Annotated in this window: 209 protein-coding genes and 2 tRNA genes (2 of these 211 cut by a window edge); 116 read left to right on the plus strand and 95 right to left on the minus strand. The window is 68.8% G+C overall.

Going from position 1 to position 225,011, the window contains the following annotated elements; translation table 11 throughout:
• Together VHAB30_RS17000 and xseB are read right to left on the minus strand one after the other, a co-directional pair.
• On the minus strand, positions 1–307 hold the 5' portion of the coding sequence (locus tag VHAB30_RS17000; RefSeq protein WP_159277878.1) for a polyprenyl synthetase family protein. The gene continues 608 nt to the left of window position 1, outside the view; only the first 307 of its 915 coding nucleotides appear in the window; the start codon lies at positions 305–307; its stop codon lies beyond the left edge, outside the window.
• Positions 308–318: 11 nt separating this feature from the next.
• Positions 319–585, minus strand: coding sequence for an exodeoxyribonuclease VII small subunit (gene xseB, locus VHAB30_RS17005; RefSeq protein ID WP_062468817.1), 267 nt, complete (start codon positions 583–585; stop codon positions 319–321).
• 272 nt (positions 586–857) lie between these two features.
• Between xseB and VHAB30_RS17010 the strand changes: the two genes are divergently transcribed.
• The 8 genes from VHAB30_RS17010 to VHAB30_RS17045 all read left to right on the plus strand — a co-directional run bounded on the left by VHAB30_RS17010 (position 858) and on the right by VHAB30_RS17045 (position 9,736).
• Entirely contained in the window at positions 858–2,003 is a 1,146-nt protein-coding gene (locus VHAB30_RS17010) for an aromatic ring-hydroxylating oxygenase subunit alpha (RefSeq protein WP_062468820.1), read from the plus strand.
• Between the two features lie 58 nt (positions 2,004–2,061).
• Positions 2,062–2,994, plus strand: coding sequence for a DMT family transporter (locus tag VHAB30_RS17015; protein ID WP_235926703.1), 933 nt, complete (start codon positions 2,062–2,064; stop codon positions 2,992–2,994).
• A gap of 52 nt (positions 2,995–3,046) precedes the next feature.
• A complete protein-coding gene (locus tag VHAB30_RS17020; RefSeq protein WP_062468825.1) occupies positions 3,047–3,955 on the plus strand; it encodes a sulfurtransferase in 909 nt (302 codons plus the stop codon).
• On the plus strand, positions 3,952–4,542 hold the full coding sequence (locus VHAB30_RS17025; protein WP_235926706.1) for a DUF2796 domain-containing protein: 591 nt from the start codon (positions 3,952–3,954) through the stop codon (positions 4,540–4,542). The genes VHAB30_RS17020 and VHAB30_RS17025 overlap by 4 nt, the downstream gene beginning before the upstream one ends.
• A 4-nt stretch (positions 4,543–4,546) precedes the next feature.
• Positions 4,547–5,293, plus strand: coding sequence for an ABC transporter ATP-binding protein (locus VHAB30_RS17030; RefSeq protein WP_095946849.1), 747 nt, complete (start codon positions 4,547–4,549; stop codon positions 5,291–5,293).
• Entirely contained in the window at positions 5,290–6,552 is a 1,263-nt protein-coding gene (locus VHAB30_RS17035; protein ID WP_070061815.1) for an ABC transporter permease, read from the plus strand. The genes VHAB30_RS17030 and VHAB30_RS17035 overlap by 4 nt, the downstream gene beginning before the upstream one ends.
• Before the next feature lie 2 nt (positions 6,553–6,554).
• Positions 6,555–7,181 carry a DUF3299 domain-containing protein gene (locus tag VHAB30_RS17040; RefSeq protein ID WP_159277879.1) on the plus strand — a complete coding sequence of 209 codons (627 nt, stop codon included), beginning with the start codon at positions 6,555–6,557 and terminating at the stop codon, positions 7,179–7,181.
• A gap of 188 nt (positions 7,182–7,369) precedes the next feature.
• Positions 7,370–9,736 carry a DUF3300 domain-containing protein gene (locus VHAB30_RS17045; protein WP_159277880.1) on the plus strand — a complete coding sequence of 789 codons (2,367 nt, stop codon included), beginning with the start codon at positions 7,370–7,372 and terminating at the stop codon, positions 9,734–9,736.
• Between the two features lie 40 nt (positions 9,737–9,776).
• On the opposite strand, the gene VHAB30_RS17050 is transcribed toward VHAB30_RS17045, so the two are convergent.
• Positions 9,777–11,048 carry a M20/M25/M40 family metallo-hydrolase gene (locus VHAB30_RS17050; protein ID WP_062468836.1) on the minus strand — a complete coding sequence of 424 codons (1,272 nt, stop codon included), beginning with the start codon at positions 11,046–11,048 and terminating at the stop codon, positions 9,777–9,779.
• A gap of 136 nt (positions 11,049–11,184) precedes the next feature.
• Here VHAB30_RS17050 and VHAB30_RS17055 point away from each other — a divergent pair, with 136 nt between their 5' ends.
• Together VHAB30_RS17055 and VHAB30_RS17060 are read left to right on the plus strand one after the other, a co-directional pair.
• Positions 11,185–11,823, plus strand: a complete 639-nt coding sequence (locus VHAB30_RS17055; protein ID WP_159277881.1) for a class I SAM-dependent methyltransferase — start codon at positions 11,185–11,187, stop codon at positions 11,821–11,823.
• Positions 11,824–11,999: 176 nt separating this feature from the next.
• Positions 12,000–13,652, plus strand: a complete 1,653-nt coding sequence (locus tag VHAB30_RS17060; protein WP_159277882.1) for an ankyrin repeat domain-containing protein — start codon at positions 12,000–12,002, stop codon at positions 13,650–13,652.
• A 20-nt stretch (positions 13,653–13,672) separates the two neighbouring features.
• Here the strand turns inward: VHAB30_RS17060 and VHAB30_RS17065 are convergent, their stop codons facing one another.
• A complete protein-coding gene (locus VHAB30_RS17065) occupies positions 13,673–14,473 on the minus strand; it encodes a sulfite exporter TauE/SafE family protein (protein WP_390903999.1) in 801 nt (266 codons plus the stop codon).
• A gap of 129 nt (positions 14,474–14,602) precedes the next feature.
• Here VHAB30_RS17065 and VHAB30_RS17070 point away from each other — a divergent pair, with 129 nt between their 5' ends.
• From VHAB30_RS17070 to VHAB30_RS17105, 8 genes are all read left to right on the plus strand, one after another.
• Positions 14,603–15,367 (plus strand): AraC family transcriptional regulator, encoded by a 765-nt coding sequence (locus VHAB30_RS17070; protein WP_159277884.1) that lies wholly within the window; start codon positions 14,603–14,605, stop codon positions 15,365–15,367.
• Positions 15,368–15,441: 74 nt separating this feature from the next.
• The gene (locus VHAB30_RS17075; protein ID WP_159277885.1) at positions 15,442–15,882 is read left to right on the plus strand and encodes a surface-adhesin E family protein; all 441 of its coding nucleotides are present in this window, start codon (positions 15,442–15,444) and stop codon (positions 15,880–15,882) included.
• A gap of 170 nt (positions 15,883–16,052) precedes the next feature.
• On the plus strand, positions 16,053–17,426 hold the full coding sequence (chrA, locus tag VHAB30_RS17080) for a chromate efflux transporter (RefSeq protein WP_159277886.1): 1,374 nt from the start codon (positions 16,053–16,055) through the stop codon (positions 17,424–17,426).
• A gap of 10 nt (positions 17,427–17,436) precedes the next feature.
• Complete coding sequence (locus tag VHAB30_RS17085; RefSeq protein ID WP_159277887.1) at positions 17,437–18,363, plus strand: Fe-Mn family superoxide dismutase; 927 nt, start codon at positions 17,437–17,439, stop codon at positions 18,361–18,363.
• Positions 18,360–18,818, plus strand: coding sequence for a chromate resistance protein ChrB domain-containing protein (locus VHAB30_RS17090; protein ID WP_159277888.1), 459 nt, complete (start codon positions 18,360–18,362; stop codon positions 18,816–18,818). Before VHAB30_RS17085 ends, VHAB30_RS17090 begins: the two co-directional genes overlap by 4 nt.
• A 132-nt stretch (positions 18,819–18,950) precedes the next feature.
• Positions 18,951–19,247: a hypothetical protein gene (locus VHAB30_RS17095; RefSeq protein ID WP_159277889.1), complete on the plus strand. Its 297-nt coding sequence runs from the start codon at positions 18,951–18,953 to the stop codon at positions 19,245–19,247.
• Between the two features lie 44 nt (positions 19,248–19,291).
• Positions 19,292–19,657 carry a DUF2845 domain-containing protein gene (locus VHAB30_RS17100; RefSeq protein ID WP_159277890.1) on the plus strand — a complete coding sequence of 122 codons (366 nt, stop codon included), beginning with the start codon at positions 19,292–19,294 and terminating at the stop codon, positions 19,655–19,657.
• A gap of 205 nt (positions 19,658–19,862) precedes the next feature.
• Positions 19,863–20,678: a class I SAM-dependent methyltransferase gene (locus VHAB30_RS17105; protein ID WP_159277891.1), complete on the plus strand. Its 816-nt coding sequence runs from the start codon at positions 19,863–19,865 to the stop codon at positions 20,676–20,678.
• A gap of 7 nt (positions 20,679–20,685) precedes the next feature.
• Here VHAB30_RS17105 and VHAB30_RS17110 read toward each other — a convergent pair whose 3' ends face one another.
• Positions 20,686–21,036, minus strand: a complete 351-nt coding sequence (locus VHAB30_RS17110; protein WP_159277892.1) for a DUF2200 domain-containing protein — start codon at positions 21,034–21,036, stop codon at positions 20,686–20,688.
• Positions 21,037–21,079: 43 nt separating this feature from the next.
• The gene (locus VHAB30_RS17115) at positions 21,080–21,793 is read right to left on the minus strand and encodes a helix-turn-helix domain-containing protein (protein ID WP_159277893.1); all 714 of its coding nucleotides are present in this window, start codon (positions 21,791–21,793) and stop codon (positions 21,080–21,082) included.
• Positions 21,794–21,997: 204 nt separating this feature from the next.
• Between VHAB30_RS17115 and VHAB30_RS17120 the strand changes: the two genes are divergently transcribed.
• The 14 genes from VHAB30_RS17120 (at position 21,998) to VHAB30_RS17185 (ending at position 39,197) form a co-directional block, all read left to right on the plus strand.
• Positions 21,998–23,152, plus strand: coding sequence for an NAD(P)/FAD-dependent oxidoreductase (locus VHAB30_RS17120; protein WP_159277894.1), 1,155 nt, complete (start codon positions 21,998–22,000; stop codon positions 23,150–23,152).
• 43 nt (positions 23,153–23,195) lie between these two features.
• The gene (locus VHAB30_RS17125; protein ID WP_159277895.1) at positions 23,196–24,647 is read left to right on the plus strand and encodes a M81 family metallopeptidase; all 1,452 of its coding nucleotides are present in this window, start codon (positions 23,196–23,198) and stop codon (positions 24,645–24,647) included.
• 49 nt (positions 24,648–24,696) lie between these two features.
• Positions 24,697–26,274 carry an ABC transporter substrate-binding protein gene (locus VHAB30_RS17130; RefSeq protein WP_159277896.1) on the plus strand — a complete coding sequence of 526 codons (1,578 nt, stop codon included), beginning with the start codon at positions 24,697–24,699 and terminating at the stop codon, positions 26,272–26,274.
• Positions 26,275–26,287: 13 nt separating this feature from the next.
• On the plus strand, positions 26,288–27,223 hold the full coding sequence (locus VHAB30_RS17135; protein ID WP_056574393.1) for an ABC transporter permease: 936 nt from the start codon (positions 26,288–26,290) through the stop codon (positions 27,221–27,223).
• A 25-nt stretch (positions 27,224–27,248) separates the two neighbouring features.
• The gene (locus VHAB30_RS17140) at positions 27,249–28,163 is read left to right on the plus strand and encodes an ABC transporter permease (protein ID WP_174250228.1); all 915 of its coding nucleotides are present in this window, start codon (positions 27,249–27,251) and stop codon (positions 28,161–28,163) included.
• 13 nt (positions 28,164–28,176) lie between these two features.
• Positions 28,177–29,211 carry an ABC transporter ATP-binding protein gene (locus VHAB30_RS17145; RefSeq protein ID WP_159277897.1) on the plus strand — a complete coding sequence of 345 codons (1,035 nt, stop codon included), beginning with the start codon at positions 28,177–28,179 and terminating at the stop codon, positions 29,209–29,211.
• Positions 29,208–30,209 carry an ABC transporter ATP-binding protein gene (locus VHAB30_RS17150; RefSeq protein ID WP_159277898.1) on the plus strand — a complete coding sequence of 334 codons (1,002 nt, stop codon included), beginning with the start codon at positions 29,208–29,210 and terminating at the stop codon, positions 30,207–30,209. The genes VHAB30_RS17145 and VHAB30_RS17150 overlap by 4 nt, the downstream gene beginning before the upstream one ends.
• A 13-nt stretch (positions 30,210–30,222) precedes the next feature.
• The gene (locus VHAB30_RS17155) at positions 30,223–31,680 is read left to right on the plus strand and encodes an N-acyl-D-amino-acid deacylase family protein (RefSeq protein ID WP_159277899.1); all 1,458 of its coding nucleotides are present in this window, start codon (positions 30,223–30,225) and stop codon (positions 31,678–31,680) included.
• Between the two features lie 234 nt (positions 31,681–31,914).
• A complete protein-coding gene (locus VHAB30_RS17160; RefSeq protein WP_095744276.1) occupies positions 31,915–32,454 on the plus strand; it encodes a MarR family winged helix-turn-helix transcriptional regulator in 540 nt (179 codons plus the stop codon).
• Between the two features lie 6 nt (positions 32,455–32,460).
• Positions 32,461–34,059, plus strand: coding sequence for an ABC transporter substrate-binding protein (locus tag VHAB30_RS17165; RefSeq protein WP_159277900.1), 1,599 nt, complete (start codon positions 32,461–32,463; stop codon positions 34,057–34,059).
• A gap of 141 nt (positions 34,060–34,200) precedes the next feature.
• A complete protein-coding gene (locus VHAB30_RS17170) occupies positions 34,201–35,142 on the plus strand; it encodes an ABC transporter permease (protein ID WP_062468895.1) in 942 nt (313 codons plus the stop codon).
• A 21-nt stretch (positions 35,143–35,163) separates the two neighbouring features.
• On the plus strand, positions 35,164–36,114 hold the full coding sequence (locus VHAB30_RS17175; protein WP_070061793.1) for an ABC transporter permease: 951 nt from the start codon (positions 35,164–35,166) through the stop codon (positions 36,112–36,114).
• A gap of 2 nt (positions 36,115–36,116) precedes the next feature.
• Entirely contained in the window at positions 36,117–37,748 is a 1,632-nt protein-coding gene (locus tag VHAB30_RS17180) for a dipeptide ABC transporter ATP-binding protein (RefSeq protein ID WP_159277901.1), read from the plus strand.
• 63 nt (positions 37,749–37,811) lie between these two features.
• Entirely contained in the window at positions 37,812–39,197 is a 1,386-nt protein-coding gene (locus VHAB30_RS17185; RefSeq protein WP_159277902.1) for an amidase, read from the plus strand.
• Between the two features lie 19 nt (positions 39,198–39,216).
• Here VHAB30_RS17185 and VHAB30_RS17190 read toward each other — a convergent pair whose 3' ends face one another.
• The 5 genes from VHAB30_RS17190 to VHAB30_RS17210 form a co-directional block, all read right to left on the minus strand.
• Entirely contained in the window at positions 39,217–39,435 is a 219-nt protein-coding gene (locus VHAB30_RS17190; RefSeq protein WP_159277903.1) for a hypothetical protein, read from the minus strand.
• Positions 39,436–39,566: 131 nt separating this feature from the next.
• Positions 39,567–40,472 carry a ZIP family metal transporter gene (locus VHAB30_RS17195; RefSeq protein WP_159277904.1) on the minus strand — a complete coding sequence of 302 codons (906 nt, stop codon included), beginning with the start codon at positions 40,470–40,472 and terminating at the stop codon, positions 39,567–39,569.
• Positions 40,473–40,584: 112 nt separating this feature from the next.
• Positions 40,585–41,484, minus strand: a complete 900-nt coding sequence (locus VHAB30_RS17200) for a dienelactone hydrolase family protein (protein ID WP_159277905.1) — start codon at positions 41,482–41,484, stop codon at positions 40,585–40,587.
• 127 nt (positions 41,485–41,611) lie between these two features.
• The gene (locus VHAB30_RS17205) at positions 41,612–42,352 is read right to left on the minus strand and encodes an aspartate/glutamate racemase family protein (RefSeq protein ID WP_159277906.1); all 741 of its coding nucleotides are present in this window, start codon (positions 42,350–42,352) and stop codon (positions 41,612–41,614) included.
• Positions 42,353–42,372: 20 nt separating this feature from the next.
• On the minus strand, positions 42,373–43,263 hold the full coding sequence (locus VHAB30_RS17210) for a transporter substrate-binding domain-containing protein (protein ID WP_062468917.1): 891 nt from the start codon (positions 43,261–43,263) through the stop codon (positions 42,373–42,375).
• A 201-nt stretch (positions 43,264–43,464) separates the two neighbouring features.
• Between VHAB30_RS17210 and VHAB30_RS17215 the strand changes: the two genes are divergently transcribed.
• Positions 43,465–44,691, plus strand: coding sequence for a D-amino acid dehydrogenase (locus VHAB30_RS17215; protein ID WP_159277907.1), 1,227 nt, complete (start codon positions 43,465–43,467; stop codon positions 44,689–44,691).
• Here the strand turns inward: VHAB30_RS17215 and VHAB30_RS17220 are convergent.
• The 6 genes from VHAB30_RS17220 to polA all read right to left on the minus strand — a co-directional run bounded on the left by VHAB30_RS17220 (position 44,624) and on the right by polA (position 53,991).
• A complete protein-coding gene (locus VHAB30_RS17220; protein ID WP_159277908.1) occupies positions 44,624–46,198 on the minus strand; it encodes a PepSY domain-containing protein in 1,575 nt (524 codons plus the stop codon). The two genes, VHAB30_RS17215 and VHAB30_RS17220, sit on opposite strands and share 68 nt — an antisense overlap.
• A 17-nt stretch (positions 46,199–46,215) precedes the next feature.
• The gene (locus VHAB30_RS17225) at positions 46,216–48,381 is read right to left on the minus strand and encodes a TonB-dependent receptor (protein WP_159277909.1); all 2,166 of its coding nucleotides are present in this window, start codon (positions 48,379–48,381) and stop codon (positions 46,216–46,218) included.
• Positions 48,382–48,498: 117 nt separating this feature from the next.
• Positions 48,499–48,858 (minus strand): hypothetical protein, encoded by a 360-nt coding sequence (locus VHAB30_RS17230; protein WP_159277910.1) that lies wholly within the window; start codon positions 48,856–48,858, stop codon positions 48,499–48,501.
• Positions 48,859–48,899: 41 nt separating this feature from the next.
• A complete protein-coding gene (locus VHAB30_RS17235; RefSeq protein WP_062468929.1) occupies positions 48,900–49,802 on the minus strand; it encodes a LysR family transcriptional regulator in 903 nt (300 codons plus the stop codon).
• A 22-nt stretch (positions 49,803–49,824) separates the two neighbouring features.
• The gene (locus VHAB30_RS17240; RefSeq protein WP_159277911.1) at positions 49,825–51,111 is read right to left on the minus strand and encodes a M20/M25/M40 family metallo-hydrolase; all 1,287 of its coding nucleotides are present in this window, start codon (positions 51,109–51,111) and stop codon (positions 49,825–49,827) included.
• 63 nt (positions 51,112–51,174) lie between these two features.
• Positions 51,175–53,991, minus strand: a complete 2,817-nt coding sequence (polA, locus tag VHAB30_RS17245; protein WP_159277912.1) for a DNA polymerase I — start codon at positions 53,989–53,991, stop codon at positions 51,175–51,177.
• A 97-nt stretch (positions 53,992–54,088) separates the two neighbouring features.
• On the opposite strand from polA, the gene VHAB30_RS17250 reads away from it, so the two are divergent.
• From VHAB30_RS17250 to VHAB30_RS17260, 3 genes are all read left to right on the plus strand, one after another.
• Positions 54,089–54,463: a hypothetical protein gene (locus VHAB30_RS17250; RefSeq protein ID WP_062468938.1), complete on the plus strand. Its 375-nt coding sequence runs from the start codon at positions 54,089–54,091 to the stop codon at positions 54,461–54,463.
• A 73-nt stretch (positions 54,464–54,536) separates the two neighbouring features.
• Positions 54,537–55,586, plus strand: a complete 1,050-nt coding sequence (locus VHAB30_RS17255) for a homoserine kinase (RefSeq protein ID WP_159277913.1) — start codon at positions 54,537–54,539, stop codon at positions 55,584–55,586.
• A gap of 170 nt (positions 55,587–55,756) precedes the next feature.
• A complete protein-coding gene (locus tag VHAB30_RS17260; RefSeq protein ID WP_095744262.1) occupies positions 55,757–56,587 on the plus strand; it encodes a BPSS1780 family membrane protein in 831 nt (276 codons plus the stop codon).
• A 45-nt stretch (positions 56,588–56,632) separates the two neighbouring features.
• Here the strand turns inward: VHAB30_RS17260 and VHAB30_RS17265 are convergent, their stop codons facing one another.
• Complete coding sequence (locus VHAB30_RS17265) at positions 56,633–59,086, minus strand: UvrD-helicase domain-containing protein (protein WP_159277914.1); 2,454 nt, start codon at positions 59,084–59,086, stop codon at positions 56,633–56,635.
• A 199-nt stretch (positions 59,087–59,285) separates the two neighbouring features.
• Between VHAB30_RS17265 and VHAB30_RS17270 the strand changes: the two genes are divergently transcribed.
• The gene (locus VHAB30_RS17270) at positions 59,286–59,939 is read left to right on the plus strand and encodes an OmpW/AlkL family protein (protein WP_159277915.1); all 654 of its coding nucleotides are present in this window, start codon (positions 59,286–59,288) and stop codon (positions 59,937–59,939) included.
• Positions 59,940–60,159: 220 nt separating this feature from the next.
• Complete coding sequence (locus VHAB30_RS17275) at positions 60,160–61,137, plus strand: GMP reductase (protein ID WP_062468948.1); 978 nt, start codon at positions 60,160–60,162, stop codon at positions 61,135–61,137.
• Positions 61,138–61,177: 40 nt separating this feature from the next.
• Here VHAB30_RS17275 and VHAB30_RS17280 read toward each other — a convergent pair whose 3' ends face one another.
• Complete coding sequence (locus VHAB30_RS17280) at positions 61,178–62,044, minus strand: alpha/beta hydrolase (RefSeq protein WP_159277916.1); 867 nt, start codon at positions 62,042–62,044, stop codon at positions 61,178–61,180.
• A gap of 88 nt (positions 62,045–62,132) precedes the next feature.
• On the opposite strand from VHAB30_RS17280, the gene VHAB30_RS17285 reads away from it, so the two are divergent.
• Positions 62,133–62,208, plus strand: a tRNA-Ala gene (locus tag VHAB30_RS17285).
• Positions 62,209–62,283: 75 nt separating this feature from the next.
• On the opposite strand, the gene VHAB30_RS17290 is transcribed toward VHAB30_RS17285, so the two are convergent.
• Positions 62,284–62,991 carry an SDR family NAD(P)-dependent oxidoreductase gene (locus VHAB30_RS17290; protein WP_095946812.1) on the minus strand — a complete coding sequence of 236 codons (708 nt, stop codon included), beginning with the start codon at positions 62,989–62,991 and terminating at the stop codon, positions 62,284–62,286.
• Positions 62,992–63,141: 150 nt separating this feature from the next.
• Between VHAB30_RS17290 and VHAB30_RS17295 the strand changes: the two genes are divergently transcribed.
• Together VHAB30_RS17295 and VHAB30_RS17300 are read left to right on the plus strand one after the other, a co-directional pair.
• Positions 63,142–63,217 (plus strand) — tRNA-Lys (locus VHAB30_RS17295).
• 124 nt (positions 63,218–63,341) lie between these two features.
• Positions 63,342–63,626, plus strand: a complete 285-nt coding sequence (locus VHAB30_RS17300; protein WP_062468955.1) for a hypothetical protein — start codon at positions 63,342–63,344, stop codon at positions 63,624–63,626.
• 5 nt (positions 63,627–63,631) lie between these two features.
• On the opposite strand, the gene VHAB30_RS17305 is transcribed toward VHAB30_RS17300, so the two are convergent.
• A complete protein-coding gene (locus tag VHAB30_RS17305) occupies positions 63,632–64,633 on the minus strand; it encodes an alpha/beta hydrolase (RefSeq protein WP_159277917.1) in 1,002 nt (333 codons plus the stop codon).
• Between the two features lie 90 nt (positions 64,634–64,723).
• On the opposite strand from VHAB30_RS17305, the gene VHAB30_RS17310 reads away from it, so the two are divergent.
• Positions 64,724–65,776, plus strand: coding sequence for a DUF2272 domain-containing protein (locus VHAB30_RS17310; RefSeq protein WP_235926708.1), 1,053 nt, complete (start codon positions 64,724–64,726; stop codon positions 65,774–65,776).
• A gap of 39 nt (positions 65,777–65,815) precedes the next feature.
• On the opposite strand, the gene VHAB30_RS17315 is transcribed toward VHAB30_RS17310, so the two are convergent.
• The 4 genes from VHAB30_RS17315 to VHAB30_RS17330 form a co-directional block, all read right to left on the minus strand.
• Positions 65,816–66,070 carry a DUF3297 family protein gene (locus tag VHAB30_RS17315; protein WP_062468964.1) on the minus strand — a complete coding sequence of 85 codons (255 nt, stop codon included), beginning with the start codon at positions 66,068–66,070 and terminating at the stop codon, positions 65,816–65,818.
• 65 nt (positions 66,071–66,135) lie between these two features.
• Complete coding sequence (locus VHAB30_RS17320) at positions 66,136–66,600, minus strand: ribonuclease HI family protein (protein ID WP_159277918.1); 465 nt, start codon at positions 66,598–66,600, stop codon at positions 66,136–66,138.
• Between the two features lie 37 nt (positions 66,601–66,637).
• Positions 66,638–67,063, minus strand: a complete 426-nt coding sequence (locus VHAB30_RS17325) for a DUF4124 domain-containing protein (RefSeq protein WP_159277919.1) — start codon at positions 67,061–67,063, stop codon at positions 66,638–66,640.
• 151 nt (positions 67,064–67,214) lie between these two features.
• Complete coding sequence (locus VHAB30_RS17330; protein ID WP_139701919.1) at positions 67,215–68,183, minus strand: LysR family transcriptional regulator; 969 nt, start codon at positions 68,181–68,183, stop codon at positions 67,215–67,217.
• 108 nt (positions 68,184–68,291) lie between these two features.
• On the opposite strand from VHAB30_RS17330, the gene VHAB30_RS17335 reads away from it, so the two are divergent.
• The 5 genes from VHAB30_RS17335 to VHAB30_RS17355 all read left to right on the plus strand — a co-directional run bounded on the left by VHAB30_RS17335 (position 68,292) and on the right by VHAB30_RS17355 (position 73,034).
• Positions 68,292–69,368: an aromatic ring-hydroxylating dioxygenase subunit alpha gene (locus VHAB30_RS17335; RefSeq protein ID WP_159277920.1), complete on the plus strand. Its 1,077-nt coding sequence runs from the start codon at positions 68,292–68,294 to the stop codon at positions 69,366–69,368.
• Positions 69,369–69,371: 3 nt separating this feature from the next.
• Positions 69,372–70,322 carry a PDR/VanB family oxidoreductase gene (locus VHAB30_RS17340; RefSeq protein ID WP_159277921.1) on the plus strand — a complete coding sequence of 317 codons (951 nt, stop codon included), beginning with the start codon at positions 69,372–69,374 and terminating at the stop codon, positions 70,320–70,322.
• Positions 70,323–70,372: 50 nt separating this feature from the next.
• Entirely contained in the window at positions 70,373–71,341 is a 969-nt protein-coding gene (locus VHAB30_RS17345) for a Bug family tripartite tricarboxylate transporter substrate binding protein (protein ID WP_159277922.1), read from the plus strand.
• 180 nt (positions 71,342–71,521) lie between these two features.
• The gene (locus VHAB30_RS17350) at positions 71,522–72,472 is read left to right on the plus strand and encodes a hypothetical protein (RefSeq protein WP_159277923.1); all 951 of its coding nucleotides are present in this window, start codon (positions 71,522–71,524) and stop codon (positions 72,470–72,472) included.
• Positions 72,473–72,545: 73 nt separating this feature from the next.
• Complete coding sequence (locus VHAB30_RS17355; protein ID WP_159277924.1) at positions 72,546–73,034, plus strand: GFA family protein; 489 nt, start codon at positions 72,546–72,548, stop codon at positions 73,032–73,034.
• A 379-nt stretch (positions 73,035–73,413) separates the two neighbouring features.
• Here the strand turns inward: VHAB30_RS17355 and VHAB30_RS17360 are convergent, their stop codons facing one another.
• Positions 73,414–73,833 (minus strand): hypothetical protein, encoded by a 420-nt coding sequence (locus VHAB30_RS17360; protein ID WP_159277925.1) that lies wholly within the window; start codon positions 73,831–73,833, stop codon positions 73,414–73,416.
• 44 nt (positions 73,834–73,877) lie between these two features.
• Complete coding sequence (locus VHAB30_RS17365) at positions 73,878–74,771, minus strand: DMT family transporter (protein WP_159277926.1); 894 nt, start codon at positions 74,769–74,771, stop codon at positions 73,878–73,880.
• Between the two features lie 214 nt (positions 74,772–74,985).
• Here VHAB30_RS17365 and VHAB30_RS17370 point away from each other — a divergent pair, with 214 nt between their 5' ends.
• From VHAB30_RS17370 to VHAB30_RS17380, 3 genes are all read left to right on the plus strand, one after another.
• Positions 74,986–75,672 (plus strand): response regulator transcription factor, encoded by a 687-nt coding sequence (locus VHAB30_RS17370; RefSeq protein ID WP_070061758.1) that lies wholly within the window; start codon positions 74,986–74,988, stop codon positions 75,670–75,672.
• A 40-nt stretch (positions 75,673–75,712) separates the two neighbouring features.
• Positions 75,713–77,494 (plus strand): hybrid sensor histidine kinase/response regulator, encoded by a 1,782-nt coding sequence (locus tag VHAB30_RS17375; protein WP_159277927.1) that lies wholly within the window; start codon positions 75,713–75,715, stop codon positions 77,492–77,494.
• Positions 77,495–77,604: 110 nt separating this feature from the next.
• Positions 77,605–78,960, plus strand: a complete 1,356-nt coding sequence (locus VHAB30_RS17380) for an NHL repeat-containing protein (RefSeq protein WP_159277928.1) — start codon at positions 77,605–77,607, stop codon at positions 78,958–78,960.
• Between the two features lie 81 nt (positions 78,961–79,041).
• On the opposite strand, the gene VHAB30_RS17385 is transcribed toward VHAB30_RS17380, so the two are convergent.
• From VHAB30_RS17385 to VHAB30_RS17405, 5 genes are all read right to left on the minus strand, one after another.
• Positions 79,042–80,202, minus strand: a complete 1,161-nt coding sequence (locus VHAB30_RS17385; RefSeq protein WP_159277929.1) for an ABC transporter substrate-binding protein — start codon at positions 80,200–80,202, stop codon at positions 79,042–79,044.
• Positions 80,203–80,243: 41 nt separating this feature from the next.
• Positions 80,244–80,822, minus strand: a complete 579-nt coding sequence (locus VHAB30_RS17390) for a dihydrofolate reductase family protein (protein ID WP_159277930.1) — start codon at positions 80,820–80,822, stop codon at positions 80,244–80,246.
• Between the two features lie 31 nt (positions 80,823–80,853).
• Entirely contained in the window at positions 80,854–81,228 is a 375-nt protein-coding gene (locus VHAB30_RS17395) for a UDP-N-acetylglucosamine-peptide N-acetylglucosaminyltransferase (protein ID WP_159277931.1), read from the minus strand.
• Positions 81,229–81,290: 62 nt separating this feature from the next.
• Positions 81,291–82,085, minus strand: a complete 795-nt coding sequence (locus tag VHAB30_RS17400; protein WP_159277932.1) for an ornithine carbamoyltransferase — start codon at positions 82,083–82,085, stop codon at positions 81,291–81,293.
• Between the two features lie 34 nt (positions 82,086–82,119).
• The gene (locus VHAB30_RS17405; protein WP_139701936.1) at positions 82,120–82,542 is read right to left on the minus strand and encodes a DUF7684 family protein; all 423 of its coding nucleotides are present in this window, start codon (positions 82,540–82,542) and stop codon (positions 82,120–82,122) included.
• Positions 82,543–82,691: 149 nt separating this feature from the next.
• Between VHAB30_RS17405 and VHAB30_RS17410 the strand changes: the two genes are divergently transcribed.
• A complete protein-coding gene (locus VHAB30_RS17410; RefSeq protein ID WP_159277933.1) occupies positions 82,692–82,970 on the plus strand; it encodes a helix-turn-helix domain-containing protein in 279 nt (92 codons plus the stop codon).
• A gap of 4 nt (positions 82,971–82,974) precedes the next feature.
• Here the strand turns inward: VHAB30_RS17410 and VHAB30_RS17415 are convergent, their stop codons facing one another.
• Positions 82,975–83,268 (minus strand): hypothetical protein, encoded by a 294-nt coding sequence (locus VHAB30_RS17415; RefSeq protein ID WP_235926711.1) that lies wholly within the window; start codon positions 83,266–83,268, stop codon positions 82,975–82,977.
• A 175-nt stretch (positions 83,269–83,443) separates the two neighbouring features.
• Between VHAB30_RS17415 and VHAB30_RS17420 the strand changes: the two genes are divergently transcribed.
• Together VHAB30_RS17420 and VHAB30_RS17425 are read left to right on the plus strand one after the other, a co-directional pair.
• Positions 83,444–84,454 carry a LysR family transcriptional regulator gene (locus VHAB30_RS17420; protein WP_095744241.1) on the plus strand — a complete coding sequence of 337 codons (1,011 nt, stop codon included), beginning with the start codon at positions 83,444–83,446 and terminating at the stop codon, positions 84,452–84,454.
• Between the two features lie 4 nt (positions 84,455–84,458).
• Positions 84,459–84,923, plus strand: a complete 465-nt coding sequence (locus VHAB30_RS17425; RefSeq protein WP_159277934.1) for a GNAT family N-acetyltransferase — start codon at positions 84,459–84,461, stop codon at positions 84,921–84,923.
• 4 nt (positions 84,924–84,927) lie between these two features.
• On the opposite strand, the gene VHAB30_RS17430 is transcribed toward VHAB30_RS17425, so the two are convergent.
• Together VHAB30_RS17430 and VHAB30_RS17435 are read right to left on the minus strand one after the other, a co-directional pair.
• Positions 84,928–85,272 carry a hypothetical protein gene (locus tag VHAB30_RS17430; RefSeq protein ID WP_139701940.1) on the minus strand — a complete coding sequence of 115 codons (345 nt, stop codon included), beginning with the start codon at positions 85,270–85,272 and terminating at the stop codon, positions 84,928–84,930.
• 76 nt (positions 85,273–85,348) lie between these two features.
• Complete coding sequence (locus VHAB30_RS17435) at positions 85,349–85,834, minus strand: DUF2165 family protein (RefSeq protein ID WP_159277935.1); 486 nt, start codon at positions 85,832–85,834, stop codon at positions 85,349–85,351.
• Between the two features lie 99 nt (positions 85,835–85,933).
• Between VHAB30_RS17435 and VHAB30_RS17440 the strand changes: the two genes are divergently transcribed.
• A complete protein-coding gene (locus VHAB30_RS17440) occupies positions 85,934–86,287 on the plus strand; it encodes a hypothetical protein (RefSeq protein WP_159277936.1) in 354 nt (117 codons plus the stop codon).
• Between the two features lie 6 nt (positions 86,288–86,293).
• On the opposite strand, the gene VHAB30_RS17445 is transcribed toward VHAB30_RS17440, so the two are convergent.
• From VHAB30_RS17445 to VHAB30_RS17470, 6 genes are all read right to left on the minus strand, one after another.
• A complete protein-coding gene (locus VHAB30_RS17445) occupies positions 86,294–86,929 on the minus strand; it encodes an FABP family protein (RefSeq protein ID WP_159277937.1) in 636 nt (211 codons plus the stop codon).
• A gap of 77 nt (positions 86,930–87,006) precedes the next feature.
• A complete protein-coding gene (locus VHAB30_RS17450; protein ID WP_159277938.1) occupies positions 87,007–87,432 on the minus strand; it encodes a hypothetical protein in 426 nt (141 codons plus the stop codon).
• Positions 87,433–87,450: 18 nt separating this feature from the next.
• On the minus strand, positions 87,451–88,779 hold the full coding sequence (locus tag VHAB30_RS17455) for an adenylosuccinate synthetase (RefSeq protein ID WP_235926714.1): 1,329 nt from the start codon (positions 88,777–88,779) through the stop codon (positions 87,451–87,453).
• 10 nt (positions 88,780–88,789) lie between these two features.
• Positions 88,790–89,761, minus strand: a complete 972-nt coding sequence (locus VHAB30_RS17460; RefSeq protein WP_159277939.1) for a VWA domain-containing protein — start codon at positions 89,759–89,761, stop codon at positions 88,790–88,792.
• Between the two features lie 40 nt (positions 89,762–89,801).
• Positions 89,802–90,743, minus strand: a complete 942-nt coding sequence (locus VHAB30_RS17465) for a protein kinase family protein (RefSeq protein WP_159277940.1) — start codon at positions 90,741–90,743, stop codon at positions 89,802–89,804.
• A 16-nt stretch (positions 90,744–90,759) separates the two neighbouring features.
• The gene (locus tag VHAB30_RS17470; protein ID WP_159277941.1) at positions 90,760–92,070 is read right to left on the minus strand and encodes a hemolysin family protein; all 1,311 of its coding nucleotides are present in this window, start codon (positions 92,068–92,070) and stop codon (positions 90,760–90,762) included.
• A gap of 23 nt (positions 92,071–92,093) precedes the next feature.
• Here VHAB30_RS17470 and VHAB30_RS17475 point away from each other — a divergent pair, with 23 nt between their 5' ends.
• Positions 92,094–92,945: a symmetrical bis(5'-nucleosyl)-tetraphosphatase gene (locus tag VHAB30_RS17475; RefSeq protein WP_159277942.1), complete on the plus strand. Its 852-nt coding sequence runs from the start codon at positions 92,094–92,096 to the stop codon at positions 92,943–92,945.
• A gap of 22 nt (positions 92,946–92,967) precedes the next feature.
• Here VHAB30_RS17475 and VHAB30_RS17480 read toward each other — a convergent pair whose 3' ends face one another.
• Complete coding sequence (locus tag VHAB30_RS17480; protein WP_235926716.1) at positions 92,968–94,530, minus strand: M20/M25/M40 family metallo-hydrolase; 1,563 nt, start codon at positions 94,528–94,530, stop codon at positions 92,968–92,970.
• A gap of 128 nt (positions 94,531–94,658) precedes the next feature.
• Between VHAB30_RS17480 and VHAB30_RS17485 the strand changes: the two genes are divergently transcribed.
• Positions 94,659–95,603 (plus strand): LysR family transcriptional regulator, encoded by a 945-nt coding sequence (locus VHAB30_RS17485; protein ID WP_159277943.1) that lies wholly within the window; start codon positions 94,659–94,661, stop codon positions 95,601–95,603.
• Between the two features lie 2 nt (positions 95,604–95,605).
• On the opposite strand, the gene VHAB30_RS17490 is transcribed toward VHAB30_RS17485, so the two are convergent.
• Positions 95,606–96,121, minus strand: coding sequence for a response regulator transcription factor (locus VHAB30_RS17490; RefSeq protein ID WP_159277944.1), 516 nt, complete (start codon positions 96,119–96,121; stop codon positions 95,606–95,608).
• 288 nt (positions 96,122–96,409) lie between these two features.
• Between VHAB30_RS17490 and VHAB30_RS17495 the strand changes: the two genes are divergently transcribed.
• The gene (locus tag VHAB30_RS17495) at positions 96,410–97,396 is read left to right on the plus strand and encodes an AraC family transcriptional regulator (protein ID WP_235926717.1); all 987 of its coding nucleotides are present in this window, start codon (positions 96,410–96,412) and stop codon (positions 97,394–97,396) included.
• On the opposite strand, the gene VHAB30_RS17500 is transcribed toward VHAB30_RS17495, so the two are convergent.
• From VHAB30_RS17500 to VHAB30_RS17535, 8 genes are read right to left on the minus strand one after another with little or no spacing between them, the layout of a single operon-like run.
• Positions 97,393–98,355: an ABC transporter substrate-binding protein gene (locus VHAB30_RS17500; RefSeq protein ID WP_159277946.1), complete on the minus strand. Its 963-nt coding sequence runs from the start codon at positions 98,353–98,355 to the stop codon at positions 97,393–97,395. The two genes, VHAB30_RS17495 and VHAB30_RS17500, sit on opposite strands and share 4 nt — an antisense overlap.
• Before the next feature lie 34 nt (positions 98,356–98,389).
• Complete coding sequence (locus VHAB30_RS17505; protein ID WP_159277947.1) at positions 98,390–99,532, minus strand: c-type cytochrome; 1,143 nt, start codon at positions 99,530–99,532, stop codon at positions 98,390–98,392.
• A 1-nt stretch (position 99,533) separates the two neighbouring features.
• Positions 99,534–100,328, minus strand: coding sequence for an ABC transporter ATP-binding protein (locus tag VHAB30_RS17510; RefSeq protein WP_159277948.1), 795 nt, complete (start codon positions 100,326–100,328; stop codon positions 99,534–99,536).
• Positions 100,322–101,389: an ABC transporter permease gene (locus VHAB30_RS17515; protein ID WP_159277949.1), complete on the minus strand. Its 1,068-nt coding sequence runs from the start codon at positions 101,387–101,389 to the stop codon at positions 100,322–100,324. The genes VHAB30_RS17510 and VHAB30_RS17515 overlap by 7 nt, the downstream gene beginning before the upstream one ends.
• Positions 101,386–102,387 (minus strand): ABC transporter substrate-binding protein, encoded by a 1,002-nt coding sequence (locus tag VHAB30_RS17520; RefSeq protein WP_070061730.1) that lies wholly within the window; start codon positions 102,385–102,387, stop codon positions 101,386–101,388. The genes VHAB30_RS17515 and VHAB30_RS17520 overlap by 4 nt, the downstream gene beginning before the upstream one ends.
• Positions 102,388–102,419: 32 nt before the next feature.
• Positions 102,420–103,244 (minus strand): class II aldolase/adducin family protein, encoded by an 825-nt coding sequence (locus tag VHAB30_RS17525; RefSeq protein WP_159277950.1) that lies wholly within the window; start codon positions 103,242–103,244, stop codon positions 102,420–102,422.
• Positions 103,245–103,247: 3 nt separating this feature from the next.
• On the minus strand, positions 103,248–104,357 hold the full coding sequence (locus tag VHAB30_RS17530; protein WP_095744221.1) for an LLM class flavin-dependent oxidoreductase: 1,110 nt from the start codon (positions 104,355–104,357) through the stop codon (positions 103,248–103,250).
• A 33-nt stretch (positions 104,358–104,390) separates the two neighbouring features.
• Entirely contained in the window at positions 104,391–105,389 is a 999-nt protein-coding gene (locus tag VHAB30_RS17535; RefSeq protein ID WP_062482537.1) for an ABC transporter substrate-binding protein, read from the minus strand.
• Positions 105,390–105,536: 147 nt separating this feature from the next.
• On the opposite strand from VHAB30_RS17535, the gene VHAB30_RS17540 reads away from it, so the two are divergent.
• From VHAB30_RS17540 to VHAB30_RS17555, 4 genes are read left to right on the plus strand one after another with little or no spacing between them, the layout of a single operon-like run.
• The gene (locus VHAB30_RS17540) at positions 105,537–106,769 is read left to right on the plus strand and encodes an acyl-CoA dehydrogenase family protein (RefSeq protein ID WP_159277951.1); all 1,233 of its coding nucleotides are present in this window, start codon (positions 105,537–105,539) and stop codon (positions 106,767–106,769) included.
• The gene (locus VHAB30_RS17545; protein ID WP_159277952.1) at positions 106,766–107,737 is read left to right on the plus strand and encodes an ABC transporter substrate-binding protein; all 972 of its coding nucleotides are present in this window, start codon (positions 106,766–106,768) and stop codon (positions 107,735–107,737) included. The genes VHAB30_RS17540 and VHAB30_RS17545 overlap by 4 nt, the downstream gene beginning before the upstream one ends.
• Complete coding sequence (locus tag VHAB30_RS17550) at positions 107,734–108,333, plus strand: cysteine dioxygenase family protein (protein WP_159277953.1); 600 nt, start codon at positions 107,734–107,736, stop codon at positions 108,331–108,333. The genes VHAB30_RS17545 and VHAB30_RS17550 overlap by 4 nt, the downstream gene beginning before the upstream one ends.
• On the plus strand, positions 108,330–109,967 hold the full coding sequence (locus VHAB30_RS17555) for a rhodanese-related sulfurtransferase (RefSeq protein WP_159277954.1): 1,638 nt from the start codon (positions 108,330–108,332) through the stop codon (positions 109,965–109,967). Before VHAB30_RS17550 ends, VHAB30_RS17555 begins: the two co-directional genes overlap by 4 nt.
• 72 nt (positions 109,968–110,039) lie before the next feature.
• Here VHAB30_RS17555 and VHAB30_RS17560 read toward each other — a convergent pair whose 3' ends face one another.
• The 5 genes from VHAB30_RS17560 to VHAB30_RS17580 form a co-directional block, all read right to left on the minus strand.
• Positions 110,040–111,509 (minus strand): DEAD/DEAH box helicase, encoded by a 1,470-nt coding sequence (locus VHAB30_RS17560; RefSeq protein ID WP_062477554.1) that lies wholly within the window; start codon positions 111,507–111,509, stop codon positions 110,040–110,042.
• Positions 111,510–111,639: 130 nt separating this feature from the next.
• Positions 111,640–112,527 carry a KPN_02809 family neutral zinc metallopeptidase gene (ypfJ, locus tag VHAB30_RS17565; RefSeq protein WP_159277955.1) on the minus strand — a complete coding sequence of 296 codons (888 nt, stop codon included), beginning with the start codon at positions 112,525–112,527 and terminating at the stop codon, positions 111,640–111,642.
• A gap of 112 nt (positions 112,528–112,639) precedes the next feature.
• Positions 112,640–113,206, minus strand: a complete 567-nt coding sequence (gene dcd / locus VHAB30_RS17570) for a dCTP deaminase (RefSeq protein WP_062477547.1) — start codon at positions 113,204–113,206, stop codon at positions 112,640–112,642.
• Positions 113,207–113,291: 85 nt separating this feature from the next.
• Positions 113,292–114,578 (minus strand): guanine deaminase, encoded by a 1,287-nt coding sequence (gene guaD, locus VHAB30_RS17575; RefSeq protein ID WP_159277956.1) that lies wholly within the window; start codon positions 114,576–114,578, stop codon positions 113,292–113,294.
• A 102-nt stretch (positions 114,579–114,680) separates the two neighbouring features.
• Positions 114,681–115,796 carry a BMP family ABC transporter substrate-binding protein gene (locus VHAB30_RS17580; RefSeq protein ID WP_159277957.1) on the minus strand — a complete coding sequence of 372 codons (1,116 nt, stop codon included), beginning with the start codon at positions 115,794–115,796 and terminating at the stop codon, positions 114,681–114,683.
• Here VHAB30_RS17580 and VHAB30_RS17585 point away from each other — a divergent pair.
• Positions 115,795–116,733 carry a hypothetical protein gene (locus VHAB30_RS17585; protein ID WP_159277958.1) on the plus strand — a complete coding sequence of 313 codons (939 nt, stop codon included), beginning with the start codon at positions 115,795–115,797 and terminating at the stop codon, positions 116,731–116,733. The genes VHAB30_RS17580 and VHAB30_RS17585 overlap by 2 nt on opposite strands.
• A gap of 89 nt (positions 116,734–116,822) precedes the next feature.
• Here the strand turns inward: VHAB30_RS17585 and VHAB30_RS17590 are convergent, their stop codons facing one another.
• Positions 116,823–117,650, minus strand: a complete 828-nt coding sequence (locus VHAB30_RS17590) for an SDR family NAD(P)-dependent oxidoreductase (RefSeq protein ID WP_159277959.1) — start codon at positions 117,648–117,650, stop codon at positions 116,823–116,825.
• 104 nt (positions 117,651–117,754) lie between these two features.
• The gene (locus VHAB30_RS17595) at positions 117,755–118,702 is read right to left on the minus strand and encodes a GlxA family transcriptional regulator (RefSeq protein ID WP_159277960.1); all 948 of its coding nucleotides are present in this window, start codon (positions 118,700–118,702) and stop codon (positions 117,755–117,757) included.
• Positions 118,703–118,876: 174 nt separating this feature from the next.
• Here VHAB30_RS17595 and VHAB30_RS17600 point away from each other — a divergent pair, with 174 nt between their 5' ends.
• Positions 118,877–120,139 carry an MFS transporter gene (locus tag VHAB30_RS17600; RefSeq protein ID WP_174250229.1) on the plus strand — a complete coding sequence of 421 codons (1,263 nt, stop codon included), beginning with the start codon at positions 118,877–118,879 and terminating at the stop codon, positions 120,137–120,139.
• On the opposite strand, the gene VHAB30_RS17605 is transcribed toward VHAB30_RS17600, so the two are convergent.
• The 3 genes from VHAB30_RS17605 to VHAB30_RS17615 form a co-directional block, all read right to left on the minus strand.
• Entirely contained in the window at positions 120,129–122,660 is a 2,532-nt protein-coding gene (locus VHAB30_RS17605; protein WP_159277961.1) for a penicillin acylase family protein, read from the minus strand. The two genes, VHAB30_RS17600 and VHAB30_RS17605, sit on opposite strands and share 11 nt — an antisense overlap.
• 113 nt (positions 122,661–122,773) lie before the next feature.
• The gene (locus VHAB30_RS17610; RefSeq protein WP_159277962.1) at positions 122,774–123,583 is read right to left on the minus strand and encodes a helix-turn-helix domain-containing protein; all 810 of its coding nucleotides are present in this window, start codon (positions 123,581–123,583) and stop codon (positions 122,774–122,776) included.
• An 88-nt stretch (positions 123,584–123,671) separates the two neighbouring features.
• Positions 123,672–124,625, minus strand: coding sequence for a LysR substrate-binding domain-containing protein (locus VHAB30_RS17615; protein ID WP_159278377.1), 954 nt, complete (start codon positions 124,623–124,625; stop codon positions 123,672–123,674).
• A 106-nt stretch (positions 124,626–124,731) separates the two neighbouring features.
• On the opposite strand from VHAB30_RS17615, the gene VHAB30_RS17620 reads away from it, so the two are divergent.
• Entirely contained in the window at positions 124,732–126,045 is a 1,314-nt protein-coding gene (locus tag VHAB30_RS17620; protein ID WP_159277963.1) for an MFS transporter, read from the plus strand.
• On the opposite strand, the gene VHAB30_RS17625 is transcribed toward VHAB30_RS17620, so the two are convergent.
• Positions 126,006–127,073, minus strand: coding sequence for an adenosine deaminase (locus tag VHAB30_RS17625; protein WP_159277964.1), 1,068 nt, complete (start codon positions 127,071–127,073; stop codon positions 126,006–126,008). The genes VHAB30_RS17620 and VHAB30_RS17625 overlap by 40 nt on opposite strands.
• Before the next feature lie 234 nt (positions 127,074–127,307).
• Between VHAB30_RS17625 and fabA the strand changes: the two genes are divergently transcribed.
• From fabA to VHAB30_RS17640, 3 genes are all read left to right on the plus strand, one after another.
• The gene (gene fabA, locus VHAB30_RS17630; protein WP_056574156.1) at positions 127,308–127,823 is read left to right on the plus strand and encodes a 3-hydroxyacyl-[acyl-carrier-protein] dehydratase FabA; all 516 of its coding nucleotides are present in this window, start codon (positions 127,308–127,310) and stop codon (positions 127,821–127,823) included.
• Positions 127,824–127,833: 10 nt separating this feature from the next.
• Positions 127,834–129,054, plus strand: a complete 1,221-nt coding sequence (gene fabB, locus VHAB30_RS17635; RefSeq protein ID WP_159277965.1) for a beta-ketoacyl-ACP synthase I — start codon at positions 127,834–127,836, stop codon at positions 129,052–129,054.
• A gap of 97 nt (positions 129,055–129,151) precedes the next feature.
• Entirely contained in the window at positions 129,152–129,544 is a 393-nt protein-coding gene (locus VHAB30_RS17640; RefSeq protein ID WP_095744204.1) for a nuclear transport factor 2 family protein, read from the plus strand.
• Between the two features lie 6 nt (positions 129,545–129,550).
• Here VHAB30_RS17640 and VHAB30_RS17645 read toward each other — a convergent pair whose 3' ends face one another.
• From VHAB30_RS17645 to VHAB30_RS17695, 11 genes are all read right to left on the minus strand, one after another.
• On the minus strand, positions 129,551–129,928 hold the full coding sequence (locus VHAB30_RS17645; RefSeq protein WP_159277966.1) for a hypothetical protein: 378 nt from the start codon (positions 129,926–129,928) through the stop codon (positions 129,551–129,553).
• An 84-nt stretch (positions 129,929–130,012) separates the two neighbouring features.
• A complete protein-coding gene (locus VHAB30_RS17650; protein ID WP_062477516.1) occupies positions 130,013–131,182 on the minus strand; it encodes a BMP family ABC transporter substrate-binding protein in 1,170 nt (389 codons plus the stop codon).
• A gap of 52 nt (positions 131,183–131,234) precedes the next feature.
• Positions 131,235–132,155, minus strand: a complete 921-nt coding sequence (locus VHAB30_RS17655) for an ABC transporter permease (RefSeq protein ID WP_070061710.1) — start codon at positions 132,153–132,155, stop codon at positions 131,235–131,237.
• Between the two features lie 3 nt (positions 132,156–132,158).
• Positions 132,159–133,322, minus strand: coding sequence for an ABC transporter permease (locus VHAB30_RS17660; RefSeq protein WP_062477508.1), 1,164 nt, complete (start codon positions 133,320–133,322; stop codon positions 132,159–132,161).
• Complete coding sequence (locus tag VHAB30_RS17665) at positions 133,309–134,856, minus strand: ABC transporter ATP-binding protein (protein ID WP_095744201.1); 1,548 nt, start codon at positions 134,854–134,856, stop codon at positions 133,309–133,311. Before VHAB30_RS17665 ends, VHAB30_RS17660 begins: the two co-directional genes overlap by 14 nt.
• Before the next feature lie 99 nt (positions 134,857–134,955).
• Complete coding sequence (locus tag VHAB30_RS17670) at positions 134,956–136,353, minus strand: NCS2 family permease (protein ID WP_062477503.1); 1,398 nt, start codon at positions 136,351–136,353, stop codon at positions 134,956–134,958.
• A 76-nt stretch (positions 136,354–136,429) separates the two neighbouring features.
• On the minus strand, positions 136,430–137,425 hold the full coding sequence (locus VHAB30_RS17675) for a LysR family transcriptional regulator (protein ID WP_235926724.1): 996 nt from the start codon (positions 137,423–137,425) through the stop codon (positions 136,430–136,432).
• 94 nt (positions 137,426–137,519) lie between these two features.
• Positions 137,520–139,979: a xanthine dehydrogenase molybdopterin binding subunit gene (xdhB, locus tag VHAB30_RS17680; RefSeq protein ID WP_159277967.1), complete on the minus strand. Its 2,460-nt coding sequence runs from the start codon at positions 139,977–139,979 to the stop codon at positions 137,520–137,522.
• A gap of 2 nt (positions 139,980–139,981) precedes the next feature.
• On the minus strand, positions 139,982–141,595 hold the full coding sequence (xdhA, locus tag VHAB30_RS17685) for a xanthine dehydrogenase small subunit (RefSeq protein WP_159277968.1): 1,614 nt from the start codon (positions 141,593–141,595) through the stop codon (positions 139,982–139,984).
• Positions 141,596–141,781: 186 nt separating this feature from the next.
• Positions 141,782–142,561 carry a sulfite exporter TauE/SafE family protein gene (locus VHAB30_RS17690; RefSeq protein WP_159277969.1) on the minus strand — a complete coding sequence of 260 codons (780 nt, stop codon included), beginning with the start codon at positions 142,559–142,561 and terminating at the stop codon, positions 141,782–141,784.
• Positions 142,562–142,828: 267 nt separating this feature from the next.
• Positions 142,829–143,743 carry a LysR family transcriptional regulator gene (locus tag VHAB30_RS17695; RefSeq protein WP_159277970.1) on the minus strand — a complete coding sequence of 305 codons (915 nt, stop codon included), beginning with the start codon at positions 143,741–143,743 and terminating at the stop codon, positions 142,829–142,831.
• An 87-nt stretch (positions 143,744–143,830) separates the two neighbouring features.
• Here VHAB30_RS17695 and VHAB30_RS17700 point away from each other — a divergent pair, with 87 nt between their 5' ends.
• The 4 genes from VHAB30_RS17700 to VHAB30_RS17715 are packed head-to-tail and all read left to right on the plus strand — an operon-like array spanning position 143,831 to position 149,101.
• Complete coding sequence (locus VHAB30_RS17700) at positions 143,831–145,990, plus strand: thiamine pyrophosphate-dependent enzyme (RefSeq protein WP_159277971.1); 2,160 nt, start codon at positions 143,831–143,833, stop codon at positions 145,988–145,990.
• 17 nt (positions 145,991–146,007) lie between these two features.
• Positions 146,008–147,630, plus strand: coding sequence for an indolepyruvate oxidoreductase subunit beta family protein (locus tag VHAB30_RS17705; protein WP_159277972.1), 1,623 nt, complete (start codon positions 146,008–146,010; stop codon positions 147,628–147,630).
• A gap of 14 nt (positions 147,631–147,644) precedes the next feature.
• Positions 147,645–148,634, plus strand: coding sequence for a Bug family tripartite tricarboxylate transporter substrate binding protein (locus VHAB30_RS17710; protein ID WP_062480862.1), 990 nt, complete (start codon positions 147,645–147,647; stop codon positions 148,632–148,634).
• Between the two features lie 20 nt (positions 148,635–148,654).
• On the plus strand, positions 148,655–149,101 hold the full coding sequence (locus VHAB30_RS17715; RefSeq protein WP_159277973.1) for an acyl-CoA thioesterase: 447 nt from the start codon (positions 148,655–148,657) through the stop codon (positions 149,099–149,101).
• Positions 149,102–149,116: 15 nt separating this feature from the next.
• Here VHAB30_RS17715 and VHAB30_RS17720 read toward each other — a convergent pair whose 3' ends face one another.
• Entirely contained in the window at positions 149,117–149,593 is a 477-nt protein-coding gene (locus VHAB30_RS17720) for a low molecular weight protein-tyrosine-phosphatase (protein ID WP_095946752.1), read from the minus strand.
• 200 nt (positions 149,594–149,793) lie between these two features.
• On the opposite strand from VHAB30_RS17720, the gene VHAB30_RS17725 reads away from it, so the two are divergent.
• The 5 genes from VHAB30_RS17725 to VHAB30_RS17745 all read left to right on the plus strand — a co-directional run bounded on the left by VHAB30_RS17725 (position 149,794) and on the right by VHAB30_RS17745 (position 155,135).
• A complete protein-coding gene (locus tag VHAB30_RS17725; protein ID WP_235926727.1) occupies positions 149,794–150,072 on the plus strand; it encodes a hypothetical protein in 279 nt (92 codons plus the stop codon).
• Between the two features lie 289 nt (positions 150,073–150,361).
• A complete protein-coding gene (locus tag VHAB30_RS17730) occupies positions 150,362–150,577 on the plus strand; it encodes a hypothetical protein (RefSeq protein ID WP_095744190.1) in 216 nt (71 codons plus the stop codon).
• 219 nt (positions 150,578–150,796) lie between these two features.
• Positions 150,797–151,540 (plus strand): hypothetical protein, encoded by a 744-nt coding sequence (locus VHAB30_RS17735; RefSeq protein ID WP_159277974.1) that lies wholly within the window; start codon positions 150,797–150,799, stop codon positions 151,538–151,540.
• 24 nt (positions 151,541–151,564) lie between these two features.
• Positions 151,565–154,330, plus strand: coding sequence for a magnesium-translocating P-type ATPase (gene mgtA, locus VHAB30_RS17740; protein WP_159277975.1), 2,766 nt, complete (start codon positions 151,565–151,567; stop codon positions 154,328–154,330).
• Between the two features lie 88 nt (positions 154,331–154,418).
• The gene (locus VHAB30_RS17745) at positions 154,419–155,135 is read left to right on the plus strand and encodes an MgtC/SapB family protein (protein WP_159277976.1); all 717 of its coding nucleotides are present in this window, start codon (positions 154,419–154,421) and stop codon (positions 155,133–155,135) included.
• Here VHAB30_RS17745 and VHAB30_RS17750 read toward each other — a convergent pair whose 3' ends face one another.
• The 4 genes from VHAB30_RS17750 to xdhC all read right to left on the minus strand — a co-directional run bounded on the left by VHAB30_RS17750 (position 155,136) and on the right by xdhC (position 160,398).
• On the minus strand, positions 155,136–156,578 hold the full coding sequence (locus tag VHAB30_RS17750) for an NAD-dependent succinate-semialdehyde dehydrogenase (protein WP_159277977.1): 1,443 nt from the start codon (positions 156,576–156,578) through the stop codon (positions 155,136–155,138). It lies immediately after the preceding gene.
• A gap of 175 nt (positions 156,579–156,753) precedes the next feature.
• On the minus strand, positions 156,754–158,094 hold the full coding sequence (locus tag VHAB30_RS17755; protein ID WP_159277978.1) for a glycerate kinase type-2 family protein: 1,341 nt from the start codon (positions 158,092–158,094) through the stop codon (positions 156,754–156,756).
• A 69-nt stretch (positions 158,095–158,163) separates the two neighbouring features.
• Positions 158,164–159,375 carry a urate hydroxylase PuuD gene (locus tag VHAB30_RS17760; RefSeq protein ID WP_070061693.1) on the minus strand — a complete coding sequence of 404 codons (1,212 nt, stop codon included), beginning with the start codon at positions 159,373–159,375 and terminating at the stop codon, positions 158,164–158,166.
• 216 nt (positions 159,376–159,591) lie between these two features.
• Positions 159,592–160,398 carry a xanthine dehydrogenase accessory protein XdhC gene (gene xdhC / locus VHAB30_RS17765; protein ID WP_159277979.1) on the minus strand — a complete coding sequence of 269 codons (807 nt, stop codon included), beginning with the start codon at positions 160,396–160,398 and terminating at the stop codon, positions 159,592–159,594.
• A 53-nt stretch (positions 160,399–160,451) separates the two neighbouring features.
• On the opposite strand from xdhC, the gene VHAB30_RS17770 reads away from it, so the two are divergent.
• Complete coding sequence (locus VHAB30_RS17770) at positions 160,452–160,955, plus strand: hypothetical protein (protein WP_159277980.1); 504 nt, start codon at positions 160,452–160,454, stop codon at positions 160,953–160,955.
• A 2-nt stretch (positions 160,956–160,957) separates the two neighbouring features.
• Here the strand turns inward: VHAB30_RS17770 and uraH are convergent, their stop codons facing one another.
• Positions 160,958–161,308, minus strand: a complete 351-nt coding sequence (gene uraH / locus VHAB30_RS17775) for a hydroxyisourate hydrolase (RefSeq protein WP_070061690.1) — start codon at positions 161,306–161,308, stop codon at positions 160,958–160,960.
• Between the two features lie 94 nt (positions 161,309–161,402).
• Between uraH and VHAB30_RS17780 the strand changes: the two genes are divergently transcribed.
• The 8 genes from VHAB30_RS17780 (at position 161,403) to VHAB30_RS17815 (ending at position 171,093) form a co-directional block, all read left to right on the plus strand.
• Entirely contained in the window at positions 161,403–162,077 is a 675-nt protein-coding gene (locus tag VHAB30_RS17780; protein WP_056574067.1) for a GntR family transcriptional regulator, read from the plus strand.
• 10 nt (positions 162,078–162,087) lie between these two features.
• Complete coding sequence (puuE, locus tag VHAB30_RS17785) at positions 162,088–163,050, plus strand: allantoinase PuuE (protein ID WP_062480836.1); 963 nt, start codon at positions 162,088–162,090, stop codon at positions 163,048–163,050.
• Complete coding sequence (uraD, locus tag VHAB30_RS17790; protein ID WP_159277981.1) at positions 163,047–164,834, plus strand: 2-oxo-4-hydroxy-4-carboxy-5-ureidoimidazoline decarboxylase; 1,788 nt, start codon at positions 163,047–163,049, stop codon at positions 164,832–164,834. Before puuE ends, uraD begins: the two co-directional genes overlap by 4 nt.
• Before the next feature lie 23 nt (positions 164,835–164,857).
• A complete protein-coding gene (locus VHAB30_RS17795) occupies positions 164,858–166,084 on the plus strand; it encodes a M20 family metallopeptidase (protein WP_159277982.1) in 1,227 nt (408 codons plus the stop codon).
• A gap of 251 nt (positions 166,085–166,335) precedes the next feature.
• A complete protein-coding gene (locus tag VHAB30_RS17800) occupies positions 166,336–167,829 on the plus strand; it encodes an NCS1 family nucleobase:cation symporter-1 (RefSeq protein WP_159277983.1) in 1,494 nt (497 codons plus the stop codon).
• Between the two features lie 27 nt (positions 167,830–167,856).
• Positions 167,857–168,594, plus strand: a complete 738-nt coding sequence (locus VHAB30_RS17805; RefSeq protein ID WP_159277984.1) for an aspartate/glutamate racemase family protein — start codon at positions 167,857–167,859, stop codon at positions 168,592–168,594.
• A gap of 14 nt (positions 168,595–168,608) precedes the next feature.
• Complete coding sequence (locus tag VHAB30_RS17810) at positions 168,609–169,370, plus strand: GntR family transcriptional regulator (protein WP_095744177.1); 762 nt, start codon at positions 168,609–168,611, stop codon at positions 169,368–169,370.
• 232 nt (positions 169,371–169,602) lie between these two features.
• Positions 169,603–171,093, plus strand: a complete 1,491-nt coding sequence (locus VHAB30_RS17815; RefSeq protein WP_070061682.1) for a nucleobase:cation symporter-2 family protein — start codon at positions 169,603–169,605, stop codon at positions 171,091–171,093.
• A gap of 17 nt (positions 171,094–171,110) precedes the next feature.
• Here VHAB30_RS17815 and VHAB30_RS17820 read toward each other — a convergent pair whose 3' ends face one another.
• Complete coding sequence (locus tag VHAB30_RS17820; protein ID WP_159277985.1) at positions 171,111–171,968, minus strand: aldo/keto reductase; 858 nt, start codon at positions 171,966–171,968, stop codon at positions 171,111–171,113.
• Between the two features lie 273 nt (positions 171,969–172,241).
• Here VHAB30_RS17820 and VHAB30_RS17825 point away from each other — a divergent pair, with 273 nt between their 5' ends.
• The 9 genes from VHAB30_RS17825 to VHAB30_RS17865 all read left to right on the plus strand — a co-directional run bounded on the left by VHAB30_RS17825 (position 172,242) and on the right by VHAB30_RS17865 (position 182,503).
• Positions 172,242–173,333, plus strand: a complete 1,092-nt coding sequence (locus tag VHAB30_RS17825; RefSeq protein WP_159277986.1) for a tartrate dehydrogenase — start codon at positions 172,242–172,244, stop codon at positions 173,331–173,333.
• Positions 173,334–173,515: 182 nt separating this feature from the next.
• The gene (locus tag VHAB30_RS17830) at positions 173,516–174,466 is read left to right on the plus strand and encodes an ABC transporter permease (protein ID WP_070061679.1); all 951 of its coding nucleotides are present in this window, start codon (positions 173,516–173,518) and stop codon (positions 174,464–174,466) included.
• Positions 174,463–175,350 carry an ABC transporter permease gene (locus VHAB30_RS17835; protein ID WP_159277987.1) on the plus strand — a complete coding sequence of 296 codons (888 nt, stop codon included), beginning with the start codon at positions 174,463–174,465 and terminating at the stop codon, positions 175,348–175,350. Before VHAB30_RS17830 ends, VHAB30_RS17835 begins: the two co-directional genes overlap by 4 nt.
• Positions 175,351–175,356: 6 nt before the next feature.
• Positions 175,357–176,349 carry an ABC transporter ATP-binding protein gene (locus VHAB30_RS17840; protein ID WP_070061677.1) on the plus strand — a complete coding sequence of 331 codons (993 nt, stop codon included), beginning with the start codon at positions 175,357–175,359 and terminating at the stop codon, positions 176,347–176,349.
• Between the two features lie 8 nt (positions 176,350–176,357).
• Entirely contained in the window at positions 176,358–177,173 is an 816-nt protein-coding gene (locus tag VHAB30_RS17845) for an ATP-binding cassette domain-containing protein (RefSeq protein ID WP_159277988.1), read from the plus strand.
• A gap of 52 nt (positions 177,174–177,225) precedes the next feature.
• Positions 177,226–178,719 (plus strand): ABC transporter substrate-binding protein, encoded by a 1,494-nt coding sequence (locus VHAB30_RS17850; RefSeq protein ID WP_159277989.1) that lies wholly within the window; start codon positions 177,226–177,228, stop codon positions 178,717–178,719.
• Between the two features lie 7 nt (positions 178,720–178,726).
• Positions 178,727–180,127: an amidase gene (locus VHAB30_RS17855; RefSeq protein ID WP_159277990.1), complete on the plus strand. Its 1,401-nt coding sequence runs from the start codon at positions 178,727–178,729 to the stop codon at positions 180,125–180,127.
• A 26-nt stretch (positions 180,128–180,153) separates the two neighbouring features.
• Positions 180,154–181,602: an aldehyde dehydrogenase family protein gene (locus tag VHAB30_RS17860; protein ID WP_095946731.1), complete on the plus strand. Its 1,449-nt coding sequence runs from the start codon at positions 180,154–180,156 to the stop codon at positions 181,600–181,602.
• Positions 181,603–181,606: 4 nt separating this feature from the next.
• The gene (locus tag VHAB30_RS17865; protein WP_159277991.1) at positions 181,607–182,503 is read left to right on the plus strand and encodes an NAD(P)-dependent oxidoreductase; all 897 of its coding nucleotides are present in this window, start codon (positions 181,607–181,609) and stop codon (positions 182,501–182,503) included.
• A 182-nt stretch (positions 182,504–182,685) separates the two neighbouring features.
• Here VHAB30_RS17865 and pyrF read toward each other — a convergent pair whose 3' ends face one another.
• Genes pyrF through VHAB30_RS17880 form a run of 3 tightly spaced genes read right to left on the minus strand, consistent with a single transcriptional unit; the run spans position 182,686 to position 184,344 of the window.
• On the minus strand, positions 182,686–183,396 hold the full coding sequence (pyrF, locus tag VHAB30_RS17870; RefSeq protein ID WP_159277992.1) for an orotidine-5'-phosphate decarboxylase: 711 nt from the start codon (positions 183,394–183,396) through the stop codon (positions 182,686–182,688).
• Between the two features lie 41 nt (positions 183,397–183,437).
• Entirely contained in the window at positions 183,438–183,764 is a 327-nt protein-coding gene (locus tag VHAB30_RS17875; RefSeq protein ID WP_070061673.1) for an EthD family reductase, read from the minus strand.
• A 37-nt stretch (positions 183,765–183,801) separates the two neighbouring features.
• The gene (locus tag VHAB30_RS17880) at positions 183,802–184,344 is read right to left on the minus strand and encodes a carboxymuconolactone decarboxylase family protein (RefSeq protein WP_174250230.1); all 543 of its coding nucleotides are present in this window, start codon (positions 184,342–184,344) and stop codon (positions 183,802–183,804) included.
• A gap of 115 nt (positions 184,345–184,459) precedes the next feature.
• Between VHAB30_RS17880 and VHAB30_RS17885 the strand changes: the two genes are divergently transcribed.
• The 3 genes from VHAB30_RS17885 (at position 184,460) to VHAB30_RS17895 (ending at position 187,587) form a co-directional block, all read left to right on the plus strand.
• Positions 184,460–184,726: a winged helix-turn-helix transcriptional regulator gene (locus VHAB30_RS17885; protein WP_206167852.1), complete on the plus strand. Its 267-nt coding sequence runs from the start codon at positions 184,460–184,462 to the stop codon at positions 184,724–184,726.
• Between the two features lie 140 nt (positions 184,727–184,866).
• Positions 184,867–185,313, plus strand: coding sequence for a hypothetical protein (locus VHAB30_RS17890; protein WP_159277994.1), 447 nt, complete (start codon positions 184,867–184,869; stop codon positions 185,311–185,313).
• A 144-nt stretch (positions 185,314–185,457) separates the two neighbouring features.
• Entirely contained in the window at positions 185,458–187,587 is a 2,130-nt protein-coding gene (locus VHAB30_RS17895) for a tripartite tricarboxylate transporter substrate-binding protein (RefSeq protein WP_159277995.1), read from the plus strand.
• Between the two features lie 27 nt (positions 187,588–187,614).
• Here the strand turns inward: VHAB30_RS17895 and VHAB30_RS17900 are convergent, their stop codons facing one another.
• From VHAB30_RS17900 to VHAB30_RS17915, 4 genes are all read right to left on the minus strand, one after another.
• Complete coding sequence (locus VHAB30_RS17900; RefSeq protein WP_062479336.1) at positions 187,615–188,010, minus strand: hypothetical protein; 396 nt, start codon at positions 188,008–188,010, stop codon at positions 187,615–187,617.
• Between the two features lie 458 nt (positions 188,011–188,468).
• Positions 188,469–194,096, minus strand: coding sequence for an alkaline phosphatase D family protein (locus VHAB30_RS17905; RefSeq protein ID WP_159277996.1), 5,628 nt, complete (start codon positions 194,094–194,096; stop codon positions 188,469–188,471).
• Between the two features lie 30 nt (positions 194,097–194,126).
• Positions 194,127–195,887: a hybrid sensor histidine kinase/response regulator gene (locus VHAB30_RS17910; RefSeq protein WP_235926860.1), complete on the minus strand. Its 1,761-nt coding sequence runs from the start codon at positions 195,885–195,887 to the stop codon at positions 194,127–194,129.
• A gap of 2 nt (positions 195,888–195,889) precedes the next feature.
• Entirely contained in the window at positions 195,890–196,573 is a 684-nt protein-coding gene (locus VHAB30_RS17915; RefSeq protein WP_159277998.1) for a response regulator, read from the minus strand.
• Between the two features lie 208 nt (positions 196,574–196,781).
• Here VHAB30_RS17915 and VHAB30_RS17920 point away from each other — a divergent pair, with 208 nt between their 5' ends.
• Both VHAB30_RS17920 and VHAB30_RS17925 read left to right on the plus strand, forming a co-directional pair.
• Positions 196,782–198,494, plus strand: coding sequence for a phospholipase D-like domain-containing protein (locus VHAB30_RS17920; protein WP_159277999.1), 1,713 nt, complete (start codon positions 196,782–196,784; stop codon positions 198,492–198,494).
• Positions 198,495–198,662: 168 nt separating this feature from the next.
• Positions 198,663–199,043, plus strand: a complete 381-nt coding sequence (locus tag VHAB30_RS17925; protein WP_159278000.1) for a cupin domain-containing protein — start codon at positions 198,663–198,665, stop codon at positions 199,041–199,043.
• A 129-nt stretch (positions 199,044–199,172) separates the two neighbouring features.
• Here the strand turns inward: VHAB30_RS17925 and VHAB30_RS17930 are convergent, their stop codons facing one another.
• Positions 199,173–199,406, minus strand: a complete 234-nt coding sequence (locus tag VHAB30_RS17930; protein ID WP_159278001.1) for an ATP-binding protein — start codon at positions 199,404–199,406, stop codon at positions 199,173–199,175.
• Positions 199,407–199,514: 108 nt separating this feature from the next.
• On the opposite strand from VHAB30_RS17930, the gene VHAB30_RS17935 reads away from it, so the two are divergent.
• The 7 genes from VHAB30_RS17935 (at position 199,515) to VHAB30_RS17965 (ending at position 202,300) form a co-directional block, all read left to right on the plus strand.
• A complete protein-coding gene (locus tag VHAB30_RS17935) occupies positions 199,515–199,835 on the plus strand; it encodes a toxin-antitoxin system YwqK family antitoxin (RefSeq protein ID WP_159278002.1) in 321 nt (106 codons plus the stop codon).
• 43 nt (positions 199,836–199,878) lie between these two features.
• A complete protein-coding gene (locus tag VHAB30_RS17940) occupies positions 199,879–200,271 on the plus strand; it encodes a hypothetical protein (RefSeq protein WP_159278003.1) in 393 nt (130 codons plus the stop codon).
• 86 nt (positions 200,272–200,357) lie between these two features.
• Complete coding sequence (locus VHAB30_RS17945) at positions 200,358–200,768, plus strand: hypothetical protein (protein WP_159278004.1); 411 nt, start codon at positions 200,358–200,360, stop codon at positions 200,766–200,768.
• Positions 200,769–200,857: 89 nt separating this feature from the next.
• Positions 200,858–201,187, plus strand: coding sequence for a hypothetical protein (locus tag VHAB30_RS17950; protein ID WP_159278005.1), 330 nt, complete (start codon positions 200,858–200,860; stop codon positions 201,185–201,187).
• Positions 201,188–201,255: 68 nt separating this feature from the next.
• On the plus strand, positions 201,256–201,561 hold the full coding sequence (locus VHAB30_RS17955) for a hypothetical protein (protein ID WP_159278006.1): 306 nt from the start codon (positions 201,256–201,258) through the stop codon (positions 201,559–201,561).
• Positions 201,562–201,614: 53 nt separating this feature from the next.
• Positions 201,615–201,887 (plus strand): hypothetical protein, encoded by a 273-nt coding sequence (locus VHAB30_RS17960; RefSeq protein ID WP_139701447.1) that lies wholly within the window; start codon positions 201,615–201,617, stop codon positions 201,885–201,887.
• A complete protein-coding gene (locus VHAB30_RS17965; RefSeq protein WP_159278007.1) occupies positions 201,884–202,300 on the plus strand; it encodes a hypothetical protein in 417 nt (138 codons plus the stop codon). The genes VHAB30_RS17960 and VHAB30_RS17965 overlap by 4 nt, the downstream gene beginning before the upstream one ends.
• Before the next feature lie 188 nt (positions 202,301–202,488).
• Here VHAB30_RS17965 and VHAB30_RS17970 read toward each other — a convergent pair whose 3' ends face one another.
• The 3 genes from VHAB30_RS17970 to VHAB30_RS17980 all read right to left on the minus strand — a co-directional run bounded on the left by VHAB30_RS17970 (position 202,489) and on the right by VHAB30_RS17980 (position 206,028).
• Entirely contained in the window at positions 202,489–204,261 is a 1,773-nt protein-coding gene (locus VHAB30_RS17970; protein ID WP_159278008.1) for a glycosyltransferase, read from the minus strand.
• 111 nt (positions 204,262–204,372) lie between these two features.
• Positions 204,373–204,651, minus strand: coding sequence for a hypothetical protein (locus VHAB30_RS17975; RefSeq protein WP_159278009.1), 279 nt, complete (start codon positions 204,649–204,651; stop codon positions 204,373–204,375).
• 462 nt (positions 204,652–205,113) lie between these two features.
• Positions 205,114–206,028 carry a LysR family transcriptional regulator gene (locus VHAB30_RS17980; protein WP_235926729.1) on the minus strand — a complete coding sequence of 305 codons (915 nt, stop codon included), beginning with the start codon at positions 206,026–206,028 and terminating at the stop codon, positions 205,114–205,116.
• A 236-nt stretch (positions 206,029–206,264) separates the two neighbouring features.
• Here VHAB30_RS17980 and VHAB30_RS17985 point away from each other — a divergent pair, with 236 nt between their 5' ends.
• Entirely contained in the window at positions 206,265–209,810 is a 3,546-nt protein-coding gene (locus VHAB30_RS17985) for an indolepyruvate ferredoxin oxidoreductase family protein (protein WP_159278010.1), read from the plus strand.
• A gap of 25 nt (positions 209,811–209,835) precedes the next feature.
• On the opposite strand, the gene VHAB30_RS17990 is transcribed toward VHAB30_RS17985, so the two are convergent.
• Positions 209,836–211,332, minus strand: coding sequence for an HD domain-containing phosphohydrolase (locus VHAB30_RS17990; RefSeq protein WP_235926731.1), 1,497 nt, complete (start codon positions 211,330–211,332; stop codon positions 209,836–209,838).
• 124 nt (positions 211,333–211,456) lie between these two features.
• On the opposite strand from VHAB30_RS17990, the gene VHAB30_RS17995 reads away from it, so the two are divergent.
• Positions 211,457–212,071, plus strand: a complete 615-nt coding sequence (locus VHAB30_RS17995; protein ID WP_159278011.1) for a DUF308 domain-containing protein — start codon at positions 211,457–211,459, stop codon at positions 212,069–212,071.
• Here the strand turns inward: VHAB30_RS17995 and VHAB30_RS18000 are convergent.
• Together VHAB30_RS18000 and VHAB30_RS18005 are read right to left on the minus strand one after the other, a co-directional pair.
• Positions 212,040–213,014, minus strand: coding sequence for a metallophosphoesterase family protein (locus VHAB30_RS18000; protein WP_159278012.1), 975 nt, complete (start codon positions 213,012–213,014; stop codon positions 212,040–212,042). The two genes, VHAB30_RS17995 and VHAB30_RS18000, sit on opposite strands and share 32 nt — an antisense overlap.
• Positions 213,015–213,111: 97 nt before the next feature.
• Positions 213,112–214,902: a SulP family inorganic anion transporter gene (locus VHAB30_RS18005; protein ID WP_159278013.1), complete on the minus strand. Its 1,791-nt coding sequence runs from the start codon at positions 214,900–214,902 to the stop codon at positions 213,112–213,114.
• A 207-nt stretch (positions 214,903–215,109) separates the two neighbouring features.
• Here VHAB30_RS18005 and VHAB30_RS18010 point away from each other — a divergent pair, with 207 nt between their 5' ends.
• The 5 genes from VHAB30_RS18010 to VHAB30_RS18030 all read left to right on the plus strand — a co-directional run bounded on the left by VHAB30_RS18010 (position 215,110) and on the right by VHAB30_RS18030 (position 221,042).
• Positions 215,110–216,351 carry a 3-methyl-2-oxobutanoate dehydrogenase (2-methylpropanoyl-transferring) subunit alpha gene (locus VHAB30_RS18010; protein ID WP_062472232.1) on the plus strand — a complete coding sequence of 414 codons (1,242 nt, stop codon included), beginning with the start codon at positions 215,110–215,112 and terminating at the stop codon, positions 216,349–216,351.
• Between the two features lie 5 nt (positions 216,352–216,356).
• On the plus strand, positions 216,357–217,370 hold the full coding sequence (locus tag VHAB30_RS18015; protein ID WP_159278014.1) for an alpha-ketoacid dehydrogenase subunit beta: 1,014 nt from the start codon (positions 216,357–216,359) through the stop codon (positions 217,368–217,370).
• The gene (locus tag VHAB30_RS18020) at positions 217,371–218,582 is read left to right on the plus strand and encodes a dihydrolipoamide acetyltransferase family protein (protein ID WP_159278015.1); all 1,212 of its coding nucleotides are present in this window, start codon (positions 217,371–217,373) and stop codon (positions 218,580–218,582) included.
• Between the two features lie 211 nt (positions 218,583–218,793).
• Positions 218,794–220,098 carry an ABC transporter substrate-binding protein gene (locus VHAB30_RS18025; RefSeq protein WP_159278016.1) on the plus strand — a complete coding sequence of 435 codons (1,305 nt, stop codon included), beginning with the start codon at positions 218,794–218,796 and terminating at the stop codon, positions 220,096–220,098.
• An 8-nt stretch (positions 220,099–220,106) separates the two neighbouring features.
• Complete coding sequence (locus VHAB30_RS18030; RefSeq protein WP_159278017.1) at positions 220,107–221,042, plus strand: helix-turn-helix domain-containing protein; 936 nt, start codon at positions 220,107–220,109, stop codon at positions 221,040–221,042.
• Positions 221,043–221,054: 12 nt separating this feature from the next.
• Here the strand turns inward: VHAB30_RS18030 and VHAB30_RS18035 are convergent, their stop codons facing one another.
• Positions 221,055–221,702 carry a nucleoside/nucleotide kinase family protein gene (locus tag VHAB30_RS18035; RefSeq protein WP_159278018.1) on the minus strand — a complete coding sequence of 216 codons (648 nt, stop codon included), beginning with the start codon at positions 221,700–221,702 and terminating at the stop codon, positions 221,055–221,057.
• 236 nt (positions 221,703–221,938) lie between these two features.
• On the opposite strand from VHAB30_RS18035, the gene VHAB30_RS18040 reads away from it, so the two are divergent.
• The 3 genes from VHAB30_RS18040 to VHAB30_RS18050 all read left to right on the plus strand — a co-directional run.
• Positions 221,939–223,270, plus strand: coding sequence for a C4-dicarboxylate transporter DctA (locus VHAB30_RS18040; protein WP_062472092.1), 1,332 nt, complete (start codon positions 221,939–221,941; stop codon positions 223,268–223,270).
• Between the two features lie 5 nt (positions 223,271–223,275).
• Positions 223,276–223,983 carry a GntR family transcriptional regulator gene (locus VHAB30_RS18045; RefSeq protein ID WP_159278019.1) on the plus strand — a complete coding sequence of 236 codons (708 nt, stop codon included), beginning with the start codon at positions 223,276–223,278 and terminating at the stop codon, positions 223,981–223,983.
• A gap of 161 nt (positions 223,984–224,144) precedes the next feature.
• Positions 224,145–225,011: the 5' portion of an AI-2E family transporter gene (locus VHAB30_RS18050; RefSeq protein ID WP_062472098.1), read on the plus strand. The gene runs 243 nt beyond the window's last position; 867 of the gene's 1,110 nt are visible here — the first part of the coding sequence; its start codon is at positions 224,145–224,147; the stop codon falls past the right edge of the window.

Below are 225,011 nucleotides of genomic sequence, written 5' to 3' on the forward strand. Positions count from 1 at the left end.
GCACGTCGTTGTCCATGCACGGCAGGTCGTCGTGCACCAGCGAATAGGCGTGGATGAGTTCGGTGGCGCAGGCCGCACGCAGCGCGGCGTGGGCGTTGCCGCCGACCGCTTCATTGGCCGCGAGCACCAGCAGTGGCCGCAGCCGCTTGCCGCCGTCGAGCACGGCATAGCGCATGGCGTCGCCCAGCAGCACCGGTGCATCAACGCCGACCCAGCGCGACAGCGCCGCTTCGACCGTGGCCAGGTGGGGCTCGGCCCAGCCGGCCAGCGTCTTCGCGTCCCAGGGGGTGGTGGCAGTGGAGGTCATCGGGACGGCGCTCATTCGGCCGTCCAGGGCTTGAGGCTGCCTGCGTCGAGCACCTTGATCTGGTCCTCGACCGCCTGCAGCTTGTCGCGGCAGAAGCCGAGCAGTGCGGCGCCGCGCTGGTAGCTGCCCAGCAGCTGGTCCAGCGGCAACTGGCCCGATTCGAGTTCTGCAACCAGTTGTTCCAGTTCCTGGAGCCCGGCTTCGTAGCTGGCGGGCAGCGGCCCGGTGTCGGGCGTGGCCGCCGGGCTGGTCGTGGAAGGAGAAGGCACCTTGGGCATGCAACGAATCGTGGATGAAACGGAACATTTTAGGGCGGGGGCGCAACGAACCGCCGGGCAGCCCGCGCACGCGCGCGCGACCCTTTGCAACACCCTGTATGGCGCCCGGCCATGCGAGGCCAAAACCCGGCGGGCGCAAAAATGCCCCCCGGGTACAATCCCCGCTTCCCCCGCCGGTCGCACCGGCACACCTCTTCGGGCCGTCACCCATGCCGACGGCGCCTTCCGTTTTTTCTTTTTTTCTCCCTGTGGGGAGCTTGGTCAGGTCCTCCATGTCTGATTTAAGTCTTCAACTGCAGCAGGCCGCGAGCCAACTTCCAGTTACCGCGTATTTCGACGAGGCCTTGTACGCCCGCGAAATGCAGAACCTTTTCGCGCGAGGGCCCCGCTACGTCGGGCACCGACTGGCCGTGCCCGAGCCGGGTGACTTCCACACCCTGCCGCAAGAGCACCAGGGCCGCGCGCTGGTCCACACGCCCAAGGGCGTGGAGCTCATCTCGAACGTCTGCCGCCACCGCCAGGCCCTGATCCTGCAGGGCCGGGGCCAGCTCGACACCCAGACCGGCGGCAACATCGTCTGCCCGCTGCACCGCTGGACCTACGCCGCGAAAGATGCGCGCACCACCGGCACGCTGATCGGCGCCCCGCATTTCGACCAGGACCCGTGCCTGAACCTGCACAACTACCCGCTCACCGAATGGAACGGTCTTCTGTTCGAGAAGAACGCCGACGGCAGCGGCCGTGACGTGGCGGCCGACATGGCGGGCCTGGGCCCGCAGGCTGACCTCGACTTCTCGGGCTACGCGCTCGACCGCGTCGAGCTGCACGAGTGCAACTACAACTGGAAGACCTTCATCGAGGTCTACCTCGAGGACTACCACGTCGGCCCGTTCCATCCCGGCCTGGGCAGCTTCGTCACCTGCGACGACCTGCGCTGGGAGTTCAAGCCCGAGTTCTCGGTGCAGACGGTGGGCGTGGCCAACCGCCTGGGCCGCGCGGGCAGCCCGGTCTACCAGAAGTGGCAGGAGCAGTTGCTCAAGTACCGCGACGGCAAGCCGCCGAAGTACGGCGCGATCTGGCTCACCTACTACCCGCACGTGATGATCGAGTGGTACCCGCACGTGCTCACCGTGTCGACCCTGCACCCGGTGAGCCCGACCAGGACGCTCAACATGGTCGAGTTCTTCTACCCCGAGGAAATCGTCGCCTTCGAGCGCGAATTCGTCGAGGCCCAGCAGGCCGCCTACATGGAGACCTGCGTGGAAGACGACGAGATCGCCGAGCGCATGGACGCCGGCCGCCGCGCGCTCATGCTGCGCGGCGACAACGAGACCGGCCCCTACCAGAGCCCCATGGAAGACGGCATGCAGCAGTTCCACGAGTGGTACCGCAACGCGATGCAACAACCACGCGCCTGAACGCCGCCCCGCCCCGCACCCGCCGGGGCTTTCTTTTTTCTGATCTGGATGTCAATCGATGCAAGCGCTGTGGATGGTGCTCGGGGCCTTTCTGTTCGCCACCATGAGCGTGGTCGTGAAGGTGGCCTCCGAATGGTTCAACAGCGGTGAGATGGTCCTGGGGCGCGGCCTCATCGGCATCGTGTTTCTCTGGCTGCTGGCGCGCAACCGCGGCACCTCGCTCGCCACCAAGTACCCCGGCATGCACGCCTGGCGCAGCACCATCGGCGTGGTGTCGCTGGGCGCGTGGTTCTACGCCATCGCCCACATGCCGCTGGCCACGGCCGTCACGCTCAACTACATGAGCAGCGTGTGGGTCGCGGCCTTCCTGGTCGGCGGCGCGCTGCTGGCCTGGGTGCCGGTGCCCGGGCGCGACGGCCGCATCGAGCGCCCGCCGCTGCAGGGCCCGCTGGTGATGACGGTGCTCGCGGGCTTTGCCGGCGTGGTGCTCATGCTCAAGCCCACGGTGGGCGGCGGCGACGGCTTCGCGGGCATGCTGGGCCTGCTGTCGGGCGTCACGGCCGCCTTTGCCTACATGCAGGTGGTGGCGCTGTCGCGCATCGGCGAGCCCGAGCTGCGCACGGTCTTCTATTTCGCGGTCGGCTCGGCCGTGGCGGGCGCCTTCGCCACGGCCGCGACCGGGTTTTCGGGCGGCAGCTCGTGGACGTGGCAGCATGCGCTGTGGCTGCTGCCGATCGGCCTCTTGGCCGCCCTCGGACAGCTGTGCATGACCCGCGCCTACGCCACCGCCAAGACCCAGGCCGGCACACTGGTGGTGGCGAACCTGCAATATTCGGGCATCGTGTTCGCGGCCTTCTACAGCGTGGTGCTGTTCGACGACCGCATCGACGCGGCCGGCTGGGGCGGCATGGCACTGATCATCGCCAGCGGCATCGCGGCCACCGTGCTGCGCCAGCGGGCCGTGCCGAAGGCGCCGGCAGAGGAACACTGAACGCAGCAGCCACGGCACCATCGCCGAACCATTCTTCGAAGGAGCTTTTGCCATGTACACCACCCTCATCTCCGTCGAACAACTCAGGCAGCTGCGCGAGGGCGACTCGCCCCTCATGGTGTTCGACTGCAGCTTCGACCTCATGAAGCCCGAGGCCGGCGCGCAGCTGTATGCCGCCGCGCACATCCCGGGCGCGCAGTACGCCAACCTCGACACCGACCTCAGCGCCAAGCATGGCCTGCCCGGCGCGCGCGGCGACGTGGTGGTGGCGCAGGACGACGGCGTGCCCGCCTCGGGCGGGCGCCATCCGCTGCCCAGCCGCGAGAAGTTCGCGGCCTGGCTCTCGTCGGTGGGTTTCTCCAACACGATGCAGGCCGTGGTGTACGACCGCAACGGCGCCAACTACTGCGGGCGCCTGTGGTGGATGCTCAAGTGGATGGGCCACGACGCCGTGGCCGTGCTCGACGGCGGCCTGCAGGCCTGGCAGGCCGCGGGCGGCGAAGTGACCGACCGCGAAGAGCCCGCGCGCTTCCAGTCGAATTTCGTACAGGGCGAGCCGATCGCCAGGCTCGTGACCACCGACACCGTGGTGCGCCGGCTCGGCCAGCCTGACCAGAACCTGATCGACGCGCGTGCCGGTGCACGTTACCGCGGCGAGGTGGAACCTCTGGACCCGATCGCGGGTCACATCCCCGGGGCCCTGAACCGGCCCTTCGCCGACAACATCGGTCCCGACGGCAAGTTCAAGCCCGCCGCGCAACTGCGCGCCGAGTTCGAAGCGCTGCTCGCGGGGCGCGATGCGGCGACCGTCGTCCACCAGTGCGGCAGCGGCGTGAGCGCCGTGCCCAACCTGCTCGCGATGCAGATCGCGGGGTTCGGGACGACCGCGCTCTATGCCGGCAGCTGGAGCGAATGGAGCAACACGCCGGGGCTGCCGACCCGGCAAGGCGCAGAACCATGATGCACACCCTGCACACCCGACTTCGACGCACGTCCTCCGGCTTCGCACTGACCGCCGCCGCGCTGTTCGCGGCCGCCATCCTTCCCGCACAGGCCCAGCAACAGCACGCGCATGTGCACGGCCAGCTCAAGCTCGACGTGGCCATCGACGGGCCCACCATCGTGATCGCCATGGAATCGCCGCTGGACAACATCGTCGGCTTCGAGCGCGCGCCCAAGACCGACGCCGAGAAGAAGACCGTCGAAGCCGCCATCGCCCAGTTGCGCGCGGCCGACAAGCTCTTCACCATCGACCCCGCCGCCAACTGCAAGCTCGGCCCCGTCGACCTGCGCTCCGGCGCGCTCGGCCTGGGCAACCCCGACCCGGCCGAATCGAGCGGGCATGCCGACCTCGACGCTTCCTTCTCCTTCAACTGCACACAGGCCGCCGCCGCGAAGTTCATCGACCTGAACCTGTTTACGGCCTTCAAGGGCGCACGCCAGATCGACGTGCAGATCGCCAGCGCGCAAGGCCAGTTCAAGCGCCAGCTGAAGCGCCCGAGCGGCGCGCAGGCCGCGCAGCCTTCCCGCCTGACGCTGGGCAAGTGACAGCGTGAGCACCCTCCCGCAGGCCGAGACCACGCACTTGCGCGTCGTGCTCGCCGCCGAAGCCCTGCGCTTCACCTGGCCCGGCGTGAAGACACCCTGCATCGACATCGAGGCCCTGCGCATCACGGCGGGTGAATCCGTGTTCCTGCACGGCCCGAGCGGCTGCGGCAAGAGCACGCTGCTGTCGCTGCTGGCCGGCGTGCTGGTGGCCGACGAAGGCCGCGTCACGCTGCTGGGCCACGACTGGGCCAAGCTCTCGGGCACGCAGCGCGACCGCGCCCGCGTGGCGCACGTGGGCTACATCTTCCAGCAGTTCAACCTGCTGCCCTACCTGAGCGTGCTCGACAACGTGCTGCTGCCCTGCCGCTTCTCGGCGCGGCGCGAGGCACAGGCTGCGCGCAACGGCAGCTCGCGCGACGAAGCCGAGCACCTGCTCGACCAGATGGGCCTGGACCGCGCGCTCTGGAAGCGCCAGGCGCTGCAGCTCTCGGTGGGCCAGCAGCAGCGCGTGGCCGCGGCGCGCGCGCTCATCGGCCAGCCCGAGGTCGTGATCGCCGACGAGCCCACCTCCGCGCTCGACGAAGACCGGCGCGAAGCCTTTCTCGACGTGCTGCTCACGGCCTGCGCCGTGAACCACAGCGCGCTCGTGTTCGTGAGCCATGACCAGCGCATCGCACCACGCTTCGCGCGGCACGTGCTGCTGCCGGAGATCAACCGTGCGGCGTCGAGCGCGATGGCGGTGGACGCATGAGAGCACTTTTTTCGATCGCATGGCGCAGCGCCTGGAACCGCCGCTTCACGCTCGCGCTGACGGTGTTCTCGATCGCGCTGTCGACCTTCCTGCTGCTGGGCGTCGAGCGCATCCGCACCGAGCTGCGCGAGAACTTCGCGTCGTCGGTCTCGGGCACCGACCTCATCGTGGGCGCGCGCACCGGCTCCACGCAGCTCTTGCTGTACTCGGTGTTCCGCATCGGCGCAGCCACCAACAACATCTCCTGGAAGAGCGTGCAGGCATTGCAGGCGCACCCCGGTGTCGACTGGGTGGTGCCGCTGTCGCTGGGCGACTCGCACCGCGGCTTCTCGGTGCTCGCGACCACGCCCGAGTACTTCACGCACTTCCGCTACGGCGACCGCCAGACCTTGAAGCTGCGCGAAGGCAAGCCCTTCGACGCGCTGTTCGATGCCGTGGTTGGTGCCGAGGTGGCCGACAAGCTCGGCTACCACGTGGGCCAGAAGATCACGCTGGCGCACGGCAGCGGCGAGCTCAACGTGGCCGAGCATGCCGACAAGCCCTTCACCGTGGTGGGCGTGCTCGCGCGCACCGGCACGCCGGTCGACCGCACGGTGCACATCGGCCTGGCGGCCATGGAAGCCATCCACCTCGAATGGGTGGGCGGCGCGCCGATGCCGGGCGTGAAGATTCCGGCCGAGCAGGTGCGCAAGTTCGACCTCACGCCCAAGAACGTGACGGCCGCGCTCGTGGGCCTGAAGAACCGCGCCGCCGTGTTCGGCGTGCAGCGCTGGATCTCCACCTACACCGGCGAACCGCTGATGGCCATCCTGCCCGGCGTGGCGCTCGACGAACTGTGGAGCGTGATCGGCATCGGCGAAAACGCGCTGCTGCTGATGTCGGCCCTGGTCGCGCTCGTGAGCCTGGCGGGGCTGGTGTCGGTGGTGATGGCGGGTCTGAACGAACGCCGCCGCGAGCTGGCCGTGCTGCGCGCCGTGGGCGCGGGCCTGCGCCATGTGCTGGCGCTGCTGGCGCTCGAAGGCGCGCTGGTCACCGTGCTGGGCGTGCTGCTGGGCGTGACGATGGCGGTGCTCGGCATCGCCCTGCTCTCGCCATGGCTGCAGGCGCAGTTCGGGCTGACGCTGAGCCTGTCCGAACCTACACTGAACGAATGGCTGCTGACGGCGAGCCTGCTGGTCGCCGGCTGGCTCGCGAGCCTGCTGCCCGGCATCCGGGCCTATCGACTGTCGCTGGCCGACGGCCTTTCTCCGAGAATCTGACCATGACGAAGACCTCCACACCCCGCGTGCTCACCGCCCTGTCGATGCTGCTGGCCGGCGCCGGCCTCGCAGCCGCCGCCTGGGCCGCCGAGCCCGCACCGAAGGACACCACCGCGACCAACCCGCTGGGCGGCAAGGCCGCCCCTGCCGCGCCCCAGGCCACGGCGGGCCAGCCGCGCCAGATCAGCTGGGAAGAGCTGGTGCCCAAGGACTGGGACCCGGCCAAGGCCTTCAAGGGCATCGACCTGAGCACGCTCGACGACGGCGACCCGCGCGCCAACGAGCTGCTGATGAAGATGCAGGAGGTGTCGAACAACGCGCCCACCAACCCCGCGCTCAACGGCGTGGAAGTGAAGATCCCCGGCTTCATCGTGCCGCTCGAAGAGGCCAAGGGCGAGGTCACCGAGTTCCTGCTCGTGCCCTACTTCGGCGCCTGCATCCACACGCCGCCGCCGCCGGCCAACCAGATCCTGCACGTCATTCCGCAAAAGGGCGCCAAGTTCCGCGCCATGGACACCGTGTGGGTCACCGGCAAGCTGCAGACGCTGCGCAACGACTCGATGATGGGCGTGAGCGGCTACCACGTGAAGGCCAGCAGCGTCACCAAGTATTCGGGCGGCGCCAAGTAACGACAAAGAGGTCTTTCCCCGGGCGATCGCCACGTCGCCCGGTGGGCTCGTGGTCCTGCGCCGACAGCACAGGCGGCGCACCGCCGACACAGACCGTTGCATCCGGGGCGCAGGCTGTGTCATCGCCTGCTCTGGCCCGCCGTTGAAGGAGTTCCGGGCACCCTGCCGGCGTCTTCAGGACATGCCAGATGACACCCTCTCCCCACCGCCCCCTCCTTCAGCGGCGCCTCATGGCTTCGCTGTGCGTCGCAGCGTTGTTCGTTGCAGGCTGCGACAAGCCCGCACCACCACCTCCCGCCGCTGAAGCACCGGCCACCCAGGCACCAGCGCCCGTCGCCGCGCCGGTGCCGGCCGTCTATACGCCGCCTTCGGCCGAACAGCTCTACCAGCTGGTCGCACCGATTGCGCTGTACCCCGACAAGCTCGTCGCGCAGATCCTGGCCGGTGCCACCTACCCCGATCAGATCACCGCGGCCCACGGCTGGCTGCAGCAGAACCCCACGCTCAAGGCCGGCCCGCTCGCCGACGCCGCCAACCAGCAGCCGTGGGACCCGAGCGTGAAGTCGCTCACCGCGTTCCGGCCCGTGATGGACCAGATGGCCGGCAACATCGCGTGGACCACCTCGCTGGGCAAGGCCTACTACAACGACCCGGCCGACGTGATGAACGCGATTCAGGTGATGCGCCAGCGCGCATCGAAAGCCGGCCGCCTCAAGAACAACGACAAGCTGCGCGTGGCGCGCGCCGCGACGCCGCCCAACTACACGCCCGCGCCCGACATGCAGCCGATGTACGCGGGCCCCCTGGTGATCGAACCGCCCGAGGAACTCATCACCATCGAGCCCGTGCAGCCCGACGTGGTGTACGTGCCGCGCTACGACCCGCAGGTCGTGTACGACATGCCCGTGGCCGTCTACCCCGGCTATGCCTATGCACCGCCACCGGTGGTGGTCGAGCCCGGCTACAGCCGTGGCCAGGTGGCCGCGGTGGGCGCGCTGGCCTTCGGCAGTGGCGTGATCGTCGGCTCGGCGCTGGAGCGCCACGGCTGGGGCTGGAACGCCTGGAACATGAACTGGGGCGCGCCGCGCTGGCGCGACCGCGCGGCACCGCCGCCACCGGCCTACCGGCCTGCGGTGGTCTACAACAACAGCACGTATGTCTCGCGCTCGACCACGGTGGTCAACAACGTGCGCAACGTCTACAACAACAACTACGCAGGCGATCGCAGCGGCCCGCCGACCGGTGCGGCGACATGGCAAGCGGCGCAGCAGCAAGAGCAGCGGCAACAACAGGCGCGTGCCCAGCAGCAGCAGCAGCAACAAGCGCTGATGCAGCAGCAGGCAGCCCAGAACCAGGTGCGCGAGCAACAGCAGGCCCAACAGGAACAGGCTCGGCGCCAGCAACAGGTGCAGCAGGAACAGGCCTTGCGCCAGCGCCAGGACCAGCAGGAGCAAGCCCGTCGACAGCAGATGCAGCAGCAACAAGCGGCACAGAACCAGCAGCGTCAACAACAGGCGCAGCAGGAGCAGGCACGGCGTCAACAGCAGATGCAACAGGACCAGGCTCTGCGCCAACGCCAGGATCAGCAGGAACAAGCCCGTCGCCAGCAGATGCAGCAACAGCAGGCCACGCAGGACCCGCAGCGTCAACAACAGGCCCAGCAGGAGCAGGCACGGCGCCAGCAGCAAGCGCAGCAGGAACAGGCACTGCGTCAGCGGCAAGCGCAGCAGGAACAGGCACTGCGTCAGCGGCAAGACCCGCAGGAGCAAGCCCGTCGACAACAGATGCAGCAACAGCAGGCCGCGCAAGACCAGCAACGCCAACAACAGGCGCAGCAGGAACAGGCACGGCGTCAGCAGCAAGCGCAACAAGAGCAGGCACTGCGTCAACGCCAGGACCCGCAGGACCAAGCCCGTCGCCAGCAGATGCAGCAGCAACAACAGCAGCAGGCCCAGCAAGAGCAGGCGCGTCGCCAGCAGCAGGCGCAGCAACAGGAACAGGCATTGCGCCAACAACGCCAGGACCAGCAGGAGCAGGGCCGCCGCCAACAGATGCAGCAGCAACAGGCGCAACAGGAGCAGCTACGTCGCCAGCAGGAACAGCAGCAGGCCCAGGCCGCCCAGCAACAGCAACGGCAGGCACAGCAGGAACAGGCTCGGCGCGCGCAGCAGATGCAGCAGCAGGCTCAACAGGCTCAACAGGCTCAACAGGCTCAACAGGAGCAGGCCCGTCGCCAGCAGCAGTTGCAACAGCAACAACAGGCGCAAGCCCAGGCCGCGCAACAGCAACGCCAGGCTCAGATGGAACAGGCGCGCCAGATGCAGATGCAACAGCAGCAAGCCGCCCAGGCCCAGCAACGCCAGCAGCAGGAGCAGATGCAACGCCAGCAGATGCAACAACAGCAGGCGGCGCAGAACCAGGCCCGCCAGCAGCAGCACCAACAGGAACAGATGCAACGCCAGCAGGCGCAACAGCAGCAGGCCCAGGCTCAGGCCGCCGCCGCGGCAGCTGCCGCCCATCGCCGCCGCCCGGGCGATCCCAACGCACCGCAGTGAACCCGCGGCTCCTGCCGCGGGCGCACTGCGCGCTACGAACTCAGTTCTTGCCGATCTCGGTCAGCAGCCGCGTCACGAGGTACAGGCGCGGCACGATCGAGTCGACCTCGATGTACTCGTCGCGTGCGTGGTAGCCGAAGCCCGCGAGGCCGAAGCTCTCGACCACCGTGGCCTTGCCCGAGCGGCCCGCGAAGCCCGCGTCGGTGCCGCCGCCGGTCATCGGCGTCAGCGCCAGTTCGCGGTCGAGTTCCTTGTAGATCGCCTGTGCCTTCTCGGCCAGCGCGCGGCCCTTGGCGCCCGCGACGAAGGCCGGGCGGCCCACCTCGACCTTCACCGTGGTCTCGGTGTCGGGAATCAGCTTGCCGCTGGCGATCTTGGCCTGCAGCGCCTCGGTGAGTTTCTTCTCGGCACCGGGCTGCGTGATGCGGATGTCGCCCAGCGCCTGCGCCTTCTCGGTGATCTGGTTGATCGGGCCGGTGGCGCGCGCCACGGTCCAGTTCAGCGTCACGCCAGGGATGTCCTTGGCGAGGTCCTTGGTCTGCAGCATCTGGTACGACAGCTCGTACAGCGCATTGCGGCCCAGCTCGGGCGCGGCGCCGGCGTGCGCCGCGCGGCCCTTCACCTCGAGCGTGGCCTGCGCGATGCCGGCCGCGCCAAGCAGCAGCGACTCGCCCTTGGCCACCGCCTTGGCGGCCGTCGGCTCGAAGGACAGCACCGTGTCGTGCAGGTCGGCCGTGGTGGCGATGAGTTCGCCCGAGCCCACCGAGCCCACCTCTTCGTCGGGGTTCACGAGCACGGTGAGCGTGTCGTAGTCGCGCCAGCCCGCGTCGGCCAGGATCTTCAGCGACGCCATCATCACCGCGAGGCCGCCCTTGTCGTCGGCGATGCCGGGGCCGTAGATGCGGTTGCCGTCCACCTTGTAGGGCTGGCTGTTCAGGATGCCCGGCGCGTACACCGTGTCCATGTGGCCCTGCAGCATGATCTTGCGCTTGCCCGTGCCCTTGATCGTGCCGATGACGATGTCGGCGCCCGCGCCGGCCGAGGCCTTGCGGCGCTCGGTCTTGAAGCCGGCCGCCTTCAGGCGCCCTTCGATCACGTCGGCCATCTTCATCAGGCCCTCGACGTTCAGGCTGCCCGACTCGATGGACACCATCTCCTTCAGGTTGTCGATGACGGCGGGCTGTGCCTTCTCGGCAGCGGCCAGGAGCTTCGCATCGGGCGCCGCCTGCGCGGTGGCCACGGCGCCGAGCGCCAGGCCGCAGGCCAGGGCGACGGAACGCAGGGAGAAGAAAGACGAGGTACGCATGGTCATGAGAGTCTCTTTTCCTGGAGTGATTGGCGGGCGCCAGCATAGCGACATGGCGAGCGACGCGGTGCAAATCGGCGACAGCGCCCGGGCGGCGGTTTACAGTGCGCCGCACCCTTCCACACACCCCGCATCGAAGACCATGAGCCTAGCGAACGACGCCAGATTCTGGGACCGCAGCTCGCGCCGCTACGCGAAGAGCGCCATCGCGGACGAGGCCGGCTACGCGCGCACGCTCGAGCGGACCCGCGCCCTCTTCAAGCCCGACGCGCGCGTGCTCGAACTGGGCTGCGGAACCGGCACGACGGCCCTGCGCCTCGCGGGCCACGTTCGCGCGTACCTGGCGACGGACATCGCCGACGGCATGATCGCCATCGCCGAAGAGAAACACGCCACCGCCCCGGTCCCCGGCCTGTCGTTCCGCGTGGCGACCGCCGAGACGCTGGCACCGGGCGAAGGCCCCTTCGACGCCGTGCTGGGCTTCAACTACCTCCACCTGGTGCGCGACCTGCCCGGCACGCTGCACCACATCCACGCCCTGCTCGCACCGCAGGGCCTGTTCGTCTCCAAGACGCCCTGCCTCGGCGACATGACCCCGCTGCTGCGGCTGGCCTTGCTGCCCGCGATGCGCGCGATCGGGCTGGCGCCGCATGCCGGGGTGTTCCGGGCGGCGGAACTCGGGGCGCATCTGCAGGCTGCCGGCTTCGAGGTGCTTGCGAGCGAGAACCACGCGACGAAGGGTGGCGAGAACCGCCCCTTCATCGTGGCGCGCAAGCGGTGATGCGGGCTTCGGCGCGCGGCGTCGCCCTGCCCCGATCCGCTACCATCCGAGCCGCGGTGCAAGCCGCGCCCGGGCCCGCGGGAAGGGTTGAACCCACTTGCCTTCTTCATGACGATCCACAGCCTTTTGTGCAGCCGGATTTGCGGGTCATCGGCGCCTGATGCACGGAGGTTTCCATGAAGCGCATTCCCGCCCGGCCCGACATCGGCCACCTGAAGAAGCAAGCCAAGGAACTGCTGGCGCTCTACCGAAGCAACGACCCCACGGCCTTTCACCGATTTCGCAGTGCCTTGCCGGCCGCATCGGGCAAGACCGATGGCGCCCTGGCCGCCCAGGCGTTGCGCCTGCACGATGCCCAGTCGTGCGTGGCGCGCGAGTACGGCTTCGCCTCGTGGGCCGACCTGCAGGGCTTTGTCCTGGCCCGCAGGGCACAGGCCGATGACCCGGCCAAAGCGGTGCTCCATTGGCTGCGCCTCGTGTACGCGGGCGACATCGCCGGCGGCACGAACCGCGCACGGCCTGCGGCGGCCTTGCGCATGCGCGACGAGAACCCTGCCTTTACGGCGGGTGGCGACCCTTGGGTGGCCTGCGCCATCGGCGATGAAGCCGCGCTGCGCCACGCCACCGCGCAAGACCCCGCATGGGTCCATCGCGCGGGCGGCCCGCTGCACCTGCCGCCGCTCGTGGCCGTCACGCATTCCGGCCTGATGCGACTGCCCGGCCATCGCGAACGCCTGCACGCGTGCGCGAAGTTCCTGCTCGACGCCGGTGCGTCCCCCGATCAATCGGCCGGCAACCGCTGGCCTCCCGCATCGCTCGAAGCGCCGGCCGACACCGAGCGGCTTTCCGCGCTGTACGGCGCGGCCGGGCAGAACCACGACGCTGAGCTGACGAAGCTGCTGCTCGACGCCGGGGCCGACCCGAACGACGGCGAATCGCTGTACCACTCGCTGGACCAGCCCGCCTGCACGAAGCTGCTGCTGGAAGCCGGTGCGCGCGTGACGGGTTCGAACGCGCTGTACCGGGTGCTCGACCTGGACGACGTCCAGACGCTGCGCCTCCTGCTCGCACACGGCGGCGACGCGAACGAGCCGCCGCAGGGCCCGCCGATCTCGGACTGGGGTTCGCCGCTGCTGTGGGCCCTTCGCCGCCGCCGTTCACCGACGCACATCGAGGCCTTGCTGGCCGCTGGCGCGCACCCCAACGTGTTCACGCAAGACGGCACGCCCGCGCACACCGTCGCCCTGCGCTTCGGGCTGACCGGGGTCGCGCAGCTGCTGCAGGCCGCGAGCGGCGACCCCGCGCCACTCCCCACCAGCGAGGCCTTCATCGCCGCATGCGCGCGCGGCGACGAAGCCACGGCGCGCGAGCTGCAGGCGCGGCACCCCGGCCTCATCGGCTCGCTCGACCCCACGCAGCTTCGCCTGCTGCCCGAGCTCGCCGCCCAGGACTGCAGCGACGCGGTGAAGGCGATGGTCAGGCTCGGCTGGCCGCTCGAAGTCCGTGGCGGCGACTGGGACGCCTCGGCACTCAACCACGCCGTGTTCTGCGGCGATGCGGCGCTCACCCGGTTCCTGCTCGCACACGGTGCCGACTGGCAAGCGCCGCACGGCTTCGGCGACAACGCCTGCGGCACCTTGTCGTGGGCCACGCTCAACGAGCCCGTCGAAGGCGGCGACTGGGTCGGCTGCGCCCAGGCGCTTGTGGCCCACGGCATGCCTTCCGCACGGCCCGACCCGGAGAGTGCGGATGGTGTGCTCATCGGTGCGCGGCGCAGCGTGTTCTCGGACGAGGTCACGGACTTCCTGCTGGGCGCATCGATGGCGTGAAGCCGGACGGTGCCGCGCGCTCAGCGCACCACCATCGCCCCGAACACCGCGATCAACAAGGCCAGGTAGACCTTGGCGTGGACGCGGTCCGGAATGCGCCCGATCCACAGCGCGGCGACGCGGATGCCGATCCACGAACCCACCACGAGCGCCGCCGCCGCGCGCACGTCGACATACCCCACATGCCACGGCCCGAACGACGGCGTCGAGGTGGCGGACAAGGCCACGTAGGTGGCCGTGCCCGCCAGCGCGACCGGCAGGGACAGCGGATTGGCCATGGCCGTCGCGCGACTCATCTCGATGCCGCGACGGCGCATGAGCGGCACCGTCATCACGCTGCCGCCGACGCCGAGGAACGCGGCAATCCAGCCGATCGCCAGGCCCGACAGCGCCGTGGCCGTGAGAGAGGGCGCCGCCCGGCTCGCCACGGCCGGCGAAAGAAAGCCGGGGCGCAGCCAGCAGTCCACGATGGTCAGCGCCAGGTACGCGGCAAACGCCCAGCGCAGCCATTCCCCGTGGACCGCGGTGGCGGCCAGCGCACCCAGCACCGCACCGGCTCCGATGACGCCCAGCAGCGGCCGGATGTGCGACCAGTCCAGCGTCCCCGCTCGCTGATGGCGCCACGTGGCCAGCAGCGCGCCGAAGACCATCACGCAGGTGGACGTGGCCACCGCGATCTGCATGGCCGACTGCCCGACGGCGCTGTCGGCCGCATTCAGCTGGGACAGCAGCTGGTAGAGCAACGGGACCACGACGAATCCACCGCCGAAGCCGAACAGCACGGTGGTGACGCCTGTCAGGCATCCGCACACCACCAACATCACATACAACGACACAAGGCACTCCATCGACACGGAAAGAAGCCTCGAGGCTAGAGTCCGAGGGGCTGGCGCGCTTGCGGTGTTCGGTCAACAATATTTGCGTTCCGGCCAACCCATGAATCCGCTGCCGTGCGCAATCAGCCTCTCGACACCCTCGACCCCACGCCCCGCGCCGTGCTGGCCATCGGCACCGACTACGCGCCCGGCACCCTGCTCGAAATGCACAGCCACCGCCGCGCCCAGTTTCTCTACGGCGCGACCGGGCTGATGGAGGTGGGCACGGACGACGGCGCCTGGGTCGTGCCGCCCCACAGCGGCGTCTGGATTCCGGCCGGCAAGCCGCACCGGGTGCGGATGGTGGGCGTCAGCACGCGCAGCCTCTACATCGAGCCGGCCGCCGCGCCGCGCGGCGGTCCGCAGTGCGAAGTGCTGGCCGTGTCGCCGCTGCTGCGGCAGTTGCTGATCGAGGCCATCGACGTGCCGGCGCTGTACGACGAACGCGGCCGCGACGGCCTGTTGATGTCGCTGGTGCTGAAAGAAGTCGGCCGCGCGGCGGCCCTGCCCTTCTTTGCGCCGCTGCCGGGCGAGCCGCGGCTGGCGGCGCTGTGCATCGCCTTCCTGCACGCGCCCGATGTGCGCACGTCGCCCCTGGCCTGGGCGCAGCAGCTGCACCAGAGCGAACGCACCTTCAGCCGGTTCTTCCGCCAGCACACCGGGATGGCGTTCGCCGAATGGCGCAGCCAGGCCTGCCTGCTCTCGGCCATGGCCCAGCTGGCAATGGGCCGGCCGGTGACGGCGGTGGCGCTTCAGCTGGGCTACGACAGCCCGGGCGCCTTCTCCACCATGTTCCGCAAGCGGCTCGGGCAGAAGCCTTCGGCGTTCATCGCGGCCTGAGGCGCAGGTTCTCGCCCGCAGCGATGCATGGCATTCTTCGCCTGCTTGCCACCGATTCACAGGGAGTGAAACCAATGAAGCCTCGTCTGCCCAAGCACCGCGCCGTGCTGGCATGCCACCTTGTCGCATCCGCCTGCGCAGCAGCGACCTTGCTGACTGCAGTTGCCACACACGCCGCCGACACTTGGACCGAGATCGCCACCACCCCGCGCAAGCAGGTGCTGCTGCAACGCGATTCGATCAAGCCGCATGGCGATGCCGTGGAAGCGTGGACGCTCTACCGCTACGACGAACTGCAGACCGACGTGGGCAAGACCCCGTTTCGCACCTCGCGCTATCTCTACGACTACGACTGCAAGGGCCGGCGCGAAAAGATGCGCCGCGTCGTCAGCCACAACGGGCCGCTGGAAGTGCACGACATCGACCTCGCCCGTCGCAGCGAATGGAAGGCCGTGGGCGGCCCGACCACGGTGAGCGGGATCGTGTTCAAGCGCGTGTGCGCGCAGGTGCGCTGACCCAAAAGACGCACGGGCGCTTTCCAGCAACGTGAAGAGGGCCTGAGGGCCTCACGTTGCCAGCAGGAACTGCCACTGCTACGATGCCCTTCCGCGGGAAAACAGCCTCCCGCGCTGCAAAGCAAGACGGTGTCCCGTCCAAGCGCTGGTGACCCTCAACGGAGTTTTCCGTGGACACCGCCTTGCCCGACGCCTCCTCTGCGCTTCCTGCGCCCCCTGCCCCCATTTCCTTTGCCGAAGCGTTTCGCTTCTGGCTCAAGCTCGGCTTCATCAGTTTCGGCGGGCCCGCCGGGCAGATCGCGATCATGCATGCGGAGTTGGTCGAGCGGCGGCGCTGGATCAGCGAGAAGCGCTTCCTGCATGCGCTGAACTTCTGCATGCTGCTGCCCGGCCCCGAGGCGCAGCAGCTGGCCACCTACATCGGCTGGCTCATGCACCGCACGCGCGGCGGCCTCGTGGCCGGCGCCCTGTTCGTGCTGCCCTCGCTGTTCATCCTCATCGCGCTGTCGTGGGTCTACCTGCGGTTCGGCAACGTGCCCGTAGTGGCCGGCATCTTCTATGGCATCAAGCCGGCGGTCACTGCGCTGGTGCTGCACGCGGCGCACCGCATCGGCAGCCGCGCGTTGAAGAACCGGTGGATGTGGGGCATCGCCGCCGCGGCCTTCGTCGCCATCTTCGCGTTCGATGCGCCATTTCCTGCGATCGTGCTGGCCGCCGGCCTCATCGGCCACGTCGGCGCGCGATGGGCGCCCGAGGTGTTCGCACTCGGCGGCGGCCACGGCAGCGCGCAGCAGCACTACGGCCCGGCGCTGATCGACGACGACACGCCCACGCCGGCGCACGCGCGCTTTTCACGCGCGCACCTGCTCAAGATCCTGGGCATCGGCCTGGGCCTGTGGCTGCTGGCCATGGGCGTGCTCGTGGCGACCCAGGGCCTGCACGGCACGCTCACGCAGATGGGCGGGTTCTTCACCAAGGCCGCGCTGCTGACCTTCGGCGGCGCCTATGCCGTGCTGCCCTACGTGTACCAGGGGGCCGTCGAGCAGTACCACTGGCTTTCGGGCGCGCAGATGATCGACGGGCTGGCGCTGGGAGAAACCACGCCGGGGCCGCTCATCATGGTCGTGGCCTTCGTCGGCTTCGTCGGCGGCTGGTTGACGCAGGTGCTGGGGCCCGACTCGCTGTTTCTCGGCGGCGCGCTGGCGGCGACGGTCGTCACCTTCTTCACCTTCCTGCCCTCGTTCATCTTCATCCTGGCGGGCGGGCCCGCCATCGAGGCCACGCACGGCCGGCTGGGCTTCACGGCGCCGCTGTCGGCGATCACCGCGGCGGTGGTGGGCGTGATCCTGAACCTGGCGCTGTTCTTCGCGTACCACGTGCTCTGGCCGCACGGCTTCGCAGGCCGCTTCGACACGATCTCGGCGGTGATGGCCGTGGCTGCGGTCATCGCCCTGTTCCGCTTCAAGGTCGGCGTGATGACGTTGCTCGGTGCCTGCGCGGCCATCGGGTTGGCGCTCACGTGGCTGTCTTCCTTGCCGCGCTGAAGGAGTTCCCATGGACGCCCGCCCCCAACCATTGCCCTTCGACCCCGCCACGCTGCGCGGGCTGTCGCAGAAGCTTCTGAACAGCCATCACCAGAACAACTATGGCGGCGCCGTCAAGCGCCTCAATGCCATCCGCGCGCAGCTCGCCACCGCATCGTTCACCGCCATGCCCGGCTTCGCGCTCAACGGCCTCAAGCGCGAAGAGCTCATCGCCAGCAACTCGATGCTGCTGCACGAGCTGTACTTCGCCTCGCTCGGCGGCGACGGCCGGACGATGGAGCCCGCCATGGCGCTCGCCCTGGCGGCAAGCTTCGGCAGCGTCGACCGATGGCGCGAAGAGTTCGCCGCCATGGGCAAGGCGCTCGGCGGCGGCTCGGGCTGGGTGCTGCTCACCTTCCAGCCGCGCGAGGGCACGCTCGTCAACCAATGGGCTGCTGGCCACACCCATGCGCTGGCAGGCGGCACGCCGCTCCTGGCGCTGGACATGTACGAGCACGCCTACCACCTGGACCACGGCGCCGCCGCCGGCGCGTACGTCGATGCCTTCATGGCGAACGTCGACTGGGCCCCGGTGTACGCGCGCTACCAGCAGGCGGTGCACGCCGCCAGCGAATCCTTCGGCGCGGCGCAGGACGACGTGGCCGGCTCGATGCTGCTCGACGTGCGCCGTGCCGGCGTGTTCGCGCAGGCCACGTCGATGCTCCCCGGCGCCCGCTGGCGCGACCCGGCGGCGGTCGAGCACTGGGCCGTCGAGCTCCCGGCCGACCGCGCGCTCGTCGTCTACTGCGTGTACGGCCACGAGGTCGGGCGCAGCACGGCCCTGCGGCTGCGCGCCGCGGGCCTGGATGCACGTTATCTGCGCGGCGGCATCGACGGCTGGCAGGCCGCCGGCCGTCCGCTCGAACCCAAGCCTGCCGACCCAGGAGCCACGCCATGAAATGGATCACCCGCGAACGCCCGAAGATCGACCGCATCGCCTGCCCGTGGCTGATCCTGCGCTTCATCGACCGCGAGGCCGAGTTTCTCTACGTGCCGCCGGCCGACGTGCTGGGCATGGCGCAAAGCACCGGCGCCACGCCCTACGACATTCCGGGCGTGGAGATGAGCCACGTCGGCGAGCGCTGCAGCTTCGACGCCTTCCTCGCGAAGTACCGGCTCGCCGAGCCTGCGCTGCACCAGATGGCCGACATCGTGCGCGGTGCGGACACCTCGCGGCTCGACCTCACGCCGCAGTCGGCAGGGCTCTACGCCATCTCGCTGGGCCTGTCGCGCGTGTTTGCCGATGACCACGCGATGCTGCAGCATGGGCTGGTGATGTACGACGCGCTCTATGCCTGGTGCAGCGACGGCCGCGGCGAGACGCACAACTGGCCACCGAAGATGCCGGGGTGAAGCGGGTCGGAGGACGATGGCCTGCCTTGCCGGAAGCACGCTAACATTTCGTCCGGCTCCGCCGCACCACCCGGGTCGGACCCTTGAGCGCACAGCGACAACCCAGGGTGTCACCGCAAATGGAGCGTCCCGATGTGGAGCATCCTGGCCGACCTTGTCGTCGGCATCTTCGATTTCGTTCTCGATGTCCTGCTGTTCCGCGGCCTGCGCCGCAAGCACGGCCAGCGCCACCGCAGCATGGCGGAAGACACCGTCGAGGTCGCGCGCTTCGATTTCGTCACGCTGACTTTCATCGCGCTGGTCAGCGTCGGCTTGATGCTGATCCTGGCGATCGGATTCGATGTGCCGGCGGGCTGGAGCGTGGGCATCGGCATCACCGTCGGCGCGATCTGGGGCCTCTGGCGGTACACCCAGCTGGTTCGTGAGTGAGTGATGACCACATGAAGCATTCAAGAGGGTCAACGATGCCGAGCATGACTCGTCTCGCACGCCTGGCCACCGGGGTTTCGATCGCAGCGGCCGCCTTGCTGATCGCCAGTTCCGCGGCAGCACAGTCCCTCGCCTGCAACGGCTACCTCGTCGGAAAAGGAGCGTCCCCCGCGACCTTGCTCCAGACCTGCGGCGAGCCGGTCTACCGACAGGCGGTCTGTGTGCCGATGGTGCAGCTGGGCTGGGTGCTCACGCCCTATCGGCCAGGCAGCCCCGAGGCCGTGCTCGCCAATCAATGCGTGCCGATGGAAGAGTGGACCTACGACCGGGGTCCGGGCACCTTCTTCGGCATCGTGCGCATCTACAACGGCACGATCGAATCGGTGCGCGATGGGGACCGCGGCCGTTAGGGGATCGACCGATCAGTGCGCCCGAAACGCCCGGCAACATCTCCGGTACCCACTACAGGGGAGGACGCCCGCGCAACGGCGTTGACGACGATGCCTGGCAGGGCCACCATGGCCCATCGTCCCCGTCACGCATGCCCAAACAGGCAACGGACTCGTTGGAGCAAGGGAGCAGGCCCGCTCTGTTCAGAGCTTTCAAGGAGTTCCCATGGCCGACGAAAGCGACAAGGTGTTCGCGGGCTCGATCCCGAAGTTCTACGACACGCTGATGGTCCCCCTGATCTTCGAGGGCTACGCCGTCGACGCGGCCGCCCTGGTCGCTGCGTTCTCGCCCCGCGCGGTGCTGGAAACGGCGGCCGGCAGCGGCGCGGTCACGCGGATGCTGGCACCCCAACTCGGTGCCGGTGCGCGCTACGTGGTGACCGACCTCAACCCCGCCATGCTCGACTACGCCGTCACGCGGCAGGCGAGGGACAACCGCATCGAATGGCGGCAGGCCGATGCGCTCGCCCTGCCGTTCGAGAACGCCTCGTTCGATGTGGTCCTGTGCCAGTTCGGCGCCATGTTCTTCCCTGACAGAGTTGCCGGCTACAGCGAGGCGCGTCGCGTGCTGAAACCCGGCGGGCGCTTCGTGTTCAGCGTCTGGGACCGCATCGAAGACAACGCCTTCGCCGACGACGTCACCCGCGCCGTCGCCACCGTGTTCCCGGACGACCCGCCGCGCTTTCTCGCGCGCACGCCGCACGGCTACCACGACGTCGCACAGATCCGCGACGACCTGCGCCGCGCGGGGTTCACCGACATCGAGGTCCAGACGCACGAGAAGCTGAGCCGCTCGCCCTCGGCACGCGAGGTGGCGGTGGCCTACTGCCAGGGCACGCCGCTGCGCAACGAGATCGAGGCGCGCGACGCAAGCCTGCTCCCGCTCGCGACCGACCGCGCGGAGGAGGCGATTGCCAGCCGGCATGGCACCGGCCCGGTGGCGGGCAAGATCCAGGCGCACGTCATCGTGGCGACGGGCTAGACACGCGCTACGCCCGCAGGATCTTCTCGATCGCCTTGCCCTTGGCCAGCTCGTCGACCAGCTTGTCCATGTAGCGGATCTTCTGCATCAGCGGGTCTTCGACTTCCTCGACGCGCACGCCGCACACCACGCCCTTGATCAACGCGCGGTTCGGATGCAGCGCCGGGGCCTGCGCGAAGAAGGTCCTGAAATCGTTCTGCTGGTCGATCTGCTGCTGCAGCCCCGCGGCGTCGTAGCCGGTTAGCCAGCAGATGACCTCGTCGACCTCTTCCTTCGTACGCTGCTTGCGCTCCGCTTTCTGGACGTACATGGGGTACACCTTGGCGAACGGCATCGCGAAAATCCGGTGCTCTGACATCGTCATGTCTCCTTCAAGTCGGGCCGCAGGCTGACGCGGTCGCTCAGCCCTTGCGGCCACCTGCAGTCTTCTTCGCCGCCACGGTCTTGCGCGCCGGCTTCATCGCAGGCGCTTCGCGCGCCGACTTCATGTGCCCGCTCTCCCCCGAGGTCATGCCCACGATCTTCGCGAGCTGGCGGCTCACGCTCACGTAGGCGTGGCCGAGGCGGCTGTCGAAGTACAGCGAGTCGCCGCGCGCCAGGCGCACCACCTCGCCGTTGTCGAAGTACACGTCGATCTCGCCCGACAGCACGTAGGCGAACTCTTCGCCCGTGTGCCGCACGAAGTCCTCGGGGCCGTTGATGCGGCGTGCGTGCACGGTGCCGACGATGGGGCTCATCTGCTTGCCGGCGGCAGTGGTGCCCAGGAACTCGTAGGCGATGGCCAGCCCCTTGTAGACCACGCCCTTGCCCGCGCGCGTGACGACCGGGCCGTCGAGCTGCTCGGGCTTTACGCCGGCGCCCGCGAACATGGCGTTCATGTCCATCTCGAGCGCGCGGCCCAGCGCGGTGAAGTTCTCGTAGCCGAGCGCGAGCTGGCCGCGCTCGGCGCGCGAGATGGTGGTGATCGACACGCCGGAGCGCTCGGCCAGTTGCGCCAGCGTCCAGCCGAAACGCTTGCGCGCGGTGCGCAGGCGATGGCCGAAAGTGGTGCGGTCCAGCGTGGGCGGCTCTTCCTTCGGCTTCGCCCCGCCCCGGTTCCCTGTGTGTGGAGTCACGCTTGGCTTTCTCTAGGTATGCCGGGTGATTCTGCCAGCCCCGCGCCCGGCCGGCCACGCACGGCGCGACAGCCCCGGCATGCGTTTTGCGTATGCGCAAATTGCGTGTACGCAAATTTCACCTCGGTGGTGCACCCATGGTTTCCCCTTGGTTGGCGCAAATCAATTTGCGTATCCGCAAATTTCTACCTACACTTTTCGGCGATGACAACAAACACAACCACTCCCGTCGTGGCCGACTACCTCGTGATCGGCGGCGGCATCGCCGGGGCCTCGGTGGCCCACTGGCTCGCCCCGCATGCCCGCGTGATCCTGCTCGAACGCGAAGCCCAGCCGGGCTACCACTCCACCGGCCGTTCGGCCGCGCTCTTCATGGAGAGCTACGGCACGCCGCAGGTGCGCGCCCTCACCATGGCCAGCCGCGCCTTCCTCGAACACCCGCCCGAAGGCTTCGCCGAGCACCCGCTGCTCACGCCGCGCGGCGCGATGATGGTCGCGGGCACCGAGCACCTGCACGAGCTCGAGGCGCACTGGGAACTGCTGCGCGCCATGAACGTCGGCGCCCAGCGCCTCGACGGCGAGCAGGCGCGCGAGATGGTGCCGGCGCTGCGCCCCGAGCAGGTGGCCGGCGCGGTGTACGAACCCGACGCCTCCGACATGGACGTGCACGCCATCCACCAGGGCTACCTGCGCGGCATGCGCCAGGCCGGCGGCAAGCTGGTGTGCGACGCCGAGGTCACGGCCATGGAACGCGTGGGCGAACGCTGGCGCGTGACGGCCGGCGACGCGGTGTACGAAGCGCCCGTGGTGCTCAACGCAACCGGCGCCTGGGTCGACACGATCGCGCAGCTGGCCGGCGTGCGCCCGCTGGGCATCGAGCCGCGTCGCCGCTCGGCCTTCATCTTCGCGCCGCCCGAGGGCCAGAGCGTCGCGCACTGGCCGATGGTGTTCGCCGCCGACGAGGGCTGGTACATCAAGCCCGACGCCGGCATGTTGCTGGGCTCGCCGGCCAACGCCGACCCGGTCGAGCCGCAGGACGTGCAGCCCGAAGAGATGGACATCGCCATCGCCATGCACCGCATCGAGGAGGCGACCACGCTCGCCATCCGCCGCCCCACGCGCACCTGGGCCGGCCTGCGCTCCTTCGTGGCCGACGGCGACCTGGTGGGCGGCTTCGCGCCCGACGCGCCCGGCTTCTTCTGGGTCGCGGCGCAAGGCGGCTACGGCATCCAGACCTCGGCCGCCATGGGCGAGGCCTGCGCCGCGCTGGCACGCGGCCTGCCGCTGCCCGAGCGCATCGCGGGCTTCGGGCTCACGGCCGAGATGCTCGGCCCGCAGCGCCTGCGCACCGCCGGCTGATTCGCGTTCCCTCCCCCACCAATCTTCCCCACGAGAAATCACCATGCGTGTCTTCAGTGCCTCCCTCGCGACCGAAACCAACACCTTCGGCCCGATGCCGACCGGCATCGCCTCCTTCAAGGACCGCGGCTACTTTCCCGCCGGCCAGCATCCCGATGCGCTGACGATCTACTCGGGTCCGCTGTGGGCCGCGCGCATCCGCGGCAAGGAAAAGGGCTGGACGCTACTCGAAGGCATGGTGGCGGGCGCGCAGCCCAGCGGCATCACCACGCGCCACGCCTACGAAACCCTGCGCGACGAGATGCTGAACGACCTGCGCGCCGCGCTGCCGGTGGACATGGTGCTGCTCGGCCTGCACGGCGCGATGGTGGCCGACGGCTACGACGACTGCGAAGGCGACATGCTGGCGCGCGTGCGCCAGATCGTGGGCCCTGATGTGGTGATCGGCGCCGAGCTCGACCCGCACAACCACCTCACGCCCGCCATGGTGGACAACGCCAACGTGATGGTCTCCTTCAAGGAGTACCCGCACACCGACGTGCTCGAACGCGGGCTGGAGCTGGTCGACATCTGCGCCGCGGCCGTGGAAGGCAAGGTCAAGCCGGTGGTCGCGATGGTCGACTGCGACATCATCGTCACCGTCCACACCTCGCGAGAACCGGCGCGCAGCTTCGTGCAGCGCATGCAGGCGCTCGAAGGCAAGGACGGCGTGCTCTCGGTCTCGCTCACGCACGGCTTCTCGTGGGGCGACGTGCCCGAGATGGGCACCAAGGTGCTGGTCTACACCGACGGCGACCAGGCCAAGGCCAATGCCCTGGCGCGCCAGCTGGCCGACGAAGTCATCGCCATGCGCGACGGCCTCACGGTCAACTACCCCAGCATCGACGACTCGCTCGACGAGGCCCTGGCCTTCGACGGCGGCCCCGTGGTGCTGGCCGACGGCGCCGACAACCCCGGCGGCGGCGCGGCGAGCGACTCCACCTTCATCCTGCGTCGCATGCTGGAGCGCGGCATCACCAATGCGGCCCTGGGCCCGATGTGGGACCCGATCGCCGTGCGCATCGCCTTCGACGCCGGCGTGGGCGCCAGGCTGCAGATGCGCATCGGCGGCAAGATCAGCCCGCTGTCGGGCGACCCGCTGGACCTCGAATGCACCGTGAAGGCGCTGAAGGAAGACCTGGTGATGACGGGCCTGTCGAACACGCCCACCGCCATGGGCGACTGCGCGCTGGTCGAGGTGAACGGCATCGACATCGTGCTGATCACGCGGCGCAACCAGGCCATGGGCACCGACCTGTTCACGCAGCTGGGCTGCAACCTGGCCGCCAAGAAGATCGTGGTCGTCAAGTCGTCCCAGCACTTCTACGCGTCGTACTCCCAGGTGGCCAAGCACGTGATCTACGCCGGCGCACCTGGCGCCGTGACGCTCGACCTCACCACCCTGCCGTACCGCAAGGCTCGCCTGCCGAAGTGGCCCATCGGCGTCGCCGCCTGAACTCCCTCTTCTTCTTTTTCGTTTCGCCCCACCGACCGGAGAACCGACGATGAAACGACGAACGCTTGCCGCCCTCGCTGCCCTGGCCCTTTCGGCCGCCAGCCTTCCCGCGCTCGCCCAGACGCCGCCCAAGACACTCAAGGTGGTGGCGCATGCCGACCTGAAGATCCTCGACCCGACCTTCACCACGGCCTACATCTCGCGCAACTTCGGCCACATGGTGTACGACACGCTGTTCGCGCAGGATGCCACCGGCAAGCCGCAGCCGCAGATGGTCGAGAAGTACACGACCTCCAAGGACGGCAAGCAGTGGAGCTTCACGCTGCGCCCCGGCCTGAAGTTCTCCGACGGCACCGCCGTGACCTCGGCCGACGCCGTGGCTTCGCTGCAGCGCTGGGCGGCGCGCGACAGCCTGGGCCGCGCCATGACGGCCGTCGGCGCCGAGTGGAAGGCCACCGACGCGCGCACCCTCACGCTCACGCTCAACGAACCCTTCGGCATGGTGCTCGACGCGCTGGCCAAGCCCTCGGGCTTTCCGCCGGTGATCCTGCCCGAGCGCATCGCCAAGCTGCCGGCCACCGCGCCCCTCACCGAGGTCGTCGGTTCGGGCCCCTTCATCTTCAAGCGTGACGAATGGGTGCCGGGCAACAAGACGGTGTTCGTGCGCAACCCGAACTACGTGGCGCGCAGCGAGCCGCCGAGCGGCCTGGCCGGCAGCAAGAAGACCAGCCTCGACCGCGTCGAATGGCTCTACCTGCCCGACGCCAACAGCGCGATCTCGGCGCTCAAGCGCGGCGAGGTCGACTACATCGAGCAGCTGGCGCCCGACTACATCGCGCCGCTGCGCACCGACAGCAACATCAAGATCGGCTCCGGCGGCGCCTACCAGGGCTTCCTGGTGATGAACCAGCTGCACCCGCCCTTCGACAACCCGAAGGTGCGCCAGGCGCTGCTGCAGGCCGTGAACCAGGAACGCTTCGTCGCGGCCATGGGCTTCCCACTGGACATGCGCATGGCCTACTGCGCCACCTGGTTCATCTGCGGCAGCCCCAACGACACCTCGGCCGGTGCGGAGCCCTTCCGCAAGGCCGACGTCGCCAAGGCGAAGAAGATGCTCGCCGACGCCGGCTACAAGGGCGAGAAGGTGGTGCTGATGGTGCCCAGCGACGTGCCCTACCTCAACGCCGAGGCGCTGATGGCCGCGCAGACCATGAAGAGCATCGGCCTGAACGTCGATGCGCAGACCATGGACTGGGCCTCCATCGGTGCGCGCCGCGCCAAGCGCGATGCGTCCGATGCCGGCGGCTGGAACATGTATGTCACGGTGGCCGGCGAGTTCGACGTGAACTCGCCCATCAGCAACGCCTACCTGGGCGCGGCCTGCGGCAACACGCTGCCCGGCTGGCCCTGCGACAAGAAACTCGACGAGCTGCGCACCGCCTGGCTGAAGGAAACCGTGCCGGCCAAGCGCAAGGAACTGCTCGACGCCTTCCAGTCGCGCGCCTACGAAGCCGTGCCGTACATCAACGCCGGCCAGTACTCGGCCGCGTTCGCGGCGCGCGCCAGCATCAAGGGGCTGGACAAGATGTGGGCCGGCCTGCCCACCGTCTGGATGCTCGACAAGTAAGCCACGCGCCACCATGGGCTACATCGTTCGACGCTTTCTTTCCACGCTGCCGGTGATGGCGGTGGTGGCCGTGGTGGTGTTCCTTCTGATCCACCTGTCACCCGGCGACCCGGCCGCGCTCATCGCGGGCGACCTCGCCACCACCGAGGACATCGACAAGCTGCGCGCCGCGCTCGGCCTGAACCTGCCGCTGTGGCAGCAGTTCGGGCTGTGGATCGGCAAGATCTTCACCGGCGACCTGGGCACCTCGATCTTCACGCAGGTGCCGGTGACGCAGCTGCTCGGCCAGCGGCTGGAGCCGACGGTGTCGATCGCCGCGCTGACCATGCTCATCACGCTGGTGACGGCCGTGCCGCTGGGCACGCTCGCGGCCTACTGCGCGGGCACCTGGATCGACCGCCTCGTGATGCTGTTCGCCGTGCTGGCCTTCTCGGTGCCGGTGTTCCTCGTGGGCTACCTGCTGGTCTACACCTTCGCGGTGCAGCTGCCGTGGTTCCCGGTGCAGGGCTACGTGAACTTCTCCGAAGGCCCCGGCGCCTGGCTGCGCGCGCTGGTGCTGCCCTGCGTGAACCTGGCGCTGGTGTACATCGCGCTGGTGACGCGCATGACGCGCGCCACCGTGCTCGAGGTGCTGCACGAGGACTACATCCGCACCGCGCGCGCCAAGGGCCTGGGCGTGCTGCCGGTGCTGGGCCATGCGCTGCGCAACGCGGCCATTCCCATCGCCACCACCATCGGCGCGGGCATTGCGCTGCTCATCGGCGGCGTGGTGGTCACCGAGACGGTGTTCGCCATTCCGGGCGTGGGCCGGCTGGTCATCGATTCGGTGCAGCGCCACGACTACCCGGTGATCCAGAGCGTGCTGCTGCTGTCGGCGGGCGTGTACGTGCTGATCAACCTCCTGATCGATCTGAGCTACCGCCTGTTCGATCCGCGCATCCAGTACTAGAACAAAGAACGAGCCCCACGACGCCATGTCCACTGCCCTGCCCTTGCGTGAGGTCGATGCGCCGGTGCCTGCCGATGCCGCAGCCTCTGCCGAAGACGCCCCTTTCGTACCGCCGCGCTGGCGCTGGGTGCGCAAGCACCCGACGCTGATCGTCGGCGCGCTGCTGCTCATCGCGGTGGCCGCGCTGTCCATCGCCGCCCCCTGGATCGCCACCCACGACCCGCAGGACATCGACCCGCTGGCGCGCATGCAGCCGGCTTCGGCCGAGCACTGGTTCGGCACCGACGCGCTGGGCCGCGACGTGTTCAGCCGCGCCGTGTGGGGCGGTCGCGTGTCGATGATCGTCGGCGCTTCGGTGGCCGTGCTCGCCACCTTCTTCGGCATCGCGCTGGGCCTGGTGTCGGGCTTCGTGCGCTGGGCCGACGGGCCGATCATGCGGGTGATGGACGGCCTCATGGCCATCCCCGGCATCCTGCTGGCCATTGCGCTCATGGCCGTGACGCGCGCCAGCCTCACCACCGTGATCATCGCCATCACCGTGCCCGAGATTCCGCGCGTGGTGCGGCTGGTGCGCTCGCTGGCGCTCACGCTGCGCGAGCAGCTGTTCGTGGAGGCCGCGCACGCGGTCGGCACGCGGCTGCCGGTGATCCTCGTGCGGCACGTGCTGCCGAACATCGTGGCGCCGCTGGTGGTGCAGGCCACCTTCGTGGCCGCCGCCGCCGTGCTCACCGAGGCCGCGCTGTCCTTCCTCGGCGTGGGCGTGCCTTCGCAGACGCCGAGCTGGGGCAACATGATGGCCGAGGGCCGCAACTTCGTGACCGTGGCGTTCCACATCATCCTGTACCCGGGCCTGCTGCTGGCGGCCACGGTGCTGGCCATCAACCTGCTCGGCGACGGCCTGCGCGATGCGCTCGACCCGCGCCTGGCGCGGCAGCTGTGAAGAGGAACGCGCCATGACCATCCCCATGTCCCAGGTCACCCTCGCCCCCGGCGAGCCCTTGCTCGAGGTCGACAACCTGCGCACCTACTTCAGCACGCTCGCGGGCACCGTGCGCTCGGTCGACGGCGTGTCGTACACCGTGCGCGCGGGCCGCACGCTCGGCGTGGTCGGCGAATCGGGCTGCGGCAAGAGCGTGACGGCGCTCTCGATCCTGCGGCTGGTGCCCACGCCGCCCGGCCGCCACATGGGCGCGGTGCGCCTGCGCGGCACCGACCTGATGCAGCTGAGCGAACGCGAGATGCGCCAGATCCGCGGCAACCGCATCTCGATGATCTTCCAGGAGCCGATGACCTCGCTGAACCCGGTGCTCACCGTGGGCCGGCAGATCGCCGAGACCGTGCAGCTGCACCAGAAGGCCAGCCGCGCCGAGGCGCTGCAGCGCGCGGTCGAGATGCTGCGCCTGGTGCAGATTCCCGAGCCCGAGCGGCGCGTGAACGAATACCCGCACCAGCTCTCGGGCGGCATGCGCCAGCGCGTGATGATCGCGCTGGCCCTGGCCTGCAACCCCGAGGTGCTGATCGCCGACGAGCCCACCACCGCGCTCGACGTGACCATCCAGGCGCAGATCCTCGACCTCATCAAGCGGCTGCAGAAAGAGCTGGGCATGGGCGTGGTGATGATCACGCACGACCTGGGCGTGGTGGCCGAGAGCTGCGACCGCGTGGTGGTCATGTACGCCGGCAAGAAGGTGGAAGAGGCCGACGTGGTCGACCTGTTCGACCGCCCGCTGCACCCCTACACGCGCGCGCTGATGGCCTCGATGCCCGCCATGAGCACGTCGAGCGCGCGACTGCACGAGATTCCGGGCATGGTGCCCGCCGCGCACGAGCTCGGGCGCGGCTGCGCCTTTGCCGCGCGCTGCGCGCAGGCGCGCGAACGCTGCCGCCGCGAGACGCCGCCGCTGTCCACGCAGGGCGACGGGCACGTGGTCGCCTGCTTCGCGGTGCAGGAACAATGGACCGACGAGGCTGCCGAGGTGAGCGCATGACGACAACGACGACCCCATCCACCAAGGCGCCGCTGCTGCAGGTGCGCGAGCTGCGCAAGCACTACACCTCGCCGCGGCGCTGGCTGCGCCCGACCAAGCCGGCGATCCAGGCGGTCGACGGCGTGTCGTTCACCGTGGGGCACGGCGAGACGCTGTCGCTGGTCGGCGAGTCGGGCTGCGGCAAGACCACCACGGCCAAGTCGGTGATGCGGCTGGTCGAGCCCACCTCGGGCTCGGTGCGGCTCGATGGCGAAGAGCTGCTGACCCTGCCCGCGAACGCGATGCGCCAGCGCCGGCGCGACCTGCAGATCATCTTCCAGGACCCCTACGCCTCGCTGAACCCGCGCCTCACGGCCGGCGACATCGTGGCCGAGCCGCTGCGCAACTTCGGCGACGTCTCGGTGGCCGAGCGGCGCGAGCGCGTGCAGTGGCTGTTCTCGCGCGTGGGCCTGCGGCCCGAGGCGGCAAAGAAGTTTCCGCACGAGTTCTCGGGCGGCCAGCGCCAGCGCCTGGGCATTGCACGCGCCCTGGCACTCAACCCCAAGCTCATCGTCTGCGACGAGCCCGTGTCGGCGCTCGACGTGTCGGTGCAGGCCCAGGTGGTCAACCTGCTGATGGACCTGCAGGCCGAGTTCGGCATCGCCTACCTGTTCGTGGCGCACGACCTCGCCGTGGTGCGCCACATCAGCCATCGCGTGGCCGTGATGTACCTCGGCCACATCGTGGAGATCGCCGACCGCGACACGCTGTTCTCGGCCCCGCGCCATCCGTACACCGAGATCCTGCTGTCGGCCGTGCCCGTGCCCAACCCGCGCACGCCGGCACGCCGCCTGCTGCTGCAGGGCGATCCGCCGAGCCCGGCCAACCCGCCCTCGGGCTGCCGCTTTCACACGCGCTGCCCGATGGCGCAGGCCGTGTGCAAGGAGAAGACGCCCGAACTGAGCGAGCGCCCCTCGACTTCCCAGGGCGGCCACTGGGTCGCCTGCCACTTCCGTTGAAAGCATTGCCCTCATGACCGACAAGACACCCCACTACGACCTGCTGATCCACGGCGGTACCGTGATCGACGGCACCAAGGCCCCGCGCTTCGACGCCGACGTGGGCATCGTCGATGGCCGCATCGCCGCCATCGGCAAGCTCGCGGGCCACACGGCCGACCAGACGCTCGACGCCACCGGCCGCATCGTCGCACCGGGCTTCATCGACTCGCACACGCACGACGACCAGGCCGTGCTGTCGCATGCGCAGATGCCCTTCAAGGTGTCGCAGGGCGTGACCACCGTGGTGGCGGGCAACTGCGGCATCAGCGCCGCGCCGCTGCGTGCCGACATGGACCTGCCGATGCCGCTGAGCCTGCTCGAGACGCCGCCGGAAGACCGCTTCACGACCTTCGCAGCCTACCTCGATGCGCTGCGCGCCACGCCCTCGTCGGTCAACGTGGCAGCGATGGTCGGCCACTCGACCCTGCGCGCCGTGACCATGTCCGACCTCGACCGCCCCGCCACCGCGCAGGAGATCGCCGCCATGCAGGCGCTGGTCGAAGAAGCCATGCAGGCCGGCGCCATCGGCCTGTCGACGGGCACCTTCTACCCGCCGGCCGTGAAGGCGACCACGGAGGAGATCATCGAGGTCGGCCGTCCGCTCACGGCGCGCAAGGCGCTGTACGTGACGCACATGCGCGACGAGAGCGACCACGTGATGGAGTCGCTGGAAGAGACCTTCCACATCGGCCGCGCGCTCGACATCCCGGTGGTGGTGTCGCACCACAAGGTGCAGAACACGCAGAACTTCGGCAAGACCAAGGTGACGCTGCCCTTCATCCAGGAAGCGATGAAGCACCAGTGCATCGGGCTCGACTGCTATCCGTACACCGCGGGCTCCACCATGATCCGCACCGACCGCGGGATGATGGACGGCCGCGTGCTCATCGCCTCCAGCGTGCCGCACCCCGAATGCGCGGGCCGCGACCTGAAGGACATCGCGGCCGAATGGGGCGTGTCGGGCGAAGAGGCCGCGCTGCGCCTGTCGCCCGGCAGCGCCATCTATTTCATGATGGACGAGGACGACGTGCAGCGCGTGCTCGCCTTCGACGAAACCATGATCGGCTCCGACGGCATTCCGCTGGGCGACAAGCCACACCCGCGCCTGTGGGGCACCTTCCCGCGCGTGCTGGGGCACTACAGCCGCGACGTGGGGCTGTTCCCGCTGGAGACGGCCGTGTGGAAGATGACCGGGCTCACGGCGCGCAACTTCGGCCTGCACGAACGCGGCGCGCTCAAGGTTGGGCACCACGCCGACGTGGTGGTCTTCAATGCCGCCACCGTGCGCGACACCGCGAACTACGAAACGCCGACCGAACCCGCCGAAGGCATCGACGCGGTGATCGTGAACGGCGCCGTCACCTGGCGCCACGGCGTGCATAGCGGGGCGCGCAACGGGCAGGTGATCGTGCGCCAGGACGCAGCCTGACACCTCGCACCTCGGCGGCGCCTGCACGGCGCCCGCCTTCGCATCCTGGTGCATGCGCAGCACCGGATCGGTGAACACGCCGGGCCTCAGGGGCCCGGCTTTTCTTTCTCCCTTGCGCTCTTTCCCTCTGGCAGTGCGTGCCTAGGGGATTTCCCTCGACAGCTGGCCCGGAGCTTGCGTAGTTTGCCCACATAGTTGAACATTTCAACTATTGAAGACTTCTACCAACCCGCCATGCACGCCCCGCTTCGCCTGAAAGACGACTACCTCAACGTCCTGCTCGACCTGGCCTCGCAGCGCACGCGCGACCGCGGCTCGCGCATCTACGAGATCGAGCTCGGCCTGTCGATCCGCGACGTGCGCCTCTTGCGCATGATCGGCGCCGCGCCCGGCATCACCATGGGCCAGCTGGTGCAGACCTGCGCCATCGAGAAGACGCTGGTCTCCAAGCTGGTGAGTTCGTTGGTGCAGCGCGAGCTGGTCGAGCGCCAGATTGGCGCCGAGGACGCGCGGCAGATCCGCCTGTGCCTGAGCCCCGCCGGCATCGACATGGTGCTGCGCGCCGAGCCCATCGGGCATGAGATGGAAGCGCGCTTTCTCGACTGCCTGAGCGTCGCCGACATCGAGAACCTGCGCCGCATCATGCACAAGCTCATCGACGCGGAAGAAGGCTCGCGCGACATCTTCGAATTCCTGCTGGTGCAGCTGCGCGAAAGCAAGGAATCGCCTCCGTCTTCCTCCCCCTCGTCTTCCGCTCCCTCCCGAAAGAAGTAAGGCTCCATGGCAATCCACTTTTCACCGCGCCGCGTCGCGGCGGCTTCCCTGTCGGCGCTCGCTTTGTGCTTCGCCGCCACCGCGTCCGCCCAGACCGTGCTTCGCACCGTGCCCTCGTCGGATCTGAAGATCGTCGACCCGATCTGGACCACCGCCAACATCACGCGCAACCACGGCCTGATGATCTACGACACCCTCTTCGCGATGGACGAGAAGGGCGTCATCAAGCCGCAGATGGTCGACAAGTACAGCGCGAGCGCCGACAACAAGGTGTGGAGCTTCACGCTGCGCCCGGGCCTGAAGTTCCACGACGGCGCGCCGGTCACCTCGCAGGACGTGATCGCCTCGCTGGCGCGCTGGGCCAAGCGCGACACGCTGGGCCAGAAGATGTACGAGGCGATGGACAGCATCGCCGCCGACGGCCCCAACGGCTTTCGCATGACGTTCAAGCAGCCCTTCGGCGTGGTGCTCGACGCGCTCGGCAAGCCCAACCCGCTGGTGCCGTTCATCATGCCCAAGCGCGTGGCCGACACGCCCGCCGACAAGCAGATCGACGAGATGGTGGGCTCCGGCCCCTTCACGCTCGCCAAGGAAGACTTCCGCCCCGGCGACCGCGTCATCTACCGCAAGAACACCGCCTACGTGCCGCGCAAGGAACCCGCCTCGGGCCTGGCCGGCGGCAAGGTGGTGCATGTGGACCGCGTCGAATGGGTGATGCTGCGCGACCCGCAGACGCAGGCCAATGCGCTGCTCAACGGCGAGGTCGACATGCTCGAGACCGTGCCATCGTCGGGCTACACCGGCATGCGCACCAACGACAAGATCGAGCTGGTCGACGTGATGCCGGCGGGCCCCTTCACGGTGCTCTACAACCACAAGGTGCCGCCCTTCAACAACCCCAAGGCGCTGAAGGCCGCGATGCTGGCCATCAACCAGGAGGCGATGCTGCGCGCGCAGGTCACCTTCCGCGACTTCTACAAGCCCTGCGCCTCGATCTACCTGTGCGGCTCGCTCTACGCGAGCGACAAGACGGGCTTCTACACCGGCAAGCCGCAGTTCGAAGAGGCGCGCAAGCTGCTCAAGGAATCGGGCTACGACGGCAAGCCCGTGGTGATCCTTCTGCCGGGCGACGCGCCCGCGCTGAACAAGCTGCCCGCGGTGTACGGCCAGCTGCTCAAGCAGGTGGGCTTCAACGTCGACGTGCAGACCACCGACTGGGCCACGCTCGTGACCCGGCGCGCCAAGAAAGACCTGCCCGAGAACGGCGGCTGGAACGCCTTCATCACCTTCTGGGGCGGCGTGGACGCGAGCAGCCCCATCGGCTACAGCCCGCTGACCGGCAACGGCGACCAGGGTTATTTCGGCTGGCCCGTGGTGCCCGAGCTCGAGGCGCTGAAGACCAAGTTCATCGCCACCGCCGACCTCGCGCAGCGCAAGGAGATCGCCACGCAGATCCAGCAGGTCGTGCTCGAACACGGCGTGCTCGCCCCGCTCGGTGAAGGCAAGGCGCCCACGGCCGTGCGCCGCGGCACCGTCACCGGCCTGCTGCCGTCTCCGGCGGTGCTGTACTGGAACGTGCGCAAGACGTCCGCGCCATCGCCATGACCGCGACATAGGCCGGCCCGCGCGCCCGCCCCTCTCCCTTTCTGATCGCCACCCCTGACCGGCTGCGCCTTGCGCGGCAGCCGGGCGGGACTTCCTTTGCCCGCGCCACACGCCCGGCCCCTCGTCAAGGACCTGATTCACATGCTCCACTTCCTGTTGCGCCGCGGACTGGCCACCGCGCCCGTGCTCCTGATCGTGGCCGTCATCGTCTTCCTGCTGCTGCGCATGACGCCCGGCGACCCCGCGGCGGCCATCGCCGGCGACGCGGCCAGCGCGCAGGACATCGCGCGCATCCGCGCCCAGCTGGGCCTGGACGCATCGATCGTGACGCAGTTCGTGCACTGGCTCGGCCAGGTGCTGCGCGGCGACCTCGGCTATTCGTTCTTCTACCGGATGCGCGTGACCGACCTGATCGGCCAGCGCCTGGAACCCACGCTCTCGGTGGCGGCGGTGACGGTGGTGCTCACGGTGCTGATCGCCGTGCCGCTGGGCGTGCTCGCGGCCTCGCGGCGCGGCGGCCGGCTCGACCGCTTCATCATGGGCGCCTCGGTGCTCGGCTTCTCGGTGCCGGTGTTCGTGGCCGGCTACGTGATGATCTGGCTGTTCTCGATGCAGCTCGGCTGGCTGCCCTCGCAGGGCTACCAGCGCATCGGCGACGGCGTGGGCCCGTGGCTGCGCCACCTGGCGCTGCCCTGCGTCACGCTGGCCGTGATGTACGCGGCGCTCATCGCGCGGGTCACGCGCGCGGCGGTGTCGGAGGCGCTCACCGAAGACTACGTGCGCACCGCGCGCGCCAAGGGCATCGCCGAGTGGCGCATGCTGCTGCGCCACGCACTGGCCAACGCCGCCGTGCCGATCGCCACCGTCATCGGCCTGAGCGTGGCGGGCCTGATCGGCGGCGTGGTGGTCACCGAGACGATCTACGCGATCCCCGGCCTGGGCCAGCTCACGGTGGACGCCGTGCTCTCGCGCGACTACCCGCTGATCCAGGCGATCACCCTCTTCTTCTCGCTCGTGTACGTGGTGGTCAACCTGCTGGTGGACCTGAGCTACCTGCTGCTCGATCCGCGCATCCGGTACTGACCTTCCTTCGAAAGCCCCGCCATGACTTCGATCTCCCTGCGCGACGATGCGCCTGCCTCTGCCGCGGTTCCTCCCGCCGCACCCCGGGCCCCGGCCCGCTCGCTGCTGCGCCGCCTGCTCGCCAACGGCGGCGTGCGCATCGGCGGCGTCCTGCTGGCCGCGATGCTGCTGCTGGCGGTGGCCGCGCCCTGGCTCGGCACCATCGACCCGAACGCGATGGACCCCGCGAACTCGCACCTGCCGCCCGGCGCACGCGCCGAGTTCACCACGCTGGCGGGCGACAGCTTCGATCGCTTCTTCCCGCTGGGCACCGACAGCATGGGCCGCGACCTGTGGAGCCGCACGGCCTACGGCGCGCGCATCTCGCTGTCGGTGGGCGTGGCGGTGGCGCTGGGCTCGGTCGCGTTCGGCCTCGTGGTCGGCATGGTGGCGGGCTACTTCCGGCGCCTGGACGGCGTGATCATGCGGGTGATGGACGGGATGATGGCCATCCCCGGCATCCTGTTCGCGATCGTGCTGGTGGCCGTGTGGCGGCCCAGCCTGCTCACGGTGATCCTGGCCATCGTGGTGCCCGAGACGCCGCGCGTGGCGCGGCTGGTGCGCTCGGTGGTGCTGTCGGTGCGCGAAGAGCCGTACGTGGAAGCGGCCGTCGCGCTCGACACGCCGACCTGGAAGCTGATGTTGCGCCACATCCTGCCCAACACGGTGGCGCCGCTGATCGTGCAGGGCACCTTCATCTGCGCGGCGGCGATGCTGGTGGAGGCCGTGATGTCCTTCCTGGGCATCGGCCTGCCGTCCGAGGTGCCGACTTGGGGGAACATCATGTCCGAAGGCCGCACGCACTTCACCTCGCACCCCTCGACCGTGCTGCTGCCCGGCCTCTTCCTGGCGCTCACGGTGCTGGCCGTGAACATGCTCGGCGACGGCCTGCGCGACGCACTCGATCCCAAGTTCAAGGCACGCGGAGGCTGAGCATGACATCCACCCCTTCCACAACGTCTGCCGCGCCCTGCCTCGTGGTGCGCGACCTCGCCATCGACCTGCCCGCCGGCGCCGACCGCGCACACGCGGTGCACGGCATCTCGTTCGACGTGATGCCCGGCCAGGTCGTGTGCTTGCTGGGCGAATCGGGCTCCGGCAAGTCAGTCATCGCGCAGGCCGCGATGGGCCTGCTGCCCGCGTCGCTGCGGCCCTCGGCCGGGTGCATCGAGGTGCAGGGCGAGGACGTGCTCGCGGCCAGCCCGGCGCGGCTGCGCGCCCTGCGCGGCGCACGCATGGCGATGGTGTTCCAGGAGCCGATGACCGCGCTCAACCCCGTGATGCGCTGCGGCGCGCAGGTCGACGAGATCCTGGCCGAGCACACGACACTGGGCGCCGCCGCGCGCCGCGCGCGCGTGCTGGCCATCTTCGAGCGCGTGCGGCTGCCTGAGCCCCAGCGCATCTACGACGCCTACCCGCACCAGCTCTCGGGCGGGCAGCGCCAGCGCATCGTGATCGCCATCGCGCTGATCCTGCGCCCGGCCCTGCTGATCTGCGACGAGCCCACCACCGCGCTCGACGTGACCACGCAAGCCGAGATCCTCGCGCTCATCCGCGAGATGCAGCAGGAGAACGGCACCGCCGTGCTGTTCATCACGCACGACTTCGGCGTGGTGGCGGACATCGCCGACCAGGTGGTGGTGCTGCAGCTGGGCCGGCAGGTCGAGAGCGGCCCGAAGGACGACGTGCTGCGCCGCCCGAAGGAGGCCTACACGCGCATGCTGCTCGACGCCGTGCCGCGGCTGGCCCCGGTGCTGCGCGCCCCCATCGACGCCCAGGCGCCGCTGCTCGATGCGCGCGGCGTGGGCAAGGTCTACCGCACGGGCAGCTGGCCCGGCAAGCGCCGCACGGTGCATGCGGCGGCCGACGTGTCGCTGAAGCTGCATGCGGGCGAAACGGTCGGCATCGTGGGCGAATCGGGCTCGGGCAAGTCGACCGTGGCGCGCTGCATCGCGCGGCTGATCGAACCCACCGACGGCGACATCCGCGTGCCCGGCATCGAGGGCTCGCGCGGCGCGCAGCGCTCGGCGTTCCGGCGCATGGTGCAGGTCGTGTTCCAGGACCCGAACCGTTCGCTCAACCCGCGCCGCACGGTGGGCCAGTCGATCGTCGAGGGGCCGGTGAATTTCGGCGTGCCTCACGCCAAGGCCTGGCAGCGCGCCGAGGAGCTGATGGCGCTGGTGCGGCTGCAGCCCGAGGTGCTGCACCGCTACCCGAGCGAGTTCTCGGGCGGCCAGCGCCAGCGGCTGTGCATTGCGCGCGCACTGGCCTGCGAGCCGCGCGTGCTGATCGCCGACGAGGCCGTGTCGGCGCTCGACGTGTCGGTGCAGGACCAGATATTGAAGCTGCTGGCGGAGATCCAGCAGCGGCTGTCGATCGGCATCCTGTTCATCACCCACGACCTGCGCGTGGCCAGCCAGATCTGCGACCGCCTGATCGTGATGCACAAGGGCCGCATCGTCGAAGAAGGCAGCGCGCACGACGTACTGCTGTCGCCGCGCGAGGCCTACACGCGCACGCTGCTGGCCGCGGCGCCGGGCCAGGGCTATGCGTTCGGGGCCGGCTGAACGGCGCCCTCTTCCCCTCTTTCAACCCACCTTCATCCCTCCACCCAAAGAAGAAACGAAGACATGACCACACCCCTGTACGAACTCAGTGCCCTCCAGTTGCTCGAACGCTACCGCGACCGCGCCTTGTCGCCGGTCGAGGTGACGCAGGCCGTGCTCGCGCGCATCGAGCGCTGGGAGCCGCACATCCACGCCACCTACGGGCTGGACGCCGAAGCCGCGCTGGCATCGGCGCGCGCCTCCGAGGCACGCTGGGCCCAGGGCAAGCCGCAGGGCGATCTCGACGGCGTGCCGGTCACGCTGAAGGAGAACATCGCCACGCGCGGCACGCCCACGCCGATCGGCAGCGCCGCCACCGTGCTGGCGCCCGCCGCAGCCGACGCACCCGCCGCCGCGCGCCTGCGCGAAGCCGGCGCGGTGATCGTGACCAAGACGACGATGCCCGACTTCGGCTTTCTCGGCGCGGCGCCGTCGAGCTTCCACGCGCTCACGCGCAACCCGTGGGACCTGGGCCGCAACACCGGCGGCTCGAGCTCGGGCGCCGGCGCCGCCGCCGCCGCGGGCTACGGCCCGCTGCACCTGGGCACCGACATCGGTGGCTCGGTGCGCATTCCGGCCAGCTTCTGCGGCGTGTTCGGCCTCAAGCCCAGCCAGGGCCGCATCCCGGTCGACCCACCCGCCGCGGCGCGCGTGATCGGCCCGATGACGCGCACCGTGGCCGACGCCGCACTGCTGATGCAGGTGGTGACGCGCCCCGACGCGCGCGACTACATGAGCCTGCCGCCGAACGACTTCGCGTGGCAGCGGCTCGAGCGCAACGTGAAGGGCCTGCGCATCGGTTTGTGGACCGAGACCATGGGCGGCTGGCCGATCGATGCGGAAGTGAAAGAGGCCGTGCTGGCCGCGGCCCGCCTGTTCGAGCAGGCCGGCGCCATCGTCGAGCCGCTGGCCGACTGGACCACGCTGGACATGCGCATGGGCATGGCCCACTTCTTCACCATGCGCTGCCGCGTCGACCTGGCCGCGATGCCGCCAGAGCGCGCGAAGCTCGCGGCCGGCTACATCCACCAGGCGGCGGAGTTCGCCGCCTCGCTCACGCCCGAAGACACCTTCCGCGCCTTCACGCGCATGCAGGCGCTGCGCGCGGCCACCGTGGCGGCCACGCAGCCCTTCGACTACGTGCTGTCGCCGGTGTCGCCGGTGCTGCCCTTCGCGGCGGAGGCCATCAACAGCGGCTCGGAAAACCTGCTGAAGGACTCGCACTTCACGTCGGTGTTCAACCAGTCGGAACAACCGGCCGCCTCGATCAACTGCGGCCATGCGAAAAATGGCCTGCCGATCGGCCTGCAGATCGCGGGACGTCGCTTCGACGACCTGGGCGTGCTGCAGATGGCGCGCTTCTACGAATCGGTGCGTCCGGCACAGGCGCGCTGGCCTGAACCGGCCTGACCGGGCTGGGTCAGGCGAATCAGTCCGGCGCGTTCATCACGCGGTCGAACTCTTCGTCGGCCGGCACGTTGTCGGCATCGAGCTCGCTGGCATCGGTGAGGTCGATGCCCGTTTCGTCCGACAGATCGTCGGACGCATCGGCTTCGAGTTCGTCGAAGTCGTCGGCAGGCGTGCTGTCGTCATCGTCGTCTTCGGACGACGAGACGGAGCGCGCGGTGGCATCGGCTTGGGGCGTCATGATCGAATTCCTCGGCAGATGAGTAAACGGCCCTCTATGGTGCGCCTGTTTTGCCCCTTGCGGTGGATCGACGGGCTGACGTCGGTGTCGGAAAGTTTCCCGTCTCCCGAGGCCGCCCACACGCGTTGTCGTCAGTCCTTGTGGACGTGGCCGTGCTCGCCGTGTCCTTCATCATGGCCGTGTTCGTGGCCATGCTCGCCGTGCGCCAGCCGGCTCACGAGCGTGACCAGCAGGATGCCCGCTGCCAGCCACGCGATCTGCGCCGCGGTCTGGCGCGCGGGCAGGCGCTTTTGCAGCTGCGGAATCAGGTCGGCCAGTGCCACATAAACGAAGCTGCTGCCCGCCAGCACCAGGAAGTACGGCAGCCAGCCATGCAGCTGGTCGACCAGCCACCAGCCCGCGATGCCGCCGAGCATGGTCATCGTGCCCGCAAGCGACACCTTCACCAGCGCCGCGCGCGAATTGGCCGAGCTCTGGCGCAGCACCACGAGGTCGCCGATGTGGTGCGGCACTTCGTGCGCGAGCACGGCCAGCGCGGCCACGAGGCCCAGGCGGATGTCGGCCACGAAGGCCGAGGCGATCAGGATGCCGTCGCCGAAGCAGTGCACGCTGTCGCCGGTGAGCACGGCCCAGCCGCCGCCGCCCGTGGTGGGTGGGTGGTGGTGGGCGTGGCCGTGTGAATGACCGTGATCGTGGCCGTGGTGATCGTGCGCTTCGCCCTTGTCGGGTGCGACGTCGCCATGGTGGTGCTCATGCCCGTGGTGCCACAGCTCGGCCTTGTCGAGCAGAAAGAAGAACACCAGCCCGAACAGCAGCACCGCAAACAGCAGCGCGGGCTCGATGCGGCTTTCGAAGGCCTCGGGCAGCAGGTGCATGAAGGCCGTGGCCAGCAGCGCGCCGGCCGCCAGGCTCAGCAGGTGCTGCGGGTTCACGCCGCCGCCGCCGCTGCGCACGCCCACGCGCAGCAGCAGGGCCGCGAGCCAGACGCTTCCGATGCCGGCGACCAGGGTCGCCACGAGAATTACTATCAAATTCATAGCTGCTTGCGCAAGAGGGACGGCCGGTACGGCCTTGTTCCGTTCATAAAAAGAGAAAGGCCGTCACTTCGGACGGCCTTCGGCGGCGGGTGGCTACGGGCGCCGTCTTCGGTCAGGCGACACCATTGGCTTTGAACCAGGCCGTGGCACGCTGCCAGCCGTCGTCCGCGGCGCTCTTGAGGTAGCTGGGGCGGTAGTCGGCGTGGAACGCGTGGCCTGCTTCGGGGTACACGACGAAGCTCGATGCCTTGGCCGCCGGAGTCCCACCGGCCAGAGCAGCTTTCATCTTATCAACCGTGTCAAGGGGGATGCCCTGGTCTTTTCCGCCGTACAGGCCGAGCACCGGCGCCTGCAGGCTGGCGGCGATGTCGACGGGGTGTTTCGGCTGCAGTTCGCTGGCCTGCCCGACCAGCCGGCCGTACCAGGCCACGCCGGCCTTGACCTTGCCCGTGGCCGCATACAGCCACACGATGCGCCCGCCCCAGCAGAAGCCGGTGATGCCGGCCTTGCTCGTGTCGCCGCCGTTGGCCTTGGCCCAGGCCAGCGCGCCGTCGAGGTCGGCCATGACCTGCGCATCGGGCACCTTGGTGACGATGTCGGCCTGCAGCTTGGGAATGTCGGTGTAGCCGCGCGGATCGCCCTGGCGCGCATACAGCTCGGGCGCGATGGCCAGGTAGCCCAGCTCGGCGAAGCGGCGGCAGGTGTCGGCGATGTACTCGTGCACGCCGAAGATCTCCTGGATCACCAGCACCACGGGCAGCCCCGTCTTGCCGGCCGGCGCCGCGGCATAGGCAGGCACCCCGAAGCCGTTGACGGTGTACTTGATGGGGCCGGCCTTCAGGCCGTCGGCCGGGGTGGTGATGGCCGTCTGCGCGGCCACCGGCAGCACGGCGGCGGCGTAGCCGACACCGAGGGCGGCCTTGAGCGCGGTGCGGCGCGTGGCCCCCTGCTCGGTGCTGTCGCCGGGGCGCAGCGAATCGAATTCGGAACGGTTGTCGTCGAAGGAGGTCATGCAAGGGCTCCGGTTGAATCGTCTGACAAGGGGGTGTGGCGTAGAAAAACGCACGCCGCAATGTAGGCGAAATCGGGCCGGGCCGTATGACCGGACCGTAAAGCAGCCGGGCCGCTTCGGGCTGCGGTCAGGTGCCGTAGGCCCGCCGTGCCAGCGCCTCGGCCAGCACCTGCGCCGGATCGACGAGGCGCAGCCCCGCCACCGCGGTCGAGCCCTGCAGGCCCAGCGGCACCTCGGTGCAGCCCATGATGATCGTGACCGGGCCGTGCCGCTCGGCCAACCGCAGCGCGACCTCGGAGAAGCAGCGTTCGGCCAGCGGCAGGTTGCCGGCCTTCACGCCGTCGAAGATGCCGCGCATGATGGTCTGGCGCTCGTCGGCCGACGGCACATGGCAGCCCAGGCCGGCCTCGGCCAGCGCCTGCTCGTACAGCCGCACGCGGTAGGTGCCTTCGGTGGCCATCAGCGCCACTTCGCTCGCGCCCTGCGCGGCCAGGTGCTGCGCGGTTTCGCGCGCCATGTGCAGCAGCTCGACCTGCGGAAAGCGCTCCTGCAGGTTGGCGTGCCACGCATGCGCGGTGTTGCAGGCGATGGCCACGGCGCGGCTGCCCAGCGCGGCCAGCCGGCCCAGCGCCTGCAGCATCGGTTCGAGCGGCTGGTGCGCGCCCTGCGCATCGGAGGCCAGCGCGCCGGTGCGGTCGGGCACCGGCACCTGCGCCAGCCAGTGTTCGGGAAAGGACTGGTCGCGCACCGGCTCGCCGCGCGCACGCATCTGCTGCGCGCAGGCCTGCACGAAGAGCCGGACGAAGTCGGCGCCCGCCGCGGGGCCCATGCCCCCGAGGATGCCGACGACCTGTGTGGCTGCGACCATGTCTTTTCTCTTGCCTTCGATCAGGTGGCCGGCTTGTCGCTGAAGGCCTTCAGGTTTTCCTTGAGCTGGTCGCTCATCGGCAGGTTCAGCGGCACGTTCTTCGGTGGGATCGGCTGCATGAACCACTTGGTGTAGAGCTTCTCGAACTCGCCGCTCTTCATCATGGCGGTGAAGGTGTCGTCCACCAGCTTCTTGAAGGCCGGGTCGTCCTTGGGCAGCATGCAGGCGTAGGGCTCGACCTGCAGCGACTCGCCCACCACTTCGTAGTCGGCCGGATTCTTCGAGTTGGCGATGAGGCCGAACAGCAGGATGTCGTCCATGGCGAAGGCCACGGCGCGATCGCTCTCGACCAGCAGGAACGCGTCGGCGTGGTCCTTGCCGAGCACGATGTTCATGTCGAGGTTCTTCTCGGTGTTGTACTTGCGCATGACCAGCGCGTTGGTGGTGCCGGTGGTGCTGGCCACGGTCTTCTTGGCGAGGTCGGCGTAGTCCTTGATCTTGGAAGACTTCTTCGTCAGCAGGCGCGTGCCCGTATAGAAGTGGTTCACCGCAAAGGCCACGTCCTTGCCGCGCGCGGTGTTGTTGGTGGTGGAGCCGCACTCCAGGTCGATGGTGCCGTTGGTGATCAGCGGGATGCGGTTCTGCGAGGTGACCGCCATCAGCGAGACCTGCAGGTTGGGCTTGTTCAACTTCTTCTTCACCGCCTCGACCACGGCGTTGGAGAGTTCCACCGAGAACCCGATCGGCTTGTTGGGGCCGTCCAGGTAGCTGAAGGGCACCGACGACTCGCGGTAGGCGAGCGAGATCTTGCCGGACTCGGCGATCTTGGCGAGCGTGTCGGCAGCCTGCGCGGCCGGTGCAGTGAAGAGGACCGCGGCAGCCAGGGACGCCATCAAAACGGAGAGTTTCATTCGAGCCTTCATCGGTTGGATTGAACAGACAGCCAGTGTAAGAAGGAGTGACACATCGGGACAATTCCAATTAACCCCGGGGTCATGCCCAAAGGTTATGGGCTGGGTTCTTTTGGCATTTCCGGGCACGGCGAGGGGCCTCTACAGTCGCACGCTGTCTCTTCTGTTCCCTTTCTTCTTCACTTCCGGAAAGTTGCCTCCATGCATGTGTGCGTGCTCGGCGCCGGCATCGTGGGCCTGGCGACCGCCTGGCAACTCGAGCGCCAGGGCCACCAGGTCACGGTGATCGACCGCGCGGCGCCCGGCGCGGGCGCCAGCGGCGGCAACGGCGCGCAGCTGAGCTACTCGTACGTGCAGCCGCTGGCCGATCCGTCGATCTGGACGCAGCTGCCCAAGCTGCTGTTCTCCCCCACTTCGCCGCTGAAGCTGCGCCCGCAGCTCGATCCGCTGCAGTGGCGCTGGGGCCTGGCCTTCCTGGCCGCGTGCAACGCCGCGACCTCGCGCGACACCACCGCGCAGCTGCTGGCGCTGGCGGCCGCGAGCCGCACGGGCTTCGAGGCCATGCAGGCCGACATCGCACCCGACTGCGATTTCTCCGCCACCGGCAAGCTCGTGCTCTATGCGAGCGCCGCCTCGCTGGCCGGCGCGCGCGCGCAAGTCGAACTGCAGCGCACACTGGGCAGCGAGCAGCGCATCGTCACGCCCGATGAGTGCGTGGCCATCGAGCCCGCGCTCGCGGACTACCGCGGCCAGATGGCCGGTGCGGTCCACACGCCGAGCGAGTGCGCGGCCGACTGCCTCAAGGTGTGCGCCGAGCTGATGCGCGCACTGAGCGCGCGCGGCGTGCGCTTCATGCTCGGTGCCGACGTGCACGGCTTTGCGCGCAGCGAAGGCCGCGTCGCCGCCGTGCAGACCAGTGAAGGCGACATCGAAGCCGATGCCTTCGTGATGGCGCTGGGCTCGGCCTCGCACAAGCTCGGTCGTGCGCTCGGTGCCTACCTGCCGGTGTACCCGCTCAAGGGCTACAGCATCACGGTCGACGTCGACCCCGCCCCCGGTGCGGCACCCCGCGTGAACGTGACCGACAGCGCGCGCAAGGTCGTCTTCGCGCGCATCGGCTCGCGCCTGCGCGTGGCGGGCATGGCCGAGCTCGTGGGGCACGACGCGAGCATTCCGGCCACGCGCATCGAGACGCTGGCCGACACCACGCGCGCCGTGTTCCCGCGCGCCAGCCGCCTGGCCGAACTGCACCCCTGGACCGGCATGCGCCCGGCCACGCCGAAGGGCCTGCCGATCATCGGGCGGCTGCCGCACGCGCCGTCGAACATGCTCTTCAACACCGGCCACGGCGCGCTGGGTTTCACGCTGGCCTTCGGCTCGGCGCAGCGGATCGCGCAGGCGCTGGACGCGGCCCCGTCGCGCTTCTGAGCTTGCGGCCCAGGCGCCGCCAGCCGATCACCACGCCGGTCAGGCTCAGCAGCGCACCGCCCGCACTGAGCACGACCAGCAGCACGTCCCACAGCGGACGGTGCGCGAGCAGCGGAAGCCAGTCCCAACTGTGCAGCATCGCGAACAGCCAGCGGCTCCACCGGCGCGTGCTGTCGCTGCGGCCGAGCATGGCGCCGGTCTGCGGATCGACATGGACCCAGGTGGCGTGCGTGTCGGCGAACACCACGCGCCAGACGGGCAACGGCTTCTCGCTGCCGCCAGTCATGGTGTGCGCTTCGCGCGTGTAGTAGTGGCTGTCGTAGGCGGTGAGCACGTCGATGCGCGCGACCGGGTCGGGCAGCAGTTGCGCGACGGCGGTGCGCAGCGCCGCGGGTTCGATCTGCCGAGGCTGCGCGCTGGCCGCATCGCGCACCAGCGGCCGGCCGCTGGCGGTGCTGGCCAGCACCAGCGTCTGCCCCGCCGCGCGCACCCAGCGCAGTTCGCGGATGTCGCCACGCGTGGAAGCCAGCAATGCAGCGGGCGTCGCCTCGCCCATGCCTACAACGAGCGGCCCGCCCTGCATCGCCGCCATGCGCAATGCCGGCGCGCCGCTGTCGAACACGCGCCAGGGGTTCATCGACATCAGCCCGCTGAAGATCCACGTCAGCGTGACGAGCGCGAACAGCAGCCCGCTGATGTGATGCCAGCGCATCATGAAGCCCTGGTACGGCGAGTGCGAGCCGCTCTTGTAGGTGCGCCGGAAGCGCCAGCGCATCACGCCCACCACGGTGCCGGTGAGCGTGACGGCGATGCCGACGATCGACAGCCAGTTGACGATGTCGGCCCAGTAGCGGTCCAGGCCCGTGCCGCGCAGCGGGTACAGCCAGTGGATCCACGCGCCGGCGTAGTTCCACAGCCGCTCGGCGCGCGGTGCATCGCGCACCACCTCGCCGGTTCGACCCGAGATGTACAGCCGCGTGGCCTGCGCATCGGCCAGGTCGACCACATGCAGCGGGCGGTGCGCGTCGAGCCCGCGCGAATGGGTGAAGGCGTCTTCGTCGATGGTGCCCCGGTACTGGAGCACCACGCCCTCGCCCCCATAGGCCTGCGCGCTGATGAGTGCGCGGGCGCGGTCGACCTGGCGCAGCACGGCGCCGGTCTGCGCATCGACGACGACCACGCCGCGCCCCGGTGGCGATCGGCGCGCGCCGGGTTCTGCCGCGCTCGCCGGCACCGCGAGGTACACCGACTGCCCGCCGCTGGCCACGGCGAGTCGCAGGTCCTGCAACGGCCCCGCGATACCGGCCGCATCGAGCGCCTGTCGCGGGCCGAGCAAGGGTGCCTTCGCATCGAGCGGCGGCAGGTGCTGCAGACGCTCGGCCTCGGTGAGCTTGGGGTAGCCCACGTACATCATCACCACGCCCGAGACGAACCACATCGCGAAGAAGGCGCAGACGACCACGCCCAGCCAGCGGTGGATCAGGAACAACCAGCGTTTGGCATGCATGGCGGCGCTCCTTCGATTCAGAAGCTCACGCGCACCGACACATCGGCCGTGCGCGGCGCGCCGAGGTAGGCGAAGCCGGTGCCGACGTTCGCGGCGTACACGCGGTCGGTCGCGTTGCGCACGCGCCCCACCAGCGTGACGTTGCGGTTCACCTGCCAGCTCAGCCCGAGGTCGAGCAGCGTGTAGCCGGGCCAGTGCATCGTGTTGGCCGCATCGGCATACACCTTGCCCACATGCCGCACACCCGCCGTGGCCTGCAGGCGCGGCGTGATGGCGTACGACACCCAGAGGTTCGCGACCACCGCCGGCGTGTTGGTCGGCGTGCGGCCCGCGAGCGACACGCCGCCCTGGCGGAACTGCTCGTAGCGCGCATCGACGTACGTGAGGTTGCCCTGCAGCGACCACTGCGGCGTGGGCTGCAGCCCGAGCGCCAGCTCCACGCCCTTGGACGACTGCTCGCCGACCAGCACCGTGAGCGCGCTGTTGGCCGGGTCCTGCGTCGCGATGTTGGTGCGGCGGATGCTGTAGGCCGCGAGCGTGGCCGTGCCCTTGCCCTGCCAGAAGTCGAGCTTGGTGCCGACCTCGACCTGCCGGCCGGTGGTGAGCTCGCTGTTGTTGCGCACATCGGCGAACGAGGCGGTCGAGAGCACGCCCGACGGCGGATCGGCCGCGGTGGCGTACTGCGCGTACAGGTTGGCGCCGGGCGCGAAGTCCCACACCAGGCCGATGCGGCCAGTGGTGGGCCGGTAGCCGCGATGGAAGGTGGCCGGGTTCGCCGCGTCCACGGTGCGGCGGTTGACCAGGTCGAGGTCGATGCGCTCGTGGCGCAGCGCCGTCACGAGGTGCAGCGACGGCTGCAGCGCGGTGCGGTTCTCCAGGTACAGCGCGGTGGTCCGCACCTTGTTGTCGCGGTCGGGCCGGAAGCCCGGCGTCATGCCCGGCACGTCGAAGAAGCGCTCGGTGGCGAAGACGTACGGGTTCACCGTGCTCACGGTGCCGGGCAGGCTGTTGGGAAAGCGCGTCTGCCGGTTCACGCTGAAGTCCAGCCCGAATGACCAGTCGCTCTTGAACCCGCCGAGCTGCCCCTTGTAGAGGCCTTCGACGCGGTTGCCCCACACGTCCTGGTCGTGCCGCTGCAGCAAGGCACCCGAGCGGATGACGGCCGTGTTGCGCGCGTTGTAGCGGTAGTTCTCGACGTTGCGGTAGTCGCGCAGCGCGTCGTAGGCATAGAAGGTGTTCTTGAACTGCAGCGCGTCGCTGGCCTGCCATTCGGTGACCGAACGCAGCCACTGCACGCGCTGCGCATAGAGGCCGTCGGCGCTGTTGTAGTTCTTGAAGCGTGTGCCGCGGTCGATGCGCATCTCGCCGCCCGCCGGGTTCAGCACCGGCGTGCCCCAGTAGGGCCGCGTCACGTCTTCGTCCTGGTACTCGTAGGCCAGCGTGTGCTTCAGGCCGCCGCCGAAGTCCGACAGCAGCGAGGCCGCGAGCTGCGTCGACTTGCTTTTGGTGCCGTCGGTCCAGCCGTGGGCGTCGCGGTGGTTCACGTCGATGCGCGCGTAGTGGCTGCCCGCGCCGCCGTCGCCGGCGATGCGGCGGTTGAGGCCGAAGGAGGCCTCCTTCAGGTTCTGCGTGCCCAGGCGCAGCTGCGCTTCGGCGAAGTCGCTGCGCTCGGGCGCCTTGGTGATGTAGTTGATCGAGCCGCCCAGCGCACCCGAGCCGAACAGGAAGCTCGACGGGCCGCCGATGGCCTCGACGCGGTCGTAGATCCAGCTGTCCACCGGGCGCGCCGCGATCGAGTACTGCAGGTTGATGCCGTTGAACAGCTGCGCGATCGAGCCGCTGCCGAAGCCCCGGTAGCTCACGCCGACGTTGCCGGGCGCATCGTGCGCGGTCACGCCGGGCACGGCGCGCAGCGCCTCCTGCGTGTTCTGCGCGCCGCGCGCATCGAGCACCGCGCGGTTCACCACCGTGACCGAGGCCGGCGTCTCGCGCGGCGTGAGGCCCAGGCGGCTCGCGGTGTCGGCGGGCGTGTCGAGGTCGAGCCGGCCGTTGGGGCGCGGCGCGTCGTCGGCCACTTCGATCGGGGGCAGCGACGACACGGCGGTCTGGGCATGGGCAGGCGCATGAACGGCGCCGAACAGGGCAAGCAACCCCAGGGCGGGGGTACGGGAAAGGGTGGGCATGGCATCTCTCTTGCGACGGCGCTGGCGAAAACAATGAAGCGCAGCGCCGGCCGCACAACGACCGGGAACGCACCGCGCGGCCCGTTCAGGCGGCGTCAGGTGCAGGAACGACGAAGCTCAGGAGAGATGCGTGGGCGGCCCGCGCGCCGGCAGCGGCGAGGCCGTGGCTGCCGCGAGGCGGGCAGCGGGAATCGGTTGCAGCGCGCGGCCCAGCGGCAGCGGCGTGGGCAGCGTCACCTGCGCGGCGGCGGGCGGCGGGCCGGAGACCATGCACAGCGGGCAGTCCATGGCCGCCATGCCGACTTCGGTGGCGCCGTCGTCGCCCTGCACGATGAGCTTGACGGTGCCGGCGGCGGAACACACCAGCTCCATCGCCTGCGGGTTCACGAGCGGCGATGCGCCCGCAATCAACAGCGACGCCATGAACCACGCCAGCACCAGACGGTGCATTGCGCAGAAGGTTCGAAGGGCGTGCATGGGCGCGGATTATGGCGCGAGGCGAATGCCCCGCATCTTTCTCAGGCGGTCTGCTCGATCGCTTCGCGCATGCAGCGCGTGATGCCGCGCACCGCCACCGAGTCGGGCCGGCCCGCAAAGCGCAGCGCGCGCACCGGCACCGGAATGTGCGGCTCCAGCGTCAGCACGTCGACCTTGGCACGGTCGGCCGAGCGCGCCGTGCAGCCGTCGACCAGCGCCACGCCCAGCCCGTGGTGCGCCATGGCCAGCGCCGCGTGGTAGGTCTGCACCGTGACCACGGCCTGCTGGAAGCCCACGCCCGCCTGCCGGCAGGCCTGGCTCAGGCTGGTGCCGACCGGGTCGCGGCCGTCGAGGCCGATCACCGGGCGGTCGATGAGGTCGTGCAGCGCCACCGAGCCGTTGCGCACCAGCGCACGCGGCAGCATGCCCTTGGGCGCGACGCACACCATGCGGCTGTCGGCCAGCGTCTCCTGCGTGAGCGAGGGATGCACCGCGGGGCTGAAGGCAAAGCCCACATCGGCCTCCTGCAGCAGCAGCGCCGACATGATCTGCGGCGAGTGCAGCGACTCGACCGTGATCGCGTAGCCCGGGTGCATCTCGCGGAAGGCCTTGAGCGCGCGCGGCAGGATTTCGTAGCTCAGTGCGAGCACGCTGAGGATGCGCAGCTCGCCCGTGTCGTTGCCCGCGCGCAGGTTCGCCGCCAGCCGCTGCACCTCGTCGAGCTGTGCGAACAGCCGCTCGATGTGCGGGTACAGCGTGAGCGCCTCGGTGGTCGGCGTGAGCCGCCCCTTGGCGCGCTGGAACAGCGGAAAGCCCAGCTGCAGCTCGGCATGCTGCAGCGTGCGGCTCACGGCCGGCTGCGTGATGTTGATGAGCCGCGCGGCCGCGCTCACGCTGCCCGCGAGCATGATCGCGTTGAAGACCTCGATGTGGCGCAGCCGCATGGCCGACAGTCGTCGGGGGCGGTCAGCGGACGGTGGTCTTGCCCGTCGCGATGTCCATCACCATGCGCACGCCCAGATAGAGACGCGGCTCGATCGAATCGATCAGCACGTACTCGGCGTCGGCCGTGTGCGCGCCGAAGCCTTGCAGGCCGAAGCGCTCGATGACCGGCGCCTTGGTCTTGAGCGAGGCGAACGCCGCGTCGGTGCCGCCACCGGCCGCCTTGTCGTCGGCGCCCAGCGGGCGGCCCAGCTCGTCCTTGTAGATGGCCTGCGCATGCTTGGCCAGCGCACGCGACGCGTCGGTGGCCTCGAGCGGCGGACGGCGGCGTTCGAACTTCAGCTCGACCTTGGCGTCAGGCACCAGCTGCTTCTTCACGCGCTCGTTCACCTGCTGCTCGATGCGGTCGTAGTCGGCCACCTTGAGCACGCGCACGTCGGCGCCCGCGGTGGCGCTGGCCGGGATCACGTTGCGGTTGGTGCCCGACTTGGAGATGGTCCAGTTCATCTTCAGGCCCGTGGACGGGTCGGACAGGTCGCGCATCTGCAGGATCTGATGCGACAGCTCGTACAGCGCGTTCACGCCCAGCTCAGGCGCCGAGCCCGCGTGCGAGGCCTTGCCCGCCACGTTCAGCGTGACCGAGGCGATGCCCGCGGTGGCCAGCGAGAGCTTGTCGTCCTTGATCGACGCACCCTCGAACGACAGCACCGCATCGTGCTCGCCGCCGAGCTTGGTGAGCAGCGCGCGCGAACCCGGCGAGCTGATTTCCTCGTCGCCGTTGATCAGCACGGTGAGCGTGCCGTAGTCCTTGAACTTCAGCGCCTGCAGCATCGACACCAGGTGCGTGATGACGGCCACGCCCTGCTTGTCGTCGGCAATGCCCAAGCCGTAGGCCTTGTCGCCGTCGACGCGGAACGGCTGCTTGTTGAGCATGCCCACGGTGTAGACCGTGTCCATGTGCGCGATGAGCATGATCTTCTTGGTGCCCGTGCCCTTGAAGGTGGCGCGCACCACGCGGCCGATTTTCTCGGGCGTGTCTTCCATGCGGTAGGCGTCGGCGCTCGGGTCGATCAGCTCGACCTCACCGCCCAGCGCCTTGAACTTGGCGGCGATGAGATCGGAGATCTTCTCGAGGCCTTCGATGTCGCGGCTGCCCGACTCGATGGAGACCAGCTCCTTCAGCGTCTCGAGCAGGGCGGGCTTTTCCTTGGCGGCCAGCGCGGCGATGCGGGCATCGGGGGCTGCGGAAGCGGTACCGAGGAAGGCCGCGCCGACGGCGGCGAGCAGGAAGGTGCGGGGCTGGAGTTTCATGGGCGTGTTTCTTCTTTCTGTCGTTTGTCTCTTGGGGATCGTGCAAATGTGGATCAGTGAGGATCAGTGGGCCTTGTCCCAGTTGGGACCGACGCCGATCTCGGCGAGCAGCGGCACCTTGAGCGCCGCCACGCCGGCCATCAGGCGCGGGATTTCGGTGCGCACCCATTCGACCTCGGCCTCGGGCACTTCGAACACCAGTTCGTCGTGCACCTGCATGATCATTCGGGTGGCGCGCTTTTCTTCGTCAAGCACGTTCTGTACCTTGACCATGCTGAGCTTGATGAGGTCGGCCGCCGTGCCCTGCATCGGCGCGTTGATGGCCTGGCGCTCGGCCGCCTTCTTGCGGGGGCCGTTGCCGCCGTTGATCTCGCTCAGGTAGAGGCGCCGGCCGAACACGGTCTCGACATAGCCCTTGTCGCGCGCGAACTCCACGATCTGGTCCATGTAGGTCTTCACGCCCGGGTAGCGCGCGAAGTAGCGATCGATGTACGAGGCCGCCGCCTTGGTCTCGATGCCCAGGTTCTTCGCCAGGCCGAAGCTGCTCATGCCGTAGATGAGCCCGAAGTTGATGACCTTGGCATAGCGGCGCTGCTCGCTGGACACCTGGTCGGGCGTGGTGCCGAACACCTCGGCGGCCGTGGCGCGGTGCACGTCGACGCCGTCGGTGAAGGCGCGCAGCAGCGACTCGTCGCCGCTGATGTGGGCCATGATGCGCAGCTCGATCTGCGAGTAGTCGGCGCTCGCGATCACGCTGCCCGCCGGTGCCACGAAGGCCTCACGCACGCGGCGGCCTTCGGGCGTGCGGATCGGGATGTTCTGCAGGTTGGGGTCGTTGCTGCTCAGGCGGCCCGTGACGGCCACCGCCTGCGCGTAGTGCGTGTGCACGCGGCCGGTGCGCGGGTTGGCCAGCTGGCCCAGCTTGTCGGTGTAGGTGCCCTTGAGCTTCGAGAGGCCGCGGTGCTCGAGGATCTTGGCGGGCAGCGGATAGTCTTCGGCCAGCTTCTCGAGCACTTCTTCGTCGGTGCTGGGCGCGCCGCTCGGCGTCTTCTTGACCACGGGCAGGCCCAGCTTGGTGAAGAAGATTTCGCCGATCTGCTTGGGCGAACCCAGGTTGAAGGGCTGGCCCGCGATGTCGTAGGCCTCCTGCTCCAGCGCCATGATGCGCGTGCCCAGGTCGTGGCTCTGCGCGGCCAGCGTGGGCGCGTCGATCAGCACGCCGTTGCGTTCGATGCGGTACAGCGCCTCGCTCGAATCCATTTCGAGCTGGTAGATGTAGGCCAGCTTTTCTTCCTTCTGCAGCAGGGGCCAGAGCGTGCGATGCACGTCGAGCGTCTGGTCGCTGTCTTCGCACGAGTACTCGGCGGCCTTGGCGATGTCGACCTGGCTGAACGAGATCTGGTGCGCGCCCTTGCCGCACAGGTCTTCGTACGAGATGCCGCTGCGCCCCAGGTGACGCTCGGCCAGGGACGACAGGCCGTGCGGCTTGTTCACTTCGAGCACGTAGCTTTGCAGCATGGTGTCGTGCGCGTAGCCCTGCACCTCGATGCCGTGGTTGGCGAACACGTGGCGGTCGTACTTGATGTGCTGGCCGAGCTTTTTCTTGTCGGCGTTCTCGAGCCAGGGCTTGAGCCTGGCGAGCACCTCGTCGATGGGCAGCTGCGCGGGCGCGTCGGGGTAGTTGTGCGTGAGCGGAATGTAGGCCGCTTCGCCCGGCGTGACGCTGAAGCTGATGCCCACGATCTGCGCGACCATTTCGTCGAGCGAGGTGGTCTCGGTGTCGATGGCCGTGAGTTCGGCGGCCTCGAGTTTGGCGAGCCAGGCGTCGAACTGCGCCCACTCCATGATGGAGTCGTACTTCAGGTTGCTCGCGGGCGCGGCGGCCTCTTGCGCTTCCAGCTCGGAAGGCTCGTCGAACAGGCCGCCCTGGTCGCGGTCGGCCTTGGAGGCGGCCTTCTTCTTGGCGTTCTCTTCGATCAGCTCGGGCGGCACTTCCTGCGCTTCGAGCGACTTGACGAGGCTCTTGAAACCGAACTTCTCGTAGAAGGGCTTCAGCTCGGCCGTCTGCGGCGCGCCGACGGGCAGGCCTTCGAGCGACGGCAGGCCTTCGACAAAGCCGTTCAGGTCGCAATCGGTGCGGATGGTGACGAGGCGGCGGCTCAGCGGCAGCTTGTCGAGCGCCTGGCGCAGGTTTTCGCCGGCGGCGCCCTTCACTTCGGCGGCACGTTCGACCAGTGCATCGAGCGAGCCGTATTCGAGCAGCCATTTGGCGGCGGTCTTCGGGCCGACCTTGGGCACGCCGGGCACGTTGTCGACCGTGTCGCCGATGAGCGTCTGGTAGTCGACCATGAGGCTGGGGGGCACGCCGAACTCGGCCGTCACGCCGGCGATGTCGCGTTTCTTGCCGTTCATCGTGTCGATGATGGTGATGTGCTCGTCGACCAGCTGGCTCAGGTCCTTGTCGCCGCTGGACACGATCACTTCGACGCCCTGCGCGGCCGCCACCTTGGCGAGCGTGCCGATCACGTCGTCGGCCTCGACCTCGGGCACGGTGATCACCGGCCAGCCCAGCAGCTTGACCACTTCGTGGATGGGGTCGATCTGGCTGCGCAGGTCGTCGGGCATCGGCGAGCGGTTGGCCTTGTACTCGGGGTACCAGTCGTCGCGGAAGGTCTTGCCGGGGGCGTCGAAGATGCAGGCCGCGTAGTCGGCGCGCACCTCGCGGCGCAGCGCGGTCATCATGTTGATCATGCCCCGGATCGCCCCGGTGGCCGGGCTCTTCGGGTCGCCGGGCACGGCGCGCAGATCGGGCATCGCGTGGAAGGCCCGGTACAGGTAGCTCGAGCCATCGACGAGCAGCAGCGTTTTCTTGTCGGTCATCGGGGCATTTTGCCGTGCCCGGACCGGCGCCCCGAACGACACCAGGGTCGGCTGGCGGCCGACACGCCGCCAGCGGGTGCACGCCTACAATCTGCGCATGCCTAGCTCCCCACTCCTGGTCGCCCGCCGCATCCTGCTGGCGCTGGCTTTCGCCACCCCCGTTGCCGCCCTCGCGCAGGCGCCGGCCGCGCCCGCCGCCAAGCCGGCCCCGGCGGAACCGCTACAAAATCAGGAGCAGGCCGACGGCCGGCGCAACCAGAAGGTCGAGCACATCCACACGGAAGACAGCGGCGCCTCGGTCGACGAGGTGCGCTACGGCGGCCGCACGCAGAGCATCAACGTCAAGCCCAAGTCGAACATGCCCGGTTACGAAGTGCTGCCCAACGACGGCGGCAGCGCCCGCCCCGGCACGACCGGCGACGCGAACAGCGGCGGCAACGGCCCGCGTGTCTGGAACGTGCTGAAGTTCTGACCGTGACGCTGTCGTTCTCCTTCCCGACAACCCTCTTTTCTCCCGCAGCCGCCGTCCGGCGCTGAGCATCGCCATGGCAGTTTTTACCGAAGTCCAGTTCGGCGAGGCAGACGCGCTCGTCCAGCGCCTTGGCATGGGCGCCCTGCGCGAGCTGCGCGGCATCGAGGGCGGCATCGAGAACACCAACTACTTCGCCACCACCGAATCGGGCGAATTCGTGCTGACGCTGTTCGAGCGCCTGAGCGCCGAGCAGCTGCCGTACTACCTTTGCCTCATGAAGCACCTGGCCGGTGCCGGCCTGCCGGTGCCCGCGCCCGTGGCCGACCCGGCCGTGGCGCCGCCGACCGGCCATGCGCTGTCGATTCCCGCGCAGGCGCCTTGCGAGCTGCTGCACCGCGTGGCCGGCAAGCCCGCGGCGCTGGTGCAGAAGCTGTCGGGCCGCAGCGAGCTGGCCCCCACGGCCGCCCACTGCGCCGAACTGGGCGCCATGCTGGCCCGCATGCATCTGGCCGGGCGCGACTATCCGCGCATCCAGCCCAACCTGCGCGGCCTGCCCTGGTGGAACGAGACCACCCCGGTGGTGCTGCCCTACATGGACGAGGCGCAGGCTGCGCTGCTGCGCGCCGAGCTGGCCTACCAGAACCATGTCGCCGAATCGTCGGCCTACGCGGCACTGCCGCGCGGCCCGGTGCATGCCGACATGTTCCGCGACAACGTGATGTTCGCGACCGACGGCGCGCCCGATGCGCCGCCGCGCCTCACGGGCGTGTTCGACTTCTATTTCGCTGGCACCGACACCTGGCTGTTCGACTTGGCCGTGTGCCTGAACGACTGGGCCATCGACCTGGCCAGCGGCCGGCATGACGCCGCCCGCGCCGACGCCCTGCTCGCCGCCTACGAAGGCGTGCGCGCGCTGAACGCCGCCGAGCGCGCCCTGCTGCCCGCGATGCTGCGCGCCGCCGCGCTGCGCTTCTGGATCTCGCGCCTGTGGGACTTCCACCTGCCGCGCGAGGCCAGCATGCTCAAGCCCCACGACCCGACGCACTTCGAGCGCGTGCTGCGCGAGCGCGCCACCCACCCGCACGCCATCGCCCACGTCCTCGAACCGGCGCTGGCAGCCTAAAGAAGGTGTGACCGAACCCGCCATGCCCGCTCATCCCGCCCAGACACACCCACTCTGCGTTGCAAATGCTCGCCATAGCCCAAGCTATGGCTGCGCTTCGCGCCTTGATGGGGCGCGCCTGGGCGGGCTGCTCGGCCACGCCGGATTCATTCACACCTTCTGACCCCCACATGAAACTCCACCTCGTGCCGGCGCGCACCGGCTTCGACTGGGTCCGCCTCGGACTCAAGACCTTCTGGCGCCAGCCGTTGGCCTTCATCTCGCTGTTCTTCCTGCTGATGGCGATGATCTCGACGGTGTCGATGCTGCCGCTGCTCGGCAGCGTGCTCGCCCCGATCCTGCTGCCCTTCATGACCCTCGGCCTGATGGTCGCGACCTCGGTGGCCGCGACCGACAACGCCGACGGCCTGGGCAATGCGGGCGACCTGGGCCGCCCCACGGGCTCGGCCATGTTCATCGCGGTGTTCGACGCCATGCGCACCGAATGGCGCTCGCTGGTGGTGCTGGGCGTGATCTCGGCCGTGTACTTCGTGCTGGCCGTCACGCTGACGGCACTGGTCGACGGCGGCCAGCTCATGCGCGCCTACCTGTTCGACGAGGTGGTGACGCCCGAAGTCATGAAGAGCAGCGAGTTCCTCACGGCGCGCACGCTGCTGATGTGCCTGAACCTGCCGCTGTCGCTGGCCATGTGGCATGCGCCGGCGCTGGTGCATTGGCACCGCGTGGAACCGGTGAAGAGCGTCTTCTTCAGCATCGTCGCGCTGTTCCGCAACTTCGGCGCCTACGCGCTGTTCGGCCTGGCGTGGTTCGGCGTGTTCATGCTCGCGGGCATCGCCATCGGCCTGCTCGCCACCGTGCTGATCGGCGTCGGCGCCATGGGCTCCGACGGCGCAGCCCTGGCGATCGGCAACATCCTGATGATCGGCACCGCGCTGGTGCTGGCAGCCATGTCGCTGGCCTCGACCTGGTTCACCTTCCGGGACAGCTTCGACGCGAACTGAGCGGGCATCGCCCGCTGCCCTTTCGGGCAAGCGGGACCGCCGGACTCAGACCGGCGTGAGCTTCGCCACCGACAGCGCCAGCCACTTCACGCCGTGGCGCGCGAACTTCACCTGCGCCCGCGCATCGTCGCCGGTGCCTTCGAGCGCGGTCACCGTGCCCTCGCCGAACTTGTTGTGGAACACCTGCATGCCTGAGCGCAGGCCGTGCGACGGCGCGGTCTTCTGCGGCGGCACGGGCGGGCTGGCGAAGGTGTCCTTGCCGGCGCTGCTGCCTCCACCACCGTAGCGGTTGCCGCCGCCTCCCCCACCACCGTAGCCACCGGCACCACCGCGCGTGCTGCCGTAGCCGCCGCCATAGCCGAAGGCCGAGGGCGCAAAGCCCTGGTTCTTCGGCGTGAGCCACTTGAGTGCGCCTTCCGGCAGCTCGTCGAAGAAGCGGCTCTTGACGTTGTAGCGCGTCTGGCCGTGCAGCATGCGCGTCTGCGAATGGCTCAGGTACAGGCGCTTGCGGGCGCGCGTGATCGCCACGTACATCAGGCGCCGTTCTTCCTCGAGGCTCTCGAAATCGCTCATCGAGTTCTCGTGCGGGAACAGGCCCTCTTCCATGCCGGTGATGAACACGCAGTCGAACTCCAGGCCCTTGGCGGCGTGCACGGTCATGAGCTGCACCGCGTCCTGCCCGGCCTGCGCCTGGTTGTCGCCCGACTCGAGCGCCGCATGCGTCAGGAAGGCCGCGAGCGGGCTCAGCGTTTCGCCGGTTTCGGCGTCGGGCGCCAGCGGCTCGTCGAGCACCGGCCGGCTGGGGTCGAGCCCCTGGCTGGCGGGCGACTGGCGCAGCTCGTCGACCGGCAGCGCCACGGCGTCGCGGCCGAAGCCTTCCTGCGTGACGAAGCTCTCGGCCGCGTTCACGAGTTCGTCCAAGTTCTCGATGCGGTCGGCGCCTTCGCGATCGGCCTTGTAGTGTTCGACGAGGCCGCTGTGGTCGAGCACCAGCTCGATGATCTCGCGCAGGCTCACGCCCTGGGTCTGCTCGCGCAGCACGTCGATCTTGGCGACGAAGGCCGTGAGGTTCGAGCCGGCCTTGCCGCCGACCGCGCTCACCGCGTCGTGCAGCGAGCGCCCGGCGGCGCGCGCCGCGTCCTGCAGGCTTTCGAGCGTGCGCGCACCGATGCCGCGCGGCGGGAAGTTGACGACACGCAGGAAACTGGTGTCATCGTCCTTGTTCTCGAGCAGGCGCAGGTAGGCCAGCGCGTGCTTGATTTCGGCGCGCTCGAAGAAGCGCAAGCCGCCGTACACGCGGTACGGCACCGAGGCATTGAACAGCGCCGTTTCGATCACCCGGCTCTGCGCATTGCTGCGGTAGAGCACGGCCATTTCCTTGCGGTCGAAGCCGTCGCGCGCCAGCTGGCGCATTTCCTCGACCATCCACTGCGCCTCGGCGAGGTCGGTGGGCGATTCGTACACGCGCACGGGCTCGCCTGGCCCCTGGTCGGTGCGCAGGTTCTTGCCCAGGCGCTTCTTGTTGTGGCTGATGAGCTCGTTGGCCGAGTCGAGGATGTTGCTGTAGCTGCGGTAGTTCTGCTCCAGGACGATCTGGCGGCGCACGTCGAACTCGCGCACGAAGTCGGTCATGTTGCCCACGCGCGCACCGCGGAAGGCGTAGATGCTCTGGTCGTCGTCGCCCACGGCGATCACGCTGTTGTGCTCGCCCGGCGTGAAGTGGCCGCCGATCGCCGTGTGGCCCGCGAGCATCTTCAGCCATGCGTACTGCAGGCGGTTGGTGTCCTGGAACTCGTCGACCAGGATGTGGCGAAAGCGCCGCTGGTAGTGCTCGCGCACGGGCTCGTTGTCGCGCAGCAGCTCGTAGCTGCGCAGCATCAGCTCGCCGAAGTCGACCACGCCTTCGCGCTGGCACTGCTCTTCGTACAGCTGGTAGAGCTCGACCTTCTTGCGGTCGTCGTCGCTGCGGGCTTCGATGTCGCCGGGGCGCAGGCCGTCTTCCTTGGCGCCGGCGATGAACCACTGCGTCTGCTTGGCCGGAAAGCGCTCGTCGTCGACGTTGAACTGCTTCATCAGGCGCTTGATGGCCGAGAGCTGGTCTTGTGTGTCGAGGATCTGGAAGGTCGAGGGCAGGTTGGCCAGCTTCCAGTGCGCGCGCAGCAGGCGGTTGCACAGGCCGTGGAAGGTGCCGATCCACATGCCGCGCACGTTCACCGGCAGCATCGCGGTCAGCCGCGTCATCATTTCCTTGGCGGCCTTGTTGGTGAAGGTGACGGCCAGGATGCCGCCGGCGGACACCTGCCCCGTCTGCAGCAGCCAGGCGATGCGGGTGGTGAGCACCCGCGTCTTGCCGGAGCCGGCACCGGCAAGGATGAGGGCATTGCCCGCGGGCAGCGTGACGGCAGCAAGCTGCTCGGCGTTGAGGTTGTTGAGCAACGGCGAGGCAGGGCCGCCCGTATCGGCTGCGGACGCGCCGGAAAACAGGTCGTGAGGGAGCATGGGCTCCATTGTAGAAAGCTGCCCCGCCCAGGGCCCCGCCGGGCGCGCTTGCCCCTGCGGGCATGACCTGGATCAAGGCCGGGCCCGCTGGCGTGCGCGGGCCTGCCCCTCTTGCGGCAGATCAAGTGATACGGCCGTGCCCGGCGGGAGACTGCCTCTCAGTTGCCGGCCCTGCGCGCCGGCCGTCACTGGAGAACCCATGCCCAAGAAATTCGCCCCCGCCTGCCTCGCCGCCCTGCTCGGCGCCATGGCCGCCCTGCCGGCCGCGGCGCAGGAAGCACAAGGCAACTGGTTGGTGCGCGCCCGCGCCGTGTACCTGAAGCCGGCGAACCACTCGGCCCCGGTGGCCGACCTGTCGATTCCGGCCGATGCCATCACGGTCAACAGCAAGACCATTCCCGAGCTCGACGTCACCTACTTCTTCACGCCGAACATCGCCGCCGAGCTGGTGCTGACGGTGCCGCAGAAACAGACGGTCACCGTGCAACAGAGCGCGCTGGGCGGCCCGGTGGACATCGGCACCTTCAAGCACCTGCCGCCCTCGCTGATGCTGCAGTACCACTTCATGCCCACCGCGAAGATCCGCCCCTACATCGGCGCGGGCCTGAACTACACGCGCCTGAGCAGCGTCAACCTGCAGGTGCCGACGGTCGGCCGCCTTCAGCTGCAGAACGAAAGCTTCGGCCTCGCGCTGGGCGCCGGTGTCGACATCGAGGTGGCGAAGAACACCTACCTCAACCTCGACGTGAAGAAGCTGCGCATCCGCAGCGCCGTGAACATGAATGGCGTGCAGCTGTCGACCGTGAAGGTCGACCCGTGGCTGTTCGGCGTGGGCATCGGCTACCGGTTCTGAGGAAGAAGCGCACCGCGGTCGTCGGGTATACGCAGCAACCCATAGGGTCAATACGCCCCGGCAACTTGCGCATCATCGCCATGGCCGTAAAATCAATCACCGGGCCCAAGTTTCTTGCGTCCGGTTTTTTTTGGCCGTCATTTTCATGACGCGACCACGAGAACCGGCCGGACCAAGCGCTCATTCGTTCCACTCAACGATTCCTTTCAGGAGCCTGGTCATGCAAATCTTCGATTACGACAACATCCTTCTGCTGCCGCGCAAATGCCGCGTGGAAAGCCGCTCGGAATGCGACGCCAGCGTCACGCTGGGCGAGCGCACCTTCCGCCTGCCGGTGGTGCCTGCCAACATGAAAACGGTGGTCGACGAGTCGATCTGCCTGTGGCTCGCACAGAACGGTTATTTCTACGTGATGCACCGCTTCGACCTGGACAACGTCCAGTTCGTGAAAGACATGCAGGGCAAGGGCGTGTTCGCCTCGATCTCGCTGGGCGTGAAGAAGCCCGACTACGACACGGTCGACCAGATGGTGGCCCAAGGCCTCGTGCCCGAATACATCACGATCGACATCGCGCACGGCCATGCCGACAGCGTGAAGAACATGATCGGCTACCTCAAGGCCAAGCTGCCGAAGTCGTTCGTGATCGCCGGCAACGTCGGCACGCCCGAAGCCGTGATCGACCTGGAGAATTGGGGCGCCGACGCGACCAAGGTCGGCATCGGCCCGGGCAAGGTCTGCATCACCAAGCTCAAGACCGGCTTCGGCACGGGCGGCTGGCAGCTGTCGGCGCTCAAGTGGTGCGCGCGCGTGGCCACCAAGCCGATCATTGCCGACGGCGGCATCCGCGACCACGGAGACATCGCCAAGAGCATCCGCTTCGGCGCGTCGATGGTCATGATCGGCTCGCTGTTCGCGGGCCACGAAGAGTCGCCCGGCAAGACGGTCGACGTCGACGGCACGCTCTTCAAGGAGTACTACGGCTCGGCCAGCGACTTCAACAAGGGCGAGTACAAGCACGTCGAAGGCAAGCGCATCCTCGAGCCCATCAAGGGCAAGCTGGCCGACACGCTGGTCGAGATGGAGCAGGACGTGCAGAGCTCGATCAGCTACGCGGGCGGCCGCACGCTGATGGACATCCGCAAGGTCAACTACGTCACGCTGGGCGGCGACAACGCCGGCGAACACCTGCTGATGTGAGCGCGACGGGCGGTCTGCCCGCCCGTCTTTTCTTTTTCTTTCAGGCCTCGAGCAGCTGCACTGCGTAGCGGTGCAGCGCGTGGGCCGGATCGGCCAGCGCATCGACCACGCCGAAGTGGTCAAGCCCCGGCAGCACCTCGCACACCGGCACGGTGTGGCGGCCCCAAGCCTCGCGGATCATCGCGGTGTGGCGGATGAACTCCGCGCTCTCGTTGCCCCCCACCGCCGCATAGAGCTGGCCGCGCGCCGGCGCGGGCCACAGTGCCGGGCTTGCGCGCCGCGCGTCGGCATCGGTGAGCTTCAGCGTGTGCTCGAGGAAGGGCGTGCGCTGCAACGGACGCAGATCGAACAACCCCGACACCGACAATGCATTGCGCACGAGTTGCGCGGGCAGGTCGGGCGCGACCGCCTTCCAGTCGCAGGCCAGCAACGCGGCCGCCATGTGGCCACCCGCAGAATGCCCGGCGACGGTGATGCGCGACGGGTCGCCGCCATGCGCTGCCACGTGACGCCACGTCCATTCGAGCGCCCGCACCATCTGCAGCAGGATGCTGGGCACCGTCACCGGCTGGTCGACCGGGCCCGGGCACAGCGCGTAGTTGGGCTGCACCACGCAGATGCCGCGGTCGTGGAAGGCGGGGCTGATGAACGAGTGGTCCTTCTTGTCCATGGCGCGCCAGTAGCCGCCGTGGATGAAGACCAGCACCGGCGCATCGGGCACAGGCGCCGGAAAGACGTCGAGCGTTTCGTTCGGGCCGGTGCCGTAGGGCACATCGATGCGGCACGGCAGCGTGTCGCGCGCCGCGGCGGAATCGCGCCCCCAGCGCGCGAAGTACGCGGGGTGGTCCTTCACCCGCGCCAGATTGTTGTACATGCCTTCCAGCCAGGCGGGGTCGTGCGCTTCCATGCGGTGCTTGCTCCTTGTTTTTCCGGGGCGCATCTTGGCACGGCCGCGTGCATGGAAATGCGCGGCTGGATAAAATGTGGGCTGTGTTGGGGGGGTAGCTCAGCTGGGAGAGCGCCGCGTTCGCAATGCGGAGGTCGGGAGTTCGATCCTCCTCCTCTCCACCAACCGACCCAGCAAAAAGGCCTTGGCAATCGCCAAGGCCTTTTTCATTTGCAGCTGTGCGCTGCGGCCGGGAAATGTCAGGCGTCGAGCGTCAGGTGCTGGCCGTGCAGCGCCGCGGCGCCCGGCGATGCCAGGAAGCCGATGGTCTGCGCCGCGACCGAGGTCGACACCCACTCGGCCGGGTTCGCGTCGGGCATCGCCTGGCGGTTGGCTGGCGTGTCCAGCACGCTGGGCGCCACGCTGTTGATGTTCACGCCGTGCGGCGCGGCCTCCGCCGCCATCGATTCCACCAGCCGCTGCAGCGCGCTCTTCGACGCGATGTACGCCGCCATGGCCGGCAGGCCGCGCGCCGCCACCTTGGCCGTCACCGCGACGATGCGGCCCGCGCGGCGCTCGATCATCGAGGGCAGCACGGCCTGCGTCACGGCGACGAACGACCAGGCGTTGAGGTTCATCATCCGGTCCCAGCTCGCGCGCGTGAGCGCGTGCGTCGCCTCGCCCATCTCGAAGCCGCCGGCAATGTGCACCAGCGCATCGACGCGGCCGAAGGCCTGCAGCACCTGGCCGGTGAGCGCGGCCATGTCGGGCGCCGAGGTCACGTCCCCGGCCAGCAGCAGGTGCTGCGAGTTGTCCAGGCCCGGAAAGACTTCGGCCAGGCGACCGGCGTGGTGGTCGACCAGCGCGAGCCGCGCGCCCTGGTCAAGAAAGTGCTGGGCCACGGCCCGGCCCAGCGCGCCCGCGGCGCCGGTGATCAGTACATGGGGCGTGTTGCTTGCATCGCTCATCGAAAACTCCTCGGATAGGGGGTGGGGCGGGGCCCCGACGGTCGCGCATCCTAACGCTCTCGTACAAATGTGCAGAAAATTTTTGAAGTCCCAAAAAGATTGGTATATACTCGTGGTCTTGCCAGAAAACACTAACGGTTTTCAAAGCAAGGGCTCTTAGCTCAGTTGGTAGAGCAGCGGACTCTTAATCCGTAGGTCGAGTGTTCGAGTCACTCAGGGCCCACCAACCAACATCGCGGCAACGCTGGAAAGCCTGCTACCCACAAGGTAGCAGGCTTTTTTCATGGTGCGTTCACTTGTACGTTTGATCGCGCCGACGCGAACCTTCGCAAGCCCCTCCCCGACATCCCGTGAAGAAATCCAAACCCGCGCCATCGCCGAAATCCTTCGACCTCAAGCAGCACTGGCATTGGGGCCGCGGCATGCGCCAGTTGCGCATTGCCGACTTCCTGAAGGACGGCCGCCTGCTGGTCCCCGGCGACCTCACGGGCGAAGGCCCGGCCACCGATGACGGCACCGGCGCGCTGCGCACCGTGGGCGGCGTGCAGGTCGGCAGCGCCGACTATGAAACCGGCCTGATGTGGGTCGGCCGCAAGCTGCGCGAAGGCGACCTGCCGAGCAAGCCCCAGGGCTGACCTAGCTACGGCGCCGTGACGCGCCGCAAGAACTGCAGCGAGCGCTCCAGCGCCAGCCGCCCCGGCGCATCGTCGAGGTTGAACTGGTACTCGTGCGGCAACGCCGGCGTTTGATCGGCGAGGAAGAACAGGCTGTCGACCTGCACGCCCTTCGCGGTCAACGTCTCGGCCATCGACCGCGACTGCCCTTCGAGCGGATCGCCATTGCCTGCAGTGATGAACGACGGCGGAAAGGCCCCGGTCACATAGCGGCGCACCGACGCAGTCTCGAAGGCCGGCGCGTTCTGGAAATCCTTGCTGCCGCTGTACGACCAGAACACGGTCCGCAGGAAGCCGCCGAAGGCACCGTCGAGTTTGGCCTGCGCCGCGTCGTAGGCCCCGCAGTGCAGCAGCAAACCACGCAGCTGCTCGCGCGCGATGACGGGCGTGAGACCGACGGCCTTCGCGTAGCCCGGCACGGCCACGGCGTTCGCGACCTGCGCGACGATGTGCGCGCCCGCCGAGTCACCGGCCAGCACGAGCCGCGCGGGGTCCACGCCCAGCCGCGCCGCCTCGCGCACCAGATAACCCAGCGCCGTGTTCACCTGCCGCACCGGCACCGGATAGCCCTGGCCCGGCGCGATCGAATAGCCGACGGCCACCACGGTGAAGCCCTGCCCCGCCAGCACGCGCGCGTAGTTCGCCACGTCGCGCCGGTGGCCCGAGACCCAGGCGCCGCCGTGCACCCACACGATGGTGGGCAAGGGCCGGGTGCCCGCCGAGGCCGGACGGAACACGTCGAGGTAGGCATCCGGGTCGGCCTCGTCGTAGTGCTGATCGAGCACCGCCGCGATGCCGGGCGGCACGTGCTTCAGCAGCGACTGCGACGCGGCGTCCGATCCCTTGCCGAAGGCGTAGCGGATCATCAGCACCGAGGGCCACGGGCTCCACTGGAACGCGGCGTAGCCCACGACGACGAGGCCGGCGATGACGCCGAGGATCCGCAGCAGGATGGTCTTGAGCTTCACGGTGGAGCGCCTGCGCCGGACGGTCCGGCGCTTCAGGGAGCGCCCTGCATTCTGCTTGCCATGGGCAGTGCCCCGCTATGCTCGCCTCACATGTCGCCACCGCCCGTCATCGCGCCCTCCTCCGCGCTCACACAACCGCTGCGCCACGCAGCGCGCACGCTGTGCGCAGCCCTGGCGTTCGCGGCGGCGCCCACCTTCGCATCGGCCGCGTCCGGCTGCCTTGCCACGGCCTCCTACATTCCGCCGCCACCACGCGCCCTCGCGATGGCCGCGCTGGCCCGACAAGAGCACGTGGCCTTCGGCAGCCAGACGATGGACGCCGAAGGCCGACTCACCGAGTCTGGCTATTCGGAAGCAGAAGACACGCGCTATCCGATCGACGCGCTGCCCGCATGGCAACGCGTGCTGCGCTACTGGCGCGCGGTCGATCCGTCGAGCGAGCGGTTGCCCTCGCTCGTTCGCTTCGGCGCCCCGCACGCGGCCGACCGCACGCGATTGACCGACGCGCTGAACCAGGCGAGCGCCGCGCGCCTGCAAGGCCTGGGTGTCGGCCCCGGCCAGGGGCTGGACGCGTCGGACCAGCGCGCCCTCGAAGTGGCCCTGCAGCGCGTCGCGGTGATCGACACGCCCTGGTCCGCCGCGTTCATCAGCTGGGTCGCGCGCGAGGCCGGGCTCGGTGCCGACGAGTTCGTCTTCTCCGAGGCCCACGTCGACTACGCGGGCGCCGCGTGGCAGGCCGGCATCGATGAAGCGGCGGGCCGCGCGACCCCGCAAGCCTTGCGCGCCTGCGACCTGATGCGCACGCCGCCGCGCCCGGGCGATCTCGTCTGCCATGCACGCGGCCCGCGCGGTGCCGCGCTCGACGGCTTCGGCAAGATCGGCGAGTGGCTCACTGGGCGCCCCACGGGCGGCGCACCGTTGCCGATGCACTGCGATGTGGTGGTGGGCGTGGACGGTGCGGGCTTCGATGCCGTGGGTGGCAACGTGCTGCAGTCGGTCACCTTGCGGCGCCTGGCCTTTGCGCCCGGCACGCGGCTGCTGGACCCGAGCTACCTGCCCGAAGGCTGCACGGCGGGCGGCAGCGCATGCATCGATCGCCACATGAGCCGGCAGCCGTGGTCGCTGCTGCTGCAGTGGCGTTGAAAGAAAAAACAGGAACGGTGGGGCGCGTGCCCCGGTCCGTCAGTCGCGGTAGTACACCTCGACAGCGCCCTTGAGCTTGATCAGCAGCGGATAGCCCTTGCGGTCCAGCGTGCGGCCGGCGGGCACCTTGATCCAGCCTTCGCTGATGCAGTATTCCTCGACGTCCAGGCGGTCCTTGCCGTTGAAGCGGATGCCGATCGGGTGCTCGAACACGGCGGGAATGTGGTGCGGGCTGCGCGGATCGGTCGAGAGATGGTCGGGCAGCGTGGGCTTGGAGGTGGCTTCTTCAGTCATGGGAAAACGGGTGTCTGAATCGACCCGAATGATAGAACCTGCCGCATGCCCCTTCGCGGGCGCTGCTAGCGCCGCTTCTTCCAGGCCTTGGGCGGCGGCTTCGGCCCGAAGCCCAGCGCGGCCCGCGCGAGCGCGTCGGCCTCGCCGTTGCGGTGGCGCGGAATCCATTGCACGCGCGCCTCGTCGAAGCCCTGCAGCAGCGCGCGCGCCTCGTCGAACAGCGGCGCCATGCGCACGATCGGCCGCACGTCGGCGCCGCCACTCAACTGTTCGACCAGCGTGCTGTTGTCGCTGAAGGCCTGCACGGTGGTGGCGCCGCGCGCCTGCAGCTCGCGCAGCGCGAGCGTGAGCGCCCGCAGCTCGGCCTCGTTGTTGCAGCCCGTGGTGTGCGTGGCCTGCGAGAAGGTGTGGCGGGTGCCGTCGGGCTGCGTGATGACGACGCCGACACCCATGCGCCCGGGGTTCGGCATGGCGCTGCCGTCGCAGTGGACGACCCACGGGGAAAGGCGCTCGGGCGCGGCAACGGTCATGAAGAAGCAGGAAGCAGAGGAAAGAGGACGAACGCGCTCAGCAGTTGTTGCGCTTGATGCCCGCGAGATTGCACGGCCGCTGGCCGGGCGGCGGCCCCGGATCGCGCGGCGGACGCGGCGGCCGGGGGTGATACCCCGGTCGCGGCGGGCCGTAGTACGGATCGCCGCCCCAGATGTAGGTCGGCCCCGGGTCGGCCGCGGGCGCCTCGCCCACCGGGTAACGCGGAATGATGGCCGGCCCCGAGGGCGCGGGCTGCGGTGGCGGGGCGGACGGTGCCGCGTAGTCCGGCCGGCGCGCTGTGTCTTCCTCGCTGGAGGCGCGCGGTGGTGCCGGCGGGGGCTCGTCGATGCGCAACTGCCGCGACTGCCTGGTCCCCGGCGGGCAGGCGCCGTCGGTGTAGACGATGCGCCCGTCGGCGTCGGTGCAACGCACCACCTCCGCCTGCGCGGCCGGAGCGGCCACGACAAGCCAGAGCAGCGAAACGAAGAGAAAGGTGGTCGAGCGCATGGAGACGCCCTTTGTAACAGTGCGCGGCCGCTCGAACAAGCGGGCACGCAGAAACGGGTGGGGGATGAGGCTCGCAGCAGAGGAAAAGTCGATGCCGGCCGGCACGTCAACGCGACTTGGCTCGCGCCCCTTTCCTGGCCGGAGGACTAGCCTGCGTGGTGATGCGCGGGTAGTGCTCGAAGGTGTGTTTCATCACATCGCGCAGCCAGACCACGGCAGGGTCGTGATGAAAGCGCGGATGCCAGTGCTGATTGAGCTGAAACTGGGGCACGGGCACCGGCGGCTCGAACATGCGCACCGTGCCCATGCGGGCGAAGACCTCCGCCAGTTCGCGCGGCACGGTCGCGAGCAGATCGGCGTGCCGGTCCATCAGGAGCGGCACCATCAGGAAGTGGGGCGTCATCACGGCCACGGTGCGGCGGATGCCCTGGTCTTCCAGCACCTTGTCGTAGCTCTCCGCCGAGTGGCCGGTGAGCGAGACCACGATGTGCCGCATCGCCTCGAAGCGCTCGCGCGTGAGGGTGGCGCCGATGTCCTTGTTCCGCGCGCTGGCGATGGTCACGAAGGAGTGCAGGAACAGGCGCTGATGAAACAGCCCCTCGGGCGCCGCACGGATGGACCCCACCGCCAGGTCGGCCTCGCCTGACGCAAGCAGCCCTTCGACCTGCTCGAGCGGCACCTGCAGCGTGCGCAGCGAACACCCAGGCGCCTCCTTCTTGAAGCGCTCGAGCAGCGGGGGCAGGAACACCAGCTCGCCCATGTCGGTCATGCACAGGGTGAAGGTGCGTCGCGCCAGTGCGGGCTCGAACCGGGCGCCCGCCAGGATCTGCTGGCGCACGGTGGTCATCACCTCCACCACCGCGGCGCGCATGCCCTCGGCCTTGCGCGTGGGCTCCATGCGGCTGCCGACCTTGACGAACAAGGGGTCGTCGAAGAAAGCACGCAGCCGGTTGAGCGCGTGGCTCATCGCGCTCTGCGTCAGCCCGAGGCCCTGCGCGGCCTTCGTGACACTGGCCTCGCGAAACATCGCGTCGAAGACCGCCAGCAAATTCAGGTCGAGGTTTTCCGCATGCATGCCGCGCATTCTATGAATGACTGAAATGACATTGATACATGAGAACCCTCGTCCTACGCTCTGCCCATGCCGTGACCCGAACGCGGCGAACAACAAAGGAGACGCCCCATGTTCATCAAAAACACCTGGTACGTGGCTGCCTGGGACAACGAGCTCACGCCGCAGGGCCTGTTCGCCCGCACCATCATCGGCGTGCCCGTTCTCATGTACCGCAAGGACGACGGCGAGATCGTCGCCATGGAAGACCGCTGCTGCCACCGCGGCGCGCCCCTGTCGGTGGGACGGCGAGAAGGCGACTGCGTGCGCTGCATGTACCACGGCCTGAAGTTCGACGCCTCGGGCCAGTGCATCGAGGCGCCGGCCCAGAAGCGCATTCCCATCCAGGCCAAGGTGCGCACCTTCCCGGTGGTGCAACGCCACCGCTGGGTCTGGATCTGGATGGGCGCCCCCGACAAGGCCGACCCCGCGCTGATCCCCGACACGCCATGGCTGGACGACCTGCACTGGCGCAGCCTGGACGGCTACATCCACTACGACGTCAACTACCTGCTGATCTGCGACAACCTGCTGGACTTTTCCCACCTGCCCTTCGTGCACCCGACCACGCTGGGAGGCAGTGCGGACTACGCCGCCGCCCAGCCCAAGGTCGAACGCATCGACAACGGCGTGCGCATCACCCGGTGGGCCCTCGACACCGAGCCGCCGCCTTTCGCCCAGGCGGTCAAGGACTGGGGCAGCAGGGTCGATCGATGGAACATCTACAACTTCACCATCCCGGCCATCCTGCTGATGGACTCCGGCATGGCGCCCACCGGCCAGGGCGCTGCCGAAGGCAACCGCGACGGTGCGATCGAATTTCGCGGCTGCCAGGCCATCACGCCCGAGACGGAAAACTCCACCCACTACTTCTTCGCGCATCCCCACAACTTCGCCATCGACCAACCCGAAGTCACGCACTCGATCCACCAGGCCGTGGTGGATGCCTTCGATGAAGACCGCGACATCATCACCGCGCAGCAAAGGAGCCTGGCGCTGGCGCCCGACTTCAAGATGATGGCCTTCGGCATCGACGCCGCGCTGAACCAGTTCCGCTGGATGGTCTCGCGCCGGCTGGAAGAAGAAGCGCTCGAAGAAGCTGCGGCCCGCCCCGCCGCCACAGCAGCGCCCGAACCCGTCAAGGCCTGAGCCATGAAGCTCCTCGTCACCCGCCTCACGCAAGAGGCGCAGGATGTGCTCGGCTTGGAATTGCGTGCGCAGGACGGCGCCGCGCTGCCGCCCTTCACCTCGGGCGCCCATGTGGACCTGCTGCTGCCCGGCGACATCCGCCGCCAGTACTCGCTGGCCAACTCGCCGCTGGAGCGCCACCGCTACGTGCTCGGTGTGGGCCTGGCGCCAGCCTCGCGCGGCGGCTCGGCCTTCGTTCACCAGCGCCTTGCCGTGGGCGATGTGCTCGAGGTGGGCGCGCCGCGCGCCCTGTTCGGCATCGACCCGGCCGCCACCGAGCATGTGTTCGTGGCCGGGGGCATCGGCATCACGCCCATCCTGAGCATGATCCTCTGGTGCGAGGCCCACGCCAGGCCCTGGAAGCTGCTGTACTGCGTGCGTACGCGGGCCCGCGCCGCCTATGCGTGGACATTGGCGCGCCACCATGACCGCGTGCAGCTGCACGTGGACCAGGAAGCGGCGGGCACGCCACCCGACCTCGCGGGCTGGCTGGCCGGTGCGGCCCCAGGCGCCCACCTCTACTGCTGCGGCCCCGAAGGGCTGATGAACGCGGTCGGCGCGGCCGCAGGCGTTGTCGGCATCGACAAGGCGGCCACCCATTTCGAACGCTTCGCACCGCCGGAACCCGCCACGCCCGCAGCGCCGGCCGGCGCCTTCACCGTGGTGCTGCATCGCAGCGGCCAGAGGATCGAGGTCGCACCGCGGCAGAGCCTGCTCGATGCACTGGAGGGCGCCAACGTCAGCGTTCCCTTCTCGTGCCGCGAAGGCATGTGCCGCAGCTGCGAGGTGCCGCTGCTCGAGGGCGAGGCGGATCACCGCGACTTCGTGCTCAGCGACGAGGAGCGCGACAGCCACGCCTGCATCCTGCCCTGCGTGTCTCGCGCGCGCAGCGCCGTGCTCGTCCTCGATCTCTGACGCCCCCCCAACAACAAGCAGACAACCCAACCCCACTACTGGAGACAACCATGTTCAAGCAAATGACTGCCGCATGCGCAGCGATCACGCTGGCGCTGCCCATTGCCGCGCAGGAGAGCTACCCCTCGCGGCCGATCCGCCTCGTCGTGCCCTACGCCGCCGGCGGCGCGACCGACTTCGTGGCACGCACCCTGGGCGATCGCCTGTCGAAATCGATGGGGCAGCCGGTGGTGGTCGACAACAAGGCGGGTGCGGCGGGTGCCATCGGCGCCGGCGAAGTCGGCCGCTCCAAGCCCGACGGCTACACGCTGCTGATGACCATCACCGATTCGCAGATCAACAACACGGCGCTGTTCAAGACCCTGGCGTACGACCCGCAGAAGGACTTCGTCGGCGTCACGCAGGTGGTGCGCAGCCCGGCGCTGATTTCCACGCACCCCGGCACCGGCATCAAGAGCATCGAAGACCTGAAGGCCAAGGTGGCCAAGGGCGTGAAACTGAGCTACGGGTCCTGGGGCGTCGGCGGGCTGGGCCACCTGGCCGGCGAGAGCCTCAACCGCGGACTGAGTGCCGGCATGGTGCATGTGCCGCAGCGCGGCGAAGGGCCGGTGGTGACCGACCTGCTGTCGGGCACCATCGACGTCGGCCTGTCGTCGGTGCCCAGCGCGATGCAGCATGTGCCGACGGGCAAGGTCGTGCCGCTGGCCGTGCTGGGGCGCCAGCGCTCCACCACGCTCCCGCAGGTTCCGACCATGAGCGAGCTGGGCTTCAAGGACCCGCTCTACGACACCAACGTCTGGATCGGACTGCTGGCACCGGCGAAGACGCCACAGCCCATCGTCGACAAGCTGGCCCGTGAAGTGCGCGCCATCGTCGGCTCGCCCGACGTCAGCCAGCTGTTCGTGGGCCGGGGCTTCGAGGTGATGAACAGCACGCCCGAGCAGTTCGCGGTGTCGTACAAGGAGGAGTTCAACGTGATCACCAGGCGGATGCGCGAGCTGGGTGTCGAGGCGCAATGAGGCCAGTGACCACCCGGACCGTCATGCAAGGACGACCGATGCATCTTCCGGGTGCCGACCGCCAGTGACCGTGTGGCCGGCCGCATCAGGCGTTCCCTAGGCGACAGGCGCGGCGCGGAGACTTTGCCATCATCGCGAACTCGACTGGCGCCCGCCGCCGGCTACACGGAGCCCTCCCCCATGACCTCGCCTTTCACCACCACCGCCCTGGGCCTGTGCGGCCCGCTGCGCCAGCCGCGCCAGATGCTGGCCGACCAGACCTACGACGACCACAAGTCCATCCACGACGACGCGACAGCGGAAACGCTGGGCCTGCGCGCCGGGCCGATCGAAGGGCCGACGCACTTCAGCCAGTTCGATCCCCTGCTGTTCCATGTGTTCGGACCGGCCTGGTTCGAAACCGGCTGCATCAGCGCCCACTACCAGAACATGGTGGTCGAGGGCGAGTCGGTGCGCGCCTTTGTCGACCTGCCCGCGCCCGGCGCCACCTTCGTGCGCCTGCGCGCCGAGAAGGCCGACGGCACGCCGGTGCTGACCGGCACCGCGTCCGTGGGCGATGCCGCGCAGCACCCGCACGAGCTGCCCCAGCGCATCGCGAAGCTGCGCCCGCCCCAGGGCCTGGTCATCAACCGCGACCTGCGCGTGGGCCAACGCGGCGCCGTCGTCGAGAAGATCCGCATGGGCTTCGACCAGCACATGGGCGACCACTACCCCTTCACGCTCGCCGACAAGCTCAAGGTCATCACCGAGCCCTGCGACTGGTACTCGGCCGAAGGCGGAAAGCGCTCGCCGTGGGGCCGGGCCATCATCCCGACCGAGATGATCAGCGTGCTGCTCGGCTCCACCAGCGCCGAGGCGCAACTGAGTGGCCGCAAGCCGGCCGTGGGCCTGTTCGCCGGGCAGGAGATTCGCCTGATCAAGGGCCCGCTCTTCGTCGACCAGGACTACGAACTGGAGCGCGAGATCGTCGCGCTGAGCGAAAGCGCGCGCACCGAATCCGTGTGGGTGCGCACCCAGGTCTATGAGATGCCGTCGCGCACCCTCGTGGCCGAGATGATCCTCAATGGCGCGACGATGAAGGCGTCGTACCCCCACTACGAAGCCGAGGCCAAGGAGCTGGGGCTGGCCTGAGCGGCGGTTGGCGCAGCTGCGTCGAGCGCCGTCGGTCGAGGGGGCAGAATCCCCTCTTTTTTCCGGGTGCCGTATGCCAGCTGTACTTGAAGGGGGTTGCCTCTGCGGCAAGGTCCGATTCAGCACGACCCAGCCGCCGCTGCGCACGTTCGCGTGCCATTGCACGTTCTGCCAGCGCATGACCGGCACGTCCTTCTACGCCGAGTCGCTTTTTCCGATGGACGCCGTGCAGTTCAACGACGGCGAACTGCGGCAGTACGCGCACCGATCGGACGGCAGCCACAAGCAGGTCTTCGTTCATTTCTGCCCCTCGTGCGGCACGACGATGGGCCTGACCTTCGAGCGCTGGCCCGATGTGCGCGCCATCTCGCGCGGGTGCTACGACGACCCCAACACGGTCGAACTCACGAGCCACATCTGGACCCGCTCCGCCCAAAGCGGCGTGGCCTTGCCGGCCGATGTGGATTGCTTTGCCGGGGCACGGGCCGCGCTCGATGGCCAGCCGGAAGTGGCCTTGCGGCATGAGGCGGCTGTCTTGGCCCGGCAAGACGGCGGGGCCTGAACTTTCGCTTCAGCCGGCCATCAGCGGCCATTCGCCCGACGACGGCGAAGCACGACACCCAAGTAGTAGATGGAGAGGCACGTGAAGAGGCCTGCGACCACGGACCAGACGGCGCTCCCGCCGATCAGATTGGCGCCGTCGGGCGCGATGTAGCTGGATGCGGATGCTTCAATGCAGTCCCTGTGCCTGTAGTACCGCTCATGGAACGCCCACCAGAAGAACCCCGCCGCAGCGGCGTATGCGACGCAGAGGATGGCGGGGCGGGTGATTGGAAGAGGGTCTGTGGTCATGGGCTTGGATCGCTAAGCCGCGCAGCCTGGGAGCATCGCGGCGCACGATGCGAATAAGCGGCTATCCGATGCACCTCACGACGGGACGTTCAGCGCGGTCGCGACGCCACGCGGAGCGCCTCTTCCCTGAGGTACGAAGAGGCCGCCGTGTTCGCCAGATCGTGCAGCGTCTGCAGCAATGAAATGCCGCCGATCTCTGTCGTGCCGGCGTTCAAGATGCGCCCGACCATCGTGATGCCGAGTTCGCTGGGCTGTCGCGCGAGGGAGCGAAGAAGCTCCGGCTGGTAGTTCGGCAAGCTCTCCAATCCGTGAACGATGGTCCACATGACCCCGTAGCCGTCTTCCTCGGGGTAGCGCTCGAAAACGCTCAGCATTTCGGGCATGGCTTGCTCCGGATTGCCTGCCCGCCAGAGTTCATCCAGAAGCGAGTCCAGGTGGCGCCAGCTGCCGTCCTCCGGAGGTTCGAAGTTGGCGATGTCGTGAGCGATCTCGGAAGTGGTTCGGGGCATTGGAAGTCTTGTGCGCGTGGCTGCTTCTGGCCGACTCTAGCGGCTCAGGCGGCCTTCTGCTTTTTCTGTACGGACCTCGGCGCCTCGCTTCGCGCCAGCCACAGTCCGCTCGCAACGATCAACGCCCCGCCGCCCAGCGTCCATGCATCGGGCGCGGCCTGCCAGAACACCCAGTCCATCACGAGCGCCCATGCGAGCGCGCTGTATTCGAAGGGCGCGATGGCCGCGGCCTGGCCGTGGCGGAAGGCCTCGGCGATGGCCAGCTGGCCCAGGAAGCCGCTGAGGGCCAGACCCGCCAGCGCCCACGCGTGCCCGGCCTGCAGCGGCACCCATTGCGGCGCCGCGAGCAGGCTGCCGCCGACAGCCATGCCCGCCGTGGTCCAGAAGACCAGTGCAGCGCTCGGCTCGGTGCGGCTGATGAGCCGGCCCAGCATGTTCGACAGCGCATAGCAGACGGCCGCCACCAGGATCACCAGCGCGCCCGTCGAGAGGAAGGCCCCCTGCTCGGGCCGCAGCGCCACCACCACGCCGACGAAGCCCAGCCCGATGGCGATCCAGTGCCGCGGCTGGACCGATTCGCCCAGCATCGGCACGGCGATGAGCACCATCAGCAGCGGCGCGATGAACGTGAGCGTGTAGGCCTCGGCCAGGCCCAGGGTCTTCAGGCCGTGCACGAAGAGCACCAGCATCGTCATGTTCAGCGCCGTGCGCAGCAGGTGCAGGCGCCAGCGCAGCCGGCGGTTGAAAACGCCGGCCGCCTCGCGCCGCCAGGCGATGTACACGCACACCAGCGGCAGCGCCGTGAGACCGCGCAGCGCCATCACCTGCACTGGCGGGTAGTGCCCGGCCAGGGTCTTGAGCAGCGCGTCCATGCAGGCGAAGAAGGCGCAGGCCAACAGCATCGCGGCGATGCCGCGCAGGGTTCCGGTCGATTGCATGGGCGGGTTGTCTCCCGTCAGTGGCCGGGAGGAAGGAGGCTGGTTTCTGAACGCCTGCAACAGGCGCTGCGCAGGTCGGTCCCGACCGACTGTAGCCGGTCGGCCGGCAAGGCATATGCCTTTGTGCGTATGTCTTTTCCCTTCGCGAATGCGGCGTGCGTCATGACTTTGGTCATTTCAGGTTCGCTGGTGTCCGCACTACCATGCCCGGACCATGGCCACTGCCACACCACAGCCGTCGCATGCCGCGCCGTTGCGCAGCGAGGCCGGCATTGCCATCCCCGCGCGAGGCATCCTGGTGGTCGACGACCACGAGCTGGTGCGCCTGGGCCTGCGGGCGCTGCTGCTGGCGGAGACCGGCAGCGTGCCGGTGTACGAGGCGCGCTCGCTGGCCGACGCACTGCACCTGTACGAGCTCCATCTGGCGTCGCACTTCCTGGTGCTGCTCGACCTCGACCTGCCCGACGCGCAGGGGCTGGACACCCTCGTGCGCTTCAAGCGCGCCTTTCCCGCATCGCGCGTGGTCGTGCTCTCGGGCAAGGACAGCCATGCGCTGATGCAGGGCGCGATGGCGCTCGGCGCGCAGGCCTTCCTGCCCAAGACCGGGCACCTGGGCGAGGTGCTGCGCTACGTGCGCGACAACGACCTGGTCGGCCTGCCGGCCCGGCCCCTGGCGGACGCACCCGCCCCCGTGCACGCGAAGGCGGCCGTGGCCGAGTTGCAGCCGCAGCTCAATGCGCGCCAGGTCGAGATCCTCGACTGGCTGCTGGCCGGCAAGTCGAACAAGGAGATCGCCCAGCTGTCGCGCCTGACCGAGGGCACGGTCAAGAACCACGTGTCCACCCTGTTGCTGCTGTTCGGCATGCGCTCGCGGGCCCAGCTCATCAGCAGCCTGAGGTGACGCCCGCGCACGGTGCGGCCTTCGACATGGCGATGCCCGCATGCCTGCGATGACCGAGCTGCATCCGCCCGCGCTGGCGCAGCGCGTGCTGCGCGAGCAGGTGGCCACGGTGCATGCCAACGCGCCGGCCGCCTACCTCGCGGACTTCCTCACGGCGCAGACGCTGGGCATCGGCCTGTTCGTAGCCACGCGGCGCTGGCAGGTGCTGCTGTGGATGGTGCTGCACCTGGCACTGACCCTGCGACGCGCGTACCGGCGCTACCAGCGCAGCCCCGATGCGGCGGCCCACCCCGAGTACTGGGCCCGCTTCAATGCGCGCAACGTGCTCATGCGCTCCTGCGTCTGGGGCCTGGCGCCCTGGCTGTGCGTGCCGCCGGGGCGCAACCTCGGGCTGTGGGTCATGGTCATCGTCATGATGATGGGCGGCTGCGCCGGCGGTGCGCTGTCGCTGGCCGTTCTCAAGCGCAACATCCCCCGCTTCATCGTGCCCAGCATGGCGAGCCTGACCCTGGCGCTGGCCTGGCGCGGCGATACCGTGCACCTGTTCCTGGCCACCGGCTGCCTGCTGTACATGGGCGTCATGATCATCTTCGCGCTGCAGCACCATCGGCTGCTGACCGCCGCACTGACCATGCGTTTCGAGAAGGAGGCGCTGGCCGAGCAGCTGAGCCACCAGATTGCCGCGACCCAGCGCGCCAGCGAGGAGAAGACGCGCTTCCTTGCCGCCGCCAGCCACGACCTGCGCCAACCCCTGCACGCCATCGCGCTGTTCGGCGCCGTCATCGAGAAGAAGCTCCAGGGCAGCGACGAATGGAACCACGCGGCGCGGCTGATGGATGCGGTCGGAACGCTCGGCGATTCGCTGGACACCCTGCTCGACATCTCGCGGCTGGACGCCGGCGAGGTGTCGCCACAGATCCGCCCTGTGGAACTCAACCCGCTGTTCCTTGCGCTCAACAATGTGTTCGCGGCCCAGGCGGCCGACCGCGACCTGCAATTGCGATTGCGCGCCACGCCGTGCTGGGTGCTGAGCGACCCGCAGCTGCTGCAGCGGCTGCTGTCCAACCTCGTGGACAACGCGCTCAAGTACACGGTGCGCGGCGGCGTGGTGGTGGCCGCCCGTGCACGCGGGCCGCTGGTGTGGATCGACGTCTGCGACACCGGCATCGGCATCCCGCACGAGCACCTGGGCCGCATCTTCGACGAGTTCTACCAGGTCGGGAATCCGGGGCGCGACCGCGCGCAGGGGCTGGGCATCGGCCTGTCCATCGTGCACCGGCTCTCGCGCCTGATGGCGCACCCGCTGCAGGTGCGCTCGCGCCTGGACCACGGCAGCCGCTTTCGCCTGGTGCTGCCGGCGGTGTCGGCTTCGGGCGTCGCGCCGCTCGCCGTGCGCCCGGACGCTGCCTTGCCGTTGCCGCAGCGCGTGCTGCTCATCGACGACGAAGCCGCGATCCGCCAGGCCGTCACCGGGCTGCTGCAGGCCCACGGCGTGCGCATCGACGCCGTGGCCAGCGAGGCCGAAGCCGAGGCCGTGCTCGCGCAGGCCGCGCACGCAAGCGCCCCTGTCGAGGTGCTGCTGTGCGACGTGCGGCTGGCCGACGGCGGCGACGGGCTGGCCGCCGCGCAGCGGCTGTGCGCGCGCTTCGGCCCCGGCCTGCAGGCGCTGTTGATCACCGGCGAAACCGCGCCGCAGCGGCAGCAGCAGATGCGCGAATCGGGGCTGCAGGTGCTGCTCAAGCCTGTGGCGGCCGACCGGCTGCTGCAGACCCTGGCATCGCTGACCGGGCACGATGCAACGCACGCCGGCATGCGCGCCTGAGCACTTTTTTTTGCGGGGTGTCGATGACCTTCGACACTGGATTGCGGGTATTGCCGACCCTACCGTGGAGGCCTTCTCTCTCACTCCACTTGAAAAAAGGAAGGCCCCTCATGACTACCTCTCGTCCCGTTCTTCGTGCATGGCGCGCACCTGCCGCGCTGATGGTGATGAACCTCGTGCTCGCGGCTTGCGGTGGGGGCGGCGGCGGAGGCGGCGGTTTCCCCGGCTTCGCCGTCGCCCCTGCACCGGCCCCTGCAGCCCAGGACACACCGCCGCCCGCCCCCGCGCCGGAAGACACCACGCCCGCCATCACCACGCAGCCATCGGACACCACCGTGGGCCAGGGCGTGGCCGCCACGCTGAAGGTGCAGGCCGTGCACGCCACCGCCTACCAGTGGCAGCGCAGCGTCGATGGCGGCGCCAGCTGGAGCGACGTCGCAGGCGCCACCGGCGACAGCTTCACCACCGCCGCCGGCCAGCTGGCCGACAGCGGCCAGCAGCTGCGCGTGCAGGTGACCGGCGGCAACGGCAGCGTGACCAGCCATGCCGCCACGTTGACCGTGAAGCCCTGGGTCGCCACCGTGCTGGCGACCACCGGCGTGACCTACAACCGCCCCTACCAGCTCGTCCTGGACGCCAGCGGCGCGAACCTCTACGTGGCCATGGGCGGCAACGGCTCGGTCTACCGCATCGACACGGCCAGCGGCACCGGCGCCGAAGTCACGCCGGGGTCGACCATGAATACGCCGTATGGCCTGGCACTGGCAGCCGACGGCACCCTGTACGTGAGCGACCAGCACCGCATCAACAAGATCGCCCCCAACGCCACCACCTACAGCACCTGGGTCGGCGACACCAGCAGCGGCTATGCCGACAGCCCGGCCACGCCGATGTTCGACAACCCCGCCAGCATCGCGCTCGACGGTGCAGGCAACCTGTTCGTGGCGGACCTGGGCAACAAGCGCGTGCGCAAGGTCGCACCCGATGGCACCACGAGCACGCTCGCGGGCGACGGCACGCAGGCCAACCTGGACGGGGTCGGCACCGCCGCCCAGTTTGCGCGCCCGCAGGGCCTGGCGATCAGCCGCGATGGCCGCACGCTGTACGACACGGACACCGACAGCCTGTGCCTGCGCAAGATCGACGTGGCCAGCGCCACGGTGAGCACGCCGCTGGGCGATTGCGCCAACGGCGGCGTGGTCGACGGAACCTCCGCCACGCCAGCCCGGCTCGGCTTCTCCTACGGCGTGACGGTGGATGCGCACGACAACGTGTTCCTGACCCATGCCTGGGACGGCGTGGCGCGCGTGGTCACGCCTGCGGGCGAGATCAGCACGCTGCGCGACAGCACCGGCGCGGCGATCGCGTTCAACTTCCCGATCGGCGTGGCGGTGGCCAATGACGGCAGCGTCTACGTGGGCGCCTCCAACGGCAACCAGATCTTCAAGCTCACCCTGGCGCCCTGAGTCTGAGAGGAACCGCCGGGTCTTCCGGCTCGCACCGCGCGAGCCGAAGACCCGGCGAGCGACATGTCCCGGCCGCCTCCCCTACCGACACTCGTTCCAGTACCCATCCGGATTCGCCTCCAGCGGCGTGGCGATCCGCTTCAGCGATGTGCGGCCCTGCGCATCCTTCGCGACCACGAAGATGTGCCCGTCCTGCACCGGGAACCCGTTGCGCAGGAACTTGAAGCCGCTGCGCACCGACGCAAAATCGGCCGCGTTGAGTGCGTTGCGCAAGGCACCGCGATCGGCAACGGAGCCCTTGGTCTCCTTCAACGCGCTGTCGATCAGGAGCGCCGCATCGAAACCTTGCGCCGCGTACTGCGAGGGGATGCGCCCGTGCTTCTTTTCGAAGGCGGCAACAAAAGCCTTGCTCGTCGGACTCGGCAGGTCGGGGCCCCAGACCGCGCCGGCCACCACACCAAGCGCGGCATCCTTGAGCAGCGGCAGCGTCGTGCCATCGACCGTGCCCACGGTCAGCAAGGGCACCTTGCCCAGCAGGCCCGAGCGGTTCATCTGCTGGATGAAGTTCACGCCCATGTCGCCCGGCAGGAACGCCACCACCGCATCGGGCGCGACGCGCTGGATCTGCGCCAGCGCTGCCGCGTAGTCGGTCTGGTCGGGCTTGACGTTGATTTCGCTCACCACCTCGCCCGAGTAGTAGCGCTTGAAGCCGCGCAGCTGGTCCTTGCCCGACGCGTTGTCGGGCGCAATGAACAGCGTCTTCCAGTAGCCCTTGTCGACGGCGTAGCGTCCCACGATCCCGGCCTGGTACTCGTCCTGGTACGAGGCGAAGACGAACCTGGTGTTGCACTGCTTGCCGGCAATCGGCGCGGGGCCGGCGTTCGAGCCGACGAACAGCATGCCCGCTCGGGCCATCGGCTTGGCCATAGCCATCATCACGTCGGAGAAGGTCACGCCGGTGACAAAGCTGACCTTGTCCTTCTCGATCAGCCTCTGCACCAGCTGCGCCCCGCGCTCGGGGTTGTGCTGGTCGTCTTCCTTGAGGACCGCCACGGGAACGCCGCCGAGCATGCCTTGGCGCTGCTCGACCGCCAGCATGAAGCCGTCGTACTGTTCCTGCCCGAGCGCAGCCCCGGGTCCGGAGAGCGTGCCGATGAAGCCGATGTTGACCTGCGCGGAAGCGGCCAATGCCGCGGCGCCCAAGGTGCAGGCCACGAGGGCCGTGCGGATGCGGTGGATCAAGATGTTCCTTGTGATATCGCTCGCGATGTTTCGCGGTTCGGCTACCCGGCTTTCAAAGGACCGGCGACCTTGTAGGCACTGAGGAGGATGCCTGATGGCATTGCTTTCGTGGTGACGAGCTCGAAGGCGCGGGGTGGCGTTCCCTGCGCGAAGAAGCGCTTTCCTGCGCCCACCAGAACCGGATAAACGATCAACAGCACTTCATCGGCAAGGCCGTGCGCCAGCAGTGTCGATGTCAGCGTAGAGCTGCCCCAGAGAATCAGGTTCGGGCCCGCCTGCGACTTGATGCGGCGAACGCCCTCGACGACGTCCGGCCCCACGCTTTCGAACGGGCCCCACGAAAGGCTTTCGGGGCGGTGGGTCACGACATGCTTGGTCGCCGCATTCAGTCCATCCGCCATCGCGCCGCTCGGCGCCTTGGGCCAGTAGTCCGACCACAGGTCGTAGGTGCGACGCCCGAGCAGCAGATCGAAGCGCCCGCCATGCGCGGCGAGCACTTCATCCCGGCCGGCGGGGCTGCGGTAGGGCGTGGTCCAGTCCGCGTAGGGAAAGCCGTCTTCGCCCGAGGTCTGGATCACACCATCCAGCGAGATGTGCTCCATGATTTTCAGCGTTCTCATGCGGGTCTCCTTGCTTGGGGTGGGAGGGGGCTCAATGGGCCTGCGCATCAAAGTATGCCGGCCACGACAGCGGCGAAGCCTGGAGCCCTTCGGCCCCACGGAATGCAGACATGGCTTTCGCGCGTGAGCCGAAGTTCATCGTTGCCACGCCGAGGTTGAAGAACGTGTTCCGATCGGTGGAGCCGAGTTCGACTGCACGTTGCAGGGCGGATGCAGCCTCTTTGTGCTTGCCTTGATCGGAAAGCACGGCGCCCAAGCACGTCAGGGCAAGGACATTGCCAGGGGATTCAACGAGCGCCTTCGAGAGCAACGCTTGCGCAGAGGCAAGGTTCGCTTCCCATTTTTCGGGGTTGTTCCATGCGTCGTCGACAAGCGATCGACTGAGGGAGATGAAGTCCTCGCTCATAGGCTATTCAGGTTTTTTCGACTCTATTCCGTTCAGCACTCGACTGACCGAGCCCGGTCAATTCAGGTTGCAAGCAGATATTGAAGCACCGCTCTTTGCACCGGCAAGAGGTGCTTCTTCTGCTCGTAGCCGGCAAAGTGCGGATAGCGACGAGGGTCCACCGAAAGTTCACCACCGACAGTGAACGGTGGCGTCGGCAACAGCACGGGGTTTCCCATCCGAGCCAGATCTTCAACGGACAGCGGACGGCTCAACTGCTCCGTGCCCCGAGGCCAGCCATCGGTGATGACCACGTCCGCTGCTTCTGGGGAAGACGATGAAAAGGCGACGTTGGGGATGGTCTCGTGGAAGCCCTCATGGCAGACATGAACCAGCGTAAAGCCCATCACGCCGGCCAGCTCATGCCATGAACGAAATACGTTGGTCGGCGGCCCCCAAAGGCAGATGCGCACCTTCTGGATCGGGCCTATGGTTGTTTCGATGAAGTAGGCGTCCGTAAGAACTTCGCATGGATGGCCGGCGTTTGACATCGCATTGACCACAGGCCTGCGGGACGAAGCAGCGAACTCCGCGAGGCGCTCATGGTTCGATTCCCGGATGACGTAGATGTCATAGAAAGGGTCGAGATAGCCCGCGAGATCGCACACGCGTTCGTTTGTCTTCAGGAGATTCGGCAGCTCGATGACGGACAGGTTCAGTTCGTGGAATGCCTTCAGGAACGTCGTGCGCGTGCGAATGCCGTTTCCTTCGAATGACCAGGCTGCGGCGCCTTGAACATCCACGGGGGGCAATGCAGCCAGGCGCCAGATCGCGCGAACATCCTCGGGGGAAAGTGCTGACAGGCTGACTAGGTGCATGGCTGGGGATGCGTCAGAGGTCTCGCCCACCCTATCAGGCGCGGCTATACGCATTAAGCATCGGGCCTGCACTCTCATTGCGGGCGATGTGCAGCAAGATCGCTTGAGGTAGCTCCACTATCGGATGAGCAGCAGTGTGTTTGCAGAAATAGAAAACCTCATCCAGTGGATCACTGTCATGCCATGTCGTCACGACGAATCGATCCTCTGGAATGTCCTCGAAGGGGAATTGACCTATGTTCGCCCAGTCGACAGAGTCGTCCCACAAAGTGCAGTCCAGCCCCCACGCCATCATGTAAAGGCAGCCGGAATTCACCAACCAGTTGCTGACATCGTCGCGCCACTCAATGGAGACTTCCTCCTCGATGATCACAACAGCCCGAAAGGGGGCCAAGTACCCGATGTTGGGCAGCGTGGCGCCAGGTTGCATATGGAAGTAGACCGGAAGTTCTGGCATGAAATCTAAGCAATAAGGGACTTGAGCTCTTCTTGAACGACAGGCCCTGCCCGCCGACGCGAGTCCGGCTGCGGTCGCCAAGAACCGCTCCCGCCTGATCGTACCTACCCGCCCCGGACGCCTCCCCGGCAAGCAGTGACAATCACCCCATGGCCCAAGGAAAACGAATTTCTTCCGACATCGGAGACGACGCGATCAAGGCGTTCGGTGCTGCTGCCAAGCTGGCGCGCACAACGGCTGGCGAGGGCCAGGCCGTCGCTGCCGCGCGCTTGGGCGTTCACGTCCAGACGATCGCGCGAATTGAGTCGGGTGAGCCGGGCGTTGCCATCGGGCACGTGCTCGGCATGCTGGCGCTCTACGGCATCTCGACGACGCTGCAACAGCGACAGCAGCAACCACCGGCGGAGAACGGCGAGCGCCCCGCCTGAGCCGTCAGCCCCGCTGGGCATCGCCCACGGCAGCACGCAGCGACTGCAGCGTGGCCTCGGCGGCTTCGATGCGCCGCTGCAGTTCTTCGTTGACCAGCCGCACGAGCGCGCCGAGTTCGGTGCGCGTCGGGTACACATCGTCGGTGTCGTTCACGTGTTGCGGCACGATGAGTTTCTCGATGCACGCATACGCGCGGCGCACCGTGTGAAAGCTGTCGAGGTCGTCGCAGGCCTGCAAGGCGAGCGATTCGGCGCAGAGAGTCGCCGAGGATTCGGGTAACGAGGGAGCGAGCGCCATGCGTGGCCTCCGGGAGGTGGGCGCAGAGGTGTTTCGGGAGACCAAGCCCGTTGCGCCTCCTCAGGCGCAACGGGCGGCAGTATAGCCACGCACCCCCACCCCTTTCACGGCGCAAAACCGGGATGCCCCTACGACCCGTGCCCCCTCCCCCGATGCTGGAACAATGCGCCGATCTATGGATGGTCTCGATCTCATCAAAACGTTCCGCGAAGTCGCGTTCCGGCGCAGCTTCTCCCGCGCGGCCCTCTCGCTGGGCATGTCCAAGGCTACGGTCAGCCGCTATGTGGCCGAGCTCGAAGCACGCAGCGGCGTGCGCCTGCTCAACCGCTCGACCCGCTCCCTGAGCCTCACCGACGCGGGCGAGGTGCTGCTGGAGCGCAGCACCGAGCTGGTGACGATGGCCGAGAACACGCTCAACGACCTGCAGGCGCACGGCTCGCACCCGCGCGGGCGCCTGCGCATGAGCGCGCCGCACGGGCTCATCGCGGGCTGGCTTTCGGACGTGATCGCGGAGTTCATCAAGCTCTACCCCGACGTGTACGTGAGCCTGAATTTCACCAACCACGACATCGACCTGATCGAGGAAGGCATCGACATCCACCTGACGGGCGGGCGCATCGACGACATGAACCTGATCGTGCGCCGGCTGGTGCGCTTCGACATGGTGGTGTGCGCGTCGCCCGCCTACTGGGCGCAGCGCGGCATTCCGCAGGTGCCCGAGGACATGGCGCGGCACGACGTGCTGAGCTATTCGCCGATGCCCACCACGCACCTGCCCTTTGAAACCGACGGCCAGCCGCACGATGTGGCGGTGCACAGCCGCATGGAGGCCAACGACGCGGTGGCGCTGATCGAGCTGGCGCTGCGCGGCGTGGGCGTGGCCTACGTGCCCGAGCCGCTGGCGCAGTCGCACCTGGAGCGCGGCGCGCTGGTGCCGGTGCTGCGCGACCACATGCCGCACGAGCACTGGCTGTATGCCGCGTACTCGCAGCGCCGCCACAACAGCGCGGCGATGCGCGCGATGCTCGACTTTCTCGAAAAATCGATGGGACCGGTGCCCGAGCCCATGCCCGCGGCAGTGCCGGTGGCGCTGCCGTCCTGTCCCGCCAACGCCGCGACCACCGCCGCTGCTGCCGCCGCCATCGCGGCGCGCGACACGCTCGCTCCCAACGGAAAGGCCTCCTGACCTCATGACCACGCCCGCGCTCCTGATCCGCCCGCCCAAGCCCGACGACTTCGCCGCATGGAAGCCGCTCTGGGACGGCTACAACGCCTTCTACGGCCGCGAAGGCCCCACGGCCCTGCCCGAGGCGATCACGCAGGTCACGTGGCAGCGCTTCTTCGATGCGTACGAGCCGGTGCATGCGCTGGTGGCCGAGCGCGAGGGGCAGCTGGTGGGGCTGGTGCACTACCTGTTCCACCGCAGCACGACGCGCATCGAGCCCAACTGCTACCTGCAGGATCTGTTCACGCAATCGTCCGAACGCGGCCAGGGCGTGGGCCGGCAGTTGATCGAGGGCGTGTACGAACAGGTGCGACGCGCGGGTGCACACCGCGTGTACTGGCAGACGCACACGACCAATGCGGCGGGGCGCACGCTCTACGACAAGGTCGCGAAGCACGAGGGCTTCATCGTCTACGCGACGATGGTCTGACCGATCAGTACTTGATGGTGATGCCGGCCTTCACGCCGGTGTTGGCCTTGCCGTCCGAGTGCGCGCCGCCCGAGAAGGAAACGTCGCCGCCGGTCTTGGCACCGACCGAATAGGTGGGCCGCTTGCCAGACGTGTCGGTACCGGCTTCCAAAGCACTGCCGTCCGGGCGCTGCACACCGACCGTGGCACCGTTCGTGCGGGCCGAGGTTTCGGTGGAGTTCACGTTGGGCGCGATGTAGGCCGTGCCCTTGTCGTCGCTGTCGACGGGCACTCTCACGGGCTCCGCGATGGCCACCACGGCGGCAGCGCAGGCAACCCCACCCAGGAACGCAAGAATCACTCTGTTCATGGGGACCGATGGTGGATGCAGCGCGTCGCGCGGGCTGTGGGCGTGGCCTCACCGCGCGCGTAGGACGAAGGCGGCATCAATGCCATGACAGGTTGAACAGGAAGAACGCCGCCAGCACCCACAGCAGCAGCACGAGGTGCGTGAGCTGCAGGCCATCCTGCCGTATCCAGTAGCCGAACCACAGGCCGCCCAGGTGCATGGCGAACAGGAATGCGGCAAAGCCGGCCAGCCCCAGGTTGAGCCACGGCCGCGCGGCCGACAGGTCGCCGCCGACCACCAGCATCGCGCCGCCGGCCCAGAACGCCAGCGCCGCGCCGAACTGCAACGCCAGCACCACGCACAGCGCCGCGCGGTGCAGCGCCACCGAGCGGATGGCGCGCGTCACCAAGGGCGTGTCGATGGCCGGATCGACGCGCAACGGCGCCATCGACATCGTGCCCCCGACCGCAAACACCGAGCCCGCGAAGCCGCGCCAGTTGTTGCGCACCGCAATCGACAGCCACAGCGCCATGCCCAGCGCGTGGAGAGACTGGAACAGCCAGACGGAGGTAGGGAGATTCATCGGAACACCTGCGTTTTTAAATATCAAAGATTATTCTTTGATATTGACGCAACCGCCGGCCAGCGCTCAAAGTCCCTCAAGGAAGGTCGAACGAATCCCATGAACACCGCCACCACCCCACCCGGCCCCTCCCCCGAGGCGCTCGAGCGCCTGCTGGCCGCCGGCCGCGACGGCGCCCTGCTGCGCATGAGCCTGGCGCTGGCGTACCACCGGCGCGACGACGCGCCCACGGCGCTGATGCATGTCGAGAAGGCGCTCGCCTTCGACCCCGAGTTCACCGCCGCGTGGCGGCTGCAGGGCCTGCTCGCACTGGCGCTCGGCGACGCCGCGAAGGCCGAGGCCTCGTTCGCGCAGGCGCTGGAGGTGGCGCAGCGGCGCGGGGAGCTTCAGCTGGTGAAGGAGCTCACGGTGCGGCTGCGGCGCCTGCGCACGCCGAAGCCGCCCGCAGACTGAACGGCCTCAGGCCGCCGCCATCTTCGCCAGCGGATTGAGCCCGGGCTCACCGACGCGCGTGAGCGTGTTGCGGTCGGTGTGGTGGAAAGGCTCGGCCTGGCCCAGGATCTGCATCACGGTGTCCTGGTCGTACGACCAGGTGCCGTCGGCGTTGATCTTCACCGTGATGTTCCACGCCAGCGTGGTGAAGGCGCGCTCCAGGAACGGGTTCGACACGATGCCGTTCACCAGGCTGCCATGCCCGGCGCTGAGCGTGAACTCGGTGTCGCCGGGCTTCACGTGGCCGCTGGCCATGGCCACCTGCCCGCGCGGAATGGCCAGCGTGAGAAACACGGTGCTGGTGGCCGGCTCCCACAGCCAGTAGCCGACCTGGTCGTGGTACATCTTGGTGAGGCCGGGCTTGTGGATGTAGGTGTGGTAGCGCAGACCGTACAGCAGCTGCGGGCCGTTGGTCTGCGCGTCGATGGGCTGCAACTCGTAGTGCTCGACGTAGACCTGCGTCTTCGGGCCCTCTTTCTTCGGCTTGACGTCGACGCCCTTCATGCCCTCCCAGATGCCGGCCAGCGGCCGCAGCGGGCCCAGGTTGGCGAGCGTGTCGGGATCGGCGGGGGGTTCGGTGTAGATGTCTTCGGGAGTAGTCATGGTGTCGATCGTGGGAGGGAAAACAGGACGAGGTTGCTTCGATTCGGATTCTGCTTGAGTGCGGTGGCGGGTCGTGGTCAGAGCGTGTCCCAGACCTGCACGAGCCCGACGAGGTGCACCACGCCGTACACGAAGCACACGAGCGAGCTCCACACCCAGAAGGCGCTGAGCCGGCGCCGAGCGAACAGCCACATCGCGACGGCGACAAGGCCGCGCAGCAGGTACACGGCGGTGATGGCAGGCAGCACCAGCGCCTGCAGCGGCAGTGGCTGCAACACGCCGGCGCCTGCCAGCGCGTAGGCGGCCCACACGCCCAGCATGCCGGCGATGACCAGCGTGACGGCCACGGGGTACAGGTGGCCGGCTTCTGCGCTCGCGGCCATGCGCTCGCCCGCACCGAAGAAGCGGTACCAGGACGGGCCGCCGAAGATGACGCAGATGTGCAAGAGCGCGGCGATGGCGCTCAGCACGGCACCGGCGATCAGGAAGAGGTTGGGGGTCACGCAGGCTTTCTCATGAGATCAGAGCAGCAGGTCGCGCGCGCGAACGGCCTCGCGCACTGGACCGAACGCGCCGAAGCGCACGGGCAGGCCGCTGAGGGCTTCCACGCGCCGCACCCACTCGGGGGCGCTGGCGACGGGTTGCGATTCGTACAAAGGTTGGGCGCCTTCCAGCAGGCGGGTGAGCGCGTGCTGGTGGTCCAGGTCGGTCGCATCGCCGAGCGGCAGCGATGACAGCGTGTGGCCGTCGGCGCTGCGGTAGCCGGTGCACCAGCGCAGGTCCGCATGCGCGACGGCATCGAGATGGCTGGCGAGCAGCCCGTCGAGCGGCCCGACGGCGGCGAGCGCGTAGCGCAGCAGCACCGCGTCGGGGTGGCCACGGCGGAACGCGCCCTGCCAGCCGTCGTCGGCGTTGTGCGGCTCGGCCAGCCGCGCATCGAGCGCGCGGTCGTGCGTGGGCAGCGGGCCGGCGCCGTGCCGCGTGAGGTGGCTGCGCAGCACGCCCAGGTGCTGCACGGGTGCGGCAATGCCCGCGTCGCGCAGCACCGCCTCGACGGCGGCGGTGGAGACGGTGCTCCAGGTCGTGTGCGGATGAAAGCCGCGCCACTCGTCGAGCAGCACGCCCTGCGCGCCTTCGAACAGCACGGTGCCGGCGCGCGCGAGCCGTTCGCCGATGGCGTCGGCGCTCGCGGGCGGCGACTGGCGCAGGCAGGGCTGCACGGCGTCGAGCCAGCGTTGTGCGAGCGAGGCATCGGCGAGCACGGACAGCTCTTGCGCGGCCTCGGCCGACGAAGGCAGCGCATCCGCAAACTCGCGGTGCAGCGCGAGGCGCAGGGCTTCGAGCTTGCCGAGCGTGCGCGCGGGGTGCGCAAGGTCGCCGTAGTGCAGCGTCGTTTCAGGCGCGGCCAGTGCCTGCCGCACGGTCTCACCCACACCAACGCCACAGCTGCCGTGCGCCGCCGCACCGCGTGCCCATTCGCGCAGGCGGCCAGCAGCCTGATGAAAAGGCGTGGTCACGCGGCAGCGCGCATCGATGAACAGACGCGCGAAGGCGTCGGGCACGCCGGCGCGCTGCAGCACCTCGGCCTCGACGCGCAACGCCGTCGGGTGCACCACCACCGGGCTGGCGAGCACGGTCGCCACGCCGGCATGGAAGCTTCCGGCGCCGAACTGCGAGAAGGTGTGATGGCGGCCGTCGGCCAGCACCACGTTGTGGCCGGCCTGCGCGCCGCCGTTGAAGCGCACCACGGTGTGTGCGCCCCAGGCGCCGCTCAGGAAGTCGGTGAAGCGGCCTTTGCCGCAGTCGCCGAAACCGAGGCCGAGCAGCGAGACGTAGCGCGTCGAAGTCAACGGCAGGCCGTCAGCCGAAGAGCCGCTTCCACCACGCGCTGCGCGCCCCGTTGCCGGCGGCCGGCGTGGCGCGGCGCGGTGCGGTCGGGTCGAGCAGCGCGGCGTAGCCGTCCAGCGCGTGCAGCACGCCGCCCACGCGTTCCTTGGCCATGCCGGTGGAGCTCATCACGCCGGCCAGCGCGTCGAGGCTGGGCACGGCCTTCTCGGTGAGCGCGACGATGCCGGCCGCCACGGCGCAGGCGTCGTCGGGCGAGTCCATGCAGATCACGTGGTCGCCCAGCAGCTCGCGCCAGCGCGGCTCGCAGCGGCGGCGGCGTTGCGCATCGGGAATCAGGAAGAACAGGTGCGTGGTCTCGGCCGCGGCGGCGATGACTTCTTCGATGGGAATGTCCTCGTCGAGCTTCTCGCCGATGAGGCCTTCGACCTGGTGGCGCGACACGGCCGGGTACGGCAGCTCGTCGCCGGTGACGAACAGGTAGCCGCGCTTCTTGCGTTTCACCCAGCAGTCCATGTCGGTGTGCTGCGCCATGACGTAGAAGGCCAGCTCGTAGCTTTCCTCGCCGCTGCCCCCGCCGCCGCCTTCGAGGTAGCTCCAGGTGAGCCACTGGTCCATGAGGTTGGCGGTCGATTCGAACTGCCCCACCTGCAGCGGCGCCTGGTCGGAGGTGGCGTCGCCGATGGCCATGAACATGAGCTGAGGGTCGGCCACGCCGCAGTCGGTCAGCAGCTTCATGAAGGTCGGCAGCTCGCGGCGCGCGAGGGTCTGCGGGATGTCGCCCATCGAGCCGGTGACGTCGAGCGCGAAGGCGATGCCCAGCGAGTTCGGGTGGTCGGCGTTGTCGCGCGACTCGCGCACCTTGAGCCCCTGCGGGTTCATGAGCGCGTGCGTGGCGGTCTGCGTGAAGACTTCGCTGCCGGACTTGGCGGCGCGGTCGGCCACGATGGCCGCGTGGGCGGCGTGCGAATAGTTTCCGTAACCCATGGACGTGCTCCTTCGTGAGGAAAAAGTGAAAGGCTGGCGGCTAGCCGGCCGGCGCGGGGTCGAAGTGAACGAAGCGCGGCGGCCCGAAGGCCTCGCGCGAGGCCACCGACAGCGCCTGCTCGATGCCCTGCGCGCCCAACCGCTCGCAGGCGACGGCGTCGTCGCTGCACTCGCGCAGCAAGGCGTCCAGCGGCGCGGAGGTGGCGCTGTCGGACAGCAACGCGCGCACGCTGCGCGCGGACGCCATCAGGTCGCGCCCGATGGCGCCGCCCGACACGTCCAGCCTGGCCTGCGACCAGCCGATGAGCAGCACGCCGTGGTCGCGCGGATGCACGAGCGCATGCGCGGGCGTGAGCGCGCGGTGCGTCCAGCCGGCGCCGTGCACGAAGGCCAGCACCTCGAGCATGCGCCGCCAGAGCCAGACGGCATGGCGCGCATCGATGCCTTGCGGATTGGCCTGCTGCACCTCCTGCAGGCTGCCCCAGAAACCGGTCGGGTGGCGCAGCACCAGCGCCTGCCGTTCGCCGTCGCCCAGGCCTTGCGCCACACCCAGGCCCAGCGGCTGCGGCAGCCGCCGCGTGAAGTAGGCCGCGCCGGGCACCGACAGGGCCTGCAGCGCCTGCAGCACGGCGGCCTCGCGCGCCAGCACGGCGTTGCCGGCCTCCTCGCGCGCGAGCTTGATCGTCACGCGCTCGGGCACGGCGCCGAGCCGTTCGGCCAGCAGCACCTCGCTGTGTTCGCCCTGGCCCAGCGGCGCGAGCACGCGGTAGTGCGCGCCGCGCCATTGCAGGAGGCGACCGGTGTCCGACAGCTGTGCCGCGTTGGCGCGGCGCCAGGCGGCGCGAAAGCTCTCGCGCTCGACGGTTTCGGTGCCGCGCGTGATGGTCGCGCCGCAGTAGCCGCAGTTGACGGTGCGCCAGCGCGCCGCACGCGGCAGCGGGGCCGAGCATTGGGGGCAACTCAGTGCAAGCAGCGACAGCATGGCCGCGCCCTCCTCTTCAGTCTTCTTGCGGCGCGGCCGGGTCGGGCGACGCCAGCACGCGGTCGATGCGGCGCCCTTCGAGCGCCACGACCTCGAAGCACCAGCCCGCGCAGTCGATGTGCTCGCCCACGGCGGGCAGGTGGCCCGACACGGACATGAGCAGGCCCGCCACGGTGTTGTAGCGCCCACGCTCTTCGTCGGGCAGCTCGCGGATGCCCAGGCGCGCGCGCAGCTCCGACACGGGCATGAGGCCGTCGAGCTCCCACATGCCGTCGGCGCGCTGGTGCGCCCAGGCGTCGGCCTGCATGCCGGGCTGCAGCTCGCCGGTGATGGCCTCGAGCAGGTCGCGCGGGGTCATGAGGCCCTGCACCACGCCGTACTCGTCGACCACGAACACCAGCCGGCCGGCGCGCGTGCGGAACTGCTCGAGCAGCTCCATGCCGGTGAGCGTCTCGGGCACGAACACGGCGGGCGTGGCCTCCTGGCCGAGCACGCCCTTGTGGGCGGAACCCAGGCGCAGCAGGTGCGCCACGCTGATCACGCCGACCACATCGTCCAGCGAGTTGCGGCACACGGGGTACCACGAGTGCACGAGGTTGAGCGCCGCGGCGTCCGCCACCTTCTGCAGCGCCTGCGCCACGGTGTTGGAGGCGTCGAGCCATTCGATGTCGGCGCGCGGGATCATGAGCGACGACAGGCGGCGGTCGTCCAGGTGGAACACATTGCGCACCATCTGGTGCTCGTGCTGCTCGATCACGCCGGCGTCCACGCCTTCTTCAAGGCTGGCCGAGATTTCTTCTTCGGTCACCGAGCGCGCGGCGTTGGCGTCGATGCGCAGCAGCTTCAGCGTGGTGGCGGTGGCGCCGGCCAGCAGCCACACGAAGGGCTTGGCGCCCTTGGCCAGCCCGCGCATGGGGCGCGACACGAAGCGCGCCACTGGCTCGGGGTACAGCTGGCCGATGCGCTTGGGCACCAGCTCGCCGAAGATGATGGTGAAGAAGGTGATGCAGGTCACCACCACCGCGGTCGACACGATGCTGGAGGTGCCGGCGCCCATGCCCAGGCTTTCCATCCACACCGCGAGCGGCGCCGCGAAGGCGGCCTCGCCCACGATGCCGCTGAGCATGCCGATCGAGGTGATGCCGATCTGCACGGTCGAGAGGAATTGCGTGGGCGATTCCATCAGCTTCAGCGCGGCCTCGGCCCCGGTGTCCCCCGTTTCGGCCAAGGCCGCGAGGCGTGCGCGGCGGCTGGTGGAAAGGGCCATTTCGGACATTGCGAACACCGCATTGAGGGTGGTCAGCAAGGCCAGCAGGAAGACATCCATGAACGGGGGGAGAGAATGAGGGAATGTCACTTTACTGTATCGGCGACGTCCAGGGCTGCGATGCCCCCCTGGGCCGGCTGCTCGACAAGATCGATTTCTCTCCCAGCCGCGACACGCTCGTGGTGCTCGGCGACCTGGTCAACCGGGGCCCCGATTCGGCCGCGGTGCTGCGCCGCCTGCAGGGCTACGGCGCCTCGGCACGTAGCCTGCTGGGCAACCACGACCTGCACCTGCTGGGCGTGGCGCACGGCGTTCGCAAGGGCGGCCGCAAGGACACGGTGGCCGGCCTGCTGGCCGCCCCCGACAGCGAGGCGATGCTCGACTGGCTGCGCCAGCAGCACATGGCGCTGCACATGCAGATCGGCGGCGGCGACCTGCTCATGGTGCATGCCGGCGTGCTGCCGCAGTGGACGGTGGGCAACACGCTGGCGCTGGCGTCGGAGGTCGAGTCGGTGCTGCGCGGCCCCGCGCTGGGCGACTTCCTGCACGAGATGTACGGCAACACACCCGACCACTGGGACGACGCGCTCACGGGCCACGCGCGGCTGCGCGTGATCGTCAACGCGCTCACGCGCCTGCGCTATTGCACGCCCGAAGGCGTGATGGAGTTCGAGAGCAAGGACGGCGCCATTCCCGGCCCCGAGGGCTACCTGCCGTGGTTCGACGTGCCGGGCCGCAAGACGGCCGCGGCCACCGTCGCCTTCGGCCACTGGTCGACGCTGGGCTGGCTCTCACGGCCCGACCTGCTCTCGACCGACACCGGCTGCGTGTGGGGCGGCTGCCTCAGCGCGGTGCGCTTCGGCACGACGCTGGACCAGCGCGAGCTGATCCAGGTGGAATGCGAGCAGGCGCAGAAGCCCGGCAAGGGGGCCTGACGACCGCTAGCCCTGTTCGGGCTCAGAACCCGTGCGTCATCAGCGCGTAGACCGTCTGCACGCCGGTCACGTAGTTGCCCATGCGCAGGTTCTCGTTCGCCGCGTGCTGGTTGTTGTCGGCGTTCACCAGCGGAATGATCGCGAACGGCACCTGCAGCACGCGCACGATTTCCGCCGTCGGCACGGTGCCGCCCATCATGCGGATGCGCACCGGCTCGGGCGTGGTGCCGAAGGTGTCGGTCAGCGCCTTGTAGGCCCACTGGCCGATGGGTGAGTTGATCGGCGAGCCCGCCGCGTCGGCGCCCTCGCTGCGGTAGCTGAAGCTGGCGAGCTTGTCGTAGCGGGCGCGCTCCTCGTCGGTCGGCGCGCCCTTCACGAGGTGGTAGCCCTGCTTGACGATGTGCGCCTCGATCAGCTTGCCCAAATAAGGCGCGTCGGAGTCGGGCGTGGTGCGCAGGTCCATCTCGGCCTCGGCCTTGTCGGGCACGATGTTCGCCACCTTGTCGCCCACGGCCGCCGAGGCCATGCCGCGCACGTTCAGCGAGGGGTACTGCATCGCCTCCTGGTAGTTGGCGCCGACCCGGTCGGTGCGGGCGATGCCCAGGCGGCGCTTGAGCGCGGCCTCGTCGTCGGGCACGGCGGCCATGATCTTGCGCTCGGCCTCGCCGATCTTCACGCGGTCGTAGTAGCCCGGCACGGTCACGCGCCCGGTGTCGTCCTTCATCGTGGCCAGCAGGCTGGCCAGGCGCTGCGCCGGGTTGGGCGCGTAGTTGCCGTAGTGCCCGCTGTGCAGCGGCACCTTGGCGCCGTACACGGTGAGCCGCGCATCGGCCGCGCCGCGGTTGCCGAACACCAGCGTGGGCCGGTTGGTGGCGTGCATGGGGCCGTCGTGGATCACGATGGCGTCGCTGCGCAGCAGCTCGCGGTGGGCCTGCATGACCTGGCTGATGGACGGCGAGCCTTTTTCTTCCTCGCTGTCGAGGATCACCTTCACGTTGACCGCCGGCTGGCCGCCGCCGGCCTTGAGCGCGTCGATGGCCGCCAGCAGCATCATGATCGGGCCCTTGTCGTCCGCCGAGGCCCGGCCGAACACGCGCCACTCGGGGTCGAGCGGGCCGCTGAAGAGCGGGGCCGCGTCGATCTCTTCCCACTCGCCCTTGTCTGTCTTGCGCTTGAGCACGGGCGTCCACGGGCTCTTTTGCGCCCACTGCGCGGGGATCACCGGCTGGCCGTCGAGGTGCATGTAGAACAGCACCGTCTTGCGCGCGGGGTCGCTGCCCGGGAACTCGGCGAAGAGCATCGGCTTGCCGCTGTTGGGCAGCTGCTTCGTCGTGAAGCCGCGCTTGCGGAAGGCCTGCTCCAGCCAGTCGACGTTCTTGCGGATGTCCTCCGGCACGGTGGCGTCGTTGGGCAGGGTCAGCAACTCGAAGTACTCGCGGTAGGTGGCCTGCGCATGGCGCTCGGCCTGGGCCGGCGAGAGTTCGGCCGACTGCGCGAGGCCGTGGCCCAGCAGCAGGACGGCCGTGGGGAGCAGCGCCATCAGGCGGCGGGTGGCACGAGGGAAGCGAGGGGAAGGGGTGGGCATGGGTGGCAGCGCAGAAGGGAGCAGGACGGAGGACCGAGTGTCTGCGCAGCATAAAAAGCGGGCACCTTTTCAACAATTGCTATTTTCTTGAGCTACCTTTGCATTCCTTGCAAACCTCACACTCCCCCATGCCCAGCCGCCGCCTGCAGGAAACCTCGCTGCGCTACTTCCTCGAAGTGGCCCGCACGGGCTCGCTCACCGAGGCGGCCGCGCGGCTGAACGTCAGCATCTCGGCCGTCAGCCGCCAGGTGGCCGCGCTCGAAACCCTGGTGGGCGCGCCGCTGTTCGAGCGCCGCCCGCGCGGCATGGTGCCCAGCGCCGCGGGCGAGCTGCTGGCGGCGCACGCGCTGCGCGGCGCGCTGGAGGCCGAGCGCGTGCTGTCGGACATCCAGGCGCTGCAGGGGCCACTGAGCGGGCGGGTGCGCATCGCCTGTTCCTCGGGCTTCGCCAACGAGTTCCTGCCGCGCACCATCGCGGCGTTCCGCGAACAGTACCCGGGCGTGCGCTTCCGGCTCGATGCCACCGGACCGACACAGGTGAGCGACGCCGTGCTGCTCGGCGAGGCGGACATCGGCCTGACCTACAGCCGCGCGGCGGTGCGCGGCATCCGGGTCGAGCACCGCCAGGCGGCGTCGGTGTTCGCGATCATGCGGCCCGACCATGCGCTGGCGAAGTCGCGCAGCGTGACGCTGGCGCAGATGCATCCCTTTCCCATCGCGCTGGGCAGCCCCGAGAACACGGTGCGCCAGCTGTTCGACGTGGGTTGCAGCAACCGCGGCCTCGTGTTCGAGCCCGTGCTGGTGAGCAACCGTTTCGAGGCGCTCGCCAACTTCGTGCTGCAGGGCGGCGGCCTGGCCATCACGGGCGAGATCACGGTGCGCGACCGCGTGCAGCGCGGCGAACTGGTGGCGGCCGAGATCCGCGAGCCCGGCATGCGCGGGCGTTCGGTCGAGCTGCAGACGCTGGCCGATCGCACGCTGCCCGAGGTGGTGCGCACCTTCCTGGCCTACCTGCGCGAGCAGTTGCCGGCGGCCGGCGGCACGCCCAGGACACGCACACGCAAGGCCGACTGAGCTCAGCCGCGCGCGGGCCCGGACCCCGGGAAGCTGATGACCCGGCGCTGCGTTGCGCCCGAGGGGCGCAGCAGCCCGCGCCGCGTGGCCTCGTGCACGGCCTGCGTGCGCGAATGGACCGACAGCTTGCGGTAGATGCTCTTGATCTGGCTGGCGACCGTGCTGTCGGAGCGGTGCAGCGCCTCGGCCACGCGCCGGTTGCTCCAGCCCTGGGCCACGAGCTCCAGCACTTTCAGTTCACGCGGCGAGAGCAGGCCCTCGTCGCCGGCTTCTTCCTGCGCACGGTCGAGCCCGTGCGCCGCCAGGGCCGCCTCCTCGATGTCGCACAGGATCTGCCGCGCCGTGCGCGCGGCTGCCCACACGTCGCCGCGCTCGACCGCCGTCATCAGGTTGGCCAGGTCCAGCTGGTTGGCCTGGGCAAAAAGCCGCGCCGCGGCGTTCGCGGCCACGGCGGGGCTCAAGGGCGGTGCGTCGTCCAGTTCCGAAATGGCACGCAGCTCGGCGCTTCCTTTGGACATGTCAATGCTCGCTCGGTCGATCAACACTAGGGGAAAAAGTAAACCCGGCGTCCCTCTGCCACGAAATGCAATGCAAGGACGCCTCTCGCGAGCCTGAGGTCGCTTTGTAAACAGCCTTGACCTTCCGTCTCAGTTCTTGGGAGAATTTCGCAAAATCTGTGATTTTTTAACGCTTAGTTAGTACTATTTGGCGGGCATGGACCCTCCAGCCCCTTGGCGCCGCTCCGACCTCGCCCTATGACGCACAGCGCCGCCACGGCCCCCGAACGCCCCCTCTGTCCCCCGGGCGTGGCACACAGCCATTTCGACGTGCACGCAGAGCCGCCCGACCGGCAGTTCCTGGCCTGGCGCGCACGCGTCGGCCATGTGATGGACGCCCTGCCCTCGCGCGACGCGCTCGAGCGCCCCTTCAACGCCGCGATCGACCGCTACGACGTGGGCGGCCTGGTCTTCACCGAATGCCGCTCCGACACGCTGGTGCTGGAGCGCTCGCTGGCCCGCGTGTCGACCGACAGCGTGCGCGACTTCGTGTTCCATGTGTTCGAGGAAGGCGGCGTCGACGACCTGCGGGTGCGGGCCACCCCGGGTGCACGCCGCAAGGACGAACCGCCGCCCGCCCCCGCCGGCACGCCCACGATCCTCGCGCTGGACATGAACCAGCCGGTGCGCATGCGGCGCCACGACTGCCGGGTCCACACCTTCTTCGTGCCCGGCACGCTGGTGCAGGAAAGCTTCCCCGACCCCGAGGCCATCCACGGGCGCATGCTCACCTGCACCACGCCGCTGGCACGGCTGGCGGCGGGGCACGCGATCTCGCTGGCGCGCCACATCGGCGGCATGACGCCGGCGGCGGCCCAGAGCGCGGTGCGCACGGGCGCGCAGTTGGTGGTGTCGGCCTTCGGCAAGCAGGCCGGCTTCGACGGCAACGCGCGCGCTGCGGCACGCGCCGCCATGTTCGACCGCGTGCGCCGCCACGTGCAGACGCACCTGCACCGCGCCGACCTCACGCCCGAGAGCGTGCTGGCCGCGCTGCAGTTGCCGCGCCCCACGCTGTACCGCATGTTCCAGCACGAAGGCGGGCTGGGCAGCTACATCCGCAGCCTGCGGCTGCGCCAGGCGGCAAGCGACCTGGCGCGCTACCCGCATGTGATGGTGACCGACATCGCCTACAGCGCGGGCTTTCGCAGCGCCTCGGATTTCAGCCGCGCCTTTCGCCGCGCCTACGGCATCGCGCCGCAGGACTTCCGCGTGCAGGCGCTCGAACGGCGGTTCTAGGCCGCCGTGCCGAAGCCGGTGTCGAACGTGCCCTTCACGTCGAGCGGCTGCTTGATGAGCCCCACCTGCCGGTAGAAATCGGCCGTGCCCTGCTGGTCGGCGATGACCTGCGCGTCGATGGGAATCCACTGCTGCTGGCGGCGCTCGAACTGCAGCTTCGCCGCCTCGGGCGGAATGCCGATGATGCGTGCGAGCGTGGCCGAGAACGCATCGACGTTGCGGTACGACCAGCGCTGCGCCTTCACCACGCGCTGCAGAAAGTCCTGCAGCACCGGCCGCTTGGCGGCAATGGCAGCGTCGGTCGCGGCGAGGTAGCTCAGCCCCGGCAGCAGGCCGCGCCCGCTGACCAGCACGCGCGCATGGCGACTGATTTCGGCCAGCGCGGTGTAGGGCTCCCACGTGGCCCAGGCATCGACCGAGCCCTGCGTGAGCGCGAGCTTGGCATCGGCCGGTGCAAGAAAACGGATGTTCACGTCCTCGGGCTTCAGGCCCGCCGCCGTGATCGCCTTGAGCGTCACGTAGTGGCCGATGGAGCCGCGGTTGGTAGCGATGCTCTTGCCCTTGAGTTCGGCCGCGCTCTTGAGCGGCGAATCGGGCCGCACCAGCACCGCCGTGCCGTAGGCGTCGGAGCGGTTCGCGCCGATGGCCTTGACGCGCGTGCCGGCCGCGAGCGCGAAGATCAGCGGCGCATCGCCAATCGGGCCCGAATCGACCGCGCCCGCGTTGAGCGCCTCGGCCAGCGGCGCGGCGGCGGGGAACTCCGACCACTGGATGTCGTAGCCCAGGCCTTCGAGCCCGCCCGCCGCTTCGAGCAGCGCGCGCAGCCCGCCCTTCTGGTCGCCGGCCTTGAGCACCGGGCGGCCCTGCGCGCGGACGAAGGTGGGCAAGGTGGCGGTCGTGGCAGCGGCAAGGCCGCCGGCAAGCAGCTGGCGGCGCGATCGGTCGAGGTGTGAGGTCATGGGTTCGTTCTCCGTGGAAGCAGTGAAAAGGAAATCAGTGGATGAAGCCGCCCTTGACGAAGCGCACCGGCTCGGCGTCCATGCGGGCGATGAGCGCGCCCAGGCCATCGGGCGGCAGCACGGCGCCTTTCGCCGAGGCGGCCGGCGGGCTGTCGCTGCGGCACAGCAGGTCGTCGTCGGACCAGCCGGCCTGTCCCGGCTGGCCGCGCACGCGCAGCCAGCCGTCGCGGTCGGCGATGAGCTGCATGCCCGCGAGCTGGTCGGTGCCCGCGATGAGCGCCAGCGCCTCCCACGCGGCCGGTGAATCGGCCACGCAATCGGCGGTGACGCCCGCCGCCTTCGCCCCGGGCGGCAGCAGCTGCACCGTCACCAGGCGCGGGTCTTCGCTGGGCGCGACCGCGCCCGCCACGACGCGCACGCGCTGCCCGCGCCAGTGCGCGAGCGACCGGGGCGCTTGCGCGCCGCAGCGCACCGCCATGTCGGGCAGGCCAACCGGCTGCGGCCAGTGGCCCTGCGCGCGCAGGCTCTGGCCCGCGCCCTGCGCCTTCATGTAGTCGATGAGCGCCCAGGCATCGGCCGCGTCGAGCGCACCGCCGAAGCCGGGCATGGCGGCGGTGCCGTGAAGCACGCGCCAGAGCAGGTCGCCATCGGCGCGGCGCCACAGCAGCGGGCCCGTGAGGTTTGGCGGCCACACGGCCAGCGAAGCGGCCAGCGGTCCTTCGCCCTTGCCGTCCGCACCGTGGCAGCTCACGCAGTGCTGCGCGTAGAGCACGCGGCCTTGCGCGATGGATGTGGCCGTGAAGCCGGTCGGCGACGCGTGGAAGCTCGCCGGCGTTGCAGGCACCAGCACGACATTCGCGTGGGGCCAGGGCGCGGCGATCAGCAGCATCGGCACCAGCGCGAGCAGGTACCAGCGCGGGCGCCGCCAGAGCAACGCGATCAACAGCAGCAGCAAGGCAACGCCGACGCACGCCAGCGTCCACGCGAGGCTGCGCGCCTGCCCCAAGTCGATCAGCAGGTTCTCGCCCGACAGCCGATGCGCCCACGGCCACGCCGGCTGGCCATGCACCTTTTGCACGAGGCCGAGTGCATCGAGCACGCGCAGCAGCTGCAGTTGGGCGCCCTGGAGCAGGCCGATCAGCAGGTTGAGCCAATCGGCCTCGGGCGTTGCGTTCATGTCACCAGGTGGCGTCGAGCCCCAGGTGGCGCAGCGCTTCGTGGCGAAGCTCCGCCAGCCGCGCGTGACCGCGATGGCGCGGGTACGGCAGGTCGACCACGAGCTCCGCCGCGATGCGCGCCGGCCGGTCGCTCAGCACGATCACGCGGTTGGCGAGGAACAGCGCTTCTTCCACGTCGTGCGTCACCAGCAGCGCCGAGAAGCCCGCGCGCTGCCACAGGTTGACCAGCTCGCTCTGCATGGCGATGCGCGTGAGCGAGTCGAGCTTGCCCAGCGGCTCGTCGAGCACCAGCAGCTGCGGGTCGTTGACCAGCGCGCGCGCCAGCGCCACGCGCTGCGCCATGCCGCCCGAGAGCTGGTGCGGAAAGGCCTTGGCGAAGTCGGTGAGGCCGACGAGCTTCAGCGCCTCGTCAACGCGCCCGCGTTGCGCCTTGAGCACGCCGCGCGCCTGCAGGCCGAGCGCCACGTTGTCCCACACGCTGCGCCAGGGGTAGAGCGTCGGGTCCTGGAAGACGACGATGCGCGACGGGTCGGGCCGCGCGATGGGTGCGCCGTCCTGCGTGATGCGCCCGGCCGTGGCGGGCTCCAGCCCGGCCACGAGGCGCAGCAGCGTCGACTTGCCGCAACCGCTCGGCCCGAGCAGCGCGACGAACTCGCCAGGCTTCACCGTGAGGTCGATGTCGTCGAGCACCTGCAGCGGACCCGCCGGCACATCGAACCAGTGGCTCACGCCCTGAATGTCGATCTGCGCGCCGGCCTGGCGCACACCCGCTTCGGCTTGCGCGGTGGCTACCATTTGACGGTCCCCTTCTGCCACGACAGCACGCGGTCGCGCACCTTGAACAGCAGCGTGATCAGGCCCGAGCACAGCAGCGCCATCACGATCAGCGCGGCGTACATGTTCGAGTACGAGGCCCAGCCCTGCGCCCACGAGAGGTAGAAGCCCAGCCCGGCCTTCACGCCCATCATCTCGGCCGTGACCAGCACCGAGAACGCGGCGCCCAGGCCCATGAACAGCCCCACGAACACCTGCGGCAGCGCGGCGGGAATCGCCACGCGCAGCACCAGGAAGCGCTCGCTCGCGCCCATGGTGCGCGCCACGTCGTAGTAGTTGCGGTTGACCCCCGCCACGCCCGACCACGTCAGCACCGCCACCGGAAAGCCCGTGGCCAGCGCGATGAGGAACACGGCCGCCGCGTAGCTCGACGGAAAGAAGAAGAACGCCAGCGGCAGCAGCGCCGAGGCCGGCACCGGCCCCACGAAGCGCAGCACCGGATGCACCCAGTAGCCCGCGATGCGCGACCAGCCGATGGTCACGCCCGTGAGAAAGCCCGCCAGCGCGCCCAGCACGAAGCCGTGGGCGAGCAGCCGCGCCGAATGCGCCAGGCTTTCGCCGAGGCGGCGCCAATCGTCGATGTAGGTTTCGATGAGGCTCTGCGGCGGCGCGAAGAACGGCGTGGGCAGCAGCGCGAGCTTCGCGGTCGCGATCTCCCAAATGGCGAACAGCACCGGCAGCGCGACCAGCCATGGCCCGGTCGGGCGCAGCGTGCGCGCCACGCGGCCTGCGCGCGTGCCGAGCAGCGCCACGAGCAGAAGCGCTGCGCCGATGGCGATGGCGGCGATGCCGAACTCGTCGGTGTAGGCCCAGTCGCTGAAGCCCACGGCCTTGTTGGGCCAGTAGACGGTGAGCAGGCCCAGCGCGATCCAGCCCGCGCTCGCGAGCGCGCCGGTGCGCCAGAAGCCTTCGGCGGGGCGCGCGAACACGGCGGCCGGCGCGGCCTTCTCGATGCCGGGGCGGCGCCAACTGCCCGGCGCCGGTGGCGGTGCCTCGAGCACCCGGTCGATGACGGCGCTCATGCCAACGGATCGAAGGACACGTGCTCCGCGAAGCGCACCGGGTCGGTGGTCTTCTTGAGCACGCCGACGCCGCGGAAGTCGCGCGCGTAGAACTCCACCTCGTCGCGCAGCTTGCGGCCCAGCGGGTGGTGGTTGTGCGTGAGCGTGCCCAGCAGCGCGCGCAGGTCTTCGACCGGAACCTTGGGCGAGTACTTGGCGAAGAGCTTGGCCGATTCGTTCGGGTTCTCGGCAACGTAGTCGGAGGCCTGCGCGATGGCGCGCACCAGCGAGGCGACGGTCGCCTTGTCCTTGCGCACCAGCTCGCCGCGCGCGCCAACGATGCAGCAGACCTTGTCTTTGTACTCGCCCGAGAGGTTGCTCGCGAGCTCGACGAAGGTGCCCTGGTTGCGCTTCTCGATCAGGTACACGTTCGGGTCGCCGTCGGCAATGGCGTGGATCTCGCCCTTCTTCACCGCGATGTCGAGCAGGTCGGCCGGGTACTGGCGCCAGGTCACGTCGCGGTCGGCGTCGATGCCGTTCTTGGCCAGCAGGATCGAGAAGAAGTTCTTGCCCGGGCTCGCGATGTCCGACACGCCGATGATCTTGCCCTTGAGGCTGGCCAGGCTGGTGGCGCCCGCGTCCTTGGCGCCCACCAGGCGCACGCAGCCGCCGTGCGAGCTGCCGACGATCTTCACGTCGAAGCCCGACTCGAGCGGCTTGAGCCAGCGGTGGATCATGCCCACGGCCGCGTCGGCCTTGGCGGTGGCGAGCGATTCGAGCAGCTGGTCGGTCGAGCCCGTGTAGTTGACGAGGTCCACCTGCAGGCCGTTGCGCTCGAAGTAGCCGCGCTCCTGCGCCACCACCACGGGCGAGAGGCAGAACGCGGCGGCGTTCCAGGCGAAGGTGAGCTTGCGCGCCTGCTGCGAGAAGGCCTGCGAGGCAATGAGGCCGCCCGAGGCGACCACGGCGGCGGCGGCGCCGGTGCGCAGCACGCTGCGGCGGGAAAGGGATGCGTTCATCGGGGAAAGGCTCCGGGGGTTCGTCGTCATCGTCAAAGCAGAAGTTCGGGCTCGGCCTCGACCAGCCCTTCGTACAGGCTGTCGAAGGAATGGATCGCGCCTTCGGGCCCGCCGATCTGGCCGTGCGTGTGGCGCGCGGTGGCCTCGTCGATCGGCTGCGGCGTGCCTGCCGCCTCGGCCAGCAATTGCGTGTGGCAGGCGTTGTCCAGCGCGATGTACCACCACGCGGCGGCCTCCACCGTGGGGCCGGCCGTCAGGATGCCGTGGTTCTTGAGGATCGCGCCCTTCCTGTCGCCCAGCGCGCGGGCGATGCGATCGCCCTCGCTGGTGTCGACCACCATGCCGGTGAAGTCGTCGAACAGCGCCACGTCGTCGTGGAACACGCAGGCGTCCTGCGTGAGCGTGTCGAGCTTGCGGCCCAACGTGGACCAGGCCTTGCCGTAGGTCGAGTGCGTGTGGGCGGCGGCCACGATGTTCGGGTTGTGCTCGTGGATCGCGGCGTGGATGGCGAAGGCGGCCTTGTTGAGCGGCCGGTCGCCGACGACGGTTTCACCCTTCGCGTTGACGAGCAGCAGGTCGGACACCTTGATGCGCGAGAAGTGCACGCCCAGCGGGTTGACCCAGAAGTGGTCGGTCAGCTCGGGGTCGCGCGCCGTGATGTGGCCGGCCAGGCCCTGCGCGAAGCCGAAGCGCGCGAACAGGCGGAAGGCGCCCGCCAGGCGCTCCTGCCGGTGGCGGCGCTCGGCCTGCACGGTGGGGCGCGGCGGGATGGGGTCGAACCAGTGCTTCTGCTGCGGGTTCGCGTGCAGCTTCAGCGGCTGGGCCGCGTGGCGGTCGATGGACAGGACGGCGCTCATGGCTCAGGCCGCCTTGCGCTGCGACTGCAGGCGCTGCGCGACGAGTTCGCGCGTGCGCGGAATCAGCGCGCGGCCGTAGTCGGTCGCGTCTTCGAGCGGATCGAAGCCGCGGATCAGGAAGGTGGTCACGCCCAGGTCGTAGTAGTCGAGCAGCGCATCGGCCACCTGTTCGGGCGTGCCGACCAGCGCGGTGCTGTTGGAGCGCCCGCCGATCTCCTGCGCGACCGCGGTCCACAGGCGCTTGTCCAGGCGCGAGCCCTTCTCGGCCGCGGCCAGCAGGCGCTTGGCGCCTTCGCTTTGCTGCGGGCCGCCGCGGTTGTAGCCCTGCACCACGCGCAGGCGTTTCGTCTCCGCCAGGATGTTCTCGGCGCGCGCCCAGGCAGCCTCTTCGGTGTCCGCCAGGATCGGGCGGAACGATACCGAGAAGCGCACGCTGCGCCCATGCCTGGCGGCTTCGGCGCGCACGCGCGTCGTGAGTTCGCGCGCCTGGTCGAGCGATTCGCCCCACAGCGCGTACACGTCGGCGTACTTGCCCGCGACCGGGATCGCCGCTTCCGACGCACCGCCGAAGTACACGGGCACGTGCGGCTTGCCGTGGCGCGTCTGCACCGGCTTCACTTCGGAGAACGCGTTCTGGAAGCGGTAGTGCGCGCCTTCGTGGTCGAAGGGCTTCTCGGCCGTCCACACCTTGTGCAGCACCTCGAGGTATTCGTCGGTGCGGGCGTAGCGCTGGTCGTGGTCGAGCCAGTCGCCGTCGCGCTTCTGCTCTTCGTCGGAGCCGCCCGAGATGTAGTGCACGCCGAGCCGCCCGCCGCTGAACTGGTCGAGCGAGGCGAACTGGCGCGCCGCGAGCGTGGGCGCCACGAAGCCCGGGCGGTGCGCGAGCATGAAGTGGATGCGCTCGGTCACCGAGGCCGCGTAGGCCACGGTGAGCGTGGCGTCGGGGCTGGTGGAATGGTGCGGCACCAGCACGCGGTCGAAGCCGGCGTTCTCGTGTGCCTGCGCGAAGGCGCGCACGTAGTCGCGGTCGATGGCCGGGCCCTTGGCGGCATGGATCTCCGAGACCTTCTGGCCCTGGATCATGCCGATGAATTCAACGTCGTTCTGGCTCATGGTGTCCTCGTGGATGCGGATGGAATGAAGGGGTCAGGCGGCGGGCAGCCGCAGCAGGTTTTCGAAGCGGCGGTCCCACAGCGGCTTCACGTCGGCCGGGCCGTCGAGCACGCCGATCTTCTGGAAGGTGTCGGCCACGTCCTGGTGGCTGCGCACCACGGCGTCGGTGACCGGGCCCAGGCTGTAGTCGCCGCTGCGGCCGTTGAACAGCTCGACCAGGTCGCCCACGGGCACGCGCGTCTCGGCCGACTGCGCGCGGGCGTAGGCCAGGAAGTTGCCGTTGATCCAGGCGAACGCGCGCTGCAGGCGCTGCAGCAGGTCGCCCAGCGCCGCGCGGCGCAGCGTGTCGTCGAGCGCGCGCGGGTTGGCGTAGATGGGGAAGTTGCCCGACAGGTAGCCCACGCCGGTCTTGAGCGTGCGCGCGCCGTACTGGGTGCGCGCGAGCTGGCCGTTGTAGCCGTAGATGGCCCAGGCATCGAGGTCGCCGCGCGCAAAGGCCGAGAGGCCGTCGGCCGGCGTGAGGCTCACGGGCTGGATGTCGGCGAACGACAGCCCTGCCTCCGCCAGCTGCTTGGCCAGGTAGTAGTGCGAGGTGGTGGCACGCACGTAGCCCACGCGCTTGCCCTTGAGGTCGGCGATGCTGCGGATGGCCGAGTCCTTGCGCGCCAGCGTGGCCTGGTTGTTGAGGTCTTCGTGCGTCACGGCCACGAGCCGCACGCTCGACTTCTGCCGCGCCGCGAACACCGGCGGGATCTCGCTGCCCGATCCCAGGTCGAGCGCGTCGCCGTTGATGGCCTCGATGTGCAGCACGCCGTTGTTGAGCTCGCGCCAGTCGATCTTGTAGGGCGTGTCGGCTTGGCCCGAGGCCGTGAGCAGCGGGCGCCACAGGCCCTTGTAGGTGCCCACGCGCAGCGTCACGCCCGACAGGTCGCGCGAGGGCGCGGCGGCCTGCGCCACGCCCGAAGCCGCCACGCCCCATGCGGCGGCGGCCTGCAGCAGGCGGCGTCGGTCCAGCGGGAAATCGGGTGTCATGCCTTGTGTTCTTTCTTCTTCACTCACTCACGAGGAGAAGCGAGACCGTACCGAGACGGGCCCTGAAAACGAACGCAGAAAAACGAATTTGGATATGCGCGATGCATCCTTCGCACACTGGCAGCGGGCCTTTACCGTGCGGGCACCATGAGTGCACTCCCCTTGCGCCGCGCGCCGGCCGTTCCCGAAACAGACACCCCGCCCTCCGTCGACCTCAGCGTGCTGGCCCGCCTGTCGGCGCAGTTCTCGTCCACGGCCGAAGACCACGACCGCAGCGGAGCCTTTCCGCGCCAGAACTTCGAGGCGTTGCAGGCGCACGGCCTGGTCGGCCTCGTCGCGCCCGTCGCATACGGCGGCGGCGGTGCCACGCTGGCCACGGCGCGCCGCGTGATCGCGGCGGTGGCGCGCGGCGAGCCCGCCACGGCGCTGATCCTCACCATGACCTACCTGCAGCACCAGGCGCTCGCGCGCCGCGAGAGCCGCTGGCCCGCGCACCTGCGCGAGCGCGTGGCACGCGATGCAGTGGCGCACGGCGCGCTCATCAACGCGCTGCGCGTAGAGCCCGCGCTGGGCTCGCCCGCGCGCGGCGGCCTGCCCGGCACCGTGGCGCGGCGCACGCCCGAGGGCTGGCGCATCGACGGCCACAAGCTCTACACGACCGGCATCGAGGGCCTGTCGTGGCTCGCGGTCTGGGCGCGCACCGACGAGGCCGCACCGCGCACCGGCGTGTTCCTGGTGCCGCGCGACGCGCCCGGCATCCGCGTGATCGCGAGCTGGGACCACCTGGGCCTGCGCGCCTCGGGCAGCCACGAGGTGGTGTTCGAAGACGTCGCCATCGCCGCCGACCACGCCGTCGACCTGCGCGCGCCCGCCGACTGGGCGCCCGGCGCCGGCAGCCAGACCGACATCGACGCCCATGCGGCGCAGCAGGCCTGGATGGTCGTGCTGCTGGGCAGCCTCTACGACGCCGTGGCGCGCGCCGCGCGCGATTGGCTGGTCGACTTCCTGAACCGGCGCGCACCCGGCAGCCTCGGTGCGCCGCTGGCCAGCCTGCCGCGCGTGCAGGAGCAGGTGGGCGAGATCGAGGCACTGCTGCGCACCAACCGCGTGCTGCTCGACGACGCGGCCGCCGCGGTCGACAGCGGCCATACGCCGCCCGCCGCCGACAGCGGCCTGCTCAAGCACACCGTGACCACGCACGCCATCCGCGTGGTCGAGCTGGCACTGCAACTGAGCGGCAACCACGGCCTCACGCGACAGAACCCGCTCGAACGTCACTACCGCGACGTGCTGTGCAGCCGCATCCACACGCCGCAGAACGACGCGATCCTGGTCGCGGCGGGGCAGCGTGCGTTGCAGGCATCGGGAGGTGCGGCATGAGCGCGCTGCCAATTTCTCGCCGCACCTGGCTCGCGCAAGGCGCCGCGCTGTCGCTGGCCGTGGCCGGCCCGTTGCGCGCGGTGGCGCAACCCCAGGCCACGCTGGTGCTCGGCGACCAGGCCGGCGGCCTGCGCTCGCTGTTCGAGGCCTCCAAGGCCCTCGACGACGCGCCCTTTGCCTATCGCTGGGCCAACTTCCAGGGCGCCGCGCCGCTGTTCGAAGCGCAGCGCAGCGCCGCCGTCGACACCGCGATGGCCGGCGACCTGCCGGTGCTCGCGGCGGCCGTCGGCAAGACGCCGCTGAAGATCGTCGCCACGCGCGTGGGCAAGGCCGAGTCGCTGGGCATCGTGGTGCAGCCCGACTCGCCGCTGCGCCGCGTGGCCGACCTGCGCGGCCAGACAGTGGTCGTCTCGTCGGCGCGCGGCAGCATCTCGCAGTACCAGCTCTACGGCGCGCTCGAAGAAGCCGGCGTGCGGCGCGACGAGGTCACGGTGAAGTTCGTGCTGCCCACCGACGCGGCGGCCGCGTTTGCCTCCAGGCAGATCGACGCCTGGGCCATCTTCGACCCCTACTACGCCATCGCACTGCAGCAGGGCGGGCGCATCCTGCGCGACGGGCGCGGCATCAACACGGCGCTGGGCTTCATCACCGCAAGCGAGCATTCGCTGGCCGACCCGGCCCGGCGCGCGGCCATCGTGCAGTTCCTCGACCGGCTTGCCCGCGCGGGCGACTGGGCGCTGGCCAACCCCGAGGCCTATGCGCAGGCCTACAGCCAGCTCACGCGGCTGCCGATCGCCTCGGCGCGGCTCATCACGGCGCGCGCCTCGGTGGCGGGGCGGCCCGTGAGCGAGGCCGACATCACCGCGCTGCAAACTGTGGCCGACCGCTCGGCGCGTGACGGTATCCTTCCCACACGCGTGGATGTGCGCGCGATCACCGACACCCAACTCTGGAAACGCCCCGCATGATTGCTCCGCTGCGCGATTTCGTCGGCGCCTTCGGCCGGCTGCTCGACAGCCGGCCCGATGAGCCGCGCATCCTGTCCGAAGGCGGCGCGCTGCTGCGCACGCTGGTGGCGCGCGACGACTGGCTGCCCGACGCCTTCGCCGTGGCCGACCCGACCTACTACCAGCAGTTTTTGCTGCACGCCGACAGCACCGAGCGCTTCTCGGTCGTGAGTTTCGTCTGGGGACCGGGCCAGGCCACGCCGATCCACGACCACACGGTGTGGGGCCTCATCGGCATGCTGCGCGGCGCCGAGTACAGCCAGCCCTACGCGCTCGACGCCGACGGCACCGCGCGACCCCAGGGCGCGCCGGTGCGGCTCGATGCGGGCCATGTCGAGGCCGTGTCCCCCACCGTGGGCGACCTGCACCGCGTGCACAACGCGCACGCCGACCGCGTGTCGATCAGCATCCACGTGTACGGCGCCAACATCGGCGCCGTGCGCCGCCACACCTACCCGGCCGAAGGCGGGCGCAAGCCCTTCGTCTCCGGCTACTCCAACACGCTGCTGCCCAACCTGTGGGACCGCTCCGCCGAACTCCGAAACACTGCCGCATGACGACGACAACGACCGCCTCCTTTCCCCTGCTGCCCTTCGCCGCGCTGCGCGAACGGCTGATCGCGCGCGAGGAGACCGCGCTGCTCGACCTGCGCGAGGAAGACCCGTTTGCACAAGAACACCCGCTGTGGGCCGCCAACCTGCCGCTGTCGCGCATCGAGATCGAAGCGTGGCGGCGCATTCCGCGGCGCGACACCTTCATCGTGCTGTACGGCGCGCACGACGGTGTCGATCTCGCGCCGCTGGCGGCACGCACCTTCGCCGCGCTCGGCTACACCAACGTGCACCTGCTCGACGGCGGCCTTGAAGGCTGGCGCGCGGCGGGCGGCGAGTTGTTCCGCGACGTGAACGTGCCGAGCAAGTCCTTCGGCGAACTGGTCGAGCACGAGCGGCACACGCCGTCGCTGTCGGCGCCCGAGGTGAAGGCGCTCATCGACAGCCGCGCCGACGTCGTCGTGCTCGACGCGCGCCGCTTCGACGAGTACCAGACCATGAGCATCCCCTCGGCCACCAGCGTGCCCGGCGCGGAGCTGGTGCTGCGCGTGCGCGAGCTCGCTCCCGACCCGGCCACGCGCGTGATCGTGAACTGCGCGGGCCGCACGCGCAGCATCATCGGCACGCAGTCGCTCGTGAACGCGGGCATCCCGAACCCGGTCGCGGCGCTGCGCAACGGCACCATCGGCTGGAAGCTCGCAGGCCAGGTGCTCGACCACGGCGCCGGCCGGCAGGCACCGGCTGCGGTGTCGGACGCGAACCGCGCGCAGGCGCAAGCCGACGCACGCCGCGTGGCCGACGCCGCGGGCGTGCGCCGCATCGCGCTCGACGCACTCGGCACGCTCGAGGCCCCGGGCCGCACCGTGTACCGCTTCGACGTGCGCACGCCCGAGGAATACACCGCCGGCCACCTGCCCGGCTTCGCGAGCGCGCCCGGCGGGCAGCTCGTGCAGGAAACCGACCACCAGGTGCCGGTGCGCGGCGCACGCATCGTGCTGGCCGACGACGACGGCGTGCGCGCATCGATGAGCGCATCATGGCTCGCGCAGATGGGCTGGGAGGTGTACGTGCCCGATGCGGTGCCACCGACCGCCGCGCACAGCGAGACCGGCACGCCGACGTCGGCCTACCCGCCCGTCGCAGCCACGGTCGCCGAGATCACACCCGAGGCACTGGCCGCGCTGCTGAAGCAGCAGCCCGCCACCGCCGTGATCGACGTGACCACGAGCGCCAACTACGTGAAGCGCCACATTCCCGGCGCCTGGTACGCGATCCGTGCGCAGCTCGCCCAGGCGCTCGACCGCCAGGCCCTTCCGTCCGCCCCGCGCTACGTGCTGACCTGCGGCAGCAGCCTGCTCGCCCGCTACGCCGCCGCGGACCTGCGCGCCCTGCTCGACGCACGCGGCCAGCGCGACGTGGAAGTGCAGGTGCTCACGGGCGGCAACACCGCCTGGTTCGCCGCCGGGCTGCCGGCCGAGACCGGCGAGACCCGCCTGGCCACCGCCCGCACCGACCGCTACCGCCGGCCTTACGAAGGCACCGACGCACCCGCCGAGGCCATGCAGGCCTACCTGGACTGGGAGTTCGGGCTGGTGGAACAGCTCGGGCGCGACGGCACGCATCACTTTCGCGTGGCCTGAGTTCGCAAAGCGCAGACGAAAAAAAAGCCGGGCATGCCCGGCTTTTTGCTTTCACTGTCGCGCGCCCCCGGTTCAACCCGGCTCGGCCGCCTTGAACAGCGCCGCGACCTTGCGCTTGCTCTTGATGTTGCTCGAGATGCCGCGTGCGGGCGCCGCCTTGGCCGACGCTTCCCAGGCCGGCGCGGCTTCGCGCTCGCCGGATTCGTAGGGCTTGTCGAAGAACGGATCGCGCGGCGCGGACGGCGCGCGGTGCGGGCGGCCACCACCGCTCATGCTGCGGCGGGTGTCGGCTTCGCGGCGTTCGCGCGGCTGGTCGAGCACGTCGCGTGCGTCGCCGGCTTCGCCTTCTTCACGCCAGTGGCGGCGTCCGTCGTTGATGCGGCCGCGCGGGCGGTCTTCTTCGAACTCGACGGGTTCGAGCTCGATCTTCTTCTTGATCAGCTTCTCGATGTCGGCCACGAGGCGCGCATCGTTGCCGCCGCTGGCGAAGCTCACGGCCAGGCCCGAGGCGCCGGCACGGCCCGTGCGGCCGATGCGGTGCACGTAGTCTTCGGCGTTGAACGGGATGTCGAAGTTGAAGACGGCGGGCACGTCCTTGATGTCCAGGCCGCGGGCCGCGACGTCGGTGCACACCAGCAAGTCGACTTCGCCGGCCTTGAACGAGGCGAGCGCCTTCAGGCGTTCGTCCTGGCTCTTGTCGCCGTGCAGTGCGGTGGTACGCAGACCGTCGCGCTCCAGCGAGCGTGCGAGGCGCGCGCAGCCGAGCTTGCTGTTGACGAACACGAAGGCCTGCGTAATGCCGCGCTGCTTGACGATCTGCTTGAGCGCACGGCGCTTGTCGTCGTCAGAGACGCTGTAGAAATGCTGTTCGACGGTGGAGGCCGTTTCGTTCGGCCGCGCCACTTCGATGGTGACCGGGTTCTGCAGGTAGCTGCTGGCCAGCCGCTTGATCTCGGGCGAGAAGGTGGCCGAGAACAGCAGCGTGGTGCGCTGCTTGGGCAGGTAGCTCAGGATGCGCTGCAGGTCGGGCAGGAAGCCGATGTCGAGCATGCGGTCGGCCTCGTCGAGCACGACGTATTCGACCTGGTTGAGCACCGCGTTCTTGGCTTCGATGTGATCGAGCAGCCGGCCCGGCGTAGCCACGAGCACTTCGACGCCCTTCTTCAGCTCCAGCGTCTGGGGCTTCATGTCGATGCCGCCGAACACGACCGTGCTGCGCAGGTTGGTGTACTTGGCGTACAGCTTGACCTGTTGCGCGACCTGGTCGGCCAGCTCGCGCGTGGGCAGCAGCACCAGCGCACGCACCGGATGCCGCGCGGGCGAGGTGGAGGCGTTTTCGTGCTTGAGCATGCGCTGCAGCAAGGGCAGCGAGAACGCCGCCGTCTTGCCGGTGCCGGTCTGCGCGGCGCCCATCACGTCCTGGCCTGAAAGCACGACCGGAATGGCCTGTGCCTGGATGGGCGTCATGGTCTCGTAGCCCATTTCGGCCACGGCGCGGGCCAGCGGTTCTGCCAGCGAAAGATTGGAGAAGGACATTGTCATTGAGCCTTCTATTGTCGCACTGCCGCAAAAAACGGCAGTGACAACGAAACGACAACATCCGCGCAGGCCGAATTGCTATTTATTCAATAGCAAAAACCCCAATGAATTCGGGGCTCTCGGGAGACAATCTTTACAGATTGCGCGCGTTGAAAGTGTCGCAGGACTTCATTTCACCCGTCTGATAGCCCGTGCCGAACCAGCGTTGGCGCTGTGCACTGGAGCCGTGGGTGAAGCTGTCGGGCACCACGGCGCGGCCCGCGGAGCGCTGCAGGGCGTCGTCGCCGATCTTCTGCGCGGCGTTCATGGCGGCCTCGATGTCGCCCGGGTCGAGCCACTTCTTCGATTCCTGCGAGTGGTGCGCCCACACGCCGGCGAAGCAGTCGGCCTGCAGCTCGACGCGCACGCTGATGGCGTTGTTCTGCGACTGGCTCAGGCGCCCGCGCATGCCGTCGACCTTGGCGGTGATGCCGAGTTCGTCCTGCACGTGGTGGCCGACCTCGTGCGCGATGACGTACGCCTGCGCGAACTCGCCGGGCGCGCCGAGCTGGTTCTTGAGGGTGTCGTAGAACGCCAGGTCGATGTAGACCTTCTTGTCGCCCGGGCAGTAGAACGGCCCCATGGCCGACTGACCGGTGCCGCAGGCCGTGGGCGTGGCGCCGCGGAACAGCACGAGCCGGGGCGCCTGGTAGTTGCCGCCGCTCTTGCGGAAGAGATCGGTCCAGACCACCTCGGTGTTCTTCAGCACGGTGGAGACGAAGGCCGCCTCGCGGTCGCCGGTGGGTGGCTTGGGCGCGGGGCCTTGCTGCTGTTGCTGCACCTGGACCGGGTCGCCGCCGCCGCTGAGCAGGCTCAGCACGGTGAGCGGGTTGATGCCGAAGATCCAGCCGGCGATGAGCGCGACCGCGATGGTGCCGATGCCGATGCCGCGCCCACCGATGAAGCCGCCGCCTCCGCCGCCACCCCCGCCGTCACGGCGGTCTTCGACGTTGTCGGATTGTTCGTTGCCTTCCCATCTCATCGCAGTCTCCTTGCCGGCTTGCTGAACGGCGTATTTGCCGGAACGTCGCAGGATGGTACTTGGCCCGGCCGCCCGGAACGTAACCGGCGGTCAGGATGCCTGTATCAGGCTGTCAGGTCTTGGGCAGCGTGACGCCGCGCTGGCCCTGGTACTTGCCGCCGCGGTCCTTGTAGCTGGTCTCGCAGACCTCGTCGCTCTCGAAGAACAGCACCTGCGCGCAGCCTTCGCCCGCGTAGATCTTGGCGGGCAGCGGCGTGGTGTTGCTGAACTCCAGCGTCACGTAGCCTTCCCACTCGGGCTCGAACGGGGTCACGTTGACGATGATGCCGCAGCGCGCGTAGGTGCTCTTGCCCAGGCAGATGGTCAGCACGTTGCGTGGGATGCGGAAGTACTCCACGGTGCGCGCCAGCGCGAAGCTGTTGGGCGGGATGATGCAGTAGTCGCCGTGCATGTCGACGAAGCTCTTCTCGTCGAAGTTCTTCGGGTCGACCACGGTGCTGTGGATGTTGGTGAAGACCTTGAACTCGGGCGCGCACCGGATGTCGTAGCCGTAGCTGGAGGTGCCGTAGCTGATGATCTTGTGGCCGTCGTTCTCGCGCACCTGGCCCGGTTCGAAGGGATCGATCATTCCTTCGTTCTCGGCCATGCGCCGGATCCATTTGTCGCTCTTGATGCTCATATGCGCTCGCTGATGCTGCTGCGGGGGAAATCGGGGCCGAATTGTGGCATGGGCGCCCTGCGCGCCCTCCCCCCGCAGGCGCCGCTCAGCCCGCCTGCGAAATCACCGTGCGCTCGACCAGCCGGTCGTCGCCCAGCACGATCATCGCGAACAGCAGCTCTTCGAGGTTGTTGGCCAGCGAGGTCTTGCGCGCCAGGAGCGGCGTGGCGGACGGGTTGAGCACCAGGAAGTCGGCCTCGCAGCCCGGCTGCAGGTTGCCGACCACGCCGCCCAGCCCCAGCGAGCGCGCGGCGCCGCCGGTGTGGTGCCACCACAGCCGCGAGGGCGCGATGCTCAGGCCGGTCTTGGTCTGGCCCTCGCGGCCCACGTAGTACGCGGCCAGCATGGTGTGGAAGGGGCTGAAGCTGGTGCCGCCGCCCACGTCGCTGGCCAGGCCGTAGGGTTGTTCGAGGCGGTCGGCCGCGCCGAAGTCGAAGAAGCCGCTGCCCAGGAACAGGTTGCTCGTGGGGCTCACGGCGGCGGCCGTCTTGGTCTCGTGCATGAGCGCACGGTCGGTGTCGTCCAGGTAGATGCAGTGGGCGTACACCGCGCGTTCGCGCAGCAGGCCGAAGTCGGCGTACACGTCGAGGTAGGAGCGCGACTTGGGGTACAGCTCGCGCGCCCATTTCACCTCGTCGCGGTTCTCGGCCACGTGCGACTGGATCCAGGTGTCGCCGTACGTCGCGGCCAGCTCGCCGGCGCCGCGCATCTGCGCATCGGTGCTGGTGGGCGCGAAGCGCGGCGTGATGGCGTAGCCCAGGCGATCGACGTTGTGCCACTTGCGGATCAGCGCCTCGGTGTCGAGCAGGCTCTGCGCGGTGTCGTCGCGCACGCCGTCGGGCGAGTTGCGGTCCTGGAGCACCTTGCCGGTGATCATGCGCAGCTGGCGGCGCTGCGCGCTCTCGAAGAAGGCGTCGACCGAGGCGACGTGCGAGGTCGCGAAGGTCAGCGAGGTGGTCACGCCGTTGCGCAGCAGCTCGTCGAAGAACACGTCGGCCACCACGCGCGAATGGGCGGGGTCGGCGAACTTAGCTTCCGCCGGGAAGGTGTAGTTCTCGAGCCAGGGCAGCAGGCCGGCGGCGGGCGCGCCGATGATGTCGGTCTGCGGGTAATGCACGTGCATGTCCACGAAGCCCGGCGCCAGGATGCGGCCCGGCAGGTGGGTGGTGTGGGCGCCGGCATGGCGCTGCGACACATCGGCATGGCTGCCGGCGTCGAGCACGCGCTGGCGGCCGGTGCTGTCGGGGGCGACGACCAGCAGGCCGTCCTCGTCGAAGACAGGCAGGCCGGCGGCGTCGAATCGCAGGAGGGAGGCGCGGTAGGCTTTTTTCATCGTGGATTCGGAGGGTAATCCAGCCCCGGACGGCGGGAATTGCCCTGCGCGTATGAGTGCTATACGCGCAACGCTCTCTTCAAGCAGGGCAAAAGGCCGCGCTCAGCGCGTCACCCGCCCCTGCACGCCCTCGGCCAGCCAGTTCATCTGCAGGACCTGTTCGTCGCTCAGCTGCGCGCCCTTGGCGATCGCGACGCGGCCTTCGTTGTCGCGCACATCGGCCGCCACCGCGCGGAACGGCTGCAGCTTGCCGGCCGCGATGTCCTTCTGCCGCGCCAGCACCTCGTCCTGCACGGCCTTGGGTACCTTCGTGCCGAAGTCGCCGACGCGGATCATTCCTTCCTTCACGCCGCCCCAGAGGTTGCCGCTCTTCCAGGTGCCGTCGAGCACGGCCTTCGCGCGTTGCGTGTAGTAACCGCCCCACTGGTGCGTGACCGCGACGATCTGCGCGTCGGGCGCGATCTTGCGCATGTCGGAGTGGTAGGCCACGGCCATCTTGCCGCGCTCCTGCGCAGCGGCCATCACGGCGGTGGAGCCGGTGTGGAAGGCGAGCACGTCGGCGTTCTGGTTGAACAGCGCCATCGCAGCGTCGCGCTCCTTCGGCGGATCGAACCACTCGTTGAGCCACACCACGATCACCTTGGCCTTCGGGTTCACCGAGCGCATGCCGAGCGTGAACGCGTTGATGCCCTGCAGCACCTCGGGAATCGGAAAGCCCGCCACGTAGCCGGCCACGTTCGTCTTCGTCATGCGCCCGGCCGCGATGCCCGCGAGGTAGCGGCCTTCGTAGTAGCGGGCGTTGGCGGTGGCGACGTTGGGCGCGGTCTTGTAGCCGGTGATCGATTCGAACTTCACGCCGGGGAAGTCCTTCGCGACCTTCAGCGTGGGCTCCATGTAGCCGAAGCTGGGCGTGAAGATCAGCTGGCTGCCTTGCTGCGCGAGGTCGCGGATCACGCGCTCGGCGTCGGCGCCCTCGGGCACGTTCTCGACGAAGACGGTGTTCACGCGGGGGCCCAGCGCGGCCTCGACAGCCTTGCGGCCTTCTTCATGCTGGCGCACCCAGCCGGCATCGGTGACCGGCGTGACGTAGACAAAGCCGATCTTCAGCGCGTCCTTGGCGGGAGGCGGCTTCGGCGGCGCAGTCTGGGACAGGGCGGGAGATAAAAAGCAAGCGGCAGCCAGCGCCAGAACGGCGCGGCCCGCGAGGTTTTTGTACATGGTGTTCCTCTACATGGCCCCGGAAAAGCAAAACCCCGCAGCAGGCCGGGACGCCCTGCTGCGGGGTTCGGATTTTAGTGCCGAGGCCTCCCGCCAGCCAGGGCCGCCGCAGAACGCGAACGCATCCGGCCGCGCAGACGCATCGGATGCGGCGGCCAGGAACGCCGCACACTCACTACGATCCGTGCCTCCGCATCACACCCTGCCAGCCATGACCCTCAGCATGCATTTCGACTTCACGCCGCTGCCACGAACGCCCGTGCTCGAGCCATGCATCGTCGCCAACGCGGCGGGCTACGACCTCTTCACCAACGAGACCGTCACCCTGGCCTTCGGCACGAAATGCGTGATGGTGAAGACCAAGAACCGCGATCCGATCCCCTTGCCCTACTTCGAGCTGGCCGAGCTCACGATCGAGAACCGCGAAGTCGCGACAACGGGCGAGACCACGCAAGGCCTGGCGGGGCGGGAACACATCTCCGCCACGACGCAACCGACCCTGCAGAGCTTCATTTCCTTCGTCACGCATCTCGGCGAACTGCACCTGTTCTACCGCGGCATGCCGCCGACCGTGCTGCGCATGGCACTGGCCGAGGCCTTCGCCGTCTGGCGCCAGCACCAGCCGGAATGGCTCGAGAAGCGACGCAAGGTCGTGGACGCCTATGCCGACAGCGAAGGACTGGACGCGCAGACACGCGACGCGCTGAAAGCAAGGTTGCTGACGCCGATCGTGCCGCCTGCGTCGGCCGCGCCGCTCTCGTTTCCTTCCGCCGGCTTCCCCACCGATGACGTGCTGGCGCCGGACACCTTCGACCCCGCGACCCGCCTTGGCGTGTGCCCCTCGTGCAATGCGGAGATTCCGTACTTCTCCGACGAATGCCCCCAGTGCCGGGCACTTTTCGGACCGGACTCCGCATGGCAGGTGCGGCCGCTCTGACCGACCCTGAAGTGAAGCCAGGCTGGCGGAGTTCCCGGGGCACGTCTTCTTCGTGTACGACCGACGACCTCACCCACCGAACGCAGGCGTCATGCCAGTAGCGCGGTGGCACCAACGCCATAGCGCGCCGCCGGCGCCGTGCTCGACAACCTGCCCGACATCGCACGCCGCGCCGCGTCGAACGCATCCCACTCGGCCAGATCGGGCAGCGCCGGAATCGTGACCTGCTCGCCCTGGTCGAGCCCCGCAAGGGCGGCATCGACCATGTCTTCCGCGGTCATCACGATCTCCTTGGGCAGGTGCGCCATCGGCACGCCCGCGACGCCCCAAAACTCGGTGGCCGTCGCACCGGGCAGCACCGCCTGCACGCGCACGCCCTTGTCCTTCAGCTCGTGCTGCAGCGACTGGCTCAGCGCCAGCACGAAGGCCTTGGTGCCGCCGTACACGCCGTTGAGCGTCTCGGGCGAGATCGCCACGATGGAGGCGATGTTCACCAGCGTGCCGGCACCACGTTCGACGAAGCCGGGCACGGCCGCATAGGTGAGCCGCGTGAGCGCGCTCACGTTGAGCTCGATCATTTCTTCCATCTTGTCGATGTCCGAGCCGAGCAGCGGCGCGGCGGCGCCGAAGCCGGCGTTGTTCACCAGCAGGGTGATGTCGCCGCGAGTGCGCAGCACGGCTTCCACGGACGCGATGTCCTTCCGGTCGGACAGGTCGGCCGGAAGAACCTCGACCTTGCGCCCGGTCTCGTCAGAGAGCTTCGCGGCCAGCGCGGCAAGGCGCTCGCGGTTGCGCGCCACCAGGATCAGGTCGAAGCCGCGCCGCGCGAGACGGTCCGCGTACACGGCGCCGATGCCCGACGACGCGCCGGTGATGAGGGCCGTGCCCTTGTTCGGATTTGCTTGCGTTGCAGTCATGGAGTTTCCTTCGTCGCCACGGGTGTGTGGCCGTGGGGAGAAGTCTCTTCCTGCAAGGCGATGGCGTAAATGTCATATAAGCCACCTTTTAGGACATACGCTGCTCAAGCCGTCGCGGCCTCCCGACGGGCCACGCGGCGCACGCTCTGCGGCGGATGCCCCAGCGTGCGCAGGAAGGCACGGCGCATGCGTTCGGGGTCGCCGAAGCCCGTTTCGCGCGCGACCACGCCGAGCGCGAGGCTGCCCTCGTCGATCAGCGCGCGCGCCGCCTCCACGCGCAGGTTCTCGACCGCGTGCGCCGGCGACTGCCCGGTCTCGGCCTTGAAGGCGCGGCTGAACTGGCGCGGGCTGAGGTGCGCGACCTCGGCCAGTTCGTCCACCGACAGCGTCTCGCGCAGGTTGGCGCGCGCATGCACCAGCGCCTTCTGGATGCGGTCCGACTTGGGTGCCAGCTCGAGCAGCGCGGAATGCTGCGACTGCCCGCCCGCGCGGCGGTGGTACACGACCAGCTTCCTCGCCGCGAACCGTGCCGCCTCCACGCCGAGGTCTTCCTCCACCAGTGCCAGCACGAGGTCGATGCCCGCCGTCATGCCGGCCGAGGTCCACACCGGCCCGTCGTTGATGAAGATGCGGTCGGGCTGCACCTTGACGGCAGGGTGGCGCTTCTGGAGTTCGCCCGCAAAGGACCAGTGCGTGGTTGCCCGGCGTCCGTCGAGCAGGCCCGCGTCCGCCAGCCCGAAGGCGCCGGTGCAGATGCTGGTCACGCGGCGCGCGTTGCGCAGCCCCGCACGCAGGAAGCGGCACATCTTCTCGGACGTGGGCGCGATGAAGAGCGCGCCGCTCATCACCAGCGTGTCGAACTTCCCCGTGCCGAAGCGCTTGCTGTCGGTGACCACGCCCGACGAGCTGGTCACGGGGCCGCCCTCTTCCGACAGCAGCTCGACCTGGTAGACCTGCTTGCCGGCATGGATGTTCGCGAGCTCGAACGCGGCAATGGCAGCGAGGTCGAGGATCTGGAAACCGGGGAAGACGAGCATGCCGATGCGTTTCATGGCCATGTCCTGAAAAGAGGGTTGTTCGAGGTAGCAGACGCAAGGCTAGACCAACCCGTCCCACCGCGCCAGCGGGAGGGATACGGCCCGCGCCCTTCCCGCGCCGCGATGGGTGCCCCCACCAATCGGCAAGCGCCAGCCGCGCGGGTCGTCCCACAATGGGCGTTCCCCACCATGACCAACCCGACGACAACGACAGCAGGCGCCCCCACAGCCGAACCGGGCGCCCACGCACACTGGCAGCGCAACCTCGCGGTCTGCATGTTCGGCTCCTTCACGACCATCATCGCGATGACGCTGCTGCTGCCCTTCCTGCCGCTGTACGTCGAGCAGCTCGGCGTGAAGGACCACGCGGCCATCGTGCAGTGGTCGGGCGCGGCCTATGGCGCCACTTTCCTGAGCGCCGCGCTGGTCGCGCCGCTGTGGGGCCGGCTGGCCGACCGCTACGGGCGCAAGCCGATGCTGATCCGCGCGAGCCTCGGCATGGCCGTGGCGATGGCACTGATCGGCCTCGCGGCCAACGTGTGGCAGCTCGTGGGCCTGCGACTGCTGGCGGGGCTGCTCGGCGGGTACGCCTCGGGCTCGATGGTGCTGGTCGCCACGCAGACGCCCAAGGACCGCACGGGCTGGGCGCTGGGCACGATGTCGTCGGCCATCATGGCGGGCAACCTCGTGGGGCCGCTGGTGGGCGGGGTGCTGCCGCCGTTGGTCGGCATCCGCAACACCTTCTTCGCGGCGGGCGCGATGATCTTCGTGGCCTTTCTCGCCACGGCCTTCCTGATTCGCGAGGAGAAGAAAGCACCCTCGGCCGCAAGGCAAAGCGGCACGCCCGACACTGGCTGGGCCGCCGTGCCCGACAAGCGCCCGCTGGTCGCGATGCTCTTCACCGGCATGCTGCTGATGCTCGCGAACATGTCGATCGAGCCGATCATCACGGTCTACGTCGCCACGCTGCTCGACGACCCGCAGCGCGTGACGATGATGGCCGGCCTCGTGATGTCGGCCGCCGCGCTCGGCAGCATCCTCTCGGCCTCGCGGCTGGGCAAGCTGGCCGATCGCGTCGGGCACTGGAACGTGATCGTCGGGTGCCTCGCGGTGTCGGCGCTGCTGCTGATTCCGCAGGCCTTCGTCACGGCGGGCTGGCAGCTGGTGGTGCTGCGCTTCCTGATGGGGCTGTCGCTCGGCGGGCTGCTGCCCTGCATCGCGAGCGTGATCCGCCACAACGTGCCCGAGCGCGTGGCCGGCAACATGCTGGGCTACTCGACGTCGGCGCAGTACGCGGGCCAGGTGGCGGGCCCGCTGCTCGGCGGCTTCGTGGGCGGGCACATCGGCATGCGCGCCGTGTTCCTCGGCACCTGCGTGCTCATGGCCGCAGGCGCCGGGTGGAACTGGCTCGCGCAGCGAGCCGCGTCCCGTACTCCGTCCGCTACTCGCTGACGACGGCGCTGCGGTAGGCCGCGTCGCCCTTGATCTCGGCTTCGGAGAACGGCACCTTCAGCCACTGCCCCGCGCTGTAGGCCCGGGTGTAGTCGGCGTTGTGCGCCGAGGCCGGGTCGTCCGACAGCGAGAACGTCAGGAAGGTGTGCGCCTCGACGCCGCCCTCGGGGAAGCGCACGATCTGCATGTAGCTGTTGCCGTTCGGGTTGCCGTCCATGGTGTAGCCGCCCTTGTCCAGACGGTTCTCCGAGCACGCGATGGTGAAGTAGCCCGGGCCGTGGCAGCCGCCGTACAGCGGAATCTTCTGGCCGCCGCGCGTGGCGAACAGGTAGTCGCCGCGCTGCGCATCGAGTGCGAAGCCGCTGGCCTCCACGCGCGCGACGGCCGCGCCGAAAGCCTGCTGCAGGGCACTCGCGGCGCCGGCCTTCAGGTCACGTGGCGTGTGGATCGGATCGCTCGCGCTGAAGGGCACGTTGTAGAGCGTGGCCGCGGATTGCAGCGACGCGCGGTTCCAGAACTCGTCCCAGATGTGTGCGCCGCGCGCGCCGATCGTGCCCGTGTTGTTCCAGGCCTTGAGCACCGCGCAGGCCGGGCCGGTGTCCACGTCGCGCCCGATGGCGGCGCCGCCTTGCGGATCGCTCACCACGTTGATCGTCGGCGTCGCGCACACCATGGCCAGCGCCTGGTCCTTGAACAGTTCGGCCGTCAGCACGCGGCTGTTGAGCACCATCTGCTTGACGGTCTCGGGCGTGGCCGCCTTGCCGGCGTAGCTGTCGGCGCCGTCGATGCGCGCCTGCGCCATCAGGTTGCCCAGGCGCGTTCGGAAGCTCACGGCCTCCGTGCCCGCGGGTCCCATGATGGCCGGGTAGCCGGTCATCGGCGCCTTGGGGTTCGCGAGCCAGTAGCTGTCGTTCGAGTTCTCGACATAGTCGTCGCGCAGCAGGCTCGGCAGACGGGCCGCGCCGATGGCGCCCTTCTGCGCCGAGTCGGCATCGGTCTGCCAGTCGCATTCGCTCTTCGAGCCGTCGAAAAACGGCGCCAGCGGGAACGCAGGGGCTGCCGCCGCACCCAGCGGCGTCGTGCAGCTGGCCACCTGGGCGGGCGACACGTTGGGAATCGCGCCGATGTCGGCATACCAGGCCTTGGCCGCGCCGCGGCCCACGGCCACGGTGTTGACCCACGGAATGGCCGCTTCCTCGCGCTGGATGGCGATGAACTCGTCCAGCGACTTGGCCTGGTTCCAGCGCAGCCAGTTCTTGAAGGTGCGGTAGTTCTCGCCGTTGATGTCGCGGATCGCGAAGGCCGTGGTCTGGCTCCAGGCGAACGGCGCACCCAAGGCCGTGAGGTTGACCATCGGCCCGTACTCCGACTTGTAGAGCGTGCGCGTCACCGGCGCCACGCTGCCGTCGGCCTGCTTCACGTTGACGGTGATGTTGAGCGCCTGCATCTTCACGGGCTTGCCGTCGCGCATGTAGCTGGTCGGGTCGCCCGCCGCGAGCTTCAGTTCGTACAAGCCGAAGCGCCGCGCAGTCGACACCGTATGGCTCCATGCGATGTTGTCGTTGAAGCCGATGAGGATCACCGGAATGCCGAGGAACGAGGTGCCGCTGATGTTGAGCTGGCCCGGAATCGTGAGCTGCGCCTGGTAGAAGCGGTCCGGCCCGCGCCAGTACCAGTGCGGGTTGCCGAAGAGCAGCGGGCTGCTGTCGCCGGTGGCGGCCGTGCCGAAGCCGATCATGTTGCTGCCCACGCCCTCCTTGCCACCGACCTGCAGCTCGGGCACGTTGACGACCGCCGCCAGCTGCAACGAGGCCTTCTTCGCGCTGCCGCGCGCGGCCATCTTGGTGGGCGCTGCCGGTGCGGGTGCGATCGCATTGGCGATCTTCGCCACGAAGTTGCTGTAACCGCCCGCGAGATTGGCCGCGTACATGCGCCGGTAGATGTCTTCGGCCGTGATGGGCGTCACCCAGGCTTCGTTGCGGCAGGCCTGGTGCGCCGTGCCGCCGGCCTTCACGTCGCGCACGTAGCGGTTGTAGCCGGCGGCGAAGCCCTCGACCAGCTGCTTCAGGTTGTCGGGCTGGGCCGCGATCATCTTCGCGAGCACGTCGGCCGAGATCACCTGCTTGTGGAAGAAGTCGGAGTCGATGTTCTGCGGCCGCGCGATGGTGCTGCTGGCCACGAGCTGCGCATCGCCGCCGAGGTACTGCGAACGCTCGCCGCGGTAGGTGAGGAAGGAGTCGGCCATCGTGCACAGGTCGTCTTCCGCCTGCGCAAAACCGTAGCCGTAGCCCACGCCGGGCCAGTTGTCGGCCTTGATGTGCGGCACGCCAAGGGCGGTGCGGCGGATCTCGGCCTTGTAGCGGCCTTCGGCCGGTGGGTTGGTGGGCGGGTTGCCGCCGATGGGAAAGAACGGGAACCCGTTGCCGCCGCCACCACCGCCACCGCAAGCGGTGAGTGCAGCGGCCGTGGCCAACGCGAGCAGGGACAGCGGCATGGCGCCGCGCGAGGATGTCTGTCTCATGGATGTCTCCGGTTGATGCTCTCTTGATGGAGCACCACCAGCTTAGGCACGCAGGCCGGCTGCGGCTTGAACGCAGCCGCTGTCCTGCGCCGCGCCTGGAGACCGCTGAAGACTCAGTGCGCCATCCCGCGCCCCCACGCGTGCGAGGCCTGCTCGTCGGCCGTCACGCGCACCTGGTTCGACAGGAAGGACGGCGACAGGCCGAAGTAGCGCTGGAAGGTGCGGCTCATGTGCGCCGCGTCGGTGAAACCGCTGACCAGCGCCACGTCGGTCAGCGGGCGGCGCGCGGTGAACTGCTGCACCGTGCGGCGCACCTTGGTCCACAGCGCATAGCGCTTGATCGACACGCCCACCTGCTGCGCGAACAGGTGCGTGAGCCGGTCGGGCGAGAGAAAGGCCAGCGCCGACAGCTCGCGCAGCGGGATCTGCCCCGCATGCGTGCGGATGGCCTGCAGCACGCGCTCGATGCGCGGGTCGATGGCGGCCTGCAGCTCGGGGCACTCGGTGATCGACGTGACCAGCTTCGAACTCAGCACCTGCAGGCGCCGGTCGGACAGCGCGCCGTGCTGCGCCGGTTCGAAGTCGTCGCGCGCGCGGCCGAAGCGGCGCGCGTCGAGCGGCTGGATGCCGTGGCCGCCCAGGTGCCGCGAGAGCATGCGGTAGGCGCTGGAGGCCGGGTCGAGGTTGAGCGACAGCAGCCCGCAGCCGTCGACATCGAGGCGACGCGACACATGCGGCCCCACCAGCGCGGCGGTGCAGCGCACGCGCGTGCCGTCGACCGCCTCCAGCGTGAAGGGATGGCCGCTGACCGAGGCCAGCAGCGTGGCCGACGAACGGGCCGTGAGCCCCGACTGGATCGCCGGTGTGATGTAGAGGAACCTGTCGTCCCACAGGTGCAGGGAGTTGTGCCGCGTGGTGGTCATGCCGTCTCGCTTGGGTCTTGTCTCTTGTACTTGTCTCCAGCGGCGGATTCTCACGCATCGCGGCGGCGGCCCGCGCAAGGGCCTGCGCTCAGCGGGGTTGCACGGTCTCGACCTGCAGATGCTGGCGCACGGCCTCCAGCAGCAGCGTGGCCAGCCGGCTCGCAGGGGCCTCGGCACGGGCCTGCGCGCGGTACAGCACGAGCGAGATCTGCGGCAACGCCGGCAGCGAGAGCACCGCGCGGTCGAGCGCGCGCACATGCGCAGGCAAGCCGAACGGCGTGCGCACGGTCAGACCCAGTCCGGCCGAGGTCGCGGCCCACAGCGCCGCCAGGCTGGCGCTGCCGAAGGCGCGGCGCCACGGCAGGCCGGCGCGGTCGAGCGCGGTGATGACGATCTCGCGCAGCGGGCACGGGGCGTCCAGCATGATGAGCGGCAGCGGCTCCTTGCTCTTCACGGTGCGAACGCCCGCGCGGTGCTCGCGCTCGGTCCACCAGGGCGCATCGACGCGCTCGGGCGCCGTGGGGCCGATCCACAGCAGCGGCATCCGCGCCACGCGCTCGGCATGCGGCGACAGCGGCTGGTCGCCCGCGTCCCAGGCCAGTGCCAGGTCGAGCTGGCCCAGCTCGAGCCGCTCGCGCAGCTCGCCGCTGCGCGCCACGCAGGCCTCGATGCGCACCTTGGGGTGGGCGCGCGCGAAGCGGCCGAGCACGGCCGGCAGCAGCGTCTCGCCGAAGTCTTCCTGCAGGCCCAGCCGCACCCAGCCCTGCAGGTCGGCGCCACGCAGGGCGGCGCTGGCCTCGTCGTTGAGCTCGAGCATGCGGTGCGCGTAGGCCAGCAGCGTCTCGCCCGCATCGGTGAGCGCCAGGCCGCGGCCCTCCTTGCGGAACAGCACGGTACCGGCCTGCGCCTCCAGCTTCTTGAGCTGCGCGCTCACGGCCGAGGTCGAGCGGCCCAGCTTGTCGGCCGCGCGCGCGTAGCTGCCGAGCGCCATGCCGGTGGAAAAGGTGCGCAGCACGTCGAGATCGAACATCACCTGGGTCATCGCGGGTCCTTGCATGAGGCTTTTCGATCATCCTGAATTTCAGGACGATCCGCTCATTATTTTCTGATTTTCAAAACCTTTGCAGCGGCGGACACTGCGCTGCAACATGACCCAATCGCCCTCCTCCACCCCGCTGTCGCCCCGCCACCGCTGGAAGGTGCTCGCCGCCGGCGTGGCCGCCAACGCGGCCTTCTCGGTCGCATTCAGCGGCATTCCCATGACCGCCGTGCTCATGCGCACCGGCTACCAGCTGGACAACGCCGCGCTCGGCCTGGTGCTCGGCCTCATGGGCCTGGGCATCGCCGTGAGCGAGCTGCCCTGGGGCCTGCTGACCGACCGCTGGGGCGACCGTCCCGTGCTGCTGGCCGGCCTGGGCAGCACGGCGATCGCCCTGGTCGCGATGGCGCTGTGGGCCGCGCCGGGCGCCGGCCATGTGCCGGGCCTCGGCGTGCTCGGCGCGGGGCTGCTGCTGGTGGGCCTGCTCGGCGGCAGCGTGAACGGTGCCAGCGGGCGCGCGGTGATGACCTGGTTCGACGCCGGCGAGCGCGGCCTGGCCATGAGCATCCGCCAGACCGCCGTGCCGATGGGCGGCGGTATCGGCGCGCTGGTGCTGCCCTTCGTGGCGCTGCACTTCGGCTTTGCCGCGCTGTACGGCCTGCTCGCGCTGCTGTGCGCGCTCAGCGCGGCGATGAGTTGGGCCTGGGTGCACGAGCCGCCCGTGGCGCCCCGCCACACGAGCGTGGAAGCACCGGCGCCGAAGACCGGCCCGCTGCGCGACGTGCGCGTGTGGCGCATCGTGGCCGGCATCGGCATCCTGTGCGCGCCGCAGTTCGCGGTGCTGTCCTTCGGCACGGTGTTCCTGCACGACTTCGGCCACGTGGGCCTGGGCACGATCACCGCCGCCATGGTCTTCGTGCAGGTCGGCGCGATGGCGATGCGCGTGTGGAGCGGCCGCTGGACCGACCGCCGCCGCAACCGCCCGGCCTACCTGCGGGCCTGCAGCGCGCTCAGCGTGGTGCTGTTCGCGGGCCTGGCCGCGCTGGTGATGGCGGCGGGCACCGAGGCGCCCTCCGCGCCGCTGCGCCTGGCGCTGATCGCGCTGCTGGCCGTGAGTGGCGTGTGCGTGTCGGCCTGGCACGGCGTGGCGTACACCGAGCTGGCCACGCTGGCCGGCGCGGCGCGCGCCGGCACCGCGCTGGGCATGGCGAACACCAGCGTGTTCTTCGTGTGCTTCGTCACGCCCTTCTCGATTCCGCACCTGCTGGCACTGCAGGGCTGGCCGGTCGTGTGGCTGGCGGCCAGCGCCTGTGCGCTGATGGCGATGCCGCTGCTCGTGCCGCGCCGCGACGCCGGTCCCGGCGCCTGCACGGCCGAGCTGGCTCAGAAGGTCGCGAAGACGGCGTTGAGCCGGTCGACGTAGGCGCGCTTGGCGGCCGCGTCGATGAAGCTGCCCTCGAAGCTGTTGGCCGCGAGCTGCCAGGCCTGCTGCACGCCCAGGCCGGTCGCTGCGAAGGTCTGCGTGAAGTTCTGGTTCATGTAGCCGCCGAAGTAGGCCGGGTCGTCCGAATTGACGGTGGCGACCAGCCCCGCGTCGAGCAGCGCACCGAGGTTGTGCTGTGACAGGTCGGGGAACACGCACAGCTTGAGGTTCGACAGCGGGCACACGGTGAGCGGAATGCGGTCCTGCGCCAGCCGCTTCATCAGTGCCGGGTCTTTCGCGCTTTGCACGCCGTGGTCGACGCGCTCGACCTTCAGCACGTCGAGCGCGCTCCACACGTAGGCCGGCGGGCCCTCTTCGCCCGCGTGCGCGACGAGGTGAAAGCCCAGTTCGCGGCAGCGCGCGAACACGCGCGCGAACTTCTCGGGCGGGTGGCCGACCTCGCTCGAGTCGAGCCCCACGCCGATGAATTTGTCGCGGTACGGCAGCGCCTGCTCCAGCGTCTCGAAGGCCTCTTCCTCGCTCAGGTGGCGCAGGAAGCACAGGATGAGCGAGGCGCTCACGCCCAGCTTCGGCAGCGCATCGACGCAGGCGCGGTGCAGGCCGTTGACCACCGTTTCCATGGCCACGCCGCGCGCCGTGTGCGTCTGCGGGTCGAAGAACATCTCGGTGTGCACCACGTGGTCGGCCGCGGCGCGCTCCAGGTAGGCCCAGGCCATGTCGTAGAAGTCCTGCTCTTTCAGCAGCACGCTGGCGCCGGCGTAGTAGATGTCGAGAAAGCTCTGCAGGTTGGTGAAGGCGTAGGCCTTGCGCAGCTCTTCCACGCTGGCATACGGGATCGAGACACCGTTTCGCTGCGCGAGCGCGAAGATCAGTTCGGGCTCGAGCGAGCCTTCGATGTGCATGTGCAGCTCGGCCTTGGGCATGGCGCGCAGCAGCTCGGGCAGGCGTTCGGCGGGGATGCGCTGCGCGAAGCTGGGGTCGAAGAGGGGGCGGCTGGAATCTGTCATGGGGCGTGGGAAATCGACGTTGTGATCGCGCACAGCATAAGGGCAGACACCCTGCGCGGCATCCCCGAAAACGTATACGCTGCCAGCCCCATTTCCCCCAAACTGATCTGGGTCAAATCGGGCCATGGCGGATGCGCTAGGCTTGGACCCCGGCAGGCCCGGCATCGGGCGTGTTCCCTCCAATCCGCGCGCAGCGTGCATTCGTGCCCCTGGCGCCGTCCTTGATCGACTCGCATGACCCTACAAAACGCCTTCACCCGCGAAGACCTGCTGCGCTGCAGCCGCGGCGAACTGTTCGGCCCCGGCAACGCCCAGCTGCCCGCCCCGAACATGCTGATGGTGGACCGCATCACCCACATCAGCGCCGAGGGCGGTACCTACGGCAAGGGCGAACTCACGGCCGAGCTCGACATCACGCCCGACCTGTGGTTCTTCGCCTGCCACTTCGAAGGCGACCCGGTCATGCCGGGCTGCCTGGGCCTGGACGCCATGTGGCAGCTGGTGGGCTTCTTCCTCGGCTGGCAGGGCCTGCCGGGCCGCGGCCGGGCCCTGGGCTCGGGCGAAGTGAAGTTCACGGGCCAGGTCCTGCCGACCGCCAAGCTCGTCACCTACAGCATCCAGATCAAGCGCGTGCTCAAGGGCAAGCTGAACCTGGCCATCGCCGACGGCTCGGTGAGCGTCGACGGCCGCCAGATCTACACCGCCGAGGGCCTGCGGGTCGGCGTGTTCACTTCCACCGACAACTTCTGAGGGTTTCGCCATGCGACGCGTCGTCATCACCGGTCTGGGCATCGTTTCGTGCCTGGGCAACGACAAGGAGACCGTCTCCGCCAACCTGCGCGCCAGCCGCCCCGGCATCCGGTTCCAGCCGGCCTACGCCGAAATGGGCCTGCGCAGCCAGGTGGCCGGCTCCATCGACCTTCCCCTCGAAGACCTCATCGACCGCAAGCTCTACCGCTTCGTCGGCCACGCCGCGGCCTATGCCTACCTGGCCATGAAGGACGCCATTGCCGATGCCGGCCTGACCGAGGAGCAGGTGTCCAACCCGCGCACCGGCCTCATCGCCGGCTCGGGCGGCGCCTCCACGCTGAACCAGATGGAAGCGCTCGACCTGCTGCGTGAAAAGGGCGTCAAGCGCGTCGGCCCCTACCGCGTGACGCGGACCATGAGCAGCACCGTGTCGGCCTGCCTGGCCACGCCCTTCAAGATCAAGGGCCTGAACTACTCCATCGCCTCGGCCTGCGCCACCAGCGCGCACTGCATCGGCAACGCCATGGAGCAGATCCAGATGGGCAAGCAGGACATCGTGTTCGCCGGCGGCGGCGAGGAAGAGCACTGGACCCAGTCGTTCCTGTTCGACGCCATGGGCGCGCTGTCCACCAAGTACAACGACACGCCCGAGAAGGCCTCGCGCGCCTATGACGCCGAGCGCGACGGCTTCGTCATCGCCGGCGGCGGCGGCATGGTCGTGGTCGAGTCGCTCGACCACGCACTGGCGCGCGGCGCCAAGATCTACGCCGAAATCGTCGGCTACGGCGCCACCTCCGACGGCTACGACATGGTCGCGCCCAGCGGCGAAGGCGCCGTGCGCTGCATGCAGATGGCCCTGTCGACCGTCGACACGCCCATCGACTACCTGAACACCCACGGCACCTCGACGCCCGTCGGCGACGTCATGGAAATGAAGGGCGTGCGCGAAGTCTTCGGTGACAAGGCGCCGGCCATCAGCTCCACCAAAAGCCTGTCGGGCCACTCGCTGGGCGCCGCCGGCGTGCACGAGGCGATCTACTGCCTGCTGATGATGGAAGGCAGCTTCATGGCCGGCTCGGCCAACATCGAGGCGCTCGACCCCGAAGTGGCCGACATGCCCATCCTCACCGCCACGCGCGAGAACGCCACCGTCGACACCGTGATGAGCAACAGCTTCGGCTTCGGCGGCACCAACGCCACGCTGGTGCTCAAGCGCTGGCAAGGCGCGTAGCCCGGCCGCCTGCCGGCCCCGTCGCGCCCGCGACGATGGGCCCGCGGGCGCTTCGCTAGACTGGGTTTCCCCATCCATCCACCGCGCGAGGAGACCCATGGCGATCGACACCCTTTCCACCTGGCACCGGCTCGTCAAGACACGCGACGTGGCGGGCCTCGACGCCCTGCTGGCCGACGACGCCGTCTTCCTCTCGCCCGTGGTGCACCGACCGCAGGTCGGCAAGGCCATCACCAAGCAGTACCTCGCCGCGGCCTTCCAGGTCTTCTTCAACGAGAGCTTCCGCTACGTGCGCGAACTCCAGGGCCCGAACGACGCCGTGCTCGAGTTCGAACTCGAACTGGACGGCATCGCCATCAACGGCGTGGACATGATGAAGTGGAACGCCGAAGGCCGGATCACCGAGTTCAAGGTGATGCTGCGGCCGCTGAAGGCGGTGAACCTGATCCATCAGAAGATGGCGGCGCAGCTGCAGGCGGCTGCGCAATAAGCCCGTTCAGGGGCAGGCCAGCTCCGTCCTGGCCACGGCACACAGCCGAGCCTTCTCGGCCGCGGGCAACGTGAGCCCCGGCATCAACCCGTCCAGCCGCAGCACCGCCGGGTAGAGGCGCGTGTCCTGCGGGTTCTTGCGGTAGGCCCGCAGCACCAGCTGCTGGCCTTCCTTGCCGCAATGCTGGCGCTGTTGGCGCGTCACTTCCTTGTCGTGCGCCGAGCCGTCGCCGTTGAATTCGCCGGCGAAGTGAAAGCACATTTCCGCATCGTCCACGGCCTTGCGCAGGCGCTGCTCTTCTTTCGAGAACGTCGGCGGTGCGGCGAACGACATCGACACGGCCAGCAGTGCCGCGCCTGCCGCCATGACCCTCTGCAGCTTCATGGTGTGAATCCTTTTCCTGAATGAAAAAAGGGCCGTCCGCAGACGACCCTTCTCGTGGCAATCGCCGAAGCGATCGACCAATGATTACTTCTTGTCGCCGCCCGGCACCTTGCCTTCCACGCCCTTGACGTAGAAGTTCACGCCCGACAGGAACTTGTCGTCGGCGACCGCGTCCTTGGCGATCAGCTCCTTGCCGTCCTGGCCGACGATCGGGCCCTTCCAGATCGAGAAGCTGCCGTCCTTCAGGCCCTTCTTGATTTCCTCGACCTTGGCCTTGGCTTCGGCGGGCACGTCTTCGGCGATCGAGACGATGTCGATCGCGCCTTCCTTCACGCCCCACCAGGTCTGGCCGGTGGCCCACTTGCCGTCCAGCGCGTCTTGGGTGGTCTTGATGTAGTACGGCGCCCAGTTGATGATGGCCGAGCCCAGGTGGGCCTTCGGGCCGTAGGCGGTCATGTCGGAGTCCCAGCCGAAGGCGCGCTTGCCCTTCTCTTGGGCGGTCTTCAGCACGGCCGGCGAGTCGGTGTTCTGGAACAGCACGTCGGCGCCGCCGTTGATGAGGGCGGTGGCGGCTTCGGTTTCCTTGGGCGGGCTGAACCACTCGTTCACCCACACGACCTTGGTCGTGATCTTCGGGTTGACCGACTGCGCACCCAGCGTGAAGCTGTTGATGTTGCGCAGCACTTCGGGGATCGGCACCGAGCCGACCACGCCCAGCGTGTTGCTCTTGGTCATGGAGCCGGCGATCACGCCGGCCATGTACGCGCCTTCGTAGGTGCGGCTGTCGTAGGTGCGCATGTTCTCGGCGGTCTTGTAGCCGGTGGCATGCTCGAACTTCACGTCCTTGCTGTCGTTGGCGACCTTGAGCATGGGTTCCATGTAGCCGAAGGTGGTGCCGAAGATCAGCTTGTTGCCCTGGCCCACGAAGTCGCGGAACACGCGCTCGGCGTCGGCCGACTCGGGCACGCTTTCGACGAAGGTGGTCTTGATCTTGTCGCCGAATTCCTTCTCGAGCGCCTTGCGGGCGTTGTCGTGCGCGAAGGACCAGCCGCCGTCGCCCACGGGACCGACATAGGCGAATGCGATGTTCAGCGGGGCCGCCGGTGCGGGGGCCGGGGCGGCCGCGGGGGCCGGCGCCGGCGATGCTGCGGGGGCGGCCGCCTCTTCCTTCTTGCCGCAGCCGATGAGGGCCGCCGAAGCCACCGCGGTGAGGGCGGCGAGCTTGAGAAGGGAACGCTTGTTCAGATCATTCATTGTCGAAATCCTCGGAAGAAAAGGACGGGTTGGCAAAAAAACGAGAACGCGATTATGAGCCGGGGTAGAACGGTTTCCCCATCGATGCCGGCATGTTGATGCGGATGAAGGCGGGGTTGCGCGAGATCAGCGCCAGCACCACGATCGGCGCGATGTACTGGGCCATGCTGAGGAACTGCGAGGGCACGTCGACGCCGCTGCTTTGCAGGTGGAAACCCAGCATCGAGACGCCGCCGAACAGGTAGGCGCCGAGCAGCACGCGGATCGGGCGCCAGGTGGCGAAGGTGGTCAGCGCCAGCGCGATCCAGCCGCGGCCGGCGACCATGCCCTCGACCCACAGCGGCGTGTACACGGTCGACAGGTACGCGCCCGCCAGGCCGCACAGCGCGCCGCCCGCGATCACCGCCAGGAAGCGGATGCGCCGCACCGGGTAGCCCAGCGCATGCGCCGACTCGGGCGACTCGCCCACCGAGCGCAGCACGAGGCCGGCGCGGGTGCGGTACAGGAACCAGATGAGCCCGATGGTCAGCAGCACGGCCACGTACACCATCGGGTGGTGCCGGAACAGCGCCGGGCCGGCCAGCGGAATGTCGGCCAGCACGGGAATGGCAAAGGGCGTGCTCTCGGGCAGCTTGGCCTGCACGAAGCTGATGCCCGCGAAGGCCGAGAAGCCGACGCCGAACAGGCTCAGCGCGAGCCCCGTGGCGTACTGGTTGGTGTTGAGCCAGATCACGAGCACGCCGAAGAACGCGGCGAGCAGCGCACCGGCCGCCATGCCGGCCAGGAAGCCGAGCCAGGGGTTGTGCGTGATGACCACCGTCGCGAAGCCCGCGATGGCGGCGCACAGCATCATGCCCTCGGCGCCGAGGTTGACGACGCCGGCCTTCTCGTTGATCAACAGGCCCAGCGCCGCGATGGCGAGCACGGTGCCCGCGCTCAGGGTCGAGCCCAAGAGGAGTGCGTAGCTTTCCATGGTTCAGAGACCCCCTTCGGTAGCACGCGCGGTCGGCGCAACGGGCGCGGTCGGCGCGGTGATCGGCGTGCTGACCTGCAGCGAGCTCGTGGTCAGCGTCGCGGCCTTGGCGCCGGCCTTGCGGCGGATGCGGTAGGCGATGAGCGTGTCGCAGGCCAGGAGCGTGAACAGCAGCAGGCCCTGGAACACGCCGGTGAGCGACTTGGGCAGGCCCAGGCGCGACTGCGCGAGCTCGCCGCCGATGTAGAACATGCTCATCAGGATGGCCGAGAAGATCATGCCCACCGGGTGCAGCCGCCCGACGAAGGCCACGATGATGGCCGCGAAGCCGTAGCCTGCGGGCACATAAGGCGTGAGCTGGCCGATGGGGCCCGCCACTTCGAGCGCCCCCGCCAGGCCGGCCGCGCCGCCCGAGGTGAGCAGCGCGATCCACACCGCGCGGCGTGCCGAGAAGCCGGCATAGCGCGCCGCCGCGGGCGCCAGCCCGCCGACCTGCTGCGCGAAGCCCGCGCGCGTGCGGAACAGGAACACCCACAGCGCGCCCGCGCCGACCAGCGCGATGATCAGCCCGATCGACACGCGCGAGCCCTTCATGAGCCGCGGGATCTGCGTCACCGCCTCGAAGGTCTTGGTCTGCGGGAAGTTGTAGCCCTGCGGATCTTTCCAGGGGCCGAAGACCAGGTAGCTCAGCATCAGCGTGGCCACGTAGACCAGCATCAGGCTCACGAGGATTTCGTTGGCGTTGAACTTGTCGCGCAGGAACGCGACGATGCCCGCCCACACCATGCCACCCAGAATGCCCGCCAGCAGGATGGCCACGACGATCCAGCTGCCGGTGCTCTTGTCGGCCAAGAGCGCCACGCCGCCCGCCGCGATGGCGCCGCAGACGAACTGCCCTTCGGCGCCGATGTTCCAGACGTTGGAGCGAAAGCACACAGCCAGGCCGAGCGCAATGATGAGCAGCGGCGTGGCCTTCACCATCAGCTCGCCGATGGCATAGCCGCTCTTGATCGGTTCGTAGAAGAACACCTGCAGGCCCTTGACCGGGTCCTTGCCGAGCGCGGCGAACAGCGCCACGCCGATGAGCACGGTGATCAGCAGCGCCAGGATCGGCGAGCCATAGCTCCAGAAGCGCGACAGCTCCGGGCGGGGTTCAAGCTTGAGCATGCGCGCCCTCCTTCTTGTTGTTCTGGTGGGGCTGTGCCTGCGGCCACAGGCCGCTCATCCACTCGCCGATCTGCGGCAGCGTGGCCGCGGCGCGGTCGATCGAGGGCGACAGCCGCCCCTTGGCGATCACGTGCAGCCGGTCGCAGATGTTGAACAGCTCGTCCAGTTCCTCGCTGATCACGAGCACGGCGCAGCCGGCATCGCGCAGCGCGAGGATCTCGGCATGGATGAGCGCGGCCGCGCCCACGTCCACGCCCCAGGTCGGCTGCGAGACGATGAAGAGCTTGGGGTTGGCGTCGATCTCGCGACCGACGATGAATTTCTGCAGGTTGCCGCCCGACAGCGAGCGCGCCGCCGCGCCCGGGCCGCCGGCCTTCACCTTGAAGCGATCGATGATGGAACGCGCCTGCTTGTCGAGCTCGGCGGTGCGAATCCACCCGCCCTTGCCCACCGCGTTGCTGCGCGTGAGCAGCAGGTTGTGCGCCAGGCCCAGCGTGGGCACGGCGCCGCGCCCCAGCCGCTCCTCGGGCACGAAATGCAGGCCCAGCGCACGCCGCGCGCGCGGGCGCAACCGGCCGGCCGGCTGGTCGAACACGCGCACCATGGCGGGCTCGGCGCGCACGTCCTCGCCCGAGAGCGTGTACAGCAGTTCCTTCTGGCCGTTGCCCGAGACACCGGCGATGCCCACGACCTCGCCCGCGCGCACGTCGAACGAGATGCCGTCCAGGTCGACGCCGAACTGGTCTTCGCGCGCCAGCTTCAGGCCCTGCACGCGCAGCGCCACCGCGCCGGCATGCAGCGGGCGGTGCTGCAGCGGCGGCGGCTCGCTGCCGATCATCAGGCGCGAGAGCGATTCGGTGCTCTCGTTGCGCGGGTTGCACACGCCCGTGACCTTGCCGCCGCGCAGCACGGTGCAGGCCGTGCACAGCTCCTGGATCTCGTGCAGCTTGTGGCTGATGTACAGGATGCTGCAGCCTTCCGAGGCCAGCTTGTTCAGCACGCCGAACAGGCGGATCACGGCCTGCGGCGTGAGCACCGAGGTCGGCTCGTCCAGGATCAGCAGCTTGGGGTTGGTGAGCAGCGCGCGGATGATCTCCACCCGCTGCATCTCGCCCACCGACAGCGTGTGCACGGGGCGCGAGGGGTCGATGTCCAGCCCGTATTCGCTCGCCTTGGCCGTGATGCTGCGGGCCACCTCGGCCAGCGCGAGCGACTTGTCCAGGCCCAGCCAGACGTTCTCGGCCACGGTGAGCGTGTCGAACAGGCTGAAGTGCTGGAACACCATGCTGATGCCCAGCGCGCGCGCCTGCTGCGGGTTGCGCAGGTTCACCGCCTGGCCGTCGAAGGTGACGGTGCCTTCGTCGGGCTTGACCGAGCCGTAGATGATCTTCATCAGGGTCGATTTGCCCGCGCCGTTCTCTCCGAGCACGGCATGGATTTCGCCGGGCTGCACGGCCAGGGAGATGTCGCTGTTGGCCACCACCGCGGGGTACCGCTTGGTGATGTGCGCCAGCTGGAGTCTGGGGGTTGTCATGCCGGGTTTCGTGGGTTTGTCTCGTTCAACATCAACAAGCGGGGACAGCTATAAGTTTAATAGCGTCCCCGCGACCATCGGCGCCCGACGGCGCGTCCTTCAGTGTCCGCCGATGTAGGCGAACTTGAACAGGAAGATCGCCGCGATCACCCACACCATCGCATGCACTTCCCGTGCCCGGCCGGTGCACAGCTTGAGCACGGCGTAGGTGATGAAGCCGAAGGCCAGGCCATTGGCGATCGAGTAGGTGAAGGGCATGGCCAGCGCCGTGACGGCGGCCGGGATCACCTCGGTGGTGTCTTCCCAGTCGAGCTCGACCAGGTCGCGCAGCATCAGGCAGCCCACGAACAGCAGCGCCGGTGCGGTGGCGTAGGCCGGCACCGAGCCCGCCAGCGGCGAGATCATCAGGCAGGCCAGGAACAGCACCGCCACCACCACGGCCGTGAGGCCGGTGCGGCCACCGGCTTGCACGCCGGCCGCGCTTTCCACGTAGGCCGTGGTGCTCGACGTGCCCAGCAGCGAGCCCGCGAAGATCGCGCCGCTGTCGGCCAGCAGCGCCTTGTTCATGCGCTCCATCTTGCCCGGCACCAGCAGGCCGGCGCGCTTGGCCACGCCCATCAGCGTACCGGTGGCGTCGAACATCTCGACCAGGAAGAACACCAGCACCACGTTCAGGATGCCGCCCTTGAGCGCGCTCAGGATGTCCAGCTGCATGAAGGTGGGCGCGATGGACGGCGGTGCGTCGAACACGCCGTGGAACTTGTTGCCGCCGAAGAAGAACGACAGCACCGTCACCGTGAGGATGCCGATCAGGATGGCGCCGCGCACCTTGAGCCGGTCGAGCGCCACGATCATGAGGAAGCCGATGGTCGCCAGGATCACGGGCGCCGAGTGCAGGTCGCCCAGCGTGACGAAGGTGGCCGGCGAAGCCGCGACCACGCCCGCGCTCTTGAGCGCGATGAGCGCCAGGAACATGCCGATGCCCACGGTGATCGCCGTTCGCAGCGACTGCGGTATGCCCGCGATGAACAGCTCCCGCAACCCGGTGACCGTCACGATCAGGAACAGGCAGCCCGAGATGAACACCGCGCCCAGCGCGGTCTGCCACGTGTAGCCCATGCCGAGCACGACCACGTAGGCGAAGTAGGCGTTCAGGCCCATGCCCGGCGCCATGGCGATCGGGTAGTTGGCGTACAGGCCCATGATCAGCGTGCCGATGGCCGCGATCAGGCAGGTGGCGACGAAGACGGCGCCCTTGGGCATGCCCGCGTCCCCGAGGATCGACGGGTTCACGAAGATGATGTAGGCCATCGTCAGGAAGGTGGTCAGCCCTGCGATGACTTCGGTGCGCACGGTGGTGTTGTGCTCGGTCAGCTTGAAAAAGCGTTCCAGCAGACCGGCGTTGGCCGGTGCGGTGGCCGCACGCAACGGCGCCGCCTCGGTGGCCCCGGCGGCCCGGGGAGTGGTGGCCTTGGGCACCTCTTCATACCTGTTCATTTCGCTTGTCTCCAGCTGTTGTATGTGGCGGTTCGTTCATCGTTGCCTCGGTCGCGACGCCGGCGCGACGGAGGGCTCAGGGAGGATCGGAAAGCGGCTCAACCGGCAGGGTTCGGGCAGTGGCAGCCGGCGCGGCATCGAAGCCGGGGCGCAGCGACGCCGCCACGCCCTTGATGCATTCGCGCAGCCAGCGCGCGGAACTCGACGAATGCGTGCGTTCGTGCCAGAGCTGGTAGTACATGAGGCGCGGCAGCGCGGCCGGGCACTCGAGGATCTTCACGGGCAGCCGTGCGGCGAAGCGCTCGCAGTACTGGCGCCCGGTGGTGAGCACCAGCAGGCTCGAGGCCACCATGTCCGGAATGAGGCTGAAGTGCGCGCAGCGCGCCGTGATGTTGCGCTGCCGCCCCAGCTCGTCGAGCATCTGGTCGATGATGCCGCGCCCTCCCGGGTGCATGGGCGTGGGCGCGATGTGCTCGGCCGCCAGCCAGGTCTCCAGGTCCCACCCGCGCCGCACGGCCGGATGGTCCTGGTTGACCAGCGACACCACCTCGTCGCCGAAGAGGCGCGCCATGTGCAGGTCTTCCGGCGGCTTGAGCCAGTTGCCGATCACCAGGTCGACCTGCCCGAGCGCGAGGTGCCCGTGGTAGTCCGAATCGGGCGAGAGCGCATGGATCTCGATCTGGCACAGCGGCGCCTCGCGCTTGACCTGTGCCACCAACATCGGCAGGAACAGCGGGTCCATGTAGTCGCTGGCCGCGATGCGGAACGTGGTGGCCGCCGACTGCGGCTCGAAGCCGCGCGCATCCGAGAACAGCATCTCGGCCGCCCGCAGGATGCTGGCCGCGGGCTCGATCATGCGCAGCCCCGCGTCGGTGGGCACCATGCCCGAGCCCGAGCGCACCAGCAGCGGGTCGCCCGACAGCTCGCGCAGGCGCTTCAGCGCGGCCGAGACGGCCGGCTGGTACATGCCCAGGCGGATGGCGGCGCGCGAGACGCTGCGGTCGGTCAGCACGGTATGAAGCACCCGAATCAGATGAAGGTCGATCTTGTCGAAAAGCGCCTGGTCTCTCATGGCTGTTCACACCTTTCTTGTCTGTGCGAACAGTTATACAGCGCAGCATTTGGAGAACGGAAGGACGCTCGGACCGTGCGAGCACGGCCGGTGCTCATTCGCCAGAGGCTGCCTGCACCGCGGTCAGGGCGCGGAGGATGGATTCGCTCGTGGCCGGCGCCTTCAGCGGCGGATCGACCCGGTGCCCGCCCGCGGCCGACACGGCATCGCGGATGGCGAAGAACACCGAGAACGGCAGCAACAGCGGCGGTTCGCCCACGGCCTTGCTGCGGTGAATCGAGTCTTCGAAGTTCTGGCCCTCGAACAGGCGCACGTTGAACACCGGCGGGCAGTCGTTGGCCGTCGGGATCTTGTAGGTGCTGGGCGCGTGCGTGGTGAGCTTGCCGCTTTGCGGATGCCACACCAGCTCCTCGGTGGTGAGCCAGCCCATGCCCTGGATGAAGGCGCCCTCGACCTGGCCGATGTCCACGGCCGGGTTCAGCGACTTGCCCGCGTCGTGCAGGATGTCGGCGCGCAAGAGCTTCCATTCGCCGGTGAGCGTGTCGACCACCACCTCGCTCACCGCCGCGCCGTAGGCGTAGTAGTAGAACGGGCGACCCTGCATCTTGTCCTTGTCCCAGCTCAGGCCGGGCGTGGCGTAGAAGCCGTCGGACCACAGCTGCTTGCGGTCGAGGTACGCCTCGCCCACCACGGTGCTGAAGGCCAGCGTGCGGCCGTTCACTTCGACCTGGTCGTTGGCAAAGCGCACGTCGGCGGCGTTGCCGCCATGGCGCTCGGCGGCGCAGGCGGCCAGGCGTTCGCGGATCTGGCGGGCGGCATCCTGCGCGGCCTTGCCGTTCAGGTCGGCGCCGGTCGATGCGGCCGTGGCCGAGGTGTTGGCCACCTTGGTCGTGTCGGTCGCGGTGACGCGCACACGCTCGAAGCTCACGCCCAGCTCGTGCGCCACCACCTGCGCCACCTTGGTGTTCAGGCCCTGGCCCATCTCGGTGCCGCCGTGGTTCACGAGGATCGAGCCGTCGGTGTACACATGCACGAGCGCGCCGGCCTGGTTGAAGTGCTTCACGTTGAACGAGATGCCGAACTTCAGCGGCGCCAGCGCCAGGCCGCGCTTGAGCACCGGGCTCTTCGCGTTGAAGGCGGCGATCTCTTCGCGGCGCAGGCGGTAGTCGCTGGTTTCCTCCAGCTCGGCCACGAGTTCGTGAACGATGTTGTCGGTCACGGTCTGGCGGTACGGCGTGACGTTGTTCTCGCCCTTGCCGTAGAAGTTGACGCGCCGCACGTCGAGCGGGTCGCGCTTCAATTCGCGGGCCACCGAGTCCATGATGTTCTCGATGGCGATGGCGCCCTGCGGGCCGCCGAAGCCGCGGAAGGCCGTGTTGCTCTGCGTGTTGGTCTTGCCCGAGAAGCCGTGCATGCTCACGTTGGGCAGCCAGTAGGCGTTGTCGAAGTGGCACAGCGCGCGCGTCATCACCGGGCCCGACAGGTCGGCCGAATGGCCGGCGCGCGACACCATCGTGATCTCGGCGCCGAGGATGCGGCCCTCGTCGTCGTAGCCCACCTCGTACTCGTACCAGAAGCAGTGGCGACGGCCGGTGATCATGAAGTCGTCGTCGCGGTCCAGGCGCAGCTTCACGGGGCGCTGGAGCTGGCGCGCCGCGATGGCCGCCACGCAGGCGAACAGCGCCGACTGCGATTCCTTGCCGCCGAAGCCGCCGCCCATGCGCCGGCATTCGACGTGCACTTCGTTCGAGGACAGGTGCAGCGCGTGCGCCACCAGGTGCTGCATCTCGCTGGGGTGCTGCGTCGAGCAGTGGATGTGCAGCGTGCCGCCCTCCTTCGGGATGGCGTAGCTGATCTGGCCTTCGAGATAGAACTGTTCCTGCCCGCCCACGTCGAGCGTGGCGCTGTGGCGGTGCGGCGCCTTCGCGATGGCGGCGCGCACGGCGGCCTCGTCGCCGCCGTTGGCGGCCCCGCCGCTGCGCACGATGTGCATCGGCGGCACCACGTACTGGCCGCGCGCATGCGCGTCCTGCGGCGTGATGACGGGCGGCTGCGCCTCGAGGGTGATCGCGTCCTTGGCCTTGGCGGCGGCGCGGCGCGCGGCATCGCGCGTTTCGGCGATCACGGCGAACACGGGCTGGCCGAGGTAGCGGATCTGGCCGCCGTCGTTCACGGGCAGCAGGATCGGGTCGTCATGGATGATCGAGCCGCAGTCGTTGGTGCCGGGGATGTCGTCGGCGGTGAGCACCGCGACCACGCCGGGCATGGCGCGGATCGCGTCGAGCGACAGCGCCGTGACGCGGCCGTTCGCCACCGGCGACAAACCCAGCGCGCAGTGCAGCGTGCCGGCGAGTTCGGGGATGTCGTCGATGTAGGTGGCTTCGCCGGCCACGTGCAGGTGCGCCGACTCGTGCGGGCGGCTGATGCCCACGCGCATGCCGCGGTCGTGCGCCAGCGCTTCGGCGCCCACGTCGATGCGGGCGGCGGTGTTCTTCAGGTAGTCGGCAAAGGCCTCGGCGGGCTGCAGCAGGCGGGCGTCGATGGGTTTGTTCATGGTCAGAGTCCTTCCGCCGCCACCTTGGCAACGACATGAGGCATCACGCTCCAGACGCTGGTTTCCTCGAGGGACAGCGCGTCCTGCGTGCGGGTTTCGAGCCACAGGCGCTGGATCAGGTTCTGCGCCACCTGCAGGCGGTAGTCGGCCGAGGCCCGCATGTCCGAGAGCGGCTTGAAGTCTTGCGCCAGCGCCAGCTTGGCGGTGGCCACGCTGGCCTGCGTCCAGGGCTTGCCCACGAGCGCGGCTTCGGCGTTGGCGGCGCGCTTGACAGTGGCGGCCATGCCGCCGAAGGCCAGGCGCACGGCCTTCACCGTGTCGCTGCCGGCTTCCAGTTCGATCGCGAAGCCCGCGCACAGCGCCGAGATGTCGCAGTCGAAGCGCTTGCTGATCTTGTAGGCGCGCACCTGACGACGCATGGCGGCCAGCGGCACGGCCAAGCCCTGCACGAACTCGCCGGGCTGCAGCTCGTTCTTCATGTAGTCGAGGTAGAAGTCGGGCAGCGGCATGCGGCGAACCACATCACCGCGGCGCAGTTCGATCTCGGCGTCGAGCGACATCAGCACCGGCGGCGAGTCGCCGATGGGCGAGCCGTTGGCGACGTTGCCGCCCATGGTGCCGGCGTGGCGGATCGGCGGCGAGGCAAAGCGCAGCCACACGTCGGCCAGGCTGGGCACGCGCTCGACCAGCGCGCCGAAGGCGGCTTCGAGCGAGGCGCCGGCGCCGATGTAGAGCTCGTCGGCGCGCTCTTCCACCGTCTTCATCTCGGCCACGTCGCCGACATAGATGATGTCGCCGAGGTCGCGGAACTGCTTGTTGACCCACAGGCCGACGTCGGTCGAGCCGGCCAGCAGCTGGGCGCGCGGCTTCTGCACGCGCAGCGCGGCGAGCTGGGCGATGGTCTTGGGGGCGTGGAAGTGGTCGATGCGGGCGCCGAGCGGGGCGGCGTAGTCGAGGCCGTCGTTCTTCAGCGCGGTGAGCGCGGCCACCACGGGGGCGGTGTCCAGGCGCACGGCCGGCAGGTCGAACATGCGCTGGCCGGCGTCGAGGATGGGGCGGTAGCCGGTGCAGCGGCACAGGTTGCCCGACAGGTCATCGGCCAGCTGCTGGCGCGTGGGCTGCGTGCCCTCGGCCTGGTGGTGTTCGTAGGTGGCCCACAGCGACATCACGAAGCCCGGCGTGCAGAAGCCGCACTGCGAGCCGTGGCAGTCGACCATGGCCTGCTGCACGGGGTGCAGCGGGTGGACGGCGTGTTTCGCCGGAGCCTCGGCCTTGGGCTTGCACTGCGACGCGCACTGCCCCTTGAGGTCTTCGACCGTGAACAGCGCCTTGCCGTGCAGCGTGGGCAAAAACTGGATGCAGGCGTTGACGGTCTGCAACTGCAGGCCGTCGACCGCGCCGGGTGCGTGGGCGTCGGTGGCCAGCTCGCCGATGACGACGGTGCAGGCACCGCAGTCGCCTTCGTTGCAGCCTTCCTTGGTGCCGGTGCAGCGCGCGTCCTCGCGCAGCCAGTCGAGCACCGAGCGGGTCGGATGGACCCCGCTGACGTCGACGATCTTTCCGCGATGGAAGAAGCGGATCGGTTGAATCGGATTGCTGCTGCTCTCGGTGCTCATGCTTTTTCAGGCTCGTGGGCGGCCCGTCGTGGGCCAGTCATGGACGTTAGCGGCTTGCGTGGGGTCTTGCATACGGGCACGCCCATAACGCGTATGTGAGGGTCGGTATGCCACGTCCGGGGAAACCCTTGGATTGACGCTGCAATTCCCGGGCCACGCCGGAAACCGAGGGTTTTCAGCCGTTTTTCAGCCGTGTGCGATGGCGGTCCAGGCGGTGGCGAGCAGCGTCACGCCGGCCACGAAAAGCAGCCCGGCGACCAGCCATTGCAAGGTGCGCGGCTGCAGCTTGTTCGGCAGACGGTGGTGCAGCCGCGTCGCGGCGTAGACCACGGGCATGGCGCAACCGGCCAGCAGCGCCGAGTGCCACGAGAAATGGCCCGTGGGCACCACGATGACGAGCCGCACGAGCGAGTTGAAGGCGAACATCAGCAGCAGCGCGCGGCGCACGAGTTCGCGGTCCAGCGGCTGGCGGTACATGTGGAAGACGATGGGCGGGCCGGAGGCGGAAAACAGCCCGCCCAGCACGCCCGAGAGCCCGCCGATGAGGGCGAAGCTGGTGCGGCCCGACACAGCCGGCAGCGGCTTGCCCTGCAGCATCAGCAACACCGCGCACACCAGGATCGACACGCCCAGCAAGCCCCGCAGCCACGACACGGCGCTGCCGCTGAGCCACACGAGCAGCATGAGCCCGACGATGACGCCGACGGTGCTGCCGTTGAGCGCGGGCTTCATCAGCTGCCAGGGCACGGGGCCGGGGCGCGCTCGGAAGTAGGTCCAGGCGTTGATGAGGCTCAGCACGGTCGCGGCATTGGCCGCGTCGTTCACGCTGGCGATGTCGAGCACCGACACGAGGCCCAGCAGGATGAGGCTGAACGCAAAGCCCGTGAGGTTCTGCGCGTAGGTGGCCAGGCCCACGCAGGCCATGAAGATCAGGACCGGGACGGCCCCGGAAAGAATCGCTTGCACCGGCGGTGTCGTCAGCGCGCGCCGAAGCCTGCGGGACGGTGGAGGGAGACGGGGGAAAGGGGATGCGGGACGGACATTCGGACGGGGATCGGGGGACGGGGGCGCGAGGCGGGAACGCTTGAGAATAACGCGTGTGTCCGGGGGGCGTGCCCAGGCCACCGGGTACTTCCCTCCGCGAATGTCCCCCGGGCTTCGCCCTCCTCCTTGATTTCGCTGCGGGAAGCACCCAGTGCCCTGGTCACGAGGGGCGCTGCGGGTGTTCGCAGGTCAGCCGCGCTCCGAGAACAACGCCACGATCACCTGCCGCAACCACCGGTTGCCCGGGTCGGCCTCGAAGCGCTTGCTCCAGTGCAGCGACACGGTGAAGTCGCGCAGCGGAAACGGCGGCTCGACGATGGCGTAGCCGCCCTCGGCCGCGAAGCCGCGCGCGATGTTGCGCGGCATCACCACCGCCAGGTCGGTGGCGCGCACGATGGCCGGCAGCACCATGAAGTGCTCCGTCGTCAGGCGCAGGCGGTCTTCGAGGTTCAGCAGCTGCAGGATGCGCAGCGTGTCGGCGTGGGTGCGCACGGCCACGTAGTCGAGCTCGTGCAGCGCCGCGAGCAGCGTCTGGCCGCTGCGCCGGCGCTTCACGAAGGGGTGGTCGTGGCGCAGCAGCACGATGTAGCGGTCTTTCAGCAACTGCGTGCGCTGGGTGTCCTCCACGTGCGGCAAAAAGCCGAAGGCGAAGTCGACCCTGCCGCTGTCCAGCGCGGTGGCGATCTCGCCCGGCGCGAGTGGCATGGTCTCCACGCGCACGCCCGGCGCCAGCTCGCGCAGCCGCGCCATCAGCGCGGGCAGGAAGCGGCCCTCGCCGATGTCGCTCATGTGGATGCGGAACAGCTTGCGCGAGGCGGCCGGGTCGAAGCGCTCGGGCTCGCTCAGTGCCTGCTGCAGCATGGCCAGTGCCGACTGCACGGGCACCGCCAGCCGCTCGGCGCGCGGCGTGGGCGCCACGCCGCCGAGGCTGCGCGTGAACAGCGCGTCGCCCAGCAGCAGGCGCAGCCGCGTGAGGCCGTGGCTGGCCGCCGGCTGGGTGAGGCCCAGGGCCTCGGCGGCGCGGCTCACGTTGCGGGTGCGGTAGACGGCGTCGAACAACCGGAGCAGGTTGAGGTCGACCGAATCAATATGCACCCCATTCATATTCGATAGCTGGCTCATTGCATTGAAGTATGACGCAGGCCCGCCCACACTCCCGCGTTCTCCCCACGACAAGAAGCACGAGACACGATGGAAGTTTCATTCAGCAAGGAAGTGGAAATGCTGCGCCTGGGCGCGGGCGACACCTTCCACGGCGAGGGCATCCTCGCGATCACCAAGGGCCTGCTGCAGTCGGGCGTGGCCTACGTCGGCGGCTACCAGGGCGCGCCGGTGTCGCACCTGCTGGACGTGATGGTGCAGGGCAAGGCCTACATGGACGAGCTGGGCGTGCACGTCGAGGCCTGCTCCAACGAAGCCTCGGCGGCGGCGATGCTCGGCGCGTCCATCCACTACCCGCTGCGCGGCGCCGTGACCTGGAAGTCGATCGTCGGCACCAACGTGGCGGCCGATGCGTTGTCGAACCTGTCGTCGCCGGGCGTGACCGGCGGCGTGCTGATCGTGGTGGGCGAGGACTACGGCGAAGGCGCCAGCGTGATCCAGGAGCGCACGCACGCCTACGCGCTCAAGTCGAGCATGTGCCTGCTCGATCCGCGGCCCGACCTGGGTGTGATGGTGCGCATGGTCGAACAGGGCTTTCAGCTTTCGGAGGCCTCGAACATGCCCTGCCTGATGGAGCTGCGCATCCGCACCTGCCACGTGCGCGGCAGCTTCGACTGCAAGGACAACATCGCACCCGCCGTGTCCACGCGCGCGCTCATGGACGAGCCCGCGGGCTTCGACTACATGCGGCTGGCGCACCCGCCCGTCACCTTCCGCCACGAGAAGCTCAAGGGCGACGAGCGCATGCCGGCCGCGCGCCGCCACATCATCGCCAACGGCCTCAACGAGCTGATGCCCGGCCGGCGCCACCCCGACCTGGGCATCGTGGTGCAGGGCGGGCTGTACAACGCGCTGATCCGCAGCCTGCAGCAGCAGGGCCTGGCCGATGCCTTCGGCGACACCGACATCCCGATCCTGGTGCTCAACGTGACCTACCCGCTGGTGCCCGAGCAGGTGGCCGACTTCTGCGTGGGCAAGCGCGCGGTGCTGGTGGTGGAAGAAGGCCAGCCCGAGTACATCGAGCAGGACATCGCCACGCTGCTGCGCCGGCGCGACATCCAGACCCCGCTGCACGGCAAGGACCTGCTGCCACAGGCCGGCGAGTACGGCGTGGAGGTGCTGTCGGGCGGCCTCGCGGCCTTTGCCGAACGCTACCTCGGCGCGAGCGAAGCCGCCGCCTCGGCGCAGGCCTGGCTGGCCGGCAACCGCGAACGCCGCGAGGCGGTGGCGCGCCGGCTCGACGCACCGTTGCCTAACCGTCCGCCAAGCTTCTGCGTCGGCTGCCCCGAGCGGCCGGTGTTCTCGGCGCTCAAGCTGGCGCAGCAGGAGACGGGGCCGGTGCACATCGCGGCCGACATCGGCTGCCATGCCTTCGGCACCTTCGAGCCCTTCTCGATGGGCCACTCGATCCTCGGCTACGGCATGAGCCTGGCGAGCCGCGCGGGCGTGGCGCCGATGATGAACCGGCGCACGCTGTCGATCATGGGCGACGGCGGCTTCTGGCACAACGGCCTGCTCACGGGCGTGCAGAGCGCGCTGTTCAACGACGACGACGCGGTGCTGCTGATCTTCAAGAACGGCTACACCTCGGCCACCGGCACGCAGGACATCATCTCCACGCCCGACGACGAGATCAAGGAACGCGCCGTCGACAAGCAGCAGAGCCTGGTCGACAAGAACCAGACCATCGAGGCCACGCTGAAGGGCCTGGGCGTGAAGTGGATGCGCACCGTCACCACCTACGACGTGGAGCGCATGCGCAAGACGCTCACCGAGGCGCTCACGAGCGACTTCAACGGACTGAAGGTGGTGATCGCCGAGGGCGAGTGCCAGCTGGAGCGCCAACGCCGCATCAAGCCGTGGATCGCCGGCCTGCTCAAGAAGGGCCAGCGCGTGGTGCGCGTGAAGTACGGCGTCGACGAGGACGTGTGCAACGGCGACCACGCCTGCATCCGCCTGTCGGGCTGCCCCACCCTCACGCTCAAGGACAACCCCGATCCGCTGAAGGTCGACCCGGTGGCCGTGGTCATCGACGGCTGCGTGGGCTGCGGCCTGTGCGGCGCCAACGCGCACGCGGCCACGCTGTGCCCGAGCTTCTACCGCGCCGAGGTGGTGCAGAACCCGAAGTGGCATGAACGCCTGCTGCACGGCCTGCGCAGCGCGATCGTCGGCGCCCTGCGGCCCGCCTGAGAAGAAAGAACAGAGACATGGAACAGAACCGTCCCACCACCCTCCTCGTCTGCGCCCTCGGCGGCGAAGGCGGCGGCGTGCTCACCGAATGGCTGGTCGACGCCGCGCGGCACGCGGGCTACGCGGCGCAGAGCACGTCGATCCCCGGCGTGGCGCAGCGCACCGGCGCCACCACCTACTACCTCGAAGTGTTCCCGGTGCCGATGGCACAACTCGGCGGCCGGCGGCCGGTGTTCAGCCTGGGCCCGGTGCCGGGCGCGCTCGACGCGATCGTCTCGTCGGAGCTGCTGGAGACCACGCGCCAGATCGGCAACGGCATGAGCGCGCCGCTGCGCACGCTGGTCATCAGCTCGTCGGCGCGCGTGCTCACCACGGCCGAGCGCATGGTGCCCGGCGACGGCCGCGCCGACGCGCAGCGCCTGCTGGACGTGGTCAAGGCCTTCAGCCGCGAGCACCACGTGCTCGACATGGGCGCCATGGCGCGCGAGGCCGGCACGGTGGTCAGCGCCGTGATGCTGGGCGCGATCGCGGGCAGCGGCCTGTTCCCGTTTCCGCGCGAGGCCTACGAGCGCGCGGTGCGCGGCGGCGACGCGGTCGCGCCCGACAAGCTCGGCAAGATGGCCGCCGCCAGCCTGCGCGGCTTTGCCGCCGCCTTCGAGGCCGTGCGCGCGCCGCGCGCGCAGGCCGCCTTCGTGCAGGGCGTGCTGGCCGGCGACGACACGCGCGACGCGCCCCCGCCGCCGCAGGCCCTGCCCGACGAGGTGGCGCGCCGCTTTCCGCCGGCCGTGCACGACATGCTCACGCTGGGCCATGCGCGGGTGCGCGACTACCAGGACGGCGCCTACGCCGCGCTGTACGCCGATCGCCTCGCGCGGGTGCTCGAGGCCGAGCGCGCCGCCGATCCGTCGGGTGCGCAGGGCTTCGCGGTCACGCGCGAAATGGCGCGCTGGCTGGCGCTGTGGATGGCCTTCGACGACATCGTGCGCGTGGCCGCGCTCAAGGGCCGCGCCAGCCGCGCACAGCGCGTGCGCCAGGAAGTGCGCGCGGGCGACGACGACCTCGTGAAGGTCTTCGACCACTTCAAGCCCGGCGCGCCCGAGTTCGCGGCGCTGCTGCCGCCGTCGCTCGCGCGCCGCGTGACCGCCTGGGACCGCGCCCGCCAGTCGCGCGGACTCGCGCCGTGGGCGCTGCCGCTGCAGGTGGGCAGCCACTCGGTGCTCGGCATGGCCTCGCTGCGGCTGCTGGCCTCGCTCACCTGGCTGCGCCGGCGCGGCAGCCGTTTTGCCGAAGAGCAGGCGCTGATCGAGCGCTGGCTCGCCGCCGTCGAGACCGGCACGCGCGCGCACTGGGCGCTGGGCCGCGAGCTGGCGCTGTGCGGCCGGCTCATCAAGGGCTACGGCAGCACCAACGAGCGCGGCAAGCACAACCTGCTGCACGTGATCGACGAGCTCGCGGGCCGCGCCACGCTGCAGCCCGCCGCGCGCGCCGAGGCGATCGCCGCGGCCCGCGAGGCCGCGCTCGCGGACGAAGGCGGCAAGGCGCTGGACGCCGCGCTCACGCGCCACGGCGCCGCGCCGCGCCCGGTGCAGGCGCAACCCATCCGCTGGATGAAGCGGCCCAAGACAACGACCACGATCTGAGGAGACAAAGAACCATGACCCCATCCACCCCCGCCTCATCGCGCCGCCTGCTGCTGGCGCTCGCGTTGGCCAGCACCGCCCTGTGCGCGCCCGCCGTGCACGCCGACACCTGGCCCTCCAAGCCCATCAAGGTGATCGTCAACTTCCCGGCCGGCGGCGCGGCCGACCAGCTCGCGCGCGCCGTCTCGCAGCCGCTGCAGGAAGCACTGAAGCAGCCCGTGGTGATCGAGAACCGCGGCGGCGCCAACGGCAACGTCGGCGGCGAGGCCGTGGCGCGCGCGGCAGCCGACGGCTACACGCTGCTCATGAGCTCGGGCGGCATGGTGTCGGTGAACCCGCACCTGTATGCACGCATGAGCTTCGACCCCGCCAAGGACCTGGTGCCCGTGGCCGCGGCCGCGCGCGTGCTGGTGTTTTTGGTCACGCGGCCGTCGCTGCCGCCGACCGACGTGAAGTCGTTCATGGCCTACCTCAAGGCCAACCCCGGCAAGCTCTCGTACGGCTCGCCGGGCAACGGCAGCTCGCCGCACCTGGCGGGCGAGATGTTCAAGAGCCAGGCCGGCCTGTTCGCGCTGCACGTGCCCTACCGCGGCGCGGCGCCCGCCTTGCAGGACCTGCTGGCCGGCCAGATCGACTACGCCTTCGACCCCGGCATTGCCCTGAACCAGGTGCGCGCCGGCAAGCTCAAGCTGCTGGCCGTGGGCAGCCCGCACCGCTCGTCGCAGTTCCCCGACGTGCCCACGCTCGACGAGGCCGGCCTGCGCGGCTTCGACGCCGACACGGTGTTCGGCTTCTATGCCCCGGCCGGCACGCCGCCCGAGGTGGTGGCGCAGCTCAACACGCAGGTCAACCGCGCGCTCGCGCTGCCGGCGGTGAAGGAGCGCATCGCGGCCATCGGCGGCGAGCCGGCACCGGGCACGCCGGCCGACTTCCAGCGCCGTGCGGCAGCCGATTCGCAACGCTTCGGCGCGCTCATCCGCGAGCGCGGCATCAAGGCGGACTGAGCAGCCGGGACAATCGACGGATGAGCAGCACTCCAACTCCCAACGAGGCTTCCGGCAAGGAAGTCGTCTACACCGCACGCGTCGAGTTCGGCGACTGCGACCCGGCCGGCATCGTCTGGTTTCCCAACTTCTTCCGCTGGATCGACGCGGCCTCGCGCCACTTCTTCGCCGAGTGCGGCGTGCCGCGCTGGGAAGAAACGGCCCAGACCCTCGGCGTGATCGGCACGCCGCTGGTCGACACGCACACGCGCTTCGTCAAGGCAGCCAGCTACGGCGACACGCTGCAGATCGCGGTGCGTATCACCGAATGGCGCGACAAGAGCTTCGTGCAGACCTACCGCGTGACGCGCGGCGACGACCTGATCCTCGAATGCGAAGAGGTGCGGATCTTTGCGGCCAAGCGCGAAGGCGGCGGCATCCGCGCGGTGCCGATTCCGCCGACGATCCGGGCGCTCTGCACGGGCTGAAGAAGGCCCGCAGGCTCAGGCCGCGTCGCGACGCAGCTGCGCGAGCAGGCCTTCCACGCCGAGGTCGATCAGGTCGAAGGCCTCGATGAAGGCCTGGTGGCCGCCGTACCACGGGTCGGGCACGTCACCGCCGATGGCATCGGCGAACTCCGAGAGCAGGCGCACCTTGCGCCCCGCATCGGCGGGCGCACGTCGGCGCAGCGCGGCGCAGTGCTGCTGCGTCATGCCGATGAGCCAGTCGAAGCGCTCGAAGTCGGCTGCATGCACCTGGCGTGCGCGGTGCGCGGGCATCGCGATGCCGCGCCGTAGCGCCTCAGCCACCGAGCGCGGATCGGGCGGATTGCCGCGCTCCTCGTCGGAGATGGCGGCGCTGTCGACCTCCACCGCGAAGCCCGCGCGCTGCGCCTTGTGAAGCAGCAATGCGTGCGCGGTCGGCGAGCGGCAGATGTTGCCGGTGCACACGAACAGGATGGCGGGGGTGCTTGGTTTCATGCGCGTCGACTATAGGCACAGGGACAGGCATTCGGCATAGGCCACCCTCCCCCTGGCATCCCCCGGTCAGGGGATGCCACGAGGGAGCGAGGGCGAATCGCACCCCCTCTGTCCAATGGACAGCTCCCATATCTTCGGTATCGCCTGACACAACTCCTTGCGCTTCACTACGGCCCATGGTCAGTGCAAAGGAGGTCACGATGCCCCGACCCAGTCTTCACAGCGCGAGCATCACGCTGAAACTCCCCTTCGACATGAGCGCCGCGCAAGAGGTCGAGGCCCTGCGCGCCGCTGGCATTCCGGTGGACGACCTGGGCAATGCCATCTCGGGCTTCCTGTTCGTGCGCTTCAGCAACGGCTGGCGCAGCGACTCGAACATCTTCCGCTGGTTTCCGGCCCCTATCGAACGCAGCGCGAACGAGGCCCGGCTCCACGCCACGCAGCCCCGACGCAGCCTGTTGCTTCATGCCAAGGGTTGACGCTGGCAATGATGCGGTGCAACAATCCGGAAATCATCATTTCGGAGCCCCGTGCGTGGACAGTGCCAGTTGGATCAGTGACAAGACGCGTGCCTCGGCAGGCGTGACACCCCCGGCCCTCTAGCGCAGGCAGCTCCCGCGCTTGCGGCCGCCGTGTCCGCAGCGCGAACCCCTTGCCCCACGGGCAAGCGGCTCCCCCTACCGATTCCCGTTGTTCTTCGTCGCTGACTTTGTCAGTCAGCTTGCGTGCGTCCGTGCGCGAGGCCCTTCAGCGTGAAGGAGCCTTGTCATGCGCCAGTTTCAAATTCGTCCGCTGCATCCGCAGGTGCGACCGTCGCACGGTCGCCCGTCGGCGCACGCCGGTGCGCCTGTGCGTGTGAACCCGGCCCCGCACGTCGACGACGAGCAGGCCCTGGACCGCGCCGCCGCGCTGTGGACCACGCGCCGCATCCGCAGCTTCTTCCTGCTGCTCGACCCACCCGGCCACGGCACCACGCGCCGCTGAAGCCCGCCCCTGCCACCCCCACAGAACAGGAGGCCCTCATGGACCCGGACCCTTGCTTGCGCCGCTGTGCGCCGCCTTCACTGCCCGATCGATCCCCCATTCACCTCGCAGCCTGCCGCGCTGCGGAGGAGCCCCGCCGGCTGACTGCTGAGTAAGTAAGCAAGTCGTCACGGGCGTTTCCTTCCTTCGCGGCGCGCCGCACCCGAAGGAGAAACTCCCATGACCCGCGAACGCCTGCGGCGTGTCGTGCGGACGGCCACGGCCGCCCGTTCCAGCGCCCGCCCCTTTGCCCCCCGCCGCCCCGCGCCAAGCCGCGCCTGGCTCGCCACCCTCTGCGGCCTGGCCGCCACGCAGACCCACGCCGCCGGCGGCCACCATTCGGTGGACGACGCCGCCATCCTCGATCCGGGCCAGTGCCAGATCGAGACCTGGGGCGGCCAGCGCCTCGTGCACCTCGGCCCGGCCTGCCGTGTCGGCCCCATCGAGCTGGGCCTGAACCTCGAGCGCGAGCGCGGTGCCGACGGCCGCACCGTGCGCGCCGGCCCGCAGATCAAGTGGGCCTTTGCGCTCACCGACACGCTGAGCACCGGCGTGCTGGCCTCGGCCACGTGGCAGCGCAGTGATGCCAGCCACGCCTCGCTGCGCCTGGCCGACAGCAGCGTGGTGATCCCCGTCACCTGGCAGTTCGACGACGCCTGGCGCGCCCACCTGAACCTGGGGCGCGACTTCCATCGCGCGCAGCCGAGCACCAGCCACTCGGGCGCGGCACTCGAATGGGCCGCCCTGCCCGCGCTGTCGTTCGTGGCCGAGCGTTTCCGCGAAGGCGGACGCAACGCCTGGCGCGCCGGCCTGCGCTGGGCGGCCACGCCGGCCCTGAACGTCGACCTCAGCCACGCACGCGACCTGCGCCACGACGGCCCGCGCGGCTGGACGCTGGGCCTCACCTGGGCGTTCGCTCGCTGAGCGCCCTCACACAGGAGAAGAACAATGAAGAACGTCCTGAAGTCCTTTTTCGAAAGCTTCCTGCGCAGCCGCCACATGCGGCATCACTTCGAGCGCTGGCAGACGCTGCTGAGCGCCAAGCCCAGCAGCCTCGGCTCGGCCGCGATGCCGGCCGAGATCGCCAAGGCGCTGGCCGCCGCCTCGCACACCGACGCGGGCGAGGTGCTGGTGCGCATGAACAGCTCGTCGCAAGGCCTCACCGAAGCCCACGCGCTGGCGCTGCGCAAGCGGCTGGGCAGCAACGAGGTGCGCCACGAGCAGCCGCTGCCGTGGTGGAACCACCTGTGGCAGTGCTACCGCAACCCCTTCAACCTGCTGCTGACGGTGCTGGCGCTGGTCTCCTACATCACCGAGGACACGAAGGCCACGGTGGTGATCGGCAGCATGGTGCTGCTGTCGACCGTGCTGCGCTTCCTGCAGGAGTCGCGCTCCAACAAGGCCGCCGACCGGCTCAAGGCGATGGTCAGCAACACCTCGACGGTGCTGCGCCCCGCGCCCGGCGAGAAGGCCGGCCGCGCGGGTGACGGGGGCTTCGACCTCGCGCACGCGGGCACGCAACGCATCGAAGTGCCGATGCGCGACCTCGTGCCCGGCGACGTGATCGCGCTGTCGGCCGGCGACATGATCCCGGCCGACGCGCGCCTGCTCTCGGCGAAAGACCTGTTCATCAGCCAGTCGGCGCTCACCGGCGAATCGATGCCGGTGGAGAAGTTTGCAGCCACCGCCGCCGACCACCAGGCCGGCGTGCTGGAGCGCGACAACCTGCTGTTCATGGGCACCAACGTGATCAGCGGCACCGCCACCGCGGTGATCGTGCACACGGGCGAGCGCACCTTCTTCGGCGCGCTGGCCCAGCGCGTGAGCGCGACCGACCGCGGCACCACCGCCTTCCAGGCCGGCATCAACCGCGTGAGCTGGCTGCTGATCCGCTTCATGCTGGTGATGGCGCCGCTGGTGCTGGTGATCAACGGCGTGACCAAGGGCGACTGGTGGGAGGCGGCGCTGTTCGCGCTGTCGATCGCGGTCGGCCTCACGCCCGAGATGCTGCCGATGATCGTGACGGCCACGCTGGCCAAGGGCGCCGTCGTGATGTCGCGCCGCAAGGTGATCGTGAAGCGGCTCGAGGCCATCCACAACTTCGGCGCGATGGACGTGCTGTGCACCGACAAGACCGGCACGCTCACGCAGGACCGCATCGTGCTCGAACGCCACACCAACGCCTGGGGCGAAGACTCCGACCACGTGCTGCAGCAGGCCTACCTCAACAGCTTTCACCAGACCGGGCTGAAGAACCTGCTCGACAAGGCCGTGCTCAGCCACGCCGAGGTGCAGCTCGACACGCAGCTGCAGACCGGCTGGCGCAAGGTCGACGAAGTGCCCTTCGACTTCTCGCGCCGCCGCATGTCGGTGGTGGTGGCGCACGGCGAGGACGAGCACCTGCTGATCTGCAAGGGTGCGCTCGAAGAGATCCTGTCGGTGTGCACCTCGGTCGAACGCGGCGCCGAAGTGCTCGCGCTCGACGCCGACGTGATGGCACGCATCCACCGCGTGGCCTCGGAGCTCAATGCCCAGGGCCTGCGCGTGGTGGCCGTGGCCAGCCGCACGCTGCACGCCGACGCACGCAAGCCGGCCTACGGCGTGGCCGACGAGGCGGGGCTCACGCTGCTGGGCTACGTGGCCTTTCTCGATCCGCCGAAGGAATCGACCGCGCCCGCGCTGCAGGCGCTGGCCGCGCACGGCGTGGCGGTGAAGGTGCTGACCGGCGACAACGAGCTGGTCACGCGCAAGGTCTGCGGCGACGTCGGCATCGACGCCGGACGCATGGTGCTCGGCCACGAGGTCGAGCGCATGAACGAGGCCGAGCTGCGGCAGGTGGTCGAAATGCGCCAGGTGTTCGCCAAGCTCACGCCCGCGCACAAGGAACGCATCGTGCAGGCGCTGCATGCCAACGGCCACGTGGTCGGCTTCATGGGCGACGGCATCAACGACGCGCCCGCGCTGCGCGCCGCCGACATCGGCATCTCGGTGGACGGCGCGGTGGACGTGGCCAAGGAATCGGCCGACATCATCCTGCTCGAGAAGAGCCTGATGGTGCTGGAGCAAGGCGTGGTCGAAGGCCGCCGCACCTTCGCCAACATGCTCAAGTACATCAAGATCACGGCCAGCTCGAACTTCGGCAACGTGTTCTCGGTGCTGGTGGCCAGTGCCTTCCTGCCCTTTTTGCCGATGCTGCCGCTGCACCTTCTGGTGCAGAACCTGCTGTACGACGTGTCGCAGATCGCGATCCCGTTCGACAACGTGGACGAGGAGTTTTTGAAGACGCCGCAGCGCTGGAACCCGGCCGACCTGGGCCGCTTCATGGTGTTCTTCGGGCCGCTGAGCTCGGTGTTCGACATCCTGACCTACACCGTGATGTGGTTCGTGTTCGCAGCCAATTCGGTGGAGCACCAGACGCTGTTCCAGTCGGGCTGGTTCATCGAGGGCCTGCTGTCGCAGACGCTGATCGTGCACCTGATCCGCACCCGCAAGATTCCGTTCCTGCAAAGCCGCGCGGCCTGGCCGCTGCTGGCCATGGGCGCGGCGATCGCGGCCGTGGGCATCTGGCTGCCGATGGGACCGCTGGCGCACTACTTCAAGCTGCAGGCGCTGCCGCTCGCGTACTTCCCCTGGCTGGTGCTGATGCTCGTCGGCTACGCGACGCTGACGCAGGCCGTGAAGGGCTGGTACGCACGCAAGTACGGCTGGCAATGAGACACAGACAACCGTCCGGACGCAGGGTCGCGGCTGTCACACAAGGCCGCTACCCTGCTTCGCACACAGAGGATCAGGAGGATCACTCATGGAAGCCATTCGCCACATCAACATGCCCTCGCTGCTGGACACCCTGGTCAGCGTGGGCGCGGCCTTTCTGCTGGGCTCGTTGATCGGCTTCGAGCGCCAGGTGCGCCAGCGCACCGCGGGGCTGCGCACCAACACGCTGGTGGCCGTGGGCGCGGCCGTGTTCGTCGACATGGCGGCCCGCCTGGGCGGCCCCGACGGCGCGGTGCGCGTGGTCGCCTACGTGGTCTCGGGCATCGGCTTTCTCGGCGCCGGCGCGATCATGAAGGAAGGCGCCAACATCACCGGGCTGAACACGGCGGCGACGCTGTGGGGCTCGGCCGCGGTGGGCGCCTGCGCGGGCGCCGACCTGCTGGGCGAAGCGTTGATCGCCGCGCTCTTCGTGCTGGCGAGCAACACGCTGCTGCGGCCGGTGGTGAACCGCATCAACCGCCGTCCGGTGCACGAGGAATCGAGCGAGGCGACGTACACGGTGCGCGTGATCTGCTCACGCGCGGCACGGCCCGAGGTGATGGACCAGCTGCTGGTGCAGCTGGAAGCCGCGAACTACCCGGTGCGCGACATCGACCAGCACGCCTTCGGGCAGGCCGACACGGAGATTGCGGCGACGCTGTACGCCACCGCGGTCGAGCCCGAAGAGCTCGACCAGGTGATCGCGGAGCTGGAAACGCTGGAGGGTGTCCAGCAGGCGTTCTGGAACGCCTCCGCCGAAGACTAGTTAAACGCCGAGGATCGAAACAGCCTTGGTGTTGAGGTAAGCCTCGATCGCCTCGGGGCCACCTTCCGAACCGTAGCCCGAATCCTTCACGCCGCCGAACGGCATTTCCGGCGAGGGCGTGGCGGGCTGGTTGATCCACAGCATGCCCAGCTCGAGCTTCTGGCTCAGCAGGTGCGCGCTCTTGATCGACTTGGTGAAGGCGTAGCCGGCCAGGCCGAAGGGCAGGCGGTTGGCTTCGGTGATGGCTTCTTCGAGCGTGTCGAAGCCGCGGATGGCTGCGATGGGGCCGAAGGGTTCGTTGTTGAACACGTCGGCGTCCAGCGGCACGTCGGTGATGACGGTGGGCGCGAAGAAGTTGCCGGTGTCGCCGACGCGTTCGCCGCCGGTCGCGATGGTGGCGCCCTTCTTGCGCGCGTCTTCCAGCACATGGGCCATGGCCGTGAGGCGGCGGGCGTTGGCCAGCGGGCCGAGGTTGGTGCCTTCGACCAGGCCGTCGCCCATCTTCAGGCCTTCGGCGTGCTTGACCAGCAGGCTCGCGAACTCATGGCGCAGGCTGTTGTGCACCAGGAAGCGGGTCGGCGAGATGCAGACCTGGCCCGCGTTGCGGAACTTGGCGGCACCGGCGGCCTTGACGGCCAGCGCCACGTCGGCGTCTTCGGCCACGATCACCGGGGCGTGGCCGCCCAGTTCCATCGTGACGCGCTTCATGTGCGAACCAGCCAGCGCGGCCAGCTGCTTGCCGACCGGGGTCGAGCCGGTGAAGGTGACCTTGCGGATGATCGGGTGCGCGATGAGGTAGCTCGAGATCTCGCCCGGGTTGCCGAACACCAGGCCCACCACGCCGCCCGGAATGCCGGCGTCGACGAAGGCCTTGAGCAGCGCGGCCGGCGAGGCCGGGGTTTCTTCGGGCGCCTTCACCAGGAAGGAGCAGCCGGTGGCGAGCGCGGCGCCGAGCTTGCGCACGATCTGGTTGACGGGGAAGTTCCACGGCGTGAAGGCCGCGACGGGGCCGACCGGCTCCTTGATGACCAGCTGCTGCGCGGCCAGGTTGCGCGAGGGCACGATGCGGCCGTACACGCGGCGGCCTTCGTCGGCGAACCATTCGATGATGTCGGCGGCGGCCATCATTTCGACCTTGGCCTCGCCCAGCGGCTTGCCTTGTTCCTGCGTCAGCAGCTTGGCGATGTCCAGGGCGCGTTCGCGGATCAGGCCGGCGGCGCGGCGCATCACGGCGGCGCGCTCGTTGGCGGGCGTGTCGCGCCAGGCTTCGAAGCCGCGCTGGGCGGCGGCCAGGGCACGGTCGAGGTCGACGATGCTGGCGTGCGCCACCTTGCCGATGGCCTTGCCGGTGGCGGGGTTCAGCACGTCGAGCGTCTTGCCGTCGGCGGCGTCGACCCATTGGCCGTCGATCAGCAGGCGGGTGTCGGTGTAGGTGGCGGTCATGGCGAACTCTTTCCTTCGAGGACTGGATGGTGAAAACGAAACGGGAAATCGGGCGCGCGGCGCGGCACCCCGTGGGGGTGCGCATGCGACAACGGCGGCCAAGCGCCGCCGGGGCCGTAGATTAACCTGAGTTCACAAAGCTTGCCGGCGGCCCCCGCCAGGGGCCGGGACGCGCCTACAGCACGAGGATCGCGCGGAAGTCGTTGACGTTGGTGTTCGTCGGACCGGTCACGAACAGGTCGCCGATGGCGTCGAAGTAGCCGTAGGCGTCGTTGCGGTCGAGGTGGTCGGACAGCTTTTTTCCCTGCGCCGTGGCGCGCGCCAGGGTGTCGGGCGTGACGAAGGCGCCGGCGTTGTCTTCCACGCCGTCGATGCCGTCGGTGTCGGCGGCCAGCGCCCACACCTGCGGCTGGCCCATGAGCGCGCCCGCCAGGCCCAGGCAGAACTCGCCGGCCCGCCCGCCACGGCCCTTGGCCTGGCCGGGCTGGCGCGGGCGGATGGTGACGGTGGTTTCACCACCCGACAGGATGACGCAGGGCCGGGCGAAGGGTTCGCCGCGCAGAGCCACGGCGCGGGCGAGCGCCGCATGCACCTTGCCCACTTCGCGCGATTCGCCTTCCATTTCGTCACTCAGCACGTGCACGCCGATGCCGGCGGCGCGCGCAGCGGCGGCGGCGGCTTCGAGCGACTGCTGCGGCGTGGCGATGAGGTGGGTGCTGTGGCCGGCGAACACGGCGTCGTCGGGCTTGGGGGTTTCGAGCGCGCCGCTTTCGAGCTGCGCGCGCACGGGCGCCGGCACCTCGATGCCGTAGCGGTCGAGGATGGCGAGCGCGTCGGCGCAGGTGGTGGCGTCGGGCACGGTGGGGCCGCTGGCGATCACGGCCGGGTCGTCGCCGGGCACGTCGCTGATGGTGAGCGTGACCACGCGCGCCGGCGCGCAGGCCGCCGCAAGCCGGCCGCCCTTGATGCGCGACAGGTGCTTGCGCACGCAGTTCATCTCGCCGATGTGGGCGCCGCTGTCGAGCAGTTGCTTGTTGATGCGCTGCTTGTCGGCCAGCGTGAGGCCTTCGGCCGGCAGCACCAGCAGCGACGAGCCGCCGCCGGAGATGAGGCACAGCACGAGGTCGTCGGCCGTGAGTCCCTGCGTGAGCGCCAGGATGCGCTCGGCCGCCTGCTGGCCGGCCGCGTCGGGCACGGGGTGCGCGGCCTCGACGAGCTCGATGCGCTGCGGCACGCCTTCGGGACGCGGCGGGATGTGGTCATAGCGCGTGACGACCAGGCCCGACAACGGGGCGTCGGCCGGCCACAGCGCCTCGAGCGCCTGCACCATCGAACCGCCGGCCTTGCCGGCGCCGAGCACCACGGTACGGCCCTTGGGCGGTTTCGGCAGATGCGCGCCCAGCGTGGACAGCGGCAGTGCGCGGTCCACCGCCACGCGGTACAGGTGTTCGAGGAAAGCGCGCGGGGCTTCGCGCGGATCGGGAGCTGTTGCTGAGGGCGAGGTCGATGCGGTCATGGCTTGCGTGTTGTCTCCATTCGGCGATTGTGCGACGACCGGCGGCCCGCCCTCGCAGGCCACGGTCTGCTAGTTCGTCTTGGCGCCGGCCTGGAACCAGCGGCTGATCAACGCCCGCTCTTCGTCGGTGATGTTGGTCGCGTTGTTCATCGGCATGATCTTGGTCACCACGACCTGCTGGTAGATCGCCTGCGCATGCGCCGTCACCTGGTCGGGCGTGTCGACGCGCACGTTCTTCATCTGCACGGCCGCGCCGTGGCACATGAAGCAGCGCTGTTCCAGCACCTTCTGCACGTCCTGGTAGGCCACGGCGGGCGCGGCCTGGGCAGCGGTGGCCGCCACGGGCGCGGCCGGCTCGGGCTTCATCCACACGATCGTGAGACCCAGCACCGCGATGCCGACCATGGCGTAAGGCAGCGGGTTGCCCGCGTTGCCCAGCTTGAAGCGGTGGCGCACCACGAAGAACTGCCGGATGGCCGCGCCGCCGAGCATGATCAGCAGCAGCACGATCCAGTTGTACTTGTGCGTGTAGGTGAAGCTGTAGTGGTTGCTCAGCATCGCGAACAGCACCGGCAGCGTGAAGTAGGTGTTGTGCACGCTGCGCTGCTTGCCGCGCTGGCCGTGCACCGGATCGACCGGCCGGCCTTCGCGCAGCGCCTTCACGTTCTTGCGCTGGCCCGGGATGATCCAGAAGAACACGTTGCCGCTCATGGTGGTGGCCATCATGGCGCCCACCAGCAGGAAGGCCGCGCGGCCCGCGAACCACTGGCAGGCCAGCCAGGTCGCGAAGGCGATGAAGATCGCGATCAGCACGCCGACGATGGTGTCGCCGTGCTTGCGGCGCCCGAAGATCTGGCAGATGCCGTCGTAGACCATCCAGAACACGACGAAGAAGGCCAGCGCCACGGCAATGGCGGCGCCGGGCTGCCAGTCCATCTTGCTCTTGTCGATGAGGTACGTGCTCGCGTTCCACAGGTACGACATCGTGAAGAGCGCAAAGCCCGTGAGCCAGGTCGAATAGCTCTCCCAGTACGACCAGTGCAGGTGGTCGGGCAGCTTCTTGGGCGCCAGCGCGTACTTCTGGCTGTTGTAGAAGCCGCCGCCGTGCACGGCCCATTGCTCGCCGCCCACGCCCTTGTCGAGCGATTCCTGGTCCTGCGGCTTCTCGAGGCTGTTGTCCAGCATCACGAAGTAGAAGGAGGCGCCGATCCAGGCGATGGCGGTGATGACGTGGACCCAGCGCAGCAGCAGGTTGGCCCAGTCGAGGTAGTAGCTTTCCATATAGCGCTCTCTCAACCCTGTTGGCGCGTGGGGGCGCCAAGGAGGGGTTTCAGCCTGCTCACCACCGCGGGCGCTGTAAGCAGAGAAAGTGCCGCGAACGCAGGTCCGTTGAAATGGACCTCGCTCCGCTGCGGCTTGTTGTGGACCGAAAGTGTATACAGTTTTGGCACGAGGCGGGATGCTATTTGCGGCGTCGCCGCCAAGGGAAAACCCTGTTCAGCCCAGCGATTGCAACAACTGTGCCGCCACGGCCACCGCGATCACCTCGGGTTCCTTGCCCGTGATGCCGGGCACGCCGATCGGGCAGGTGACGCGCGCCAGCTCGTCGGCCGTGAAGCCGCGCGCCTCCAGCCGGTGGCGGAAGGTGGCCCACTTGGTCTTGCTGCCGATGAGGCCGATGTAGGGCAGGTCGTTGCGCGTGCGCAGGCGCTTCAGGCAGGCGATGACGATGTCCAGGTCTTCGGCGTGGCTGAAGCTCATGATCAGCACGCGGCTGCCGGGCGCGAGCGCGGCCACCGCGTCCTGCACGGGCTCGGAGTGCTCGGTGTCGATCTGCGCGGGCAGCGCGTCGGGGAACACGCCGTCGCGGCTGTCGATCCAGCGCACCGAGAACGGCAGCACGGCCAGCAGGCGCGCCAGCGCGGCGCCCACATGGCCGCCGCCGAACAGGGCCACGGGTTCGAGCTGCGCGACCAGTTCTTTTTGCAGCGCGGGCGCGTCGGCCGCGCCGATGCGCCGGTAGGTCAGGAACATCACGCCGCCGCAGCACTGGCCCAGGCTCGGGCCCAGCGGGTAGCGCTGCACGCCGTCGAGGCTGCGCGTGCCGGCCAGGATTTCGCGCGCTTCCTGCGTGGCCTGGAACTCCAGTTGCCCGCCGCCGATGGTGGCCGTGAGCCCGTCGGCCCAGACGGCCATCCAGGTGCCGGCCTCGCGCGGGGCCGAGCCCTGCGTCGATTCGACGCGCACCAGCACGGCGTCTTCCTGTTGAAGACGCGCCAGCAATTGATCGACCGCACCGTTCATGACCGATACCTTCGGTTGCCTGGCCCGCAACGACTCACGGTATAAACCCGGCGATGATGACGAACCGCCAGCTTACGCCGCGCCGCCTCGCCTGGGCCGCCACTGTTCTTTCCGCCTTGTGGCTCGCCGGCTGCGGCTCGACGGGCTCGGTGCCCGGCCAGCTCAGCGGCGCCAGCAGCGCACAGGGCAGCGGGCCCGCACCGCGCGCCTCCAGTGCGGCCACCGCGCGCGAGTACCGCCGCGACGCCGCACGCCACATCTACAACGCCAACCCCTCGCGCATCTACAAGGGCCAGATGCCGCCGCTGCTGTACGCGGTCGGCACGCTGCAGGTGAACCTGGACACCGGCGGCAAGGTGGTCTCGATGCACTGGCTGCGCGCGCCCAAGCACGCGCCCGAGGTGATCGCCGAGATCGAGCGCGCCGTGCTGCAGGCCGCGCCCTTCCCGCCCGCCCAGCGCCTGGGCGCGGTCACCTGGACCGACACGTGGCTGTGGGACAAGAGCGGACGCTTCCAGCTCGACACCCTGACCGAAGGGCAGCAACAAGGCGACTGACCTCAGGAGCCGCGGTACGTGGAGTAGCTCCACGGGCTGACCAGAAGCGGCACGTGGTAGTGCTGGTCGGTGTGCGCCACGCCGAAGTCCAGCGCCACCTTGTTCAGGAAGTTCGGCTCCGGCAGCGTCACGCCGCGGGCCTTGAAGTAACCCGCCACGTCGAACACGAGGCGGTAGGTGCCGACCTTGATCGAGTTGTTGTCGTAGAGCGGACCGTCGCTGCGGCCGTCCGAATTCAGCGTGAAGCGCTTCACCAGCGTCGCGGCGTCGCCGTCGGTGGTGTACAGCGCCACCTCCATGCCGGCCGCGGGGCCGCCGTGCATCGTGTCCAGTACGTGAGTGCTCAAGCCCATGGGGCCTCCTTCAAAGGGTGTCGGATCGGTGAGATCGGGGTGCGGGAAATTCCGGTGGACAAAAGTGTATACAGTTACCGGCTTTGGGTCTATCATGAAAAACATGGAGTCCTCCACCACCCGTTCGATCGTCGATGCCCTCACGAAGGCCATCGTCGAGCACCGCCTTCAGCCCGGCACCAAGCTCGCCGAGCAGAAGCTGGCCGACCACTTCGGCGTGTCGCGCACCTTGGTGCGCCAGGCGCTGTTCCAGCTCTCGCAGAACAAGCTGATCCGGCTCGAGCCGGCGCGCGGGGCCTTCGTGGCCGCGCCCGCCGTCGACGAGGCCAAGCAGGTGTTCGCCGTGCGCCGCATGCTCGAGGCCGAAATGACGCGAGCCTTCGTGCGCAGCGTCACGCCCGCCAAGATCAAGGCGCTCAAGGAGCACGTGGCGCTCGAGAAATCGGCCGTCGGCGGCGAAGACGTGTCGGGCCGCACCGAACTGCTGGGCGACTTCCACGTGCGCATGGCCGAGCTCATGGGCAACCAGGTGCTGGCGCAAATATTGGGCGAGCTGATCTCGCGCTGCGCCCTCATCACGCTCATGTACCAGAGCACCAGCGCCGCCGAGCACTCCAACGACGAGCACGCCGACATCGTGAAGGCGCTGGCCGCACGCGACGAGGAACTCGCCGTGCGCCTCATGACCGAGCACCTGGAACACGTCGAGGCCAACCTCACCTTCGACCGCAAGGTCCCGACCAACGACATCTCGCTTGCACTGTCCTGAACGAACGCCCATGACCGTCTACGACACCACCCTGCCCTACCCGCGCGACCTGATCGGCTACGGCCGCAACCCGCCCCACGCCCGCTGGCCCGGCGGCGCGCGCGTGGCGGTGCAGTTCGTCCTCAACTATGAAGAAGGCGGCGAGAACGCCACGCTGCACGGCGACGCGGGCTCCGAGCAGTTCCTGTCCGAGATGTTCAACCCGGCGAGCTTCCCCGACCGGCACATCAGCATGGAAGGCATCTACGAGTACGGCTCGCGCGCCGGCGTGTGGCGCATCCTGCGCGAGTTCGAAAAGCGCGGCCTGCCGCTCACCGTGTTCGGCGTGGGCATGGCGCTGCAGCGCTACCCCGAGCTCACCGCCGCCTTCAAGGAACTCGGCCACGAGATCGCCTGCCACGGCTGGCGCTGGATTCATTACCAGAACCTCGATGAAGCCACCGAGCGCGAGCACATGCGCCTGGGCATGGAAGCCATCGAAAAGCTCACCGGCGAGCGCGCGCTCGGCTGGTACACCGGCCGCGACAGCCCGCGCACGCGCCGCCTCGTGGCCGACTACGGCGGCTTCGAGTACGACAGCGACTACTACGGCGACGACCTGCCCTTCTGGATGAAGGTGCAAAAGACCGACGGCAGCGTCGTGCCGCAGCTCATCGTGCCCTACACGCTGGACTGCAACGACATGCGCTTTGCGTTGCCGCAGGGCTACTCGCACGCCGACCCGTTCTTCCAGTACATGAAGGACACCTTCGACGCGCTGTACGCCGAAGGCGACCCGAACGGCGACGACAGCCCCAAGATGATGAGCATCGGCATGCACTGCCGCCTGCTCGGCCGCCCCGGCCGCATCACGGCGCTGCAGCGCTTCCTCGACCACATCGCCACGCACGACAAGGTCTGGGTCTGCCGCCGCGTCGACATCGCACGCCACTGGAAGCAGGCACATCCTTTCGAAGCCGGAGCCGCATCATGAGCACCCCTCTCCTCACCCTTGCCCAACTCAACGCCGCAGGGCCGGCTGCGGCCGTCGCCATGCTCGACGGCGTGTACGAGCACTCGCCCTGGATCGCGCAGCGCGCGCTGGTGCAGCGCCCCTTCCGCTCGCTCGCGCACCTCAAGCACGCGCTGGTGCAGGCGCTGGCCGCGTCGTCGGCCGACGAACAGATCGGCCTGATCCGCGCCCACCCGGAGCTCGCCGGCAAGGCCATGGTCAGCAAGACGCTCACCGCCGAGTCGACCAACGAGCAGAACAAGGCCGGCCTGACCGACTGCACGCCCGAAGAGTTCGCGCAGATCCAGAAGCTCAACGCCGACTACAACGCGAAGTTCGGCTTCCCGTTCATCCTGGCCGTGCGCGGCCCGCGCGGCACGGGCCTGGCCAAGCGCGAGATCATCGAGACCTTCGCGCGCCGGCTGCACAACCACCCGAGCTTCGAGCTCGGCGAGGCGCTGCGCAACATCCACCGCATCGCCGAGATCCGCCTGAACGACAAGTTCGGCGCCGACATCACGCTCGGCAACGACGTGTGGGACTGGCAGGAGCAGCTGTCGGTGCACACCGACCCCGGCTATGCCGAGAAGGGCCAGCTCACCGTCACCTACCTGACCGACGCGCACCGCGCCTGCGCCGCGAACATCTCGGGCTGGATGCGCGACTGCGGCTTCGACTCCGTGCACATCGATGCCGTGGGCAACGTGGTCGGCCGCTACGAAGGCGCCACGCCCGACGCCAAGACCCTGCTCACCGGCTCGCACTACGACACCGTGCGCAACGGCGGCAAGTACGACGGCCGCCTGGGCATCTTCGTGCCCATGGCCTGCGTGCGCGAACTCAAGCGCCAGAACCGCCGCCTGCCCTTCGCCTTCGAAGTCGTCGGCTTCGCCGAGGAAGAAGGCCAGCGCTACAAGGCCACCTTCCTCGGCTCGGGTGCGCTCATCGGCCACTTCGACCCGCGCTGGCTCGACCAGAAGGATGCCGACGGCATCACCATGCGCGAAGCCATGCAGCACGCAGGTCTGAAGGAAGAAGACATTCCGAAGATCCAGCGCGACCCGGCGCGCTACCTCGGCTTCGTCGAAGTGCACATCGAACAGGGTCCCGTGCTCACCGAGCTCGACCTGCCGCTGGGCATCGTCACCTCCATCAACGGCAGCGTGCGCTATGTGGGCGAAGTCATCGGCATGGCCAGCCACGCCGGCACCACGCCCATGGACCGCCGCCGTGACGCCGCCGCCGCCGTGGCCGAACTCATCCTCTACACCGAGCAGCGTGCCGCCAAAGACGGCGACTCGGTCGGCACCGTGGGCATGCTCGAAGTGCCGAGTGGTTCGATCAACGTCGTGCCCGGCCGGTGCAAGTTCAGCCTCGACCTGCGCGCACCCAACAACGCGCAGCGCGACGCGCTGGCCAACGACGTCGTCGCCGCACTGAAGGACATCTGCGAACGCCGCGGCGTGCGCTACGAACTCGAGGAAACCATGCGCGCCGCCGCCGCGCCGAGCGCACCGGCCTGGCAGCAGCGCTGGGAACAGGCCGTCGACGCACTGGGCATTCCCTTGTTCCGCATGCCCAGCGGCGCCGGCCACGACGCCATGAAGCTGCACGAGGTGATGCCGCAGGCCATGCTCTTCGTGCGCGGCATCAACTCGGGCATCAGCCACAACCCGCTCGAGTCGAGCACCAACGACGACATTCAATTGGCCGTGCAGGCGTTCCAGCTGCTGCTGGACAACCTCGCCACCGAACAAGCCCACTGACCGACCCCACAAGAACAACCACCATGACCGACTACGCCAAACTCGACGCCTGGATCGACGCCCACTTCGACGAGGAAGTGCAATTCCTGCAGCAACTGGTGCAGGTGCCCACCGACACGCCGCCCGGCAACAACGCGCCGCACGCCGAACGCACCGCCGAGCTGCTGAAGGACTTCGGCCTCGACGCCGAGAAGCACGCCGTGCCCGCGCAGGACGTGAAGGACTACGGCCTCGAATCGATCACCAACCTGATCGTGCGCCGCAAGTACGGCAACGGTGGCCGCACCGTCGCGCTCAACGCCCACGGCGACGTGGTGCCGCCCGGCGAAGGCTGGACGCACGACCCGTACGGCGGCGAGATCGTCGATGGCAGCCTCTACGGCCGCGCCGCCGCCGTCAGCAAGAGCGACTTCGCCAGCTTCACCTTCGCGCTGCGCGCCCTCGAGGCCGTGGCCAAGCCCACCCAGGGCAGCATCGAACTGCACTTCACCTACGACGAAGAGTTCGGCGGCATCCTCGGCCCGGGCTGGCTGCTCGAGAAGGGCCTGACCAAGCCCGACCTCATGATCGCCGCCGGCTTCAGCTACGAAGTGGTCACCGCGCACAACGGCTGCCTGCAGATGGAAGTCACCGTGCACGGCAAGATGGCCCACGCCGCCGTGCCCACCACCGGCATCGACGCGCTGCAGGGCGCCACCAAGATCCTGAACGCGCTGTACGCGCAGAACACGCTCTACCAGAAGGTCATATCGAAGGTCGAGGGCATCACGCACCCCTACCTGAACGTGGGCCGCATCGAGGGCGGCACCAACACCAACGTCGTGCCCGGCAAGGTCGTGTTCAAGCTCGACCGCCGCATGATCCCCGAAGAGAACCCGGTCGAGGTCGAAGCCAACATCCGCCAGGTGATCGCCGATGCCGCCGCCGAAAGCGCGGGCATCACGGTCGAGATCAAGCGCATGCTGCTCGCCAACTCGATGAAGCCGCTGGCCGGCAACAAGCCGCTGGTCGACGCGATCCAGAAGCACGGCGGCGAGCTGTTCGGCGAACCCATCAAGGCCATGGGCACGCCGCTGTACACCGACGTGCGCCTGTACGTCGAGGCCGGCATTCCCGGCGTGATCTACGGCGCCGGCCCGCGCACCGTGCTCGAGTCGCACGCCAAGCGCAGCGACGAGCGCGTGGTGCTCGAAGACCTGCGCCGCGCGACCAAGGTGGTGGCGCGCACGCTGGCCGACCTGCTCGCCTGAGCGCGCAGAAGGTGGCGGCTCAGTAAGCCGCGCGCCCTCATCCCCCGGCCCCTCCAAGGCGCCATGCCCCTCGCGGGGCATGGCGCTTTTTCTTTGCCCCGGCCCGCCCCGCATCAGGGAATCTACGGATATATGATTCCCCGCATGGTCTTGATTGGGTTCAATTTTTGTATACAAATAACGCACCCATAAAGACGGCGCGAAATTTGCGTCAAAAAGTCCCTCATCCCAACCAAGTACGAGGAAAGACCATGAGCACAGTCGCCAGCCATGCCCCCGCCGGGGCCAGCGAAGCCGGCATCGCGCCGCACGCGGAATCGAATGCCCTCATCAAGCCGGGCTACGACCCGCGCCTGACCAACGAGGACCTCGCCCCGCTGAAGAAGCAGACCTGGGGGCAATACAACATCTTTGCGTTCTGGATGTCCGACGTGCACAGCGTGGGCGGCTACATCACGGCCGGCAGCCTGTTCGCGCTGGGCCTGTCGAGCTGGCAGGTGCTGGTGGCGCTGCTGGTGGGCATCGTGATCGTGCAGGTCTTCTGCAACCTGGTGGCCAAGCCCAGCCAGGTGACCGGCGTGCCCTACCCCGTGGTGTGCCGCGCCTCGTTCGGGGTGCTGGGCGCCAACATCCCGGCCATCATCCGCGGGCTGATCGCGGTGGCCTGGTACGGTGTGCAGACCTATCTCGCCTCCGCTGCCTTCATGGTGCTGGCGCTGCACATGGCGCCGGGCCTGGCGCCGTATGCCGACGTGGCGCAGTACGGCTTCGTCGGCCTCTCGGCCCTGGGCTGGGTGGCGTTCATGGTCATGTGGGTGCTGCAGGCCTTCGTGTTCTGGCACGGCATGGAAGCGATCCGCAAGTTCATCGACTGGGCCGGCCCGGCGGTGTACGTGGTGATGGCGGTGCTGTGCGGCTGGCTGGTGTGGAAGGCCGGCTGGAGCAATATCGACCTGAACCTGGGCGGCATCAAGTTCCAGGGCTGGGACGCGCTGCCGGTGATGCTCTCGGCCATCGCGCTGGTGGTGAGCTACTTCAGCGGCCCGATGCTCAACTTCGGCGACTTCTCGCGCTACGGCAAGAGCTTCGACGCGGTGAAGAAGGGCAACTTCTGGGGTCTGCCGATCAACTTCGTGTTCTTCTCGCTGCTCACCGTGATCACCACGGCGGCCACGCTGCCCGTTTTTGGTGAACTGATCACCGACCCGGTGCACACCGTGGGCAAGATCGACAGCACCACGGCCGTGGTGCTGGGCGCGCTGACCTTCATGATCGCGACCATCGGCATCAACATCGTGGCCAACTTCGTGTCGCCGGCCTTCGACTTCTCGAACGTGGCGCCGCAGCACATCAGCTGGCGCACGGGCGGCATGATCGCCGCGGTGGGCTCGGTGTTTCTCACGCCCTGGAACCTTTACAACAGCCCCGAGGTCATCCACTACACGCTGGACGTGCTGGGCTCGTTCATCGGGCCGCTGTTCGGCATCCTGATTGCCGATTACTACATCGTGCGCAAGCAGCGCATCGACGTCGACGCGCTCTACACGATGAGCCCGAAGGGCGAATACTGGTACAGCGGCGGCTACAACCCGAAGGCGATCCAGGCGCTGGTGCCCTCGGCCCTCGTGCCCATCCTGTGCGTGATGGTGCCGACGCTGCGCGGCGCCGCCAACTATGCGTGGTTCATCGGCATGGGCCTGGGCTTCGTGCTCTACGTGCTCTTGAACCGCAACAACAAGACTTGAAACACTGACCGAAGAAGGGACCGCGCCGTGCGCATCAAGATCATCAACCCCAACACCACCTGGAGCATGACCGAGAAGATCGGTGCCTGCGCCCGCGCGGTGGCGCACGCCGGCACCGAGATCGTGGCCGTGAGCCCGGCCATGGGGCCGGTCTCCATCGAAAGCCACTACGACGAGGCGCTGGCCGTGCCGGGGTTGCTGCAGGAGATCGCGGCGGGCGAGCGCGACGGCATCGACGGCTACGTGATCGCCTGCTTCGGCGACCCGGGCCTGAAGGCGGCGCGCGAGCTGGCGCGCGGCCCGGTGGTCGGTATCGCCGAAGCGGCGATGCACCTGGCCAGCATGATCGGCAGCCGCTTCAGCGTGGTGACCACGCTGGGCCGCACCATGGGCCAGGCCTGGCACCTGGCCGAGATCTACGGCATGGAGCGCTTCTGCGCCAACGTGCGCGCCTGCGAGCTGCCGGTGCTCGAACTGGAAGAGCCGGGCTCCAACGCCCGCGAGCGCATCGTCGACGAATGCCGGCGCGCGCTCGAAGAAGACGACGCCGACTGCATCGTGCTCGGCTGCGCCGGCATGACCGACCTGTGCGCGCACATCGAGCAGGTGCTCGGCGTGCCGGTGATCGACGGCGTGGCCGCGGGCACCAAGCTCATCGAATCGCTGGTAGCCCTGAAGCTGCGCACCAGCAAACGCGGCGAGCTGGCAAGGCCCTTGCCCAAGCCGATGATCGGCGCGCTCGAAGGCTTCACCCTCACGCGCTGAGCCACAATCGACGGATGCCCCGCGCCAGTTCCAAAACCTCCGTCCCTTCCGCCGCCCCCGTTGCCGCACCGGCCGAGAACGGCGCGGCGCCGGCCGACAAGAACAGTTCCATCGAGAGCATCGCCAACGACATCGCCACCGCGATCGTCGAGAAGCGCCTGCCGCCGGGCACCTGGCTGCGCGAAGAGGCGCTGGGCCGCGTCTACTCGGTGAGCCGCACCAAGGTGCGCGCGGCGCTCTTGATGCTGTCGAAGGACAAGCTCATCGAGATGATTCCCGACAAGGGCGCCTTCGTCTGCCAGCCCACGGTGGACGAGGCGCGCGAGGTGTTCGCGGTGCGCCGCATCCTCGAGCGCGAGGTGGTGCGCCTGTTCATCGCCAACGCCCGGCCGCGCGACTACCAGACGCTCGAGCAGCACATCAAGTTCGAACGCACCGCGCTGCGCCAGAGCACCACCATGGGCACGGTGCGCGAGAAACTGCTGGGCGACTTTCACGTGGCGCTGGCCGAAGCCACCGGCAACCACACGCTGGCCGAGATGGTGCGCGAGCTGGTGGCGCGCAGCTCGCTGATCGCGATGCTCTACCACTCCTCGAACGACCCGCACTGCTCGTCCGACGAGCATTCCGACTTCCTGCGCCTGTGCCGCAAGGGCGACGTGGAAGCGGCCGTGACCTGCATGATCGAGCACCTCGAACGCATCGAGGCGAGCCTCGAACTGGGCACCGAGAAGCCCGACCGCCAGCTCGACCTGGTCAAGGCGCTGCTGGCCTGAGCCTCTGAGCCCACGCGTCGCTGACGCGCCCCACCCCCAACACCTGAGCGCCGGCCGAAACGCCGGATGCCCCGGCGCGCGCCTCCCACAGCGCTTCTTCAACGGATTCGGGTTTACCTGAATCCGGATTGCCGCATAAATTGTATACAGTTTCGCGTACACAACTGGTGTGCGCGACGGCTCTGCGACGCGCATCACTGCTCCGTTCCCCTCGCCGCGCCAGGAGACAACGATGACGGCAGATTCCCTTTCCAGCAATGTCCATCCCGTGGACCAGCGCCTGCCTTCGGGCAAGCTCGCGGCCCTCGGCCTGCAGCACGTGCTCGTGATGTATGCGGGCGCCGTCGCGGTGCCGCTCATCGTGGGCCGCGCGCTCAAGCTCTCGCCCGACGAGGTCGCGCTGCTGATCTCGGCCGACCTGTTCTGCTGCGGCATCGCCACGCTGATCCAGGCGCTGGGCGCCACGCAGTGGTTCGGCATCAAGCTGCCGGTGATGATGGGCGTGACCTTCGCCTCGGTGGCGCCCATGGTCGCCATCGCCAACGCCAACCCCGGGCAGAACGGAGCACAGCTGCTGTTCGGCGCCATCATCGGCGCGGGGGTCATATCGATACTGATCGCACCATTGGTGAGCCGCATGCTGCGGTTCTTCCCCCCGGTGGTGACGGGCACGATCATCGCGGTCATCGGCATCAGCCTGATGCGCGTGGGCATCAACTGGATCTTCGGCAACCCCGTGGGCCCGACGGCGCCCGCGCTGGTCGACCCGGTGTACGCCAAGTGGCTGGCCGAGGTCACCTCGCCGGGCAGCTCGATCCCCGCAGTGCCCAAGGGCTTCGCCATCATGCCCACCGTGCCCAACCCCAAGTACGCCGACCTGTCGGGCTTCGGCGTGGCCGCGCTGGTGCTGGTGTCGATCCTGCTGATCGTGAAGTACGCCAAGGGCTTCATCGCCAACATCTCGGTGCTGCTGGGCATCGTGATCGGCGCGGTGGTGGCCTCGCTCACCGGCCTCATGACCTACGAGAAGGTCGGCAAGGCCGCCTGGGTCGACGTCGTGCTGCCCTTCCACTTCGGCATGCCGCTGTTCGACCCGATCCTGATCCTCACGATGACGCTCATCATGATCGTCGTGATGATCGAATCGACCGGCATGTTCCTCGCGCTCGGCGAAATGACCGACCGCAAGATCAGCCAGCAAGACCTGGCCAAGGGCCTGCGCACCGACGGCCTGGGTACGCTCATCGGCGGCATCTTCAACACCTTCCCGTACACCAGCTTCTCGCAGAACGTGGGCCTGGTGGCCGTCACCGGCATCAAGAGCCGTTATGTGTGCGTGGCCGGCGGCGTGATCCTGATCGTGCTGGGCCTGCTGCCGAAGATGGCCGCGCTGGTCGAGTCGCTGCCCACCGTGGTGCTCGGCGGCGCGGGCCTCGTGATGTTCGGCATGGTGGCCGCCACCGGCATCCGCATCCTGTCGGGCGTGGACTTCAAGACCAACCGCCACAACGCCATGATCGTCGCCGTGGCCATCGGCGTCGGCATGATTCCGCTGATCGCCCCCAACTTCAAGCAGTGGATGCCGCACTCGATCCACTCGCTGATCGAGTCAGGCATCCTGCTGGCGTCGATCACGGCGGTGCTGCTGAACCTGTTCCTGAACGGTGCGAAGCACGACGAAGAAGCGGTGATCGCGGCGGCCAAGCACGCCGACGCGCACTGAGCCGAACCGTGCGCTAACTAGATCATCGCCAACGGCGTCTTGCGCTTCGGCACCGGATAGATCCGGCCCAGCGCCGCCAGGGTCGTCGCATCGAGCTGCAGCTCGGCGGCGGCCCTGTTTTCTTTCAGGTGCGCGCTGCGCACCGCCTTCGGAATCGCCGCCACACCCGGGCGCGCGATGACCGCGGCCAGCGCCAGTTGCGCGGCGCTCACGCCGAGCTCGGCCGCCAGCCGGCCCAGCGCCTCGTCGCCCGCCAGCGCGCCCTGGTCGATCGGGCTGTAGGCCATGAGCGGCATGCCGCGTTCGCGCTGCCAGGGCAGCAGGTCGAACTCGGGGCCCCGCTCGCCGAGTGACAGGTACACCTGGTTGGCCGCGCAGGCCGGGCCTTGGCCGATGACCTGCGCCAGCTCCTGCATGTCGTCGGTGTCGAAGTTGCTCACGCCCCAATGACCGATGCGGCCGGCCTCCACCAGTTCGTGCATGGCTTCGACCGTGTGCGCCAGCGGGTGGTTGCCGCGCCAGTGCAGCAGGTACAGGTCGATGCGCTCCAGCCCCAGCCGCGCCAGGCTGCGCTCGCAGGCCTGGCCCGTGCCGCGGCGGCTGGCGTTGTGCGGGTAGACCTTGCTGACGATGAAGAGCGCGTCGCGCTGCACATCGCCCGCGCGCAGCGCCTCGGCCACGGCCTGGCCGACCACCGTCTCGGCGCCGCCCTCGCCGTACATCTCGGCCGTGTCGATCAGGCGGTAGCCCAGGCCGATGGCCTCGCGCACCGCGGCCACCTCGGCCGCGCGACGGGTGGCGTCCTCGCCCATGCGCCAGGTGCCGAGACCAAGAACCGGCATCTCGCCGCCGGTGGGGAGTGGAAGTGTTCGCATGGGCACGATGGTACGCAGGCCCTCGCGGCGGGTGCCCGGGTGCGGGTTTTCCGCCCCCGTCGCCTTCTAATTTTTCGAAGCTCAAGTCAGTTCGATGACCATCAATTGCTTATCTTCCGCCGTGTTCTGGCGTTTTGGCCTTCGCTTTTTGTCAATGCCCGGTGGGTGCCAACCCCCATCGCGCGCGCCCCACCCGCTCCTAGAATTTTTTGACGGCCCGGTGTCACAAGCGTCGGCGCTCTTATCGAAACGGTTCAGGAACAGGTTGAGTCAATGCAGCAGAAGCAAAAGCACAGGATTGCCGTCATTCCCGGAGACGGCATCGGCGTCGAAGTCATGCCCGAGGGCCTTCGCGTGCTCGACGCGGTCAGTCGGCGCTTCGGCATCGATTTCGCGTACGACCATTTCGACTGGGGCTCCGACCACTACGTACGCACGGGCCTGATGATGCCGGCCGACTGGGCCGACAAGATCCAGGGCCACGACGCCATCTACTTCGGCGCCGTGGGCGACCCTGCCAAGGTGCCCGACCACATCGCCGTGTGGGGCCTGCTCATCAAGATCCGCCGCGACTTCGACCAGTACGTCAACCTGCGCCCCGTGCGCCTGATGCCCGGCGTGCCCGGCCCGCTGGCGCACCGCAAGCCCGGCGACATCGACTTCCTCGTCGTGCGCGAGAACACCGAAGGCGAATACACCTCGGTGGGCGGGCGCCTGTTCGAAGGTACGCCGCGCGAAATGGCGATCCAGGAAGCCGTGTTCACCCGCGTGGGCGTGGACCGCATCATCGACTACGCGTTCCAGCTCGCCAATCGCCGCAAGCGCAAGAACCTGGTGGCCGCCACCAAGTCGAACGGCATCTCCATCACCATGCCCTACTGGGACGAGCGCCTGGCCGAGATCGCCACGCGCTACCCCGACGTGGCCACCAGCAAGTACCACATCGACATCCTGTGCGCGCACTTCGTGCAGCACCCCGACTGGTTCGACGTGGTCGTGGCCTCCAACCTGTTCGGTGACATCCTCTCCGACCTGGGCCCGGCCTGCACCGGCACCATCGGCATCGCGCCCTCGGCCAACCTGAACCCCGAACGCAAGTTCCCGTCGCTCTTCGAGCCCGTGCACGGCTCGGCGCCCGACATCGCAGGCAAGGGCATCGCCAACCCCATCGGCCAGATCTGGTCGGCCGCGCTCATGCTCGATCACCTGGGCAACGACGACCCTGTGTACGCGCAGGCCTCGGCGGCCGTGCTCTCGGCGATCGAGACCGTGCTCAGCGAAGGCCCGCGCACGCGCGACATGGGCGGCACCGCCAACACGGTGGACGTGGGCCGCGCGATTGCCGAGTGCATCGCTTCGGCATGACGCCTCCCGGCCTTCTCTCTCGTGTCAAGCGAAACGCGCTGCGTCCCGGTGCCCAGGGCACTGGGTGCTTCCCGCAGCGAAATAAAGGAGGAGCCAGAAGGGCGGGGGACATTCGCGGAGGGAAGTACCCGGTGGCCTGGGCACACGCCCTGAACAGCGACAAACAACGGAGCCACTGAACCATGGGCCTGTTCCTGCTCAAGCGCACCTTGACGCTCATCGGCACGCTGATCGGCGCGTCCGTCATCGTGTTCCTGGTGCTCGAAATTCTCCCGGGCAATGCCGCGCAGATGCTCATGGGCCCCGACGCCTCGCCCGATGCCGTCGCCGCCCTGGCCACCAAGCTCGGCCTGGACCAGCCCGCGTGGACGCGCTACTGGCACTGGATCGGCGGCCTGCTCACCGGCAACCTCGGTGACAGCTACGCCTACAGCTCGCCCGTCATCGACCTGATCCTGGAACGTTTGGCCCTCACCGTGCCGCTCGCCGTGATGGCGATGGCCCTCACCGTCGTCATCGCCCTGCTCGTAGGCGTGACCGCCGCCGCACGCCACAACAAGCTCGGCGACGTCGGCCTCATGGGCATGGCCCAGGTCGGCATCGCCATTCCCAACTTCTGGTTCGCGATCCTGCTGATCCTCGTGTTCTCGGTGCAGCTGCAGTGGTTCTCCGCGGGCGGCTTCGAGGGCTGGGGTGAAGGCATCTTCGCGGGATTGAAGTCGTTGCTGCTGCCGGCCTTGTCGCTGGCCGTGGTGCAAGCGGCGATCCTCGCGCGCATCACACGCTCGGCCGTGCTCGAGGTGATGCGCGAAGACTTCGTTCGCACCGCGCGTGCCAAGGGCGTATCGCAGCGCATGGTGCTGTGGACCCACGTGCTGCGCAACGCGATGATCCCGGTCATCACGGTGATGGGCATGCAGTTCTCCGAGCTGCTGGCCGGCACCATTGTGGTGGAGAACGTGTTCTACCTGCCCGGCCTGGGCCGCCTGATCTTCCAGGCCATCAGCAACCGCGACCTGATCGTGGTGCGCAACTGCGTGATGCTGCTCGCGGCCATGGTCGTCATCGTGAACTTCGTGGTCGACGTGCTCTACGCCGTGATCGACCCGCGCATCAAGGCGAGCGACATATGAGCGCCATCCTCTCCCCTTCCTCCGTGCCCGCATCCGCCGCGCCCCTCGCGCCCGGCTTCTGGCGCCGCGCGGTCAAGCACCGCAGCTTCGTCATCGGCGGCGTGTTCGCGCTGCTGCTGTTGCTGGCGGCCTTGCTCTCCTTCGTCTGGACGCCGTGGTCGCCCTACGCGATGGACATGGCGAACAAGATGCAGGGCCCTTCGGCCACGCACTGGCTCGGCACCGATGCCTTCGGTCGTGACGTGGCATCGCTGCTGCTCGTGGGCGCACGCGCGTCCATCCTCGTGGGCGTGATCGCCGTGGGCATCGGCCTCGTCGTCGGCACGGCGCTGGGCCTGCTCGCTGCGGCGAGGCGCGGCTGGGTCGAGGAAGCGGTGATGCGCCTGTCGGACTTCACGCTCGCCTTCCCCGCGATCCTTTCGGCCATCATGATGACCGCCGTGTTCGGCGCCGGCATCGTCAACGCGATCATCGCGATCGGCATCTACAACATCCCGACCTTCGCGCGCATCACGCGCGCTTCGGCCAACGCCATCTGGTCACGCGAGTACGTGGCCGCCGCACGCGCCTGCGGCAAGGGATCGTTCGCGATCACGATGCAGCACGTACTGCCGAACATCTCCGCCGTGCTGATCGTGCAGATCACGATCCGCTTCGCCATCGCGATCCTGGCCGAAGCTGCGCTGTCGTACCTCGGCCTCGGCACGCAGCCACCACAGCCGTCCTGGGGCCGCATGCTCAGCGAAGCCCAGACCCTCATGTTCCAGCAGCCGCTGCTGGCCGTCTTCCCCGGCATGGCCATCGCCTTCGCGGTGCTCGGCCTGAACCTGCTGGGCGACGGTCTGCGCGACCTGCTCGATCCGCGCCTGGCCCGCGCAAGGTAGACCGCCATGCCCCTCCTCGAAGTCAACGACCTCCACATCGGCCTGCAGACGCAACGCGGCCCGGCCGAAGCCGTGCGCGGCATTTCCTTCTCGCTGGAGCGCGGCGAAACGCTGGGCATCGTCGGCGAGTCGGGCTGCGGCAAGTCGATCACCGTGATGTCGCTCATGGGCCTGCTGCCGTCCACCGCGAAGGTCACGGGCAGCATCAAGCTCGACGGCCAGGAACTCGTCGGCCTGCCCGAAAAGCAGATGTGCCAGCTGCGCGGCAACCGCATCGGCATGATCTTCCAGGAGCCGATGACGGCCCTGAACCCCGTGCACACCATCGCGCGCCAGGTCGGCGAACCGCTGATGCTGCACCGCGGCCTCACCAAGGCGCAGGCGCGCAAGGAAGCCCTCGACCTGCTCGACCGCGTCGGCATTCCCGATGCCGCCTCGCGCCTTGACGCCTACCCGCACCAGTTCTCGGGCGGGCAGCGCCAGCGCATCGGCATCGCGATGGCGCTGGCCTGCGGCCCCGACCTGCTGATCGCCGACGAGCCCACCACCGCGCTCGACGTGACGATCCAGAAGCAGGTGCTCGACCTGATCCAGGGCCTGGTCGCCGAAATGGGCATGGCGCTGATCCTCATCTCGCACGACCTCGGCGTGATCGCCAGCAGCGTGCAGCGCATGCTCGTGATGTACGGCGGCAGCGCGGTGGAAAGCGGCCCGACCGAGACGGTCTTTGCCGACCGCGCCCACCCCTACACGCGCGGCCTGTTCGCGGCGCGCCCCGCGCTCGGCGCCGTGCGCGCGGGCCGGCTGCCCACCATCCGCGGCAGCGTGCCCGAGCTGGTCGACATTCCGCGCGGCTGCGGCTTCGCGGGCCGCTGCGACTTCACGACCGACGCCTGCCACACCACGAAGCCGCCGGTGGCGCGCCAACCCAACGGCCATGCGGTGAGCTGCCTGCACCTCGACGCCGTCGCCGCGCACGCCACGCTGGCCGCCGCATGAGCACCCCGATGACTTCGACGTCTTCCTCTTCGACCCCGCTGCTGCAGGTGACCGACCTCGTGCGGCACTACGCATTGCCGCGCGAAAAGCTCTTCGGCCCGCCGCCCACCGTGAAGGCGCTCAATGGCGTGAGCTTCGAGGTGCAGGCCGGCAAGAGCGTGGGCATCGTCGGTGAATCGGGTTCCGGCAAGTCGACCATCGCGCGCCTCGTGATGGCGCTGGACAAGCCCACCTCGGGCAGCGTCGCCCTCGAAGGCCGCAACCTGCACGCGCTCTCGAAGGCCGAGCTGCGCACCGCGCGGCGCGACTTCCAGATGGTGTTCCAGGACCCGTACGGTTCGCTCGACCCACGCCAGACCGTCGCACGCATCGTCGCCGAGCCGCTCGAAGCGCTGGCCGAAACGCGCCGCGCCGAGCAGCGCGAACGCGCCGCCGAAGCGCTCGCCGCCGTGGGCCTGCGCACCACCGACCTCGACAAGTACCCGCACGAGTTCTCCGGCGGCCAGCGCCAACGCATCGCGATCGCACGCGCGCTCATCACGCGGCCCAAGCTCATCGTGGCCGACGAGCCCGTGAGCGCGCTCGACGTCTCGGTGCAGGCCCAGGTGCTCAACCTCATGCAGGACCTGCAGCAGCAGTTCGGCATCAGCTACCTGCTCATCAGCCACGACCTCGCCGTGGTCAACCACCTGTGCGACGAGGTGTGCGTGGTGTTCAAGGGCCAGATCGTGGAACGCGGCCAGCCCGCCGAACTTTTTGCCCACGCGCAACACCCATACACACGCACCTTGCTGTCGGCCGTGCTGCATACGCCATCGCGGTAGGCCTGAACGGGTCGAACCGGCAGCCTCTTTTTTCTTCCAGGAGAACCCCCGAATGTTGAAGCGACGCACCCTCATGGGCACCGCCATCGCCGCCGCGATCCCCGGCGCCTTTCCGCTGTTCGCGCAGGCCCAGACCGGCAAGAACATGCTGACCATCGGCATGCCGCTGGAACCGCCGGGCCTGGACCCGACGACCGCCGCCGCCTCGGCCATCGCCGAGATCGCGCACTACAACATCTTCGAGACGCTGACCAAGATCAACGCCGACGGCAGCGTGACGCCGCTGCTGGCCGAGAGCTGGACTGTGTCGCCCGACCTCAAGACCCACACCTTCAAGCTGCGCAAGGGCGTGAAGTTCGAGAACGGCGAGGCCTTCGACGCCGCCGCCGTCAAGTTCAGCTTCGAGCGCGCGGCCGGCGAGAAGAGCACCAACAAGGACAAGCGCTTCTTCAGCGAGATCAGCCTGAAGACGCCCGACGCCGACACGGTGGTCATCACCACCGCGCAGCCCAACCCCGACCTGCTCTTCATGCTCGGCCAGGCCACCGCCTGCATCGTCGAGCCCAAGAGTGCCGACACCAACGCCACCAAGCCCGTGGGCACCGGCCCCTACAAGCTCGACAGCTGGCAGCGCGGCTCGGCCTGTTCGCTGGTGAAGTCGCCGACGTACCGCAACCCGGCGCTGGCCAAGGTCAACAAGTTCGTCTTCAAGTTCATGTCCGACTCGGCGGCGCAGACCGCGGCGCTGATGGCCGGCGACATCGACATCTTCCCGCGCGCCGGCACGCGCAGCGTGGGCCAGTTCCGCGCCAACCCGCGCTTCCGCGTGCTCGAAGTGGGCACGCGCAGCAAGGTGATCCTGGCGATCAACAACAAGCGCAAGCCGCTGGACGACGTGCGCGTGCGCCGCGCCATCCTGGCCGCGGTGGACCGCAACGTGGTGATCCAGGGTGCGGCCGACGGCTTCGGCAAGGCCATCGGCAGCCACTACCCGATCGGCGCGCCGGGCTATGTCGACACCACCGGCATCAACCCCTTCGACATCGCCAAGGCGAAGAAGCTGCTGGCCGACGCGGGCGTGAAGACGCCGCTGGAGCTGCGCATGACGCTGCCGCCGCCTTCGTACGCGCGCCAGGGCGGCGAGGTGATCGCAGCCCAGCTCGCGGCCATCGGCATCAACGTGAAGATCCAGAACGTCGAATGGGCCCAGTGGCTCAGCGGCACCTTCGGCGGCGGGCACGACTTCGACCTGAGCATCGTCGCGCACGTCGAACCCTTCGACCTCGTGAAGTACACCGAGCCCGACTACTACTGGGGCTACGACTCGAAGAAGTTCCGCGACCTGTACGCCTCGGTGCAGAGCGAGCCCGACGAGAAGAAGCGCAACGCGCTGCTCGGCGATGCGCAGAAGATGCTCGCCAACGATGCCGTCAACGGCTTCCTGTTCCAGGCCGTGTTCCCCACGGTCGCGCGCAAGGAAGTGAAGGGCCTGTGGCCGAACATGCCGATCGTCGCGAACGACCTGGCTGCGATCTCGTGGGGTTGATGCGGCCATGACGAAACCTCTTTACGCCCTGGGCGTGCAGGAACTGCACGCCGCCTACGCCGCCAGGGAACTCTCGCCGGTCGAAGTGACCCGCGCGGTCAACGAACGCATCGCGGCCTGCGAGCCGCAGCTGCGCGCTACCTGGCTGTTCCGCCCCGAAGCCGCGCTCGAACAGGCGCGCGCTTCTGAACAACGCTGGCGCGCCGGCACCCCGCGTGGCACGCTCGACGGCGTGCCCGTGACCATCAAGGAAAACCTCGCGACCGAGGGAGACCCGATGCCGCTGGGCACCGCCGCCTACGAGCTCGTGCCGGTGAGCTACGACTCGCCCCCCGCCGCGCGCCTGAAGGCCGACGGCACGGTGATGGTCGCCAAGACCACGATGCCCGACCTGGGCATGCTGTCGTCGGGCCTGTCGAGCTTTCATGACCTCTCGCGCAACCCGTGGGACACCTCGCGCACGCCGGGCGGCTCCAGCGCGGGCGCCGGCGCGGCTGCTGCGGCTGGCTACGGCCCGCTGCACGTGGGCACCGACATCGGCGGCTCGCTGCGCCTGCCGGCCAGCTGGTGCGGCATCTTCACGCTCAAGCCCAGCTTCGGCCGCATTCCGCTGAGCTCGCCCTACATGGGCCGCTGCGCCGGCCCGATGACGCGCACCGTGGCCGACGCGGCGCTGATGATGGCCTCCGTTGCGCAGCCCGACGACCGCGACTATTCGGAACTGCCGCCGCCCGTGATCGACTGGAACGCCTTCGAGGTCGATCCGTCGTTCCTCAAGGGCAAGCGCGTGGCGCTGCACATGGACGCGGGCTGCGGCCTGCCGCTCGATCCGCAGATCGCGCAGGCCGTGCGCGATGCCGCCAAGCGCATCGAGGCCGCCGGCGCGCACGTCGAGGAAATCCCCGCCTTCATGACGCCGCAGATGCTGCAGGGCATGGACCACTTCTGGCGCATGCGCTCCTGCCTCGACATGCAGGCGATGAGCGCCGAGCAGCGCGCGAAGATCCTGCCGTACATCCGCGAATGGGCCGAGAGCGCGGCCGATTTCTCGGGCGCGCACGTCTTCGACGGCTACAGCCAGTTCGTCGCCACGCGCGCGGCCACGGTCGCCGCCACCAAGGCCTACGACTTCGTGATCTCGCCGGTGTCGCCGAACATGCCCGCGCCCGCGGACCATGCCTCGCCCACCAACGACCCGATGCGGCCGCTGGAGCACATCGGCTTCACGGTGCCCTACAACATGTCGGAGCAGCCGGCCGCGTCGGTCAACTGCGGCTACTCGGCCGAAGGCCTGCCCATCGGCCTGCAGGTGGCCGGCCGCCGCTTCGACGACCTGGGCGTGCTGCAGTTCAGCCGCGCCTTCGAACAGATTCGCGACGCACAGAAACCCTGGCCCGAACCCATCTGATCCGCCACACCGAGACACACCTTCCCATGAACGCCACCCACTACATCGACGGCCGCCGCGTGGCGTCCGAAGGCAACGCCACCATCGACGTGATCGACCCGAGCGACGGCCAGAAATTCGGCGAGATCGCACGCGGCACCGCCGCCGACATCGACGCCGCCGTGCGCGCCGCGCGCCAGGCCATGGGCGAGCACTTCGACGGCCCCTGGGGCGCCACCACCGCGCTGGAGCGCGGCCGGCTGCTCGCCAAGCTCGGCGCGGCCGTGATGCAGCACCATGAAGAGCTGGCCCAGCTCGAGGCGCGCGACACCGGCAAGGCGCTGCGCGTGGCACGCAACGACGCGACCGCGCTGGCGCGCTACTTCGAGTACTACGCCGGCGCCTGCGACAAGCTGCACGGCGACACCCTGCCCTACGAGCGCGGCTACACCGTGCTCACCGTGCGCATCCCGCACGGCGTGACGGGCCACATCATTCCCTGGAACTACCCGATGCAGATCGCGGGCCGCAGCGTGGGCGCCTCGCTCGCCGCGGGCAACGCCTGCGTGGTGAAGCCGGCGGAAGACGCGAGCCTCTCGCTGCTGCGCCTGGCCGAGATCGCGACCGAAGTCGGCTTTCCGGCCGGTGCGCTCAACGTGGTCACGGGCTACGGCAAGGAAGCCGGCGCCGCGCTGTGCGCGCACCCGGGCATCGACCACATCTCGTTCACCGGCTCGACCATGACCGGCCGCAGCGTGGGCCTGGCCGCGGCCGAGCGCCACTGCCCGGTGACGCTGGAGCTGGGCGGCAAGTCGCCGCAGATCGTGTTCGCCGACGCCGACCTCGACGCGGCCGAGCCCGTGCTGCTCAACGCCATCATCCAGAACGCCGGCCAGACCTGCTCGGCGGGCAGCCGCGTGCTGGTGGAGCAATCGATCTACGAAGAAGTCGTGCAGCGCCTCGCGAAGCGCTTCACGGCCGTGCGCGCGGGCACGCCCGCCGAAGACCTGGACATGGGCCCGCTCATCAACGAGAAGCAGTTCCGCCAAGTGCGCGACATGGTCGCGACCGCCGAGGCCAGCGGCATGAAAGTGGCGGCGCGCGGCACCGTGTCGCCGCAGGCACCGTCCACCGGCTACTACCAGGAAGCCGTGCTGTTCCGCGACGTGCCGCATGACAGCGACCTGGCCCAGCGCGAAGTCTTCGGCCCGGTGCTGGCCGTGATGCCGTTTGCCGACGAGGCCGAGGCGGTGCGCCTGGCCAACGGCACGGACTTCGGCCTGGTGGCCGGCGTGTGGACGCGCGATGGCGCGCGCCAGCTGCGCATGGCGCACAAGCTGCATTGCGGCCAGGTGTTCGTGAACAATTACGGGGCGGCGGGTGGTGTAGAACTGCCTTTTGGCGGCGTGAAATCGAGCGGCTTCGGCCGCGAGAAGGGCTTCGAGGCCCTGCTCGGCTTCACGACCCTCAAGACCATCGCCATCAAGCACGGATGAATTCATGACCACCACTGAACAGCAACCACAAACCTCGCGCAAAGTCGGCCTTGTCGGCGTCGGCCTGATGGGCCACGGCATCGCCAGCAACATCGTCAAGCATGGCCATCAGCTCACCGTGCTGGAGCACGCGGGCAACCAGCCGATCGACGACCTGCTGAAAGCCGGCGCCACCTCGGTCAAAGACGTGGCCACGCTGGCCGCGCAGGTCGACGTGCTGATCCTGTGCGTCACCGGCACGCCGCAGGTCGAGGCCGTGATGCTGGGCGACAACGGCGCGCTGAGCACGCTGCGCCCCGGCACCGTGGTGATCGACTGCTCCACCGCCGTGCCCGCCTCCACCGCCAAGGTCGCGCAGGCCGTGCTCGCCAAGGGCGGCCGCTTCCTCGACACGCCGATGACCCGCACCGCCAAGGAGGCCGCCGAAGGCCGCCTGAACCTGCTGGTGGGCGGCGACGCAGAGGTGCTGGCCTCGTGCCTGCCGCTGCTGCGCTGCTTTGCCGAGAACGTCACGCACGTCGGCGATGTGGGCGCGGGCCATGCGATGAAGCTGCTGCACAACTTCGTGTCGCTGGGCACCGTGGCGCTGCTGTGCGAGGCCGCGGCCTGCGCACAACGCGCCGACGTGAAGCCCGAGGTGTTCGTGGACGTGCTCGCCAAGGGCGGCGGCAACGGCGTGGCGCTGGAACGCCTCAAGCCCAAGCTGCTGACGGGCAGCACCGATTCGCTGAAGTTCTCGATGGCGAATGCGAAGAAGGACCTGGGGTATTACAACGACATGGCGGAGCAATCGTCTTCGAGCCATGGCATTGCGCAGGCGGTGGATGCCTTGCTGGCGCACGGGGTCGAGGTCTTCGGGCCGGATCGCATGGTGCTCGATCTGGTCGAAGCGCTGCGCTGAAACTCTTCGGGGCGCGTGCGCAGGCCACCGGGTACTTCCCTCCGCGAATGTCCCCCGGGCTTCGCCCTCCTCCTTGATTTCGCTGCGGGAAGCACCCGGTGTCCTGCGCACGATGAGCGTGGCTGTGGCACTGGCCGTTCGGGCGCTGCGGCGAAGTGCCAGTCCCGACCCGCCTGACCGCTTCAGCGTTGCTGGATGGCGCAAGCCAGCTCAGCGCACACAGCGGCGAACACGGCTGCAGGATCTGGGGCACGCGATATCGGGCGGCCGATGACCACGTGCGTCGCGCCAGCCCCGATGGCCTGCGAGGGCGTCGCAACCCGCGCGTGGTCATTCTTTTCATCGCCTGGGAGCTGCGTGCCTGGCGTCACGATCAGGGCATCGGGCGGCAGGATCTCGCGAAGCAGCCTCACCTCCAACGGCGACGAAACAACGCCATGGCAACCGGCCGCGGCGGCCAGGCGGCCCAGCCGTGCGACCTGCTCTGGAACCGTCGAGGCGACGCCCACCTCTTCCAGGTCCTGGTCGCTCATGCTGGTGATGACCGTGAGCGCAAGCACCTTCAATTGAGGGAATTGGCTCGCGGCCTCGACGGCCGAGCGAAGCACGGCGGAACCGCCTGAGGCGTGCACCGTCACCATCGAAGCCCCCAGGTGCCCGGCTGCGGTGACTGCACCCGCCACCGAGCTGGGAATTTCCAGCAGCTTGAGATCCAGGAAAACGCTCTTCCCGGCATCAACGAGCTCGCGGACGACCGAAGGTCCTGCCGCTGTCAGCAGCTGCAGGCCTACCTTGTAGTGCGTGGTCGCTGCGCCCAGTTGCTTCACGAGGTCCGCCGCCAATGCGGCGGCAGGGAAGTCGAGCGACACGATGATGCGGCTGTCCGTACTCATTGGCTTGTCCTCCATGCCGACGCCCCGTGCTCCGAGGGAACTCAAGCCTCCGAACGCTCCACGACCACCTCGCTGATCTGCACCACGGGTTGAATGTCCGTGTAGTTGGCGATGTCGCCCCGGATCTCCTCCTGGTGCTGGGCAGAAGCTGCCCGGTACGCGTCGACGGAAGTGCAGACGAAGTCGCACTTGGCGATGTACGCAGGGTCGGTGCCCGCACCACGCCCCGAGATGCCTTTGTCCACCATGTAGTACAGGCACGCAGCGCCGAGCAGTCGTTTCATCATGGGCATGTGCCTCTCGCGGTAGTACGCGTGATCGAATCGCGCGCCTGCGGCGTAGGGGTACATGACACTGACCTTGATCATCGAGATTTCTCCTGGGGTTGCACGCTGGTTGAGAACCTCAAGCGGGGAATCGTGCGCCCGACGCTTCCAAGGGAAGGCGCAGCCCGTTCGTGAGGTAGCTGACGGTGCGATAGAAGCCAGCCAGCATCAGCAGTTCGATGATGGCTTCTTCGCTGAAGTACGTTCGCAACGCGTCCCACAGGCCATCGTCGATGTCGGCGTGCGCGTGCAAGGCGTCGCACAGGCGCAGAAGCACCTGGTCCTCGGCCGACCAGCAGGCGTCGTTCGCCGAAGCCGTGACGCTCGCCCGAACCTGCTCTGGCGTCAGGCCAGCGAGCCTCGAGAAGACCGCGACGTGGACGCCCCATTCGTATTCGGATTTGCACAGTGCCGTGGTGCGATGAATCACGATCTCGCGCTGTCGGACGCTCAAGTGGCCTTTGTCCAGCAACCCGCCGGCAAAGAACTTCTGAAACAGACGCGGGTCGCGTGCCAAGGTCGTGAACAGCCGCAAGAGGGGCTGTCCCTTCATCACCCTGTCGAGTGACCTGGAAATGTCTTCACCGAATGGTGGCGTTGCTGGCTCGATGCGTGCGGGCATGCAGACTCCTGATTCAAGGGCCACGCCATCGTAGGTCCGTTGCTGTATAAAGTAAAGCATGACGACACCTCGCATCGGCCGCCCAGTTCGCGGTTCCACCACCGGCCGCCCCCTCATGGTCGCGCTGGACCTGCTGGGCCGGCGCACGGCGCTGCGCGTGCTCTGGGAACTTCGGGAGGGCTCGCTGACCTTCAGGGCCCTGCAGGACGCGTGCGAGACGAACACCCGATTGCTCAACACGCGGCTCACCGAACTGAGGGAAGTCGACCTGGTCGAACATGCCGAAGGTGGCTATCGACTGACGGACGAAGGGCGGCGGCTTTCGAAGGCGCTGAAGCCGTTGTCAGCCTGGGCGGACCAGTGGGGGCGCGGAAAGCGATGAGAAGCGGAGCATCCGCGGCGAATGGCTCCGCCTATGATCAGAAACGTTTTTGTGGAGGAGCCCGTGACCGGCATGTTCGCGCTGCCCAGCCTGTCTCGCAGGTCGTGCGGGACACATCGCGTCAGTGCCTTGGAAAACCTATGAGAAAAATCTTTCCTCTCTGTGCCCTCGTGTTGCTGTCCGCCCTCTCGGGTCAGGCCCTCGCAGGTGCCAATACCGCACGACTGAAGTGCACCGGAAGTCACGCGGGGCAGGCACTCACCTTGGTGGGTGATGTTCCCGCCTCCATCGTGGAGGTCGATCTGAAGCTCTCCTACGGCGGGCAAACCATGCGCCTGACGTCACCCCAGGCGGAAACCTCCGAGTCCACTGATTTCCGCCATGGCGTCTTCAGGTTGGAAGCTGCGCTGTCCGGTTCGAACAAGCTCCAGCTTCAAGCCAAGCCCAAGAGCATCAAGTACAAAGGCAGCATGGGTGCCGGCAAGCTCAACGCCAGCTTTGGCGCCATCCTCAAGAATGCGCCTGAGCCCTTTCAATCCGCGCTGAAAGGGGCCGAGCTCACTTGCATCTATGCATACGAAGTTTGAGCGAGGGCCCACAAATCGTTCAACCAGGCAGACAGCCGCCGCGCGTTCAACCGCGAGCGCCTCGGCGAACCGCGATGTCTGCGATGGAATGGCATCCATCTGCGGCCACGACCCGAGGCTGAACCCTTGTTTTTCGCTCGCCCGATGAAGCGGCTGCGCCTCTTTGCCGCCCTGCTGTGGCTCGGCATCGCCCTCGGTCCGGCCCGCGCAGCGCCACCGAGCTACCAGGCGCTGTACGCCAACCCGGAACGCGCGTTGCCGATGCAGCCGACCTGGCAACTGCAGCCAGTGGATGCACAGGCGCCACCGTGGGAAGACATCTTCACCTTCACCATCGGCATCGCCCCCAACCTGATCGAACGGGCGCGTTGGCTGAGCCTGAATCCGGGCAAGCACAGCGAGCGCGCCCCCGCGTTGTTCGACGGCCTCGACGGGCGCGTGCTCTTCCTTTCGCCGACCGCTCGCAGCTTCTGCGATGGACGCTGGCAGGTCGTGCGGCAGGAATACATCTCCGTCAATCCCGCACTGCAGCCGCTGCACCGGGTGTGGCTGGTGGAGCGAAAGCCCGGCGGCGGGCTGCGGACCACCACGGCCAACGGGCGCATCGATGCGCAAGGCCAGTGGGCCGTTCCGCCCGTGAGTTGCGATGGCAAGAACACGATCTCCACCGACTCCCCTGCGGCCCTCTCCTACCTGATGCCCGATGGATCCAGGCCTGTGCCCTCCGAGCTGCAGGTGGACACGGTGTTCGCACAGCCTGGCCTGCGCGATGCACGGGGACAGTGGCGCCCCCCCGCCCCGCCGCGGGACATCACCACGGCACGGTGGATGGACTACAAGCGGCAGATGGTGACGCCTGGCTCCACCGGCTCGGGCCTGATCGACGCGCGCGGACGCATGGTGATTCCGTTCATCTTCGGCGAGCGGCCCGACGCCACAGCCCAGCGGCGCATCCAGCTGTGCACCGCCACCGGGCTGGATCTGCAGCGCAACGCCGGCACGCCGCAGGTGTGTCGCTGGCAACGACTGCATGGCAGCAGCAATGCCGGCGCCGCGCTGCGGCCGGTCAAGGACGCGGCCACCGGCCGATGGGGCTACCAGAACGCGCGGGGCCAATGGGCGATCGCGCCGCAGTTCGAATCGGCGCGCCGGTTCCGTCATGGCTACGCCGTCGTCTCGGGCGCGTTCCCAGAGGACTGGCGGCCGCCCGGGTGGCAGGACGAACGGCCGATCATCCGGCAGTTCCACCGCGTGGGCCGTCATTGGGTGGTCGACGCCCTGGTGCGCAACGCGTCCACGGGCGGTGCGTGGGAATTACGCTATGGCCTGATGAACGATGCAGGGCAATGGCTTGCCGCCGTGCCGCAGCCCCCGCTTCACGTCACCGTGCTGGTTCCGCCCGGTGGCCGCAGCGGCCACTATGCCGAGATGCTGGCCAGCCACTTGCCCACCCTGCTGGGACGCAGCGTGCAGGTCGATCACGTGCCGACAGCCACCGAGGCCGACTACCGCCGGCTGATGACGGAGGGCGGCAACGAGAAGGTCTTGCTCGCGGCGTTGCGGCTGCCGCGCGGAGGCATCGAGGGCGTGCACCAGGCCGCGCCGATCGATGCGCTGATGCATTCCCTTCGCCCCGTCACGCTGCTGGCATCGGAGCCTCTGGTGCTGGCCATCGACAGCACGAAGGCCGACACGCTGGGCATCCGCAGCACGGACGACCTGCTGGCCTACGCACGGGCCCACCCGGGCAGCCTGCGCATCGGCACGGGCGACGACGGCTGGACGGGCCACCTCGCCTTCGGCCAGTTCCGCGCAGCGAGCGGCGTCGACGTGCAGCGTGTGGTCTTCAAGGGCATGTACCCCGACTCGGACGTCATCACGAAGGAGCATGCGGTGGACCTGCTGTTCGCGCCCGTGAACGGCGTGGCGGTCGCCGTGCGGCGCGGCCAGTTGCGTGTGCTGGGCACCACCGCCGACCCGGCGCACCCGCAAAGCTTCGAGGGTGTGCCGTGGCCGACGCTGGGCTCGAGCGCGCCCTTGGCCGGCTACACAACCTACGATCACTTCAGCCTCTGGGCGCCCGCGAATTCGGAGGCCGCGTCCAATCGCACCCTGCAGGAGGCCGTGGCCCAGGTGCTTGCCACGCCCGAGGTGCGCAAGCAGCTGCAGGACCTTCGCGTGGTCGGCGGCGGCGGTTCGCCGGAGAGCCTGCTGGCGCTGGAAGACGAAGAGCGCGAACGCTGGATGCGTGCGCTTTCATCACCGGCGCGCTGAGGGCGTTGAGGGCGCTGTCCCGCACCATCACTCGAACCGTATCTCGGCCACGGTCGGCGCATTCGGCTCCCTGGTCCTGGCATTCGCAATGGCACCGTCTTTTTCGTTCCTGAACCAGTAGCGGCACCCGGTTCGGGAAATCATCGTCACGCACATCGAGCCGTCGGCGTTGAGAACCCATTTGCCCGACGCCTTGCCGGGCCCGCTCTGGTTGACGAAGTCGACGCGGCCATCCGTATAGAACTGCCAGCGCGAGACCATGCCGGTCGACAGATTGCTCGAGACGATGGGTTTGCCGATCAAGGTGCTCTCGACCTCGGCTTTGCTGAGGAACACGCGGCCATGGATGGGTGCGGGCTCCTCGGAGATGGCCGGCACGACGGCGATGCACAGCAGCGCGCGGATGGCGTAACGGGTGAACATGACATGCCCCTCTGACGTCGCGCAGTCGGCATGCGTTCAGCCGAGCGCGTGCGTCCAAGCGCCTGGTTGGCCTGTCGGTAACGCCCGATGGCGTTACATGGCATTAACTAAAAAGCGCTACTTTTCTGCGCGCCAGATCCAGCCGGCGTACGCGAACGAGGCCTGCTTCTTCCTGCGCGCCACGGCCACGCCGGGAGGCGGTGGCCCGAGGTCGAGACGAGGAAGGCGGCGTTCTTTTTCTGCGACGACACGGCTTGTGCTCCGATGGCCCCTCGGCAAGGTGGCCGAAGGGCGTTGTGGGTGGCCTACGCAAACTCCGTGGCAACGGCGCCGGCGACGGCGGAAGAGCACTGTGAAGGCAACTGTGCAGTGGCATGTATGGCACTGTGTCGTGCGTACGGTGCCTGTAAACGGCTTGTCGATTTTGCGGGCCCGTTTCGCCTACCGGCTGTCGCGGATCACAGGCGCTGCTTGCGTGCGAAGCGCGCCGGCCCCTGCACCGTCCAGCCACCGCCGGCCGGATCGAGGTCGCGAAGGCACTGCGTGAGCCCGTCGTCCAGATCGAGGGTGACGCCGATCCGCCAATGCCCGGTGGCGCCGCGCTCCACCTGCAGCACGGCGAAGCCGTTGCCGGTGCCCACGGCCGCCGTGACCATGGTGGCGCCGAAGGCACCCGGCACGGCGCCGAGCTCGACCTGGCCGTCGAGCCAGAACGCGTCGGGCCGCGCATTGACGAAGGTCCAGGGTGCATACAGGCCCGAGGACACGACCGAGATCACCTCCACCGGCCCGCCCGCCGCCTGCAGCCAGAGGCTCGACACGCTGGACATGTGGCGGTCGCCCGACAGCACCACCACGTGGCGCGCGGTGGTGTCGCGCAGCAGTTCGAGCAGCGCGCGCTGCGAGGCCGGGTAGCCGCTCCAGTCGTCCATCCCCAGGCGTTGCGCCGGGTCGCCGAAGACGGCCGCGCGCGGCACCGGGAACAGCGCCACCGGCGACACGATGAACTTGGGCAGCCCGGCGGGCGCGGCCTCGAGCCACTTCTTCAGGTCGCCCATGCCGGCCCCGGCCCGGATCGCCGCCTGGTCCAGCGGCGTGGCTTGCGCGTCCGTGCGCAGCGCCCGCCGCTGTCGCGTGCTGCGCGTGTCGAGCATGTAGAACGGAAAACCGGCCGGCGCCATGCGGTAGTCGAAGGGACGCGGGTCGCGCTGCGGGCCGATGCCCCGCACCAGCTTGTGCTGCTGCGCGACGTAGCCGTCGAGCGCGGCGCGCACCGCCGGCGTTCCATAGGGGTCGGGGCCCGGCTCCCAGTCGTCCATCACCTCATGGTCGTCGAGCAGCGGACAGGTCGGCAGCGAGGCCATCACCTGGCGCAGCGCCTCCAGCCTGAAGGTGAGCGCATAGGCCTGGCCGACGTCGTCGCCGCCGGCCGGCACGAAGAGCCCCGCGGTCTGGTCGACATACACCTGGTCGCCTGCCAGCACCAGCAGTTGCGGCTTGTGCGGCGGCGCGAGCACCTCGAGCCGCTGCGCGAGCCGCCGGTACGACGCCTGTGCGGGCACCCGGTCGACCAGGCCCGGCACGTACTGGCAACTGGCGAGCACGAAGCACAGCGAGGCCTGTGCGGGCTCGCCCTCGCGCTGCACGGCGCCGGTCCATGCCCGGTCGAGGCGCACCACGGCCCGCTCGCGCTGCGCGTCGGTGGCGGCGCCCAGCGTCTTCATCACCTGCTCGCGGATGGGCTCGATGGGTTCGTCCTGCGGCTGCGCGAACAGCCCGGCCGACAGCCTCCGGCCCAGCACCTCGAGGGGGCCGCGCGCCATGGGCAGGTCGTCGTGCGCCGTCAGCACCGCGAAGCCCTGGTAGTCGGCGAGCCGGTCGTCGAACAGGTCGATCTCCACCGCCTCCTGCAGGAGCTTTTCGCGCGTGGTCTCGAGCCCCACCATCCATGCGAAGTCGAAGCACCAGCGCCCGTCGCGGCGCCACGCGGGCACGAAGACCACGGCGCGCGCCGACACATGCGCGGGCGGCGGACGCAGCGCCAGCCGGCAATGCAGCCGGCCCGCGTTGTCCGCCGACCGGCTCGCAAGGCCGAGCCACGGGCCGGTCCACGGCAGGCTGGCCCGCCAGTCGGGCGGCACCGGGTTGCCGCGACCGGGCTTGTGGTCGAAGGCCTCGAGGAAGCGCACGATGTGCGGGAACACGTCGATGCAGGCCTTCTCGCCGATCAGCGTGTCCTGGTGGCCGTAGTCGCCGAGCACCAGCAGCTGGTGCGGGGTACCTTCGCCGAGGAACAGGTCGCCCCCGGAAGGCTTCGAAGCGTCCGACGGGTCCGGCAGCTGCGGAGGCTCCCGCGGCAGGCCTTCGTCCTTGCCGAACACGCGCTTGAGCAGCCAGAAGCTCTCGTACGAGCCGCGCCAGTCGAACACCGCGTTGCGCTGCCCGTGCAGCATGAACACCGGAAAGCCGAAGCGCTGGCCGACCTGCTCGAAGCCGACCGCATGGCCCAGCCCGCCGGCGTCGGTCAGCACCTCTTCGCGTGCGTAGTTGCCGACCTGGGCGAGGCCGCGCACCTTCACGAAGCCGTAGATCGAATCGAGCGCATCGAGCGTGTCCTTGCCGATGTTGTGCAGCCGCATGGTCTGGCCAAAGATGGCGTCGGCCCGGTGCCGCACGGCCGCGAAGCCCGGCGCCTCGCGCAGGCGCTGCGCCTCCCCGTCGTCGTCGGGGTAGGGAAAGGTCGCCAGCAGGCCGTCGACAAGCAGGCGCTTCATGCGCGTGAGCGTGGGTCGCGTGTCGAACTCGTCGATGCCGATGAACTGCTGCAAGTAGCCCGCCACATAGCCCCGGAAGCGGTTGAAGGCCGTGGCACGCAGCAGCGGCCCCACCTGCGACAGCACCACCGCGCCGATGGAGGCATGCAGCCCCGGCAGGCGCAGCACCGCCACGCTGAACATGGCGGCACCGATGCAATGCGCCACCACGTCGACCTGGATGGGCGCCGCTTCGTCGGGCGTTGCATGCGCCGCCTGCACGGTGCGCAAGGCGTCCGGAATGTCGGTCTCGGCCACCTCGTCGAACGACCAATAGCGCCGCGGCCGGTTCGGAAAGCCGATGCTGGTGCGCAGGTCGAGCACCCAGACCTCGCGCCCGGCCGCGAGCAGGCTGTGCACCAGGTTGCCGGGGATGCTCCTGTGCGCGAAGGTGGAGCCGCTCGCGCCATAGCCGTGGATCAGCATCACGGGCCGCGTGCCCGCGCGGCGCACCGGCGGGTGGTAGCGCGACAGCAGCCGCGGTGGCGCGCTGCCCGGACCGGCCGCGGTGACGAGCTCGACCGGCTCGGGCCGCACGCCGTACACCTCACCCGGCAGGCGCTCCCAGTCGTGCTGCGGCGAGTCGGGTGGCGGCACGAAGTGCAACAGGTGAATGTGCAGCACGATGCGCAGCACCCACAGCGCCAACTCGGCCAGGTCCGCCAGCTGGTTGGGCATGTCCTGCTGGTGCTCGACGCGCAGCAGGGGTTGCAACGTCTCGACGAAGTAAGAAGGGTCCAGCACCAGCCGGCCCAGCGACTTCGGCGCATCGGGGCCGAGCTGATGCAGGTCGCCCTCGCTCAGCTGCCGCCACGGGTTGCCGCCTTCGACGAACGCGATGCGCTTGGTGAGCCGCAGCCGGTCGCCCTCCTTCAGTGGCGCACCATGCGCGATGCGCGCCACCGTCCAGTCGTACTCGATGAGGCGCGCCTGCCCCAGGTGCGAGCACAGCGCCAGCAGGTCGGCCATGGCGGGGCCCTCGAAGACGGCATCGTCCTCATCGATCGCGCCGCCGGCCGATGCGGCGCGCGCGTCCAGCAGGCTTTGCACCAGTGCCAGCAGCTTCTTGCGTGCCAACCCGTGGCTGCGCAGGATGCGTTCGATGCTGTCGCTCTTCTCGCGCACGAGCATCGATGCGGTGCCGGTGCAATGCGCGACGGGCGCATCGTCGCCCTTGCCGAAGCGCAGGACGACCACGGGCTGGGACAGCACGCGCGGCGTCACGCGCAGGGACGGCACGTCGAACGGCTCGAATTCCACTTCGGCGCTCAGCGCGAAGGCCTGGCCGTCGATGTGCACGCGGCCCGTCATGCGCTCGCGCAGCGAGACGCGCGTGGGCGCGGGCGCATGGGGACGGGTCAGGTCGCGGCGCAACGGGCGCTGCGAGGCCGGCGGCTGCGGCGAACCCGCCAGCGCCAGGCCCCAGTCCTCGGCCAGCACGGGCACCGCGCGCTCGGCCAGCGCGGCGATGGTGAGCGAGGGGTTGATGCCGAGCGACACCGGCACGATCGAGCCATCAAGCACCGCCAGGCCCGGCAGCAGCGACGGCACAGCAGAAGCACCCGCAGCGCCGTCGTAGACGCGGCCCCAGCTGTCGACCACGCCGCGCTCGCACCCGTCGGCCATGCGGCAACCGCCCAGCGGGTGCACGGTCAGCACCGAGCCCACGCCCTCCAGCTGGCCGACCAGGTCGGCGAGGCTGCCGAACGGCGGTATCGGTTTCCACAGCGGGTTGGCCAGCACGCGCCCGCCGAGTCCGCCCGCGCCATCGTGGGCCGCATGCAATGCGCGCATCTGCGCCTCGAACACGGGCAGTGCGGCCACCTTCGGCCACGCCACGCGCACCTGCGCGTCGGCCAGCACGGCGCCCTCGCCGCCATGACCGACGAAGCCGATCTGGCCGGCCGCCCCGTCGTCGCCCATCATTCCGTAGACCGGCGTGCGGCGCAGCAGGTCGTCGTCCACGGCCAGCGGATCGCGCCCTTCGTCCGGCGCGTGCAGGTCGAGGTCCATGTGCGCGAGCGCCTGCAGCGCGTCGGTGGTGGTCACCACTTCGACCAGCAGGCGGCGCAGCGGCGCGGGAATGGCGAACTCCTCGATCACCAGCGGGCGTTCGCCCGGCGTCGCGCAGGTGCGCAGCAGCCCGGTGATGGTCGGCCCGATGCTGCGCTGTGCCGGCGCCTCGCCTTCGGGCGCGCTGGACAGCGCTTCGTCGTTCTGCGCGGCCGCCACCGCGATCATGTCGCCGTTGGCCGAGAAGCCGCGGCCCACCGCCAGCGAGACGGGCAGCCCCGCGCCCCTGGAGCGCAGCAGCAGCTCGGTGGAGCCCAGCGTGCCGGCAGCCACCACCACGCGCCGCGCGCGCACCACGTAGGGCCGGACGTTGTCGGTGCGCGCCTTGCGCCGGTCGGTGAAGAAGAACTCGACGGCATAGCCGCCGCCTCCCGGTAGGGCCGCGATGCGGTGCGCGGTGCCGCCGGTGAACAGGCGCGCGCCCCGTGCATGGGCCAGCGCCAGGTAGTTGGTGTCCAGCGATTTCTTGGCGCGGTGGTTGCAGCCGCTCACGCAGTCGCCGCAGCGCAGGCAGCGGTGCATCGCCACCTGGGCCGGCGTGCGCGTGCCGTCGGCGAAAGCGATGGCGACATGGGCCTTGCCGCCCGCCGCATGCAGCCGCGCGCCGGCCTTCAGCAGGGAGTCGAGCTTCGACACGCTCTCGGGGATCTGCTCCGGCGCCAGCATGGCTTCGGCCTTGACATAGCCCTGCGCGAGCGCGGCAAGGTCGAGGCCCTCGGGCCAGGCGCCGCCCTCGAAGGCATCGGGCGTGGCGCGCTCCATCACCGCCGCATTGATGAGCGACCCGCCGCCCAGCCCGTTGCCGAGCAGCGCGTTCACCTCGCCGCCCAGGCGCAGATCGAACAGCCCCGAGGCGTTGCCGCGCGCAGGCTTGCCGTCCTGCATGCTGAAGCGCACATGCCCCGGCAGCTCGGCGAAGGTGGCCGGGAATTCGCCCGGCAGGTATTCGCTGCCGCGCTCCAGCACATAGACCTTGATCGGCACGGCGCCCGGTGCGATGCCGGGCGCCGCGTCCAGCGACAGCGCGCCCGCCAGCCGTGCCGCGGCCACCGCGCCGCCGTAGCCGCTGCCGATGACCAGCACATCGCAGTGCAGCGCGTCGGGCGGCGCCGCGGCGATCTCGCGCACCAGCACCTCGGCGCCCTGCGAGAGCAGGCGGTCTCCGGGGGCATCCTCATCGTCGCGGCCACCGTCGTTCATGTTCGGCTCCTCGCGGAATGAATCGCGGATTCAGGAATGCTCGATGGCTGCGGCCAGCGCGCGGCCGAGCGTCTGGTCGTCCACAGGTTTGCGCAGCAGCGGCAGCGCCTGACGCCGCGCCGCCTCGACCACCGCCGGGTCGGTGTCGGCCGTGACCATGACGATGGGCAGCGCTGGCTGTGCGGAGCGCTGCGCGCGCAGGCGCCCGGCGGCATCGAAGCCCGAGACGCCGCCGCCGAGCCGGCAGTCGAGCACCACCGCATCGGGCTCGTCGACCTGCGCCAGCGCCTCGTCGAGCGTGGCGGCGGACAGCACGCGGCAGCCCATCGCGCCCAGCGCGTTGAGGTAGGCGCCGCGCACCATCGGGTCGTCCTCCAGCACCAGCACGCAGCGCCCGGCCAGGCTCCACGTCGCGCCGGCGCCCTCCCCCTCGCAGCCGTCGACACCGACAGGCGCGGCGCGCGGCAGCCGCAGGCGAAAGCAGGCGCCCGCGCCGAGGCGGGACTCGAGCTCGACCGGCACGCCCAGCAGCTCGGCCATCCGCCGCACGATGCCCAGGCCCAGGCCATGTCCCGCGGCAGGCGCGGTGCCGGAGCTCGACGCCTGGAGTTGCACCAGGTCCTCGAACACGAGCCGGTGGTTCTCAGGTGCGATGCCGGGGCCGCTGTCCTGCACGGTCAGTTCGACCCCGGCGTCCGATGCGTCCTGCGTGCAGACCCGCACCTCGACCTGCCCGCCCGCGGGCGAGAACTTGATCGCGTTGTCCACGAGGTTGGCCAGCATGCGGCGCAGCAGGTCGGGGTCGGTGCGCACCGCCAGGCCGGGCGGACAGTCGGTGTGCAGACCGACCCGGCGCGCCGCCGCCGCGGCGCCGAAGCTGGCCATCACGGCGGTCAGCAGCCGGTCGATCTGCACGCGCTGCGGCTGGGCCACCACCACGCCGGCGTCGAGTTTCGAGACGTCGAGCAGCGCGTCGAGCATGGCGCGCAGCTGCTCCAGGCTGCTGTCGACCACCTCGACGATCGCGCGCGCATCGGGCGCCATCGCCACGTGGCGCAGCGCCCCCACGTTGAGCGCCATCGCCTGCAGTGGCTGGCGCAGGTCGTGGCTGGCGCCGGCCAGGAAGCGGCTCTTGTCGTTGTTGGCGCGCACCGCCTGGTCGCGCGCGATGGCCAGTTGCGCGCGCTCGAACTCCAGCGAGGTGGCCAGCGCCTGGTTCTCGGCGCGGATGCCGAACGACTCCTCGAAGGTCTGCAGGTTGCGCCGGGCAAAGCGTGTCTGCACGCCGAAGAACATCAGCACCAACGCGGCCACGCCCCAGCCGAGCCAGCCACCCGCCACCAGCCACATGGCCGCGGTGGGCACGAAGAGCAGCCCCGCGTAGGCCAGGAAGGCGGGCATCACGGTCGCGCTGGTGGACACGGCGCCCGCGCCCCAGGACACCAGGATCATCGTGAGGACCGCGTCCAGCGTCGGGTCGAGCCGGGCCATGAACAGCGCCGCGGAGCCGTTGCAGGCACCGATCAGCACGTTCCAGTGCACGGTGGCGCGCAGCCGCGCGGCGATCGGGCGGGCGCGGTCGGCGGCCATGCGCGCGAGCGCGGCAGCGCGCCACTCGCGGCTGGCGATCACTGCCGCGAACCAGCCGAGCACCCAGGGCGTCGGCACGTCGCGCCAGACGATGGCCGCGACGACGACGGCGGTGAGCAGGATCTGCCAGCGCAATCCCACGGCCTGCTCGGCGACCACCTGCAGGCGCCGCTCGTCCAGTTCGTCCAGCGCGGCCGGCATGCTCACGCAGCCTCGAGCGCCCATGCCGCCTGCGCGTCGAAGACGCGGCACATGGCATCGGTGCGGTTGCGCGCGCCGAGCGCCCGGTAGACCATCGACAGGTGCACCTTCACGGTGCCCTCGGCAATGAGCAGCTGGCGCGCGATCAGCTTGACCGGCATGCCCCGCATCGCCAGCGCCAGCACCTCGCGCTGGCGCGGCGACAGCTCGACGCGCAGGAAGCCGGCGAGGTCCTCGCGCGGCAACTCGTCGGGGTCGCGCGCGCGAGTCACGTCGTCGGCCAGCACGAACTCGGCCGGCAGGTAGATCTTGTGGCGCAGCACCACGCGCAGGGCGGCCTCCATGTCCTCGAGCCGGTACGACTTGGGAATGAAGCCGGCCGCGCCGGCCTCGATGACCTCGCGCACGCGCTGCGGCGAGCTTTCCGCCGACTGCATGCACACGGGCGTGGCCTCGAAATGCGCCTTCACGGCCTTGAGCGCCGCCAGCCCGGACAGCTGGGGCAGGTGGTAGTCGAGCAGCAGCAGATCGATGCCGACGGGGTCGCGCTGGCAGGCCTGCTCGGCGTCGCGCACGGCGTCGAAATGGAAGGGACGGCCGGGTTCGATCTCGGCGGCCATGCGCTCCAGCAGGAGGCGCGTGCCGTTCCAGACGATCTCGTGGTCATCGACCAGCAGAACCTTCATACAGGCCTCTCGTCTACGGTGACCCTCCCCGTCCTGAATGCAGATTAGCGCAAAGCCCCTCAAGAAGCGAGCGTGCGCACCTATACCAAAGGCCTAGTCGGATGGCCACGCCGGAGACTAGGCGCTGCGCGCAATGGTTGCGGCGGGCGCCGCGCGGAAAACTGCCTGCATCGATCGCCACTTCGCATCCGATGCACCGAGGTCCGCCATGAACACCCCTCCATCTCTTGCCGCGCTGCGTGCCGCATGGGAGCCCCTTGCGTGCCGCTTGTGCATCCTGGCGCTGCAGCATGCGGCGCTCGCCCGCTGGCTGTGCGCCGCGGCCATGCTCGCCGTCTCGCTGCTCGCTGGCTGCGCTGCATTGCCCGGCGAGGTACCCCGTGTCGTGTCGCACGCGCGCACCGACCTCGGGGACAGCCCCCTGGCGCGCATCGCCGCCGCGTCGCTGCCGGCTGCGGACAGCGCGATGTCCGCGATGTCCGATGTATCCGGCGTGCGCCTGCTGCCCGGCGGCGACCAGGCCTTCGACGCACGCATCGCACTCGCGCAGGCCGCACGGCACACCGTCGACGCGCAGTACTACGTGGTGGCCCCAGACAGCGCGGGGCGGCAGTTCCTGCGCGAGCTGCGCGACGCGGCGCAGCGCGGCGTGCGCGTGCGCCTGCTGGTCGACGACCTGTACACGGGCGGAGACGACGAGATGCTGGCCGGGCTGGCCGCGCACGCCAACGTCGAGGTGCGCGTCTTCAACCCGCTGCCGGTGCGCAGCGGTGGCCTGCGCACGCGCGTGCTGCTGTCGCTGCACGAGATCGGCCGCGTGAACCGGCGCATGCACAACAAGCTCTTCATTGCCGACAACAGCTTCGCCATCACCGGCGGACGCAACATCGCCGACGAGTACTTCGGGCGCAGCAAGCCGGCGAACTTCATCGACATGGACGCACTGCTGGCCGGGCCGGCGGTGCGCGCGCTGTCGGCGAGCTTCGACGCCTTCTGGAACGGACCGCTGTCGTACCCCTTCGAAGCCATCGCGGCCGACAGCGCCCCGGCAGCGGCTCCTGCGCGCGAACGCTTCGCTGCGCTGGTGCGCGACCTCGCGCGCTTCATGCCGCCTGCCGACGAACCCGATGCGCTGGGACGCGGCCCCGTCGGCGCGCAGCTGGCGCAGGGGCGCGTCGCGCTGGTGCCTGCGCAGGTGCGCGTGGTTGCGGACGCGGCGGTGCAAGGCCGCTTCGCTGATGATGCCGGCGGCAACGTCGAAGAAGCCGCAGCGCCGCAAGGCCGCGAGGGCGCGGTCATGGCCGCGAACCTCGACCTGTTCCGGACCGCGCGCTCGGAGGTGCTCGTCGTCTCGCCCTACTTCGTGCCCATGCCCCGCATGATCGAGGCGCTGAGCCATGCGAGCCGCGAGGGCGCGCGCGTGTCGGTGATGACCAATTCGCTCGCCACCACCGATGAGCCGCTGGTGCACTATGGCTACGCGCGCTACCGCAGCGCCCTCCTGCAGATGGGCGCCATGCTGTATGAGCTGATGCCGGCCGGCGAAGCGCATCCCGCCTGGAGCGACACCGAAAGCAGCCGCGGCTCGCTCGGTCGCCTGCACGCCAAGCTGGCAGTGGTCGACCGGCGCTGGTTCTACGTGGGGTCGATGAACATGGACCGACGCTCGGCGCACTGCAACACCGAACTGGGCCTGATCGTCGACAGCCCCGCGCTGGCCGGCGAGCTGGCCGATCTGATCCAGCGCGTGCGCATGCCCGCGAGCTTCACGGTGAGCGAGGTACCTCTGCGAGGCGGCCTGCAATGGAGCTTCCTGCGCGACGGACGCCGTTGGGTGTTGCATAGGGAGCCCGAATCGAACTGGGCCCAGCGACTGCGCTGGTCCGTGCTGTCGCTGGTGGTGGACGAAGATTTTCTGTAACCCGGCTTACGCAAACTGCCACATGACACTCATCGAAAGAGCGGCACTTCCGTGCAAGAAATAGATCACTGCATGCGTGTCCCAGGACTACCATTCCATCGTTCACGTGCGGTTCGGCACGAGACTGCCGCGGACTGTTTGCTCACTCGTGTCGCAAGGAGAGTCGCGATGGCAAGTCCGATGAACGTCAACAAGCTTCAGACGAAATCCCATGACGAACCGGATGAGGTTCGACAGCCCGAGAAGACCCGGGTCGAAGTGGTCCGCCTCGAGGGCTACACGCTCGGACGCTTCAAGTTCGAGCCCGGGTGGCGCTGGTCGAAGTGCATCAAGCCGGTCGTGGGCACGGACAGTTGCCAGGTGGCTCACGTCGGGTACGCGGTCTCCGGCCGGGTCACCGTGCAAATGGATGACGGCTCGCAGACCGTCATCGAGGAAGGCATGTCGTACACCATTCCGCCGGGTCACGACGCATGGGTCGAAGGCAACGCGCCGTTCGTTGGCCTGGAGATGATGAGCGCAGAGGAATTCGCAAAGCCCCAAAGCTGAGCCGGGGTGAGAGGCCTCGGGAAGAGACTTCTTCGGGATGGTCGAACGGGGCGTGACACCCGCGACCATCCGGCTCACGCGCCCGGGTCTACGGATTGCCCGGGCGGCGAGCCGGACGCCGGGGGCGTTTCAGCCCTTTCGCATGGTGATCGCTTGAAAAGGGCAAGTCACTGCGCAATCGCTGCAGCCCGTGCACCGATCCGCGTCTTGAAGCGTCGACAACTTCTTCCATTGCTCGACTTCGAGGCTGAGAAGGTGAAGGTCGCACGCGGCGACGCACCAGCCGCAGCCCGTGCAACGCGCGGCGTCGACAACGGGCAGCCAACCGGGTCGGTGCGGGCGGCGAGGCTGATGTACGTCCATCTTTGATTCCAACGAGCCGTAGCGGTCCGGAAGGTAGCATGCTGCTGGCTCCAGTCGGCCAATACCGGACCTTCCCGCCCGCCCGCCAATCCCCGTCAATGCCTTAGCATGACCATCGAAGCTGACCTCAACATCGCCGAAATTCCCTACGAGTCAGGAGCCGTCAAGTTCCGCTATGCGAGGGTGATGGCACCCGACAAGACCCGATGGATTCGGCACGGCCTCTTCGTTGCTTACCACGAGCATGGCACGGTGGCGTCCGAAGGGCAGTATGTCGATGGCAAGGAGGACGGCGGGCTTTGGCGCGACTTGCATTCGAACGGGCAGCCTGCGGCCGAGGGCCGCTACCGCGCGGGCCAGGAAGTCGGAGTCTGGCGATTCTGGAAGCCCGACGGGGCCGAAGAGCCGAGCACGGACTACGGCGACTGACGGCCAACACAGGACATTCGCAGCGCGTCTCTAATTTCTGAACATGCAGCTGAAGCACCTCACCATCGAACGCATCGAGCGGCCTTTTGCAGACGACGAAGAGGCCGATGTAACGCTCTCCAGCAAAGAGAGCACGGTGGTCGCCTTCTGCCACCCATGCGCCTATGTCGCCGGCCAGCTCATCCCGAATCTGCTGCGCCCTTTCGAGGTTACCGAGCTGCGCGCTCCATATCTTGAGGATTGGCCTGCAGACGAAAAGACTCGGCTCAGCGCTGAGCGACTTGAGCAGTACGGGCAGTCCGGATACCGCGGATGCGGCAGAGTTATCGACCGAACCGCTGGACTTGTCGGAGTCCTCGGCTTCGTCCTCGATTTCGGTGACCTACCGGTTGCGGATGTGGTCGAATTTCAGTTCGACCGACTCGACCTGTGGTGAGCTGCCGAAGGCTACGCGGCGGTGTGCGGGAAAGCCTACAGTCGGCCAGAAGCGGTCGGTCGCTTTACCAACCCATAAGTAACAAGATGGACGCTCTGCTGCACCTATTTGTCCACGATGCCGAGGACGATGCGTTCGACTTGGAGCGAGAGGTCGCGTCTTTTGCCTCGCAGGCAGGATGGGACGCGACGCTTGCGGAGCTGATGTTGTTCTTGGCGAGACCGGCCAGGAAGGAGTTCTGGTACTCAGCTGCAGCGGTGCTGTACTGGGCCGTTAGCGATAGACGGCCGCTTCCCATGCCTTCCGCCGACTGCATCGCGCGGTTGTATCGCTGCCTGGAGGTGCTTCCAAACCTTGGCGCCGACGCTCCCGGGGAGGGTGACAACCTGGTCTGGAGCATCGCTACCAAGCTCAAGGGAGTGAGCTACGAAACGTCCTGGCAGCCGCTTGCTGACCCCGAAATCAAAGAGCGGCTTGCTGCGCTTCGCCCGTCCTGAGCAATGGCTACAGTCGGCCAAGAGCAGCCGCTCAACACGGCCTACTCTCGGAGTGGTCGAGTCCAAAAAATCACTTCTCACGACAACCTATGAAACGAATTTCTGATCGCCACGCCCCCGACGATTGGACTAAGGAAGGAGCCAAGATTCTTTCCGAAGCAAGCCTTGCCAAAATCAAGAATGCATTGGCTAGAGGTCCTGTCATTGTTCAGCACTGGTTCTATCGAGGGGCAAGTTGTCCGTGCGTCGTTTCGTTCGAGGACCTCGAAGAATTTGAAGCCTATCTGGAACAGCATGCAATTCCGGGTGATGCCTTTGAGGTCTGGAGCTTCAACGAGGTCTGCAAGAGGAAAAACGTGCTCGCTGAAGGTAAGTTGCATGACTCGGATGGCTGCGTACCTAGGGGCGGCGCCTACTGACGATCGCCGCGTCCGGCCGCAGCCGGCCAAAACCCGACCTTCGTTGCCCCCTATAAATCACGCCCATCATGAGCAGCATCGGCCTAATTTTTCGCGAAGACAAAGACCTGACGGCATTGCCATCGGATTGGACACCAGTGCCGCTTGGCGCCAGACACTTGGTGAGCGCTACTGTTGAGCGGGCACTTGCTAGCGAAGCAACCACTCTGTCGTTGCGTCTCAGCATCGAGAGTCAGGACGAAAGTCCTGACCCAAGGACAATTTCAGCTTCCGGCGTTTGGGGCCCACGCGAAAGCGCGGTCATCCGCACTATCTGCCGGGAACTCTCGGCTCGCTTTTATGATGCCGAAGCCGGTGGGTTCATCGAACTTTGAACATCGGCAGTCGGCCACAACCGGACCTTCACAAGCAGGTTAGATTGGCGTCCATGACACGCTCACGAACACCACTTGAGGCCGCCGCAGGCAAACTCATTGCGGCAATTCAGAAGGAGTGGGGCATCGAAGCTGGGGGGCCGGAGGCGGCCGCGAGCGAGGAGGCAATGCATGCGGCCCACGGTCTGCTGCAGGCCGCTTCGAAATCCGGGGCAATCGAGAGCGTCATCGGCTCGAGCTCCGTAGCGACGTACTTGGGTGAGCAGTGGGTTCAGGCTCATCCACAGGTGCTGCCATACATCGAGGCCCTTGAAGGCGCTCAATGAGCAACCGACATCAAGCGGCCAGAACCGGACATTTCCCGGAGGCGGGCGGCCTGTCTTGCCGCCGCAAACATTGGAGGACTGGCATGTGGAAACGGTCTGAGGTTGACCCGAGCAAGAAGTACCAGGTCGCGCTTTGCGCGTCGCCAAGTGGCAGTAGGTCACATGCACTGCATCCTCTCGAGCATGGCGTAACCCCGGAGAACACGGTTTTTTTAACTGAAGTTGTGCCCACAAACTTGCTGCTGCGTCGCGATTTCCACGGTATCTCGAAAGCGGTTCGCATTGATGGCGGCAAGCAATACTGGGTGGACGCCCACGGGGTATGGCTCACGATGGAAGAAGTGAGTGCCTTGGAGGAAGAGCTCGAGGTGCCCTGGGTCAACGGCGTGCCTCCCCGCTTTGCGCCCAAGTGATTCAAGCCTGAGGCTGCCGAGTCCGTAGCAACCGGCGTCCGCTATGGAGCGGGGCCACCGACGGCTTTGGGCCCACAAGAGACACTCCAGCAGCTCCAAAGCAGGCACTCATCAGCGCGGCTCAAGCCCGCTGCTTGACAGCGTCATGAGTCGATCGCATCAAGACTTGATTGCTGCGCCTCGACTGCTCAGAAACTCGCGTCTGTGAGTGTGTTCGCTTCACGATGACGTGCGATCTCACGGACATCGGCCCACCATTTTGACCATCGCTGCGCCACCTTGTCCGCAGTGAAGCGCTCCGCGGACGTCAAAGCGCCGAAGCGAAGGTCATAGGCTTTCTCGGGGTCCTCCAGCAGCGCGACGATCGCATCGGCCATCGCGTCGACGTGCCCGGGGGGAATCAGGATGCCGGCATTCCTGCCTTCCAGCAAATCCTTCGGGCCGTACTTCACGGAAAAGGCGACCAACGGACGTGCGTGGGCCAGGCATTCCAACCCGAACAGCGAGAACCCCTCCTCGTTGGACGCCATCACGCCGAGACTCGACTCCTTGAAGAGGGTTGCAACATCATTTGCATAGCCGTGGATGTGGATGCTCCCCGCCAGACCGGAGGCGTCGACGCGGGCCTGGAGCGTCGCTTGCAAAGGGCCCACGCCATGGGTGTGCAACTGTGCGTCCGGAACCCTTTTGAGGACGCGCTCGAACACTTGGAAAAGCAGTTCATGCTGCTTCTCCGGCGTGTAGCGCGCCAGATAGATCACCCGCTTCTCCTGCAAGGAAGCAGATTCGACGATCTCGGGCACACCAGGCAACGCGTGCGGAATCACTTTCAGCTTCGTCGCCGGCATACCGGTCTCGAGCAAGTCCCGATGCTGCTCCTCCGTGGCAACGATCAGGCTGTCGCAGGAGTCCGCATCTTCGAACAGGTGCCGATAGCTGGTTTTCAGTTGCCCATTGGGAAGCCGATGGGTGCTGTGCAAGAAGGCACTGACAGTGTGGCGAAACCGGCGGCTCGCCGTACTTTGCCGGAGCTTGCGATACATCTTGTTCTTGTCCACGAGGAAGTGCCAGGTGACGTCTTCCTCCAGATTGGCGGCCATCATTGCGCAGACAAAATCGCTCTCGGTCGCGTGGGTGACCGCAGTGCCCTGCGCATCGCGCAACTCGATGGCCTGAAGATCCGCGCCGCTTCGGCCCGACTTGAACGTCTTTCGCATCAAGATCTGACCGTTCGCCAGCCCGAACTCTTCACACCCGACCTGTGTCGAATCCCAGGCTGCGGGGTGACTGACCTTTCGCAGCGAAGGCTTGGCAGCGCTGGCAGAAGATGAACTGCCTGGTGAACGTGATGGCCGTGATGAAGCGAGCGGGGTCAGCAAGCCCTGAGAGCTCATGTCCACCAGCCATTCGTAGACATTGAGCACCTTCGTTTCCGAAGGCAGCATCCCTTTGTCCTTCAAGCTCGCTTCGTTCTCACGCAGGCGAGGAGAGAAATTGCTGGTCAGTATCCACGGCGTGATGCCGAGCTGGCCGTGGAAGAGATGGGCGCGGCGGATGCCTGCGACCTCAATGCCGTTGCCGATCTGACGCAAGTTTTCCTGCAGGAACAACACGCGCTCTGTCGGGGAGGACTTCTGACTTCCTGCAGCCCCATCTGCAGGGGGCGTCGATGTCTTGAGTGCGGGCCGGACCTGCTGGAACAGATCGCCCCCTTGAGTTTTTCCTTGCTTGCCTGTGGATGCAGTTGAAGCGACCGAAATATCGACATATTTCATCTCTGCAGCGCTTTCTTCTTCGTTGGCAAGGCGCTGAAGATAGCTGACCAGAACCTGACTTACAACAGAATTAGGAATCGGCCATGGCTTTGGGTAATGACAAAGTACTGGATTTGAAGCCGGCCGATCTGGCATTTCCACGCAGAGTTTTGCTGCCAGTGCGCCCATGAACGGCTGCGACTGCATGGCGCATTCAACTTTGAAAACGCACGCGGATGCTGGCTGGTGAGTGGAACGACACGCGTCCAGCCGAACTTGATAACGCCCGACTCGCAGGGAATCTCGACGGTGTTGAGGTCAGCGTCGATGGCCATCTTCAAGCGCTCCGCACCGCGCCTTCTCACTCGCCTGAAACAACTCCCCCGCCTTGCGCGCCAGTTCCGCCGCAAGCCAAAGCAGGTTGTCCAATTGCCGGGGGCCTTCGCCACTGCACCAGTCGATGTCTTCCCCGTGGCAGACCCACAGCAGGGCTTCGAGTTGGGCGAGTGTGTTTTCGAGGAGGTTCGCCGGGTCCTGATGGGCGCTTCCGGCGGGGGATACCGGCGTGCGAGGCCGGGCTATAGTCTTGGTAGCCATTCTTGTGCGCTCCTTTAGAGGTGGTTGCACGTCTTTGGTTAGACGGCCGGGGTGCTCGTAACACCCTGGCCGTCGCCTTTTGATACCTCGCATTTGCATCGCTGCTTTCGCACCGACAACCTGCCGCGAGGCAAGCAGCCTTTCAACATTTCAACGGCTGTGTATGTAGCGCCTTCCGAGTCCCCTTGTTGGGGTTTTGAGTGACAGGGGCAGCTACTTTAGAGAAGAGCGCAGCGCAGTGGCGCTTTCGTGCGGCACGAAGTCCCGACGAGCGCCAACAAATGCAGCTTCCGCAATGCGCCGCACGCGGGCCTTACGAGCGCCGTGCCAATCCGCAGCAGCGCTGAGCACGCTCACGCCGATGGGGTGCCTTGCGCGGCAAAATCAAGGAGGAGGCCGAAGGCCGGGGGACATTCGCGGAGCAAGGTGCCCCATCGGCGGGAGCGTCGCCCCGAATGACTCCTAGGGCATCCCTCGCGCCAGCAGATGGTCCACCAACCGACGCTGCGGAAAGCTCAACGCCTCCTGCCGCGTGCACAGGTACATCCGGCGTGAAGCCCACGCATCGGTGAGGTTGATGAAACGCAGCTTCATCTCCTTGCGGTAAGTCACCGCCGCGCCCTCGGGCAGGATGCCCACGCCCATTCCCGCTTCGATCATCCGGCACACGGCCTCGAAGCTCTTCACGCGCACGCGCAGACGCAGCACCTTGCGTGCGCTCATCGCGGCGTCTTCCATGGTGCGGGAGATGGCCGAGTCGTCTTCGAGACCCACGAAATCGAAGTCGAGCAGTTCTTCGAACGACACCTCGCGCCCGCGCCACGGATGCTTCTGGCGCACGATGGCCACGAGCCGGTCAGTGCGGTACGGGATGAAGTGCAGCGCCGGGTCGACCGCCTCGCTGGTGATCACCCCCACGTCGGCCTGGCGGTCGCGAATCGCCTGCACGATGTAGACGCTGCGGTGCTCTTCCACGCTCACGCGGATCTCGGGGTAGCGCAGCCGAAAGCTCGCCACGTCGTCGGGCAGGAACTGGCCCATCGCCGACGCGTTGGCATGCAGCCGCACGCGGCCGGTGGCGCCCTGCGCGTAGTCGGACAGGTCGGCGCGCATGCGGTCCACGTCGCGCAGGATCTGGCGCGCATGCATGGCCAGCGACTCGCCCGCACCCGTGGGCGTGACGCCCTTCGAGGTGCGGTTGAGCAGCCCCACGCCGAGCTGGCTCTCGAGGATGGCCAGGCGCCGGCTCGCGGCCGACAGCACCATGTGGCTCTCGGCGGCCGCCTTGGACAGGCTGCCGTGCTCAATGGCGCGCAGGAACAGCGCCAGCGAATCCAGGTCGGGTCTCATCGGGTCCTCGGTCGATCGGGCGGACATTGTCGGGCCTGTGCGGTTGTGGGCGCATGGCCGAAGGCCTTTCGGCGAATCGACGGCCGCGGCGACGGATCTTCCGGAATGCGGGTTTCCCCGTCGAAACGAAGAAGCACTTTCGGGCCGGGGTGCGAAAGAATCGTCGCTGTCTCGGCGGCAACCCCGGCGAGGCGTTTCGCGGGCCGGCCCTCTACCGGGGCCACGCCCGCATTCCACGAGTCCTACCCGGAGTCTTTTCTCTCATGGCAACCCACGAACTCGCCAGCGTTGCGCTGGACGACAAATACACGGCCACCGAAGGCCGGATCTACCTGAGCGGCATCCAGGCGCTGGTGCGCCTCATGCTCGTGCAGAAATGGCGCGACCAGCAGGCCGGCCTGAACACCGCGGGCTTTGTCTCGGGCTACCGCGGCTCGCCGCTCGGCGGCCTGGACGAAGCGCTGTGGAAAGCCCAGCCGCAGCTCGAAGCCAACGCCGTCAAATTTTTGCCCGGCGTGAACGAGGAGCTGGCCGCCACCGCCGTGTGGGGCACGCAGCAGGTGCACCTGACCGGCGAGAGCGCGGTCGATGGCGTGTTCGCCATGTGGTACGGCAAGGCGCCCGGCGTGGACCGCTGCGGCGACGTGTTCAAGCACATGAGCCACGCGGGCACGTCGCCCCAGGGCGGCATCCTGCTGGTGGCGGGCGACGACCACGGCGCGTCGTCCTCTACCCTGCCCAACCAGAGCGACCACCTGTTCGCCGCCTCGATGATCCCCATGCTCTACCCGCAGAGCGTGGAGGAGTACATCGAGCTGGGCCTGCACGGCTTTGCGATGTCGCGCTTTGCCGGCCTGCCGGTGGGCTTCAAGGCGCTGGCGGACACGGTGGAGTCGTCGGGCTCGATTGCCGCCGGCGCGCTCGACGTGCACACGCGGCTGCCGAAAGACTTCGTGTTCCCGCCCGGCGGCGTGCACGCGCGGCTGTCGACCGACACGCTCGGCGTACAGGCGCGCAAGCAGGAGGCGCTGATGCAGGACTACAAGATCTACGCCGCCATCGCCTACGCGCGCGAGAACCGCCTGAACCGCGTGACCATCGATTCGCCCCAGGCGCGGCTGGGCATCGTGGCCTCGGGCAAGTCGTACCGCGACGTGCTCGAAGCGCTGGAAGAACTGGGCATCGACGCCGACGAGGCCGCGCGCATCGGCATCCGCCTGTTCAAGGTGTCGATGCCCTGGCCGCTGGAGCCCGACTCGATCCGCGAGTTTGCCGACGGGCTCGAAGAAATCCTGGTGGTCGAGGAGAAACGCCAGATCGTCGAGTACCAGCTCAAGGAGCACCTGTACAACTGGCGCGAGAACGTGCGCCCGCGCGTGATCGGCAAGTTCGATGAGCAGGGCGAATGGGGCGCGCACCCGCGCGGCCAGTGGCTGCTGCCGGCCACGGCCGACTTCTCGGTGGCGCAGGTCGCGCGCGTCATCGCCGGGCGCGTGGCGCGCTTTCACACCAGCGACCGCATCCGCATGCGGCTGGCGATCCTCGACGCGAAGGACGTGGTGCTCGGCAAGGCCGTGGCCACGCCCTCGCGCCCGGCCTGGTACTGCGCGGGCTGCCCGCACAACACCTCGACCAAGGTACCCGAAGGCAGCCTGGCGCTCGCGGGCATCGGCTGCCACGTGATGGCCACGGCCATCTACCCCGAGCACAACCGCACCACCACGCACATGGGCGGCGAAGGCGCGCCGTGGCTGGGGCAGGCGTGGTTCTCCAAGCGCAAGCACGTGTTCGCGAACCTGGGCGACGGCACCTACTACCACTCGGGCTCGCTGGCGATTCGCGCGGCCGTGGCGGCGGGCGTGAACATCACCTACAAGATCCTCTACAACGACGCGGTCGCGATGACGGGCGGCCAGCCGGTCGACGGGCCGATCACCGTGCCGCGCATCGCGCACCAGGTGGCGGCCGAAGGCGTGAAGCGCATCGCGCTGGTGGCCGAAGACCCGACGCGCTGGGCCGAACGCAGCCTGCTGCCGCCCGATCGCGACGGCCTCTTTGCGCTGAGCGTGCACCACCGCGACGACATGGACGCGGTGCAGCGCGAGCTGCGCGGCTTCGAGGGCGTGTCGGTGCTGATCTACGACCAGGTGTGCGCGGCCGAGAAGCGTCGCCGCCGCAAGAAGGGCGAGTTCCCGCCCGCCGCGCGGCGCGTGTTCATCAACGACGCGGTGTGCGAAGGCTGCGGCGACTGCGGCGAGCAGTCGAACTGCACCGCCCTCCTACCGAAGCAAACCGACCTGGGACTGAAGCGCAGCGTGGACCAGAGCGCGTGCAACGCGGACGAGTCGTGCATCAAGGGCTTCTGCCCGAGCTTCGTGACGGTCGAGGGCGTCAAGCCGCGCAAGCACGCGCCCGTGGCCGTGAAGGCCGCCGAAGAGCCCGCCCTGCCCGCTCCCGTGCCGCTCGCGCTCGAAGGCATGCACAACATCCTCATCACCGGCATCGGCGGCACGGGCGTGATCACCATCGGCGCGCTGATCGGCATGGCGGCGCACCTCGAAGGCAAGGGCGTGAGCGTGCTCGACATGACGGGCATGTCGCAGAAGAACGGCTCGGTCACGTCGCACGTGCGCATCGCGCGCGACGCGGCGCAGCTGAAGGCGCAGCGCATTCCCACCGGCGAGGCCGACCTGATCCTGGGCTGCGACATGCTCACGGCCGGCGCGCCCGACGCCATCGCGCGCATGCGGCCGGGCCGCACCTATGCGCTGGTCAACACCTTCGAGCAGCCGACCGGGCACTTCGCGCAGCAGCCCGACTGGCAGTTCCCGGCCGCGCAGGTGCGCGCGCTCATCGAGGAATCGGTCGAAGGCCGCGCCGACTTCATCGACGCCACGCAGCTGGCCACGCGCCTCATGGGCGACGCCATCGCGGCCAACCTGTTCCTGCTGGGCTTCGCGTTCCAGAAGGGGTTCGTGCCGCTGTCGGCGCAGGCGCTCGACAAGGCCATCGAGATCAACGGCGTGGCCGTGAAGGCCAACCAGGCCGCGTTCCGCTGGGGCCGCAAGGCGGCGCTCGACCTCGCGGCGGTCACGCGCCAGGCCGCGCCGGCGCAGGTGGTGTCGCTGCAAAAGCCCCAGAGCTTCGAGGCGTTGGTGGCCGACCGCACCGCGCTCCTCACGGCGTACCAGAACGCCGCCTATGCACGCAGCTACGCGGACCTGGTCGAACGCGTGCGCGAGGCCGAACAGCGCACGCGCGGCAGCACGGTGCTGGCCAAGGCCGTGGCCTCGGGCCTGTTCAAGCTCATGGCCTACAAGGACGAGTACGAGGTGGCGCGCCTGTATGCCGACCCGCGCTTCATGGAAAAGCTCGGCGAGCAGTTCGAAGGCAAGCCGGTGCTGCGCTTTCATCTGGCACCGCCGGTGCTGGGCCGGCGCGATGCCGAAGGCCGCGCGGTCAAGACCAGCTTCGGCCCGTGGATGCTCGGCGCCTTCCGCGTGCTCGCCAAGCTGCGCGGCCTGCGCGGCACGGCGCTCGATCCGTTCGGCCGCACCGCCGAGCGCCGCATGGAGCGCCAGCTCGTCGCCGACTACCGCGCGATGGTCGAAGACCTGCTCGCGCGCTTCGAGCGCATCGACTTCGACACGGCCCTGTCGCTGGCGCGCCTGCCGGAGCAGATCCGCGGCTTCGGGCACGTGAAGGAAGAAAGCATCGTGTCGGCGCGCGTGCGGTGGGAGATGCTGCGCGGACAGCTCGATGCTGTGGCGCCTGCGCGGGCCGCTCGGGCGGAGCCGGTGGCCGCCTAGTCGATGGAGCGGCCGGCGCGGCCCGCTACAGCAGGCCTCTGGCAGAGGCCTTCAGCGTGGCGGCCGCGCGGGTCGAGCAACCGAGCTTGCGGAACACACGCTCGACGTGCGTGCGCACCGTGCTCGCACTGATGCCCAGCGCACGCGCGACCTGCTTCGTGTTGTCGCCCTGGCTGATGCAGCGCAGGACGTCCAGCTCGCGCTGGGACAGCGACGCGTCGTCCTGCGCGGGCACCACGGGCTTCGCAGGCGTGCCCGATAGCGCACAAGCGAGCAGCGCACTGATGACCTCCGCGTCGAAGCGGCCGGCTTCGACGTCCGCCTGCATGCGATCGCGCGCCTGGTCGTCGGTCAGTTCGGATCGCCACGGGCGGCGGGTGCGGTGCGACACCCACTGCTCGGCCGCCGCGACGACCTGCCCTTCGAGCGGCATCGACGCGCCGGAGCGGCCACGGAAGTAGCCGGAGCCATCACGCCGCTCGAAAGCGAACGAGGCGATTTCTGCTTCTACCGTGAGACCGTCGATCTGCCCCGCCGCGCGGGACGTCCAGTACGGCACGAGCCGCAGGCGCTCTATCGACGCGGCCGGCAGCGGCTCGGGCGCATTCCAGATGGCGTTGGGCACCGCGGCCCGCCCGATGCCGTGGATCAGGCCGGCCCGGTGGATGCGATGGCACATCGCTTCGCTCAGGCCCAACTGGGCGCCGCAATCGCGCGCCAGGCGGGCCACGCGCCGCGAGTAGCCCGTCATCCACGGCAGCTTGAGATCGCTCACGTCGCCGACGAGTTCCAGCCCGACGCGCCGGCGCATCGACACCGGCGGATCGGCAGCATCGGTCCACGGCGCGGGCGACGCATCCAGCCGCGTCATCCATGCTGCAGCGTGCGGTGCGCAGGCGTCGACCAGGAAGCCGGGGTAAAGGCTGTCGGCGCGCCCCCGCGCGAGCGTGAGGGCTTCGTCGAGCCCGTAGAGGCGGCTGAAGATTTCCAGATCGCTCGCCAGGGACACGACGTAGGTCGCCAGTGGCACGTCCTCGCCCTGCAGCAGGCCCGGGACGCCGCTGCCGTCGAAGGCCTCGAAGACGGCGCGCAGTGCGGCTTCGGCCTCGGGCCCCAGGCCGAGCATGTTCGCGATGTCGCCGGCAATCTCGCAATGGATCTGGGCCATCGCCACGACGGCCCCGGGGATGGACGCCTGGTGGGGCTGGCGCAGGCGCGGTTGCGCGGAGGCCAGAAGGGCTCGCCGACCCAGCACGTCGTCTTCCAGGAAGTCCGCGAACTCCTGCGCGTTCGCCGTGCAGCCCGACCAGCGCAGCAGCGCCACGTGTTGCGCGACCTCGACCTGCGCCGCGTGGCAGCCGGCCTGTGTCGCGATCATGCCGGCCAGCCAGGCAGTGCGCAGCGAATGGTCGATGGGCTGGCCCATGCTCAGGTCGCCGATGAAGGCGAGCGCGCGGGCCGCGTCGAAAGCGGTGAGGGTGGTGTCTTCGGGCATGGGATCGCGGGGGCGAGCGCACAGCATCGCACAGCCGCCGGTTCGGCGCGTGTCGGTCATTCGACCGATACCGTGGTCCGGGGGAACGCAGAAGAATCGTTGCACCCGCCTCGTGCGAGGCGCCCCCCCTCCTCCTACCCACCCCCCTTCCATGCCCGACATCATCCAACCCCCTCTGCAGCCGGCCGCCTGGCTGCGCAAGCTCTACTTCACCCGCGCGGCCTTTTCCTTCGTGTGGGTCGCGCTGGCCTTCAGCGTCGCCAGGCAGTCGCCGGTGCTGACGACGATCCTGCTGGTCGTCTATCCGGCGTGGGACGCGCTGGCGAACCTGGTGGACGCCCGGATGACGGGCGGCCCCCGGGCCAACCCCAGCCAGATGCTGAACACCTGGATCAGCGCGCTGGTCACCGTGGCCGTTGCGGCCTCGCTGGTGCTCGGGCTCCAGATCGGCCTGGCCATCTTCGGCGTCTGGGCCATCGTGTCGGGCCTGCTGCAGCTGGCGACGGCCGTTCGCCGCCGAAAGAGCCATCGGGGGCAGTGGGTGATGATGCTGAGCGGCGCGCAGTCTGCGCTGGCCGGCGGCCTCTTCGTCGCACGGCAAGGCACCGACGCCCCGGTCCTGCAGACGCTCGCGGGCTATGCGACGGTGGGCGCCGTGTACTTCCTGATTTCCGGCCTCGTGATCCTGCTTCGCAAGCCGCAGGAGCGGCCCGTGAACCCGCTCCCGGCTACGCCTACAGCATCTTCCACTTCTGGCGGTCGATGACGCGGCGGCGCGTGTCCATGTTGAGCTGCGACAGCTCGATCTTCACCTGGTCCTTCGTGATGTCGACCAGCCCCCAGTTGCGCTGCAGCGCGCCGACGGTGACCGCCGTGCGCAGCGCGGCGCCGGAGGACGTGGCTTCGAACAGGCTCCAGGGGCCCGCCGGCCACGGCACGGCGAAGCGGTTCTCGTGCACGTCGCCGCTGAGGATGAGGATGCGGCGCTTCTCCGCGAGCTTGAGGATCGCGGCGTGCTCGGCCGCGCAATCCATCCAGGTCTCGCCGTGGCGGGCTTCGAAGGTGAGACCGCTGGCGATCAGGTGCACGGTCTTCTCGTCCGAGTCTTCGATGGCCTTCTTCAGCCTCTTCATCTGCGCGCTGCCGAGCACCGCCGTCGCGCCGCCCTTGGTCTTGTAGCTGCGGCCGTCGGTGAGGTGCAGCATCACCGGGCCATCCGCATCGCCGACATTGCTCAGCATAACGGGCCGGTAGCCGGGCTCGGCAACGCCCGAAGCCCAGGGATCGCCGGCCTTGGGAAAGGTCTTCGGATCGTGCGAATCCAGCGCCTTGCGGTATTCCTGGAACGCGGCGCGGGTCGGGTCCAGCAGGTGCCGGTAGGAAGGCTGTCCCTCGATCTGCGCACCGCAGGCGCCGTTCCACAGGAAGTCGTGGTCGTCCCAGATCGGATGGATCTGCAGGTCGGTCTTGCGCACGAGCTTGGCGAACTCCTTCTGGTTCAGCTGGTCGCGCAGCCGGCCGAAGGCGTGGACCGCGAAGTCGTTGGCGCCCATGGCCTTGACCGCGCCCATGCTGGAGCCGTCCGCGTCGTAGTAGGCCGAGTCGCCCAGCAGCACCAGGTGCGTGGCGCCGGACGCGCCCACCTGGGTCCAGACAGGTTGTTCTTTGAAGGTCTGGGCACTGAAGCAGGAAGTAAAGGCGATCTTCATCGGGAGGCTCCTCGTTGTGGGTGCGCGGATGCTAGGAGCCGCCTCGAAACGTCGCCTCCCCCATCCATGGGAGGCGCATGCCGCGGGCCGCAAGAGCTCAGCGCCCCTCGTCTTCCCAGTCGACCCACTCCACCGGATGGGTCTTGAGGTACCCGCTGACGGCGGCACCGACGGTCGGAAAGAACGCGGCTTCGCCCAGCCGCGCGAAGAGCCCGAAGCGCTTCAGCTTGTCCTTGACGGGGTCCTTCATCTCGGCAAAGCACAGCTGGATGCCGGCGTCCCGCAAGCTGTCGACCAGCTCGGCCAGCATGTCGGCGGAGGTCACGTCCACGCTGGTGACGGGCTCCGCCGCGACGACCAGCCAGCGCACCGGCGCGGGCGACGACGCCATGGCCTCGCCCACCCGGTCGCGGAACAGCTCGGCATTGGCGAAGAACAGCGGCGCATCCCAGCGAAATAAAACCAGGCCCGGAATGAGGCGCGCGTCGGGATAGCGCGTGATGTCGTGGTAGCCCTTGACGCCGTCGGCACGCCCCAGCACCGCGGAATAGGGGCGCCAGGCATCCCACAGGAATTCGATGACCGCGATCACGATGGCCAGGCCGATGCCCTCGACGGCGCCCAGCACGACCACGCCGACCGTGCAGGCGATCGACAACCAGAACTCCCAACGCTGGATGCGGTAGATCCGCCGCAGGTCGGCAATCTCGATGAGGCCGATGGCCGATGCGATCACGACCGCGGCCAGTGCGCTGGTGGGCAGGTTCTTCAGCAGGTCCGGCGCCGCCACCAGCAGCAGGGCAACGGCCAGCGCGCCGACGACGCCGGTCAGCTGCGTCCTGGCGCCCGCGGCCTCGGCCACCGGGGTGCGCGACGAACTGCTGCTGACGGCAAAGCCCTGGAAAAATCCGGCCGCCAGGTTGGCGGCGCCCAGCGCCACCATCTCCTGGTTCGGGTCGACGTGGGTGCGGGTGCGCGCCGCATAGACACGGGAGAGCACGCTGGTGTCGGCGAACGAGACGAGCGCGACGGCGCAGCCGCCGATCAGCACGGGGCCGATGTCCGCAGCCGTGATCCACGGAATGCCGAACGCCGGCAGGCCTTGCGGGAGGGCACCGAGCACCGGCACCCCCTCGCGTGTCGCCAGGCCCAGCACGCCGACGGCCACGGTCGCGCCCACCACGGCGATCAGGATGCCCGGCACGCGCCGGCGGCCCTTGAGCAGCAGGATGACCGCCAGGGTGCCCGCGCCGACCATGAGCGTGGTCGCGTGGGTCTTGCCCTCCATCACCGACACGGCAATGGCCTTCAGGGTCGCCAGCGGTGCGTCGCCCTCGACCGAAAAACCCAGCAGCCTGGGCAGCTGGCTGATCAGCACGGTCAACGCGATGCCGTTCATGTAGCCGTAGCGGATCGGCTTGGAAAGAAGCTCGGTGACGAAGCCCAGGCGCGCGACGCCCGCGAGGATGCACACCGCGCCCGACACGATCGCCATCAGGCCCGCCAGGGCGATGGCGCGCTGCGGGTCGCCGCCCGACAGCGGAAGGACGACGGCCAGGATGAGGGCCGCCAGCGAGGAATCCGGGCCCAGCACCAGGATCCGGCTGGGGCCGAACACGGCGTACGCGAGCAGCGCGACGATGGTCGCGTAGAGGCCGTGGATGCCAGGGACGCCCGACGCCTGCGCGTAGGCAATGCCGACGGGCACCAGCATCGTGGTCAGCACCAGCCCGGCCACGATGTCGTGCCGCAGCCAGGCCAGTTCGTACCTGCGCAGCGTGCGCAGCCCCGGCAGCCAGCGGCGCCATCCGGCCGCATCGGCGGCCTTCGCCCGCGGCGCACTGCGGCCGGGTTCGGAAAGAGGAGGTGGAGGTTCCAGGTCGTTCATGCGCCGCGGGCCACAGGGTGGACGGACAGTGCAGAGGCACGCCGGGAAAGGCAAGGGGGAAGACACGGGTGCCGGCGCGGGCCGCGCGCCCCTCCCCGCCCCTGCGCCTAGGGCGCCCGCGAAACACGCACTTGACCGGCTGCGCCCGTGCCCGAAATTCGCTAGGCTGTGGTGGCGCGCGATGCCATCGAGCGCGGAGACAACGCGATGAGCCAAGGCACATCTCTTCGTCTGCATGTACCGGAGCCCACCGGGCGGCCGGGGCACGAGACCGATTTCTCCTACCTGCACCTGTCGCGTGCCGGCGAGGTGCGAAAACCTCCGGTCGACGCATCGCCGGCCGACACCAGCGACCTGGCCTACACGCTGGTGCGCGTGCTCGACGACGACGGCCGCGCCGTCGGCCCGTGGGCGCCGCCGGCCGACCCCGAGCTGCTGCGCCGCGGCCTGCGCGCGATGATGAAGACACGCGCCTTCGACGCCCGCATGCTGATCGCGCAGCGGCAGAAGAAGATCTCCTTCTACATGCAGTGCCTGGGCGAAGAGGCCATCGCCACCGGCCACGCGCTGGTGCTGCAGCAGGGCGACATGTGCTTTCCCACCTACCGCCAGCAGGGCCTGCTGCTGGCGCGCGACGACGTGACGCTGCTGGAGCTGACCTGCGAGCTGATGTCCAACGAGCGCGACCCGCTCAAGGGGCGGCAGCTGCCGGTGTGCTATTCGATGAAGCGGGCCGGCTTCTTCTCGATCTCGGGCAACCTGGCCACGCAGTTCATCCAGGCGGTGGGCTGGGGCATGGCCTCGGCGATCAAGGGCGACACGCGCATCGCCTCGGGCTGGATCGGCGACGGCGCCACCGCCGAGTCCGACTTCCACACGGCGCTGACCTTCGCGCACGTCTACCGCGCGCCGGTGATCCTCAACGTGGTCAACAACCAGTGGGCGATCTCCACCTTCCAGGCCATCGCCGGCGGCGAGGCCACCACCTTCGCGGCGCGCGGCGTGGGCTGCGGCATCGCGTCGCTGCGCGTCGACGGCAACGACTTCCTTGCGGTGCTGGCGGCCTCGCGCTGGGCGGCCGAGCGCGCCCGCAGCAACCTGGGGCCGACGCTGATCGAGTGGGTCACCTACCGCGCCGGCGCGCATTCGACCTCGGACGACCCGTCGCGCTACCGCCCGGCCGACGACTGGGCGCATTTCCCGCTGGGCGATCCGATCGCGCGCCTGGCGCAGCACCTGACGGCGATCGGCGCCTGGTCGCAGCAGGAGCACGCGCAGACGCAGGCCGACATGCAGGCGCAGGTGAACACCGCGGTGAAGGAAGCCGAGCGCTTCGGCTCCATGGCCGACGGGCATGTCGCGGGCGACGCCGCCCTGTTCGAGGACGTCTACAAGGACATGCCCGAACACCTGAAGCGCCAGCGCGAACAGCTGGCGTCCGAGGGGTGACGGCCATGGCCTCGATGACGATGATCCAGGCCCTGCGCTCTGCCATGGACGTGATGCTCGAGCGCGACGACAACGTGATCGTCTACGGCCAGGACGTGGGCTACTTCGGCGGCGTGTTCCGCTGCACCGAAGGCCTGCAGGCCAAGTACGGCCGCTCGCGCGTGTTCGATGCGCCGATCAACGAGGGCGGCATCGTCGGCTCGGCCATCGGCATGGGCGCCTACGGCCTGCGCCCGGTGGTGGAGGTGCAGTTCGCCGACTACGTCTATCCGGCCTACGACCAGATCGTGTCGGAGGCGGCGCGCCTGCGCTACCGCTCGGCGGGCGATTTCACCGCGCCGATCACCATCCGCATGCCCTGCGGCGGCGGCATCTACGGCGGCCAGACGCACAGCCAGAGCCCGGAGGCGCTGTTCACGCACGTGTGCGGGCTGCGCACGGTGATGCCCTCCAATCCGCGCGATGCCAAGGGCCTCTTGATCGCTTCGATCGAGAACGACGACCCGGTCATCTTCCTGGAGCCCAAGCGGCTGTACAACGGCCCCTTCGACGGCCACCACGACCGGCCGCTGGTGCCCTGGTCGGCCCATCCGCTGGGCGAGGTGCCCGAGGGCTACTACACGGTGCCGCTGGAGTCGGCGACGGTGTTCCGCCCCGGCGCCGACCTGACGGTGATCAGCTACGGCACCATGGTCTTCGTCTGCGAAGCGGCCGCGCGCGAGACCGGCATCGACGCCGAGATCATCGACCTGCGCAGCCTGTGGCCGCTGGACCTGCAGACGCTGATCGCCTCGGTGAAGAAGACGGGCCGCTGCGTGATCGTGCACGAGGCCACGCGCACCAGCGGCTTCGGCGCCGAGCTGACGGCGCTGGTGCAGGAGCATTGCTTCCACCACCTGGAAGCACCGATCGGGCGCGTGGCCGGCTGGGACACGCCCTACCCGCATGCGCAGGAGTGGGCCTACTTCCCCGGTCCGGCGCGCGTCGGCGCGGCCTTGCGCCGCGCCATGGAGAACTGAATGGGCACGCTCACGATCAAGGTGCCGGACCTGGGCGAAGGCATCGCCGAGGTGGAGCTGGTGGCGTGGCGCGTGCAGCCCGGCGACACGGTGGCCGAAGACCAGGTGCTGGCCGACGTGATGACCGACAAGGCCACCGTGGAGATTCCCTCGCCGGTCGCGGGCCGGGTGGTCGCGCTCGGCGGCGAGGTGGGGCAGCAGATCGCGGTGGGCGCGGCGCTGATCCGGATCGATGTGGCGGACGGCGGCGAGACGCGAGAGGAGGCGCCGGTCGTATCGACGCCGGCGCCTGCTGCGGTGCCTGCACCGGCACCGGCCGAACGCGCGCGCCCCTTGGGCGGCAAGCCGCTCGCCGCGCCCGCGGTGCGCCATCGGGCGTCGGTCCTCGGCATCGATCTGCGGCAGGTGCCGGGCAGCAGCGCGGACGGCCGCATCCTGCACGAGGACCTCGACGCCTGGCTGCTGCGCCGGCCCGGTCCGCCGGCGCCGGATGCCGCGCGCTACGCCGAACGCAACGACGAGGAGGCCGTGCCCGTGACCGGCGTGCGCCGCCGCATCGCGCAGCGCATGCAGGACGCGATGCGCCGCATTCCGCACTTCACCTACGTCGAGGAGGTCGACGTGACCGAGCTGGAGTTGCTGCGCGCCCGCATCAACGAACGCTGGGGCGGCGAGCGGGCGCACCTGACGCTGCTGCCGCTGCTGGTGCGCGCGGTGGTGCTGGCGGTGCCGCGCTTCCCGCAGATCAATGCCCGCTTCGACGACGAGGCGGGCGTGCTCACGCGCCACGGCGCGGTGCACGTCGGCATCGCCACCCAGACCGCGGCCGGCCTCATGGTGCCGGTGCTGCGCCATGCGGAGGCCCGCGACCTCTGGTCGAGCGCGACCGAGATCGCCCGCCTGGCCGACGCCGCGCGCGCGGGCCGGGCCACGCGCGACGAACTGAGCGGCTCGACCCTCACCGTCACCAGCCTGGGCGCGCTGGGCGGCATCGCGTCCACGCCGATCATCAACGCGCCCGAGGTGGCGATCGTCGGCGTCAACCGCATCGTGCAGCGCCCGGTGATGCTGGGCGGCGCGGTGGTCGCGCGCCGCATGATGAACCTGTCCTCCTCCTTCGACCACCGCGTGGTCGACGGCCAGCTGGCGGCCGAATTCGTGCAGGCCGTGCGGGCGTCGCTCGAGTGCCCGGCGCTGCTTTTTGTCGAGTAGCTGCCGGCCATGTGCACGGCATGCGGCATGAACCGGCGTCTGCGCAGTGCGCCGGCCTCATCGGCCCGCCCGGCCGGCTAGGGAAAATCGCTAGACCAAAAAGCACCGAAGTATCAATTCGGACAAGTCGACGCGTTACAGGAATCGGACCATCCTCGCGATCCTTGGGGGAGATCGGAATCGCCGATTTCAACCCGATGGGAGACACCTCATGACCTATACGAAACTGCTTGCAGGCTTGGCCGGCTCGGCGTTCGCTTTTTCCGTCTCGGCCACCGAACTGGTCATCGCGACCGTCAACAACGGCCACATGATCGAGATGCAGAAGCTCACGCCCTTCTTCGAAAAGGCCAACCCCGACATCAAGCTCAAGTGGGTCACGCTCGAGGAAGGCACGCTGCGCCAGCGCGTAACCACCGACATCGCCACCAAGGGCGGCCAGTTCGACGTGATGACCATCGGCCTGTACGAAGCGCCGATCTGGTCGAAGAAGGGCTGGCTGCAGCCCATCGCCACCGATGCCGCCTACGACGCCGACGACCTGCTGCCGGCCATCCGCGCCGGCCTGTCGCACGAAGGCAAGCTGTACGCCGCGCCGTTCTACGGCGAGAGCTCGATGCTCATGTACCGCAAGGACCTGGCCGACAAGGTCGGCTTCAAGATGCCCGAGCAGCCCACCTGGGCGCAGGCGAAGGAGCTGGCCGGCAAGATCCACGACCCGAAGGCCGGCGTGTACGGCATGTGCCTGCGTGGCAAGCCGGGCTGGGGCGACAACATGGGCCCGATCACCACCCTCGTGAACACGCATGGCGGCCAGTGGTTCGACATGCAATGGAAGCCGCAGATCGACACCAAGCCCTGGAAGGACGCGATCAACTTCTACGTCGACCTCATGAAGGCCTACGGCCCGCCGGGCGCCTCGGCCAACAGCTTCAACGAGAACCTGGCGCTGTTCAACGAAGGCAAGTGCGGCACGTGGGTCGACGCGACCATCGCCGCTTCGTTCATCAGCGACCCCAAGCAGTCGAAGGTGGCCGACAAGGTGGCCTTCGCACAGGCACCCGTCGCCGTGACACCCAAGGGCGCGAACTGGCTGTGGACCTGGAACCTGGCCATTCCCGCCAGCTCGACCAAGGGCGCCGCCGCGCAGACCTTCGTGAAGTGGGCGACCTCCAAGGAGTACGTCAACCTCGTGGCCAAGGAACACGGCTGGGGCACGGTGCCCACCGGCACGCGCAAGTCGACCTACGCGAACCCCGAGTTCCAGAAGGTCGCCAAGTTCGCCGCCGCCGAGAAGAAGGCCATCGACAGCGCCAACCTCAGCGACAGCACCCTGCCCAAGTCGCCGTACGTCGGCGTGCAGTACGCGGCCATTCCCGAGTTCCAGGCCATCGGCACCGGCGTGGGGCAGCAGATGAGCGCGGCGCTGTCGGGCAAGGTCACGGTCGACCAGGCGCTGAAGACCTCGCAGAGCATCGCCGAGCGAGAGATGAAGAAGGCCGGCTACTACAAGTAGCCGGCGCTTTGAAGCCAACGCAACGGGCGACCGGACAGCGCATGGAGAAGTCTCACCCGTCCAGGGAAGATCCGCTGTGCCGCAACGCAGAGCTCGGCTACAGCCCCTCGTCCGATCTCGACAGGCTCGTGCGCTGCGTGAGCCACGGCACGCCCTCGCCGCTCATCCGGTGGCACTACCACGACGACTACGAGATCCATCTGGTCGTGTCCACCTGCGGAAAGATGTTCGTGGGGGACTACATCGGCACCTTCGAGCCGGGCAACCTCGTGATCACCGGCCCGAGGCTTCCTCACAACTGGATCTCGACGAACGCACCCGCCAGCGGCGTGGCACTGCGCGATCACTGCATCGTCTTCGACCGGGGACCGCTGGACCGGGCGTCCGAATCGATCTCGGAACTCAAGGACGTGCTGCCCCTTCTGGACCGGTCTGCACGCGGCATCGAATTCTTCGACATGTCGGCGCTCGCCGGCGACTACTTCGGCCGCATCCGCGCCAGCCAGGGCATATCGAGGTTCTCGGTCTTCCTCGAGTTCCTCTGTGTGCTCGGCGAGTGGAAGGACTACCGGCTGCTCTCCAACCCCTGGACCGATGCGGCGGAGGACGCAAGCTCGATGGCGCAGATCGACGCGATCATCGGCTTCATGAACGACCGCTATGCCGAAGACCTCTCGATGCCGCGGGTGGCTCGGCACTTCGGCATGAGCAAGAGCCACTTCTCGCGTCTCTTTCATCGGCGCACGGGCAACACGTTCACGGATTTCCTGATCCAGCTGCGCGTGTCCAGGGCGTGCCAGCTGCTGGCGCATGCGCGCGATCCGATCGCCGCGATCTGTCAGGACGTCGGGTTCAACAACGTCGCCAACTTCAACCGCCGCTTCCTTGCGGTGAAGGGAATGACGCCTTCCGCGTTTCGCAAGGCGTTTGCGGACCCTCGCTGAGGGCGGAGGGCCTCAAGGCCATGTGAACACGTGGTGAGCGCGTGCCTTCGTTGCAGCGATCAGCCGCGCGTTCGGTGCATCGGTGTTGGCCACCCAGTCGCGCGCGGCCTCGGCATTGCGGCCGAACTGCCGATGGCGCGCGATCAGGCGTTCCTCGCGCACCGCGTCGTCGATGTCCACGTACCAGACTTCGTCGAGCATCGCCGCCGCCCCCGCCCACGGGCCGGCGTCGTGCAGGAGGTAGTTGCCTTCGGTGATGACGAGGGGCGTCGACGGCAGCACCGCAATGGCACCGGCGATCGGCTCTTCGATCTCGCGGCGGAACTCGGGGGCGTAGACGATGTCGCCGTCGGGGCGCTGATTGCGCAGCCGCTGCAGCAGGGCGACGTAGCCGGCGCTGTCGAAGGTATCGGGCGCGCCCTTTCGGTCGGCACGGCCGAGCCGTTGCAACTCGACGTTGGCGAGGTGAAAGCCGTCCATCGGCACGACCTGCGCGCAGCCGGCGCCAGCCGCCTGGCGCAACGCCATCGCGAGCGTGGACTTGCCTGCGCCGGGCGCACCGACCAGCCCCAGCAGCTTGCGCTGGCCGCCGGCCATCAGGGCATGCAGGCGCGCGACTGAATCTGAAGGAAGAAAGAAGGGCTGCGGCATGGCGTTCATGGCTGCAGCGTATCGCCCGCGCCGCCCCGGAGTTTGCCGATGGCGCCTTCGTTCTTTGCACATGGCGCACGGCGCTTCAAAGCTGGAAGGTTCACGCCCGAGCCCCCGGCAGGCAGCCGGAACGCCCCGGGAATACCCTCTGAACCCCCTGCAATCTTCTTGCCTACAGTTCTTGTATGCAAGAAAAAGCGATCCTTGCATGCAAAACCTCGACACGACAACGACAGGAGATTTCCATGCCTCGCTTTGCCAAATCGCTCTTCGGACAGGTGGTCATCGCACTGGTGATCGGCGTGCTCGTCGGCCTCTTTGCGCCCGAGTTCGCCGCCAAGCTCAAGCCGCTGGGTGACGGCTTCATCAAGCTGATCAAGATGATCATTCCCGTGCTGGTGTTCTGCGTGGTGGTGCATGGCATCGCTGGCGCGGGCGACCTCAAGCGCGTGGGCCGGGTCGGCGTGAAGGCGCTGATCTACTTCGAGGTGCTGACCACCATCGCGCTGGCGATGGGCCTGGTGCTGGCCTTCGTGTTCGAGCCGGGCGTGGGCATGAACGTCGACCCCAAGGCGCTGGACGCCAGCGCCATGAGCGCCTACGCCTCCAACGCCGACAAGCTCACCAGCGGCGGCACGGTCGAGTTCCTGATGAAGCTCATTCCCACCACGGTGGTGGCCGCCTTCGCCACGGGCGACGTGCTGCAGGTGCTGCTGTTCGCGGTGCTGTTCGGCTGCGCGCTGTCGCTGCTGGGCGATCGCGGCGCGCCGGTGGCGGCGGTGGTCGATGCGCTCTCGCTGGTGCTGTTCAAGATCATGGGCATCATCATCAAGCTGGCGCCGCTGGGCGTGCTGGGCGCCATTGCCTTCACGGTCGGCAAGTACGGCATCGGCTCGCTCAAGCAGCTGGGCATGCTGGTCGCCCTCTTCTACGGCGCGGTGCTGGTCTTCGTGTTCGTGGTGCTGGGGCTGGTGATGCGCATGTCGGGCTTCAGCCTCTGGAAGCTGCTGCGCTACCTGCGCGAAGAACTCGCCATCGTGTTCGCCACCACCTCGTCGGACAGCGTGCTGCCGCAGATCATGGCCAAGCTGCGCCGCATGGGCATCCGCGATTCGACGGTGGGCCTGGTGATTCCCACGGGCTACTCGTTCAACCTGGACGCGTTCTCGATCTACATCACGCTGGCGGCCGTGTTCATCGCGCAGGCCACCAACACGCCGATCTCGATGGCCGACCTGCTGACCATCCTGGCGATCGCACTGGTCACCTCCAAGGGCGCGCACGGCGTGCCGGGCTCGGCCATCGTGGTGCTGGCGGCGACGCTGCATGCGATTCCGGCGATCCCCGCCATCGGCCTGGTGCTGGTGCTGTCGGTGGACTGGTTCATGGGCATCGCCCGCGCGCTGGGCAACCTGATCGGCAACTGCGTGGCCACCGTCGCGATCGCCGCGTGGGAAGGCGACATCGACCGCGAGCGTGCCCATGCCGTGCTCGACGGCACCTATTCGCCCGACGACGAGCCGCTGGCCGAGGCGCCCGTGGTAAACACCGGCACCGCCGCTTCCACCGCCCACTGAAAAAAATGCCCGCCGACGTCAGCCCCACCGCCATCGCCGAACGCGTCGTCGAGGCCATCCTCGCGCAGAAGCTCGCGCCCGGCGACCGGCTCGGCGAGCAGGCGCTGGCCGAGAACTTCTCGGTCAGCCGCACGATGGTGCGCGAGGCGCTGATGCAGCTGCAGGCGCGCGGTTTCGTCGAGGTGCAGTCGCGCCGCGGCTGGTACGTGGTGGAGCCCTCGGCCGAGGAAGCGCGCGACGCTTTCTCGGCACGCCGCATCGTCGAGGCCGGCATCCTGGCCGCGAGCGAAGGCCGGCCCCTGGGCCAGGTGATCCGCAAGCTGCGCGACCACATCGCCGACGAGCAGCGCGCCATCGAAGGCGCCGACGCCGCCACGCGCGCCTTCCTGCTGGCCGACTTCCATGTCTGCCTGGCCGAGCAGATGGGCCACCAGCTGCTGGTCGACGTGCTGCGCGACCTCACGGCGCGCACCACGCTGGCGGCCACGCTCTACCAATCGAAGCACGAAGCCGGACAGTCGTGCGCCGAGCACGGCGCCATCGTCGCGGCGCTCGAGGCCGGCAACATCGAGCAGGCGCGCCAGCTCATGCTCGACCACATCGGCAATGTCGAACGGGCGCTGGAGGTCGACGCCACCACCGAGCCCGATGCGCCGAGCCGCCTGCGCGCCACGCTGGCACCCGTGGCGCTGCCGCGCGCAGCCAAGCGTTAGCGCTGTGCATTTGTGCCGCCGCCAGCTATCAATTGAGTAGCTGACACACGCCGCCGGCCTTAGGCCCGCGGCGTTTTTCCTTGGCAAGCCTGCTGCATCGCACAAGGGCGCGCCGGCTGACACGGCGGCGGGTTCCGGCTCGGCTACAGTCCGAGACACTTATGAACTCTCCCCAACTCCAGCGCGGCGTCTTCCTCGCCCTGCTTGCCGCCGTCACCGTCGCCTTTCTGTGGGTGCTGATGCCGTTCTTCGGCGCGGTGCTCTGGGGGGTGGCGCTGGCGATCCTGTTCACGCCGCTGTTCAAGTGGCTGCTCAAGAAGATGCCGGGCCGGCGCAACGTGGCCGCGATGTCCACGCTGGCGATCTGCCTGTTCATCGTGATCCTGCCGCTGGCGATGGTGGGCGTGTCGCTGGTGCAGGAGATCGCGCTGATCACCCAGAGCATCCGCTCGGGCCAGATCAACTTCGCGGCCTACTTCCAGCAGATCCTGAACGCCACGCCGCAGTGGCTGCTGAACATCGTGGAGCGCTTCAACCTGGGCGACATGGCGGCCTGGCAGGCGCGCGTCTCGGCCATCGCGGGCCAGGCCAGCCAGCTCATCGCCAGCCAGGCGCTGGCCATCGGGCAGAACACCTTCGACTTCGTGGTGAGCTTCTTCGTGATGCTCTACCTGCTGTACTTCCTGGTGCGCGACGGCACGTCGCTGTCGAAGACCATGCGCGACGCGCTGCCGCTGGCCAAGCCGCACACGCACTATCTGCTGAACAAGTTCACCACCGTGATCCGCGCCACCGTGAAGGGCAACGTGGCCGTGGCCATTGCGCAGGGCACCATCGGCGGGCTGGCCTTCTGGTTCCTGGGCGTTCAGGGTGCGCTGCTGTGGGCGGTGCTGATGGCCTTCCTGTCGCTGCTGCCGGCCGTGGGCGCGGCGCTGATCTGGGGGCCGGTGGCCATCTACTACCTGGCCACCGGCCACTTCTGGCAGGGCGGCGTGCTGATCTTCATCGGCGTGTTCGTGATCGGCCTG

This window comes from Variovorax boronicumulans, from assembly GCF_009811375.1.
Lineage (GTDB): Bacteria > Pseudomonadota > Gammaproteobacteria > Burkholderiales > Burkholderiaceae_C > Variovorax > Variovorax boronicumulans.

Bases quoted from the DNA above. Each gene is read 5' to 3' on its own strand.
- VHAB30_RS17780 (WP_056574067.1), top strand. From the start codon at position 161,403: ATGAAAAACATGGAGTCCTCCACCACCCGTTCGATCGTCGATGCCCTC.
- VHAB30_RS17335 (WP_159277920.1), top strand. From the start codon at position 68,292: ATGTTCATCAAAAACACCTGGTACGTGGCTGCCTGGGACAACGAGCTC.
- VHAB30_RS18005 (WP_159278013.1), bottom strand. From the start codon at position 214,902: ATGAACGACCTGGAACCTCCACCTCCTCTTTCCGAACCCGGCCGCAGT.
- VHAB30_RS17585 (WP_159277958.1), top strand. From the start codon at position 115,795: ATGGTGTTCCTCTACATGGCCCCGGAAAAGCAAAACCCCGCAGCAGGC.
- VHAB30_RS17280 (WP_159277916.1), bottom strand. From the start codon at position 62,044: ATGGAAGCGCACGACCCCGCCTGGCTGGAAGGCATGTACAACAATCTG.
- VHAB30_RS18035 (WP_159278018.1), bottom strand. From the start codon at position 221,702: ATGAACGCCATGCCGCAGCCCTTCTTTCTTCCTTCAGATTCAGTCGCG.
- VHAB30_RS17830 (WP_070061679.1), top strand. From the start codon at position 173,516: ATGGGCCTGTTCCTGCTCAAGCGCACCTTGACGCTCATCGGCACGCTG.
- VHAB30_RS17390 (WP_159277930.1), bottom strand. From the start codon at position 80,822: ATGAGAACGCTGAAAATCATGGAGCACATCTCGCTGGATGGTGTGATC.
- VHAB30_RS17715 (WP_159277973.1), top strand. From the start codon at position 148,655: ATGAGCAGCACTCCAACTCCCAACGAGGCTTCCGGCAAGGAAGTCGTC.
- VHAB30_RS17470 (WP_159277941.1), bottom strand. From the start codon at position 92,070: ATGGATGTCTTCCTGCTGGCCTTGCTGACCACCCTCAATGCGGTGTTC.
- VHAB30_RS17125 (WP_159277895.1), top strand. From the start codon at position 23,196: ATGCGTGTCTTCAGTGCCTCCCTCGCGACCGAAACCAACACCTTCGGC.
- VHAB30_RS17905 (WP_159277996.1), bottom strand. From the start codon at position 194,096: ATGAACGACGGTGGCCGCGACGATGAGGATGCCCCCGGAGACCGCCTG.
- VHAB30_RS17980 (WP_235926729.1), bottom strand. From the start codon at position 206,028: ATGTCCGCCCGATCGACCGAGGACCCGATGAGACCCGACCTGGATTCG.
- VHAB30_RS17655 (WP_070061710.1), bottom strand. From the start codon at position 132,155: ATGGAAAGCTACGCACTCCTCTTGGGCTCGACCCTGAGCGCGGGCACC.
- VHAB30_RS17845 (WP_159277988.1), top strand. From the start codon at position 176,358: ATGACTTCGACGTCTTCCTCTTCGACCCCGCTGCTGCAGGTGACCGAC.
- VHAB30_RS17970 (WP_159278008.1), bottom strand. From the start codon at position 204,261: ATGCAGTCGCAGCCGTTCATGGGCGCACTGGCAGCAAAACTCTGCGTG.
- VHAB30_RS17745 (WP_159277976.1), top strand. From the start codon at position 154,419: ATGGAAGCCATTCGCCACATCAACATGCCCTCGCTGCTGGACACCCTG.
- VHAB30_RS17810 (WP_095744177.1), top strand. From the start codon at position 168,609: ATGCCCCGCGCCAGTTCCAAAACCTCCGTCCCTTCCGCCGCCCCCGTT.
- VHAB30_RS17275 (WP_062468948.1), top strand. From the start codon at position 60,160: ATGCAAATCTTCGATTACGACAACATCCTTCTGCTGCCGCGCAAATGC.
- VHAB30_RS17500 (WP_159277946.1), bottom strand. From the start codon at position 98,355: ATGACCTCACACCTCGACCGATCGCGCCGCCAGCTGCTTGCCGGCGGC.
- VHAB30_RS17730 (WP_095744190.1), top strand. From the start codon at position 150,362: ATGCGCCAGTTTCAAATTCGTCCGCTGCATCCGCAGGTGCGACCGTCG.
- VHAB30_RS17140 (WP_174250228.1), top strand. From the start codon at position 27,249: ATGTCCACTGCCCTGCCCTTGCGTGAGGTCGATGCGCCGGTGCCTGCC.
- VHAB30_RS17290 (WP_095946812.1), bottom strand. From the start codon at position 62,991: ATGAGCGATGCAAGCAACACGCCCCATGTACTGATCACCGGCGCCGCG.
- VHAB30_RS17665 (WP_095744201.1), bottom strand. From the start codon at position 134,856: ATGACAACCCCCAGACTCCAGCTGGCGCACATCACCAAGCGGTACCCC.
- VHAB30_RS17535 (WP_062482537.1), bottom strand. From the start codon at position 105,389: ATGACACCCGATTTCCCGCTGGACCGACGCCGCCTGCTGCAGGCCGCC.
- VHAB30_RS17435 (WP_159277935.1), bottom strand. From the start codon at position 85,834: ATGAATCTCCCTACCTCCGTCTGGCTGTTCCAGTCTCTCCACGCGCTG.
- VHAB30_RS17445 (WP_159277937.1), bottom strand. From the start codon at position 86,929: ATGACTACTCCCGAAGACATCTACACCGAACCCCCCGCCGATCCCGAC.
- VHAB30_RS17600 (WP_174250229.1), top strand. From the start codon at position 118,877: ATGACCAACCCGACGACAACGACAGCAGGCGCCCCCACAGCCGAACCG.
- VHAB30_RS17675 (WP_235926724.1), bottom strand. From the start codon at position 137,425: ATGAGAGACCAGGCGCTTTTCGACAAGATCGACCTTCATCTGATTCGG.
- VHAB30_RS17170 (WP_062468895.1), top strand. From the start codon at position 34,201: ATGCTCCACTTCCTGTTGCGCCGCGGACTGGCCACCGCGCCCGTGCTC.
- VHAB30_RS17240 (WP_159277911.1), bottom strand. From the start codon at position 51,111: ATGAAACTCCAGCCCCGCACCTTCCTGCTCGCCGCCGTCGGCGCGGCC.
- VHAB30_RS17085 (WP_159277887.1), top strand. From the start codon at position 17,437: ATGGACGCCCGCCCCCAACCATTGCCCTTCGACCCCGCCACGCTGCGC.
- VHAB30_RS17365 (WP_159277926.1), bottom strand. From the start codon at position 74,771: ATGCAATCGACCGGAACCCTGCGCGGCATCGCCGCGATGCTGTTGGCC.
- fabA (WP_056574156.1), top strand. From the start codon at position 127,308: ATGACCCTACAAAACGCCTTCACCCGCGAAGACCTGCTGCGCTGCAGC.
- VHAB30_RS17610 (WP_159277962.1), bottom strand. From the start codon at position 123,583: ATGACCACCACGCGGCACAACTCCCTGCACCTGTGGGACGACAGGTTC.
- VHAB30_RS17220 (WP_159277908.1), bottom strand. From the start codon at position 46,198: ATGCATGCCAAACGCTGGTTGTTCCTGATCCACCGCTGGCTGGGCGTG.
- VHAB30_RS17405 (WP_139701936.1), bottom strand. From the start codon at position 82,542: ATGCCAGAACTTCCGGTCTACTTCCATATGCAACCTGGCGCCACGCTG.
- VHAB30_RS17210 (WP_062468917.1), bottom strand. From the start codon at position 43,263: ATGAAACTCTCCGTTTTGATGGCGTCCCTGGCTGCCGCGGTCCTCTTC.
- VHAB30_RS18040 (WP_062472092.1), top strand. From the start codon at position 221,939: ATGCCTCGCTTTGCCAAATCGCTCTTCGGACAGGTGGTCATCGCACTG.
- VHAB30_RS17075 (WP_159277885.1), top strand. From the start codon at position 15,442: ATGAAGCCTCGTCTGCCCAAGCACCGCGCCGTGCTGGCATGCCACCTT.
- VHAB30_RS17410 (WP_159277933.1), top strand. From the start codon at position 82,692: ATGGCCCAAGGAAAACGAATTTCTTCCGACATCGGAGACGACGCGATC.
- VHAB30_RS17710 (WP_062480862.1), top strand. From the start codon at position 147,645: ATGACCCCATCCACCCCCGCCTCATCGCGCCGCCTGCTGCTGGCGCTC.
- VHAB30_RS17650 (WP_062477516.1), bottom strand. From the start codon at position 131,182: ATGAATGATCTGAACAAGCGTTCCCTTCTCAAGCTCGCCGCCCTCACC.
- VHAB30_RS17370 (WP_070061758.1), top strand. From the start codon at position 74,986: ATGGCCACTGCCACACCACAGCCGTCGCATGCCGCGCCGTTGCGCAGC.
- VHAB30_RS17050 (WP_062468836.1), bottom strand. From the start codon at position 11,048: ATGACCATGCGTACCTCGTCTTTCTTCTCCCTGCGTTCCGTCGCCCTG.
- VHAB30_RS17760 (WP_070061693.1), bottom strand. From the start codon at position 159,375: ATGGAAAGCTACTACCTCGACTGGGCCAACCTGCTGCTGCGCTGGGTC.
- VHAB30_RS17825 (WP_159277986.1), top strand. From the start codon at position 172,242: ATGCAGCAGAAGCAAAAGCACAGGATTGCCGTCATTCCCGGAGACGGC.
- VHAB30_RS17045 (WP_159277880.1), top strand. From the start codon at position 7,370: ATGACACCCTCTCCCCACCGCCCCCTCCTTCAGCGGCGCCTCATGGCT.
- VHAB30_RS17145 (WP_159277897.1), top strand. From the start codon at position 28,177: ATGACCATCCCCATGTCCCAGGTCACCCTCGCCCCCGGCGAGCCCTTG.
- VHAB30_RS17860 (WP_095946731.1), top strand. From the start codon at position 180,154: ATGAACGCCACCCACTACATCGACGGCCGCCGCGTGGCGTCCGAAGGC.
- pyrF (WP_159277992.1), bottom strand. From the start codon at position 183,396: ATGAGTACGGACAGCCGCATCATCGTGTCGCTCGACTTCCCTGCCGCC.
- VHAB30_RS17900 (WP_062479336.1), bottom strand. From the start codon at position 188,010: ATGTTCACCCGTTACGCCATCCGCGCGCTGCTGTGCATCGCCGTCGTG.
- VHAB30_RS17095 (WP_159277889.1), top strand. From the start codon at position 18,951: ATGTGGAGCATCCTGGCCGACCTTGTCGTCGGCATCTTCGATTTCGTT.
- VHAB30_RS18045 (WP_159278019.1), top strand. From the start codon at position 223,276: ATGCCCGCCGACGTCAGCCCCACCGCCATCGCCGAACGCGTCGTCGAG.
- polA (WP_159277912.1), bottom strand. From the start codon at position 53,991: ATGACCGACAAGAAAACGCTGCTGCTCGTCGATGGCTCGAGCTACCTG.
- VHAB30_RS17215 (WP_159277907.1), top strand. From the start codon at position 43,465: ATGCATGTGTGCGTGCTCGGCGCCGGCATCGTGGGCCTGGCGACCGCC.
- VHAB30_RS17035 (WP_070061815.1), top strand. From the start codon at position 5,290: ATGAGAGCACTTTTTTCGATCGCATGGCGCAGCGCCTGGAACCGCCGC.
- VHAB30_RS17625 (WP_159277964.1), bottom strand. From the start codon at position 127,073: ATGACAGATTCCAGCCGCCCCCTCTTCGACCCCAGCTTCGCGCAGCGC.
- VHAB30_RS17965 (WP_159278007.1), top strand. From the start codon at position 201,884: ATGAGCAACCGACATCAAGCGGCCAGAACCGGACATTTCCCGGAGGCG.
- VHAB30_RS17225 (WP_159277909.1), bottom strand. From the start codon at position 48,381: ATGCCCACCCTTTCCCGTACCCCCGCCCTGGGGTTGCTTGCCCTGTTC.
- VHAB30_RS17230 (WP_159277910.1), bottom strand. From the start codon at position 48,858: ATGCACGCCCTTCGAACCTTCTGCGCAATGCACCGTCTGGTGCTGGCG.
- VHAB30_RS17735 (WP_159277974.1), top strand. From the start codon at position 150,797: ATGACCCGCGAACGCCTGCGGCGTGTCGTGCGGACGGCCACGGCCGCC.
- VHAB30_RS17750 (WP_159277977.1), bottom strand. From the start codon at position 156,578: ATGACCGCCACCTACACCGACACCCGCCTGCTGATCGACGGCCAATGG.
- VHAB30_RS17560 (WP_062477554.1), bottom strand. From the start codon at position 111,509: ATGACAATGTCCTTCTCCAATCTTTCGCTGGCAGAACCGCTGGCCCGC.
- VHAB30_RS17540 (WP_159277951.1), top strand. From the start codon at position 105,537: ATGAGTGCACTCCCCTTGCGCCGCGCGCCGGCCGTTCCCGAAACAGAC.
- VHAB30_RS17800 (WP_159277983.1), top strand. From the start codon at position 166,336: ATGAGCACAGTCGCCAGCCATGCCCCCGCCGGGGCCAGCGAAGCCGGC.
- VHAB30_RS17480 (WP_235926716.1), bottom strand. From the start codon at position 94,530: ATGCCCACCCCTTCCCCTCGCTTCCCTCGTGCCACCCGCCGCCTGATG.
- VHAB30_RS17590 (WP_159277959.1), bottom strand. From the start codon at position 117,650: ATGACTGCAACGCAAGCAAATCCGAACAAGGGCACGGCCCTCATCACC.
- VHAB30_RS17890 (WP_159277994.1), top strand. From the start codon at position 184,867: ATGAGAAAAATCTTTCCTCTCTGTGCCCTCGTGTTGCTGTCCGCCCTC.
- VHAB30_RS17015 (WP_235926703.1), top strand. From the start codon at position 2,062: ATGCAAGCGCTGTGGATGGTGCTCGGGGCCTTTCTGTTCGCCACCATG.
- VHAB30_RS17360 (WP_159277925.1), bottom strand. From the start codon at position 73,833: ATGCCCCGAACCACTTCCGAGATCGCTCACGACATCGCCAACTTCGAA.
- VHAB30_RS17885 (WP_206167852.1), top strand. From the start codon at position 184,460: ATGGTCGCGCTGGACCTGCTGGGCCGGCGCACGGCGCTGCGCGTGCTC.
- VHAB30_RS17850 (WP_159277989.1), top strand. From the start codon at position 177,226: ATGTTGAAGCGACGCACCCTCATGGGCACCGCCATCGCCGCCGCGATC.
- VHAB30_RS17815 (WP_070061682.1), top strand. From the start codon at position 169,603: ATGACGGCAGATTCCCTTTCCAGCAATGTCCATCCCGTGGACCAGCGC.
- VHAB30_RS17620 (WP_159277963.1), top strand. From the start codon at position 124,732: ATGACCCAATCGCCCTCCTCCACCCCGCTGTCGCCCCGCCACCGCTGG.
- VHAB30_RS17110 (WP_159277892.1), bottom strand. From the start codon at position 21,036: ATGTCAGAGCACCGGATTTTCGCGATGCCGTTCGCCAAGGTGTACCCC.
- VHAB30_RS17995 (WP_159278011.1), top strand. From the start codon at position 211,457: ATGCCCGACATCATCCAACCCCCTCTGCAGCCGGCCGCCTGGCTGCGC.
- VHAB30_RS17160 (WP_095744276.1), top strand. From the start codon at position 31,915: ATGCACGCCCCGCTTCGCCTGAAAGACGACTACCTCAACGTCCTGCTC.
- VHAB30_RS17165 (WP_159277900.1), top strand. From the start codon at position 32,461: ATGGCAATCCACTTTTCACCGCGCCGCGTCGCGGCGGCTTCCCTGTCG.
- VHAB30_RS17185 (WP_159277902.1), top strand. From the start codon at position 37,812: ATGACCACACCCCTGTACGAACTCAGTGCCCTCCAGTTGCTCGAACGC.
- VHAB30_RS17460 (WP_159277939.1), bottom strand. From the start codon at position 89,761: ATGGGTTACGGAAACTATTCGCACGCCGCCCACGCGGCCATCGTGGCC.
- mgtA (WP_159277975.1), top strand. From the start codon at position 151,565: ATGAAGAACGTCCTGAAGTCCTTTTTCGAAAGCTTCCTGCGCAGCCGC.
- VHAB30_RS17205 (WP_159277906.1), bottom strand. From the start codon at position 42,352: ATGGTCGCAGCCACACAGGTCGTCGGCATCCTCGGGGGCATGGGCCCC.
- VHAB30_RS17580 (WP_159277957.1), bottom strand. From the start codon at position 115,796: ATGTACAAAAACCTCGCGGGCCGCGCCGTTCTGGCGCTGGCTGCCGCT.
- VHAB30_RS17795 (WP_159277982.1), top strand. From the start codon at position 164,858: ATGACCGACTACGCCAAACTCGACGCCTGGATCGACGCCCACTTCGAC.
- VHAB30_RS17695 (WP_159277970.1), bottom strand. From the start codon at position 143,743: ATGAATGGGGTGCATATTGATTCGGTCGACCTCAACCTGCTCCGGTTG.
- VHAB30_RS17640 (WP_095744204.1), top strand. From the start codon at position 129,152: ATGGCGATCGACACCCTTTCCACCTGGCACCGGCTCGTCAAGACACGC.
- VHAB30_RS17515 (WP_159277949.1), bottom strand. From the start codon at position 101,389: ATGAGCGCCGTCATCGACCGGGTGCTCGAGGCACCGCCACCGGCGCCG.
- VHAB30_RS17010 (WP_062468820.1), top strand. From the start codon at position 858: ATGTCTGATTTAAGTCTTCAACTGCAGCAGGCCGCGAGCCAACTTCCA.
- VHAB30_RS17400 (WP_159277932.1), bottom strand. From the start codon at position 82,085: ATGCACCTAGTCAGCCTGTCAGCACTTTCCCCCGAGGATGTTCGCGCG.
- VHAB30_RS17350 (WP_159277923.1), top strand. From the start codon at position 71,522: ATGACCTCGCCTTTCACCACCACCGCCCTGGGCCTGTGCGGCCCGCTG.
- VHAB30_RS17605 (WP_159277961.1), bottom strand. From the start codon at position 122,660: ATGAGACAGACATCCTCGCGCGGCGCCATGCCGCTGTCCCTGCTCGCG.
- VHAB30_RS17330 (WP_139701919.1), bottom strand. From the start codon at position 68,183: ATGCATGCGGAAAACCTCGACCTGAATTTGCTGGCGGTCTTCGACGCG.
- xseB (WP_062468817.1), bottom strand. From the start codon at position 585: ATGCCCAAGGTGCCTTCTCCTTCCACGACCAGCCCGGCGGCCACGCCC.
- VHAB30_RS18025 (WP_159278016.1), top strand. From the start codon at position 218,794: ATGACCTATACGAAACTGCTTGCAGGCTTGGCCGGCTCGGCGTTCGCT.
- fabB (WP_159277965.1), top strand. From the start codon at position 127,834: ATGCGACGCGTCGTCATCACCGGTCTGGGCATCGTTTCGTGCCTGGGC.
- ypfJ (WP_159277955.1), bottom strand. From the start codon at position 112,527: ATGAGATGGGAAGGCAACGAACAATCCGACAACGTCGAAGACCGCCGT.
- VHAB30_RS17130 (WP_159277896.1), top strand. From the start codon at position 24,697: ATGAAACGACGAACGCTTGCCGCCCTCGCTGCCCTGGCCCTTTCGGCC.
- VHAB30_RS17355 (WP_159277924.1), top strand. From the start codon at position 72,546: ATGCCAGCTGTACTTGAAGGGGGTTGCCTCTGCGGCAAGGTCCGATTC.
- VHAB30_RS18020 (WP_159278015.1), top strand. From the start codon at position 217,371: ATGGGCACGCTCACGATCAAGGTGCCGGACCTGGGCGAAGGCATCGCC.
- xdhA (WP_159277968.1), bottom strand. From the start codon at position 141,595: ATGAGCACCGAGAGCAGCAGCAATCCGATTCAACCGATCCGCTTCTTC.
- VHAB30_RS17150 (WP_159277898.1), top strand. From the start codon at position 29,208: ATGACGACAACGACGACCCCATCCACCAAGGCGCCGCTGCTGCAGGTG.
- VHAB30_RS17235 (WP_062468929.1), bottom strand. From the start codon at position 49,802: ATGCGGCTGCGCCACATCGAGGTCTTCAACGCGATCATGCTCGCGGGC.
- VHAB30_RS17195 (WP_159277904.1), bottom strand. From the start codon at position 40,472: ATGAATTTGATAGTAATTCTCGTGGCGACCCTGGTCGCCGGCATCGGA.
- VHAB30_RS17865 (WP_159277991.1), top strand. From the start codon at position 181,607: ATGACCACCACTGAACAGCAACCACAAACCTCGCGCAAAGTCGGCCTT.
- dcd (WP_062477547.1), bottom strand. From the start codon at position 113,206: ATGAGCATCAAGAGCGACAAATGGATCCGGCGCATGGCCGAGAACGAA.
- VHAB30_RS17550 (WP_159277953.1), top strand. From the start codon at position 107,734: ATGATTGCTCCGCTGCGCGATTTCGTCGGCGCCTTCGGCCGGCTGCTC.
- VHAB30_RS17430 (WP_139701940.1), bottom strand. From the start codon at position 85,272: ATGAACAGAGTGATTCTTGCGTTCCTGGGTGGGGTTGCCTGCGCTGCC.
- VHAB30_RS18015 (WP_159278014.1), top strand. From the start codon at position 216,357: ATGGCCTCGATGACGATGATCCAGGCCCTGCGCTCTGCCATGGACGTG.
- VHAB30_RS17725 (WP_235926727.1), top strand. From the start codon at position 149,794: ATGCCCCGACCCAGTCTTCACAGCGCGAGCATCACGCTGAAACTCCCC.
- VHAB30_RS17155 (WP_159277899.1), top strand. From the start codon at position 30,223: ATGACCGACAAGACACCCCACTACGACCTGCTGATCCACGGCGGTACC.
- VHAB30_RS17705 (WP_159277972.1), top strand. From the start codon at position 146,008: ATGGAACAGAACCGTCCCACCACCCTCCTCGTCTGCGCCCTCGGCGGC.
- VHAB30_RS17340 (WP_159277921.1), top strand. From the start codon at position 69,372: ATGAAGCTCCTCGTCACCCGCCTCACGCAAGAGGCGCAGGATGTGCTC.
- VHAB30_RS17545 (WP_159277952.1), top strand. From the start codon at position 106,766: ATGAGCGCGCTGCCAATTTCTCGCCGCACCTGGCTCGCGCAAGGCGCC.
- VHAB30_RS17700 (WP_159277971.1), top strand. From the start codon at position 143,831: ATGGAAGTTTCATTCAGCAAGGAAGTGGAAATGCTGCGCCTGGGCGCG.
- VHAB30_RS17090 (WP_159277888.1), top strand. From the start codon at position 18,360: ATGAAATGGATCACCCGCGAACGCCCGAAGATCGACCGCATCGCCTGC.
- VHAB30_RS17255 (WP_159277913.1), top strand. From the start codon at position 54,537: ATGGCAGTTTTTACCGAAGTCCAGTTCGGCGAGGCAGACGCGCTCGTC.
- VHAB30_RS17375 (WP_159277927.1), top strand. From the start codon at position 75,713: ATGCCTGCGATGACCGAGCTGCATCCGCCCGCGCTGGCGCAGCGCGTG.
- VHAB30_RS17645 (WP_159277966.1), bottom strand. From the start codon at position 129,928: ATGAAGCTGCAGAGGGTCATGGCGGCAGGCGCGGCACTGCTGGCCGTG.
- VHAB30_RS17840 (WP_070061677.1), top strand. From the start codon at position 175,357: ATGCCCCTCCTCGAAGTCAACGACCTCCACATCGGCCTGCAGACGCAA.
- VHAB30_RS17530 (WP_095744221.1), bottom strand. From the start codon at position 104,357: ATGAGCCAGAACGACGTTGAATTCATCGGCATGATCCAGGGCCAGAAG.
- VHAB30_RS17420 (WP_095744241.1), top strand. From the start codon at position 83,444: ATGGATGGTCTCGATCTCATCAAAACGTTCCGCGAAGTCGCGTTCCGG.
- VHAB30_RS17135 (WP_056574393.1), top strand. From the start codon at position 26,288: ATGGGCTACATCGTTCGACGCTTTCTTTCCACGCTGCCGGTGATGGCG.
- uraD (WP_159277981.1), top strand. From the start codon at position 163,047: ATGAGCACCCCTCTCCTCACCCTTGCCCAACTCAACGCCGCAGGGCCG.
- VHAB30_RS17875 (WP_070061673.1), bottom strand. From the start codon at position 183,764: ATGATCAAGGTCAGTGTCATGTACCCCTACGCCGCAGGCGCGCGATTC.
- VHAB30_RS17440 (WP_159277936.1), top strand. From the start codon at position 85,934: ATGAACACCGCCACCACCCCACCCGGCCCCTCCCCCGAGGCGCTCGAG.
- VHAB30_RS17720 (WP_095946752.1), bottom strand. From the start codon at position 149,593: ATGAAACCAAGCACCCCCGCCATCCTGTTCGTGTGCACCGGCAACATC.
- VHAB30_RS17895 (WP_159277995.1), top strand. From the start codon at position 185,458: ATGAAGCGGCTGCGCCTCTTTGCCGCCCTGCTGTGGCTCGGCATCGCC.
- VHAB30_RS17880 (WP_174250230.1), bottom strand. From the start codon at position 184,344: ATGCCCGCACGCATCGAGCCAGCAACGCCACCATTCGGTGAAGACATT.
- VHAB30_RS17615 (WP_159278377.1), bottom strand. From the start codon at position 124,625: ATGACCCAGGTGATGTTCGATCTCGACGTGCTGCGCACCTTTTCCACC.
- VHAB30_RS17475 (WP_159277942.1), top strand. From the start codon at position 92,094: ATGTCACTTTACTGTATCGGCGACGTCCAGGGCTGCGATGCCCCCCTG.
- VHAB30_RS17820 (WP_159277985.1), bottom strand. From the start codon at position 171,968: ATGCGAACACTTCCACTCCCCACCGGCGGCGAGATGCCGGTTCTTGGT.
- VHAB30_RS17935 (WP_159278002.1), top strand. From the start codon at position 199,515: ATGACCATCGAAGCTGACCTCAACATCGCCGAAATTCCCTACGAGTCA.
- VHAB30_RS17555 (WP_159277954.1), top strand. From the start codon at position 108,330: ATGACGACGACAACGACCGCCTCCTTTCCCCTGCTGCCCTTCGCCGCG.
- VHAB30_RS17200 (WP_159277905.1), bottom strand. From the start codon at position 41,484: ATGACCTCCTTCGACGACAACCGTTCCGAATTCGATTCGCTGCGCCCC.
- VHAB30_RS17855 (WP_159277990.1), top strand. From the start codon at position 178,727: ATGACGAAACCTCTTTACGCCCTGGGCGTGCAGGAACTGCACGCCGCC.
- VHAB30_RS17265 (WP_159277914.1), bottom strand. From the start codon at position 59,086: ATGCTCCCTCACGACCTGTTTTCCGGCGCGTCCGCAGCCGATACGGGC.
- VHAB30_RS17940 (WP_159278003.1), top strand. From the start codon at position 199,879: ATGCAGCTGAAGCACCTCACCATCGAACGCATCGAGCGGCCTTTTGCA.
- VHAB30_RS17270 (WP_159277915.1), top strand. From the start codon at position 59,286: ATGCCCAAGAAATTCGCCCCCGCCTGCCTCGCCGCCCTGCTCGGCGCC.
- VHAB30_RS17955 (WP_159278006.1), top strand. From the start codon at position 201,256: ATGAGCAGCATCGGCCTAATTTTTCGCGAAGACAAAGACCTGACGGCA.
- VHAB30_RS17190 (WP_159277903.1), bottom strand. From the start codon at position 39,435: ATGACGCCCCAAGCCGATGCCACCGCGCGCTCCGTCTCGTCGTCCGAA.
- VHAB30_RS17040 (WP_159277879.1), top strand. From the start codon at position 6,555: ATGACGAAGACCTCCACACCCCGCGTGCTCACCGCCCTGTCGATGCTG.
- VHAB30_RS17175 (WP_070061793.1), top strand. From the start codon at position 35,164: ATGACTTCGATCTCCCTGCGCGACGATGCGCCTGCCTCTGCCGCGGTT.
- VHAB30_RS17770 (WP_159277980.1), top strand. From the start codon at position 160,452: ATGATGACGAACCGCCAGCTTACGCCGCGCCGCCTCGCCTGGGCCGCC.
- VHAB30_RS17465 (WP_159277940.1), bottom strand. From the start codon at position 90,743: ATGCTGTCGCTGCTTGCACTGAGTTGCCCCCAATGCTCGGCCCCGCTG.
- VHAB30_RS17250 (WP_062468938.1), top strand. From the start codon at position 54,089: ATGCCTAGCTCCCCACTCCTGGTCGCCCGCCGCATCCTGCTGGCGCTG.
- VHAB30_RS17060 (WP_159277882.1), top strand. From the start codon at position 12,000: ATGAAGCGCATTCCCGCCCGGCCCGACATCGGCCACCTGAAGAAGCAA.
- VHAB30_RS18010 (WP_062472232.1), top strand. From the start codon at position 215,110: ATGAGCCAAGGCACATCTCTTCGTCTGCATGTACCGGAGCCCACCGGG.
- VHAB30_RS17985 (WP_159278010.1), top strand. From the start codon at position 206,265: ATGGCAACCCACGAACTCGCCAGCGTTGCGCTGGACGACAAATACACG.
- VHAB30_RS17975 (WP_159278009.1), bottom strand. From the start codon at position 204,651: ATGGCTACCAAGACTATAGCCCGGCCTCGCACGCCGGTATCCCCCGCC.
- puuE (WP_062480836.1), top strand. From the start codon at position 162,088: ATGACCGTCTACGACACCACCCTGCCCTACCCGCGCGACCTGATCGGC.
- VHAB30_RS17950 (WP_159278005.1), top strand. From the start codon at position 200,858: ATGAAACGAATTTCTGATCGCCACGCCCCCGACGATTGGACTAAGGAA.
- VHAB30_RS17485 (WP_159277943.1), top strand. From the start codon at position 94,659: ATGCCCAGCCGCCGCCTGCAGGAAACCTCGCTGCGCTACTTCCTCGAA.
- uraH (WP_070061690.1), bottom strand. From the start codon at position 161,308: ATGGGCTTGAGCACTCACGTACTGGACACGATGCACGGCGGCCCCGCG.
- VHAB30_RS17105 (WP_159277891.1), top strand. From the start codon at position 19,863: ATGGCCGACGAAAGCGACAAGGTGTTCGCGGGCTCGATCCCGAAGTTC.
- VHAB30_RS17520 (WP_070061730.1), bottom strand. From the start codon at position 102,387: ATGAACGCATCCCTTTCCCGCCGCAGCGTGCTGCGCACCGGCGCCGCC.
- VHAB30_RS17395 (WP_159277931.1), bottom strand. From the start codon at position 81,228: ATGAGCGAGGACTTCATCTCCCTCAGTCGATCGCTTGTCGACGACGCA.
- VHAB30_RS17020 (WP_062468825.1), top strand. From the start codon at position 3,047: ATGTACACCACCCTCATCTCCGTCGAACAACTCAGGCAGCTGCGCGAG.
- VHAB30_RS17425 (WP_159277934.1), top strand. From the start codon at position 84,459: ATGACCACGCCCGCGCTCCTGATCCGCCCGCCCAAGCCCGACGACTTC.
- VHAB30_RS17915 (WP_159277998.1), bottom strand. From the start codon at position 196,573: ATGAAGGTTCTGCTGGTCGATGACCACGAGATCGTCTGGAACGGCACG.
- VHAB30_RS17660 (WP_062477508.1), bottom strand. From the start codon at position 133,322: ATGCTCAAGCTTGAACCCCGCCCGGAGCTGTCGCGCTTCTGGAGCTAT.
- VHAB30_RS17910 (WP_235926860.1), bottom strand. From the start codon at position 195,887: ATGCCGGCCGCGCTGGACGAACTGGACGAGCGGCGCCTGCAGGTGGTC.
- VHAB30_RS17510 (WP_159277948.1), bottom strand. From the start codon at position 100,328: ATGGTAGCCACCGCGCAAGCCGAAGCGGGTGTGCGCCAGGCCGGCGCG.
- VHAB30_RS18000 (WP_159278012.1), bottom strand. From the start codon at position 213,014: ATGAAGATCGCCTTTACTTCCTGCTTCAGTGCCCAGACCTTCAAAGAA.
- VHAB30_RS17595 (WP_159277960.1), bottom strand. From the start codon at position 118,702: ATGAAACGCATCGGCATGCTCGTCTTCCCCGGTTTCCAGATCCTCGAC.
- VHAB30_RS17055 (WP_159277881.1), top strand. From the start codon at position 11,185: ATGAGCCTAGCGAACGACGCCAGATTCTGGGACCGCAGCTCGCGCCGC.
- VHAB30_RS17925 (WP_159278000.1), top strand. From the start codon at position 198,663: ATGGCAAGTCCGATGAACGTCAACAAGCTTCAGACGAAATCCCATGAC.
- VHAB30_RS17260 (WP_095744262.1), top strand. From the start codon at position 55,757: ATGAAACTCCACCTCGTGCCGGCGCGCACCGGCTTCGACTGGGTCCGC.
- VHAB30_RS17505 (WP_159277947.1), bottom strand. From the start codon at position 99,532: ATGAACGCAACGCCCGAGGCCGATTGGCTCAACCTGCTGATCGGCCTG.
- VHAB30_RS17835 (WP_159277987.1), top strand. From the start codon at position 174,463: ATGAGCGCCATCCTCTCCCCTTCCTCCGTGCCCGCATCCGCCGCGCCC.
- VHAB30_RS17930 (WP_159278001.1), bottom strand. From the start codon at position 199,406: ATGGACGTACATCAGCCTCGCCGCCCGCACCGACCCGGTTGGCTGCCC.
- VHAB30_RS17100 (WP_159277890.1), top strand. From the start codon at position 19,292: ATGACTCGTCTCGCACGCCTGGCCACCGGGGTTTCGATCGCAGCGGCC.
- xdhB (WP_159277967.1), bottom strand. From the start codon at position 139,979: ATGAACAAACCCATCGACGCCCGCCTGCTGCAGCCCGCCGAGGCCTTT.
- VHAB30_RS17670 (WP_062477503.1), bottom strand. From the start codon at position 136,353: ATGAACAGGTATGAAGAGGTGCCCAAGGCCACCACTCCCCGGGCCGCC.
- VHAB30_RS17755 (WP_159277978.1), bottom strand. From the start codon at position 158,094: ATGACCGCATCGACCTCGCCCTCAGCAACAGCTCCCGATCCGCGCGAA.
- VHAB30_RS17490 (WP_159277944.1), bottom strand. From the start codon at position 96,121: ATGTCCAAAGGAAGCGCCGAGCTGCGTGCCATTTCGGAACTGGACGAC.
- VHAB30_RS17380 (WP_159277928.1), top strand. From the start codon at position 77,605: ATGACTACCTCTCGTCCCGTTCTTCGTGCATGGCGCGCACCTGCCGCG.
- guaD (WP_159277956.1), bottom strand. From the start codon at position 114,578: ATGAAAAAAGCCTACCGCGCCTCCCTCCTGCGATTCGACGCCGCCGGC.
- VHAB30_RS17525 (WP_159277950.1), bottom strand. From the start codon at position 103,244: ATGAGCGCCGTCCTGTCCATCGACCGCCACGCGGCCCAGCCGCTGAAG.
- xdhC (WP_159277979.1), bottom strand. From the start codon at position 160,398: ATGAACGGTGCGGTCGATCAATTGCTGGCGCGTCTTCAACAGGAAGAC.
- VHAB30_RS17310 (WP_235926708.1), top strand. From the start codon at position 64,724: ATGTCGCCACCGCCCGTCATCGCGCCCTCCTCCGCGCTCACACAACCG.
- VHAB30_RS17065 (WP_390903999.1), bottom strand. From the start codon at position 14,473: ATGTTGGTGGTGTGCGGATGCCTGACAGGCGTCACCACCGTGCTGTTC.
- VHAB30_RS17180 (WP_159277901.1), top strand. From the start codon at position 36,117: ATGACATCCACCCCTTCCACAACGTCTGCCGCGCCCTGCCTCGTGGTG.
- VHAB30_RS17345 (WP_159277922.1), top strand. From the start codon at position 70,373: ATGTTCAAGCAAATGACTGCCGCATGCGCAGCGATCACGCTGGCGCTG.
- VHAB30_RS17990 (WP_235926731.1), bottom strand. From the start codon at position 211,332: ATGCTGTGCGCTCGCCCCCGCGATCCCATGCCCGAAGACACCACCCTC.
- VHAB30_RS17120 (WP_159277894.1), top strand. From the start codon at position 21,998: ATGACAACAAACACAACCACTCCCGTCGTGGCCGACTACCTCGTGATC.
- VHAB30_RS17025 (WP_235926706.1), top strand. From the start codon at position 3,952: ATGATGCACACCCTGCACACCCGACTTCGACGCACGTCCTCCGGCTTC.
- VHAB30_RS17415 (WP_235926711.1), bottom strand. From the start codon at position 83,268: ATGGCGCTCGCTCCCTCGTTACCCGAATCCTCGGCGACTCTCTGCGCC.
- VHAB30_RS17320 (WP_159277918.1), bottom strand. From the start codon at position 66,600: ATGACCGTTGCCGCGCCCGAGCGCCTTTCCCCGTGGGTCGTCCACTGC.
- VHAB30_RS17315 (WP_062468964.1), bottom strand. From the start codon at position 66,070: ATGACTGAAGAAGCCACCTCCAAGCCCACGCTGCCCGACCATCTCTCG.
- VHAB30_RS17920 (WP_159277999.1), top strand. From the start codon at position 196,782: ATGAACACCCCTCCATCTCTTGCCGCGCTGCGTGCCGCATGGGAGCCC.
- VHAB30_RS17945 (WP_159278004.1), top strand. From the start codon at position 200,358: ATGGACGCTCTGCTGCACCTATTTGTCCACGATGCCGAGGACGATGCG.
- VHAB30_RS17960 (WP_139701447.1), top strand. From the start codon at position 201,615: ATGACACGCTCACGAACACCACTTGAGGCCGCCGCAGGCAAACTCATT.